Raw genomic sequence first — 228504 nt, forward strand, 5'->3', positions numbered from 1 at the left:
TCATGACCCACAGCGCCACCGATGCGGCCACCCCCTCCCCGCTGCGCTCCTACTGGGAGCTACGCAGCCTCCGGCCGCCCGAACCCAAGCCACCGGGAGCACCACCATGGCCCCGACCGACCCCGGCACCACCCGGGACCAGCCCACCCCACCCGTCTCCTCCGACCCCACAGCGCCCGAGGACTCGACTTCGCTCGGCCCCACCCCCGCCGACGCATTCGATGCCCTCTACGTCGGCCTCGCCACCGCCCTCTTCCGGCAGACGTATCTGCTGACCGGTCGCCGGAACCTCGCCAAGGAGTCCGTCGAGCGGGCCTTCGAGCAGGCCTGGCAGCGCTGGCCCGAGGTGGCGGTCGACCGGGATCCGGCCGGCTGGGTGCGGGCGGCCGCGTACGAGTACGCGATGTCGCCCTGGCACCGGCTGCGCCGCGCCCACCGCCACCCCGACCCGCAGTCGGCAGCCGATCCCGGCTCGGGCGCCCTGCTCGACGCGCTGCTCGACCTGCCGCCGGCGTACCGGCGCACCCTGCTGCTCCACGACGGTGTCGGCCTGGGTCTACCGGATACCGCGGCGGAGACGGAGGCGAGCACCGCGGCGGCGGCGGGCAGGCTGGTGACCGCGCGGGCCGCGGTCGCCGAGCGGCTGCCCGCATCGACGACCCCGCTCTCGCCCGACGAGGAGTCCGCACTGCTGCACGAACAGCTGGGCACGATCGCCCACGCCCAGCCCGTGGCCGCGCTGCTCACTCCCCATGCGGTCCGTACGAGCAGTGAGAACAAGGCCAGACTCTGGACGCAGGCGGCCATCGCCCTCACCGCAGTGCTCATCGGCCTCGCGGCGATCACCATGGTGACCGCTCCGCCACGGTACGAGACACCGCCGTCGCCCGCCGAGCAGGTCGGGGGCGTGCCGCCCCGCGGTGGTCCGGAGCGGCTGACGACGCAGGACCTGGAGATGCAGCGGAAGCTCGACGACGAGCTCGTTCACGGCCCCGCGCGGCTCGTCCCGGAAGTACGGTGACCGACCCGCGCCACCTGGAGCGAACCCGAATCGAAACGGCGCGGGCCCGTACCCCTCAGGAGGGGTACGGGCCCGCGCAGTACACGCAGTATCAGCGATACAGCGGATCAGCTGCGATGCAGCTGTCAGGCACCGAGGATCTCGCGCGCCAGCTTGGCGGTCTCGGTCGGCGTCTTGCCGACCTTGACGCCGGCGGCCTCGAGGGCCTCCTTCTTCGCCTGGGCGGTGCCGGAGGAGCCGGAGACGATGGCGCCGGCGTGGCCCATGGTCTTGCCCTCGGGGGCGGTGAAGCCCGCGACGTAGCCGACGACCGGCTTGGTGACGTTCTTCGCGATGAAGTCCGCCGCACGCTCCTCGGCGTCGCCACCGATCTCGCCGATCATGACGATCAGGTCGGTCTCGGGGTCGGCCTCGAACGCCTCCAGGGCGTCGATGTGCGTCGTGCCGATGACCGGGTCGCCACCGATGCCGACGGCGGACGAGAAGCCGATGTCACGGAGCTCGTACATCATCTGGTAGGTCAGCGTGCCGGACTTCGACACGAGACCGATGCGGCCGGGCTTGGTGATGTCGCCCGGGATGATGCCGGCGTTGGACTGGCCGGGGGTGATCAGGCCGGGGCAGTTCGGGCCGATGATCCGGGTCTTGTTGCCCTTCGAGCCGGCGTACGCCCAGAAGGCGGCCGAGTCGTGGACAGCGATGCCCTCGGTGATCACGACGGCGAGGGGGATCTCGGCGTCGATCGCCTCGACGACGGCGACCTTGGCGAAGGCCGGCGGCACGAAGAGGACGGACACGTTCGCGCCCGTCTTCTCCATCGCCTCGGCGACGGAGCCGAAGACCGGTACCTCGGTGCCGTCGAAGTCGACGGTCGTGCCGGCCTTGCGCGGGTTCACGCCACCGACGATGTTGGTGCCGTCGGCGAGCATGAGCTTGGTGTGCTTCATGCCGGTCGCACCGGTCATCCCCTGGACGATGACCTTGCTGTCCTTGGTGAGGAAGATAGCCATGGTGTTGGAGTCCCTCGTCCTTACTTCGCAGCCGCGGCGAGCTCAGCGGCCTTGTCGGCCGCACCGTCCATGGTGTCCACGCGCTGCACGAGCGGGTGGTTGGCGTCGGAAAGGATCTTGCGACCCAGCTCCGCGTTGTTGCCGTCGAGGCGCACGACCAGCGGCTTGGTGACCTCTTCGCCCTTCGACTTCAGAAGCGCCAGAGCCTGGACGATGCCGTTGGCGACCTCGTCACACGCGGTGATGCCACCGAAGACGTTGACGAAGACGGACTTGACGTCCGGGTCGCCGAGGATGATCTCGAGACCGTTCGCCATGACCTCGGCGGAGGCGCCGCCACCGATGTCGAGGAAGTTGGCGGGCTTCACGTTGCCGTGGTGCTCACCGGCGTACGCGACGACGTCCAGCGTCGACATGACCAGACCGGCACCGTTACCGATGATGCCGACCTCGCCGTCGAGCTTGACGTAGTTGAGGTTCTTGGCCTTGGCGGCAGCCTCGAGCGGGTTGGCTGCGGCCTTGTCCTCGAGGGCCTCGTGGCCGGGCTGACGGAAGTCGGCGTTCTCGTCGAGAGACACCTTGCCGTCCAGCGCCAGGATGTCGCCGGAGGCGACCTTGGCGAGCGGGTTGACCTCGACGAGGAGCGCGTCCTCGGCGACGAAGGTGTCCCACAGCGTCACCATGACCTCGGCGACCTTCTCGGCCACCTCGGCCGGGAACTTCGCCTGGGCGACGATCTCGCGGGCCTTCTCGATCGTGACTCCGGTGTTGGAGTCGACCGGGACCTTCGCGAGGGCCTCGGGGGTCTTCTCCGCGACCTCCTCGATGTCCATGCCACCCTGCACCGAGGCCATGGCCAGGAAGGTGCGGTTGGTGCGGTCGAGGAGGTACGAGACGTAGTACTCCTCAAGAATCTCCGGCGCGGTCTCGGCGATCATCACCTTGTGGACCGTGTGGCCCTTGATGTCCATGCCGAGGATGTCGGTCGCACGGGCGACCGCCTCGTCGGGGGTGGCGGCCAGCTTGACGCCGCCGGCCTTGCCGCGGCCGCCGACCTTCACCTGCGCCTTGACGACAGACTTGCCGCCCAGCCGCTCGGTCGCCTCGCGGGCTGCCTCAGGCGTGTCAATGACTTCACCGGCCAGCACCGGTACACCGTGCTTGGCGAAGAGGTCCCTCGCCTGGTACTCGAACAGGTCCACGCGCGTCCGTCCCTTTTCAGTGGTCTCGCGGTTCGTTTTCTGCGTGGGCGTGCCGCGAGGGGCAACGTGACTGCTCTGTCACAAGGAAAGCGCACACGGTGTCCGGGTACGCGGCATGTCCATCTCGCAGGTTATCCCCGAGCCCCACAGGACCCTAAATCGCAGCTCACACCTGAGCGGTGATTACGGTCACAGATCGTGCTGGTAGCCGGGTCGCAGTGGACAAAACGGCACGTGAACGTCGATGGGGAGAGGGGACCCGGGGCCGGGCGGTTCCCGTGGTCCGGACGGAGTGGTCCGAACACGACGGGGAACCGCCCGGCGACGGGCCGGGGACTGCCCTCAGAGGTCCGAGAGGTCTCAGATCCCCTGGGCCGGGTACTCCGGAGCGGTGAAGGACGGCACCACGTCGGTGACGAAGTCGGGGGCGACCGATGTCAGACCCTGCGCACCGTGCGCCACGTTGTCGACGGCCGGGCGCGCGTCACCGTCCGCCGTGCCCACCAGGCCGCCCGCGAACGGCTGCACCCGCGCGCCGACACCCTGCGCCAGCGGCATCACCTGGGTCGCGACGCCCTGTGCGAACGGGGCGACCGCATCCCCGGTCAGCCCTTGAGCCAACGGCTGCACCTCGGAGACGACACCCCCCGCGAACGGCTGCACGTCGGAGACGACCGCCCCGGCGAACGGCTGCACCTCGGAGACGACGCTCCCGGCGAAGGGCTGCACGTCGGAGACAACACCCCCGGCGAACGGCTGCACCGCGCCGACCGCGCCGTACGTCAGCGGCTGGACCTCGGCCGTGACGCCGTGCACGAAGGGCAGGGCGGCCTGCTCGACGACGCCGTCGGCGAACGGGGCGACCTCGGAGACCACACCCTGAACGAGGGTGCCGACGTCTCCGAGCGCCTGGTCGACGACCGGCAGCACCGCGGAGACCGCCTCGGCGACGATGGGCGGGAGCACGGCGTCGGAGGTCTGACCGACGACCGGCCCGGCCTCCGTGAGAGCACCCTGGGCCGCGCCCCGGACGGTGCCCTGCGCGGTGGTCGCGGCACCGGCGGCGGTGCTCTGCGCGTAGCCCGGGATCTGCTCGATCGGGCCGAAGAGGTAGTCGATCGGCGCGTCGGGCGCGGCCGGGACGTCGTAGCCGGGGAGGCCCTGCAGGTCCTGCAGGGCGTTTGTGCCGGACAGACCGGACAGGTCCTGTACGGCCTGTGCGTCCTGGACGTCCACGCCGTCGGCGCGGTCGACGGCGCCCGTGAGCTTGCCTGTGACGCCGGTGACCTGGTGCTCGAGGCCGCCCGTCACGCGGTCGACCTGCCGAGCGGCCTTGGCGCCCGGGCCGGACGTCGCCTGCGCGACCACGGCCCCGGCAGCTGCCTTCGCCCCGGTGGTCTCCGTCTTCACGGTGTCCTTGAGCTCCGCGATCCCGTCGGCCGCGTCGGCCGCGTTGTCGGGGGTGGAGAGCGGAACGGAGACGGGCAGCTCGTCCGCACTGGCTACGGCGGTCCCGAGGGCCCACATTCCGGTGGCCGTGGCGGCGACCGCTATGGAACGGCGGATGTTCTGGTGCATGTGTGTCAGATCCTTCGAATACGTTTCGACGGTCCGGAGTCGTCCGGACAGCGGGCAGACCTGTTCCGCCCCCGCGCGGCAGGTCGAGGCGGGGGAACGGCCTGCCCTAGCCGGGGAATTCGAGGATGTCGCCGGACCTGGCACGCATCGGGGCGACGGTCGCCGGAAGACCGGCACCGCGCATGAGCCCGAAAGAGGCACCGTCCGCGAACGGAACGGCGTGGTGTTCGCCGCCGCGTGGCCCATGGGCCTCGGTGGTGGAGGGGTGTACGAAGCCACCACGGGGATCGAGGGGTGCCCGCTCGGGCGCCGGTCCGTACCGCGGTGCGGGTACCCGGCTGTCCGTCCCGCTCGCGGAGGTGTCCCTCAGCAGGGCGGCGAAGTTCCGGCCCTGGTCGGCCTCGGAGGTGTACCCGCAGACCGGACGCGGTGCGGGTGCGGCAGCGCGCGCGCCGGCGCCGGTGGAACCGTGGCCCGGGGGCCCATCGGCAGGGGGCTCGACGGCTGTAAGGGGAAGCAGCAGCCGGGCGGGCAGCACCCACACGTTCGGGAGCACTCCGGCAGCTCTGTCGACGGCCGTGCCGACCCCCTCGACCGCCTCGCCGACCGGTCGGGCGAGATACCGGACGGTGTCCCGCGTCGTCCTGACAACCGACCGGGCGCCGGCGACGGCGACGGACGTCGCGGAGTCGGTGGAAACGGAGGTCGTGGCGGAGGTGGTGGAGGTGGCGGAGACGGCGACGTCGGCAGCCGCGGAGGCCCTGGAAGCCGAAGTGGTGGAAGCGGCGGCGGTGGAAGCGGCCCTCGGCCTGGCGTGCGTTTCAGCAGCCGGCGCGCCCGATGGTCCTGCGACCGGAACCTGAACGTGTGTCGGCACCGGGGCGGAGGCGTCCGGGAGCCCCGTCGACGCTTCGGCCTTCGGGACGACCACCGGTTCGGCCGCCGCATCGGCGGCCTTTTCCTGCGCCTCGGCCCTGTACGCAACTGCCGTCCCAGCGGCGGGAAGCGACGGAACGGGTGCCTGCGCCGCGTGGGCCTCGGCTCCGAAGATGAGGCCGAGGGCCAGCAGTCCGCCGAGGAACAGCACCACCTGCAGCGCGCGCCGGCCGACCGGCCCGCGCACCGGGCGCGGGTCGGCGACAGAACGAACAGTTGCAGCGGTCACGTCGGAGTGAGCCCTCCCAGATGGCGCGGGGTGCGGAACGCAGTCCTCCGCGGACGACGGGACGATGCTTGCACGACCCTCCCGGGTTGACGCAAGTCCCTTGTTACTGATGGGTCTCCTTGTCCGGTATGGGCAGTGGCCTCTTCTCCAGTGCCGCGGCCATCACCTCCGGGAAAAGATCCGGGGTGCACGCGAACGCCGGCGCGCCCAGGGCGCCGAGCGCCGCCGCGTGTTCACGGTCGTAGGCGGGAGCGCCCTCGTCGGAAAGGGCGAGCAGCGTCACGAACTGCACACCGGAGGCCTTCATCGCGGCGACACGCTTCAGCATCTCGTTGCGGATGCCGCCCTCGTAGAGGTCGCTGATGAGGACGACGACCGTCTCGGCCGGGCGGGTGATCCTGGACTGGCAGTAGGCGAGTGCCCGGTTGATGTCGGTGCCACCGCCGAGCTGGGTGCCGAAAAGCACGTCGACGGGGTCGTCGAGCTGGTCCGTGAGGTCGACGACGGCCGTGTCGAAGACGACGAGCCTGGTCCGCAGCGTCCGCATGGAGGCGAGTACCGCCCCGAAGACGGAGGCGTAGACGACGGACGCGGCCATCGATCCCGACTGGTCGATGCAGAGGATGACGTCCTTCTTCACCGCCTGCGCGGCCCGCCCGTAGCCGATGAGTCGTTCAGGGATGACCGTGCCGGCTCCGTCCCCGCCCGGAAGCGGCAGGTAGTTCTTGAGGTTGGCCCGGATGGTGCGGTCCCAGTCGATGTCGCGGTGGCGGGGCCTGTTGATCTTCGCCGAGCGGTCGAGCGCGCCGGTCAGCGTGGCCCTCGTGCGGGTGGCGAGCCGCTTCTCCAGGTCGTCGACGACCTTGCGTACGACGGCTCGTGCCGTCTCCTTCGTCGTCTCGGGCATGGCTTTGTTGAGCGAGAGCAGCGTTCCGACGAGATGGACGTCCGCCTCGACGGCCTCCAGCATCTCCGGCTCCAGCAGCAGTGCGGACAGACCCAGCCGGTCGATCGCATCGCGCTGCATGACCTGGACGACGGAGCTGGGGAAGTACGTACGGATGTCGCCGAGCCAGCGGGCGACGGAGGGGGCGGAGCCGCCGAGCCCGGCCGAGCGGTCGCTCCCTCCGCGGCCGCCGGGCCTGCCCCCGCCGCCGTACAGCGCGTTCAGTGCGCCGTCCATCGCGGCGTCCCGTCCGGTGAGGGTGCAGCCGGTGGTCTCGGCGCTGTCCCCGCCGAGCACCATGCGCCAGCGCCGCAGCCGTTCGCCGTCCACCGCGCCGCTTCCGGCCCCTGCGCCGGACCTCGATGTGTCTGTGTCCGTGGCCGTCGTCATCCTGTTGCCCCCAGCGGTTCCTCGGCGTTGTCGACGGTGTCCGCGTCGGCACCCTCTGCGTCCTCGGCCTCCAGCCCCAGCAGCAGCCGCAGTACGGGCACCACCGCCTCCGCCCGTTCCTCGTCGAGCGCGGGGCCGAAACCGGGGGCCGTCGTGCCGGTGACGGTCCCGGCCGGCCCGCCGGTGGCGGGGCCGCGGCGTACGAGCTCGCCCAGCGTGCGCCGTACTCCCGGTTCGTAGGCCGAGAAGGTGCGGCGCAGCAGCGGCAGTACATCGGTGAACGTGTCCGCGGGGACGCCGGCCAGCCAGGCGTCGACCAGGCCGAGCAGCCGTTCGTCGTGGACGAGGAGCATGCCGCCCCCGCCGGCCCCGCCGACGAAACCCTCGATCCAGGCCGCCGCTTCGGCCGGGGGCGTGCCGGGCGACAGGGCGAGGCCCATCAGCCGTGCCGCGTCGTCCTCTTCGAGCCGCCCCTCGTCGAGCAGCAGCCGGGCCGCGCGACCCCGGATGACGCCGGCGACGGTGTCCCGGGCGGCCAGCTTGTGCAGCACGGCCGTCCAGCGCTCGCGGAGCCCGTCCGCCGGTACCGCACCGGCGAGCAGCCCGATCGCGGTGTGCACCCCGTCCACCTGGCGGCGCAGTTCGGCCGCGCCGTCGGCGTCGAGTCCGGTGCAGGCGGGCGGCAGTCCGACGCAGATCCGCTCGGCGAGCCCGGCCGCCACCTCGCCGAGCGCCGCCGTGTCCGTGGACCGTACGTCCCCGTACCGCAGGGTGCGGGCCAGGGCGGGCAGCGCGTCGGCGAGGTGGCCGACGTCGGCGTCGAGCGCGGCCCGGTCGGCGAGCGCCCGCATCACGACGGGCAGCGCGTCGGGCAGTTCGGCGAGGAGGCAGCGCTCGGCGAGCGCGGTGACCTCGGCGAGCGCGGTCGCCGACCCGGCCTCGGATTCCGCTTTGGCGGTCGCGGCGGTCAGCACGGTGGTGCCCCAGATCCCGGCCTCGGCGACCTGTACGTACAGCTCGGGCTCCCAGCGCAGCCGCCAGCTCTCCCGGAACGTGCCGGTGCTCCCCCGGCCGACGGCCGGTTCGCCCCATCCGACGGCGAGGAGCCGGAGCCGGTGCAGCAGGCGGCTGCGGGCCGCGTCGGTTTCCTTGCGGAGGTCGAGCTCCAACTCCCGCTCCACCGCCTCCGGTTTGAGCCGCAGCGTGCGCTGGAGCCGAGCGAGGTCGCGCTGCAACGGCACGGCGGGGGCGGTGTCCGGCACCTCTCCGAGCGTCTCGCCGACGATGAGCCGGTCCTGTACGAGCGCCAGCGGCACATCGGAGCCCTCGCACATCACGGCCCGGATCGCGTCGGTCGTCTCGCTCAGCCCGGCGAGCGGCCGGCCGCGCAGGGCCGCGAGGGTCCCGGCGAGCCGCACGGCCTCGATGACATGGGCGGACGACACGAACCGGTCCTCGTCGCGCAGGAGTCCGGCGACCTTGGTCATCCACCGTTCGATCGGCCGGTCGGGGGCGCCGAAGAGGTGCCCGTACCAACCGGGCGAGTCGATCCCCGCCCCGTAACCGCTGTGCCGGGCGAGCCGCCTATGGGTCCAGGGCACCCAGGTCAGCTCGGCCTTGACCTTGGGCAGCCCCTTGAGAAGGGCCCTGTCGGCGGTGACGGTCGTCCTCGCTTTGAGCGCGGGCACATGCCAGGCTCCGCAGACGACGACCACATCATCCCCGAACTCCTTTCTTGCGGTGCGCAGTTGGATCCGCATGTACGCCTCGCGGACTGCGTCACGGGGGTGCCCGCCGTCCCCGTACACCTCACGAAGCGCCGTCATCGCCTCGCCGAGCGCGGCGAACGGGGCCCGCGGGTCGACGAGCCGCCCGTCCGGTGCGCGGTGCTCGACGACGTCCTCCCACCAGCGCTCGGGGTCGTCGTACCCGACGGCCTCGGCAAGGACCCCGATGGGGTCGATCGGAGGCGCGGCCACCGCCCCGGCTGCGTCAGCGTCACCCGCTCGCCCCTGTTCCTGCTCGTGGTCGTGGTCCGCACCCGGGTCCGGGGAGTCCGTCATGGCCAGGGAGTGCGCCGCGGGCAGGTCGATGAAGCGGACCGGCACGTCGTGGCGGAGCGCCCAGCGGATCGCGACCCACTCGGGCGAGAACTCGGCGAACGGCCAGAACGCCGCCCGGCCCGGGTCGTCCACCGCATGGGCGAGCAGCGCCACCGGTGGTCGCATCCGCTCGTCGGCGGCGAGCGACAGCAGTGCGTCGCCCTCGGGCGGCCCCTCGATGAGGACGGCCCGAGGTCCGGCGGCATCCAGCGCGGCACGGACCGCGCGGGCCGATCCGGGACCGTGGTGCCGGATCCCGAGCAGCAGCGGCCCGGCGGCGGGCGCGGCCCCGGTCACGCGGAGACCTCGCGGCAGGCGCGGTAGAAGTCCTTCCAGCCGTCCCGCTCGCGGACCACCGTCTCCAGGTACTCCTGCCAGACCACCCGGTCCGCCGCAGGGTCCCGGACGACGGCGCCGAGGATGCCGGCCGCGACATCGCCGGGGCGCAGCACCCCGTCGCCGAAGTGGGCGGCGAGCGCCAGGCCGTTGGTGACGACGGAGATGGCCTCGGCCGTCGACAGCGTGCCCGAAGGGGACTTGAGCTTGGTGCGGCCGTCGGTCGTGAGGCCGTCCCGCAGTTCACGGAAGACCGTGACCACCCGGCGGATCTCGACCATGCCGTCGGGGGCGGCCGGCAGATCGAGCGAGCGCCCGATCTGGTCGACGCGCCGGGACACGATGTCGACCTCGGCGTCGGGCGTGGCGGGCAGCGGCAGGACGACCGTGTTGAACCGGCGGCGCAGGGCACTGGACAGCTCGTTGACCCCGCGGTCGCGGTCGTTGGCCGTCGCGATGACGTTGAACCCGCGGACGGCCTGGACCTCCTGGCCCAGCTCGGGCAGCGGAAGCGTCTTCTCCGACAGGATCGTGATGAGCGAGTCCTGCACATCGGCAGGGATACGGGTGAGCTCCTCGATCCGCGCGGTCATGCCCTCGGACATCGCACGCATCAGCGGGCTGGGCACAAGTGCGTCGCGGCTGGGCCCGTGCGCCAGCAACTGGGCGTAGTTCCACCCGTAACGTACGGCTTCCTCGGGCGTGCCCGCCGTGCCCTGGACCAGCAGGGTCGAGTCGCCGCTGACGGCGGCCGCGAGATGCTCGGAGACCCATGTCTTGGCGGTGCCGGGAACGCCGAGGAGCAGCAGGGCGCGGTCGGTGGCGAGCGTCGTCACGGCGACCTCGACGAGGCGGCGCGGGCCCACATATTTGGGTGTGATCACTGCCCCGTCCGGCAGAACGCCGCCGAGCAGATAGGTGGCCACGGCCCAGGGCGACAGCTTCCAACGCTCGGGCCGCGGGCGGTCGTCGGCGGCCGCGAGCGCCTTCAGCTCGTCGGCGAAAGCGTCCTCGGCGTGCGGGCGCAGAGCCTCTGCACGGACGCCGGCGGTGGTTTCGGACACGGTCATGGATCCCCCTCCAGATCGGTCGACCGGATGTGGTTCCCACCGTGCACCACGCCACTGACAATCGACCCTTCCCACAGCCTTTCCGCAGGTCGGAGCGATTGTCAGTGCCGCGCCCTACCGTCGTTGCCATGCTGCTAACTCACGGGGGAGAACCCTTGCGCACCGCGGCTCCGGTGGTGCGCTGGACGGTGGAGCAGGTCCTGGCCCTGGCTCCTGACGAATCGTCACGCAGGGCCGGCGGCAGGCTCGGTTCGGCCGGTCCGTGGTCCGGCGCGGGCTGCAACGGATCGGGTGCGGTGTGGGGGCTGTGCAAGGGAAGCGGGAGCAAGCCGTACCGGACGGTGGTCGATACGACGGGCCCCGCGTACAAGTGCAGCTGCCCCAGCCGGAAGTTCCCGTGCAAGCACGCGCTGGGGCTGATGCTGCTCTGGGCTTCGGACGAGGCGGCGCTCGGACCGGCGGAGGTGCCGGACTGGGCCGGGGAGTGGCTGGACGGCCGTCGCAGACGGGCGGCGCAGAAGGCCGAGCCGGCCGGAGGCGGCGCGGTCGGCGCCGGTGCGGGCCCGGCCGACCCGGCGGCCGCGAGGCGGCGAGCCGAGCGCCGGGCCGAGCGGATCACCGGCGGCGCCCAGGAGTTGGAGCAGCGGCTGACGGATCTGCTGCGCGGAGGCCTGGCGGCGGCCGATCAGGCTGGGTACGGGCTGTGGGAGGAGACGGCGGCCCGCATGGTCGACGCCCAGGCGCCGGGACTGGCGGGCCGGGTAAGGGAGTTGGGGGCGATCCCGGCGTCCGGTCCCGGCTGGCCGGTGCGGCTGCTCGAGGAGTGTGCGCTGCTGCATCTGCTGGACACCGCATGGCTCGGCATCGACCGGCTGCCGGAGCCGCTGGCGGCGACGGTCCGCACGCGAGTGGGGCTGACGGCCTCCGCCGATGGCCCACCGGTCCGCGACCACTGGCTGGTCCTCGCCCAGTACGACACCCCGGACGGCAAGATCGTCACGCGCCGGATCTGGCTGTACGGAAGGGACTCGGGCCGCACCGCACTGCTGCTGTCCTTCGGGGCGGCCGGACGCTCCCCGGGCCAGGCCCTGCCGGTGGGCGTCACCATCGACGCCGAGCTCACGCCGTATCGAGGGGCCGGGCAGCTGAGGGCGGAGCTGGGAGGGCAGTTCGGTGCGCCGGTGCCGACCGGCACTCCCCCGCCGGGCTCCACGGCGACGGCCGCGGTCGCCGCTTACGGGCGTGCCCTGCGGGACGACCCCTGGCTGGAGTCCTGGCCGGTCACCCTGTGCGGGGTCATACCGGTGCCGTCGAGCGACGGCTGGCAACTGGTGGACGCGGCAGGCGATACGGCCCTGCCCGTCGCCCCCTCGGCGCTGTCCCGGCCAGGTCTGTGGAAGCTCGTGGCGATCTCCGGCGGCGCTCCGGTCACGGTCTTCGGCGAATGCGGCCACCGTGGCTTCGACCCGCTCGCGGCCTGGGCCGACAGTTCCGACGACGGTGCGGCCGAGACCGTGCCGCTCATCTGACCCCTGGAGGAGGACCGATGCCCAGTACGACCACCGCATGGGAAGAGCTCGTCACATCGGCGCTGCTCGGCACCGACCGCCGACCGCTCGCGTCGGGAGCCGGGCCGGGGCCGATCGCGCTGCTGGATGCGGCGGCGCTGCACACGGTGCGACGCAGGGCCGGGCTGCGGCCCGCGGCTGCGGCCGCCCGGCCCGGGACGGCGCCCGCCGACCCGCGGCCGCCCCTGCCGCCCGCCGCGCGCCGAAGGCTCGCCCAACTGCTCGCCGACCGATCGGCGAGCAGCGGTGCGGGCGGCCGGCGCGGCGCGGCACCCGATCTCACGGAGTTGATCCCGCAGTGGCTGGCCGCCGCCGATCAGCGCGGTTTCCGGGCCCCGGCGTCGCTGCTGCCACCCCTGCTGGACGCGGCCCGGGCACGTACCGACCTGCGGCCGCAGGCTCTGGCGTTCGCCGGGCCGCGGGGGCTGTGGCTGGCCGGCCTGAACCCCGAGTGGAAGTTCGCGCTGCGCGGCTCGCCGGGAAGCTCGCTGCTGCCCGATGTGGCCGACGCCGATGCGGTGCGCCGGCTGTGGGAGGAGGGTCTGTTCGCCGAGCGCGTCGCCCTCCTCGGGGCCGTACGGGCGCACGATCCGGGTGGTGCGCTGACGCTGCTGACCAGCACGTGGCCGACGGAGCGCGCCGAGGACCGGCTGATGTTCCTGGACTCGTTGCGCGCCGGGCTGTCCGCAGCGGACGAACCCTTCCTGGAGCAGGCCCTCTCCGACCGCAGCCGCAATGTGCGCGCGACGGCCGCCGAGTTGCTGTCCGCACTGCCGGAGTCGGCGCTGGCCGGACGGATGGCGGCCCGCGCGTCGTCGTGCGTGAACCCTGACCTGACAGCGGGCGCCGCGACCGTCGCCGTGGAGGCGCCGCACGAATGCGACGCCGCGATGCAGCGCGACGGCGTGGTGTCGGTGCCACCGTCCGGACGGGGCGAACGATCGTGGTGGCTCGGCCAGTTGGTGGAGGCGACCCCGCTGTCCGTCTGGCCGGCGCGGTTCGGCGGGCGTACGGCGCAGGAGATCGTCGCCCTGCCCGTCGCCGACGGCTGGGGCGAGGAGCTGCACGCCGCCTGGTGCCGGGCGGCGGTGCGGCAGCGCGACCCGCAGTGGGCGCGCGCGCTGCTCGGCGCCCCTTCGCTCCCCCCGTCGAACGGGCCCGGCACGGCGTCGCTCGCCGAGCGGTCGAAGCTTCTCGCCACGCTGCCCGGCGCGGAACGGGCCGCGTGGGTGGCCGATTTCGTCGCCGCGCACGGTCTGTCGGAGGCGTTCCAGCTCCTGGGCGTCTGCCCGGTCCCCTGGGCGGAGCCGCTCGGCAGATCGGTCGTCGACGCGCTCGACATCGCCCGCGAAGCCGGTAGTTACCCATGGAGCTTCAGCGGCGTCATGGGGCTGGCCGAGCGCTGCCTGAATCCGGCGGAGGCGGACCGCCTGGAGGTCCTCACGACCACCCCGGACGAGCCGGAAAACGCGTCACCGGGCGCGGCCGGCTACTGGTCGGAGGCGTTCCGGCGCCTGGTCTCCACGCTGCGGCTGCGCGCGGCGATGGATGCGGAGCTGGGGGCGGAGACCGCGTAGGCGGGCCTCGGGGGCTGGTGCGGCCGGAAGGGCGGGGGTTTGCGCGGGCCCTGGATTCCTCCCCAGCCCACAGGGCCGCCGGACCGCGTGCCGCGGGAGACGCGACAGGCGGGCCGGGGCGGGCGTCGACCCGGCTGGGGCGGGCCTGGGCCGCCCTCGGCCGGGGTCAGGCTTCTGCGGGCTGGCGGACGTTCGCATTCACCCAGTCGACGATCGACGCCGTCGTCGCTCCCGGGGTGAAGATCGCCGCGACGCCCTGTTCCTTCAGCGGCGCGATGTCCGCCTCCGGAATGATGCCGCCGCCGAACACCTTGATGTCCTCCGCGTCGCGCTCCTTGAGCAGCTCGATCACCTTGGCGAAGAGCGTGTTGTGCGCGCCGGAGAGGATCGAGAGGCCGATCGCGTCGGCGTCCTCCTGGATCGCGGTGTCCACGATCTGCTCGGGCGTCTGGTGGAGCCCGGTGTAGATGACCTCCATACCGGCGTCGCGCAGTGCCCGCGCGATCACCTTGGCGCCGCGGTCATGGCCGTCGAGGCCCGGCTTGGCCACCACCACACGGATCGGACCGGTCACACCCATCACTGCCTCCACATGCGTCTCCCGTGCCTGAAAGGGCCAGGGATGTGAACGAACGTTATCGACAGCATCCCGCAACCCGCCGTTTCGCGGTGGACCGGGAGGGGGAAATCACATCTGGGACATGTTCGCCAGGCTCCGTTCCCGCATCACGCGACACCCGCCGCGCGGGACGGACGCCAGGGGAGCCGCTACGAGGCCGCCGTACCACCGCGCCGCCAGCCGCACGGCACGGCGGTACGGCACCAGGGGCCCGACCAGCCCCCGTTCACACCTCTGCCACGGCGCCCATGAGGGCATACGGGGACCGGAGCCGCCTCCCCGTGCGCCGAGCAGGAGGTCGGCCATGAGGGTCATGAAGGTCCTGCCTTTCCTTCCAACGATGCTGCGCGAGCCCTGCCTGCGACGCACCTGGCTGTCATCGGCGCTGCTGAGGGCCACCGCACTGGAGCTGATCGTGCTCGCCGGGCATGTCCTCCTCTACCCCGCGGGCATCACCAGCGAGCGACGGGACCCCGCGCGCCCGTCCGAGCCGCCCCTCGAGCCGTCCACCGCACCGGCCGGTACCCCGGCCCTTCCCGTCGAGACCCCCGACCGGCCGCCCGTCGTCCTGCTCCACGGGTTCATCGACAACCGCTCCGTCTTCGTCCTGCTGCGCCGCTCCCTCACCCGGCACGGCTGGCACCATCTGGAGTCCCTCAACTACTCGCCGCTGACCTGCGACATCCGTACGGCCGCCGAACTGCTCGGCCGGCACGTCGAGGAGATCTGCGGCCGCACCGGGCACCATGAGGTCGACATCGTCGGGCACAGCCTCGGTGGCCTGATAGCCCGCTATTACGTGCAGCGACTCGGCGGTGACCGACGGGTCCGCACCCTGGTCACTCTCGGCACCCCGCACGGCGGCACGGCCGTCGCCCCGATGGCCAGTGCGCATCCGATCGTGCGCCAGATGCGCAGCGGTTCCGCCCCGATCGAGGAACTGCGCCGGCCCGCGCCCGGCTGCCGGACCCGGTTCGTGAGTTTCTGGAGCGAGCTGGACCAAGTGATCGTCCCGGCCGAGGCGGCCTGCATCGACCATCCGGACCTCGATGCCCAGAACGTACGCGTCAGCGGGATCGGCCATCTCGCGCTGCCGGTCCACCCGGCGGTCGCCGCCGGGATCCGCCAGGCGCTCGAGTCCCCGGAAGCGGCCCCCGGACTCGCGGGTACCGCGTCGGTGGCCTGAGAAAGACGGGAATCCTCGCCACGCAAGGCCGCCACGCCGCGATGAGGGTCGCCCACCCGCGCTCCGGGCCGCCGGGACAGGCCCACAAATAGAACGCGTTTCGAACATAGAGCCAAAGCTCTGTGCACAGTCCGTCGAAAGACGGCCGATTGCCCGTTTCCTGAGCGGCCGGAACCTGGCGAAGATTGTCGGCGTCGCATACCGGCGGGTACAGTCGCGGCCACTGCTTTCCCCTGGATCCCCCACCGGACCCAGACCCAGGTCCTGCTGCCGAGGCGAGAGAGAAGTTGGTGAACGACCAGCACCCCCACGCCGGGTATGTCGGTTACGACAGCCACTCCACGGGCAGCTTCGACAACGACCCGCTCTTCGGCTCCCTCCCGGGCAGCTACGACGGCACGTACGACACCACCGGCTACAACGGTTACGACGGCGGTTACGACACCGGACAGGCCGGATACAGCGGCCAGTACGACTCAAGTCAGTGGGACGCCGGCGCGCATCAGACCGCCGCGTACGACCCCTATGCCGCGTACGGGACCCAGCAGCCGCAGCAGTACGCCACCACCGCTACCTGGATGCCGGATGCCGGCGGCATTCCCGCACAGGGCGGCGCCCCGGATTCTTCGGGCCAGTGGGACACCAACGGCTGGTATCAGGACGGCCAGTGGGCGACAGCCGGGACGGCCGCCTACGACACCGGCGCATACGACGCCACCGCCTGGAACACCGGCGCCACGCCCGAACACGATCAGCAAACCGCGCAAACTGCCCATACCACGCAGGAGTCGTACGAACCCGAACAAACTGCCCATGGCGCCCAGGAGTCCTACGAGGCGCATGAGGCGTACGAGTCGTACGCGGACCAGGGTTCCTACGATCCGTACGAGCCCTACCGCACCGCCGAGTTCAGCCTGCCCGAAACGGACCTGACCGGCGACACCGACAACATCGACGACAGCGACGGTGGCCGCGACGACAGCGACGACCTCGACACGGACCGCGCGGCGGGCCGCAGCGACGGCGACGTCCCCCGTCCCGTAAGCCGCCCCAGCACCCGTGGCGGCAGCCGCAGTCGGCGTCGCACCCCCGCGAAGCGTTCCGCGCTCCTCACCGTCGCCGTTCCCTCCGCCTGCGTGATGAGCGTCGCCGGTATCGCCGCCGCCTCCGTCGGCGGGCTCGGCAGCGGCGAGGAGAAGGACGACACCATGTCGATGGCGGCCGCCGACCCCGGCACCGTCAAGCCGGTCGCCGCGAACAACAAGCTGGACACCCAGCTCGCCAACCTCAGCGCCGACGCGGAGAACTTCGCCGACCGCGCCAGCCGTACCCAGGAGCGCATCGACCTGAAGGAGCGGCAGGCGGCCGAGAAGAAGAAGCGCGAGGAAGAGGCCGCGCGCAAGGAGGCTCTGCGGCCCAAGTTCCTCCTGCCGGTCGCGCAGCACGGCCTCAGCGCCTACTTCGGCCAGGCAGGCGTCAACTGGATGTCCGTGCACACGGGCATCGACTTCCCCGTCTCCTACGGCACTCCGGTGATGGCCGCGACGGACGGCACCGTACGCACCCAGTGGAACAGCGCCTACGGGAACATGGCCATCGTCACCACGGCCGACGGCACCGAGACCTGGTACTGCCACCTCAGCAGCACCAAGATCCGCTCGGGCCCGGTCAAGGCCGGTGACGTCATCGCGTACTCCGGGAACTCCGGGAACTCCACGGGCCCGCACCTGCACTTCGAGGTCCGGCCCGGTGGCGGCGCGGCCATAGACCCGCTGCCCTGGCTCCGCAGCCACGGCCTCGACCCGACCTGAGCAGCCGCAACGATCCACGGCCAGAGGTGGCAGGCGCCCGCCCGGTGACAGGCACCCTGGTGGCAGGCACCCCGCGCCCGCCACCACCGCCGTCAGTGCCCCCGGGGTGTTCCTAGAGCTTCTCCACCGGCGCGTACCGCAGCAGCAGCTTCTTCGGCCGTTCGTCCCCGAAGTCGACCGTCGCCTTCGCCTGGTCGCCGATCCCCTCGACCGCCGTCACCGTGCCGAGCCCGAACTGGTCGTGCGTGACCCGGTCCCCGACCACCAGCGTGATCGTCGGCTTGTCCGAGGTGCGCCGGGTCGCGAAACCCGAGGGGCCCGAGCGCGAGCGCGACGAGGACAGCGACGACGTGATCCCCGACGTCGGTCCGGCCGGGGCCGCCATCGGCCCGGTCCGCTTCCACTGCAGATGCTGGTCCGGAATCTCCTCGAGGAACCGCGACGGCGGGTTGTACGAGGGCTGCCCCCACGCACTGCGCATCGCCGCCCGGGTCAGATAGAGCCGCTCACGGGCCCGGGTGATCCCGACATAGGCGAGGCGCCGCTCCTCCTCCAGCTCCTTGACCTGTCCCAGCGCGCGCATGTGCGGGAAGACGCCGTCCTCCATGCCGGTCAGGAACACCACCGGGAATTCGAGGCCCTTCGCGGTGTGCAGTGTCATCAGCGTGATGACACCGGAGCCGTCCGTGTCCTCGTCGGGGATCTGGTCGGAGTCGGCGACGAGCGCGACCTTCTCCAGGAATTCGGCGAGCGTGCCCGCACTCGCGCCTTCCCCTGCGTCGGACTCCCCTCGCTCCTGCTCGAACTCGAGCGCGACGGCCGCGAGTTCCTGAAGGTTCTCGATGCGGGTCTCGTCCTGCGGGTCGGTGGACGCCTGGAGTTCCGCGAGATAGCCGGTCCGCTCCAGGACCGCCTCCAGCACCACTGCGGGGCCCGCGCCCGACTCGACGATCGTGCGCAGCTCCTCCATCAGCGTGTTGAACCGCTTGACGGCATTGGCGGAGCGGGCCGCCATCCCGTACGCCTCGTCGACGCGGCGCAGCGCCTGCGGGAACGTGATCTTCTCGCGCAGCGACAGGGCGTCGATCATCGCCTCGGCGCGGTCGCCGATGCCGCGCTTCGGCACGTTCAGAATGCGGCGCAGCGGGACGGTGTCCTCGGGGTTGGCGAGGACCCGGAGGTAGGCCAGGATGTCCCGGACCTCCTTGCGCTCGTAGAAGCGCACGCCGCCGACGACCTTGTAGGGCAGGCCGACGCGGATGAAGATCTCTTCGAAGACGCGGGACTGCGCGTTCGTCCGGTAGAAGATGGCGACATCGCCCGCCTTGGCGTCGCCCGCGTCGGTCAGCCGATCGATCTCGTCGGCGACGAACTGCGCCTCGTCGTGCTCGGTGTCGGCGACATAGCCGGTGATCCGGGCGCCCTCGCCCGCGTTCGTCCAGAGGTTCTTGGGGCGGCGGCTCTCGTTGCGTTCGATGACCGCGTTGGCCGCGGAGAGGATCGTCTGCGTGGAGCGGTAGTTCTGCTCCAGCAGGATCGTCGTCGCGTTCGGGTAGTCCTCCTCGAACTGGAGGATGTTGCGGATGGTCGCGCCGCGGAAGGCGTAGATCGACTGGTCCGCGTCACCCACGACGCACAGCTCGGCGGGGGCGTCGGCCGGTCCGGCGGGGCCCACCAGTTCGCGTACGAGCGTGTACTGCGCGTGGTTGGTGTCCTGGTACTCGTCGACGAGGACGTGCCGGAAGCGGCGGCGGTAGTGCTCGGCGACATCGGGGAACGCCTGGAGCAGGTGGACCGTCGTCATGATGATGTCGTCGAAGTCCAGTGCGTTGGCCTCGCGCAGCCGGGACTGGTACATCGCGTAGGCCTGGGCGAGCGTCTTCTCGAATCCGTCCGCGGCCTGCCCGGCGAAGGTCTCCTCGTCGATCAGCTCGTTCTTCAGGTTCGAGACCTTCGCCGTGAACGACTTCGGCGGGAAGCGCTTCGGATCGAGGTCCAGATCGCGGCAGACCAGGGCCATCAGCCGCTTGGAGTCGGCGGCGTCGTAGATCGAGAACGACGAGGTGAAGCCGAGCTTCTTCGACTCACGGCGCAGGATCCGTACGCACGCACTGTGGAACGTCATGACCCACATGGCGTTGGCGCGCGGTCCGACGAGCTGCTCGACGCGCTCCTTCATCTCGCCCGCGGCCTTGTTGGTGAAGGTGATCGCCAGGATCTGGCCGGGGTGCACCCCGCGCTCGGCCAGCAGATGGGCGATGCGGTGGGTGAGCACCCGGGTCTTGCCGGAGCCGGCTCCGGCCACGATGAGCAGCGGCGACCCTGCGTGCACGACGGCGGCGCGCTGCTCGGTGTTCAACCCGTCGAGCAGGGCGGCGGCGTCGATGACGGGGCGGTGGGCGCCGTCCCGGTAGTACGCGTCCCTGGACGGCGGGGGCGCGTCGAACACGCCCGCGAAGAGGTCCTCCGGCACCGCTTCGGGTGCGGAGTCCTCGGGGGGCGGCGGGGGCTCTTCCTCCGAGTGCTGGAGGCCGGCCAGGAAGCTGTCGTCAAAGAGGCTGCTCATCGCTTGACGAGTCTAGGCCGCCGCACCGACACCGTGCGGCCGCATGGCGAACCGCACCCGGCGCACGGGCACATACGGAGACCGCGCGCCCACACCGCGTAAGGGAGGAGGGGGCCGCGCGGCCCGCACCCCGGCCCCCGTCGCCAAGGTCACGAAAATGTATCGGGCATATCGAACATCAACCTTCACAGCAGCACCACGGGTTGGCTAGCGTGCTCGGTCGGGCGGCCCGTACCCCCTGAGGCGAACCACGCCGCGCGGGCCCCCACGCCGAATCCGGGCTGCCCTCGCGGGAGTTCGGAGCCGGGGACCCACATGCATCACCGGGGTGAATCGGTCCATATCTCCACATCCGGACCGTAGGGCAGCCTTCCGTTCCGCCCGAACCCGACAGCTAACCCGGTAGGCGGTCCACGGAAGGAGATGCCGGCCTTGGCGTCGCATCGCAAACCGCGCACCCGGGTGCGCTCCACCACGCCCGCCGTCGGGCTCACGACGGCCGCCCTGGCGGGTGTGACCCTGCTCTCCACACAGAGCGCCACGGCCGCCCCGGCCTCGCCGAAGCCCAGCATCGAGGACGTGCAGAAGAAGGTCGACGACCTCTACCGGCAGGCGGGCACCGCGACCCAGCAGTACAACCAGGCGAAGGAGGCCTCCGCCGCGCAGCGGGGCAAGGTCGACGCGCTGCTGGACGACGTCGCGAAGCGTGCCGGCAAGCTGAACGATGCGCGCAGGGCGCTCGGCAACTACGCGGCGGCTCAGTACCGCACCGGCTCCATCGCGCCGAGCGCCACCTTCTTCCTGGCCGACGACCCGCAGTCGTACTTCGACGAGAACCAGCTGATGGCCCGGATGGCGGGCCGACAGCAGAAGGCGGTCACGGACTTCCGTACGCAGCAGGCCGCGGCGTCGAAGAAGCGCGCCGAGGCGGCGAAGAGTCTGGAGACGCTCACCGAGTCGCAGGCCACGCTGCGGACCAGCAAGGAGAACGTCCAGAAGAAGCTGGGCGAGGCCCGCGCGATGCTGTCGAAGCTGACGGCCGAGGAGAAGGCGCGGCTCGCGGCGCTGGAGCGGAAGAAGGAGGCGGAGGCCAAGCGCAAGGCCGAGGAGCTGGCCCGTCAGCAGGCGGCCGCCAAGGCCGAGGCGGACCGTAAGGCCGAGGAGGCCGCGAACCAGGCCGGATCCGGCGGCGACACGGGGACCGGGACCGGATCGGACAGCAGCGCCACCACGAAGGCCGACAAGGTCCTCGCCTTCGCCCGCGCCCAGTTGGGCAAGCCGTACGTCTGGGGTGCGACGGGCCCGTCGTCGTACGACTGCTCGGGGCTGACCCAGGCCGCCTGGAAGGCGGCGGGCGTCGACATACCCCGCACCACCTGGGACCAGGTGAAGATCGGCACGCGGATCGCGACGGCGGATCTGCAGCCGGGCGACCTCGTCTTCTTCTACGACGACATCAGCCACGTCGGCATCTACAAGGGCGACGGCATGATGATCCACGCTCCGAAGCCGGGCGCGAACGTCCGCGAGGAGTCGATCTACTACATGCCGATATACGGCAGCGTGCGGCCCGCGTAGTCGCGGCCCCGGACAGCGACGAGCCCCCGCCGGAAGGATCCGGCGGGGGCTCGCGCCATGAAGGACAGGGACCGACCCGGGCGGCAGCGGCCGGCTCAGGTCCAGAGCGTCGCGATGAAGATGTTGGCGACCGTCAGCCCGCCGACCGCCGCGAAGACGCCCTTCTCGACCTTCTCCTCGTCCCGCTTGACGTACACCAGCGCGAGGATCACGACCAGGACCGCCAGCTTCACACCGATCTTGATGTTGTTGACCGGCTGGTCGTCCGCCTGGTTGAGCCCGACCAGTGCGATGCCGGTGACCAGCATGGTCAGCGCACCGTGGAGCATCGCCGGGACGAAGCGGGCGGTGCCCGCACCCATCGCCTTCATCTGGGTCAGGAAGCCGCCCAGGAGTGCGGCGATACCGATGATGTGCAGCGCGACGAAGACATTGATGAGTACGTCCATGGGGCCGCAGCCTAGCCGGGGCCATAGCACCGCTCTCCGGCGAGGTGGGGGCTCCTTGGTGTTTCACTTACATCTGCACCAATTGCCTGACTCTGGTGCGTTTTCTCCGATCACTTGATGACATCGCCTCGCCAAATTCGGGCAATAGCCGTCATTACGACTCTTCCTCGTGCCCCGGGTTTAGCGTCCCTATCCAGGTGACCGGCTTCTCCGACGCTCCGCACCCGGACGGCGGCCCGGTCACCCCGCCGAAGAGTCCGGCGGCGCGCGGCTCCCCCTGCCGGCGTCGCCGTCGGACCTCCGCGGGCCCGCCGGTAGGCCCCGACGGGCAGTCGACAGCAAGGAGCCCCGCCCCCGTGGCAGCGCATCGGAAACCCAAGCAGCGCCCGTGTACCGGCTCTGCTGCCCGCACCGCAGCCACCCTCGCGTTCGCCGGGGCCGCGACCGCTGCCGCCCTGCCGGGCGCCGCACACGCCGATCCGCAGCTCACCCCCGCCCAGGTCAAGGCCAAGGTGGACCGGCTGTACCACGAGGCGGAGGTCGCCACCGAGCAGTACAACGGCGCGAAGGAGAAGGCGGCCGCCACCGCCAAGTCCCTGGGCGCACTGCGCGACGAGGCCACCCGCAGGACCGAACGCCTCAACGCCTCCCGCAACGCACTCGGTTCGCTCGCCGCGGCGCAGTACCGCACCGGAGGCATCGACCCCGCCGTACAGCTGGCGCTCTCCTCCGACCCCGACGAGTACCTGCAACGGGCCTCGTACGTGGACCGGATCGCCGACCGGCAGGCCACCGAGGTGTCCAAGGTGCAGCGGCAGGTCACCGAGATCGCCCAGCTGCGCGCCGAGGCGAAGGAGGAACTGGCGGCACTGGGCACCCGCCAGGCGGAACTCAAGAAGCACCGCACGACGGTCAGGGCCAAACTGGCCGACGCCCAGCGACTCCTGGACACCCTGTCGCCCGCGCAGCGCGCCGCGTACGAGCAGTGGGGCACCGCACGCTCCGCCGCCGGCCACGCCGATCGCAGCAACCGGCGCGCCGGCGCCGCGCAGGCCGCCCCCAACGCCCGCGCCGCGGAGGCCGTCGCGTTCGCCTACGGGGCGTTGGGCAAGCCGTACGTCTGGGGCGCGACCGGTCCGACCTCGTTCGACTGCTCGGGGCTGACCCAGGCCGCCTGGCGCTCCGCCGGCGTCTCGCTCCCGCGCACCACGTACACCCAGATCAACGCCGGACAGCGGATCTCCCGCTCCGAACTCGCCCCGGGCGACCTGGTGTTCTTCTACTCCGGCGTCAGCCATGTCGGCCTGTACATCGGCGACGGCCTGATGATCCACGCGCCGCACCCCGGTGCACCGGTCCGCGTCGCACCGATCGACCAAATGCCCTTCGCGGGGGCGACCCGAGTGGCATAGGCTCCCGGCTGCCGCAGCCCCGGGTCCCACCGGACCGGTCGAAGGAGACTCGCACATGACCATGGACGCAGACGTCCAGAGCCACACCCGTACGCTCGCCCAGCGCTCCCCCGACCATCTGCGGATCGGCCCGTTCACCGTCCGCCACAACCCCGACTGGCAGCTGAAGTACGCCAATTACGCGATCCCGGACCAGGGGGCCGAGCCGACGGCGGCCGATGTGCAGGCGCTGATCGCCGCGTTCCGCGAACGGGACCGGATGCCGCGTCTGGAGTATCTGCCCGGTGGGGCACCCGCGGTCGAACCTGCGCTGCTCGCCGCCGGTTTCACCGTCGAGAACAGGGCCCCGATCCTGGCCTGCGCCCTCGGCGACCTCCTGCCGCCGAAGCCGGTGGACGCCCTCGTCATCGCCGAACCGGCCACCGACGCGGAGTTCGACGCCGCCGCCCGCGTGCAGCACCACGGCTACGGCGGGACGGGCGAACCCGAGGGCGGCGAGGCGGCCTGGCTGCGCGACGCGGCGGCGGGCGGCGGCGTGGCGGCCCTCGCCACCGTGGACGGCGTCCCGGCGGGCGCGGGCGGCTGCTCGGTCCCCGTCGACGGCCTCACCGAACTGGCCGGTCTCGCCGTCACCGACACGTTCCGCCGCCGCGGCATCGGCGCCGCGCTCTCCGCGCATCTGACCGCGACCGCGTTCGCGCGGGGCTGCCGGGTGGTGTGGCTGGAGCCGGGCGACGCCGATGTGGAACGGATCTATGCGGGCATCGGATACCGCAGGATCGGCGAGAAGCTGAACATCTCGCTCGACCCCGCCTGAACACCTCCGGAGTCCCGGCCCCCCGCAACGCTTCCGGACTTCAGACCAGCCGTCGGGCCGTCGCCCACCGCGTCAGCTCGTGCCGGTTCGACAGCTGGAGCTTCCGCAGCACCGCCGAGACATGCGACTCGACCGTCTTCACCGAGATGAACAGCTGCTTGGCGATCTCCTTGTACGCATAGCCGCGGGCGATCAGCCGCAGCACCTCGCGCTCGCGCTGCGTCAGCCGGTCCAGGTCCTCGTCGACCGGCGGCGCGTCCGTCGAGGCGAACGCGTCGAGGACGAAGCCTGCCAGCCTGGGCGAGAACACCGCGTCGCCCTCCTGGACCCGGAAGACCGAGTCGATCAGGTCGGTGCCGGTGATCGTCTTGGTGACGTAGCCGCGGGCGCCGCCGCGGATGACGCCGATGACATCCTCTGCGGCGTCCGAGACGGACAGCGCCAGGAAGCGCACCGGGTTCTCGACCGCACCCATCAGCGGGGCGCAGCGGCGCAGCACCTCGACGCCGCCGCCGCCCGGCAGGTGGACGTCGAGGAGGACGACCTCGGGGCGGGTCGCCGTGATGACGGTGACCGCCTGGTCGACGTCGGCGGCCTCGCCGACGACCTCGACGCCGGTCTCCTCGGTGCGGCCGATCTCGGCCTGCACCCCGGTGCGGAACATCCGGTGATCGTCGACGAGCACGACCCGTACCCGTCGCTCCGGGCCCCCGGTTGCCTCAGTGGTGTCCGTCATCGCTCGCCCTCTCCATCTCCAGCTCGACTTCCGTGCCCCCGCCGGGCACCGAACGCAGCCGCGCCGTACCGCCGTTGCGCTGCATCCGGCCGATGATTGATTCTCTTACGCCCATTCTGTCCGCCGGTACGGAATCCGGATCGAACCCCGGTCCCCGGTCCCGTACCGAGACGAAGACCGTACGGCCCTCGACCTCCGCGTAGACCTGCACGGCGCCGCCCTCGCCACCGTACTTCGCGGCGTTGACCATCGCCTCGCGTGCGGCCTGCATCTGGGCGGCGAGCTTCTCGTCGAGCGGGCAGTCGCCGACGACGACGACCTCCAGCGGGACGCCGTGCTTGTCCTCGACCTCGGCGGCGGCGCGCTTGACCGCTTCGGCGAGGGTTTCCGGTTCGTCGCCCTCGTCCTTGCCGGTGCCCTGGGGGTTGTACAGCCAGTTGCGCAATTCGCGTTCCTGGGCGCGGGCCAGCCTGCGGACCTCGCCCGGGTCCTCGGCGTTGCGCTGGATCAGAGTCAGGGTGTGCAGCACGGAGTCATGGACATGGGCGGCGACCTCGGCCCGTTCCTGGGCCCTGATACGCATCAGGCGTTCCTCGGAGAGGTCCTGGGTCATGCGCACGAGATAGGGGCCGGCCAGCAGCGCGATGCCGGTGAGGACGGCGATCGCCGCGGTGAGGACGTTGCCGAGCTGAGCCGCGGAGCCGCGTACCACCATGAAGCCGGCGAGACCCAGGCCGACCAGGGCGACCCCGGCCAGCCCGCGGGCCAGATGCAGCACCCGGCGGCGGCTGCCGACCTCCATCCAGCGGGCCCGCCTGGCGTTGTCGGCCTGCCGCCACACCAGGACGGAGCCCGCGCCGATCAGCAGCGTCGGCCAGATGTAACGGTCGGCCTTGCTGCCCATGTCGACGTTGCCGACGAAGACGACAGCGCCGATCAGCAGGGCTATGAGGGCGAAGACCTGCCCCTTGTCGGGCTTGCGGAGCCGACGCCGGCCGTCGACGCCGGTCTCGAAGACGGAGCGCGGCGCCTCCACCCCGCCGACACCGAGCGGGACGACGATCCAGAACACCGCGTACAGCAGCGCGCCGAGGCCGTCCGCGAAGAACAGGCCGAGGAAGACGAACCGCACCCAGGCGACGGGCAGCCCGAGATGCCCGGCGAGTCCGCGCGCGACGCCGCCCAGCATCCGCCCGTCGGCGCTGCGGTACAGCTTGCGCAGCGGTGGCTCCTCCGGGTCGGCGCTGAGGGAGCTTGCGGCTCGGGGCGTGGCGGCTGGCATGCTCCGATCGTCACATGTCGGGGTGGGCGGCGGCATCAGGGTCGGCCCCCACTCGACCCTGAGACGGCCGGTCGCGCGGCGACCCGAGAGCCTCCCTTCAGGGTCCGCCGCGGCCAATATCAGGGATCGGCCAGGGTCGGCGCGGGTGCCGCGGGCGCGCACGGCCCGTCACCATGGAGCCATGACCGTTCCCCAGGACGCCGCCCCCGGCGCCGCGCCGCCCGCCGCATCCGGTCCGCAGCTGCAGCGCAGCTCGCGGCAGAAAGTGGTGGCCGGGGTGTGCGGTGGGCTCGGCCGGTACTGCGACATGGACCCGGTGATCTTCCGGATCGTGCTCGGTGTCCTGTCGGTGACCGGTGGCCTGGGCCTGATCTTCTACGGCTTCGCGTGGCTGCTGATCCCGCTGGAAGGCGAGGAGGAGAACGAGGCACGCAGGCTGCTGTCGGGCCGGGTCGAGGGGGCGTCGCTGATCGCGGTGCTGTTCGCGCTGGTCGGCTGCGGGCTCTTCCTCTCCATGCTGGGCAACGGCGGCACGCTGGCGTTCTCCGCGATGCTGACGCTCGCGGTCATCGGCTGCTGCGTCTGGACGCAGCGCCGCAGGACCACGGCCCCCGAGGACCCGCTGCACCCGGCGGCCGCACAGGCGGCGGCGGACGCGCCGCCGGAGGTGAAGGCGCCGCCCTCGCCGGCCGGCCCGTCCTGGTGGCGGGATCCGATCATCAAGGACGGGACCTCGGGGCCGGTGGGCGCCGGCTATCTGTGGGGTCCGGCGGACACGGTGCTCGACGAGGGCACGGTACGGCCCCGCAGGGCCGCGGCGGACGCGCCGTTCCGCGCGCCCGAACGGGCGCGGGTGGACCGGGGGCCGCACTCGATCGGCGGCCTGGTCTTTCTGTTCGCGCTGATCGCGGGTGGTGTGTCCACGGGTCTCAGCTGGGAGACCCATGCGCTCGGTACGAGCCTGCAGTTCGGTCTGGCCGCGGCGCTCGCCGTGTTCGGTGCCGGCATGGTGGTCAGCACGTTCCTCGGCCGGACCGGGTTCGGCACGCTGCTGCTGGCGGTGATCACGGCGGTGCTGCTGGCGGGCGCGGCCGTGCTGCCGAAGGACATCAGCACCCAGTGGGTGCGCGAGGAGTGGCGCCCGGCCTCGGTAGCCTCGGTCCAGCAGCGGTACGAACTGGGCTCCGGCGTCGGCACGCTCGACCTCACGAAGGTGCCGGTCCCGAAGGGCGACACGGTCAGCACCCGGGTACGGGTCGGCGCCGGCCGGGCGGTCGTCGTGGTACCGGAGGCGGTGACGGTCCAGGTGCGGGCGCGGGCCGGACTCGGGGACATCCGGCTGCCGGCCGATCCCCCGGGCGATGTGGACGTCAGCCCGGCGCAGAACGAGCACCGGAAGATCGCTCCGCCGGCCGGCGTCACCCCGGCCGGCACGGTCGAGCTGGACCTGGAAGTCGGTATCGGACAGGTGGAGGTCACTCGTGCTGCGTCATGAGATCCGGCCGGGGCGCGCGGTGGCGGGCATCACGATGCTCGCCCTGGCGGCCGGCTACGCGGCGGACGCGGCGGGCAGCTGGGACGCCCCTTGGACCTTCTTCTTCCCGGTGTTCTTCGGCGGCCTCTGGCTGGCCGCCACCACGACGTGGGTGAGCTACCGGATGCGGCGCCGCCGCGACGCGAAGAAGGCGTCCACGGAGAACGACGCGGCGCCGGCGAGCACGAGCGGCAGCCAAGCCATGAGGTAGGCCAGGTCGTTGCCGAAGTAGTACGGATCGGCCTGCCAGCTCACGGTCAGCCACAGGCTCAGCGAGATCAGTGCCCCGCCGAGTGCGGCGAGCCGCGCCCACAGCCCGATCAGGGTGCCGATGCCGACGGCGAGTTCACCGAAGGCGATGGCGTACCCGAACGCTCCGGGGTTCTTCAGCGAGAGGTCGACAAGGGCCGGGATCGCGGACGAGTCGCGTACCGCGTGCATCATCTCGCCGACGGAGCCCGACCCGGAAGCGCGGAAGAAGGCGCTGTCCGTGAGTTTGTCGACCGCGGCATAGATGAACGTGACGCCGAGAAATATGCGCAGCGGCAGCAGCGCATGCTCCCGTGCCAGCTCCCGCAGGCTCCTCGTCTCGCCCAGACCACGTGTATTCGTGCCGTACCCATGCATAGTGACCCCACCTTCCGTCGACCCGTTACCAGACCATACGTACGCGGTGAACGCGCTGCTCACCAGCCCTGCGGTTCGATCGGGCGCAATCTGCGGGGACCCGGCCGGCCGTTCAGTCCGTGACGTCGATCTCGACCCGGTTCGTCTCCACCCCGGCGGCCGTCACGACCTGTACGTCCACCAGCCCCGGTTCGACCTCCACCGGCACCGGCACGGTGAGCACGGTGTCCGCCGGGTTGGCGAAGCCGCCTGCCACCGGGACCAGCGGGACATGGACATGGACCCGGCCGATCCTGACGACCACGCGGGCCAGCCGGTCCGGGGCCCCGGCGCCGGGCGGTACGAAACCTGCACCGCGGATCTCGATGTCGTCGCCGGTACGGATCGGCGCGTCCAGATCCCCGGGCTCCCGGGCCCGTACGACGGACAGCACGACCGGACGCCCGCCTTCCGTGTACTTGCCCGCGAAGTACGTCGCCGCGGAGACGGCCACCAGCAGGGCCAGTCCCCAGGGCAGATCGGGCAGTTGCTCGGGCCGACGGGCCAGCCGGACCACGGCGAACAGTACGGCGACGGCGCTCACCAGCACGTACTGCACATCGGTGAAACTGCCCCGCCCGGAGTCGTCGGTGAGCAGATCCGCGGCGCGCGGCCGGTCGGCGCGCAGCTTCTGCAGACGCCCGGCGAGGGCGCGTACGGTCACCACCCGGCGCACGACCACGGCAATGGCACACACCAGCGCCAGCGCGGTCAGCACCCCGGCGCCGCGCGCCAGCTCCAGACCGTCGATCAGCGCGTCGCGCTCCGCATGGCCGGAGGCGCCCGCCAGCTGGAGGGCGAGGACGAGCACGGAGAAGACAGCGAGCAGCACCCAGGCCACGGCGACCGCACGGGAGGTGGAGAGCCGGTTGTCCTCGCCGATCAGCGGGGCGAGGACGCCGCCGCGGGCCCGGTGGAAGCGGGCGGCCCCGGTCAGCAGCCCGGCGGTGACGAGCGCGGCGACCAGACCGGCGGTACGGGCCGTCGACCAGCCCGCACCGATGGCGGTGCCGGCCTCACCGATGGCGAGCAGGGCGACGCCTCCCCAGACGACGACCAGGGTGCGCACCCACACCTGGTGAAGCCAGGCGTCGCCCGCCTCCCGGCTGCGCTCGGCGACCGTACGGGCCGACTCGGTCAGCTCGTCGGATACCCACTGGCGGGTCGCGGACGCGGACTGGGCGACGCCGGTCGGCAGCCCCTGGCCCGCGGCGAGTTCGTCCCGCTTGGCCAGGAAGGCGGCCACCGCGCGCCGGTGTCCCTCGCGCGCTCCGTGCGGGCAGTCGCCGCACGTACAGCCACCGCCGTGAGTGCTTTGTCGTGCCTCGTCCAACGCCACGGAGAACGCCGTCCTTTCCCGCCCACGTACTGCCAACTGACCACCGATTGCTGCGAATTGTGCCGTACGGGACGGGCCGGGCCCGCATCGGGGCCGCCGGGACGCGCGGATCGTCAGAATGTTCGGGAGATCTTCCCCCACAGAGGCTGGTAGTTGATCCAGGCCACCAGGTCGCTGCCGAGCTGTTCGCGGGTGGCCACCGCCTCCCGGTGCTCGATCAGAACCGGCTTCCCCGCCGCCCGCGCGGTCAACTGCACCTGGCAGGAACGCTCCATCGTGACGAACCACCAGGCGGCCGCGTCCACCGAGTCGCCGACCGTCAGCAGCCCGTGGTTGCGCAGGATGATCGCCTTGCGCGGGCCGAGGGCGGCCGCGATCCGCCGCCCTTCCTCCTCGTCGACGACGACCCCGGTGTAGGCCTGGTAGACCGCGTGGTCCTCGTAGAAGGCGCAGGACTCCTGAGTGATCGGCTCGATGAACTCACCGAGCGCCGACAGCGCCCGCCCGTGCAGGGAGTGCGTGTGCGCTACGGCGACGATGTCCGGGCGGGCCCGGTGCACCTGGGCATGGACGGCGAACGCCGCCTGGTTGACGTGGTGGCGCCCCTCGACGACCTGCCCGTCCCCGTTGACCAGGATCAGGTCGTCCGGCACGAGTCCGTCGAAGGGGGCGCCGAACGGGTTGACCCAGAAGCAGCCGGTGTACTCCGGGTCCCGTGCCGTGATGTGACCGGAGACGCCGTCCTCGTACCCGTACGCAGCGAACAGCCGCAGCGCCCCGGCCAGCCGCTCCTTGCGGTACGCGCGTTCCTCCTCGACCGACTGATGGACGGGCGGCATCGCGAACTGCAGCTGTTCCACGGGTATCGGTGTGGGCTCGGGCATGGCGACTCCTCGGGGCTCCCAGGGCGTACGGGACCGGAAGTTACCGCCGGTCGCCGCAGGTGGCCAGAGCGATCACGCACCGATTCGGGAACGGTCAGGCGCTCAGCACGAGGTAGGCGAGGGTGAAGTCCCCGCGGTAGCCGCCGTAGTAGCCGGTGCGGCGGGCGTCGACCTCGGCGATCACCTCGTCGTACAGCGGATGCCCGGGGTTCTCCAGCGCCCAGCGCTCCCCCCGTCCGATCGGCCCGTTCGACTCGAAGAGGTCCCATTCACGCTGGTCGGCGACGGTCACCTGGAGTGCGCGCAGCCCGACGGACTCGGCGAGCCTGATCAATTCGAGCAGCGAACCGAAGTCTCCGGGTTCGGCCCCGATACCGGCGAGTGCGGCGGGGGACGGCTCCCGCAGCCAGACCCCGTCGCCGTACAGCACCCGCCCGCCGGGCCGGACGGCGGCGCGCAGGGCCTTCAGCGCCTCGGCCGTCGAGCCGGGCCAGGCATGGGCGGAACCGATGGACACGGCGAGGTCGTAGCCGCTCCCGGTCCACTCGGTGGCGGGCGTCGCGTGGAACCGTACGCGCTCCGCGAGCCCCCGCTCCTCGGCGAGCGTCCGCCCGCGCGCCACGGCGTCGAGGTCGGTCTCCACACCGTCGCCGGTGCTGTCGGGCGCCGATGCCACCAGTCGCATCAGCAGTTCGCCCCACCCGCTGCCGATGTCCACGATGCGCGCCCCGGGGGCAGGTGCACAGCCCGAGATCAACTGTGTCGCGTGCTCCTCGGAGAGCGGGGTGTTCCAGGTCAGTCGGTAGTTGTGAGGCGCGGAGATGATCGGGCGGATCTCATCGGCAGACATGGTCGCGGAGCCTCGCACGGTCGTGCGGGCGGTGCAATCGGTTTTCTCAGCCGACACGACGATGCCGCCGCTCAAACGAATGAGCGACGGCATCGCGTTGACCCTGCGGGGAGGGCTACTCCCACTCGATGGTGCCCGGCGGCTTGCTCGTCACGTCGAGGACGACGCGGTTGACGTCGGCGACCTCGTTCGTGATGCGGGTGGAGATCTTCGCCAGAACCTCGTACGGCAGGCGCGACCAGTCGGCCGTCATGGCGTCCTCGGAGGAGACCGGACGCAGGACGATCGGGTGGCCGTAGGTGCGGCCGTCGCCCTGGACGCCGACCGAGCGGACATCGGCCAGGAGAACCACGGGGCACTGCCAGATGTCACGGTCGAGTCCGGCCGCGGTCAGCTCCTCGCGGGCGATGGCGTCGGCCTCTCGCAGCAGGTCGAGCCGGTCCTTGGTGACCTCGCCGACGATCCGGATACCGAGACCGGGGCCGGGGAACGGCTGGCGCTGGACGATCTCCTCCGGCAGGCCCAGCTCCTGGCCGACCATCCGGACCTCGTCCTTGAACAGCTGGCGCAGCGGCTCGACGAGCTGGAACTCGATGTCGTCGGGGAGACCGCCCACGTTGTGGTGGGACTTGATGTTGGCGGTGCCGGTGCCGCCGCCGGACTCCACGACGTCCGGGTAGAGCGTGCCCTGCACCAGGAAGGCGACGTCCTCGCCGGCCGCGCCCGCCTCGGCGACGAGCTCGGCCTGGGCCTGCTCGAAGACACGGATGAACTCGCGGCCGATGATCTTTCGCTTCTGCTCGGGGTCGGAGACCCCGGCCAGCGCCTTCAGGAACCGCTCCTCGGCGTCGACGACCTTCAGCTGGACGCCGGTGGCGGCCACGAAGTCCTTCTCGACCTGCTCGGTCTCGCCCTTGCGCATCAGGCCGTGGTCCACGTACACGCAGGTCAGCTGGGAGCCGATGGCCTTCTGCACGAGGGCCGCGGCGACCGCGGAGTCGACGCCGCCGGAGAGGCCGCAGATGGCGCGCTTGGTGCCGACCTGCTCGCGGATCAGCGCGATCTGCTCCTCGACCACGTTGGTCGTGGTCCAGGTCGGCTCGATGCCGGCGCCGCGGTAGAGGAAGTGCTCCAGGACCTGCTGGCCGTGCGTGGAGTGCAGCACCTCCGGGTGGTACTGGACGCCGTACAGCTTCTTCTCGTCGTTCTCGAAGGCGGCGACCGGCACGACGTCCGTGGACGCGGTGACGGTGAAGCCCTCGGGGGCGGCGGAGCAGGCGTCGCCGTGCGACATCCACACCGACTGCTCGGCGGGCGTGCCCTCGAAGAGCGTGGAGCCGGTCTTGGAGACGGTCAGCGGGGTGCGACCGTACTCACGGGCACCGTTGTCGTCGACGGTGCCGCCGAGCGTGGTGGCCATCAGCTGGAAGCCGTAGCACATGCCGAAGACCGGGACCCCGGCCTCGAACAGCGAGCGGTCGAGGCTGGGCGCGCCCTCCGCGTACACCGAGGAGGGTCCGCCGGACAGGATGATCGCCCGGGGGTTCTTGGCCAGCATCTCGGCCACCGGCATCGTGGACGGGACGATCTCGCTGTAGACCCGGGCCTCACGGACGCGTCGGGCGATGAGCTGGGCGTACTGCGCGCCGAAGTCGACAACAAGGACCACGTCGGGTGCGGTGTCGGGGGCGGCGGGGGGTGCTGCTGGCACGGGGCGGCCTTCCGGCGGTGAAGGGGGGTCGGTCCTCCCGATTCTACCGGGGATGCGAGGGAGACCCTGTTCGCGTCCGACGGGCGGGGTCGTCGGCAGCCCTCACCACGGTGTCTCACCATCCGGGCGCCGCGTTGGACCACCGGCGGGGACGGGTCCATACTGAGCTCATGCATCAGCACACGACCTACGTCTTTACCTATGGCACCCGGCCCGCCGGCTGCCATGGTCGTGCTGCTTGAGCCACTGACAAGCAACGTTCCAGGCGCCCCGGGCCGACAGGCCCGGGGCGTTCTGGCATTCCGGGTCCGATCGCTTCGGGGGGCCACACCCCACCAGGACACCAGGAGTCACGGAATGAACAGCACCGCCGTCGCCGCGCAGAAGCTCGCCGAGAAGACCCCCACCGAGAAGACCGGTGCGCACACCGATGAGGCCGCCGCGCTGATCGCCGGAGCCCGGGAGCGCATCGATTCACTGGACGACCGGATCATCGGGCTCGTCCAGGAACGGATGGCCGTCTCGGCCGTCATCCAGGAGGCCCGGGTCACCTCCGGCGGCCGCCGGGTCAACCTCTCCCGCGAGATGGAGATCCTCGGCCAGTACCGGGACGCGCTCGGCAAGCCCGGCACCTCGCTCGCCATGACGCTGCTGGAGCTGTGCCGCGGCCGCGTATGAGACCTGTCCGGCTGCCGCACCGGCCGCGGGACTGTACGGGCGCATCTGCGTTCGGGCCGACTCTCACCCGTACGGCGCGTGACCGGGCGCACGGTGACTTCGTTGGTCCCGGTGTCCGTGCCAGCCAGGGGCGGCTTTCGAAGAAACCACGCGTGGCTCCGCTGGAGCGTGTGGCGTACTGCAGGTACGCCGTGGGACCGCGCTCCAGCGTGCGTGACCGGTCGGCAGGGGACAGCAGCCCGGTCACCCCAAGAACGGTCGGCTCCGGGGACGCCCGGAGCCGACCGTATCCGGGCGAGAACGCCACTCACGCGCCCCGGTACGCCGGGGACGCAGACCCGATGCACCTCACCCTGCGGCGCTCCCCGGTGCCGCTACTCGGCACCGGCGTCGCCCTGACACCGACGCTGATCGACAAGGGCCCCCTGGACCGGTTTCGCGGCCCACGGGGCCCTTGGTCATGTCGTGATCCTTTCCTGGCCGCCGGCTTCTGAAGGCGCAGCGGGGCCGTCGTGTCAGCAGGGCGACGGCGAGAAACCACAGGTACCGGAGAGACGACAGAGAGAGGCGTGACGGGAGTCACATAAGGATTCTGTGAGGTTCCGGACAACCATTACCCCGGACCACAAGTCATGCATGCAGAACACCGGCCCCACCCGTGAACACGACGGGCGACGTCTCCGGCACGCTCGCAGGGACCGGTTCGTCCTCCGCAGTGCCGATGTTCGCCCTCGCGGGCGGCGCGGCCGTAGTGCTCGGTGCCGGTGCGATGTTCGTCGTGCGGCGCCGCAGGAACGGTGACGCCGCCGCGTAACGGGCGACATCACCGGTAGGCGTGAGGGGCTGCACTCGGAGGGGGGTGCAGCCCCTTTCCGCTGTCCTGTTTCTCTCCTACTTGTCTGCGTGCTTCCTCGGCGGGACCGCGGGCAGGCCCAGGAACGGCAGCTTCAGCGCGCCGAAGGCCTCCTTCGGCACCGCCGGCGCCTTCGGTGCGACCGCGGCCAGCCGCTCGTACGCCTCGCCCTGCGCCGGACGCGGGTCCGCCTCACCCTTGTTGGGCCAGAACGACATGGCCCGCTCCGCCTGCGCGGTGATGGTCAGCGACGGGTTGACGCCGAGGTTCGCGGAGACCGCCGAGCCGTCGACGACCGAGATGCCCGGGTGCCCGTACAGCCGGTGGTACGGGTCGATGACCCCCTCATCGGCGCTCGCACCGATCGGGCAGCCACCGAGGAAGTGCGCGGTCAGCGGGGTGCCCATGAGTTCCCCGACGTTCGACCCGGCGAAGCCGTTGATCTCCTCGGCGAGCAGCGAGGCGCTGCGTGTGGCCTCCTCGATCTGGGTCGGGTTGGGCGCGCCGTGCCCCTGGCGGGCGGTGAGCAGGCCCTTTCCGATACCACCTGGCTTGCGGTACGTCGTCAGGGAGTTGTCCAGCGACTGCATGACAAGGCCGATGATGGTCCGCTCCGACCAGCGCCTATTGGAGAGCGACCGCACGGCGAGGGCCGGGTGCCTGGCCATGTTGCCGAGCCAGCCCAGCACCCGGCGGCCGCCGTACGGCACCTGCAGGATCGACATCGCGCCCATGGCGTTGGAGCCCTTGCCGTAGCGGACCGGCTCGATGTGGGTGTTCTCGTCGGGGTGGATCGACGAGGTGATGGCGACGCCCTGGGTGAAGTCGGCCCTCGCGGTGCCGTGCTTCTTGCGGTAGCGGCGGTCGCTGGTCTGCGAGCCGACGAGCGCCTCGGAGTTGGTACGGGTCAGCTCGCCGAGCCGCGACGACAGCCGGGGCAGCAGCCCCTGGTCCCTCATCGTGTGGAGGAGGGTCTGGGTGCCGTACGTGCCGGCCGCGACGACCACCTTGCGGGCGCGCAGCAGCGTCGGCTTGCCCTTCCTGCGGCGGTCCGTCGGGACGGTGGTGACGTGGTAGCCGCCCTCCGGGTCGTCCGTGATCGCGACCACGGAGGTCATCGGGTGGATGACCGCTCCGGCCTTCTCGGCGAGGTGGAGGTAGTTCTCGTTGAGGGTGTTCTTCGCGCCGTGACGGCAGCCCGTCATGCATTCGCCGCACTCGGTGCAGGCCTTGCGGGCAGGCCCCGCGCCGCCGAAGTACGGGTCGGCGACCGTCTCACCGGGCTTCGCCCTCGTCGTACCGTCGGCGTCCTTGCCGTCGCCGAAGAAGACGCCGACCGGGGCGAGATGGAAGGTGTCGCCGACCCCCATGGCCTGCGCGGTCGCCTTCAGATGGACGTCGGACGGGGTCATCGTCGGGTTGAGCCGGACTCCGAGCATCCGCTTGGCCTGGTCGTAGTACGGCGCCAGCTCGTCCTGCCAGTCGGTGATTTCAGCCCACTGCCGGTCCTCGAAGAACGGTGCCGGGGGTACGTAAAGCGTGTTGGCGTAATTGAGCGAGCCACCGCCGACACCCGCCCCGGCGAGCACCATCACGTTGCCGAGCAGATGCACACGCTGGATGCCGAAGAGCCCGAGTGCGGGGGCCCACAGGTAGTTCTTGATGTCCCAGGAGTTCCTGGGGAGGGTGCCGGGGGTGAAGCGGCGGCCCGCCTCCAGGACCCCGACCCGGTATCCCTTCTCGGTCAGCCGCAGGGCCGACACCGCACCGCCGAAGCCCGAGCCGACGACAAGGACGTCGTAGTCGTACGCCGCGTCGTCATCGGTCTCGCCGGCCGGTTCGGCCTGATTCTGGGCAGGGCTGTCCTGGGACATGGCTCTCCTCGGTACGAAAAGGGCAGAAGGTGCCGCGGTGTTACGGGGGTCAGCGCAGGCGGAACGCCTTCATCGCCTTCAGGCTGCGGCTCATGAACGCCGCGTACTTCTCGTCGTCCATCCCGAAGGACGGGGCGAGCGGGATCAGCCTCTGCTGCGCGACGGTCTGGGCCTCGGTGTACTTGAGGATGCCCTCGGAGCCGTGCCGCCGGCCGAGACCGGAGTCCTTCATGCCGCCCATCGGGGACTGCACGCTGCCGTACGCGGGGGCGTATCCCTCGTTGATGTTCACCGTGCCGGTACGCAGCCGGGCGGCGACCTGGTGACCGCGCTTGGAGTCCTTGGTCCAGACGCTGGAGTTCAGGCCGTACGGGGTGGCGTTGGCGAGGGCGATGACCTCGTCCTCGTCGGAGAAGCGGTAGATGGAGACGACCGGGCCGAAGGTCTCCTGGGTGCAGACGGCCATCGGAGCCTCGACGCCGTCGAGGATGGTCGGCTCGTAGAACAGCGGGCCGATGTCGGGGCGGGCGACACCGCCGGCGACGAGCGTGGCGCCCTTCTCGACGGCCTCCGCGACATGCTGGGTGACGGTCTCCAGCTGGCGCTCGCCGACGAGCGAGCCCATGTCGGCGCCGTAGGCGAGGGAGTTGCCGAGCCGCATGGCCTTCGTGCGGGTGGCGAACCGCTCCACGAAGTCGTCGGCGACCGACTCGTGGACGTAGAGCCGCTCGATGGAGATGCAGAGCTGTCCGGCGGAGGAGAAGCAGGCGCGGACGGCACCGGCGGCGGCCTTCTCCACGTCGGCGTCCTCGAGGACCAGCATGGCGTTCTTGCCGCCGAGCTCCAGCGAGACGCCGACCAGGCGGGCGGCGGCGCCCTGGGCGACCTCTCGGCCGGTGCGCGTGGAACCGGTGAACGAGACGTAGTCGGCGTGCTTGACGACCTCGGGCCCGACGACCGGTCCGTCACCGAGGACGACCTGGAACACCTCGGCGGGCAGCCCGGCCTCGATCAGCAGGTCACGGGCCCAGAGCGCGGTCAGCGCGGTCTCCGTGTCGGGCTTCATCACGAGGGCGTTCCCGGAGACGAACGCGGGCAGCGCATCGCCGACGGACAGCTCGAACGGGTAGTTCCACGGAGCGATCTGGCCGATGACACCGCGCGGCTGCCGCAGCTCGGTGACCTTGGTCAGCGTCGGCACGACACCGGTGTGCCGCTTCGGCTTCAGATACGAGGACGCCCTGCGCCCGTAGTGCCGGGCGGAGACGGCGACCGCCTGCACCTCCTCGTGGGCGTGCAGCCGGGCCTTGCCGGTCTCCAGCTGGATGAGGTCGAGGACCTCCGCCTGCCGCTCGAGAACGAGGTCGTGGAAGCGGAGGAGGACGGCGGCCCTGGTCCGGACCGGGGTGGCGGCCCAGGCGGGCTGGGCGGCGCGGGCCCGCTCGAAGGCGGTCGCGACGTCCTCGGGCGTGGACTCGGGCAGGTCGGCCAGCTTCTCCCCGGTGAACGGGGTGTGGTTCGCGGTACGGCCGGAGCCGACGACACCACGGGTGAGCTGGGCGATCACCTCGGGCGTCACCACATCGGCAGCCGTGCGCACACCCGCGGGGGCGGCGGCCACGGGGTTGGTACCGAGGGGGGCGGCAGATGCCTGCGAGTCCGTCGAGTCCGTCATGAGGGCGAGGGTATGTCCAGCCCACCGCTTTGGGTACCCGTCGGTAATAGGTTTTCACACTCCCCACAAACGAGCCAGTGATCACTGGCAACAAAGCCCCTGATCAGGGACCCATGCGGTGAATACCCAAGACGGGGACGAGAGTGCCATCAGGCTCGGCCCAACCGATTCATCCGACGGCCCCGAGCCCGCGCAGAGATACACACTGAGATACACACGCAACCGCCGGGAGAGGCCTGCCTCTCCCGGCGAAGCTGTGCGCGCATCGGGCTGCACCGTCACCAATAGCCAGCCCTGCACGGCCCCCGCCTTGAGACCGAACACAAGTACACCCAAGAGACCTCGGGGACGGTTCCTGCCGGTGCGTAGACGTACGTCCGCCCGAACTCATGCTCTCTCACGGCAACGGCAGCGCTTCCGCCTCAGCCACCTAGCCGGCAAGTTCCTGATGCAAATTCGCCATAGCAGGATGCCTACACGCGAGACCAACGGTTAGCCGAGCCCAGCGAAGATGCAACACATGCATACTCGAGCACGGGGGCACCAACGACGCGGTTCAGCCCTTCGATCCACGAGACGCCACGGCGCATCGACGCTACCGCAGCGCAGACTTCATCAAGCCTTGCCATTCGTGGATGACTTGCACGTCGCCCAGGCCACGTCTCCCTTTGAGGCCAGACAGACCTTCACATACACGTTGGTTCCTTCAGTGAGGTTGATCGTGTCGCCGAGGCAGGCACTTGCCGTCAGGTTGTTATATACCTCCCCCAACAAATTCCCGGTCTCTTTCAGATACAGCCCACCCCACACCGCGAATCCATCCGCCTTTATATCACAGACGGTGAGCACGTCCCCATTGTGCTCGAACTGCGCAGCCCCCGCCCTGACGCCGCCATTCGTGACGTAGACCATGGACGTATTGGTCCCCGCATACGCCGTACCCGCAGAAATGCCGACCGCGATCGTCGCTGCCGCCAAAACCGAGCCAACCCGAGACATTCTCGAACTACGCACATCCACCCCTATGAATCAGACTCAACTACACCACTCAGACAGGTCACATCGGCGCCATCTCGCGCCGCCACACATCATACAACTAACTTAAGACGACGGGCAGTTGAACAACGCGACCGGGATGGGGAGCGCAGACGGCCTCGTTCATCCGGGTGGTTGCCATGAACGCAGGATGGTGTCGAACTTCTTGCGATCCCAGTCCTCAGCCGGACCACCCATATATATGGCGTACTCTGCCCCACCATGCCCAACCGAGTACATCTGGTCAATCGCCCGGCGCTTTCCAGGGTGATTCTCACTCGCTGTCCAAGAAAACTCCCACAGCGCGGCGTTTTGATCCCGGTAGGTGTTGGCAAGCAGCGCCAGCCTCCGATAATCCGCGAGCCCACCAATCTTGGTTTCGAGGCTCAGAAGGTGCAGATATGGGGTCTCGAAGTCTGGATTCTCATCGATACTGATTCGAAGGAAGTGGTTGCCATTGTCTGGGGTGTAGTCGACGTTCCCAGCGTTTACTCGGCGCTCCCAGCCGCGCGGTAGAAGCAAGCTGAACCCTTCGGGGTCAGTCACCCGTTGCCAACCGTCCGGTATGGCCTTGCTGGACGGGGAAGGCTTCGATGCCTCGGCCGAAGGCCGCGGCGAAGTGCTGCTGCCGTGCGGCGAACCGCTCCCGGCGGAGCCGGTCCTCGAGTTGTCGCCGTACTTCATCGCGGCCAGTCCGGCGCCGCCGCCGACCAGTGCGGCGACGGCGACGACCAGGATCGCCGTACGCCAACGGCCACGGCTGCGGCGGGTCATCGGCGTCGCGGTGAACTGCGGGACGGTGGCGCGTGATTCCGCTCCGGTGCCGACCGGGCCGTCCGAGCCCATCGAACGCAGGGCTTCCTCGGACACCCGCTGGGTCGGGACGTAGGCCTGCGCCGCCCGGGGCTCCCGGCCCTCCATCGCCTGCAGCAGCATCCGCTCCGTCTCGGCCGCCGACGGCCGGTCCGCCGGGTCCTTGCGGAGCAGTGCGGTGATCACCGGTGCGAGCGCCCCGGCCCGGGAGGGCGGCGGCGGTTCCTCGGTGACGACGGCCTGCATGGTGGAGATCGGGGATGTGCGACGGAACGGCGAACACCCCTCGACCGCGGTGTAGAGCGTGGCGCCGAGGGACCAGAGGTCGGACGCGGGGCCAGGGTCGCCGCCCCGTACCCGCTCGGGCGCCAGATAGTCGATGGAACCGACCAGTTCGCCGGTCCTGGTGATCGTCGAGTCGCCCTCTATCGCGGCGATCCCGAAGTCGGTGAGCAGCACCTGTCCGTCACGGGCGAGGAGTACGTTGCCGGGCTTCACGTCCCGGTGCAGCACACCGGCGCTGTGCGCGGCGCGCAGGGCACTCAGGACATGGAGGCCGATCCTGGCCGCCTCGCGCGGCGCGATCTCGCCGCTCTCCTTGGCGGCGTCGGCGAGTGACGGCCCGTCGACGTACTGCATGACGATCCAGGGCCGGTTGTCGTACTCGACCACGTCGTGGACGGTGACCACGCCGGGATGGGTGATGCGGGCCGCCGCCCGGGCCTCCTTCTGGGTACGGGCATGCAGCACGACCCGGTCGGCCTCCGCGACGTACAGCCCGGCGGTCAACTCCTTGACGGCTACCGTGCGGTGCAGCACCTCGTCGTGGGCGCGCCAGACCTTGCCCATGCCTCCGCGCCCGAGGACTTCACCGAGCCGGTATCTCCCGGCCAGTACCAGCCCCGCGCCCGTTTCCTGTGATCGGTCCACTTGTCCCCGCCCCGTTTCCTTCGGCTGCCAGGTTACGGAGGGGAGGTACGGCCACGGAACCTCGCATCGCTCACGAGATCGCACTGTGATGCTTGTCGCCCGGCCGACCGTGTTCCTGTCGGCGATTCAGGAAGTCACGCGGTAGGAGGCTATGGCCTGTTCGTAGATGGCCGTCACCTTGTCGCGCTCGGTGTCCGGACCGATCACCTGGAGCACGTGGTAGCGGCCGTCGACGATCATCGCGAGGTTGCGGACGTACACCTCGCGCCCGGTGTCGTCCTGCCAGGTGAACTGGCCCTCCGCCATGGCCTGTCGGCCGACGTCGATACGGCGCAGCCCCGTCGCCGAGGACCAGCTGGAGTCCCGGAAGGGCTGCAACTCCCGCTCCTTGTCGCGCTGGTAGACCAGCGGATCATCACCGTTGGCCCGCACGGTGTCGCGCCCCGGCACGACCAGCAGACTGAACCCGTCGCTGCCGTACCGTATCTGCCGGTCCGCGTCGGCGGGGCTGCGCTGCCAGCCCTTCAGCACGCCGACCTCGAAGCCCTCCGCGTCCTTGCGCAGGCTGTATCCGGGGGCGAGCGCGACGGCGGAGCGGCTGGTCTGCGGCTTCTGGGTGCCGGGCGACGACCGGGGCGACTGCGACGGCGGCTTCCCGTCGGACGTGCCGGGAGCGCCGGTGTCCGTGGCGGCCGGGCCCGATCCCTTCGAGTCGGACCCGGTGCCGGCCTTGGGCATGAACATCACGGCGTATGCGATGGCCGCGGCCAGGGCCAGCAGGATCAGCACGAGCAGCAGCCGCCCGAGCCGCTGCGGCGCGCGCCCGTCACCCTGCTGCGGACGGGGCGGAGTGCGCAACGCCTTGGGCCCCTTGGGCTCACGCGGAGCCCTGGGCGCCCTCTCGACCCGTGGCCGCTCGTACCGGTCGGGCCTCTCCCTCGTCTGGCGGTGGCGGCCGTGCGCCGAGGCGCTGCCCAGGCGGCCGCGGCGCTTGCGGACCAGCTCGCCCCGGCGGCGCACGACGGGCAGCCGGGTGTCGTCGACGGACGGCAGGGGCACTACATCGAGACCGGCCTCGGGCTCGGGCGCCGACCGTACGAGAGAGCGCAGCCAGCCGCGCAGCTCCTCGAAGTCCGGGCGCTCGGTGGGGTCCTGGCGCAGCAGCGATTCGACGACGGGGCGCAGCGGACCGCACTCCTCGGCGAAGGCGGGCGGCTCGCCGCAGACCATCTGGACGAGCTCGGCCGCGTTCTCCTCGGGGTATGGGGCATGGCCCTGGACGGCGCGGTAGAGCAGGGCGCCGAGCGCCCAGAGGTCGGTGGCGGGGCCGATGGGCGGCGCCAACTGCCAGTTCTCGTGGACCGGTCCGGCCTGCTCGGGCGCCCAGCGCTCGGTGACGGCACCGACGACGGCGATCCGGGTCTGCCGGGCGCGCTCGGCGGCCAGGGTGGTGGCGGGGCCGCGGTAGCCGGAATTCCCCCGGTCACCGGCGACGATGTCGTCCCAGCGGCCGGAGGTGACCTGCTGCGGCTGCTGGTGCCGGCGTTCCGCTGCGGAGGTGGTGCCGTGGCGCCGGGCGTCGGCGCGCAGGGCGTCCTCGTTGGAGCCTCCGGCGGGAACGGGGCGCCCGAAGTCGGCGCCGTCGCCCCAGGTGCCGGTCAGGTGCATCCGCCGGCCGGGCGGCCCCTGCCCACGGTGACCGCCGTCGCCGTCGTCGCCCCTGTCGCTGCCGTACGGGCTGCCGTACTCGTTGTCGTCGTCTTCGTCGCCCTCGTCGTCGTACGGGTCGTCGGCGGTGGGGCCCCAGCCGCCCGTCGGCCGTACCCGGCCGGTGTCGGGCCGTCCGGGGCGCTGGACGGGAAGGATGCCGGTCTCCTCCGCTTCCACCGGCTCACTCGTCCCGGCCTGTCGCCGCTCCTCGCTGACGCGTGCGGCGGCGCGGGTGCCCGCCCGGTAGGCGGCGATGGCTCCGGCGCGTGCGGCCCGCAACTCCGAGGCACTGCCCGCGCCGTGAACGTCGGGGTCCGGCGGCCGGCGGACGGCTTCCAACTCACCGGCGGGGTGGCGCGAGGCCGGCAGCCCGACCGGATCGACGGGCTCGACCGGATGGTCGACGGGCTCGCCCGGCCAGGCGATCCCGGCCGGACCGGCGGGCGGCAGCGTCGCGGCGGGCGGAACATACGGACCGGTCGGGCCCGACTCGACCGCGGGCTCCCCGTACGCCTCGTCGTCGGGCTGCGGCGTCGGCACGTACCCGCACAGCGCCTCCTCCGCCGCCCCGGCCGCCAGGCCGGTCAGCACGACGCGTCCGTCGTCGCAGATCAGCACCGTACGGACGGTGATGTTCCGGTGCGTCCAGCCGTGCGCGTGCAGCACCCGCAGGGCCGTCAGCACATCGGAGCCGATCTCGGCGGCCCGGTACGGATTCAGCGGCCGCTCGGCGAGCAGCGCGGCCAGCGGGCGGGCCGCGACAAGCTCGCTCACGATCCAGAGCGACCCGTCCTCGGCGAACACATCGAAGACCTGGTCGAGCCTCGGGTGGTCGGGCACCTGGGCGGCGGCCTGCGCAGCCTCTATCGCGCGCCGGACCGCGGGGTCCGTGGACCGCCGCACCGCGCGCCCGGTGGTCCGCCGGGCCGTCGAGGGCAGCCCGTCGGCGTCGAGCACCTCGGCGTCCACGACCTCAGGCAACGGCAGCTGCCGCACCAGGACTTCCTGACCGCTGGCCGTGTCGAACGCCCGGGTCTCGACCAGTTCGTACTCGTCCGACGGAGGCAGCGGCAGGCGGTAGCGGTCGGCAAGCACCCGACCCGCATAGTCGTCCACGACGCCTCCCCAGAGCGCGCTGTCCCCCCGGCCACGAACCCCGTACCAACCCGTCAATTGCGGTCACTTACTGTGCAATTGACCTATACATTCGGCTGCGTACGGTTCTCAAGCTCTCACAATACGTGGCAAGTGCCGACCGTGCGGCAGGTCGCCGCAACCCGGCGCTCAGTCCTTGGGCTTGAACGTGGCGAAGGCCGTCTCGCGCAGCGTCCGGCACTCCTTGCCGTTCCACTCACTCGCCTTGCAGCTGATCATGATCGAGTAGCCGTGCGTGTCGTCGGCCCGGAAACCGCGGTTCAGCACCCGGATCCGCCGGCCCTGCTGCGTACGCTCGAACTCCCAGTCGGCGACGGTCGGGTAGCCGTTGAACTCGACCTTCCTTATCCCGAGGTGCCGGTAGCCGTCGCTGCTGGCCGCGACCGCGCTCCTCGCGGCGTTCCAGGCAGCAGCGGCGTCCTTCCCGGGAGAGCTGTTGTAGTCGATCTGGACGCGCGGGAATCCACCGTCGACAGCGTAGATCTGACCCGAGTTGGCGCCCGCGATCTTGTAGCGCGTGAAGTTCTTGGGCATCGCCATCGTGAAGTGGAACTGTTTGTTGGTGACCGTCCTGTACCCGTCGGGCAGCGCGTCGCCGGCCTTCGAACTCCCGGTCCCGGAGTCGTCCGACCCCTTGCCCGAGTCGTCGTCCGCGTCCTTGCCCTTGCCCTTGTCCTTGCCCTGATCGTCGCTCGGGTCCTGGCCCTGGTCCTTGCCGCTTGCGTCGCCCTTGTCCGTGTCGGCGGAGGCGCCGCCTGCCGAGGCGGAGGTGCCGCCCTTGGCGGAACCGCTGCTCCCGTTGTCCTTGTCACCCCCGCCGAGCGTGAGCGCAAGGACCGTGCCGAGCACGGCGAGCGCGATGACGACCGCGATGATCGCCAGGGTGCGGCGGGGCACCACGTCCGTGATGGACGCCCGGACCGGCGCGTTCGACGACCCGCCCGGACGCTGCGGGGGTACGCCACCGACGGCGGAGGCCGGCGAAGCCGTGGGTCGGACCGGAGCCGAAGGAGCGGTCCGCGGCGCAGGCGAGGCGGCAGGAGCGGACGCCGAGCCGGCAACAGCCACACCCGCACCGGCGCCGGGCGCCGCCTTCGCGTTCCGCACGGAGCGCAACGCGCCGCGCAGGCGGTCACGCGCGACCTCCCCGGCTTCCCCGAGCTTCGACGCCCCCTTGGTGCGGGGGGCTGCGACGCGGCCGGGCAGCGCCATCACCTGGGTGGAGTCGGCCGGCGGGGGCACCACAGGGGCGGGCTTGTCGGCTGCGTGGATCACATCGCTGAGCAGGGCCCGCGCGCCGGCGTCGTCGAGCCGCTGCTCCGGGTCCCTGGCGAGCAGGCCGTAGATGACCTCCTCCAGCGGACCCGCATTCTTCGGCGGGTCGAGCGGCTCGGTCATCACCGCGGTCAGCGTGGCGATCGCCGACCCCTTGTCGTACGGCGGGCAGCCCTCGACGCTCGCGTACAGCAGTCCGCCGAGCGACCACAGGTCGGCGGGCGGTCCGGGCTTGTGCCCGCGGGCGCGTTCCGGCGAGATGTACGAGGGGGCGCCGACGAGCATGCCCGTCGAGGTGACGGACGGGTCGCCCTCGACCTGTGCGATGCCGAAGTCGGTCAGGACGACCCGGCCGTCCTCGGAGATCAGCACGTTGGACGGCTTCACATCGCGGTGCAGAATGCCCTCGCGGTGCGCCATACGCAGCACGTCGAGGATGGCGAGGCCGACCTCGGCCGCGCGCTTCGGCGTCAGCACACCGTCCTCGCGCACCACCTCGGCAAGCGACTTGCCCTCGATCAGTTCCATCACGATCCACGGCCGGTCGTCCTCGTCGACCACGTCGTAGACCGTCACCGCGCCGTTGTTGCGGATCCTTGCGATCGCCTTCGCCTCGCGCAGTGTGCGAGTGATCAGCCGGCGCTTCTCGTCGTCGTCGATGGCCGACGGGAACCGCAGCTCCTTGACCGCCACCGTGCGGCCCAGCGTCTCGTCGACGGCACGCCAGACCGTGCCCATACCGCCCCGGCCCAGCACCTCCCCGAGCCGGTACCTACCCGCAAGGAGACGTCCATCCGTGTCCCGTTGGGGCTCCCGTGCCTGCTCCGCCTCCGACATGCGTCCCCTCTGCGATCAACCCGCCCTGGCAGAGCGTTCATTGTCCCTCACCCCGGGACCGGTCATGGTGCCGGGTCCGTGGTCCGTCATGATGTGGCCGGAGGAAGGGACTCCCTGCCATGCCGATAATCAGGTCGCTGCTCATCACCCCGTTGGTGATAACGCTGCTCAGCCTCGGAACGGCGAGCCTGCCCAGCGAACCACATCTGACTCCCGCAGCCTCCTACCTTCCTCGGCTCGTCGCCCAGGGCGGCGCTCCGGCTGCGGCCCTTCTGGCCCATCGAGCCTCCACCGCCCCGTACGACACCTACCGTTCGACAGGCCCCGGCATCGGGCGGCAGGACCGGTTCCGGGCAGGCAGCATCACCAAGACCTTCGTCGCCACGGTCGTCCTCCAACTCGCCCGGGAGCAACGGCTGCAGCTGTCGGACACCGTGGACCGGCATCTGGCAGGACTGGTCCACGGACACGGCAACGACGGCCGCCGCATCACCCTGCGCGCCCTGCTCACCCACACCAGCGGCCTGTACGACTACACGGCCGACACGGACGCCCACCCCGTCACCGCCACCGCCGCCGTCCGTGCGGCCATCGCGCACCGCCCCACGAACACCACCGGCGATTTCGCCTACTCCAACACCAATTACGTCATGCTCGGCCTCGTCGTTCAGCACGTCACCGGACACAGCTACGCCACCGAGATCCGCCGCCGCATCATCAACCCCCTCCATCTCACCGGCACGTCGCTGCCCGGCGCCCGCACCACGCTGCCCGCACCGCACGGCCGCGGCTACTCGCGCGACCCGGCCGACGGCAGCCTCCGCGATGTCACCGCGCTCGACCCGCGCACCGCGGGCGCCGCGGGCGAGCTCATCTCCACACTCGCCGATCTGAACCGCTTCTACGCTGCCCTGCTGGGCGGGCGCCTGCTCCCGCCCGCCCAGCTGAGCACCCTGCTGAACACCGGTACGGCGGACGGGATCTATGGCATGGGCATCTATCCGCAGAAGCTCTCCTGCGGCACTACCGTCTGGGGGCATAACGGCCATATAGCGGGCAGTTACGTCCGCACGGCCGCCACCCGCGACGGCCGGCACACCCTGACGTTCCGCATCAACACGGACAGCCTGTCCGATGCGACGCTCGAACCGGCCCTTCTCGAAGCCGAGTTCTGCAGGCCTCACCAGGGGCTGTCCGGCACGTCCCGGCCGGGCCGCGGACCGGCTCAGACCGGCACGATGTCCGGTGCGCCCAGCCGCGCCGCGTCCGCCGTCTGGTCGTCCGGCTGACGCTGCGACTCCCGCTCCGCCTGCACCCGCTTCTCGTAGTGCTCCACCTCCCGCTCGATCTGGCTCTTGTTCCACCCCAGCACCGGCCCCATCAGCTCCGCGCAGAGCCGCGCGCTGAGGGTGCCCCGGTCGAAGGTCTCGATGGAGATCCGGGTCCGCCGCGTCAGTACGTCGTCGAGATGGCGGGCCCCCTCGTGCGAGGCGGCGTAGACGATCTCGGCCTTCAGGTAGTCGTCCGCCGCGGGCAGCGGCTCGCCGAGCGAGGGGTCGGCGACGATCAGTTCGAGGATCTCCTCGGTCATGGATCCGAACCGGTTCAACAGATGCTCCACTCGGGCGACATGGAGCCCGGTGCGGGCCGCTATCCTCGCCCGCGCGTTCCACAGGGCCCGGTACCCCTCCGCACCCAGCAGCGGGATGTCCTCCGTGACACAGTCCGCCACCCGCTGGTCGAGGCCGTGGACCGCCTCGTCGACGGCATCCTTCGCCATCACCCGGTACGTCGTGTATTTGCCGCCCGCGACGACCACGAGCCCCGGCAGCGGATGCGCCACCGTGTGCTCGCGCGAGAGCTTGCTGGTCGCGTCCGACTCACCGGCCAGCAGGGGGCGCAGCCCGGCATAGACACCTTGAACGTCGTCCCTGGTCAGAGGGGTGTTCAGGACCGAGTTGACATGTTCGAGCAAGTAGTCGATATCGGCGCTGGACGCCGCCGGATGGGCCTTGTCCAGGTCCCAGTCGGTGTCCGTCGTCCCGACGATCCAGTGGCGCCCCCACGGGATCACGAACAGCACGGACTTCTCGGTCCGCAGGATCAGACCGGTCGAGGAGTGGATGCGGTCCTTCGGGACGACCAGATGGATGCCCTTGGACGCCCGGACATGGAACTGTCCGCGCTCGCCGATCAGCGCCTGGGTGTCGTCCGTCCACACCCCGGTGGCGTTGACCACCTGTTTGGCCCTGACCTCGTACTCCCCGCCCGCCTCGACGTCCTCCACCCGCGCGCCGACGACCCGCTCGCCCTCTCGCAGGAAGCCGATCACCCGCGCCCGGTTCGCCACGTGCGCGCCGTAGCCGGCGGCCGTGCGCACCAGCGTCGCCACATAGCGGGCGTCGTCCATCTGGGCGTCGTAGTACTGCAACGCTCCGACCAGTGCGTCCTTCTTGAGCGCGGGCGCGACCTGCAGGGCGCGGCGGCGGGAGAGATGCCGATGCACGGGCAGCCCGCGACCATGCCCGGACGACACCGACATCGCGTCGTACAGCGCGACACCCGAACCGGCGTAGAGCCGCTCCCAGCCCTTGTGCTGCAGCGGATAGAGGAACGGCACGGGCTTCACCAGGTGCGGGGCCAGCCGCTCCAGCAGCAGCCCACGCTCCTTCAGCGCCTCCCGTACGAGCGCGAAGTCGAGCATCTCCAGATAACGCAGCCCGCCATGGATCAGCTTGCTCGACCTGCTCGACGTGCCGGAAGCCCAGTCGCGCGCCTCGACCAGCCCGGTCGAGAGTCCTCTTGTGGCCGCATCCAGCGCCGTCCCGGCGCCGACCACGCCCGCCCCCACGACCAGCACGTCCAGTTCGCGCTCGGCCAGCGCGGCGAGCGCCTCGGCACGCTCCGCGGGTCCCAGTGTCGCTGTCCTCACTGCTGCCTCCCGGTAGATCGGGGTGGTCCGGCACAGGGATGCGGTCCGACCGCGGGGTCGGGTGCCCGTGCCCACCACTCGATTCTGTCCGCGGTCCGCGACTTCAGCCACCGCCTGTGGACAACACCCGGTCGACGAGAGCCACACAATGCGACATATAGGTCATATTTAAGCCTAGTGTGACATTGCACTGTCCCCAGCGGTTGCGCTTTCAGCCTTCATGGTCTTAGGGAAGGACGGCCACCCACATGCCCGCAGACCTCGCCATCATCGGACTCGGTCACCTCGGTCTGCCCCTCGCCCAAGCCGCCGTCGCCGCCGGTATCCAAACCGTCGGCTACGACACCGACCCCCGCCCGTTCGCCGAGCTCTCCGCCGGCCGCACACCCGTCGAAGGCTCCCTCTCCGCTTCGGAGATCCGCCGGATGCTCTCGGGGGGCTTCCGGCCCACCACCGACCCGGCCGAACTCGGCCGGGTCCGCACCGCCGTGATCTGCGCGCCCACCCCCCTCGGCGCCGACCGCACCCTCGACCTCAGCGCCGTCGGCGACGCCGCCCGCGCCCTCGCCGCCCGGCTGCGCCCGCACACCACCGTCCTGCTCGAGTCGGCCGTGCCCCCCGGCACCACCGAGAACTTCGTGCGTCCCCTCCTCGAAGAGGGATCGGGGCTGCGCGCAGGCCGCGACTTCCACCTCGCGTGCTCCCCCAGCCGCCTCGACCCCGGCAACCGCACCCACGTCTACAGCAACACCCCCAAGGTCATCGGTGGCCTCACCCCGGCCTGCACCGAATCGGCCGCCACCTTCTACGGCCGGCTGACCGACAAGGTCGTACGGGCCCGCGGGCCGCGCGAGGCCGAGATGACGAAGGTCCTGGAGACCAACTTCCGGCACGTCAACATCGCGCTGGTCAACGAGATGGCAGTGCTCTGCCACGACCTCGGCGTCGACCTCTGGGACGTCATCCGGTGCGCCGAGACCAAGCCGTTCGGCTTCCAGCCGTTCCGTCCGGGCCCCGGCGTCGGCGGTCACTGTCCCCCGGTCGACCCTGGCTTCCTCCCGTACAGCAGTCGCACCCCCGGCCACCCGCTGCGGATGGTCTCGCTCGCCCAGGAGATCAACGACCGGATGCCGAGCTACGTGATCCAGCGCTGCGCCACCCTGCTGAACGAACACGGCAAGTCCGTCCGCGGAGCCCGGGTCCTGCTCCTCGGCGTCACCTACAAGCCGGACCTGGCCGACCAGGAGGCCTCCCCCGCCCGGGAGATCGCCAACCGGCTGATGGACATGGGTGCGCAGATCGGCTACCACGACCCGCACGTCCTGGACTGGCGCGTCCGCGAACTGCCGGTGCCGCGCGCGGACTCGCTGTACGAAGCGGCGTCGAGCGCGGACCTGACGGTGCTGCTCCAGCACCACCGTACGTACGACCTGCAGGGCCTCGCGGTGAAGGCCCAACTCCTCCTGGACACCCGGGGAGCCACCCCGGCAGGAGCGGCGCACCGGCTGTGAGGGCTGTCCCCCCAAGGATTTCGGTGGGCGATGTCGGAGACGGCTGCTAGCCTGCGGCGTCACTTCTCGCACAGTCGTGCGCTTCCGTCCCAGGGGGGATCCAGCACCATGAGTCAGCCCGTGCCACCGCCGAACCAGCCGTACGACGCCCAGCCCGGCGGCGGCAACCCGTTCGCCGCCCAGCAGCCGGGCCAGCCCGGCGTCCCGACCGGCAACCCGTTCGCCGGTCAGCAGCCCGGACAGCCCGGCCAGTTCGGCGGCGTGCCGTTCACCCCGGCCCCCGCCCCCATGCGGAACAACATCGGTCTGGGTGTAGCCACCGCTGTGGCCGCTGCCATCGTCGCGGCGATCCTCTACGGCGTCATCGCCGGTGCGATCGAGCGCGAGGTCGGCTACATCGCCATCGGCGTCGGCCTCCTGGTCGGCTTCGGCGCGGGGAAGGTCGGCGGCAGCAACCCGGTCCTGCCGATCGTCAGCGCCGTCCTGTCGCTCGGTGCTGTCTACCTCGGACAGCTCATCGGCATGGCCGTGATCGTGTCCGACAAGTACAGCGTCTCGTTCACGGACGTCTTCTTCGACAAGTTCGGTGTGCTGACCGATGCCTGGAGCGAGACCGCGGACTTCAAGACGTATTTGTTCCTCGCCATCGGCGCCTTCGCGGCGTACAGCGGCGCCAGGAAGGCGAGCAACTGACCGCACGCATACGGGAGGGCCCGGACCGCTCATGCGGTCCGGGCCCTCCCGTATGTCCGAGTGAAATCAGCGGCGGTGCTGCGAGTCCGCCACCGTCACCTCGACGCGCTGGAACTCCTTGAGGTCGCTGTACCCCGTCGTCGCCATCGCCCGGCGCAGTGCACCGAAGATGTTCATCGAGCCGTCAGGGGTGTGCGAGGGGCCGGTGAGGACCTCCTCCGTCGTACCGACGGAGCCCAGGTCCACCAGCTTGCCGCGCGGCACGTCCTCGTGGACCGCCTCCATGCCCCAGTGCCGGCCGCGACCGGGCGCGTCCGTCGCACGGGCCAGCGGGGAGCCCATCATCACGGCGTCGGCGCCGCAGGCGATGGCCTTCGGCAGGTCGCCGGACCAGCCGACGCCGCCGTCCGCGATCACGTGCACATACCGGCCACCGGACTCGTCCATGTAGTCGCGGCGGGCCCCGGCCACATCGGCGACCGCGGTCGCCATCGGAACCTGGATACCGAAGACGTTGCGCGTGGTGTGCGCGGCGCCGCCGCCGAACCCGACGAGGACACCGGCCGCGCCGGTACGCATCAGGTGCAGGGCCGCGGTGTACGTGGCGCAGCCGCCGACGATCACCGGGACGTCCAGTTCGTAGATGAACTGCTTGAGGTTGAGCGGCTCGGCCGCACTCGAGACGTGCTCGGCGGAGACCGTCGTACCGCGGATGACGAAGATGTCGACGCCGGCGTCGACGACGGCCTTGGAGAACTGGGCGGTGCGCTGCGGCGAGAGCGCGGCGGCGGTGACGACACCGGAGTCGCGCACCTCCTTGATGCGCTGCCCGATCAGCTCCTCCTGGATCGGCGCGGCGTAGATCTCCTGGAGGCGGCGGGTCGCCGACTCCACGGGCATCTCGGCGATCTCGTCGAGGAGCGGCTGCGGGTCGGCGTGCCGGGTCCACAGGCCTTCGAGGTTGAGGACGCCGAGACCACCCAGCTCACCGATCCGGATCGCGGTCTGCGGGGAGACCACGGAGTCCATCGGAGCGGCCAGGAACGGCAGCTCGAACCGGTAGGCGTCGATCTGCCAGGCGATCGAGACCTCCTTCGGGTCGCGGGTGCGACGGCTCGGTACGACGGCGATGTCGTCGAAGGCGTACGCCCGGCGGCCGCGCTTGCCGCGCCCGATCTCGATCTCAGTCACGATGGTGTGGCCTTTCAGTTCCCTAGGCGTACTGTCTGCGTTTTCCAGTATCCCCGACACACAGGTGAGGGGCGGTCCCAGTACGCCCGGACCGCCCCTCACCTGTTCTGTTGCGTTACTTCCTGCTGTAGTTCGGCGCTTCGACCGTCATCTGGATGTCGTGCGGGTGGCTCTCCTTGAGCCCCGCCGAGGTGATCCGGACGAACCGGCCGTTGGCCTGGAGCTCCGGGACGGTGCGGCCGCCGACGTAGAACATCGACTGGCGCAGACCGCCGGTGAGCTGGTGGACGACCGCGGAGAGCGGGCCGCGGTACGGGACCTGGCCCTCGATGCCCTCGGGGACCAGCTTCTCGTCGGAGGCGACGCCCTCCTGGAAGTAGCGGTCCTTGGAGAACGACTTGCGCTCGCCACGCGTCTGCATCGCGGCGAGCGAACCCATGCCGCGGTACGACTTGAACTGCTTGCCGTTGATGAAGAGCAGCTCGCCCGGGGACTCCTCGCAGCCCGCCAGCAGCGAGCCGAGCATCACGGTGTCCGCACCGGCCACCAGGGCCTTGGCGATGTCTCCGGAGTACTGCAGGCCACCGTCGCCGATGACCGGGACACCGGCCGCCTTGGCGGCGAGCGACGCCTCATAGATCGCGGTGACCTGCGGAACGCCGATGCCGGCGACCACGCGGGTGGTGCAGATGGAGCCGGGGCCGACGCCCACCTTGATGCCGTCGACGCCGGCGTCGATCAGCGCCTGGGCGCCGTCACGGGTGGCGATGTTGCCGCCGATGACGTCGACACCCGACGCGTTCGACTTGATCTTGGCGACCATGTCGGAGACGAGACGGGAGTGGCCGTGCGCGGTATCGACGACGATGAAGTCGACGCCCGCCTCGACGAGTGCCTGGGCCCGCTCGAAGGCGTCGCCCGCGACACCGACGGCGGCTCCGACCAGCAGCCGGCCTTCCTTGTCCTTCGCGGCGTTCGGGTACTTCTCCGCCTTGACGAAGTCCTTGACGGTGATGAGGCCCTTGAGAACCCCGGCGTCGTCGACCAGCGGAAGCTTCTCGATCTTGTGGCGGCGCAGCAGCTCCATGGCGTCCACGCCGGAGATGCCGACCTTGCCGGTGACGAGCGGCATGGGCGTCATGACCTCGCGCACCTGGCGCGAACGGTCCGCCTCGAAGGCCATGTCACGGTTGGTGACGATGCCGAGGAGCTTGCCCGCCCCGTCGGTCACCGGCACGCCACTGATGCGGAACTTGGCGCACAGCTCGTCGGCGTCGCGCAGGGTCGCGTCCGGGTGCACCGTGATCGGGTCGGTGACCATGCCGGACTCGGAACGCTTCACCAGGTCGACCTGGTTGGCCTGGTCCGCGATGGAGAGATTGCGGTGCAGCACACCGGCGCCACCCTGGCGGGCCATGGCGATCGCCATGCGGGCCTCGGTGACCTTGTCCATCGCGGCGGACAGCAGCGGGATGTTCACCCGCACGTTCTTAGAGATGTACGAGGCAGTGTCGATCTGATCGGGCGCCATGTCGGACGCGCCGGGCAACAGCAGCACGTCGTCGTATGTCAGCCCGAGCGACGCGAATTTCTCGGGCACTCCGTCGACGTTTGCAGTCATGACACCTTCCCCAAATGGCCTTGATCGGTGCGGATGTCCATGCTAACGGCCTCCGGGGGTGTCTCATTCCACGAGCAAGATCACCTAGAGGTTCTGTAGCTTCGTACGGAACTCCGTTCCGGGGTGAAGCCGGTGCCGCTCACTGCTCGGCGAGGGCCCGCAACCTGCTCAGCGCACGGTGCTGGGCGACCCGGACGGCACCCGGCGACATGCCGAGCATCTGCCCGGTCTCCTCGGCGGTCAGACCGACAGCGACCCGGAGAACAAGCAGCTCACGCTGGTTCTCCGGGAGGTTGGCGAGGAGCTTCTTGGCCCAGGCGGCATCGCTGCTGAGCAGCGCGCGCTCCTCGGGCCCGAGCGAATCGTCCGGCCGCTCCGGCATCTCGTCGGAGGGCACGGCGGTCGATCCCGGGTGCCGCATGGCGGCGCGCTGGAGATCGGCGACCTTGTGGCCGGCGATGGCGAAGACAAAGGCTTCGAAGGGTCTGCCGGTGTCCTTGTACCGCGGCAACGCCATCAGCACCGCGACACAGACCTCCTGCGCCAGGTCCTCCACGAAGTGGCGGGCATCACCGGGCAGCCGGTTCAGCCGGGACCTGCAGTAGCGCAGGGCGAGGGGATGGACATGGGCCAGCAGATCATGGGTGGCCTGGGCGTCGCCGTCGACGGCACGGTGCACCAGAGCACCGATCACCGTCGTCTCGTCGTCGCGCATCGGACCATGGTGCCTCGGTGCCGCTTCATCCGTGACACCGCGTCCGTAGTTGTGCACCGAAGCGTTATGAGCGGGTGCGCCGGAAGTCATGTCCTGCGCCCTCCCCTTCCGCTCGACCGAATCGTTCCCGAGGAACTCCACATCTCAAGGATGCGGCATCGGCCGGGAAGCGTCACATACCGCGGGGGCCGGGCTCCCGATCTGCGGTCCGGCACCCCCGTGTCCCCGTCCACCCTCCGGCGGACGGGGACACCGCCTACCGGCCATCGCCGGTCATCAGCGCACCAGGCCCCAGCGGAAGCCGAGCGCCACGGCGTGCGCCCGGTCCGAGGCGCCGAGCTTCTTGAAAAGCCGCCGGGCGTGCGTCTTCACCGTGTCCTCGGAGAGGAAGAGCTCGCGCCCGATCTCCGCGTTGGAACGGCCGTGGCTCATTCCTTCGAGCACCTGGATCTCACGCGCGGTGAGCGTAGGCGCCGCACCCATCTCGGCCGACCGCAGCCGACGCGGGGCAAGCCGCCACGTCGGATCGGCCAGCGCCTGGGTGACGGTCGCCCGCAGCTCCGCGCGGGAGGCGTCCTTGTGCAGATAGCCGCGGGCACCGGCGGCGACCGCTAGCGCGACACCGTCCAGGTCCTCGGCGACGGTCAGCATGATGATCCGCGCCCCGGGGTCGGCGGAGAGCAGCCGCCGGACCGTCTCCACACCTCCCAGACCGGGCATGCGTACGTCCATCAGAATGAGATCCGAACGGTCGGCACCCCAGCGGCGGAGAACTTCCTCACCGTTGGCCGCCGTCGTCACACGCTCGACGCCGGGCACGGTCGCGACCGCGCGACGGAGCGCCTCTCGGGCAAGCGGGGAGTCGTCGCAGACGAGGACGGATGTCATGAACGTCCTCCGCAGCTGATGCGCGTCACCTTGAGCCTCCAGGCTGAATACAAGTCGTCACCTGTGCGGTTGACACTCTCGGACATCTGCCCGATCGCTTTTTCCGTCAACCGCCTCCGCCCTCTCAACGATGGTCACTCGAAAGAGTTACGGGTCCGACGACCAGGTTCGGCACTCTACGTGAGGAGTCGCACACGGAGGAGAGCGGCGCGGATTGTCCAGTCGTCAATCGAAGCTTCACCTGAAGGTATGCCCCATTTAGCGGATTTTCTTCCCTTTTGCTGGTGTCTGTGGATAGATTCGCAATCAGTCATATTTACATCTACTTACACCGTAGATGTACGGTCATGAGCACGGTCACCGACGAACGACTACCGCGTAGCCGACTCAGCATGGTTTCGAGGGGACAAGCAATGGCAGATTTCTCCCGCCTTCCCGGACCCAACGCCGATCTGTGGGACTGGCAGCTGCTGGCGGCCTGCCGTGGGGTCGACAGCTCACTGTTCTTCCACCCGGAGGGTGAGCGCGGAGCAGCCCGGAGCGCCCGCGAGAACTCGGCGAAAGAGGTCTGTATGCGATGCCCGGTACGCGCCGAGTGCGCAGCGCACGCCCTGGCCGTGCGTGAGCCCTACGGAGTGTGGGGCGGACTGACCGAGGACGAGCGCGAAGAGCTCATGGGACGGGCCCGCAACCGACTGATCGCGACAGCAGGGGCGCCATCGGGACTGAGCGCCTCCTCGGGGCACGGCTGACCCTCGAACCGCACAGAACGATCGAAGAAACGTTCCTGCACTCCCTAGCGGGCGGCCGCCAGGGAAAGCTGGTCCAGCGTGGCCGCGACGGCCGGGACCTGGGCCAGGTCCGGGAGCGTGAGCGCGACGATCTCACGCTCGACCGCCGGCTCCACCGTCACGGTGCGGGCCCCTTTGGGACGTACCGATTCGATCGCCAGCTCCGGCAGCACGGCCACCCCCAGGCCGGCGCCGACCAGGCCGATCACCGCCGGGTAGTCGTCGGTGGCGAAGTCGATCCGGGGGGTGAAGCCGGACTCCTCGCAGACCTCCACCAGTTGACGGCGGCAGCGCGGGCAGCCCGCGATCCAGGACTCGTCGGCCAGTTCACCGATCCCCACCGCATCCGCGCCGGCCAGCCGGTGCCCCTCGGGGACGAGGCCGATCAGCCGGTCGGTGAGCAGCGGACGTACGACCAGGTCGTCCCATTCGGCGCCGGAGGTGCCGTAGCGGAACGCCAGCGCGATGTCGCAGTCCCCCTCCCGGAGCATCTCGACCGAGCGCGGCGGCTCGGCCTCGACCAGGGAGACCCTCGTACCGGGGTGGGCGGCGCGGAGGGCGGCGAGGGCGCCGGGAACCAGGGTGGAGCTGCCACTGGGGAACGAGACGAGCCGGACCCGACCGGCCCGCAGCCCGGCGATCGCGGCGATCTCCTCCTCGGCGGCGGTCAGCCCGGCCAGGATGCCGGAGGCGTGACGTACAAGCGCCTCACCCGCCTGCGTGAGCCTCATCTCGCGACCTGTGCGGATCAGCAGCGGGGTGCCCGCGGAGGACTCCAGGGCCTTCATCTGCTGGCTGACCGCGGGCTGGGTGCAACCCAGTTCACGCGCGGCGGCGGAGAACGAACCGGTGGCGGCCACGGCGCGCAGGACACGGAGATGACGGGCTTCGATCACCTTTCAACCATAAGGCCATCTTGGGGAGGAAGCCAATATCCGGCCTGCAGCTTTGAGGCGGGGTGGTTAACGTTGCTCCTTATGAAGCCGATGAAGTTGCTGACCGTGAACGTGGGACGACCCAAGGCGGTCGACTGCACCGACGCCCCCGGCGGCGTCACCGGGATCGACAAGCGGCCGGCCGACGGCCCGGTGCGGGTCAGCGATCCCGGCCCCAAGGGCACCGGCGGCAGCGGAGTGGCCGGGGACGCGGTCTGCGATCTGCGCCATCACGGCGGCACCGACCAGGCCGTGTACGCGTTCGCCCGCGAGGACCTCGACGCCTGGGAGAGCTCGCTCGGCCGCACGCTGGCCAACGGCGCGTTCGGCGAGAACCTGACGGTCTCCGGACTGGACGTGAGCGGCGCGAAGATCGGCGAGCGCTGGCGGATCGGCCCCGGCCTGGTGCTGGAGGTCACGTCCGGCCGCATTCCGTGCCGTACGTTCGCCGGTCACCTCGACGAGAGCCGCTGGGTCAAGCGGTTCACGGAGGCGGCCGCTCCGGGTGCCTACCTGCGAGTGCTCGAGCCGGGCGACATCCGTGCCGGGGACCCGGTCGAGATCGTGCACCGGCCGGACCACGACGTCACCGTGCAGCTGGAGTTCCTGGCCGCGACGACGCGCCGGGAGCTCCTGCCGGAGCTGCTCCCGGCCCGGGACGCACTCCATCCCCGGACGCTGCGCTCCGCCCTGAAGTACGTGGAGTCGGTGGCCACGGGCGAGTGATCCCCGCGGTGGGCGTGGCACTAACGTGCCGCGTATGACGACTGCACTGATTACGGGCGCGACCGCGGGGATCGGGGCCGCCTTCGCGCGGCGGCTCGCGGCCGATGGGCACAACCTGGTGCTGGTGGCGCGCAACACCGAGCGACTCCGGGAGCAGGCCACCGAACTGCACGACCTGCATGGCATCGAGGCCGAGGTGCTGACCGCCGACCTGTCCGAGGACGCCGGGATCGCCTCGGTCGAGGCGCGACTGACGGACCGTCGGCAATCCGTCGATCTACTGATCAACAACGCCGGGTTCGGTAACAAGGGCCGCTATCTGGAGGTGTCGACGGCCGATGAGCTGAAGATGCTGAAGGTGCACTGCGAGGCGGTGCTGCGGCTGACCTCGGCGGCCGCGGCCGGAATGAAGGAGCGCGGGCGGGGCGGGGTCGTCAATGTGGCCTCGGTGGCGGCGTTCGTGCCGCGCGGGACGTACGGCGCGTCCAAGGCGTGGGTCGTGCAGTTCACCCAGGGCGCGGCGAAGGATCTGGCCGGTTCGGGGGTGCGGCTGATGGCCCTCTGCCCCGGCTTCGTACGGACCGAGTTCCATGAGCGGGCCGGGATGGGGACCGGCAACATCCCGGGCTGGATGTGGCTCGACGCGGACAAGCTGGTTGCGGCGGCGCTGGCGGATCTGGCGCGCGGCAAGTCCGTCTCGATCCCGGATGCGCGGTACAAGACGCTGATGGGGCTGGTGAAGGTGGCGCCGCGCGGCCTGCTCGGCGGGGTCACCTCCAAGACGGGCCGCAAGTACGGACCGCAGTGAGCGGGTTCTTATCGGATGCCGCGGCCCGCGCAGGCGCCGATCTCGGGGCGGCGGGCTTCGGTCCGTTGCCGAACCGGTCCTCGCCGCTGTTGTTCCCGATGACGGCACGGGCGGCGAGGGCGGGCCGAGCCGGAGATCGCGGCGCAGCTCGGGCCTTCGGTGATACGCCGGGGCGCGCCGCACCACGTCCGCTGTGACGGACATTCACCTTCCGTCCGGGACGGCGCCGTTGCACGGCCCTCCGAATGTGCTGCCGACTCCGCATGCCGCACCCTCGCTCAGTGCCGAGTCGCACCGGTCGACGGGCCAGGCGCCGGACAGGACGGCACGGTTCGCGGCCGGCCCGTCCTTCGGGAAGCCGGTGCCTGCCGAGAAGCCTGAATCACTCGGTCCGACCGCTTCACCCGAACCGTCACGAACCCCGTATCCCAATAAAATGGAACCATCCCATCCAGGCTCGTGAGACCGGGAGACGCCATGAGATTCGTACAAGTAATCGACTGCAAGACGGAGCGGTTCGATGACATGGACCGCCTCATGGACGAGTGGGTCGAGCACACCAAGGGCTCCCGGACCGCCACTCACAGCCTGATCGGCAAGGACCGCTCCGACGGGTCCCACTTCGTGGAGATCGTCGAATTCCCGTCGTACGAAGACGCGGTGGCGAACTCCAAGCTGCCGGAGACCGACCGGATCTTCCAGGAAATGGTGGCGCTCTGCGACGGGACGCCCACCTTCACCGATCTCGACGTGGTCCGCGACGAACAGTTGAACCAGACACTGTCCCGCCGGTTCTTCCACGAGATCGCCGTCGGCGGCAACCTGGACGCCATCGGCGAGGTGTTCGCGGTCGACTACGCCGACCACGACATCGCGAAGGAAGAGGACACCGTGATCGGATCCGGCAACCTCCGGGACGATCTCATCGGATGGCGGGCCGCCTTCGACTTCTCCTTCGACCTGGACCGGCAGATCTGCCAGGGCGACGACGTCGTGACGCTGTGGACCTGGACCGGCACCCACAAGGGCGACTTCATGGGCATCCCACCGACGGGCAGGCAGTGCATCATGACCGGCACCACGATCTTCCGGTTCAGGGACGGCAGGATCCAGGAGGGCTGGTGGCACGAAGACATCATGGGCCTGATGCGCCAGCTCGGCGCGCTCGACTGAACCGCGCTCGACCGGGCACCGAGGAACGAAGAAGACCGAAGGCCCCCTGTTCCCGCCGCTGGGCGGAGGGAACAGGGGGCCTTCTACGGCTGTGCGCCGGTGCGGCTACGCGTCAGTGCGAGTGACCGTGACCGCCGTGACCGGCCTCGGCCTCTTCCTCGGCCGGCTTCTCGACGACCAGGGTCTCGGTCGTGAGCAGCAGCGACGCGATGGACGCGGCGTTCTCCAGCGCGGAGCGGGTGACCTTGACCGGGTCGATGACGCCGGCCTTCACCAGGTCGCCGTACTCGCCGGTCGCGGCGTTGAAGCCCTGGCCCTTGTCGAGCTCGGCGACCTTCGAGGTGATGACGTAGCCCTCGAGGCCCGCGTTCTCGGCGATCCAGCGCAGCGGCTCGACGGCGGCGCGGCGCACGACCGCGACACCGGTGGCCTCGTCGCCGGTCTTGTCGAGGTTGCCCTCGAGGACCTTGACGGCGTGGACCAGAGCGGAGCCACCACCGGAGACGATGCCCTCCTCGACCGCGGCGCGGGTCGCGGAGATGGCGTCCTCCAGACGGTGCTTCTTCTCCTTGAGCTCCACCTCGGTGGCGGCACCGACACGGATCACGCACACGCCGCCGGCCAGCTTCGCGAGGCGCTCCTGGAGCTTCTCGCGGTCCCAGTCGGAGTCCGTGGAGTCGATCTCGGCCTTGATCTGGTTGACCCGGCCCTTGACGTCGCCGGGCTCGCCGCCGCCGTCCACGATGGTCGTGTCGTCCTTGGAGACGGTCACGCGGCGCGCCGTACCCAGCACGTCCAGACCGGCCTGGTCGAGCTTGAGGCCGACCTCCTCGGCGATGACGGTCGCACCCGTGAGGGTGGCGATGTCACCGAGCATGGCCTTGCGGCGGTCACCGAAGCCCGGGGCCTTCACCGCGACGGCGTTGAAGGTGCCACGGATCTTGTTGACGACCAGGGTCGACAGGGCCTCGCCCTCGACGTCCTCGGCGATGATCAGCAGCGGCTTGGAGCCACCGGCCTGGATGACCTTCTCCAGCAGCGGGAGCAGCTCCTGGATCGAGCCGATCTTGCCCTGGTGGATCAGGATGTACGGGTCGTCGAGGACGGCCTCCATACGCTCCTGGTCGGTCACCATGTACGGGGACAGGTAACCCTTGTCGAAGGCCATGCCCTCGGTGAACTCGAGGTCCAGACCGAAGGTGTTGGACTCCTCGACGGTGATGACACCGTCCTTGCCGACCTTGTCCATCGCGTCCGCGATGAGCTCGCCGACCTGCGAGTCCTGCGCGGAGAGCGCGGCCACGGCGGCGATGTCGGACTTGTCGTCGATCGGTCGGGCGGTCGCGAGGAGCTCCTCGGACACGGCCTTGACCGCGGCGTCGATGCCCTTCTTCAGGGCGGCCGGGGACGCACCCGCGGCAACGTTGCGCAGGCCCTCGCGGACGAGCGCCTGGGCGAGCACGGTGGCGGTGGTGGTGCCGTCACCCGCTACGTCGTTGGTCTTGGTCGCCACCTCCTTCACCAGCTGGGCACCGAGGTTCTCGTACGGGTCGTCGAGCTCGACCTCGCGCGCGATGGTGACACCGTCGTTGGTGATGGTGGGAGCGCCGAACTTCTTGTCGATGACGACGTTGCGGCCCTTGGGACCGATCGTCACCTTCACCGTGTCGGCAAGCTTGTTGACGCCACGCTCAAGGGCGCGACGGGCGTCCTCGTCGAACTTCAGAATCTTCGCCATGGGAGCTGAGCTGTCCTCTCAAACGAACTGCGCCCCCGACCACCGGCTAGTTATTTCGCAGGGGGCCAGGGGCGCAGAACAGAAGCAAACGTGGGTGAATTACTTCTCGACGATCGCGAGCACGTCGCGAGCCGAGAGGACGAGGTACTCCTCGCCGTTGTACTTCACCTCGGTGCCGCCGTACTTGCTGTAGAGCACGATGTCACCGGTGTTGACGTCGAGCGGAAGACGCTCGCCGTTCTCGAAGCGACCCGGGCCCACGGCCAGGACGACGCCCTCCTGGGGCTTCTCCTTGGCGGTGTCCGGGATGACCAGGCCAGAGGCCGTGGTCTGCTCGGCGTCGAGCGGCTGGACCACAATGCGGTCCTCAAGCGGCTTGATGGCAACCTTGGAGCTGGTGGTCGTCACGATCCGGCCTCCCCCTTCGGAGATCTCGGGGTTAACTGCGGGGTTAACTGTCTGGGGTGGCGACCAGGTGGATCCGTCGTCGCGGGTGCCGGACCTGCCAGTCGCGCAGTACTGCTGGCACTCTCCAGTGGGGAGTGCCAGAGCCGAGACTATGACCGCGATTAGCACTCGGTCAAGCGGAGTGCCAATTACGTGCGGTCGTGGCGTGACAGCCCAGGCGAAGGTCCCCCGGGCGAGGTCCAGGAACATGCGCCCTGGGCGAGGCCCGCGGGGTGAAGTTCACAGGCCCGCGAGGTCCACGGGCACGCGGCTACTGCCGCTCGCACCCGGCGCCGGGGTCCACGGCGCCGTACGACTCCGGCCGGCCCTGCGACCGGTGCCGCTGCTTCAGCGGTGGCGACGGCCGGGAGTCCGCGGACTCCTGCGACCGGTCCCGCCGCCCGCAGACGGTGCCGGCCCACGACCCGGGCGCCCCGAGCTCACCCCGCGCGCCCGCCTTCGGCCCCGACTCCGACGTCCCCCCGGGCTTCGCCACCGGTGCCCGGTGCGGGCCCTGCACCTTCTGCGCGGCCTTCCGGCCCAGTCGTTCGATCGGGTCGACCGACTGCGCGCACCCCGCGGTGGCGGCCAGGAGGAAACCGGCCGCCAGCAGTCCGGCGAGCAGCCGCCGCGCCCGGCTCATACGTGGTCCTCCGGCCCGCACCACTGCGTACCCCTTGTCCGTGGTGGTCTTCATGACCGCGCGGGGAACCTCGCATCCAGGCCTCCGCCCCGTCATGGCAAATTCTTCCTTTTGTCGTAAGACCACATGATCTTGGATACTGACAGCAGCCGAACGATCACTCGGCCCGACACCGCCGCCGGGCCCCGAGCGGTCCCCCGGCTGGCTCACAATGGGCCGGTGAACGCCTTCGCCCCGACCGGCCCGACAGACCCGCGCGACCCGAGCAACCCGAGCGCCCCGTCCGGTGCCGCCGACCCGCTCACCGACCCGCTCGCCGCCTTCACGGCACTGCGCGCCCCGGAGGGCACGGCGCTCCTGACCGAGCTGCGGTCCTACGACCCCGCCCAGGAGCTCGCCACCGCGACCCGGCTGCGCCGCAGCCACCCGGCAGCACTGGTTTCGGCGGCGCTGGGGCAGGCACGGCTGCGGCAGCGGGCGGTGGCGAAGTTCGGTGCCGAGGACGCGTACCGGATGTTCTTCACGCCGAACGGTGTCGAGCAGGCGACCCGTACGTCGGTAGCCACCTACCGGGCCGGCCGGTTCGCCGCAGCCGGCGTGCGCAGCGTCGCCGATCTCTGCTGCGGGATCGGTGGTGACGCCATCGCGCTCGCCCGCGGGGGCATCTCCGTCCTCGCCGTGGACCGCGACCCGCTGACCGCCGAGGTGGCTCGCGCCAACGCCGCCGCGCTCGGGCTGGACGCCCTGATCGAGGTGCGGTGCGCCGATGTCACCGAGATCGACACCGCCGCGTACGACGCCGTCTTCGTCGACCCGGCCCGGCGCGGCGGACGCGGCAGGATCTTCGACCCGGAGGCGTACTCCCCGCCGCTCTCCTGGGCGACCGGCGCCGCGCTGAAGGCCCCCCGCGCCGCGCTGAAGATCGCCCCCGGTATCCCGCACGAGGCGGTCCCGGCGCAGGCGGAGGCCGAGTGGATCTCGGACGGTGGCGATGTGAAGGAGGCGGTGCTCTGGTTCGGCGAGGGCTTCACGGCCGGCTCGTACCGCGCCACGCTGCTCCCGGCCGGCGCGACCCTGTCGGCTCCGGCCGCGCTGCCCGCTCCTCCCGTCGGCCCGGTCGGCCGCTATCTGCACGAGCCGGACGGCGCCGTCATCCGTGCGCATCTGGTCGCCGACATCGTGGAGCGGTCGGGCGGCCGGCTGATCGACGAGACGATCGCGTACGTCACGAGCGACGAGCCGTACGACTCCCCGTACACCTCCGCGTACGAGATCACCGACCGGCTGCCGTTCAACATGAAGAAGCTGAAGGCGTTGCTGCGGGAGCGGAAGGTCGGCGTCCTGACCGTCAAGAAGCGGGGCTCGGCCGTCGAACCGGAGGAGCTGCGCCGCAAGATGAAGCTCCAGGGCCCGAACGCCGCGACGGTGTTCCTGACCCGGGTCGCCGGGGCGCCGACCATGCTGATCGGCCACCCCGTGCGGCCGGAATGGTCCTAGGCCAGGTCGGTCAGGTCTTCTGCGTACACCTGGGAGAGCGGCTGCGGGCCGACGTACTGCTGGCAGTTGCACTGCCCGGCTTCGAAGCGGACCGGCTTCTTGCTCTCGTCCCAGGCCGTCGGGACCTCGATCCGCTCATGGCACTTGCCCTGCTTGTCGTGCTTCGCAAGGTGGTGCGTGCAGCCGCAGACCGGCTCCGGCGGACGGTTCGCCGCCTCGACGGCCAGGCGTTCCTGCTTGCTCGCCTCCAGCAGTTCCAGCTTGCGGGTGTGCCGGTTGCGCAGCGCCGTACGGACGTTGTCGACCGCCCATCCGAAGCCGCCGGTCCAGAAGATGATGAGCACCCACCAGTACCACTCCATGTGACACCCTCCCCCTGCGCGGATCCTGCTACGCGGCCAGGATAGGGGCGGGGGCAGCGGTGGGCGCCGCCGACGGAGAACAGCGGCTCGGACCCGCGCCCCGACGAGCACCCGCAGCACCCGACCGCGGTGCACGAAGGCCTTGGTGACGCCGATCGGACCGAGCGGCCGCCCGATCGTCCGGAGGTTTATGAACGACAAGTGGGACGGGCGGGGTCGGTCGACAGCGGAGAGCCCCGCCCGTCCCGGTCCGGTTCAGTCGTACTGCTCACTGTCCAGGTAGTCGTCGTACGCGTCGGGCTCGCCGGCCGAGCCGATGTACTCGAAGTCGTGGACGGCATCCGCCACGTCGGGATCGTGCTCCGGTTCGCCGCTGTAGTCGTACTGATCGGACATGGCGCCTCCTCTCTCGACGGGCGCCCGATGCGCCCGGTCACGCGGTCAACGAGGCCGCCGAACCGCCCGGTGCGCCCGCGCGATCGGACTGACTCCATGCGGATGACCGGGGCCACCTCAGTGGCGTACAGCTCGAGCGGCCGGTTGACCGGGTGCGGCGGAAGACCGGCCGAGTCGGCCACGACCCGGGACGTCAGGCGTTGAGCAGCGCCTCGATGTCGAGCTTCTTCATGCCGAGCATGGCCTTCATGGCCCGGTCCGCCTTGGCCGGGTCCGGGTCGGAGAGTGCCTCGGACAGCCCGCGCGGGACGATCTGCCAGGACAGCCCGTACTTGTCCTTGAGCCAGCCGCACTGGCTCTCCTCGCCGCCGTCGGTGAGCTTGGCCCACAGTTCGTCGACCTCCGCCTGCGACTCGCAGTCGACGGAGAGCGAGATCGCTTCGGTGAAGGGGAACTGCGGGCCGCCGTTGAGTGCGACGTACTCCTGGCCGGCCAGCCGGAATTCGACGGTCATGACCGCGCCCGGCTCGCCCGGCGACGCCTCGGTGTAGTACGTGACACCCAGCACCTTCGAGTCCCCTCCGAAGATGGAGACGTAGTGGTTCGCGGCCTCCTCGGCCTGGTTGTCGAACCACAGGAAGGTCTTGATCTTCTGCATGGCCTGCTCCTCGGCGACTCGTTCGGGGGATGGTTGTGCAAGGTAGACCCTGCCGCCGCCCGGAACTCATCGCGGCGCGCCGCCCTCCTTCTCCGCCCGCGCCAGCAGCAGCGCCCGCTCGCGTGCGTTACGGGTCAGCCCCGCCGCCCGTGCGAATTCCGCCCGCGCCTCGTCCGCGCGCCCGAGTCGTGCCAGCAGATCGCCGCGCACACTCGGCAGCAGGTGGTACGTCGCCAGCGCCGGGTCACCGGCCAGGGCATCGACCAGTGCGAGCCCGGCCTCGGGCCCCTCGGCCATCGACACCGCGACGGCGCGGTTCAGTTCCACCACCGGTGACGGGGCCGCCTTGACCAGCAGGCCGTAGAGCGTGGCGATGACCGCCCAGTCCGTCTCCTCGTACGTCACCGCGTGGGCGTGGCACGCTGCGATGGCGGCCTGCAGGGCGTACGGGCCGGGGGCCCCGCCCAGCGCGTTCGCCCGCTCCAGGGCCGCGTACCCGCGCCGGATCAGCAACCGGTCCCAGCGGGACCGGTTCTGATCGGCGAGCAGGACGGGCTCGCCGTCCGGGGTGGTCCTGGCCGCGGTGCGGGACGCCTGGAGCTCCAGCAGGGCGACCAGGCCGTGCACTTCGGGTTCCTGCCCCATCAGCCCGGCCAGCACCCGGGCCAGCCGCAGCGCGTCCTCGCAGAGCCCCGGGCGCAGCCAGTCGTCGCCCGCGGTGGCCGCGTACCCCTCGTTGAAGATCAGGTAGATCACTTCGAGCACGGAACCGAGCCGGGCCGCGCGGTCGGCGCCGTACGGCACTTCGAAGGGGACGCCGGCCCGGCCCAGGGTGCGTTTCGCGCGGACGATGCGCTGGGCGACGGTCGGCTCGGACACCAGGAAGGCCCGGGCGATCTCGTCGGTGGTAAGGCCGCCGAGCAGCCGCAGGGTGAGCGCGATCCGGGCCTCGGTCGACAGCACGGGATGACACGCGGTGAAGATCAGCCGCAGCAGGTCGTCGTCGATGTCGTCGGCGCCGGCGATGTCGTCCGGCCCGGGCGGCTGCACGTCCTCCAGGGTCCGCCCGACCTCGGCGAGCTTGCGGGCGTACGTCTCCTTGCGGCGGACCAGATCGATCGCGCGGTGCTTGGCGGTGGCCGTCAGCCAGGCGCCCGGCCGGTCCGGGACACCCGACTCCGGCCACTGCTCCAGCGCCGCGACCAGGGCGTCCTGCGCGAGTTCCTCGGCGATGCCCACGTCCCGCACGATGCGGGCGACACCGGCGATGATCCGCGCGGACTCGATCCTGAACACGGCCTCGACCGCCGCGGTCGCGCTTGCTTCCGTCACGGCCACCCATCAGAGCAGCCGATCAGAGGCGGAGCAAGCGCGGCCGGGCGGGGGCCGGGAGGGCGTACTCGCTCAGCCCTCGGCGATCTCGCGGACCTCGGCGGTGACCGTCCAGTTGTCGGGGTGGACCTCCAGGAACCGCTTGGTCCACTCCAGCGCCTCGGCCTTGTCCTTGCACTGCATGAGGGCGTAACCGCCGACGACTTCCTTCGTCTCGGTGAAGGGTCCGTCGGTGTAGCTCAGCTTGCCGTCCTCCCAGCTGACCCTCGTCCCCTGGGAGGTGGGGGCGAGCCCCGCGGTGTCCAGCATGACCCCGGCCTTGGTGATCTCCTCGAACAGCGCCCCCATGCGCGCCTCGAACTCGGGGTCGGGGGTCTGGGCGGGCAGGTTCTGCTCATCGATGCGGATCATCGACAGGAAGCGCGGCATGGTGACTCCTCGGTACGGGAGGGCGGGGGCTTTCCCTGCCTCTCACCCTTGCGTCGAACGGGGGACGCCGCAATCGACACACCTCCGGAAGATTTTTTCGGCCCTTATCTCAGGGACTCCCAGAGGTCGCTCGCGGCGGGCTCCTGCGGCACCACCCGGTTGGGGTCGGACGGGGCCGCGACGACGGGCATGGTGACCGTGGTCAGCCCGGTCGCGGGGACGGCGCCCAGGCTCTGCGCCAGGCCCCTCAGCTCGCCCAGCGAGTCGAGGCCGGTGTCCGTGGTCAGACTGCCGGTGACCGCGTCCGCCATCTTGTAAAGGCTGGCCGGGTCGGTCAGCAGATCGGTCGTCCCGGCCTCCTTCAGCAGCGCCTCGACCAGCTGTTGCTGGAGCTTTATCCGGCCCAGGTCGCTGCCGTCGCCGATCCCGTGGCGGGTGCGGGCGAAGGCCAGGGCCTGGGTGCCGTCGAGCCGGTGCGTGCCCGCGTCGAGGTGGAGATGACTGCTGTCGTCGTCGATGTCCTGCGTCGTGGTGACGGTCACCCCGCCCAGCGCGTCGACGAGACCGGCGAAGCCGGCGAAGTCGATCTCGATGTAGTGGTCCATCCGGACTCCGGTGAGCTGCTCCACCGTCTTGACCGCGCAGACGGGGCCGCCGACCGCGTACGCGCTGTTGAACATCGCGTGGTACGTCGTCGGAGTGGTGCCGCCCGAAGGGGTCGGACACGAGGGACGCGTCACCAGGGTGTCGCGCGGAATGCTGACGACGGTGGCCTTCGTACGGTCGGCATCGAGATGGACGACCATCGCCGTGTCGGAGCGGGCGCCCGTGCTGTCACCGCCGCCGAGCGCGGAGTTCTCGCTGCCGCTGCGCGAGTCCGACCCGAGAACCAGGATGTTCAGCACGCCCGTCGGCAGCGGGGACGCCGAGGCCGATGGCGACGCCGAGGGGGCCGTGGTCGGGACGGTGACGGGCGCCCTGGCGGGGCGGTCGTCGCCCAGCGCGCTGTCGATGTCCACGCTGCGGATGTTCTGGTTCAGATGCCAGTACGCCCATCCCGCCCCGGCCGCGGCGAGCACCAGGATGCAGCCCACCACCGCCGCGGCCGCCTTGAGCCGACGGGAACGGCCGCGTCTCTTGTCTCCGGTCACGTCGAGGAACGTAAGTCCGAATTATTACGCCCGGAACCCTTGTTCGGTTTTCTTTCGGGAAATCTCAGGATCCGTTGAGTTTTCTCATGTCCGGCCGACATCCCGGCCGGTGTCCGGACCGGCGACCTCGAACCGCCAGCGGTGTACCGCCCGAGTGATCAACTCCGGCTCGGGCTCGGGAAGTTCGGGAAGCGCGTCGCCGTACGCCGCCTCCCACCAGGTGATGACCAGCACCCGGTCCTGCGGCGCGCGCAGCAGCTCGTACCGCAGCGGCTCGTACGCCAGCTCGCCCGTGCGCGCCCGCGCCCACTCCAGCAGCTCGGCGCCCCGGCCGGCCGCGGCCCGGGCCTCCCACATGAGGGCGACGGTCATGAGTAGAGGTTGTCCTTGCTGACCTCGTGCACATGATCGTGGTCGTGGTGGTGCGCGCTGCCCGGCACATGCGTGTCCGTCACCGGAAGCGACGAGTCCGCCGACAGTTCCAGGTCCGACGCCGACCGGTTGCGGGCCACCATCTCGGCACCCAGCGCCGCGACCATCGCACCGTTGTCCGTGCACAGCCCCGGCCGCGGCACCCGCAGCCGGATACCGGCCCGCTCGCACCGCTCCTGGGCCAGCGCCCGCAGCCGCGAGTTGGCCGCGACCCCGCCGCCGATCATCAGGTGGTCGACGCCCTCGTCCTTGCAGGCCCGGACGGCCTTGCGGGTGAGCACATCCACCACGGCCTCCTGGAAGGACGCCGCCACATCCCGTACCGGCACCTCCTCGCCCGCGGCCCGCTTCGCCTCGACCCAGCGGGCGACGGATGTCTTCAGGCCGGAGAAGGAGAAGTCGTACGCGGGGTCCCGCGAGCCGCTCAGTCCGCGCGGGAACGCGATGGCCTTCGGGTCGCCCTCCTTCGCCAGCCGGTCGATGACCGGCCCGCCGGGGAAGCCGAGGTTCAGCACCCGGGCGATCTTGTCGAAGGCCTCGCCCGCCGCGTCGTCGATGGTCGCGCCCATCGGCCGCACGTCGTTGGTGATGTCCGGCGCGAGCAGCAGCGACGAGTGGCCGCCACTGACCAGCAGCGCCATCGTCGGCTCGGGCAGCGGGCCGTGCTCCAGCTGGTCGACGCAGATGTGCGAGGCGAGGTGGTTCACCCCGTACAGCGGTTTGTTCAGCGCGTACGCGTACGCCTTCGCCGCAGAGACGCCGACGAGCAGCGCGCCCGCGAGCCCTGGACCGGCCGTGACGGCGATGCCGTCGAGGTCGCGGGCGCTGATGCCGGCTTCCTTCAGGGCGCGTTCGATGGTGGGGACCATCGACTCCAGGTGGGCGCGGGAGGCGATCTCCGGGACCACGCCGCCGAAGCGGGCGTGGGTGTCGACGCTGGACGCGATGGCGTCGGCGAGCAGCGTCGTACCGCGGACGATTCCGACGCCGGTCTCGTCGCAGGAGGTCTCGATGCCGAGTACGAGCGGTTCGTCAGCCATCAGTCAGTCTCTGTCTCTTGTACGGGCTCTTGTGCGGGCTCTTGCACCGTCAGGCGCATGACGAGCGCGTCGATGTTGCCCGGCTGGTAGTAGCCGCGGCGGAAGCCGATCGGTTCGAAGCCGAAGCGTTCGTACAGCTTCTGCGCGCGGGTGTTGTCGACCCGTACCTCGAGCAGCACCTCGGCGCACTCGAAGGCCGTGGCGTGCTTCAGCAGGTCGGTGAGGAGTTCGGAGCCGAGCCCGCCTCCCCAGTGGTCGCGGGTGACCCCGATCGTCTGGACGTCGGCGAGGTCACCGGCCGCGGCGAGCCCCGCGTACCCGACGATCCGGCCGGTGACCGGGGACTCGGCGACGACGTAGCGCCGGGTCGCCTGCGGGCCGCGCGCGTGCGCCAGCTCGGACCAGAACATACCGGCCGACCAGGCGTCCTCCGGGAACAGCTCGTGTTCGAGCTCCAGTACCGGATCGATGTCCCACCAGCGCATTTCACGCAGTACGGCAGTCGGGGGCGTCACTTCGGGGTGACCACCTTGTAGTTCTTCGGGACCTGGGCGTCGGGCCTGCGCAGATACAGCGGCTGCGGCGGCAGCAGCTGCGCTCCCGCGGCAAGACGCTCTGCGGCCAGAGCTGCGAGCGCACCCGCGGAGACATGCTCGGGACCGCGGGCGTCCGGGAACGCGTCGGGGTAGAGCGCCGCGCCCGCCCCGACCACCGGAAGACCGGCGAGCTGTTCGGCGATGTCTGCCGGCCGGTCGACGGCGGGTTCACCGGTGCGGGTACGCGGGTCCTCGTACCGCGCCCAGTAGACCTCCTTGCGGCGGGCGTCCGTCGCGACGGCGAACGGCCCCTCCAGGCCGCTGCGCCCGGCGGCGTACGCGAGGGCGTCCAGCGTGCACAGCCCGTACACCGGCACGGAGAGCACCGAGCCGAACGTCGCGGCCGTCACCAGCCCGACCCGCAGGCCCGTGTACGGTCCCGGGCCGACGCCCACGACCACCCCGGTCACGGCGTCGAGTCCAGTCCCGGCCTCGCCGAGGACCCGGTCGACAGCGGGCAGCAACAGCTCCCCGTGCCGTCGGGCGTCGACCTGACTCGACTCGGCGACGACGGCGGTCCCGTCGTGCAGGGCAACGGTGACGGCGGGGGTGGCGGTATCCACAGCGAGCAAGAGCACGCAAACAGCCTACGGCTCCGGCGACGGCACCACGGCTCCCCGCACGGAGTCCCGTTCCCACCGGCCGCTGCTGCTACCGTCACCCGGTGTACGCGGGTACGACGTAAACGCTTGTACGACATGCGACATACGAAGCGCTTGCGTGACAGACGAAAGCGAAAGGGGCGCGCACGGTGGCAAGGGGCAGCTCGGGAATCGTGGCCGGGCTCACTGCGGCGGCACTCGCCGCGGTCGGTTTCCTGGCCTACCAGGCATCGGCGAACGTCCCCGAGACACTCGCCGCCCCCAGTCCGAAGGCGACCAGCACCGCCCCGGCCGCCGGCCACGCCGCCGGGCACAAGGACAAGAAGCACCCGCTCGCGGTCCCCGCCGACTCCGGCACCGGGGCGCGGGTCGTGTACGCGCTGGACGACCGGCGGGTGTGGCTGGTCAACGCGAAGGGGAAGATGATCCGGTCCTTCGCGGTCATGCCGAGTTCCGTGAACCCGCGGCCCGGGGCGTACAAGGTGCGTTCACGCACGGGCGTCATCAAGGGCTCGGACGGCGTGCCGATCGAGCACGTGGTGCTGTTCGCGGTGGCCGACGGGGGTGTACCCGTCGGGTTCAGTGCGGCGCAGGACGGCTCCATGAAGAGCCCCGACCCGAAGCGGAAGACCGGCGGGGTGCGGATGAAGCGGGCGGACGGCAACGCGATGTGGGCGTTCGCGACGGTCGGCGCCAAGGTGGTCGTGGTCCCGTAACGCCCGGGCGGAAGCCTGCTGCGCCCCGTCGCGCACGGAAACCCGCTACGCGGCGTCGCGCTCCTCGGACGCCGGCGGCTCCCCTGACTCCTGCCGTTCCTCGGACGGCGGGGTGGAGACCGCGGTGGCCGCGGCGCAGGCCGCCAGCAGATCCTTCATCGACACCGCGGACGGCACTGGCGGCTGCGGCTGCGCTTCACGCTCGGGCGTCGGCATGGATGCCTCCTGGGGCTCCGGTGGAAGGCGTGGTTAGGTAGACCTAACCCGCCTCGGCATCCATGTGACCACGCCCGGCCCGCCCCGCGCAACAATATGCCGACACCCTGTCGGAAAACTGACTGCGCGGGCTCAGTGCGCCGCTTCGAGCTCCGCCCGCAGCCCGGACCAGCGCGCCCCGATCCCGACCAGCGTCACCGAGCGCCGTTCGTCGTCCGTGTCGCCGACCGCACGGTGGATCACCACGTGCAGCCGGTCGTCCGACAACTCCTCGACCTTGCCGTCGCCCCACTCCACGACCACCACCGAATCCGGCAGCGACACGTCGAGGTCCAGGTCCTCCATCTCGTCGAGCCCGCCGCCCAGCCGGTACGCGTCGACATGGACGAGCGCCGGGCCGGTGCCCAGCGACGGGTGGACGCGGGCGATCACAAAGGTGGGAGAGGTCACGGCGCCACGCACCCCGAGCCCCTCACCGAGGCCCCGGGTCAGCGTCGTCTTCCCGGCGCCGAGCTCACCGCTGAGCATCACGAGGTCGCCGGGGCGCAGCAGGCCGGCGATCCGACGGCCCAGGGCCTGCATCTGTTCGGGGGAGATGACGTCGAGGCGGGCGGTCACCGGGGTCTCCCCGGCCGGGACTGCTCCGGCCTGCGTCTCCCCGGGCGCGGCGGGCGCAACCGGGGCGTTCGCGGCGTCAGCCGCCAGGCTGTTGTGCGGTGCTTCCATGCCCGCCAACGTTAGCCGCTGCCGGTACGGCTCCGATCCGGACCAGCAGGTCCGCCATGCGGTCCGTCACCGTCTCCGGGTGCTCCAGCATCACCAGATGCCCGGCGTCCGGCACGATGACCAGCTCCGCGTCCGGCAGCTCGTCGGCGATGGCCTCGCTGTGCGAACTGGGCGTCACCAGGTCCTTGTCACCCGCCAGGATCAGCACCGGGATGTCGCGGAACGCGGGCAGCGCCGCACTCTTGTCGTGCTCGGTGAAGGCCGGGTAGAACTCCGCGACCACATCGATCGGGGTGGACTCGATCAGCCGCTCGGCGAACCTCTCGACCGCCGGATCCACGTCCCGCGAACCGAACGAGTACCGCTTGATGAGCCCGGCGAAGAGATCGGCGGTCGCCCGTCTGCCCCGCTCCACCAGCTCCGCCTGCGAGCCGAGCGCCTTCAGCACCCCGGGCAGCACCCGTCGCACGGCGTTCACGCCCGCGACCGGCAGCCCGAAGCTGACCTCGCCGAGCTTCCCGCTCGACGTGCCGACGAACGCGACGGCGGCGACCCGGTCCCGGATCAGCTGCGGGTACTGATCGGCGAGCGCCATGATCGTCATGCCGCCCATCGAGTGCCCGACCAGCAGCAGCCGGCCCTCGGGGGCGGCCGCGTCGATGACCGCCTTCAGGTCGCGGCCGAGCTGGTCGATGCCGACCGTCACACCCTCGGCCTGGGCCCGGCCGCGCTCGGAGCGGCCGTGGCTGCGCTGGTCCCAGTGCACGGTGCGCACCAGGCCGCGCAGCGCCGCCCGCTGGAAGTGCCAGGAGTCCTGGCTGAGGCAGTAGCCGTGGCTGAAGACGACGGTGACGGGCCCGGGGGCCTTGCGGCCGAAGAGCCGGCGCCGCCGCGGTCCGGTACCGGCGGCCCCGGCACCCGCCCCCGGTCGGGTGCCCGCGCCCGTACCACCGTCCGGTTCGACCTCGTCGGTCTCGTAGTACAGCTCGGTGCCGTCGTCGGCGGTGGCCCGGCCGGGCATGCCTCGCAGCGACCCGTACGGCCCCGAGGCGTCCAGCGCCAGCCTGGCCCTCCGGCGCATGCCCCGGCCGACAGTCATCCGCTCGACCGCGACACCGGCCGCCGCACCGGCCGCGATCACGCCTATGGCGGCTCCGGCAATGCCTGCCCGGCGCCAGCCGACCGCCACCGCGGCCGCCGTCGCCATCGCGTCCCCCGCACTGCTCTCGCTCACCGTGCCGCGCTCCTCGTCGATCGTTGTCCGTCAGGTCTGGTCGGGAGATGCAGGACGTGCCGGATCGGGCTGGATCAGGTCGGATCGGGCGGGGTCTCGTTCTCGTCGGCCCGGATCCCGTCCGGGCCGGCCTGGGCGTCGTTCTCCTCGGCCGGGGTCTCGTTCACATAGACGCGCGGTACCCGCCCGCCGATGCGGGTGACGATCTCGTACGCGATCGTGCCGGCCGCCTCCGCCCAGTCCTCGGCGCTCGGCTCACCCCGGTCCCCCGGGCCGAACAGCACCGCGTCGCTGCCCACCTCGACGACGTCCCCACCGAGGTCGACGACGAACTGGTCCATCGCCACCCGGCCCGCGACCCGCCGCAGGGCGCCGCCGACGAGGACCGGGCCGCGCCCGGAGGCGTGGCGCGGGATGCCGTCCGCGTAGCCGAGCGGGATCAGGCCGAGCGTCGTCTCGGCGGACGTCGTGTAGTGGTGCCCGTAGCTGACCCCGTGACCCGCCGGCACCTGCTTGACCAGGGCGACCGACGCGGCGAGCGTCATCACCGGGCGCAGCCCGAAGTCCGCCGGGGTGCCGAGCTCGGGGCTGGGCGAGATGCCGTACATGGCGATCCCGGTCCGTACCAGGTCGAAGTGCGACTCGGGGACCGTCAGCGTCGCCGGAGAGTTCGCCATGTGCCGTACCTCGGGTTCGACGCCCGCCTTCTCCGCGTACGCCACCATGTCCCGGTACACGCCCAGCTGGGCGGCGATCGACGGGTGGCCCGGCTCGTCGGCGCAGGCGAAGTGGGACCAGAGACCGGTGATCCGGACCGTGCCCGCCTGCTCGGCGGTGCGGGCGGCGGCGACCAGCTCCGGCCAGTCGGAGGGCTGGCAGCCGTTCCGCCCGAGACCTGTGTCGGCCTTGAGCTGGATGCGGGCCGGGCGGCCGGCCTCCTCGGCCGCGGCGACGACCTCGCGCAGCGCCCACATACCGCTCACCGACACATCGATGTCGGCCTCGATCGCCTCGCGCCAAGGGCCGCCCGGCGTCCACAGCCAGCACAACACCCGGCCGCCGAGCCCGGCGGCGCGCAGGGCCAGTGCCTCGTGCGGCGTCGCGGTGCCGAGCCAGGTCGCCCCGGCTTCGAGCGCGGCCCTGGCACAGGGCACCGCCCCGTGCCCGTACGCGTCGGACTTGACGACGGCCATGAGTTGCGCGCCGGCCGCCCGGGCACGCAGCGCACGCACGTTGGCGCGCAGTGCGGCGAGGTCGATCTCGGCTCGGGCTCTCAAGGACGCTGTCTCGTTCATCGCGCCCAGTCTCTCAGAGGCGTACGACGGGGCCCTCAGGTACCGGGCCCGAGGCGCGTCAAGGGCGTCCGGACCGCGCACGGCGGCGCCGACGTCACCGGTGGCGCAGCTCATGTTCCACATGGTCGACGAGGACCGGGACATGACTGTGCGGGACGTCCTTCACCGCCGTGACCAGGGTCACCGGCCCGCCCGCGCGGACCAGTTCCACCAGCTCATCCACCGCCGCGGTGTGCACGGGGTCGGCGAGCTCGGCGCGGTAGCGGTCGACGAAGTCGTCGTAGCGCGTGCCGGTGCGGTCCTCGTGGTACCAGGAGCGGAGTTCGTTCGACGGGGTGAGGTCCTTGAGCCACCGGTCGATCCTTGCCCGCTCCTTGGCGACGCCTCGGGGCCAGAGCCGGTCGACGAGGACGCGGGTGCCGTCACCGTCCTCCTGCGGGTCGTACACCCGGCGTACCCGTACGGAACTGCTGCCCACCCTCGACCACTCCTCACCGGCTCTCATCTGCGGTTCCCTGCCTGCTGGTGCTCAGGATCGCTCAGGCCCGTACGTCCCGCCACGCCGCCGGGATCGCGTCCGCGACGTCCTGCGCGGCGACCGGGCCGCCGTCCGAGGCGTGCCGGGCCGCCAGACCGTGCAGATGGGCACCGACGGAGGCGGCGTCGCGCGGGCCGAGGCCTGCGGCCAGCAGGGATCCCGTCAGCCCGGAGAGGACGTCGCCGCTGCCCGCCGTGGCCAGCCAGGAGGTGCCGGTCGGATTGACCCGTACGGGAGTGTGCTCGGTGTCGGTGGCGACCAGCGTCGTCGACCCCTTGAGCAGCACGGTGGCGCGGTAACGGGCGGCGAGTTCCCGTACGGCGGCGAGCCGCCCCGCCTCGACCTCCTCGCGCGGGACGCCCAGCAGCGCGGCAGCCTCCCCGGCGTGCGGGGTGAGCAGCGTCGGAGCGGTGCGCGACCGCACGACGGAGGCGTCGAGCAGTCGCAGCCCGTCCGCGTCCACCAGCACCGGGACATCGGCGGCCAGCACGTCGGCGACCGCCGAGACGGCCGCCGTACCGTCACCGAGCCCGGGGCCGACGACCCATGCCTGCACCCGCCCCGCCTTCGACGGCGGCCCCGAGTGGACCAGGGTCTCGGGGTGCCGGGCGATCACGGCGTCGGCGCCCGGGCCGACGTACCGCACCGCCCCGGCCCCGCCCCGCAGTGCCCCGCCGACGGCGAGCACCGCCGCCCCCGGATACCGCGCGGACCCGGCGACGATGCCGACGACCCCGCGCCGGTACTTGTCGCTCTCACTGGCCGGAACGGGCAGCAGCGCGGCGACGTCCGCGTACTGCAGCGCCTCCAGATCGGGTACGCCGGGCAGCTCGGCGTCGAGCCCGATGTCGACGAGGTGCAGCGCGCCCGCCCGGTCGGCGGCCGGATCGATGAGCAGCCCCGGTTTGTACGTGCCGAAGGTGACCGTCGCATCGGCCCGCACGGCGTCGCCGAGCACCTCACCGGTGTCCGCCTCGACACCGCTGGGCAGATCGACGGCGACGATCGGCGCCCCGGTCGCCTCGAGGGCCCGCACCAACGCGGCCGCGCCCTCACGCAGCCCGCCACGGCCGCCGATGCCGGTGATGCCGTCGACGACGAGATCGACACGGCCGATCAGGTCCGTGCTCACCCGGTCGGCGCCGTCCACACGCCCGCCGGCCGCGCGGAGCGCCGCGACCCCGCCCTCGTGGGCCCGGTCCGGCGCGGTCAGCAGGGCGCGGACGCCCGCGCCGCGCCGGGCCAGCCGGGCCCCCGCGTACAGCGCGTCGCCGCCGTTGTCGCCGCTGCCGACGAGCAGGACGACCCGGGACCCGTACACCCGGCCGCTCCGCCGCAGCAGATCGGCACAGGCCGCCGCGAGACCCGCGGCGGCCCGCTGCATCAGGGCACCGTCGGGCAGCCGTGCCATCAGGGCGCGCTCGGCGGCTCGTACGGTCTCCACGCTGTACGCAGTTCGCATACGGTCAACCCTCCGCGATCACCACGGCCGACGCCACCCCCGCGTCATGGCTCAACGAGACGTGCCAGTGCTTCACGCCCAGCTCGGCCGCGCGCGCGGCGACCGTGCCGACGACGCGCAGCCGGGGCTGCCCGCTGTCCTCGACGAACACCTCGGCATCCGTCCACAGCAGGTCGCCGGGCGCCCCCAGCGCCTTGGCGATGGCCTCCTTGGCGGCGAACCTGGCGGCCAGCGAGGCGATTCCACGTCGCTCGCCGTTGGGCAGCAGCAACTCGCTGTCCAGGAACAGCCGCTGAGCCAGATGCGGCGTACGCCGCAGCGCCGCGTCGAACCGTTCGATCTCCGCCACATCGATCCCGACCCCGATGATCACGCGCTCACTCACTCATTCATTGGTTCATTCGACCGTCACGGACTTCGCCAGATTGCGCGGCTGGTCCACCTCGTTGCCGCGGGCGGTGGCCAGTTCGCAGGCGAAGACCTGCAACGGCACGGTTGCCACCAGTGGCTGAAGCAGCGTAGGCGTAGCGGGGATCCAGATCAGATGGTCGGCGTACGGGACGACCGCCTCGTCGCCCTCCTCCGCGATGACGATGGTGCGCGCGCCACGGGCCCGGATCTCCTGGATGTTCGACACGATCTTCTCGTGGAGCACCGACCGGCTGCGCGGCGACGGCACGACCACCACGACCGGCAGATCGTTCTCGATGAGCGCGATCGGCCCGTGCTTGAGCTCACCGGCCGCGAAGCCCTCGGCGTGCATGTACGCGAGTTCCTTGAGCTTCAACGCGCCTTCGAGGGCCACCGGGTACCCCACATGGCGCCCCAGGAAGAGCACGGTGTCCTGGTGCGCCAGCGAGCGGGCCAGCTCACGCACCGGCTCCATGGTCTCCAGGACCCGTTCGACCTGCCCCGGGACCTCGGAGAGCTGCCGGACGACGGTCCGGATCTCGTCGCCCCACTTCGTGCCACGGGTCTGGCCGAGATACAGGGCGACGAGATAGCAGGCGACGAGCTGCGTCAGGAACGCCTTGGTCGAGGCGACGGCGACCTCCGGTCCGGCGTGCGTGTACAGCACCGCGTCGGACTCACGCGGAATGGTCGACCCGTTCGTGTTGCAGATGGCGAGGACCTTCGCCCCCTGCTCGCGGGCGTGCCGCAGAGCCATCAGCGTGTCCATCGTCTCCCCGGACTGGGAGATCGCGATGACGAGGGTGCGCTGGTCGAGGATCGGGTCGCGGTAGCGGAACTCGCTGGCGAGCTCCGTCTCGCAGGGCAGCCGGGTCCAGTGCTCGATGGCGTACTTGGCGATCATCCCGGCGTGGAACGCGGTCCCGCAGGCGACGATGACGACCTTGTCGACCTCCCGGAGCACGTGCGGCGGGATGCGCACCTCGTCGAGGTGGAGTGAGCCCGCACGGTCGATCCGGCCCAGCAGCGTGTCGGCGACCGCCTTGGGCTGCTCGGAGATCTCCTTGAGCATGAAGTAGTCGTAGCCGCCCTTCTCGGCTGCGGAAGCGTCCCAGTCCACGTGGTACTTGCGGACATCGGCGGGCTGTCCGTCGAAGTCGGTGACCGTGACGGACTCCCGCCGCAGCTCGACGACCTGATCCTGCCCCAGCTCGATCGCGGACCGGGTGTGCGCGATGAACGCGGCCACGTCGGAGGCCAGAAACGCCTCCCCCTCCCCGACCCCGACCACCAGCGGCGAGTTGCGCCTGGCCCCCACCACCACATCCGGCTCATCGGCGTGCACGGCCACCAGGGTGAACGCCCCTTCGAGCTGCCGGCAGACCTGCCGCATCGCCTCCGCCGGGTCGCCCCCCGACGAATACGCCTCGGCGAGCAGATGGGCGACCACCTCGGTGTCGGTCTCGGACGCCAGATCATGGCCGCGCTCGGCGAGTTCGGCGCGCAGCGCGGCAAAGTTCTCGATGATGCCGTTGTGCACGACGGCGACGCGCCCCGCGTTGTCGAGATGCGGGTGGGCATTGGCATCGGTGGGAGCGCCGTGGGTGGCCCAACGGGTGTGCCCGATCCCGGTGGTCCCGGCCGGAAGGGGCCGCTCCACCAGCGCCTTCTCCAGATTGACGAGCTTCCCGGCCTTCTTCACGGAGGCCAGCCCGCCGTCCGCGAGAACGGCGATGCCCGCGGAGTCGTATCCCCGGTATTCGAGGCGCTTGAGCCCGGCGACAACAACATCAAGCGCGGACTGCCCACCGACGTACCCGACGATTCCACACATAACGGTCCTTTCGTGGTCGCCCTCCCCTCGCTTGGCATCGTCGCAGAAGGGGCGCCGGCCGGCCGCGCCGACGGTCCACGAGGGAGAAGCGGGTACCCGGATTCATCCGGCCGCAGGTGTCGGAGACGGCGGCATCGGTGTGGCCCTGACGTGAGGTGAAGTCCCCTCCGATTCCGCGCGGCGGACCGCTGGAAAACTCACCGCCGCACTGTCCGCGCAGGCTGCTAACCTCCGGTTCTTCACCGGGCCGAGCTGGCCGCCGTCACCGTCGGCGACCTGCGCGACGTGGCCCGCGAGCTGCACTCCACGGCACTGATCCAGGTGCCGGGCCGGGACGTCGAATGGGCCGGGTTCACGTCCGCCCCGCAGTGGTCCACCACATCCCGGGCCCTCGCGGGAACCACGCACCGCTCCCCCGAGAACGACGACGTGGCACTGGTCGTCGGCCCCAGGAGCGTCACGCTGCGCACTCCCGGCGGCGAGGTCACCGTGCGGTACGAGGCCTGCGCCGCCCTGCAGGTCTTCCCGGACGGCGCCCGGCACCTCACGGGCCTCGACGGCTTCACTGTCGCGGTGGAACCGACGCTGTACGACCGGCTCGGCCCCGACCGGGTCGCGGTGATCGACGCGGGGGTGCCGGCCGCCGCGGTGGTACGGATGCCGGAACGTGACGCCGACTCCATCCCCCGGCCCGCGTCCTCGCCCGGCGGCGGGCTGAAGAGCCGGACCCGGTCCGTACTGCGTTCGCTGCGGATCGGCCGCAGAAGCTGATGCCCCCGCGGTGCAGGCAGGGCCCGGTGCCCGGCACAGAAGTGCGGACACCGGGCCCTGTCGTCGACGGCGGCGAGCTCTGTGTGCTCAGGAAACTCAGCACACAACCGTAGTCGGCATGCCCGGAACGAGCGCTTTCGTCGCCCCACGTGACCGACCCCACCCCCCACTCCGTTAAAACTCCCGCAACAATGAACCTGTGATCACTTCGCCGCCACGGAGCACCCAGCGACGCGCCGAGCACGCTTCGACGCCGTACGTCGACCTGTCGCGTGCCGAATGGAGTGCCCTGCGCGACAAGACCCCGCTGCCGCTGACGGCCGCCGAGGTCGAGCAGCTGCGCGGGCTCGGGGACGTCATCGACCTCGACGAGGTGCGGGACGTCTACCTGCCGCTCTCCCGGCTCCTGAACCTCTACGTCCAGGCCACCTCCGGCCTGCGCGGCGCCCTCAACACCTTCCTCGGGGACGCGGGCAACGGCCACGGAGCGCAGCGCGGCACTCCTTTCGTCATAGGGGTCGCGGGCAGTGTCGCCGTCGGCAAGTCCACCAGTGCCCGTATCCTCCAGGCGCTGCTGGCCCGCTGGCCCGAGCACCCCCGGGTCGAGCTGGTGACCACGGACGGGTTCCTGCTGCCGATGAAGGAGCTCCAGGCGCGCGGGCTGATGTCGCGCAAAGGGTTCCCGGAGTCGTACGACCGACGCGCCCTGACCCGTTTCGTCGCCGACATCAAGGCCGGCAAGGACGAGGTGACGGCGCCCGTCTACTCGCACCTGATCTACGACATCGTGCCGGGCGAGCGGCTCACCGTGCGCCGCCCCGACATCCTGATCGTCGAGGGCCTCAACGTGCTGCAGCCCGCGCTGCCCGGCAAGGACGGCCGCACCAGGGTCGGGCTCGCCGACTACTTCGACTTCAGTGTGTACGTGGACGCGCGGGCCGAGGACATCGAGACCTGGTATCTCAACCGCTTCCGCAAGCTGCGCGAGACCGCGTTCCAGAACCCGTTCTCGTACTTCCGCAAGTACACACAGGTCTCCGAGGAGGAGGCCATGGAATACGCCCGCACGATGTGGCGGACCATCAACAAGCCCAATCTGCTGGAAAATGTGGCCCCCACCCGGGGCCGTGCCACCCTGGTGCTGCGCAAGGGCCCGGATCACAAGGTCCAACGTCTGTCACTGCGCAAACTCTGAGAGCCCGACCTCCCGGGAGTACCCGCGTGCTGCACCTGCGCCTGATCGTCCCCGCCGACCGTACGGACGAGGTGCTGCATCTCGTCGAGCGCACGGTCGGCACCACGCATCTGGTGGTACTGCCCGCGGCCGCCCGTGACCCGGCGGGCGATGTGGTGCTGTTCGATGTGGCGCGCGAGGCGGGTGACGAGCTGATCGGCGGCCTGCGCGCGCTCGGTATCGACAAGTCCGGTTCGATCACCGTCGAGCACTCGGACCTGACCCTCTCTGCCCGCGCCGACCTGGCCGAGGAGGAGGCACCGGGCGAGGGTGTGGACGCCGTGCTGTGGGAGAAGCTGACGGACGCGACCCACGAGGAGTCGACGTTCAGCATCACCTATGCGGCATTTCTCGCGGTCGCGACGATGCTCGCCGCCTGCGGTGTGATGCTCGACAACGCGATCCTGATCGTGGGCGCCATGGCGGTGGGCCCGGAGTTCGGACCGCTGGCCGGCATCTCCACGGCGCTGGTGCAGCGTGCCCCGCGTCTGGCGTGGCGGTCGCTGTGGACGCTGATCGCCGGGTTCGCCGTCGCGATAGTGGTGACGGTCGGGTTCGCGTGGATGATGAACGCCTTCGGGCTGTTCACGGAGGCGATGATCGAGGCGGCCCGGCCCAACACGGCGTTCATCTGGAAGCCGGACCGGATGTCGTTCGTGGTGGCGTTCCTGGCGGGCATCGCCGGGACGCTCTCCCTCACCTCGACGAAGTCCGGGGCGCTGATCGGCGTCGCGATCTCGGTGACGACCGTGCCGGCCGCGGCCAATGCAGCGGTGGCGTTCAGTTACCAGGACTACAGGCAGATGTCGGGCTCGGTGGGCCAGCTGATGGCGAACCTCGGCGGGATCGTGCTCGCGGGGACGCTGACGCTGCTGCTCCAGAAGGCGCTGTGGGCAGCCCAGCGCCGCCGGACCTCCGCCGGCCGGTCCTGAGGAGAAGCAGAACGCCGGAGGGGCCCGATACGAGCATCGGGCCCCTCAGGCGTTCAGTGGCAGCGGGACGACGCGCTACCCGAGCGCGGACTTCACCACATCGGCCAGCCGCCCGGCGACAGACCGCGCCTGCTCGATGTCGGCCGCCTCGACCATGACCCGCACCAGCGGCTCGGTGCCCGACTGACGCAGCAGTACGCGGCCGGTGTCACCCAGCTCGCGCTCCGCCTCGTCGATCGCGGCCGCCAGCTCCGCCGACGTCTCCACCCGGGACTTGTCGACGTCCGGGACGTTGATCAGGATCTGCGGGAGTCGCTGCATGACGCCGGCGAGTTCGGCGAGCGTACGGCCGGTGGCGACGACCCGGGCCGCCAGCAGCAGACCGGTCAGCGTGCCGTCACCGGTCGTGGCGTGGTCGAGGACGATGACATGGCCGGACTGCTCGCCACCCAGCGCGAAACCCTCGGCCTTCATCGACTCCAGTACGTACCGGTCGCCGACGGCGGTCTGGACGACGTGTATGCCCTCGCGCTCCATGGCGATCTTGAAGCCGAGGTTGGACATGACCGTCCCGACCACGGTGTCCTTGCGCAGCTGCCCGGCCTCGCGCATGGCGAGGGCGAGCACGGCCAGGATCTGGTCGCCGTCGACCTCCTCGCCCGAGGCGTCCACGGCGAGGCAGCGGTCGGCGTCGCCGTCGTGCGCGATACCGAAGTCGGCGCCGTGCTCGACGACGGCGGCCTTCAGCAGGTCCAGATGGGTGGACCCGCAGCCGGCGTTGATGTTCAGACCGTCCGGGGCCGCACCGATCGTGATCACCTCGGCGCCGGCCCGCGCGAAGGCCTCGGGCGAGACGCGGGCGGCCGCGCCGTGCGCCTCGTCGAGGACGATCTTCAGCCCGTCGAGCCGGTTCGGCAGGACCGCGACGAGGTGCGCCACATACCGGTCGAAGCCTTCCGCGTACTCCGTGACACGGCCCACACCGGCACCGGTCGGACGCTCCCACGGCGCACCGGTGCGGTGCTGCTCGTACAGGGTCTCGATCCGGTCCTCGAGCTCGTCGGAGAGCTTGTGACCACCTCGAGCGATGAACTTGACCCCGTTGTCCGGCATGGCGTTGTGGCTGGCGGAGAGCATCACGCCGAGGTCGGCGCCCAGCGCGCCGGTGAGGTACGCCACCGCGGGGGTGGGCAGCACACCGACGCGCAGGACGTCCACGCCGGCGCTCGCCAGACCGGCCACGACAGCGGCCTCCAGGAACTCTCCGGACGCGCGTGGGTCACGGCCCACCACGGCTGTCGCCCGCCGCCCACCGTCGAGGGTGCCCGTCTCAGCAAGCACATGCGCCGCAGCGACCGACAGACCGAGCGCGAGCTCGGCCGTCAGATCCGCATTGGCGACACCGCGTACACCGTCCGTGCCGAAGAGTCGTCCCACTGGTGTCCTCCGAAGATGCTCCGAAACCGAACCGCAAAAACAAAACAAGCCAACACAAGTCAAAACGACTCAGGGCAAGACGCAAGGCGAGACGCGTGGCAGCGCGAAGAATGATGCCGACCAGGGCGGGCCTATGAACGTCTCATGCCGTTATACGCCCGAGGGCGTCTATAGACGAACGCCCCGGAGGCACGAGAAGTGCCGCCGGGGCGAACGTGTAAAGCAGCTGAGCAGGCGGATTAGCGCTTGCTGTACTGCGGGGCCTTACGGGCCTTCTTGAGACCGGCCTTCTTGCGCTCGACCGCACGGTCGTCGCGGGAGAGGAAGCCTGCCTTCTTCAGCGGGGCGCGGTTGTTGTCCACGTCCGCCTCGTTCAGCGCACGGGCGACACCGAGGCGCAGGGCACCGGCCTGACCCGAGACGCCGCCACCCGAGATGCGGGCGATGACGTCGTAGCGGTTGTCGAGCTCGAGCACCTTGAAGGGCTCGTTGACTTCCTGCTGGTGCACCTTGTTGGGGAAGTAGTCCTCAAGGGTGCGACCGTTGATCTTCCACTTGCCGGTGCCCGGAACGATCCGGACGCGGGCGATGGCGTTCTTCCGACGGCCAAGGCCGGCGGCGGGCTGCGGGTCGCCGAAGCGGGACGCCAGCGACTCGCTGGTGTACTCGCCCTCGACGGGAACCTCGGACTCGAAGGTGGTCACCTCGGCGAAGACCTCTTCGCCCTCGGTGCCCTCGATGGGGTTCTCAACAGTGGTCTCGGCCACGATTCTCCTCAGATCTTTCTTTATGTCTTAGGGGGAGGCCGGAACTACTGCGCGACCTGGGTGATCTCGAACGGGACCGGCTGCTGAGCAGCGTGCGGGTGCTGGTCGCCCGCGTAGACCTTGAGCTTCGAGAGCATCTGACGGCCCAGGGTGTTCTTGGGGATCATGCCCTTGATGGCCTTCTCGATGGCCTTCTCCGGGTTCTTGGAGAGCAGCTCGTCGTAACGCACGGAGCGCAGACCACCCGGGAACCCGGAGTGGCGGTACGCCATCTTCTGGGTCTTCTTGTTGCCGGAGAGGTGAACCTTCTCGGCGTTGATGATGATGACGAAGTCACCCATGTCCATGTGGGGGGCGTAAATCGCCTTGTGCTTGCCTCGAAGGAGGTTCGCGGCCGTGGTGGCCAGACGACCCAGGACGATGTCCTCGGCGTCGATGATGTGCCACTGGCGAGTGACATCGCCGGGCTTGGGGCTGTACGTACGCACTTCGTAGCCTTCGCTTCTTCAGTGGATGAGGTCCAGACACATGGCACCCCTGAAGCGATCATGCAGCTGGGGCCCACAATGCCGGGAACGCTGTCCGTATGCGAGCCACTGGTAACTGCTCCAGAGAACCTACGTAAGGGCTCTTCGCGTGAGAACGACGAAGCCGATACGTATAACAACCCCCGACAGTACCCGCCCCGCCCGGGACGGGTCAAAACGCGCCGCCCCTTACCGCGCCCGCTCCACCCGTCGCTCGTCCCACACCGGCTCTGCGGTCTCCCGCACCACCCCGTCCGACCCGAACACCAGATAGCGGTCGAACGACTTCGCGAACCACCGGTCGTGCGTGACGGCCATCACGGTCCCGTCGTACGCCTCGAGACCGTCCTGCAGCGCCTCCGCCGACTCCAGGTCCAGGTTGTCCGTCGGCTCGTCCAGCAGCAGCGCGGTGGTCCCCGCCAGCTCCAGCAGCAGGATCTGGAACCGCGCCTGCTGCCCGCCGGACAGCTTCTCGAAGGGCTGGTCCCCCTGCCGCTCGAGCTCGTACCGGCGCAGTACGGACATGGCCCCGCCCCGGTCCTTCGCGTGCTCGGTCCACAGGATCTCGACGAGCGTGTGCCCCATCAGCTCCGGGTGGGCGTGCGTCTGCGCGAAGTGCCCGGCCACGACCCGCGCGCCCAGCTTCCACTCGCCCGTGTGCGCCACCGGCTCCCCGGCCAGCAGCCGCAGGAAGTGCGACTTGCCCGACCCGTTCGAGCCGAGGACGGCGACCCGTTCCCCGTAGAAGATCTCCAGGTCGAACGGTTTCATCAGCCCGGTCAGTTCGAGCCCCTTGCAGGTCACAGCCCGCACCCCGGTCCGGCCACCGCGCAGCCGCATCTTGATGTCCTGCTCGCGCGGCGGCTCCGGCGGCGGCCCCGCGTCCTCGAACTTCTTGAAGCGGGTCTGCATGGCCCGGTAGCGCGACGCCATGTCGGGGCTGATCGCCGCCTGCTGCCGCAGCCGGTGGACCAGCGCCTTCAGCCTGGCGTGCTCCTCCTCCCAGCGCCGCAGCAGCTCCTCGAACCGTGCGAACCGGTCCTTGCGGGCCTGGTGGTACGTGTCGAAGCCGGCGCCGTGCACCCACACGTCGCTGCCCGCCGGGCTGGGCTCCACGCTGACGATCTTCTCGGCGGCCCGGGACAGCAGCTCCCGGTCGTGGGAGACGAAGAGCACCGTCTTCCGCGTCTCCTTGAGCTTCGACTCCAGCCACCGCTTGCCGGGGACGTCGAGGTAGTTGTCCGGCTCGTCGAGCAGCAGCACCTCGTCCGGACCGCGCAGCAGCGCCTCCAGCACGAGCCGCTTCTGCTCACCGCCGCTGAGCGTCCGCAGCTCACGCCACTGCGCCTTCTCGTACGGAACGCCGAGCGCGGCCATGGTGCACATGTCCCACACCGTCTCGGCCTCGTATCCGCGGGCCTCCGCCCAGTCACTGAGCGCCTGCGCGTACTTCATCTGCGCGGCCTCGTCGTCGACGGTGAGGATCAGCTCCTCGGCCCTGTCGACCGCCTGCGCGGCCTCACGGATGCGCGGCTGGGCGACGGAGACGAGCAGATCCCTGACCGTACGGTCGTCCCGGACCGAGCCCACGAACTGCGGCATCACCCCGAGCCCGCCGCTCACCGATACCGTGCCGCCGTGCGGCTGGAGCTCCCCGGACAGGAGCCGCAGCAGCGTCGTCTTCCCGGCGCCGTTCGCCCCGACGAGGGCGACGACGGCCCCGTCCGCGACCCGGAACGAAGCATCGCCGAGCAGCACCCGCCCGTCCGGTAGGTAGTACTCCAGATGGCCCGCTTCAAGATGTCCCATGCACAGCATTGTCACGGCCCGCGAAGCCCTGGCCCAACCGGTTTACGTTCCGTCTAGGATTCGCCGCATGAGCTTTGGGCAAGGGGGGCCCTCCTGGGGGCCCGGGGGCAATCAGACTCCGGACTGGGCAGCGCTGGCCGAGGCATCCGCCGCGCGGAGCCGTCGTAGGAAGTGGCTGCTGATCGGCGGCGGCGCGCTCGCCACCGCCGCGGTCGCGGCAATCGTCGCCACAGCCGTCATCTCGACCGACAACAACGGCGGCTCCACCGGCTCGGACACGAACGCGAGCCGGCTGCCGGGACCCGCCGATCTGCCGACCGACTCGGCCGCGCCCGAGCCGTCCTTCTCCACGGTGGCGCCGCCGCCCCCGCCGGACCCGAAGGACTACGTCTCCGACGTGAAGAAGGACAGGGCGCCGCTCACCATCGACTCCTTCTACCCGGGAAAGAAGCTCACGATGGGCGACCGCGTGTACGCCAAGGGCGCCACGCACCGCACCACGAACTGCGCGGCGACCACGCAGGGCGCGCTCGGCTCGATCCTCATGAACAACGGTTGCGACCAGGTCATCCGTGCCACGTACAGCAGGGCAGGGGTCGCCGTGACCGTCGGTGTCGCGGTCTTCGAGACGGAGGCGCAGGCGAAGAAGTCGGCGCAGCAGGCGTCCGGCGGCCTGGCCTCGCTGAGCGGCGCGGGCGTGCCGACGTTCTGCCGCGGTGGTTCGATCTGCCGTCGTACCACCAACTGGTACGGCCGCTACGCGTACTTCACCATCGGCGGTTTCACGAACGGCAAGAACGTCTCCAAGGCCGACAAGAACGTCTTCACCGTCGGCGACGACCTACGGAACTTCACATTCCGTCAGATACGCCACCGCGGCGAGGTCCAGGCCTCCGCCGCGGCCACCGCGTCGACCGGCTGATCCGGTCCCGAAGACGTCGTGCGCCTCCCCTTCCTGCTCACGCTGCCCCGGGTACTGCGCCACAGCGCCACGATCGGGGCTGACCTGCCGCCGGACGAGGCCGTGGTCGTCGACCCGCCGGACACACCCCTGCGTGCGGCACTGGCGGCGGCCACCGCGGGCGACCACGGCCCCGCCCGTGACCTCCTCGCCGCGACCCGCGCGCACGCCCAGTGGGAGCTGAGGGACGGGTACGTCATGCGTCTCGCCGAGGCCGCGCTGCACAACCCCGGCTGGCTGGACGCGTGGCTGGACGGGGCGCCCGAGGATCCGGACGCGGCCCTGGTCAAGGCCGAGCTCTGTGTCGACCAGGCCTGGGAGATACGTACGGCGGCTCGCGCCCGGCATGTCTCGCGCGACCAGTTCCAGGCCTTCTTCGCCCTCCTGGAGGACGCGGCCCCGGTGATCGGCACGGCGGCCGAACTCAACCCGGCCGACCCGGTCCCCTGGCGCATCGCCCTCACCCACGCACTCGGCAGCCAGGCCCCACGTGCCGTCTTCGACGACTACTGGGCGGAGGCCATCACCCGCGATCCGCACCACTACGGCTGCCACGCCGCGGCCCTTCAGTACCTGTGCGCGAAGTGGCACGGCTCGCACGAGGAGATGTTCGCCTTCGCCGAGAGCGCGGCGGACACGGCCCCGCCCGGCTCGAAGCTGCACGCGCTGCCCCTGTCGGCGGCGTTGGAGTACGAGGTCCTCACCACCGGCCCGACGACCGCCTCCGTCGGCCCCGACCCGTTCGCGCCCCACGTGGCGACCGCCGTCACCCGCGCCCTGGCCCTCTCCGCCGAATACGCCCCGGGCAGCCGCGAGGCCGCCGGCTTCCGCAACCAGCTGGCCCTGATGCTGCTGCGCCAGGACCGCTGGCAGGACGCCCTCGACACGTTCCGCGCCATCGGCACCGCCGCCACCAAGTACCCCTGGGCGTACTTCGGCGACGACCCACGCCAGGAGTTCCTCGAGACCCGCTCGGGCGTCCGTATCCATGTCGCGACCAGGACCCCGTTCTTCGCCCGCCCGTCGCATCCCCACTCCGTACCGGCCACCGGCTGGACGGCGGACGCCCCCTGCGCGCTCGCGATAGCCGCCGCCCGCCCGGAGGACGTGGCGCAGGCCGCGCTGATGTGCGGCATCTCCCTGCGTACGGCCCCGGCATCGGCGACGCACACGTACATCGAGGCCGTCCCCGACCTCAAGCCGGCCAAGCGCTCGGTCCTGTCCACGGAGGACCGGCTGACGACGGCGGCCGACAACTTCACCACCGGTGAGAAGTGGCCGACGCTGGTGCTGCGCCGTACCCCCGAGCGCTGCGGCTTCACCGTGTTCCACAAGGGCAGACCGCTGGCAGCACACGAGTGGAACACCACGTCCCCGGCTCCGGACCACACCACGGTCACCGCCACGGCCGCCACCTTGTCCCGGCTCTTCGCCGTCGCGGACCCGCGCCCCCTGACCCACATCCTCCGCTCCACCGGCAATCCGCCGCGGCACCAGTCCGACCTGCTGGCAGCCCTCGCCCTGCCCCCGCTCCCCGCGGACTTCGGCACCCGCCCGGAGATCCTGGACACCCTCCCCGGCGCCCGGGTCCTCACCCGCCGCGGACTGCTCGCCGGGATGCGCGACACGATGACGACGGAGGACGGCAGCCACCCACCGGCCCCCGGCACCTACGAACCCCGCCCGGCCCGCTGGTGGCTGCTGCGCGTCCTGGGCCTGCCGCTGTTCACAGCGGCTGCGGCCTACGCCTGGTGGACCCCGGACATCGGCCCGGTCCGGTCGACGCTGTCGACGCTCGCCGCACTGTTCCTGGCGGGACAGTTGACAGCAGCATGGCGCCGACGGCGGGCACACGCGGGGAAGATGACCCGCTGAGCCCGATCCGCCTCAGCAGCATCCTCGTCCCGGCAGCGACCGCACATTGCGCGCCTCCTTGTTGCGCGCGGCAAGCAACTCATCGGCCGGGTAGGCGACTTCCTCCAGCGTCAGGCCGTGCGGCCGCACCACATGCACTCCCGGATCCCGCACCCCGGCAGCCAGTACCTGAGCGGGCCACGGGTCGGGGCGGCGCCCGTCGCCCACGAACAGCATCGCCCCCACCAGCGCACGCACCATGTTGTGGCAGAAGGCATCGGCCTGCACGGTCCCCGTGACGACCCCGGACTCCGCGTCCCGTACCCAACTCAGCTTCTGCAGCGTACGGATGGTCGTCGCGCCCTCGCGCTTCTTGCAGTACGCGGCGAAATCGTGTTCCCCGAGCATCCGGGCCGACGCCGCATTCATCGCGTCCACATCCAACGGCCGGTCGTGCCAGAGCACATGACCACGCGTCAGCGGGTCGACCCCACCGGGCCGGTCGGAGACCCGGTACGCGTAACGCCGCCACAACGCGGAGAATCGCGCGTTGAACCCCACCGGCGCCTCGGCCACCCGCCAGATCCGTACGTCGGGTGCCATCCGCCCGGCCATCCGCCGCAGGAGCAGCTCGCCGTGCTCGGCCCACACCTCGGCCGGCAGGTCGACATGCGCGACCTGGCCACGGGCGTGCACCCCGGCGTCGGTGCGCCCGGCGACCGTCAGATCGTACGTCCGCGACGACCTCGTCACGGTCCGCAGCGCGTCCTCGATCTCCCCCTGCACCGTGCGCCGGGCGGTCTGCTTCGCCCAGCCGGAAAAATCCTTGCCGTCGTACGCAAGGTCCAGCCGTACCCGCACGAACCCGGGCTCTACTTCGTCACTCACCCAACGATCCTCTCAAGCCTGAACATACGGAACGGGCCCGCACCGCCCCGAAGGGTGGTGCGGGCCCGTCCAGTGGTCTCAGAACGCTCAGGCGTCCTTGGACTCCTCCGCCGGAGCGGCGTCCTCGGTGGACTCGGCCGGGGCCGCGTCCTTCTTGAGGGAGTCTTCCTTGACCGCACGCTTCGTCGCGGCCTCGGCCTCACCGGTGGCCTGCTGCGCCACGGTCAGCGCCTCGACCAGCTCGATGACGGCCATCGGGGCGTTGTCACCACGACGGTTGCCGATCTTGGTGATGCGCGTGTAACCACCGGGGCGGTTCTCGTAGCGCGGGGCGATCTCGGTGAACAGCGTGTGCACGATGCCCTTGTCCGTGATCGACTGCAGAACCAGGCGACGGTTGTGGATGTCGCCCTTCTTCGCCTTGGTGATCAGACGCTCGGCGACCGGACGCAGGCGGCGAGCCTTGGCCTCGGTCGTCGTGATGCGGCCGTGCTCGAACAGCGACTTCGCGAGGTTCGCGAGAAGCAGACGCTCGTGCGCGGCGCTGCCGCCCAGACGGGCACCCTTTGCGGGACGCGGCATGGTGTTTCTCCTTGTGTGCTGCACCGGCCGTATCAGGTACCGGTGTCAGTTCCCGTGAAGCGGCCGCCTCACGGAAGATCATGGGCCGTCGGGGCTCATCGAGCCCGTCCGGCGATCGAGGCCGGAGCCTCACCCCGGTCGGGGTGCCCGGAAATCCGGGCACCCCGACCGGAGACGTACTAGTACTGCTCGGTCTCGACGAAGCCCGCGTCCGCGTCGTCGTCGGCGCCGAAGGCGTCGGCAGCGGCGGTCGGGTCGAATCCGGGCGGGCTGTCCTTGAGCGCCAGGCCCATACCGGCCAGCTTCGCCTTGACCTCGTCGATCGACTTCGCACCGAAGTTGCGGATGTCGAGCAGGTCGGCCTCGGAACGAGCGACGAGCTCACCCACGGAGTGGATGCCCTCACGCTTGAGGCAGTTGTACGAACGGACCGTGAGCTCGAGCTCCTCGATCGGCAGCGCCAGATCGGCGGCGAGCGCGGCGTCCGTCGGGGACGGGCCCATGTCGATGCCCTCGGCATCGATGTTGAGCTCGCGCGCCAGACCGAACAGCTCGACCAGGGTCTTACCGGCCGACGCCATGGCGTCACGGGGACGCATGGCCTGCTTGGTCTCGACGTCGACGATCAGCTTGTCGAAGTCGGTGCGCTGCTCGACACGGGTCGCCTCGACCTTGTACGTGACCTTGAGCACCGGCGAGTAGATGGAGTCGACCGGGATACGGCCGATCTCCTGGCCCGCCTGCTTGTTCTGGACGGCGGAGACGTAGCCGCGACCGCGCTCGACGGTCAGCTCCATCTCCAGCTTGCCCTTGCTGTTCAGCGTGGCCAGGACCAGGTCCGGGTTGTGGACCTCGACACCGGCCGGCGGGGCGATGTCAGCAGCGGTCACCAGGCCGGGACCCTGCTTGCGCAGGTACATCACGACCGGCTCGTCGTGCTCCGAGGAGACGACCAGCTGCTTGATGTTGAGGATGAGGTCGGTGACGTCCTCCTTGACGCCCGGCACGGTGGTGAACTCGTGCAGGACACCGTCGATCCGGATGCTGGTGACAGCAGCGCCGGGGATCGAGGAGAGGAGCGTACGGCGGAGAGAGTTACCGAGGGTGTAGCCGAAGCCCGGCTCCAGCGGCTCGATCACGAACCGGGAGCGGAACTCGTCAACGACCTCTTCGGTCAGCGAGGGACGCTGAGCGATAAGCATGCTTGGATCCTTCAGTCGTGGGCGCCCACTATTTGACGCCCCCAGATACTGACAAGGGTACGGGCGGCACGACCCGAAAGAGCCGTACCGCCCGGACCCACGAGCTCTCCTACTTGGAGTAGAGCTCGACGATCAGCTGCTCCTGCACCTGGGTGTCGATCACCTGGCGCTCGGGCAGGGAGTGCACGAGGATCCGCATCGTCGACGGCACGGCTTCGAGCCATGCCGGAACGGTGCGCTCGCCGGCCTCGGCCTGGGCCACCTGGAAGGGGGTCAGGGCCTTGGACTTCTGGCGGACCTCGATGACGTCGTTCGCGGCGACGCGGGCCGACGGAATGTCGGTCTTCGTGCCGTTCACGGCGATGTGTCCGTGACGCACCAGCTGACGGGCGTGGTCGCGGGACTTGGCGAAGCCGGCCCGGTAGACCACGTTGTCGAGGCGGGTCTCAAGGATGCGCAGAAGGTTCTCACCGGTCTTGCCGGACTTCTGGTTCGCTTCCTTGTAGTAGTTCACGAACTGCTTTTCAAGGACACCGTAGATCCGCGAGCACTTCTGCTTCTCACGAAGCTGAAGAAGGTACTCGCTGTCCTTGGTGCGCCCGCGTCCGTGCTCACCCGGGGGGTAAGGACGGATCTCGATCGGGCACTTCGCGCTCTCGCACTTGCTGCCCTTAAGGAACAGCTTCTGCTTCTCCCGACGGCAACGCTTGCAGTCGGCCCCGGTGTATCGCGCCATTTTCCAGTTGTCTCCGTTGCTTCAGTGCGTCAGACGCGACGGCGCTTGGGCGGCCGGCATCCGTTGTGCGGAGTGGGGGTGACGTCCTGGATCGAACCGACCTCGAGGCCCGTGGCCTGGAGGGAGCGGATCGCGGTCTCGCGGCCGGAGCCCGGACCCTTCACGAAGACGTCCACCTTGCGCATGCCGTGCTCCTGCGCGCGGCGGGCGGCCGACTCGGCGGCCATCTGCGCGGCGAAGGGGGTGGACTTGCGCGAGCCCTTGAAGCCGACGTGGCCGGCGGAGGCCCAGGAGATCACGTTGCCCGCGGGGTCCGTGATCGAGACGATCGTGTTGTTGAACGTGCTCTTGATGTGCGCGTGGCCGTGAGCGACGTTCTTCTTTTCCTTGCGACGCACCTTCTTGGCTGCGCCCTGACGACCCTTGGGGGGCATGTCTTGACTCCAGATGGAGAGGGGAGGTGATCGGTCCTACAGCGAAGACCGCTGGATGCTGCAACGGCCCGGGGATCCGGACTGCCGCAGTGCGTCCGCTGAGGACTACTTCTTGCCCGGCTTCTTCTTACCGGCGATCGCGCGACGCGGGCCCTTGCGGGTACGAGCGTTCGTGCTGGTGCGCTGGCCGTGGACCGGAAGGCCACGACGGTGACGCAGACCCTGGTAGCAGCCGATCTCGACCTTGCGGCGGATGTCGGCCTGAATCTCGCGGCGGAGGTCACCCTCGGTGCGGAGGTTGGCGTCCACGTACTCGCGGATCTTGACCAGGTCCTCTTCGGCCAGGTCACGAACGCGGGTGTTCGGGTTCACACCCGTGGTGGCAAGGATCTCCTTGGACCGGGTGCGCCCGATACCGAAGACGTAGGTGAGGGCGACCTCCACGCGCTTTTCGCGCGGGATGTCAACACCTGAAACGCGTGCCATTCAATGGCTCCAGTTGTTATTTCGGGGGTCTTCCGCAGTGCCACTCCCGGCCGCCGACCGCTCCGTGGAAGGAGAGGTGGTACGTCCGGGTCCCCGGCCCCCGCCGGAGGTGTCGTCAGCCGTGGCTTGGACGGGCTCTGCGTATGTACGTATTACGTGCGTCGCGCGAAGTGCTGCGAGATGCAGGGGGTCTTGCGTCAGCCCTGGCGCTGCTTGTGGCGCAGGTTGTCGCAGATGACCATGACCCGACCGTGACGGCGGATCACCTTGCACTTGTCGCAGATCTTCTTGACGCTCGGCTTGACCTTCATGGGATGTCAGGTTCTCCGGGTCAGTGCCACCACCCCGCCGAAGCAGGGCGCGGGCAAGATCTACTTGTATCGGTAGACGATCCGGCCACGCGTCAGGTCGTACGGAGAGAGCTCCACCACGACCCGGTCGTCCGGGAGGATACGGATGTAGTGCATCCGCATCTTGCCGGAGATGTGCGCGAGGACCTTGTGACCGTTCTGGAGTTCCACCTTGAACATGGCGTTCGGGAGGGACTCGATCACGGTGCCCTCAATTTCGATGGCACCTTGCTTCTTGGCCACGCTTCGCCTTTCGAATCGGCTACCTTGATCGACCCTCTGCCCCGTATGTGGACACACGGATGCACGAGAGCCGACGAGTCAGTCTACGTCAGCGGACCCCAAAAGACGAATCCGTCAAGTTTGCCCACCAGAGTAGATCCTTAGACCTGCCCGGGCGCGCGTTCTCAGCCGATGGGGTCTCCCCTGGTCATTGAGACCTTGGGGAAGGGTGCGACGCCGCTTCCATGCCGACCCCTCCCCCAGCAGCCCTCGCGGGCTCGGCACCGGGTGGGCGATCAGCCCAGCGGATCCGGCGCCGCCTCGATGCCGTACTGCGCGAGCTTCGCGCGGCCGCAGTCGGGGGCCGTCAGGACCAGGGGGCCCTGCTCGGTGAGGGCGATCGAGTGCTCCCAGTGGGAGGACCAGGTGCCGTCCGTCGTGATGACCGTCCAGTCGTCCTGGAGCACCTCGGTCTGCGCCGTACCGAGCGAGACCATCGGCTCGATCGCCAGGCAGACGCCGGGCACGAGCTTGATGCCCTTGCCGCGCTTGCGCGCGACATAGTTCAGCAGGTGCGGGTCCATGTGCATCTCGGTGCCGATGCCGTGGCCGCCGTAGTCCTCGATGATCCCGTACTTGCCGGTGGCCGGGCGGGGCTGGCGGCGGATGTAGGACTCGATCGCCTTCGAGATGTCGACGAGGCGGTTGTTCACCTTCATCGCGGCGATCCCGGCCCACATGGATTCCTCGGTCACCCGGGACAGCTCGACGAGCTCCGGAGCGTGACCGGTGCCGACGAACGCGGTGTACGCGGCGTCGCCGTGCCAGCCGTCGACGATCGCGCCGGCGTCGATGGAGATGATGTCGCCGTCCTTGAGGACGGTCTTGTCGTCCGGGATGCCGTGGACGACGACCTCGTTGACCGAGGTGCAGATGGTCGCGGGGAACCCGCCGTACCCGAGGAAGTTCGACTTCGCACCGTGGTCGGCGATCACCTTGCGCGCGACCTGGTCCAGGTCCTGGGTGGTGGCACCGGGCACCGCCGCCTCCCGCGTGGCCGCGTGAATGGCAGCGACCACCAGCCCTGCCTCACGCATCTTCGCGATCTGCTCGGGGGTCTTGATCTGCACCATTACGCGGCGCCTCTCTGCATCGGACGGGTATCGAAGGGTGACGGATGCTGCGGCGTACTCCACGATACGGCGCAAACAGAGCCGGCCGCGGCGCCCAAGGACGCCGCGGCCGGCTGTACAGCTACTACGGGTGTTTCCTCAGTCCTCGCCGGACTTCTTGAGGGCCTCCATCGCCCGCTCGGTCACGTCCGTGACCTTGCCGAGCGCGGAGATCGTGACCACCAGGCCCTGGGACCGGTAGTAGTCGATGATCGGCTCGGTCTGCGTGTGGTAGACCTCGAGCCGGGTGCGGACCGTGTCCTCCGTGTCGTCGTCACGCTGGTACAGCTCGCCGCCGCAGATGTCGCAGACACCCTCGGTCTTCGGCTGGTTGTACGTGACGTGGAAGACGTGCGAACCGTCGTTCCGGCAGATGCGGCGGCCGGCAATGCGCTTGACCACCTCGTCCTCGGGGACCTCCAGGTCCAGGACCGCGTCCAGCTTGGCGCCCTCGTCCTTGAGCATCGCGTCAAGGGCCTCGGCCTGTCCCACGTTGCGGGGGAAGCCGTCGAGCAGGAAGCCGTTCGCGGCGTCCGGCTGGGCCATGCGGTCCTTGGCCATCCCGATGGTGACCTCGTCCGGCACCAGCTGGCCTGCGTCCATGTAGGCGCGGGCCTGCTTGCCAAGGTCAGTGCCCTGGCTGATGTTGGCGCGGAAGAGGTCGCCCGTGGAGATCTGCGGAATCGACAGGTTCTTGGCAAGGTACGCAGCCTGCGTTCCCTTGCCGGCACCGGGCGGCCCGACGAGGACGATTCGCATCAGCGGAGGAACCCTTCGTAATTGCGCTGCTGGAGCTGACTCTCAATCTGCTTCACGGTCTCCAGACCCACACCCACGATGATGAGGATGCTCGTCCCGCCGAACGGGAAGTTCTGGTTAGCGCCACCGAAGCCTGCCAACGCCATCGTCGGCACCAGAGCGATCAGACCCAGGTACAGCGAGCCCGGCCAAGTAATCCTGTTGAGCACGTAGCTCAGGTACTCGGCAGTAGGTCGACCAGCCCGGATACCCGGGATGAAGCCACCATACTTCTTCATGTTGTCGGCGACTTCCTCGGGGTTGAACGAAATCGCCACATAGAAGAAGGCGAAGAAGACGATCAACAGGAAGTACGCCGTGATGTAGTACGGGTGGTCGCCCTTGACGAAGTGGTCCTTGATCCATGTGGCCCAGCCCGCCGTGGAGTTGGAGAACTGGACGATCAGGGCCGGGATGTAGAGCAGCGAAGAAGCGAAGATGACGGGAATCACACCCGCCTGATTCACCTTCAGCGGGATGTACGTGGACGTACCCCCGTAGGACCTGCGGCCGATCATGCGCTTCGCGTACTGCACCGGAATCCGGCGCTGGGCCTGCTCGACGAAGACCACGAGGGCCACCATCACGAAGCCGACCAGGATGACGGTGCCGAACTCGATCCAGCCGTCGGCCAGCTTGCCACTCTGCTTGATGGCCCACAGGGCGCCGGGGAAGCTGGCGGCGATCGAGATGAACATCAGGATCGACATGCCGTTGCCGATGCCGCGGTCGGTGATGAGCTCACCGAGCCACATGACGGCGGCGGTGCCCGCGGTCATCGTGACCACCATGACGATGGTCGTGAAGATGGAGTGGTTCGGGACGATCTGGTCGGCGACCGGGCAGCCGCTGAACAGTGCCCCGCTGGTGGCGGTGGCCACCAGGCCGGTGCCCTGGAGGATGGCGAGCGCGACGGTCAGATAACGCGTGTACTGCGTGATCTTGGCCTGGCCGGACTGCCCCTCCTTCTTGAGCGCCTCGAGTCGGGGAATGACCACGGTCAGCAACTGAAGAATGATGCTGGCCGTGATGTACGGCATGATGCCGAGCGCGAAGATCGTGATCTGCAGCAGTGCACCACCGCTGAACATGTTCACCAGGCCGAAGAGGCTGTTGTTGCCCTTACTTGCCTGGTCAACACAGGTCTGGACGTTCTCGTAGCTCACTCCCGGTACCGGGATGTGTGCCCCGAGCCGGTAGAGCACGATGATGCCGAGCGTGAAGAGCAGCTTCTTGCGCAGGTCGGGCGTCTTGAACGCCCGGGCGAACGCGGTGAGCACGGTGCCTCCTGCGACCCCCGCGCAGAGCGAGAGGTGACGGTCTTGAGGATCGACGAATACGTAACAGTCAAAGATTCCCGGGCGTGTGCCCAGGGGTTACCACAGCAACAGTGCTGGCCACCTTACCGGCGACCATGCCCCCCTAGGAACGACCAACCGGGGATGCCCCAAATAAGAGGCATCCCCGGTCGGATGTTCAGGCCATCGAGTTGTCCGAGTTGTCTCAGACGAGCTCAGTGACGGTGCCGCCGGCGGCGGCAATCTTCTCCTTGGCGGAGCCGGAGACGGCGTCAACCGAAACCTGCAGCGCCACGGAGATCTCGCCCTGTCCGAGGACCTTGACGAGGTGGTTGTTGCGCACCGCACCCTTGGCGACCAGGTCGGCCACGGTGACCTCTCCACCCTCGGGGTAGAGCGTCGCGAGCTTGTCCAGGTTCACGACCTGGTACTCGGTGCGGAACGGGTTCTTGAAGCCCTTGAGCTTCGGGAGACGCATGTGGAGGGGCATCTGCCCACCCTCGAAGCGCTCCGGAACCTGGTAACGGGCCTTGGTGCCCTTGGTGCCACGACCGGCGGTCTTACCCTTGGACGCCTCACCACGACCCACACGGGTCTTGGCGGTCTTGGCGCCCGGGGCGGGCCGGAGGTCATGGGCCTTCAGCGGCTTGTTCTCCGCCATGTCAGTCGACCTCCTCAACCGTCACGAGGTGGCGGACGGTGTGCACCATTCCGCGGAACTCGGGGCGGTCCTCCTTGACAACCACGTCGTGCAGGCGCTTGAGCCCGAGCGAACGAAGGGTGTCGCGGTGGTTCTGCTTGCTGCCGATGTACGACTTCGTCTGCGTGATCTTGAGGCGAGCCATTACGCACCCGCTCCCGCACGTGCACGAAGCAGAGCCGCGGGGGCGACGTCCTCGAGGGGCAGACCACGGCGAGCCGCGATCTCCTCGGGACGCTGCAGGCCCTTGAGGGCCGCCACGGTCGCGTGCACGATGTTGATCGCGTTGTCGGAGCCGAGCGACTTCGACAGGATGTCGTGAACGCCGGCGCACTCCAGAACGGCGCGCACCGGGCCACCGGCGATAACACCGGTACCGGGGGAAGCAGGCTTCAGCAGGACGACGCCCGCAGCCTTCTCGCCCTGGATCGGGTGAGGAATGGTGCCCTGGATACGCGGAACCTTGAAGAAGTTCTTCTTGGCTTCTTCCACGCCCTTGGCAATGGCCGCGGGAACTTCCTTGGCCTTGCCGTAACCGACACCGACGGTGCCGTCACCATCGCCCACCACGACCAGCGCGGTGAAGCTGAAGCGACGACCACCCTTCACAACCTTGGCGACGCGGTTGATCGCGACAACGCGCTCAACGTACGCGGTCTTCTCGGCGGCAGCTGCGCCGCCGTCACGGCCCTTCCGGTCCCGCCGCTCGCCGCCACCGGCACCGCTTCCGCGGCGCTGGGGTCCAGCCATTGGATTTACCTCTCTCTGTTACGTCCGCTGTGCGTAGGAACCGGGGCTTAGAACTTCAGCCCGGCTTCACGGGCGGCGTCAGCCAGAGCGGCAATCCGCCCGGCGTACTGGTTACCACCGCGGTCAAACACGACGGCCTCGACGCCTGCGGCCTTGGCACGCTCGGCGACCAGGGCCCCGACCTGCTTGGCCTGGGCGCTCTTGTCAGCCTCGCCACCACGGATGGACACGTCCAGGGTCGACGCCGACGCGAGCGTGTGGCCCGCGATGTCGTCGATCACCTGAGCGACCATGTGGCGGTTGGATCGCGTCACGACCAAGCGGGGACGCTCCGGCGAACCGGAGATGTGCTTGCGGACGCGGATGTGGCGACGCTTGAGAGCGGCACGCTTGTACGCGTCGCCCTTGGCGATCTTTACGCCGTATGCCATCGCTACTTACCAGCCTTTCCGACCTTGCGGCGGATGACCTCGCCGGCGTACTTGACGCCCTTGGCCTTGTACGGGTCAGGCTTCCGCAGCTTGCGGATCTTGGCCGCGGTCTCGCCGACCTTCTGCTTGTCGATGCCCTCGACGGAGAACTTCGTGGGGGACTCCACCTTGAAGGTGATGCCCTCCGGGGCCTCGATCAGGATCGGGTGGCTGTAGCCCAGGGCGAACTCCAGGTTGGAGCCCTTCGCCTGGACGCGGTAACCGACACCACTGATCTCGAGCGCCTTGATGTATCCCTGGGTCACACCGGTGATCATGTTCGCCACCAGCGTGCGGGACAGGCCGTGAAGGGCCTTGTTCTGACGCTCGTCGTTCGGGCGGACGACGTTCAGAACGCCGTCCTCACCCTTGGTGACCTCGATCGGCGCGGCAACGGTGTGCGAGAGGGAACCCTTGGGGCCCTTCACCGCGACCGTACGGCCATCGATGGTGACGTCCACACCGGCGGGAACCTGGATGGGGAGCTTGCCGATTCGCGACATTAGCTATTCCTCCGTTCCCGACTACCAGACGTAGGCGAGGACTTCCCCACCTACGCCCTTCTTCTGAGCCTGCTGGCCGGTCAGGAGACCGTGGGACGTGGAGATGATCGCCACGCCCAGGCCGCCGAGGACCTTCGGCAGGTTGGTGGACTTTGCGTATACACGCAGACCCGGCTTCGAGATTCGCTTGATGCCGGCGATCGAGCGCTCGCGGTTCGGGCCGAACTTCAGCTCGAGGACGAGGTTCTTGCCGACCTCGGCGTCCTCGACCTTCCAGCCGGTGATGAAGCCCTCCTGCTGGAGGATCTCCGCGATGTGCGACTTGATCTTGCTGTGCGGCATCACGACGTCGTCGTGGTACGCCGAGTTCGCGTTACGCAGACGCGTGAGCATGTCTGCGATGGGATCAGTCATGGTCATGAATTGGCCTTCGGCCTCTCTCGCCGGGGTTTCCTGTATGCGCCATCCCTCTCCCCACTCAGTGGCGGGACGGGTGCGGTGCGGGGACCTACGGCGTAGTAAGTCGGTCTTGGGCGGCAGGCGCCCAACCCCACAAGCCTACGGCATGTGAGGCCGGACTCCTGCCGACCAGATGCTTACCGAGAGCTTCCGTCAATTCCCAACGCCCAGAGGGCGAAGGAGAATTACCAGGAACTCTTGGTCACGCCCGGCAGCTCGCCACGGTGAGCCATCTCACGAAGGCACACGCGGCACAGGCCGAACTTGCGGTAGACGGAGTGGGGCCGGCCGCAGCGCTGGCAGCGGGTGTACCCGCGAACGCCGAACTTCGGCTTACGGGCGGCCTTAGCGATCAGAGCCTTCTTCGCCACGGTCAGTTCTCCTTGAACGGGAAGCCGAGGTGACGAAGGAGGGCACGACCCTCGTCGTCATTGGTCGCCGTGGTGACCACGGTGATGTCCATGCCCCGGACCCGGTCGATCTTGTCCTGGTCGATCTCGTGGAACATGACCTGCTCCGTGAGACCGAAGGTGTAGTTGCCACGGCCGTCGAACTGCTTCGGCGACAGGCCACGGAAGTCACGGATACGCGGCAGCGCGAGCGACAGCGTACGGTCCAGGAACTCCCACATCCGGTCACCACGGAGGGTGACGTGGCAGCCGATCGGCTGACCCTCGCGCAGCTTGAACTGCGCGATGGACTTGCGGGCCTTGGTGACGGCCGGCTTCTGGCCGGTGATCGTGGTGAGGTCGCGCACGGCGCCATCGATCAGCTTGGAGTCGCGGGCGGCGTCGCCCACACCCATGTTGACCACGATCTTGACCAGACCGGGAACCTGCATGACGTTCTCGTACGAGAACTCCTCACGCAGCTTGCCGGCGATTTCCTCGCGGTAGCGCGTCTTGAGACGCGGCGCAGTGGTGGCAGTCATCAGATGTCCTCACCGGTCCGCTTGGCAACACGGATCTTCTTGCCCTCGTCGTCAAAGCGGTAGCCGACGCGGGTGACGACCTTCTTGCCGTCCTTCTCCACGACCAGCTGAACGTTGCTGACGTGAATCGGGGCCTCGGTGGTGACAATGCCACCGGTCTGCGAGCCGCGAGCCGTCTGACCGGCCTTGGTGTGCTTCTTGACCCGGTTGACACCCTCGACGAGGACACGGTTCTGCACGGGATAGGCCACGATGACCTTGCCCTGCTTGCCCTTGTCCTTACCGGTGATGACCTGAACCAGGTCGCCCTTCTTGATCTTCATGCTTACAGCACCTCCGGCGCGAGCGAGATGATCTTCATGAACTTCTTCTCGCGCAGCTCACGGCCCACCGGGCCGAAGATACGGGTGCCGCGGGGGTCGCCGTCGTTCTTCAGAATGACGGCGGCGTTCTCGTCGAAGCGGATGTACGAGCCATCCTGACGACGACGCTCCTTGACGGTGCGAACGATGACGGCCTTGACGACGTCACCCTTCTTCACGTTGCCACCGGGGATCGCGTCCTTGACGGTGGCGACGATGACGTCACCGATGCCCGCGTAGCGGCGACCCGAACCACCGAGAACACGGATGGTGAGGATTTCCTTCGCACCCGTGTTGTCGGCGACGCGAAGTCGCGACTCCTGCTGGATCACGTCTATCTCCTGATCGTCTGCCGGTTCCCGGCGGGGTTCGAACCTGGGTAGGTACGAACCCCACCGAGCCTGGCGGAACTTGCCTGAGGGGAGTGCCCCTCAGGAATTACTTGGCCTTCTCGAGGATCTCGACGACGCGCCACCGCTTCGTGGCGGACAGCGGCCGGGTCTCCATGAGGAGGACACGGTCGCCGACGCCGGCGGCGTTCTGCTCGTCGTGCGCCTTGAGCTTGTTCGTACGGCGGATGACCTTGCCGTACAGCGCGTGCTTGACGCGGTCCTCGACAGCGACGACGACGGTCTTGTCCATCTTGTCGCTGACGACCAGACCCTCACGGGTCTTGCGGAAACCGCGGTCGGTGTTCGTCTCAGTCACAGTCTTCTCGCTCATCAGGCGCTCTCCACCGTCTCGATGCCCAGCTCGCGCTCGCGCATCAGGGTGTAGATCCGGGCGATGTCCTTACGGACGGACTTGAGCCGGCCGTGGTTCTCGAGCTGACCGGTCGCCGCCTGAAAGCGGAGATTGAACAGCTCTTCCTTGGCCTCGCGGAGCTTGTTGAGGAGCTCCTCGTTGCCCAGCTCGCGCAGCTCGGACGCCTTGGTACCGGCCGACATCACGACTCACCTGCCTCGCGCCGAACGATCCGGCACTTCATCGGAAGCTTGTGAGCAGCGCGGGTAAGCGCCTCACGAGCAATCTTCTCGTTCGGGTAGGACAGCTCGAACATCACCCGACCGGGCTTGACGTTCGCGATCCACCACTCGGGAGAACCCTTACCGGAACCCATGCGGGTCTCGGCAGGCTTCTTCGTCAGGGGGCGGTCCGGGTAGATGTTGATCCAGACCTTGCCGCCACGCTTGATGTGGCGGGTCATCGCGATACGAGCTGCCTCGATCTGGCGGTTCGTCACGTACGCCGAGGTCAGCGCCTGGATGCCGTACTCGCCGAACGCAACCTGCGTGCCACCCTTGGACATACCGCTGCGCTTCGGGTGGTGCTGCTTGCGGTGCTTGACCCTACGGGGGATCAGCATTTCGGTCAGGCCTCCGTTCCGGTGCTCTCAGCCGGAGCAGCGGCGGCGGGAGCCTCGGCCTTGGGGGCCTCGGCTGCCGGCGCGGACTGCTGCGGCTTGCGACCGCGACCGCCACGCTCGCCACCGCGGCCACCACGGCCGGCCGGGCGGTCAGCGCCGCCACGGGCCGGGCGGTTGCCAGCGCGGGCAGCAGCGTTCTCGGCGCGGACCTCGGCGATGTTCTTGACGTCGCCCTTGTAGATCCAGACCTTCACACCGATGCGGCCGAAGGTCGTCTTGGCCTCGAAGAAGCCGTAGTCGACGTTCGCACGGAGCGTGTGCAGGGGCACGCGGCCCTCGCGGTAGAACTCCGAGCGGGACATCTCGGCGCCGCCGAGGCGGCCACCGCACTGGATCTTGATGCCCTTGGCGCCGGCCTTCATCGAGCTCTGCATGCTCTTACGCATGGCACGACGGAAGGAGACGCGGGAGGAGAGCTGCTCGGCGACGGCCTGGGCCACCAGCTGAGCGTCCACCTCGGGGTTCTTGACCTCGAGGATGTTCAGCTGGACCTGCTTGCCGGTCAGCTTCTCCAGCTCGCCACGGATGCGGTCGGCCTCGGCGCCACGGCGACCGATGACGATGCCCGGGCGGGCGGTGTGGATGTCAACGCGGACGCGGTCGCGGGTGCGCTCGATCTCAACCTTCGAGATGCCGGCCCGCTCCATGCCCTTCGTCATCATGCGACGAATGGCGACGTCTTCCTTGACGTAGTCCTTGTACAGCTTGTCGGCGTACCAACGGGACTTGAAGTCCGTGGTGATGCCGAGCCGGAACCCGTGCGGGTTTACCTTCTGGCCCATTACCGGGTTCCTTCCTTGCTGCTGACGACCACGGTGATGTGGCTGGTCCGCTTACGGATCCGGTAGGCACGGCCCTGAGCACGCGGACGGAACCGCTTCAGGGTCGGGCCCTCGTCCACGTACGCCTCGCTGATGACCAGCGAAGAGGCGTCGGTGTGGTCGTAGTTGTGTGCAGCGTTGGCAATGGCGCTGTCAAGCACCTTGCCAACCGGCACGCTCGCGGCCTGCGGGGCGAAACGCAGGACCGCCTGAGCCTCCGTGGCATCCATGCCACGGATGAGGTCCACCACGCGGCGGGCCTTCATGGGCGTGACGCGGATGTACCGCGCCTGGGCCCTGGCTTCCATGGTTGTCCCTTCGGTGTAAGTCATAGTCAGTCACCCCGCGTTAGCGGCGCTTCGACTTCCGGTCGTCCTTGACGTGGCCGCGGAAGGTGCGAGTCGGCGAGAACTCGCCGAGCTTGTGGCCGACCATCGACTCGGTGACGAACACCGGGACGTGAATCTTGCCGTTGTGCACCGCGATGGTGTGACCCAGCATGGCCGGGACGATCATCGAGCGACGGGACCAGGTCTTGATGACGTTCTTGGTGCCTGCCTCGTTCTGTACGTCCACCTTCTTGATGAGGTGGCCGTCGACGAAGGGCCCCTTCTTGAGACTGCGCGGCATCTAAACCCGCTCCTAGCGCTTCTTGTTCGTCTTGCGGCGGCGGACGATGTACTTGCTCGATGCCTTCTTCGGCGAGCGAGTACGACCCTCCTTCTGACCCCACGGCGAGACCGGGTGGCGACCACCGGAGGTCTTGCCCTCACCACCACCGTGCGGGTGGTCAACCGGGTTCATCGCGACACCGCGGACGGTCGGGCGAACGCCCTTCCAGCGCATGCGGCCGGCCTTGCCCCAGTTGATGTTCGACTGCTCGGCGTTGCCGACCTCGCCGATCGTGGCGCGGCAGCGGGCGTCGACCAGGCGGATTTCACCCGACGGCATACGAAGGTGGGCCATGGTGCCCTCCTTCGCCAGCAGCTGCACGGAGGCACCCGCGGAACGGGCGAACTTCGCGCCGCCGCCGGGCCGCAGCTCGATGGCGTGGATGGTCGTACCGACCGGGATGTTGCGCAGCGCCAGGTTGTTACCGGGCTTGATGTCGGCGGCCGGGCCGTTCTCGACACGGTCGCCCTGCGACAGTCCACGCGGCGCGATGATGTAGCGCTTCTCGCCGTCCGCGTAGTGCAGGAGCGCGATGCGCGCAGTGCGGTTCGGGTCGTACTCGATGTGCGCGACCTTGGCCGGCACGCCGTCCTTGTCGTGACGACGGAAGTCGATCACTCGGTAGGCGCGCTTGTGGCCACCGCCCTGGTGGCGAACGGTCACACGACCGGCGTTGTTACGGCCGCCCTTGCTGTGCAGGGGGCGGACCAGCGACTTCTCCGGCGTGGACCGCGTGATCTCGACAAAGTCGGCGACGCTGGAGCCACGACGGCCCGGGGTCGTCGGCTTGTACTTGCGGATACCCATTTCTCAGTCCTCGTCCGATTTCGGACGATCCAGACCGCCCTTAGGCGGTCGGACCGCCGAAGATGTCGATACGGTCGCCCTCGGCGAGGGTCACGATGGCGCGCTTCGTGTCGGCGCGCTTGCCGAAGCCGGTCTTGGTGCGCTTGCGCTTACCCTGCCGGTTGATCGTGTTGACCCCGGTGACCTTGACCGAGAAGACCGCTTCCACGGCCTGCTTGATCTGGGTCTTGTTGGAGCCGGGCGCGACGATGAACGTGTACTTGTTCTCGTCGAGCAGCGCGTAGCTCTTCTCGGAAACGACCGGCTTGACGAGAACGTCGCGCGGGTCCGTGAAGGTCTTGCTGGTTACGGTCGCCTCGCTCATCAGGCGTCGCTCCCTTCGGTCTCATCGGCCTTGGGGCCAGACACGAAGGACTCGAAAGCGGCCTGGGTGAAGACCACGTCGTCGGAGACGATCACGTCGTACGTGTTGAGCTGGCCCGGCTCCAGGATGTGCACCTGGGGCAGGTTGCGGGCGGACAGCCACGCGGCCTCGTCGGCGCGGTCGACGACCAGGAGCAGGTTCTTGCGCTCCGAGATCTTGCCGAACAGCGTCTTGGCGGCCTTCGTGGAGACTGCACCGTCGACCACGCCGGTGACGACGTGGATGCGGGAGTGGCGTGCCCGGTCGGAGAGGGCACCGCGCAGGGCGGCGGCCTTCATCTTCTTCGGGGTGCGCTGCGAGTAGTCACGCGGCTGCGGGCCGTGGACGACGCCACCGCCGACGAACTGCGGCGCACGGGTCGAACCCTGGCGGGCGCGGCCGGTGCCCTTCTGGCGGTACGGCTTGCGGCCACCACCACGGACTTCGCCGCGACGCTTGGTCTTGTGCGTGCCCTGACGGGCAGCAGCCAGCTGTGCGACAACGACCTGGTGGATCAGCGGAACGCTGGTCTTCGCGTCGAAGATCTCCGCGGGGAGCTCGACGGTACCGGCCTTGTCGCCTGCCGGCGAAAGGATGTCAATGGTGCTCATTACCTCAAGCCCCCTTGGCCGCGGTACGGACCAGGACGAGGCCGCCGTTCGGACCGGGGACTGCGCCCTTGATGAGGAGCAGACCCTTCTCCGCGTCAACCGCGTGGATGGTCAGGTTCTGGGTGGTGACGCGCTCGTTGCCCATGCGACCCGCCATGCGCATGCCCTTGAAGACACGGCCGGGGGTGGCACAGCCACCGATGGAGCCGGGCATGCGGTGCACACGGTGGGCACCGTGGGACGCCTTGCCACCCTTGAAGTTGTGGCGCTTCATCACACCGGCGAAGCCCTTGCCCTTGCTCTTGCCCGTGACGTCAACCTTGACGCCGGACTCGAACACTGCGGCAGTGACCTCCTGGCCCAGCGTGTACTCGCCGGCGTCAGGGGTGCGGAGCTCCACCAGGTGGCGGCGCGGGGTCACGTCGGCCTTGGCGAAGTGGCCCTTGAGGGGCTTGTTCACCTTGCGCGGGTCGATCTCGCCGAAGGCGATCTGGACCGACTCGTAGCCGTCGCTGTCGTTGGTGCGGACCTGGGTGACGACGCAGGGCCCGGCCTTGACGACGGTCACCGGGACAACCCGGTTGTTCTCGTCCCAGACCTGGGTCATGCCGAGCTTCTCGCCCAGGACGCCCTTAATGTTCTTAGCCATCTCGCGCGTCACCTCAGAGCTTGATCTCGATGTCGACGCCGGCCGGCAGGTCGAGACGCATGAGCGAGTCAACCGTCTTCGGCGTGGGGTCGAGGATGTCGATGAGGCGCTTGTGCGTGCGCATCTCGAAGTGCTCGCGCGAGTCCTTGTACTTGTGCGGCGACTTGATGACGCAGTACACGTTCTTCTCAGTGGGCAGCGGCACCGGGCCTGCGACCGACGCACCAGTGCGGGTCACCGTCTCGACGATCTTCTTCGCCGAGGAGTCGATGACCTCGTGGTCGTAGGCCTTGAGCCGGATGCGGATCTTCTGTCCCGCCATGGCTACTAGTAGTCCTGTCTCTCGTAACGCTCTGGAACCCGAGGGCTCTCGTAACTCCACCTCCGACCCACGCGGTCGGGCGTGTCGCATCCCCTCTACGCAGAATTCCCGGAGGAATTCCCAACCAAGGGGGTGCGGGCCGTAAGACCGCGGAACCGGGGGCGGAACACCCACCGGGTGCCTGGTCGGCGCCCCACTGTCACTTCCCGGAAGATTCCCGTACGTCCGGCCCGCATGGGGCCGACGAGTACTGTGGGACTCGCTTCCGGTCCTCCCGGCGGGAGGCGCGCAGCATTGACACTCAACCGAGCAACCTGGTCAGTGTGCCATATGCGGCACGGCGCTGGCCAATCGGGCGGAGGATCTTACCCCCCGCGGCCGACTGGTCAAACGCGGCCGGACGTCACCGGGGAGCTGCGGCGATGCCGACAGGCCCGGACCGAGTCGTTCGGGGCCGGCCCGCCACCGTGACCGACAGCACGCAGCACGCCCGTCACCGGCCCCGCACCGGCCTGCTGCACGGCCGCTGGAATACTCCGGACATGGATACGATCATGAAGCGGTCCTGGACGCTGCGCCCGGCGGAACCGACGGACCTCGAGGCCATGACCGAACTCCGGGCCCTCGTCATGCGCCCGGATCTGGAACGCCTCGGCCGGTACGACGAACATCGCGTACGTCAACGGCTGCGGGACATCTTCGCGCCCGAGCACACCTCGGTCGTCCTCGCGGACGGCGAGTTCGCCGGCTGCGTCACCATGCGTCCGGTCGAGAACGGCTGGTGGGTGGAGAACTTCTACCTGTCCCCCGCTCTCCACGGCCAGGGGATCGGCTCGGCCGTCCTGCGGACTCTGCTGGAGCGCGCCGACGCGGACGGGGCGGACGTCCGGCTCGATGTCCTGCAGGGCAGCGCGGCCCGTCGGCTGTACGAACGTCACGGGTTCACGCTGGAGCACGAGGACCCGATCGATGTCTATCTGGTGCGCCGCTCCGGCGTGTAGCCGCGACACGCACAGTCAGCGCACCGATCGCCGTCTAATCTGCCGCGGGAAGCGGCACGCGACCCGCCGCTCGGACAGGGTGAGCGGACGGAGTGCGGCTCGTGACGGATCGATCCGGCCCTGCGTGCAGTGGCGGGGTACGGCGGCGCAGCGTCGTCCGAGCCGCCGCCGCGGCCGCCCTGATGGGCGTCGGCGCCTGCTCCGTACCGGCTCCGCGGCGCGGTGGCCCCATGGCGGACCCGGCCCCCGGCCTCCCGGTCGCCGACGCCGGGCCGGCCCTGATGATGCAGGTTCTCGCCCACCCGGACGACGACCTGTACTTCATGAACCCGGACACCCAGCAGGCCCTGGCGGCCGGGACACCGCTGGTCTGTGTGTACCTCACCGCCGGTGAGGTCCTCGGTCTCAACAGGATCCCCGGCCGGGCACGGCCCGCCCCCGACCGGGCCGCCTACTCCTCGGCCCGGCACCAGGGGCTGCGCCAGACCTACGCCGCCCAGCTCGGGCTGCCGATGTTCACCCGCTGGCACAAGTCCGTCCTCGATCTGGCCGGCGGACACCGGGCGGAGATCAACACCCTGCTGGGCGGCGGCCGGCGGGTCGAGCTGATCTTCCTCAATACGGCGATGCAGATCGGCCACGGCCGGCTCGGGCTGCCCAGCCTCTGGCACGACCGGGCGCTGAACCTGCGCACCGTCGTCGCCGCCGGCTCACCGCTGGAGCGGGTGGGTGCGTACACGTACGACGGGCTGATCGATGTCCTCGTCGGGCTGCTCGACCGGTACCGGCCGACCGTCGTCCACACGCTCGACCCCGACCCGGACATCCAGCACAGCACCGAGGCCGTCCGTCGGCAGGACATCGAGCAGCCCGGCTACTCCGACCATGCCGACCACACCGCGACCGCCTCGTTCGCCTGGGCGGCGCTGATCCGGTGGGTGGCCCGCGCGACCCAGGACGGCGGGGGCGTGCCGCGGTTCGTCACCACCGCGTTCCGCGGCTACTACAACCGGCACTGGCCGAAGAACCTGCCGGGCGGGGTGCTGAAGGAGAAGGCCGCGCACCTGGTTCCGTACGGCGGCGAGGCCGACTGGCGGTGCGGGAACCGGGCGGGCTGCGGCGACTACAACGTCGGCGGCGACCGGCCCCTGACCAACAGGAAGGGCTGGGTCCGCTCCACCCGGTACCGCTACCCCGGCCCCCGCCCCACGGTCGCCGCCGAACCGGACGGGCGGCTCGCCGTCTACGGGGTGCTTGGGCTGCGGGTGGTGCGGTGGCGCGAGAGTGCGCCCGGCAGCGGGGTCTGGGACGGACCGGACGATCTCGGCGGCGGGCCTTTCGCACCGGTACTGGGCCGAGCCGTGACGGCGGACGGCAGGCTGTTCCTGTTCGGGCTGCGCTTCGCGGCGCTCGGCGGACACGGGGCGCAGAACGAACGGGACATCGTGCTCCTGGAGCAGAGCTCCCGGGACGGCACCTTCCGTGCCTGGCGCGGACTGGGCAACCCGGAACCGGCCCCGGACCGGGGTCGCCGGATCGGCGTCCCGGTGGCGGCGACCGCACCCGACGGCCTGGTCCATCTCTTCGTACGGAACGCGGACAAGGGCGTGAGCACCCGGGTGCGTGCCACGTCCGGCCGGTGGGGCGAGTGGACGGACCTGGGCGGCGGCGAGGTCCAGGACGGGCTGAGCGCCGTGGTGGACGGGCACGGCCTGGTCCATGTGTACGGCGCCGGTCATCACGCGGTGCACCACTGGGCGCAGGAGACAGCCGGGGCGCGGCTGACCGCCCGACGGGAGATCCACGGGGCGCCGGTGCCGGGTGACGGGCCCGCCGCCCGGATCACCACGGACGGTTCCGTCGAACTGCTGTACCGGGCTGCGGCGCGGGCCCGGCTGACGGCCGTCACCGGGGGGACGGCCGTGGGGCGGACGGACTTCGACGGATACGGGCCGGTGAGCGTCGCCGACTCGCCGCTCGGGCCGGTGCTGCTGGGCCGCACCGAGGAGGGCCGGCTCCAGCTGCGTACCGGCGAACGACTGTCCGTACGGATGCAGGGGCCGGTGGCGCTCGACGGTCCCGCGCTGTACGTCACGGGCCTGGGGCGCCCGGCGGTGGTCGGCCTGGGACCGGACGCCGTCCCGTGGCTCTGGCGGCCGTGACCGCGCGCACCGGGGAATGCCGAAGGGCCCCGGTCCACCGCTTGCGCGGCGGGCCGGGGCCCTCCTTGGTGCTCTGTGCGGAGCAACCAGGTCAGACAGTCAGGTAATTACTTGACGATCTTGGTGACCTGGCCGGCGCCCACGGTCCGGCCACCCTCGCGGATGGCGAACTTCAGGCCCTCTTCCATGGCGACCGGCTGGATCAGCACGACGTTCATGAGGGTGTTGTCACCCGGCATGACCATCTCGGTGCCCTCGGGAAGGGTCACAACGCCCGTCACGTCCGTGGTACGGAAGTAGAACTGCGGGCGGTAGTTGTTGAAGAACGGGGTGTGACGGCCACCCTCGTCCTTCGACAGGATGTAGGACTGCGCCTGGAACTCGGTGTGCGGCGTGACCGAACCCGGCTTGATGATGACCTGGCCGCGCTCGACGTCCTCGCGCTTGATGCCACGAAGAAGCAGACCGACGTTCTCACCGGCCTGGCCCTCGTCGAGCAGCTTGCGGAACATCTCGATGCCGGTGACCGTGGTGGTGGTCTTCTCCTGCTTGATGCCCACGATGTCAACGGTCTCGTTGACCTTGAGGACACCACGCTCGATACGACCGGTGACGACGGTGCCACGACCGGTGATCGTGAAGACGTCCTCGATCGGCATCAGGAACGGCTTCTCGACGTCACGCTCGGGCTGCGGGATCGACTCGTCGACGGCCTTCATCAGGTCGAGGACGGTCTGGCCCCACTCCTTGTCACCCTCAAGAGCCTTGAGCGCCGAGACCTTGACGACCGGAAGGTCGTCGCCCGGGAACTCGTACTCGGAGAGGAGTTCACGAACCTCGAGCTCGACGAGCTCCAGGATCTCCTCGTCGTCCACCATGTCGGCCTTGTTCAGCGCGACAACGATGTACGGAACGCCGACCTGGCGGGCCAGGAGCACGTGCTCCTTGGTCTGCGGCATCGGGCCGTCGGTGGCGGCGACCACGAGGATGGCGCCGTCCATCTGCGCGGCACCCGTGATCATGTTCTTGATGTAGTCGGCGTGACCCGGGCAGTCGACGTGCGCGTAGTGACGCGACTCCGTCTGGTACTCGACGTGCGCGATCGAGATCGTGATACCGCGCTGGCGCTCCTCAGGAGCCTTGTCGATCTGGTCGAAGGCCGAGGCCTCGTTCAGGTCCGGGTACGCGTCGTGCAGCACCTTGGTAATGGCGGCCGTGAGGGTCGTCTTACCGTGGTCGATGTGACCGATGGTGCCGATGTTGACGTGCGGCTTAGTCCGCTCGAACTTCGCCTTCGCCACTGGGTCCTCCTGTGGAGTGGTTCTGTACGCCTTGCTTCATCGGCGCCAGGTGATCTTTGCTGGGATGCCGGGGCCCGGGGCATTCACCACATTGCTTGCGCTCTGCGACGAATGCCCCACCAGGCTCCGGTGACAAGCCTAAAGCGTGAGCTCGGGAGAGTTACTCGCCCTTGGCCTTCGCGATGATCTCCTCGGCGACGTTCCGCGGAACCTCGGCGTAGGAGTCGAACTGCATCGAGTAGCTTGCGCGACCCGAGGTCTTGCTGCGGAGGTCTCCGACGTAGCCGAACATCTCCGAGAGGGGCACGAGGCCCTTCACGACGCGAGCGCCGCTGCGCTCCTCCATGGCCTGGATCTGGCCACGGCGGGAGTTGAGGTCACCGATGACGTCGCCCATGTAGTCCTCGGGCGTGGTGACCTCGACGGCCATCATCGGCTCGAGGAGCACGGGGGACGCCTTGCGGGCACCCTCCTTGAACGCCTGCGAACCGGCGATCTTGAAGGCGAGCTCGGAGGAGTCGACCTCGTGGTAACCACCGTCGAGAAGGGTGACGCGAACGCCGACCATCTCGTAACCGGCCAGGATGCCGAACTGCATGGCTTCCTGAGCACCCGCGTCCACCGAGGGGATGTACTCACGGGGGATGCGGCCACCGGTGACCTTGTTGACGAACTCGTAGGACGCGTCGCCACCCTCGATGGGCTCAAGGGCGATCTGCACCTTCGCGAACTGGCCGGTACCACCAGTCTGCTTCTTGTGCGTGTAGTCGATGCGCTCGACGGCCTTGCGGATCGTCTCGCGGTACGCGACCTGCGGCTTGCCGACGTTCGCCTCGACGCGGAACTCGCGCTTCATGCGGTCGACGAGCACCTCGAGGTGAAGCTCGCCCATACCACCGATGATGGTCTGGCCGGTCTCCTCGTCGGAGTGCACCTGGAAGGACGGGTCCTCCTCGGAGAGGCGCTGGATGGCGACACCCAGCTTCTCCTGGTCACCCTTGGACTTGGGCTCGATGGCGACCTGAATGACCGGCGCCGGGAAGTCCATGGACTCCAGGATCACCGGGTTCTTGTCGTCACACAGCGTCTCACCGGTGGTGGTCTGCTTCAGGCCCATGACGGCGATGATGTCACCGGCGCCCACCGACGCGATCTCCTCACGCTTGTTCGCGTGCATGCGGTAGATCTTGCCGATGCGCTCCTTCTTGCCCTTGACCGAGTTCAGCACCGCGGTGCCGGCCTCGAGGCGACCGGAGTAGATCCGGACGAAGGTGAGCTTGCCGAGGTGCGGGTCGCTAGCGATCTTGAACGCCAGGCCGGAGAACGGCTCGTCGTCCGAGGGCTTGCGCTTGACGACAACCTCGGGGTCCTTGACGTCGTGGCCCTCGATGGCCTCGACGTCCAGGGGGGAAGGCAGGTAGCGGACGACCGCGTCGAGCAGGGGCTGGACGCCCTTGTTCTTGAACGCCGTGCCACAGAACACCGGGGTGACGGTGACGGAGCCCGCGCCGCCCTTCGACGCGAGGGTGATCCGGCGGATCGCCTCGTGCAGCTGCTCCTCGGTGGGCTCGACGCCCTCCAGGTACAGCTCCATCATCTCGTCGTCGTTCTCGGAAACGGCCTCGAGCAGCTTGCCGCGCCACTCCTGAGCCGCCTCGATGTGGGTGTCCGGGATGTCGACGGTGTCGTACATCTCGCCCTTGACGGCCTCTTCCGGCCACACAAAGGCCTTCATCGACACGAGGTCGACGACGCCCTTGAAGTCGGCTTCGGCACCGATGGGGAGCTGCATGACGAGCGGGACCGCACCGAGGCGTTCGACGATCATGTCGACGCAGCGGTGGAACTCTGCACCCGTGCGGTCGAGCTTGTTGACGAAGCAGATACGCGGCACGCCGTAGCGGTCCGCCTGACGCCAAACGGTCTCGGACTGCGGCTCGACGCCGGCGACACCGTCGAACACGGTGACAGCGCCGTCGAGGACGCGGAGCGAACGCTCCACCTCGACGGTGAAGTCGACGTGACCCGGGGTGTCGATGATGTTGATGGTGTGGTCAACATCATCGAGCGGCCAGTGACAGGTCGTCGCGGCGGACGTGATCGTGATGCCGCGCTCCTGCTCCTGCTCCATCCAGTCCATCGTGGCAGCGCCGTCGTGGACTTCACCGATCTTGTACGAAACACCGGTGTAGAACAGGATCCGCTCGGTGGTGGTCGTCTTGCCCGCGTCGATGTGGGCCATGATCCCGATGTTGCGGACCTTGGCCAGGTCAAGCGAAGTGGTGGCCATAAGGCTCAATCTTCTCTCGGTCTCGATGTGGGTAGCGACTACCAGCGGTAGTGCGCGAAGGCCTTGTTGGACTCGGCCATCTTGTGGGTGTCCTCGCGCTTCTTGACGGCAGCGCCAAGACCGTTGGAGGCGTCGAGCAGCTCGTTCATGAGGCGCTCGGTCATCGTCTTCTCGCGGCGGGCGCGGGAGTAACCCACGACCCAGCGAAGCGCGAGGGTGGCGGCGCGACCGGGCTTGACCTCGATCGGCACCTGGTAGGTGGCGCCACCGACACGGCGGGACTTGACCTCGAGCGAGGGCTTGACGTTCTCAAGCGCGCGCTTCAGCGTGATGACCGGGTCGTTGCCGGTCTTCTCGCGGAGGCCTTCCATGGCGCCGTACACGATCCGCTCGGCAGTGGAACGCTTGCCGTTGAGCAGGATCTTGTTGATCAGCGAGGTGACAAGAGGAGAACCGTAGACCGGGTCGATGATGACCGGGCGCTTCGGGGCGGGGCCCTTACGAGGCATTCTTACTTCTCCTTCTTGGCGCCGTAGCGGCTGCGGGCCTGCTTGCGGTTCTTGACACCCTGGGTGTCAAGGGAGCCGCGGATGATCTTGTAACGAACACCCGGCAGGTCCTTCACACGGCCACCACGCACGAGCACGATGGAGTGCTCCTGCAGGTTGTGTCCCTCACCCGGGATGTAGGCCGTGACCTCGATGCCGGAGGTCAGACGCACACGCGCGACCTTACGGAGTGCCGAGTTCGGCTTCTTCGGGGTGGTCGTGAACACACGCGTGCAGACGCCGCGGCGCTGGGGCGAACCCTCGAGCGCGGGCGTCTTGTTCTTCTCGACCTTGTCCTGCCGGCCCTTCCGGACCAGCTGCTGGATCGTAGGCACTACTTCTCCGGTTTCTGTGTGCCGTTCGTGAAACTAACCTGGAACGTCGCCGACCCACGCGGTCGGGTGTGTCGAATGCTGCAGGCTTCTGCCCTAGGGCAGAAGGGGCGCAGATTGCGGTGGCCAAAGACAAGCTCGCCATGCGGTTGAGGACACGCACACGAGCCCAGGCACACCCCAGGCACAAGGTCTGAGCGTACCTACCTCACGGACTCCGGTCAAAACAAATGCTGTCCACGACGACGCGCTGCGCGTGACATTCCCGACAGTACCGCTGTTCCGGCACCGAAGGGCAACGCCGCAGGGCGGCCACCCCGTACGAAACGGAGTGACCGCCCTGCGGACGGGACATGCGCCTTACTGGTTGTACGGACCGTAGTCGTAGTCCTCCAGCGGAACGGCCTGGCCGGAGCCCGTGCCGAACGGCGAGTAGTCGATGTCGTCGTAGCCGACGGCCGAGTACATCGCGGCCTTGGCCTCCTCGGTCGGCTCGACCCGGATGTTGCGGTAGCGGGACAGACCCGTACCGGCCGGGATGAGCTTACCGATGATGACGTTCTCCTTGAGGCCGATCAGGGAGTCCGACTTGGCGTTGATCGCCGCGTCGGTCAGAACCCTGGTTGTCTCCTGGAAGGACGCCGCCGACAGCCACGACTCGGTGGCGAGCGAGGCCTTGGTGATACCCATCAGCTGCGGACGGCCGGAGGCGGGGTGACCGCCCTCGGTGACCACACGACGGTTCTCGGTCTCGAACTTCGAGCGCTCGACGAGCTCGCCCGGCAGCAGCTCCGCGTCGCCGGACTCGATGATCGTCACCCGGCGCAGCATCTGCCGGATGATGATCTCGATGTGCTTGTCGTGGATCGACACACCCTGCGAGTTGTAGACCTTCTGGACCTCGCCGACCAGGTGGACCTGGACCGCGCGCTGACCGAGGATCCGCAGCACGTCGTGCGGGTTGGTGGCACCCACGGTGAGCTTCTGGCCCACCTCGACGTGGTCGCCCTCGCCCACCAGCAGACGGGCACGCTTCGAGATCGGGAACGGCGTCTCGTCGCTGCCGTCGTCCGGGGTGACGACGATCTTCTTGGTCTTCTCGGTCTCCTCGATACGGATGCGGCCGGCCGCCTCCGAGATCGGGGCGACACCCTTGGGCGTGCGGGCTTCGAAGAGCTCGACGACTCGGGGCAGACCCTGGGTGATGTCGTCACCGGCCACACCACCGGTGTGGAAGGTACGCATCGTCAGCTGGGTACCGGGCTCACCGATGGACTGGGCGGCGATGATGCCGACCGCCTCACCGATGTCGACCAGCTTGCCGGTGGCGAGCGAGCGTCCGTAGCAGAAGGCACAGGTGCCGACCGCGGACTCACAGGTCAGGACCGAACGGGTCTTGACCTCCTCGACGCCGGCGCCCACCAGGGCGTCGATCAGGACGTCACCGAGGTCGACGTTGGCAGGCGCGATGACCTTGCCGTCGACGACGACGTCCTCGGCGAGCATGCGGGCGTAGACCGAGGTCTCGACGTCCTCCGTCTTGCGGAGCACACCGTCCGCACCCTTGACGGCGATCTTCAGCTTGAGGCCACGGTCGGTGCCGCAGTCCTCCTCGCGAATGATCACGTCCTGCGAGACGTCCACCAGACGACGGGTCAGGTAACCCGAGTCGGCGGTACGCAGGGCGGTGTCCGCCAGACCCTTACGGGCACCGTGCGTGGAGATGAAGTACTCCAGAACGGTCAGGCCCTCACGGAACGACGCCTTGATGGGACGCGGGATCGTCTCGTTCTTCGCGTTCGACACCAGACCACGCATACCCGCGATCTGACGCATCTGCATCATGTTTCCTCGGGCACCCGAGTCGACCATCATGAAGATGGGGTTCGTCTTCGGGAAGTTCGCGTTCATCGCCTCGGCAACCTCATTGGTCGCCTTGGTCCAGATCGCGATGAGCTCCTGCGTGCGCTCGTCCTTGGTGATGAGACCGCGCTCGTACTGCTTCTGGACCTTCTCGTCCTGCGCCTCGTAGCCCTGGACGATGGCCTTCTTGGCCTCCGGCACGACGATGTCCGAAACGGAGACGGTGACGCCGGAACGGGTCGCCCAGTGGAAACCGGCCGCCTTCAGGTTGTCGAGCGTCGCCGCCACGATGACCTTGGGGTAGCGCTCGGCCAGGTCGTTGACGATCTCGGAGAGCTGCTTCTTGCCCACCGAGTAGTCGACGAACGGGTAGTCCTCGGGCAGCAGCTCGTTGAAGAGCGCGCGGCCCAGGCTCGTACGCAGCCGGAAGGTGTCACCCGGCTGGTACTCCGGCTCGCCCTCTTCAGCGACCGGCGGCACCCAGCCGCGCGGCGGGATGGTGCCCACCGGGAAGCGGATGTCGACCTGCGTCTGGAGCGAGAGCTCCCGGGCGTCGAAGGCCATGATCGCCTCGGCGGTGGAACCGAACGCGCGGCCCTGACCGATGACCTTGCGCTCCTCCTCGTCCGTGGTGAGGAAGAACAGGCCCAGCACCATGTCCTGGGTCGGCATGGTGACGGGACGACCGTCGGCCGGCTTCAGGATGTTGTTCGAGGACAGCATCAGGATGCGGGCCTCGGCCTGCGCCTCCGCGGAGAGCGGCAGGTGCACGGCCATCTGGTCACCGTCGAAGTCCGCGTTGAACGCGGTGCAGACGAGCGGGTGGATCTGGATGGCCTTGCCCTCGACCAGCTGCGGCTCGAAGGCCTGGATGCCGAGGCGGTGCAGGGTCGGTGCACGGTTCAGCAGCACCGGGTGCTCGGCGATGACCTCTTCGAGGACGTCGTACACCACGGTGCGGCCACGCTCGACCATGCGCTTGGCCGACTTGATGTTCTGCGCGTGGTTCAGGTCGACCAGGCGCTTCATCACGAACGGCTTGAAGAGCTCCAGCGCCATGGCCTTCGGCAGACCGCACTGGTGCAGCTTCAGCTGCGGACCGACAACGATCACGGAACGCGCGGAGTAGTCCACACGCTTACCGAGAAGGTTCTGACGGAAACGACCCTGCTTGCCCTTGAGCATGTCGCTCAGGGACTTCAGCGGGCGGTTACCCGGACCGGTGACCGGGCGACCACGGCGGCCGTTGTCGAACAGCGCGTCGACGGCCTCCTGCAGCATCCGCTTCTCGTTGTTCACGATGATCTCGGGGGCACCGAGGTCAAGGAGACGCTTGAGGCGGTTGTTGCGGTTGATCACACGGCGGTACAGGTCGTTCAGGTCGGAGGTCGCGAAGCGGCCACCGTCCAGCTGCACCATCGGACGCAGGTCCGGCGGGATGACCGGCACGCAGTCGAGCACCATGCCCTTGGGGCTGTTGCTGGTCTGCAGGAACGCGGAGACGACCTTGAGGCGCTTGAGCGCACGGGTCTTCTTCTGGCCCTTGCCGGTACGGATGATCTCGCGGAGGCGCTCGGCCTCCTCGTTGAGGTCGAAGGACTCCAGGCGCTTCTGCAGGGCAGCGGCACCCATGGAGCCGTCGAAGTACGTGCCGAAGCGGTCACGCAGTTCGCGGTAGAGCAGCTCGTCGCCCTCGAGGTCCTGGACCTTGAGGTTCTTGAAGCGGTTCCACACCTCGTCGAGACGGTCGATCTCGCGCTGCGCACGGTCGCGCAGCTGCTTCATCTCACGCTCGGCACCTTCGCGCACCTTGCGGCGCACGTCGGCCTTGGCGCCCTCGGCCTCGAGCTCGGCCAGGTCGGTCTCGAGCTTCTTGGCGCGAGCCTCCAGGTCGGAGTCGCGACGGTTCTCGACCTGCTGACGCTCGACGGAGACGTGCGCCTCCAGCGAGGGCAGGTCACGCGTACGGCGCTCCTCGTCCACGAACGTGATCATGTACGCGGCGAAGTAGATGACCTTTTCGAGGTCCTTCGGCGCGAGATCAAGCAGGTAGCCGAGGCGCGACGGGACGCCCTTGAAGTACCAGATGTGAGTGACGGGAGCGGCAAGCTCGATGTGGCCCATGCGCTCACGACGCACCTTGGCGCGCGTGACCTCCACGCCACAACGCTCACAAATGATGCCCTTGAAGCGGACACGCTTGTACTTGCCGCAGTAGCACTCCCAGTCCCGGGTCGGACCGAAGATCTTCTCGCAGAAGAGTCCGTCCTTCTCGGGCTTGAGCGTGCGGTAGTTGATGGTCTCCGGCTTCTTCACTTCGCCGTGCGACCAGGTCCGGATGTCGTCCGCGGTGGCAAGGCCGATCCGCAGCTCGTCGAAGAAGTTGACGTCGAGCACTTGTCGTCAATCCCTCTTTCGGGGTCGAGTCTCAATCAATGGTCTGAACGGGTCCGGGGCAGGGCCGGGGCCTCATGAGCGAGGCCCCGGCCAGACCCGTCAGACCTCTTCGACGCTGCTCGGCTCGCGCCGGGACAGGTCGATACCGAGCTCCTCCGCCGCGCGGAAGACGTCCTCGTCCGTGTCACGCATCTCGATGGACATGCCGTCCGAGGAGAGCACCTCCACGTTGAGGCAGAGCGACTGCATTTCCTTGATGAGCACCTTGAAGGACTCGGGGATGCCCGGCTCGGGGATGTTCTCGCCCTTGACGATGGCCTCGTAGACCTTCACGCGGCCGGTCACGTCGTCGGACTTGATCGTCAGCAGCTCCTGGAGGGCGTAAGCGGCGCCATATGCCTCCAGCGCCCACACCTCCATCTCACCGAAGCGCTGTCCACCGAACTGAGCCTTACCACCCAGCGGCTGCTGGGTGATCATGGAGTACGGGCCCGTCGACCGAGCGTGCAGCTTGTCGTCGACGAGGTGGTGGAGCTTGAGGATGTACATGTACCCGACCGAAACCGGGTCCGGGAACGGCTCGCCGGAGCGGCCGTCGAACAGCTGGGCCTTGCCGGAGGGCTGCACCAGGCGGTCGCCGTCGCGGTTCGGGATCGTGGCCTCGAAGAGACCGGAGATCTCGTCCTCGCGCGCACCGTCGAAGACGGGCGTGGCGACGTTGGTGCCGGGGGCGACCTGGTCGGCGCCGATGGCCTGCAGGCGCTTGGCCCACTCGTCACCGAGGCCGGAGACGTCCCAGCCACGGCTGGCGAGCCAGCCGAGGTGGATCTCCAGGACCTGTCCCGGGTTCATTCGGGACGGGACACCCAGCGGGTTGAGGATGATGTCGACCGGGGTGCCGTCCTCCAGGAACGGCATGTCCTCGATCGGGAGGATCTTCGAGATGACGCCCTTGTTGCCGTGACGGCCGGCGAGCTTGTCACCATCGGTGATCTTGCGCTTCTGCGCGACGTAGACGCGGACCAGCTGGTTCACGCCCGGCGGCAGCTCGTCGCCCTCTTCGCGGTCGAAGACGCGGACGCCGATGACCTTGCCGATCTCGCCGTGCGGGACCTTCAGCGAGGTGTCGCGCACCTCGCGCGCCTTCTCACCGAAGATCGCGCGGAGCAGGCGCTCCTCGGGGGTCAGCTCGGTCTCACCCTTGGGCGTGACCTTGCCGACGAGGATGTCACCGGCGACGACCTCGGCACCGATACGGATGATGCCGCGCTCGTCGAGGTCGGCGAGGACCTCTTCGGAGACGTTCGGGATGTCCCGGGTGATCTCCTCCGGGCCGAGCTTGGTGTCACGGGCGTCGACCTCGTGCTCCTCGATGTGGATCGAGGAGAGGACGTCGTCCTGCACGAGGCGCTGCGACAGGATGATCGCGTCCTCGTAGTTGTGACCCTCCCACGGCATGAACGCCACGAGCAGGTTCTTGCCGAGCGCCATCTCACCGTTCTCGGTGGCCGGCCCGTCGGCGAGGACCTGGCCCTCGATGACCCGGTCGCCCTCGGAGACGACGACCTTCTGGTTGACCGAGGTGCCCTGGTTGGAGCGCGAGAACTTGGCGATGCGGTACGTGGTGTACGTGCCGTCGTCGTTGGTGACGGTGATGTAGTCCGCGGAGACCTCCTGGACGACACCGTCCTTCTCGGCCTTCAGGACGTCACCGGCGTCGGTGGCGCAGCGGTACTCCATGCCCGTACCGACGAGCGGGGCCTCCGACTTGATCAGCGGCACCGCCTGACGCATCATGTTCGCGCCCATGAGGGCACGGTTGGCGTCGTCGTGCTCCAGGAAGGGGATCATCGCGGTCGCGACGGACACCATCTGGCGCGGCGAGACGTCCATGTAGTCGACGTCGTCGCCCGGGATGTAGTCGACCTCTCCGCCACGACGGCGGACCAGGACGCGGGGCTCGGTGAACCGCATGTCCTCGGAGAGCGTCGCGTTCGCCTGGGCGATCACGAAGCGGTCTTCCTCGTCGGCGGTGATGTAGTCGACCTCGTCGGTGACCTGGCCGTCGACGACCTTGCGGTACGGCGTCTCGATGAAGCCGAACGCGTTGACACGTCCGTACGAGGCGAGCGAACCGATCAGACCGATGTTCGGGCCCTCAGGGGTCTCGATCGGGCACATGCGTCCGTAGTGGGACGGGTGCACGTCACGGACCTCGAAGCCGGCCCGCTCACGGGAGAGACCACCCGGGCCAAGAGCCGACAGACGGCGCTTGTGGGTGAGACCCGACAGCGGGTTGTTCTGGTCCATGAACTGCGACAGCTGGCTGGTGCCGAAGAACTCCTTGATGGAGGCGACGACCGGCCGGATGTTGATCAGGGTCTGCGGCGTGATCGCCTCGACGTCCTGAGTCGTCATGCGCTCACGCACGACGCGCTCCATACGGGCCAGACCCGTACGGACCTGGTTCTGGATGAGCTCGCCGACGTTACGCAGACGACGGTTGCCGAAGTGGTCGATGTCGTCGGTCTCGACGACGATCGAACGACCGGACTCACCGACCGTCTCGGTCTCCCCGGCGTGCAGCTTGACCAGATACTTGATGGTCGCGATGACGTCGTCGGAGGTGAGCACACCGGCGTCCAGCGGCTCTTCGGCGCCGAGCTTCTTGTTCACCTTGTAGCGGCCGACCTTCGCGAGGTCGTAGCGCTTCGGGTTGAAGTAGAGGTTCTCGAGCAGCGTCTGAGCAGCCTCGCGGGTGGGCGGCTCGCCCGGGCGGAGCTTGCGGTAGATGTCGAGCAGCGCGTCGTCCTGGCCCTGGGTGTGGTCCTTCTCCAGGGTGGCGCGCATGGACTCGTACTCGCCGAACTCCTCGAGGATCTGCTCGGTGGTCCAACCGAGAGCCTTCAGGAGAACGGTCACGGACTGCTTGCGCTTGCGGTCGATACGGACACCGACCATGTCGCGCTTGTCGATCTCCATCTCCAGCCAGGCACCCCGGGACGGGATGATCTTGGCGGAGAAGATGTCCTTGTCGGACGTCTTGTCGATCGAGGAGTCGAAGTAGACACCCGGCGAGCGCACGAGCTGCGACACGACGACACGCTCGGTGCCGTTGATGACGAAGGTGCCCTTGTTGGTCATGAGCGGGAAGTCGCCCATGAAGACCGTCTGGGACTTGATCTCGCCGGTCTCGTTGTTGGTGAACTCGGCCGTGACGAAGAGCGGGGCGGCGAACGTGAAGTCGCGCTCCTTGCACTCGTCGATCGAGTTCTTCGGGGGCTCGAAGCGGTGGTCGCGGAACGTAAGCGACATCGACCCGGAGAAGTCCTCAATCGGTGAAATCTCCTCGAAGATCTCCTCCAGGCCGGACTTGGTGGGGACGTCTTGTCCACTGTCCAGAGCAGCCTCGACGCGAGCCTTCCAGGCGGCATTGCCGAGGAGCCAGTCAAAGCTCTCGGTCTGCAGCGCGAGGAGGTTCGGAACCTCGAGGGGCTCCTTGATCTTTGCAAAAGAGATGCGCAGCGGGGCGGTGCTGGCACCGTTGTTCGTATTCGCGGTCGAGGCGTTGCGCGAGGCGGCCAAGAGGGGGTCCTTCCGAGGGCTCGGACTCACTACGCGCGTACCGGTCCCAAGTTGGACACGGTGACGGAAATCCCAGGTCAGGGACGCTCAGTCATCGGTGTTCAAGCATCGGGTATGCCCCTGGTGACGGGCAGGAGGCAGCTAACAGGCAGCGCAAAGGGTCAGTGTAGCCAAACGGCACACTGATGTCCAGTCCGGGTTCTCAGAGACCCTCGAAGCTCGCAACAGCTGTTCTCAACACCTATGAATCGCCCTCGCGCGGATGCGCTCTTCTTTACTGCCCTCTTCGCCCACGATCCATGCATCGGATCCGGATCGAGTGACGACGCGTCCTGAGAATTGCGCGCCGCGTGCGGTTCGTCAAGGCCCCCCTGCCGGAGAGAGCCCTGAGACCCTCATCCGCCGCCCCTCGGCACCGGCCGCGAGCCCCCGTCGGAGGCGTACGGCGAAGATCACGATACTCGTCAACCACGGAAGAGCAAGGCGAGCGCCTCGGGTACCCCGAAGGGCGACCACCCGGATGGGTGATCGCCCTTCGCGATGTGACGTCCGTGCCGTGCGGTACGGGTGTCCAGACGAGTCAGAGGACTCGCAGGGTCACTTGACCTCGACCGAGGCGCCGGCGCCCTTGAGGGACTCGGCAGCCTTCTCGGCGGCCTCCTTGGCGACCTTCTCGAGGACGGGCTTCGGGGCGCCGTCGACGAGGTCCTTGGCCTCCTTGAGACCGAGCGAGGTCAGCTCACGCACGACCTTGATGACCTGGATCTTCTTCTCGCCGGCACCGGTGAGGATGACGTCGAACTCGTCCTGCTCCTCGACGGCCTCAGCGGCAGCAGCAGCGCCACCGCCGGCGGCAACGGCGACCGGAGCGGCAGCCTTGACGTCGAACTTCTCCTCGAACGCCTTGACGAACTCGGAGAGCTCGATGAGGGTCAGGGTCTCGAACTGCTCGAGCAGCTCGTCCTGGGACAGCTTCGCCATGATGGCGTCCTTCCACTAAGTCGGCAGGTGCCGGGTGTATATGAAGGCGGGCGTACGGGCCCGCTGCGAGCCGTGGAGCGGAGTGTTACTCCGCCACCTCGGCGTCGGCGGGAGCCGGCGTACCGGCACCGCCCTGCTCGACCTTGGCGCGAAGAGCGTCCGCGGTGCGGACGAACTCCGACAGCGGGGCCTGGAAAGTCGCCGCGGCCTTGGCCATCGACGCCTTGATTCCACCGGCCACCTTGGCGAGCAGAACCTCGCGGGACTCGAGGTCCGCGAGCTTCTTGATCTCATCGGCGGACAGCGCCTTACCGTCAAGGACACCGCCCTTGATGATGAGGTTGGGGTTGTCCTTGGCGAAGTCACGAAGACCCTTCGCCGACTCCACCGGGTCACCGGTGATGAAGGCAACCGCCGTCGGACCTGCGAACAGGTCGTCCAGCGTGTCGATCCCGGCCTCGTTGGCCGCAATCTTGGTCAGCGTGTTCTTCACCACGGCGTACTGGGCGTTCTCACCGAGCGAACGACGCAGCGTCTTGAGCTGCGCCACGGTGAGACCCCGGTACTCGGTCAGCACAGCGGCGTTCGAGCTGCGGAACTGGTCCGTCAGCTCGGCTACCGCGGCAGCCTTGTCGGGCCTTGCCATGAGCGTCGGCCTCCTTCCGGGTGATGAGGACCGCTCAGAAGGGGCCGGGAAAGACGAAACGCCCCGGCACAAGTGCCAGGGCGCAGCTCGACCGGACAAAAGTCCGGGAGCGTTCCACAGTCACCTGCGCAGGTCGTCCGCACTCAACGGATCCTTCGGTCACTGCCCCCTCTTACGAGAGCGCAGCAACGACCAGCGGTCTTTGGCTTCTGTAGGAGAGTACGCGACCGGGGTCGCGCACAGCAAATCCGTCCCGGTTCGGGCGGTGCGGGAGGTTTAAGACGCGCCCGCAGCGCTGCCCTGCTGCTGCTCCAGGAGCTTCCGGAAGTCGACGGTGTCGGAGGCCGGGGGCTCCTCGACCGTGACGTCGGTGCCGTAGTCGCTGTAGAACACCGTGGAGTTCAGCTCGCCGGTCTTCATCCGGCCGCGCTCGGTCTTCTTCACCAGCAGCTCGTCCTTGTCGACCCAGATGTCGACCTTCTCCGTCGTGATGCCGGCGTCGCTCAGCTGCTTCTTGAGCTCGGCGAGCTGATCGGCGTCGACGGCGGAGTTCTTGGTGCTCAGCTCGGCGACGTCGACCGTGCCGGAGTAGTGCGTCGTGGCGACGCCCCGTACGTCCTCCTGGCCGACCTTCTTCACATCGCCCGAGGCCAGCAGCGCCTGCACTCCCTGGCCGGGGGTGCTGCTCTGCAGCTGGTCCTTCATCACCTCGCCGGAGGCGCCCGCCAGCTCGGCCAGGTCGTCGTAGGAGTAACGGATCCAGTGCTTGCCGCCCGCCTGCCTGGCGAACGCCTCGCCCATGTTGGCGACGTACCCGTCCTTGAAGTAGCGGGCCTGCATCGTGCCGTCGCCGCCGGACTGCTTCAGTGCATCACCCATGGTGCCGCCGGTGTACGTGATCTCCATGGTGCCGGTCATGCCGTCGGACCAGTCCATGGCACCGGTCTGCTTCATGGACATCGTCGTGCCCATCACCGTGGTGCCCTCGATCCTGGCCGAGCTGGCACCGCTGGTCTTCTGCTGCACACTGCGCAGCGCCGCGATCGGGTCGGCCCTGACGGCGCCACCGGCGCCGCTGCCGGTGGCGTCCCCTCCCCCGCAGGCCGCCACGGATGTCAGGGCCGCCAACACCGCAGCCGACAGACACACGCGTCGCACGGTCATCGTCGTCATCGTCTTCTCCACCCTCGCTCCGTACGGTCGCCCACGCCGACGCACGGCGCGGACGGCCACTGATGCGTACGAGAACGAGGACGGGCCCCGCACCTCGAAAGGTTGCGGGGCCCGCCCATGTCACGCGAGACGCGGCTTTCGTACGAGCGCGGAGGCTCAGACGGCGGCCGGGTCCTCCTCGACGAGGAGGTTACGGGTGCGGTTGGCGTCCAGCGGGATGCCGGGGCCCATCGTGGTGGCCAGGGTGGCCTTCTTGATGTAGCGGCCCTTGGCGGCGGACGGCTTCAGACGGAGGATCTCCTCCAGCGCCGCGGCGTAGTTCTCGACCAGCTTCGTGTCATCGAAAGAGACCTTGCCGATGATGAAGTGCAGGTTCGAGTGCTTGTCGACGCGGAACTCGATCTTGCCGCCCTTGATGTCGTTGACAGCCTTCACGACGTCGGGGGTGACGGTGCCGGTCTTCGGGTTCGGCATCAGACCACGCGGACCGAGCACGCGGCCGAGGCGGCCGACCTTGCCCATGAGGTCCGGAGTGGCGACGACGGCGTCGAAGTCCAGACGGCCCTTCGCCACCTCGTCGATGAGCTCGTCGGCGCCGACGATGTCGGCGCCCGCGGCTTCCGCGGCCGCAGCACGGTCACCGGTCGCGAAGACCAGGACCCGGGCGGTCTTGCCGGTGCCGTGCGGGAGGTTCACGGTGCCACGGACCATCTGGTCGGCCTTGCGCGGGTCTACACCCAGGCAGAACGCGACCTCGACGGTGCCGTCGAACTTGGTGCTGGCGGTGTCCTTGGCGAGACGGACGGCCTCGAGGGGGGCGTAGTTGCGCTCCCGGTCGATCTTGGCGTCCGCAGCGCGGAGGTTCTTGCTGCGCTTCACTGCTGCTCCTGTGGTTTCAAGTGTGGAGGCGTGGTGCGGGCCAGCGCTTGGCCCTACCACTGAGGGACTACGGGGCTGATCAGCCCTCGACCGTGATACCCATCGAACGGGCGGTGCCGGCGATGATCTTCGACGCGGCGTCCAGGTCGTTGGCGTTCAGGTCGGGCATCTTGACCGTGGCGATCTCGCGGACCTGGGCGCTCGTGAGCTTCGCGACCTTGGTCTTGTGCGGCTCGCCGGAGCCCTTGTCCACACCTGCGGCCTTGAGGATGAGCTTGGCGGCCGGCGGGGTCTTCGTCACGAAGGTGAAGGAGCGGTCGTCGTAGACCGTGATCTCCACCGGCACGACCATGCCACGCTGCGACTCGGTCGCGGCGTTGTAGGCCTTGCAGAACTCCATGATGTTGACGCCGTGCTGGCCGAGCGCGGGGCCGACCGGCGGGGCCGGGTTGGCCGCACCGGCGTTGATCTGGAGCTTGATAAGCCCCGTGACCTTCTTCTTCTTGGGAGGCATTGCTCTCTCCGGGTCCTAGTGAGAGTTTTTCGCCGTCATCCGGATCATCCGGATGCAGGCATACCGCACAACGATAACGGGTATAGCTGCGCGACCAAAAACCGAGCAGGTCAGACAGGCTGTAGAGCCTGTCTGACCTGCTCGGTAGGCATGTGTCCAGAAGTCGGCGAAAACCGTCAGTTCTTCTGGATCTGGTCGAAGCTGAGCTCGACCGGGGTTTCGCGACCGAAGATCTCGACGAGGCCCTTGACCTTCTTCGAGTCGGCGTTGATCTCGTTGATCGTCGCCTGCAGCGTCGCGAACGGGCCGTCGGTGACCGTGACCGAGTCGCCCACCTCGAAGTCCAGCACCTGGACCTCGACCTTGCGGGACGGAACCGGCTTGCCCTCGGCCTCGGCGGCCTCGCGGGCGGCCTTCTCCTCGGCCTCCGGGGCGAGCATCTTGACGATCTCGTCCAGGGTCAGCGGGTACGGGTCGTAGGCGTTGCCCACGAAGCCGGTGACACCGGGAGTGTTGCGCACGACGCCCCAGGACTCATTCGTCAGGTCCATGCGCACCAGGACGTAACCCGGGAGCTTGTTCTGACGGACGTTCTTGCGCTCGCCGTTCTTGATCTGGACGATCTCTTCCTCGGGCACTTCGGCCTGGTAGATGAAGTCCTCGACGTTGAGCGAGACGGCGCGCTGCTCCAGGTTGGCCTTCACACGCTTCTCGTAACCGGCGTACGTGTGGATGACGTACCACTCGCCGGGGAGGCCGCGGAGCTCGTCACGCAGAGCGGTGACGGCGTCGACCGGAGCGGCCGGCTCGGCCTCTTCCTCGGTCTCGTCGTCGCCCTCGGCGGCCTCGTCCTCGACGGACTCCTCGTCGGAGTCGGCCGCAGCGGCCTCGTCCTCGACGTTCACGGCGGCCTGCTCGGCGGGCTCACCCGCGGCGTCGGCGTCGGCAGCTTCGGCCTGGTCCGGCTCCACAGCGTCAGCCGCCTCGACGATCTCGGCCTCGTCCTCGGCGGACTCGAAGGCGCCCGCCGTCGGCTCGACAGCGTCGTTCAGGTTCGGGTCAGACACGGTGGCTGCTTCTTCCTGGATACAAATGGGTGGAACATGCGAAAGGGGCGCCCATGAGGCGCCCTCCGCGGGATCAGCCGAAGACGTACTTGATGGCCCGCTGGAATCCGAAGTCAATCACGGTCACAAGACCAATCATGACGACCACGAAAACAATCACCACGGACGTGTACGTCGTCAGCTGATTGCGAGTCGGCCAGACAACCTTGCGCAACTCGGCGACGATCTGGCGGTAGAACAGCGCGAGACGACCCATGGGGCCCTTCTTTCCGCGCTTGCCGCCCTTCCGAGTCCTCTTCTTGGACTCGGGTACTTCATCCTCAGCATCAGGCATGTCGATGGAGCCCACGGCGTCCGTCACGCTTCTCACCTGATTCCGGGTCATGGCCGTGCCGCGCCCGGTGGAGCCGCACGGCGGTGCATTGAAGTACGTACATGCGCACACATCCTGGCGAAGGAGTGTGTAGCAGGGCCGGAGGGACTTGAACCCCCAACCGCTGGTTTTGGAGACCAGTGCTCTACCAATTGAGCTACGACCCTTTGTGGTTTCCACCAACTTACCGCATCTACCCCGATGCTCCGGGTGCAGGAACGGTGCGGCTGGTGAAGGCCAACGACAGGTGAGTGTACGTGCTCAGCGGCCCGGCGTCGAACAGATAGCTCCGGACAACTCCTGTCCGGTTCTTGTCCGCATGCTGTCCGGGTGCTGTCCGGTCCCTGAAACCCCTGTGCCGACCGGGATTGCGGTCTGGGAGCATGGGGCCCATGAGCGCTGCAACTTCTCCCTCCGAGCGCCGGGTCTCCGCCCGCATCGGTGCAATCTCCGAGTCCGCCACTCTCGCCGTCGACGCCAAGGCCAAGGCCCTCAAGGCCGCCGGCCGTCCGGTGATCGGCTTCGGTGCCGGTGAGCCCGACTTCCCGACCCCCGGCTACATCGTCGACGCCGCGGTCGAGGCCTGCCGCAACCCGAAGTACCACCGCTACACCCCGGCAGGCGGGCTCCCCGAGCTCAAGGCCGCCATTGCAGAGAAGACGCTGCGCGACTCCGGGTACCAGGTCGAGGCCTCCCAGATCCTGGTGACCAACGGCGGCAAGCAGGCCATCTACGAGGCGTTCGCCGCGATCCTCGACCCGGGCGACGAGGTCATCGTCCCGGCGCCGTACTGGACCACCTACCCCGAGTCGATCCGTCTCGCCGGCGGTGTCCCGGTGGAGGTCGTGGCCGACGAGACCACCGGCTACCGGGTCTCCGTCGAGCAGCTGGAGGCGGCACGCACCGAGCGCACGAAGGTCGTCCTGTTCGTCTCCCCGTCGAACCCGACCGGTGCGGTGTACAGCGAGGCCGACGCCAAGGCGATCGGTGAGTGGGCCGTCGAGCACGGCCTGTGGGTGCTCACCGACGAGATCTACGAGCACCTGGTCTACGGCACCGCGAAGTTCACCTCGCTCCCCGCGCTCGTGCCCGCCCTGCGCGACAAGTGCATCGTGGTCAACGGTGTCGCCAAGACGTACGCGATGACCGGCTGGCGCGTGGGCTGGGTCATCGGCCCCAAGGACGTCGTCAAGGCCGCGACCAACCTGCAGTCGCACGCCACGTCCAACGTCTCCAACGTCGCCCAGGTCGCCGCGCTGGCCGCCGTCTCGGGGAACCTGGACGCGGTCGCCGAGATGCGGACCGCCTTCGACCGCCGCCGCCAGACCATCGTGCGGATGCTCAACGAGATCGACGGCGTGCTGTGCCCGGAGCCCGAGGGCGCGTTCTACGCGTACCCGTCGGTCAAGGCGCTGCTCGGCAAGGAGATCCGCGGCAAGCGCCCGGCCACCTCGGTCGAGCTGGCGGCGCTGATCCTGGACGAGGCCGAGGTCGCGGTCGTTCCGGGCGAGGCCTTCGGCACGCCGGGCTACCTGCGGCTGTCCTACGCGCTGGGCGACGAGGACCTCGTCGAGGGCGTGTCGCGGCTCCAGAAGCTGCTGGGCGAGGCGAAGGACTGACCTCCGCCCCCTTCCGCTCAGGTGCCCCCCGGCCGAGGCCGGGGGGCACCTTTTTGTGCACGCTTTCGATCGAGCTGTCGTACGAGCTTGCGTTCGAGGATCAACTCGATGGGGAATCCCGCTACCGCCACAGCCCTCGGGTGCGGCAGGATCTTCGAATGGAGCGTGATGTACGGCTGTTGCCCAAGGCCCACCTGCACTTGCATTTCACCGGGTCGATGCGGCCCACGACGCTGCTCGAACTCGCCGACAAGTACGGCGTACGGCTGCCCGAGGCGCTGACCGGTGGCGAGCCGCCCAGACTGCGGGCGACGGACGAGCGCGGCTGGTTCCGCTTCCAGCGGCTCTACGACATCGCCCGGTCCTGTCTTCGGGCGCCCGAGGACATCCAGCGGCTGGTGCGCGAGACGGCCCAGGAGGACGTCGCGGACGGCTCCGGCTGGCTGGAGATCCAGGTCGACCCGACCTCGTACGCCCCGCTGCTCGGCGGGCTCATCCCGGCGATCGAGATCATCCTGGACGCGGTGGACTCCGCGGCGCGCGAGACCGGGCTCGGGATCCGTGTGGTGATCGCGGCGAACCGGATGAAGCACCCGCTGGACGCGCGGACGCTGGCCCGGCTCGCGGTGCGGTACGCGGACCGTGGTGTCGTCGGCTTCGGGCTCTCCAACGACGAGCGGCGCGGGATGGCGCGCGACTTCGACCGGGCCTTCTCCATCGCCAGGGAGGGCGGCCTGCTGGCGGCTCCGCACGGCGGCGAACTGGCCGGCCCATCGAGCGTGCGGGACTGCCTGGACGACCTCGACGCGGCCAGGATCGGCCACGGCGTCCGGGCCGCCGAGGACCCGCGGCTGCTGCGCCAGCTGGCGGAGCGCGGGGTGACCTGCGAGGTGTGCCCGGCGTCGAACGTCGCCCTGGGCGTCTACGAGAAGCCTGCGGACGTACCCCTGCGCACCCTGTTCGACGCCGGCGTGCCGATGGCGCTCGGCGCGGACGATCCGCTGCTCTTCGGGTCCCGCCTCGCCGCGCAGTACGACCTCGTACGGCGTCACCACGCGTTCACCGACGAGGAGCTGGCGGAGCTGGCACGGCAGTCGGTGCGAGGGTCGGCGGCGCCCTCCGACGTACGGGCGCGGCTGCTGGCGGGGGTCGACGACTGGCTGGCGAAGCCGGCCGACTAGCCGCCTCCTCCTGCGGGCGCCCCCTGTGGGGGACTCAGCCGGCCTTGTGCGTGGACTCAGGCCTGCGTGCCGATCCCGTGCAGCACCGTCCGCGCAATGGAAGCGGCGAACTCGTCCAGGGACTGCGGCGGTCGGCCCTCCTCCGTCGCGTCGTAGGCGAACACGCGCTGGACGCAGGCGCCGAGCAGCAGCGCCGCGGCCGCGTAGGTGTCGGCGCCGGGCCGCACGCGGCCGGCCGCCTGTTCGCTGCGGAGATAGCCGGCGACGCCCCGGATCGGCACGTGCGGACCGGTGCCGAGCTCGCGCATGGCCGCGTCGTGGCGGCTCTTGAGCCGCGGCTCGGCATAGAGCGACGCCGCGATCGGGAAGCTCTGGGCGTAGAAGAGCGCGGCCTCGCGGGCGATGTCGGTGAGATTCTCCTCGACGGTCCGCTCCCCCGCCCCCGCGTCGGCGGTCAGCCGCCGCAGCAGTGGGTTGAGCTTGGGCAGCCGTTCCTTGAGCACCGCCACGAACAGTTCTTCCTTGCTGGGGAAGTGCTTGTAGAGCGCCGCCTCCGAACAGCCCGCGGCCCGAGCGATCTCCTTGGTGGTGGCCCGGGCCAGGCCGATGGTGAGCATCAGCTGGTGGGCGGCGTCGATGATGCGGACGCGGGCCGGCTTCTGCTCCATGGGCACTCCAATGAGGCTTGACGCGTGGTGAGTATCCGCTCACTCTATGGGTGAGTGAATACTTACCCACCCAGGGAGGGTGCGCAATGAGACTCACGGTGTTCGGCGCGACAGGCGGCATCGGCCAGGAGATCGTCCGCCAGGCCGTGGCAGCGGGCCACGAAGTGACGGCGGTGGTCCGCGATCCGGCGCGGCTGCCGGTTCCGCTCTCCCACGTCACGGTCCACGCCGCGGCGCGGATCGACGATCCGGAGGGGCTGCGCGAGGCGGTCGCCGGGCGGGACGCGGTGCTCTCGGGGCTCGGCTCGCGCGGCCGGAGGGCCGACGGGATCGCCGAACGGCTCACCGGCTCGGTGATCCGGGCGATGGAGGCCGAGGGGACGCGGCGGCTGCTCGTGGTGAGCGCGGCCCCGGTCGCGCCGAAGCCCGCGGACGACCCGCTGCTGGACCGGATGATGCTGAAGGCCATCGGCGCGATCCTCAAGGAGGTCTACGCCGACCTGACGCTGATGGAGGGTGCACTGGCCCGCAGCGCCACGGACTGGACGTCGGTGCGGCCGCCGAAGCTCACCAACGGGCCGCTGACGGGGACGTACCGGACGGTCTACGGCAGCAACCCGCGCAGCGGCAGGTCCATCTCGCGGGCCGACGTGGCACACGCGATGCTGGCGCTGATCGACGATCCGGCGGCGGTCAAGCAGGGTGTGGGCGTGGCGTACTGACGCCACTGCCCCGCACACCCTCCAGCGGCCCTCGAAAGGCCCGGAAGGCGGGGACTCAGAGGCTGACGCCGACCGTCACCGGCTCATTGACGAGCGTGACGCCGAAGACGTCCTGGACCCCTGCCACGACCTCGCGGGCCAGCGCGAGCAGATCCTCGGTGGTCGCCCCGCCGCGGTTGGTGAGGGCGAGCGTGTGTTTGGTGGAGATACGGGCGGGGCCGGTGCCGTACCCCTTGGTGAAGCCGGCCCTGTCGATGAGCCAGGCCGCCGAGGTCTTGGTGTGTCCCCCGTCCGCGGGGAAGGCGGGGGGCGTCACCTCGGGGCCGAGCCGGTCCTTGGCGCGGGCGAGGAACGCCGCGTACTGCGCGACGTCCAGGATCGGGTTGGTGAAGAAGGAGCCCGCAGACCAGGTGTCGTGGTCCTCGGGGTCGAGCACCATGCCCTTGCCGGCCCGGAGCCGCAGCACGGTCTCGCGGGCGGCCGCCGCAGGCACCCGTTCACCCTGCTCGACACCCATGGCGCGGGCCGTTTCGGGGTACTTCAGGGGCGCGGAGAGACCACCCGCGTCTTCCAGCTCGAACCGGACACGCAGCACCACGAAGCGGTCGGGTTCGGCCTTGAAGCGACTGTGCCGGTACGAGAATGCGCACTCGTCATTCGGGATGGTGACCGTTTCGCGGGTGTACCGGTCGTAGGCGACGACCTCCGTGATGGTCGACGCCACCTCCTGGCCGTACGCACCGACGTTCTGGATCGGCGTCGCGCCCGCGGAGCCGGGGATTCCGGCCAGGCATTCGATACCGGCGAGGCCGGCTTCGACGGTCCGGGCCACGGCGTCCGTCCAGACCTCCCCGGCGGCCAGCTCCAGCGCCGTGCCGACCAGCTCGAAACCCTTGGTCGCGATGCGCAGGGCCGTGCCGTCGAAGCCCTTGTCGCCGATGACCAGGTTGCTTCCGCCGCCGATGACGAGGAGCGGCGTACCGCTGTCGTCGGCCTCGCGCACGGCTGCGACCACCTCGGCGTCGGTCGTCGCCGTGAGGAGGCGGGCCGCGGGGCCGCCGAGCCGGAAGGTGGTCAGGGGGGCGAGGGGGGCGTCGTGGAGTTCCTGCACGGGGACAAGAGTACGGTCCGTGGCCCCACCGCTCGGGCGGGGCCACGGACCGCGTACGTAGCGGGGCACGGATCAGGCGGCGACCGGGGCACGGATCAGGCGGCGACCGGGGCCCGCCCATCAGCCGGCTCCGCACCCACCGTCGGGGCCGACTCCGGGTCCGCCCCGGGCGCCGGTGCGGTGCGGCGGCCCGGGATCAGCAGGGCGGCGACCGCGGCGAGCGCCACGACCCCGGCACCGATCCAGACCGCCGGAACGGTCCCGTCCGTGAAGGACTCCGGGGAGCCGTAACCGCCCTGCGCCGAGAAGACCGAGCCGAGCACCGCGACACCGAGGGCGCCACCGACCTCGCGCAGGGAGTTGTTGGCGCCGGAGGCGATGCCCTGCTCGGCGGGGCGGACGCTGGACATCACCAGGCTGGCGGCCGGCGCGAAGTAGAGCGCCATTCCGATGCCGCCGATCATCAGGGCGGGCAGCTGGGTGGCGTACGGGGCGTCGGGAGCGATGATCATGGCGAAGAGGGCCAGTCCGACGGCCTGGAGCGCAAGGCCGGTGACGACGACCGGTCGGCCGCCGAGCCGGTCGGAGAGATGTCCGGCGATCGGGGCGACCAGCATCGGCATGCCCGTCCAGGGCAGCATCCGCAGCCCGGCCTCGCTCGGCGAGTAGCCCAGCACGCCCTGGAAGTACTGGCTGAGCAGGAAGATCGAGCCGAACATCCCGAGGAACATCAGCAGGCCGGCCACGTTGATCCCGAAGAAGCCGCGGTTACGGAAGAGCCGCATGGGCAGCATCGGGTTCTTCGCGTGAAAGCCGTGGTGGATGAATCCGCCGATCAGCGCGGTACCGGCGATCAGCCCGGTGAGGACCGTGGGGCTGGTCCAGCCGTCGGCGTTGGCGCTGACCAGCCCATAGACGATGCCGAAGAGGCCGCCGCTGACCAGGAGGGTGCCGGGAATGTCGAGCCGGGCGTTCGGGGCGTACGACTCCGCCAGACGCAGCCGGGCCAGCGGCAGCAGAACCAGGCCGATCGGCACGTTCAGCCAGAAGATCCACTGCCAGGACAGGTGTTCGGTGAGGCTGCCGCCGATCAGGGGCCCGCTGGCGACGGCCAGTCCGGTGACAGCGCTGAAGATGCCGAGCGCCATGCCGCGGCGGGCGGCGGGCACGGCGGCCGTGAGCAGGGTGAGCGTCAGCGGCATCATGATCGCCGCACCGACCCCCTGGACGGCCCGGAAGGCGATCAGTTCGTTGATCCCGGACGACAGGGCCGCGGCGGCGGAGGCGCCGGTGAAGACGGTGAGCCCGGCGAGGAAGAGTCGTCGCCGGCCGAACCGGTCACCGAGGGCCGCGCCGAACATCAGCAGGACGGCGAAGGTCAGGGTGTACGCGTTCACCGTCCATTCGAGCTCCGCCAGTTCGCCGCCGAGGCTCTCGCGGATGGAGGGCAGGGCGGTGGTGACGACGAGATTGTCGAGCGCCGCCATGAAGCCGGCGACGCTGGTGATGACGAGGGCCCAGACCGCTCCTGAGCGGCCTGCGGTGTGCTGGTCCACTGCTCCCCCTGGGGGTTAGTTATTGATGACTAACTTTGACGGGCAGAAAACCGGGCCGAACCCGGATGGCACTGTTCAGACGGTCGGCCGAGCCGAGGGATAGAAACCGGCCCAGACCCGGTGGTCGGGTGGGAAGCCGAGCGAGGCCAGGGTGTTGATGAGCATGCCGTAAGCGAGGAATGTCGTGGTCTCGCCGACATCGGCGCCGAGCGCGAGGTGGATCTCGTCCCACATCTGCAGCCAGCCGGCCCGCGCCGACTCGCCGAACTCGTGGTCCCCGGCCGCCTCCGCCGCGGCGATCGCCGCGTACATCTGCATCTGCATCTGCAGCTTGTCGGGGTCGTCGACGATGAGGCGCTGATACGCCGCCGCCATCGCCTGGAGCGCCTCCTCGCCCTCCAGGCCGTCGCCGGCCTCGGCGAACACCTTCCGGGTGTCCGCCAGGCAGCGGTCGGAGGCGGCGAGGAACATGGCCTGCTTGCTCGGGAAGAGGCGGAAGAGATACGGCTGCGAGACACCGACCCGCTTGGCGATCACCTCCGTGGAGGTGCCGTTGTACCCGCCGCGGGCGAACTCGGCGATCGCCGCGAGGACGACGCTCTCGCGCCGCTCTTCTGCACTCATCCTGGCCATGCAGCTAAGTTAGTACTCAATCACTAACTTGGTCAAGCGGTATACGTGAGCCCAGGAAGGCCGCACAAGGAGCCGACGCGTAAGGGGCACCCACCATGGGCGGGTGCCCCTTACGCACAGATCGACTCAGCGGCTCAGGCGAGCCGCACAAGGGCGCGGGACATGCCCAGCACCTTCTTGTCCTCACTCATCGCCGTCAGGTCCACCCGCACCTGGTTGTCGTCCAGCAGGGCCGCCACCTTGGCACTGACCTCGACCAGCGCACCCTTGTCGTCGTTCGGCACGACGACCGGCTTGGTGAACCGCACCCCGTACTCCACGACCGCACCCGGGTCCCCGACCCAGTCCGTGACCACCCGGATCGCCTCGGCCATGGTGAACATGCCGTGCGCGATCACATCCGGCAGCCCGACCTCACGCGCGAACTTCTCGTTCCAGTGGATCGGGTTGAAGTCACCGGAGGCACCCGCGTACTGCACCAGCATCGCGCGGGTCACCGGGAACGACTGCGCCGGCAGCTCCGTACCGACCTCGACCGACTCGTACGCAACCTTCGCCGTCATCACGCCTCCTCGGCGGCGCGCGCCACCAGCTTCGTCCACGCGGTCACGACATGCTCGCCGGCCTCGTCGTGGACCTCGCCACGGATGTCGAGGATGTCGTTGCCCGCCAGGGACTTGATGCCCTCGATCGTCGAGGTGACCGTCAGCCGGTCCCCCGCCCGCACCGGACGCACATACGTGAACTTCTGGTCACCGTGCACGACACGGCTGTAGTCCAGGCCCAGCTGCGGGTCCTGCACCACCTGCCCCGCAGCCTTGAAAGTGATCGAGAAGACAAAGGTGGGCGGCGCGATCACATCGGAATACCCGAGCGCGCGAGCAGCCGCAGGATCCACATACGCCGGATTGGAGTCGCCCACCGCCTCGGCGAACTCACGGATCTTCTCCCGGCCGACCTCGTACGGCGCGGTGGGCGGATAGGTCCGCCCCACGAAGGACTGGTCGAGCGCCATGGGCTCGCTACCTCCTGATGGAAAGACGAATGGGCCGAAGAGCAGCCCTGCACAGAACAGCCCTGTACAACGACACGAGGCCGCCCCCAGTGGGGACGGCCTCGTGTACGAGCCTGATTTAGCGGGTTTCGCGGTGCGCAGTGTGCGAGTTGCAGCGCGGGCAGTGCTTCTTCATCTCAAGACGGTCCGGGTTGTTACGCCGGTTCTTCTTGGTGATGTAGTTCCGCTCCTTGCACTCCACGCAGGCCAGCGTGATCTTCGGGCGGACGTCGGTGGCAGCCACGTGAGTGCTCCTTGGACGGACGGATGGACGGATGAACGCAAAAAAGAGTAGCCGATCGAAGGACCGACCCCACAATCGGCTACCGTAAGTAGCGGTGACCGGACTTGAACCGGTGACACAGCGATTATGAGCCGCTTGCTCTACCGACTGAGCTACACCGCTTTGATGCCGGGTCCCCCCGCCGTGAGGCGGGGTTCCCCGATCACCAGAGCCCCAATACGGAATCGAACCGTAGACCTTCTCCTTACCATGGAGACGCTCTACCGACTGAGCTATTGGGGCGAGCGATGAAGACATTACACGGTCCTTCGCCGATCGCCCAAATCCGTTTCGGAGCCTCCCACCGAGACGTAGATCGCCACCGCCCCGATCCCTTTGATCGGCCACTCGCTCCCAGCCGGTCGAAGACCGGACCGGCCACCTGATCAGCGACTTGATCCACCCCCGGCCACCCCCGGTCCGGCCACCGCACCGACCGTCCCGGCCCCCCACACCCGCCCCGTACGCCGCATCAGGCCACACCGGTACGACTATTTCGCCCCTGCTCGAACCGGGACGAACACGCCCCTAGGCTCGACTCACTCTGCGTGATCTTGCAACCCATTCAGGAGCACGATGCCCGACAGCCAGCCGCGGCAGCCGGACGACCCCGCCGCCGACTCCACCGAAGCCACCCCGCTGGTGCTGTGCGGCGCCCGTCTCACCGACGGCCGCATCGTGGACGTAAGGCTCGGCGGCGGCCGCATCGAAGCTGTCGGCACCACAGGCAGCCTGACCCCACCCGGCGCCCGCGTGGACCTCCGCGGCTACCTGCTGCTTCCCGCCCCCGCCGAACCCCACGCCCACAGCGACACCGCCCTCACCGCCGACAGCGCGGGCCCCCACAGCCCGGGACCCGCCTCGCACCACCCCGAGGACATCCAGCGCCGCGCCACCGAAGCCGCCCTACTGCAACTCGGCCACGGCGCCACCGCGCTGCGCTCACACGTACGGATCGGCGACGCAACCGGCCTCGCCCCGCTCGAAGCGATACTGCAGGCGCGCCACTCACTGCGCGGACTCACCGACCTCATCCCGGTCGCCGTACCCCGCCTTCTCACCGGAACCGCGGGCGCCGACAGCCTCGCGATGCTCCGGGACGCGGTGAAGATGGGCGCCGGCGTCGTCGGCGGTTGCCCCGACCTCGACCCCGACCCCGCCGGATACGTCGAAGCCGTCCTGGACATCGCCGCCGAGCACGGCTGCCCGGTCGACCTGCATACGGACGGTGACGATCCCGCCCGCCTCACCCGCCTCGCCGCCATGGCAGCCGGACTGATGCCCGGAGTCTCGATCGGCCCGTGCGCCGGCCTCTCCCACCTCCCCCCGCAGACGACGATCCGCGCCGCCGATCAGCTCGCCGCCGCCGGAGTGACCGTCATCTGCCTCCCCCAGGGCGGCTGCTGCGGGGCGGAACGCCGAGGCACGGCACCGGTACGGCTCCTGCGCGCGGCCGGGGTACACGTAGCGGCCGGCAGCGGCGCGCTGCGCGACGTCGCCAATCCGGTCGGCCGAGGCGACCCGCTGGAGGCCGCCTACCTGCTCGCCTCACAGAGCGGACTACGGGCCGAGGATGCGTACGACGCGGTGTCCACCGCCGCCAGAAAGGCCATGGGATTGCCCGAAGTCCGCGTCGAAGCGGGCTTCCCCGCCGAACTCCTCGCCGTACGCGGCGAACAACTCCCGGGCGTGCTCTCCCTCGCGTACAGCCGGATCGTCGTCCATCGCGGACGAGTAGTGGCACGCACGAGCGCGGTACGCGAGTACTGCGACTCGGAGACCGTCGTGGCCCTCGACCTGCCACGCCAGGGACGACCGGATTCCGGTCCGGGCGGCGGGCCTTGAGCGAGGCGGCGCGCTGCGGCGTACGGTCGTGACCATGCGCATTGTCATCGCAGGTGGACATGGTCAGATCGCGCTGCGGCTGGAGCGGCTGCTCGCTGCGCGCGGAGATGAAGCGGCAGGCATCATCCGCAATCCGGAACAGAGCGAGGACCTCCGGGCGGCCGGCGCCGAACCGGTCGTCCTGGACCTCGAATCGGCCACCCTGGACCAGACGGCGGAGGTCCTGCGCGGCGCCGACGCAGCGGTCTTCGCAGCCGGCGCGGGCCCCAACAGCGGTACGGAACGCAAGGACACGGTGGACCGCGGCGCGGCAGTGCTCTTCGCGGACGCCGCGGAACGGGCCGGCGTACGGCGCTACATCGTGGTGTCGGCCATGGGTGCCGACCCGGACCACCCGGGCAACGAGGTCTTCGACGCATACCTCAGAGCCAAGGGCGCCGCCGACGCGTACGTACGTTCCAGGACGGCACTCGACTGGACGATCCTGCGCCCCGGAATGCTGACGAACGACGCAGGCACCGGCCAGGTCCAGCTGTCCGTCTCGACGGGACGCGCACCGGTGCCGCGCGACGACGTGGCGGCGGCGCTGCTGGAACTGCTGGACACCCCGGCGACGGCAGGCCTGACGCTGGAACTGATCTCGGGGAGCGTGCCGGTGACGGTGGCGGTGAAGGACGTCGCAGGGAACTGAGCGGCCGGCTGCGCGGCTCCGGGTTCCCGGAACCCGTTCGACGGTGATCACACGCGATCGCCGTCGGACGCCCTCCCTGTGCCCCTCGCCAACTCCTGGTCACGCGGGCTCTCTTGGTCCGGACGAGTGACCGTCTCCACGCACGTCGAACGAGCTGGACGAGGCTTCGCATCCGGAGGACTCGATTCGGCGTCGCCGAGGAAGCCCCCTCCCCCGGCTGGTGAGTGCGTGTATCGCTTGGGCAGTGCTGTTCCTGCCGACCAGGCCAACGGCACCCCGAGCCGTGTGGCTTTCGCACGGTCCCTTGCGGTCGATCCCGTACCCGGCGTCGGTCGAGCCTCGGCGGCAGCGTTTCAGCCGTCCTGGCCGTCCCTCCCCCTCCGGCCGTTATGACCGTGCCTACCGTTAAGGCCGTCTTCCCCGTATCGCCCGGACTTGCCGTCCCTGCCTGGCGGGCCGGAGGGGCCGCGCGGACCGGGGGGTCCGGACGGACCGGAGGCACTGGGCTCGACGAGGTGCGCCTGGAGGTCGATGTGCTGCGTCTGCAGATCGTCGAGCTGCATCTGATGGGCGACGAGTGCGGCCGACTGCGCGACGAGCACGGAGATCAGCACGGCGCCGAGCACAAGGGGGCGCCACGACCTATGTGGCGTTTCGTTTACGCTGTTCACATCATCCCTCACAGTGCGTGACGGCGAAAAGTGTAAATGACGAAGATCTGGAGGAGGCGGAGCTCCTCGTCGAGCATCTGCCCCGCGGCGACCTCACAGGCCCCGGGTTCGCCCATCACTGCACGAAGCCGCTGAACACGTCATCGAGGCGAAGCGCGACCTCACGGTTCGCCGGCACAAGACAACGGCCACCCGGGTCGAGCACAGGGCGGCGCCCCGACTTGTGGCCAACCACAGGATCGACTACCTCAAGCACCCAGTGCCGCAGTTCATCGCATGCTGCCGTCCGTGACCGCGAGCGTCCCCGTCCGGTCATGGATGGGTTGAACATCCTCTAGTGCATGACGGAGGAGCTGCCCGGGAGGGCTCTGCCTTCAGCCTCCCCACGGGGACTCCGGGTCTCAGTCGGTGATGGCTCGGCTGCAACGTCTTGGCCGTCCTTCCCGTCCTTACCCGGCGGGCCATCCCGCCCATCCCGCCCATCCCGCCCGTTCTGCCCGTCCTGCCCGTCCTGCCCGTCCTTCCCGTCCTTGCCCGGCGGGCCGGGGGGGCCAGACGGACCAGGGGGGCCGGACGGACCGGAGGTACTGGGCTCGACGAGGTGTCCCTGGAGGTCGATGTGCTGCGTCCGCAGATCGTCGATCTGCTCTTGCTGGGCGACGATCGCAGCCGACTCCACGATGAGCGCGACAATCAGCGCTGCCCCGAGCACAAGGGGGCGCCGCGGTTTACGCAGCATTTCAGTTACCCAGCTCACGTGATGCCTCACTATGCGTGACGGCGAAAGTGTAAGCGACGAGGATCCGGAGGAGGCGGACCTCGTCATCGAGTGTCTGCCTCGCGGCGACCTCGGACGCCCACACGCACCGGTCAAAGCTGGGACAGCGTTGAATCAGGGTGAGACAAGGTGAACGCGGAAGGGGTGCCCCTCACCGAGAGACACCTCTTCCGGCCGGCGCATACGCTGAACTGCTGCGGTGGGTGTGGGATCTGAACGCCCGGTGACTTGCGCCACGACGGTTCGGCGAGCCATGCAGGCCGACACCCGCTTCCAGGGCCGTCACACTCCGCCTGCGGCTCGGGGCCGTAGGCGGTGGTGCATCAGTCCCGCCGCGCACACCACGGCGGGGACTCCGACGGCGGGTACGGTCCACCACGGGATGCCGATCCACACGGCCGGGAGTCCCACCCCGAAGCAGGCGGCGACGCTGGTGATGAGCAGCCGTTTGCCGTACGGATTCCAGGTGAACGGCTCGTAGCCGCGAGGCCTGACAAGGCGAACCGCGCCGAACGCGAACGCCTGAGCCGCGACGAGCGCGGCGAGCACGCCGATGGCAGCGTTCATCTGGAGCTCGTCACGGGGCGCATCGGAGCTGTTCTGCCGGACCCCATCCTTACTGAGCACCACTATGTCGCGGCGCCAGACGGTGGCGGTGACCCGGTCGCCCGGCTCCAGCCGCTCAAGGAGCGGTCCTGGGTCACCGAAGTCCACGACTCCCCGCCAGGCGTCCTCATCCTTGAGGGTCGCCTCGTAGGTGGAAGTCTTCCCGGACTTGACGACCGTCTTCACGACGGTGAAACGCCAGGTGCTCAGGCAGTCACTCCCCACCTGCGCCGTTGCATGAGCGGGACACGGTTCGGCTGCCTGGTAGTCCCGGTAGCGCTCCCTGTCGGAGGGCAGCCACCAGGAGAACACCAAGTAGCAGGCTGCCGCCGGTATCAAAGACAGCAGGATCAGCAGCACGCCCATGAACCGCGCCCGACCCGGCGACCGCCGATCGGTACCGTCCTTGCTCGGCGGTCTGCCCGTGCTGTGAGCCCTCGCCCGCGCTGTTGTCATCGCCTACCCCCTCCGCCCCAGCCTCCATCAGCCAGAGGCAGGAATACACCCAGGTCGCACGGCAGTCTGTGAGAGGGGCCGGCTTCCGTATCCCGGCAAAACCAGTGCGATGGGCAGGGACGCAGAGTGAGGTATATCCCTGATTGCGGGCATCCGGTGGGGATCGGATCGTGCATGCCGCAGGCCTGTCTGACGGAGCTTCAGAGGAACCTGATGGGGACAAGGCAGATCGAGGGGCAGGCGTATCCGGAGATGGCTCTGCACTCGCGAAGGTCGTGCTGACTGCCTCGGCTGACCGCGGCTTCGCGCCCTACCCAGCGGTGCAAAGCTCCATGAGCACCAAGGCGATGTCGTCCGTACGGGGGCCCCAAGAACACCGCGGGGGACCCTCGCCCGTTTCGAGCGCTGGTCGGCCGTTCGGCCAAGGCCGCTCACATATCACTTGGCGACTGACTTGGTTGGCGACGCTTTGCTGACACGCCACCTTCCGCCCACCCCTCGGGTCGGCTGCGTCGAGCGCGCCAGCTCCACACTGTGTGCCCGACGAGAGCGACAGCGGAAATGATTGCAGTAACGCGAATCGTGTTCCAGGTCATGGAGAACGTCATCCCTTGCGAGTCCGCCTCTGTGCTCAAGCGCTGAGTGGCCTCGAAGTAGGCGATCAATGGAACAAGCAGGCGGAACAGAAGGCCACCGACTCCGGGCGTTCGCGCTACGTTCCCCACGAGTCCCACAGGCGCACCGAACACGAGAGCCGCTATTCCCCACACGAGAATTTGCCCCTCGCTGGAGGCGCCAGGTTCCATTCCGGCCGGAACGGGGGCGGCGCGTTCCACTCCGGCCGGAATGGTGAGGTTCATATCCTTAAAAAGGTAGTATGCGACTACGCCGATAGCCAACCCCAAAGGCGGCAGCAACGTTGACTCAATTTTGGATCGGCGGAAATAGCCCACCAAGAATGCATAACAGGCCCACGGCCAACCACTAGAAAAAACAGTACTCACGGCGACGCAAACGGGATCATCCCATTTCCCAGCTACGGGGCCCACTAGGCCAAGTAGCAAACCCGCCCCGAGAGACACAGTGACCGGCACAACGCGAGTGCACAGGAAGCGCATGTTTTCTCTTCCCCGTTCAGTGGGTAAATCAGAGCCGGAGGTGGTGCCACTCCGAGGCTGCGCGGGCAACCGAACGGCCCCCGAGCGGCGCACCAACCTACCGCATCTTCCGAGGAGTTACCGCTTGGTGCGGGGATCAAACGTCTGGACATTTCAGCAGTTCGCGACGCCTGCTTCAGGTTGATTACGGCAATTTGTCGTCAAGGGCTGGCGATCTAGGTGCCCCAGTCACCTGCAGCCTCCAACCGTGGTCGGTGGCTGATACTTAATGCTCGGCTCAGGGCAACGTCGCCCCTAGGCTTTTAGGTTGGTTCCGAAAACCCCGCCGGAGCGGTGAGTCACCTCTTGGACCTCGCCGTATTCCCCTACGGGGTTACGTTTCACTGGCGATGCGAGAGGATTTGTCCGCTGTTCCATCGGAAGAAATTACTCGGAGGGTTGACTGTACTATCGCGAGAGCGAAGGTGCGCGTAAAGGGATTGACTGTTCGTTTTCATGGTATAGTCCTAATGAATTTACAGGACGGCACGAAAAAAGGGGAATGGCGTGAATACCGAGAAGGTTACGGCTCGACGTCTTACGGCCGGAGAGGTTTCGGAATTGGGCCTCCAGGACAACATCTTCGTCTCAGCGGAGATGGATGGCCTTCCTCTCGACTGCTACGCCCCGGCTTTCCTCACGGGGCCGGGTAAGAATTTCGAGGGAGGGTCCTTCACTGCGAGGACGATCTTCGGTGAGGAAATTCATGTTCTCCCGGACAATGTCGAAGAGCGCGGGATCTGGATTGCCGACAAGGCAGGGGAAGAAATCGAGGTTCTCCAGAGTGCCGGCGTCCTCCTGAACCTCGCCCTCTTCGTGCCCGACGGGAAAAAGGAATCCCTGGAGTCGCTCTACTCCGCCGCACGGGACGCGTTCGGCGCGGGGATCGTTCAGCGCTGGAGCGAGGAAACCGTCGCGGTGCCGGACGTCAAGGTCGACCTGTACGAGGAGCCGGCCCGGGGGCGGAAGAACACGAACAGCCAAAACCGCGACCGCCGTGCCCTGGACATCTACCCGACCCGAGTGCGGTTCCTGGAGCCCAGCGATGGCTGGAGGTTCATTGTCGAACCGCACAAGGAGATCGTCGATGACACGCCGACGATCTGACCTGATGGCAGGTTAGCCTCGACCTTTCGCGGGAGCCCGTCAGCTTGCTGACGGGCTCTTCTTCGCTTGTTGGGGCGTACGGGCAGGCCGCTGGCCTGATTGTCGCGTTTGGTGGGCTTCGACGGGGTTGATGTTTCCCGTGGGATCGCAGGTGCCTGCAGCGGGCGGTGGTGATCAGCTGGGTGGCGGCTGAGAAGAGGCCGAGTCGCAGACGGCGGGATTCCCGGAGCCGGGCCGGCCGGCCGGTCGGAGCGAGCATCGGCATCCAGGCCGGCAGGTCGAATGCGAGCTGGACGATCTCCAGCCAGATCTGGTTCTGGGCCGTGCCATGCAGGGGAAGGGGAGGTTGCGTTGGCCGGTGGCGCGCGCATTGCTGATGCGGTCCTCGGCGCAGCGCTGTCGGTGCCGCAGTGCCGGCTGCGCGATCGGGCTGTCCTTGGTGTTGGTGGCGAAGTGGGTGAGCCGCAGGCCGTCGGCGTCGGTGAAGCGCAACTGGGTGCCGAGGTACGGCCGTTCCTCGCGGACGATCAGCCGCATGCCCTTCGGTCGGCCGGTCAGGCAGTCCCCGTGGAGCTTGGCGACCCAGGCGCCGTCGCGGATCTCGCCGCCGGGTTCGATGGGGCATCCAGGCGGAGGGCGGCAGTGCCGGCACCGACCGGTGAATCTCTTCGGTGATGGTCATACCGACCGAGTGGGACGGCCATCGGCCCTGCTTCGCGAGCCATTCGACGCACGCGTGGGCGCCTCCGCCGAACTCCGTGCGGATCAGCGTCTGCCGCGGCACCTTTTCGAGGCCATTGCGCCTCCTCGTCTGCCGCGGGACTCCTGCGTTTGTCGCCGAACCCCTGCGGATACGTCTGCGATCGGTAACAGAGGGATCTTGTACGGGCGTTCGCATGTCTTCATGAGGGCAGGGCATCGGCGGGGACAGCAAAGGGGTGGGTGGACATGGCAAGGCACAAGGGAAGGGGCTGGCACGGCCGGGTTCTCGCGGCGGCGCTCGGGGTGACAGCGGTGGCCGCTGCCACCTCGGTGTGGACCGCGCAGGCCGACACCGCCGGAGGGCGGCAGCCGCAAGCGCGTGTCTCAGCGCCGGACGCCCGGCCTCAGGACCGGACCGTGACCAAGGTGGCGGCGGACATCGCACACGCCTCGGACCGCGGCGCCCGGGGCGTCAACATCACCATCGACGACGGACCGGACCCGGTCTGGACGCCGCAGGTGCTGCAACTGCTGAAGGACAACGGTGTGAAGGCTACGTTCTGCATGGTGGGCACGCAGGCCCAGGCACACCCGGACCTGGTCAAGGAGGTCGTGGCGGCCGGGCACCGGCTGTGCGACCACGCGGTCTCGCACGACACCGCCATGGACACCAAGTCCGAGGCATACCAGTCGCAGCAGATCCTGGATGCCGAACGCATGATCACCAAGGCGTCGGGAGGCGTCCGGCCACAGTATTACCGGGCCCCGGGCGGTGCTTTCACCCCGTACAGCCGGCAGCTCGCCGCGTCCCGGGGGATGCGACCGTTGGGCTGGAACGTCGACTCCAAAGACTTCGAGCGTCCTGGTGTGGACACCATGGTCGCCACCGTCAAGAGCGAGATCTCCAACGGGCCGACCGTCCTCTTCCACGACGCGGGAGGGGATCGCTCCCAGACCTTGGCCGCTCTGCGCGAGATCCTGCCCTGGCTGAAGCAGCAGGGGTACTCCTTCGGCTTCCCCGTGCGGTGAGTGAGGCTCGCCCGCACTGACATCCAGACCCGGACCCCCGCACCAACAGACAGACATGAACAGCAGAACCCGACCACTGACGAAAGCCCGTCGGCAGCCAACCGCCGCCGGCGCGGCAAGAGGGGCGGTCGGCCCACCGGTTTCGACACGACGATCCATAAGCGCAGGAACGAAGTCGAGCGGACGATCAACGCCCTCAAGAACTCCGGGCCGTGGCCACAAGGTTCGACAAGCGCGCCTACATCTTCCACGGCACCGTCACCGCCGCCTCGATCCGACTCTGGCTCCGCCCATGATCTCCGCTGGATCTAGTCGCCGGTCGTGCCGTCGAGCATCTCGCGCAGGATGTCCAAGTGGCCGTTGTGGCGGGCCGTCTCCTCGGTGAGGTGGAGGAGGATCCAGCGCAGGTCGACGTGGAGGCCGTTGCGGACGGCTCGCTGGGCCTGCTTGTCCAGGCCGTTCCCGGCGACCAGTTCGCGGTAGCGGGCGCTCTGTTCGACGTATTCGTCGAGCAATTGCGTGAGCGGGAAGTCGACGGCGATACGCATCTCGCGGTCGGGGTCCTCCTCGGTCCAGGGGCCCCGGTCTTCCTCGCCGAGGAAGACCACCTGGAACCAGTAGTACTCGACCCAGCGAAGGTGGTTGATCACTCCGCTCATGGTCATCAGCGGTGAGCCGGGCAGGAGCGCCTTGTGAGCGTTCTCCGCGGAGACGCCCTCGCACTTGGTGCGGGCGGTGTCACGTGCGTAGTCGAGAAACGTGGTGAGCTGGGTGCGCTCGTCCCACGCGGGCGGCGTGTCGTCGATTCTTGTCATCGCGCGAAGCGTCCCCGATCACCGCGACCGATGTCGAGGCATTTAACGCCGGGCCCAACCCGCTCCGCGAGCAGGCCGCCCACGACACGGCGAGCGGCCTGCGTCCTTCGTAGCGTTGTGCTGCCTGCCGTCAGCTCTGGCCGGCCGTGCGGCGCCTGCGCGCGATGAACACTGCGCCGGTGCCGACCACCACGACCGCGAGACCGACACCCGCGACGACGGGAGTGCTGCTCGATGCCCCGGTCCTGACCGCGTGGCAACATACGCACTGCCCAGCGGGGCGACCGCGTTCTCACGCATCGGCACCTTGCACGCCGGGGCGCTGCTTCTGGGCGTCGACGACGGCCCGCTCCAGCACGGCGGTGCGTTCGAGGACCGTGCCAGGCTTGATGTCGTTGGCCTGCTTGACCTGGACGCCGCGGCTGCCGAGATAGGCGTACGTCTTGGGGTCGAAGATCCACTCGGTGCGACCGCCGCTCTGCTGGTCGACGTGGGCCAGGGCGATGCCCTCGCGTCCCGCGGCGTCCTTGGCATGGTCCAACACCACAACCCCGGGGATCTTGGCCGCGGCCCGGTACAGCGCCGCGTTCAGCTTGGCCGGTGCGAGCTGCTCCTTGAGCAGGTCGCCGACAGTGGTGAATGCCTCCTGGTCCGGGGAGTTCCCCTGGCCCTTGGTCTCCTTGTAGATCTTCTTCAGCAGGGCGTCCGGGTCGGTGGGCAGCGTCTTGAGGTAGTCGTAGGAGGGGCCGTTCAAGCTGTTCTCGACGGCGCTGTCGAGGGTGATGCCGCCCTTGGGCCGGTAGCCGGGCTCGTCCAGCCAGCCCTGCTTGCCGTCGGGGGAGTTCCATGCTTCACGGATATGCAGGGGCTGGACCCAGGTCTTGGACTTGTCTGTGTCGGTGTGCGAGACGGTGAGGTAGGAGACCTTGCTCTTGATGTAGATGTACTGGCCCGGGCCGGGTTCGGGCGTCTTGCCGGCCGAGGCGGCGGCGGCGATGTGCTCGACGGTGGAGGCGAGCTGGGCGGCGCTGCCGGTCTCGATGCGGACGACTGGCGCTTCGACGGGGAGCGGGGTGGCTGCGGTCGCGCCGCTGCCCCCGGAATTGGTCAGCGCGGTGAAGGCGAATGCGCCGGCCAGGGCGGCGGCGGTGACCGGGACACCGATCAGCAGGGAACGGCGTGCCACGCGGCGGGACGGCGCAGGGGCGGGTGCAGTGGGCTGGATCTCGCCCATCAGGTGCTCCTCGAGAAGCAGGTGACGGTCGAGCGACAGGTGCGGGTCTCCCGGCGCCGGCAGCAACCGGGCCAGTTCCGCGTGGTCCAGCGACTCCTCACGCCGAGACTTCTTGCGGATCATCCGGACCTCTCCTCGTACGACTCGTGTGACCGGGCCGCAGAAGTGCGGCCGCCCTGTACTTGTCCGTTGCGCGGTAGCGGTTCCGTGCGTTTCCTCAGTTCTTCGTCGGCCAGCTTGCTCAGCCGTTTGCGGGCGCGGGACAGGCGGGAGCGCACGGTGCCGACCGGGACGCCGAGCACGGCCGCCGTCTCCGCGTAGCTGAGCCCGGACCACACACAAAGTGTGAAGACCTCGTGCTCGCTCCGGCTCAGCTTCTTCAGCACCCGCTGGGCGGCGGCCAGTTGGTCGGCATCGGTTATGCGGCCGACGAGTTCGTCGGCGAAGTCCGGGACCGCTTCCTTGGCCGGCAGGCGCTCCAGGGCCCGCCGGTGGCGGCGCGCAGCGCGGGTGGTGTTGCGCAGTACGTTCACGGCGATGCCCATCAACCAGGGGCGCGGACTGTCGCCCTCGTCCCGCAGCTTGACGCGCAGCCGCCACGCCTCCAAGAAGGTCAGCGAGACGATGTCCTCGGCGACGGTCCAGTCCCCGGTCACACGCACCGCGTGCCGGTGGACCAGTCGGGCGTGGTCACGGAAGAGCTCGCGGAACGCCTCGGGGTCGCCTGCCCGTATCCGGGTGTGCAATGAGTAGTCCACGTCCAGCATTGTCCACGCGGCAGGGCAGGTTCCCGTGGCGTGCGTCACACGGTCAGGAGACATGGGGTGTCAGTGGGAGCCAACCAACGGCCAGTAGGTGCGAGCTGGCGGCGAGCAACTCCGGGTACGGCTCTGCCATCCGCGCTGCCGCCATGGCAGAGGCGATCAGGTCATCCGTGGGCCCGTCACCCGGCTGTTGCTCGGCTGCCTTCACAAGAGACCACGCGGGCCCCTCGATACCGAAAACCTGCACGTCCGTCAGACCGGAGGCGGCCAGCTCAGCCACAAGCTCTTCGGCGCGGTGGAAGTAGGACAGGGCGAACCCTCGTGCACCGTCGTAGACAGCCGTCTCAAAGATCTTGGAGACGGAGTCATGAATCCGCTCGGCATGAAGGTGGGCGTACGTGACGTGCTCAAAGAGTGACGCGTAACGGTTGATTGCAGCCGCAGCGACCAGCCCGTCCGGCTTCACCACGCGGTGGGCTTCCGCCAGCGCCCTACGCCGGTCATCGAGGTCGGGAAGGTGGTACAGCGGCCCAAAGAGCTGCACAACGTCGAAACTGTCGTCCGGCTCACGCAGATCGCGGGCGTCCCCCACGATCGCCGAGCACACGGCCGACGCGCTCCAGCGCGCCGACCATCGGATCGATGCGGCACTGCGTGAGTGGAACGAACCGGAGTGAGGGTGCCGCCTGTCCCCCGGGGGACAGGCGGGGGACACGGCCTGATCAGAGGCGGGATACCGGCGGCACGAGGTAAGACAAGCCACCCATTTCGACCCCCTCCCCCAGACGCGTCCGGAGCATGCAGAAACCCCCGCTGATCTGCTGTGTCAGCAGGTCAGCGGGGGTTTCCCGTTCTGTGGCGGCGCCAGGGTTCGAACCTGGGTAGGCTGAGCCGGCAGATTTACAGTCCGCGCCCAGCGTGCCCGCGGACCAGGCACTTCCTCAGTCGCCGGTTGTGGCGCCCCATACCGACCCCCCGGTTCGATCAGTCTGCCCTGACATCCGGTCGGCACGTGCTCGATTCCAGGTAGGCCCGGACCACTCGGGGAGCCCACTGGCGGAGGGCGGCATAGTATGGCAAACCTGGGCGAAAGGGCTACTGTCATGCCCCGGGCGATCTGGCGCGACGCCATCAGCTTCGGCCTGGTCACCCTCCCCGTTCCAGGTCGTCGCAGCTGCCGAATCCCGCGACATCACCCTGCACCGCATCCACGAGAAGGACCGGGCTGGACGAGGACAGGAAGACCGAGATGACCGCCTCGTACGAAACCATCAAGACCAGGCTGGACGGCAACGTCCTGTCCGCCACGTTCAACGCGCCGCCGATGAACCTCATCGGTCCCGGGGTCGTACGGGACCTGGTCGCACTGCTCGAGGAACTGTCACACCCGACCGCCCCACGCGTGGTGATCTTCGACAGCGCGGATGCCGACTTCTTCTTCCCGCACGTCGACATGACGAAAGTCCCCGAGTACACCGCTGAGGCCGCGAAGGCCGGAGGCCCTGGCGATGCTTCCCTGGGAATGCTGTTTCGCAAGCTGAGCCAGCTCCCGGCTGTCACCATCGCCAAGCTGCGCGGCCGTGCCCGGGGAGCGGGCAGCGAGTTCCTCCTTGCCTGCGACATGCGCTTCGCCTCCCGGGAGAACGCCATCCTGGGCCAGCCCGAAGTGGGAATCGGAACACCCCCCGGCGCGGGCGCGATCCAGCACCTCACCCGCCTGCTGGGCCGGGGCCGTGCACTCGAAGCCGTGCTGACGTCGTCGGACTTCGACGCCGACCTCGCCGAACGCTATGGATGGGTCAATCGTGCGGTCCCTGACGCCGAACTGGACGAGTTCGTAGCAGGCATCGCCGCGCGCATGAGCGGCTTCCCCCGCGATGCGCTGATCTCAGCCAAGTCGGCGATCAACGCCATCAGCCTGCCGGCTCCCGCCGAAGTGCGCGCGGACGCCGCGCTGTTCCAACAACTCGTCCGAGGCGAGGGAGTACAGCAGCGCACCGCTGAGCTGTTCAAGCAGGGCTTCCAGACCCGCGGTGCCACCGAACTCGGCCTCGGAGACGCCCTGGGCGACTTGAAGGCCGTCGACTGATGAAGAGCTGCCGTACAGCCCCCAGACGGCCGCCCGGCTCAGGTGCCCTGCAGATTTGCAGTCCGCGCTCTGCGCACAGGGTGACCTGGGCAAACACGCGGACCGCCCCACAGACGCCGCAACTCCCATTTCGCAAGGACCGGCATTCGAGGAGCACTCTTGCTAGTGCCGACCGAATAGGTTCGCCGTGTCGAGACAGGGCGCGGTCTGGCCATTTCGCCGCCATCCTCAAGCTGTCCGGCCCACACAGGTGGCCAAGGGATTTGGCGCGGCGCTCCCTCCCGGCGGAGCAATGCTCAAGACCTGTGGATCGACCTCGGGTTGAGCGCGAAGTGCGTACCTTCCCGAGTGATCGATTGATGGTCATCGAGTAGGCCGGTGCTACGAACACCGGTCGGGAAGGCACGCCCGTGCTCAGCGTAGTCAACGCCGACGGCACCACCGCCAATGGCTCCTCGCTCATCGACGAGATCGTCCGGGAGGGTGCGAGGCGGATGCTCGCCGCCGCGCTGGAGGCCGAAGTTGACGCCTACATAGCCGAGTTGGCTGACGAGAGGGACGCACGTGGGCGGCGGCTCGTGGTCCGCAACGGCCATCACCAGCCCCGTTCGGTGACCACCGTTGCCGGGAGCGTCGAGGTCAAGGCCCCGCGGGTCAACGACAAGCGCATCGACGAGGCAACCGGTGAGCGCAAGAAGTTCTCCTCGGCGATCCTGCCGCCCTGGGCCCGCAAGTCCCCGAAGGTCAGTGAAGTGCTGCCGCTGCTCTACCTCCACGGCCTGTCGTCCGGGGACTTCGTGCCCGCGCTGGAGCAGTTCCTCGGCAGCTCCGCCGGGCTCTCGCCGGCGACCGTGACCCGGCTGACGCAGCAGTGGCAGGCCGACCACAAGACGTTCGGCGAACGCGATCTGTCCGCCACCGACTACGTCTATGTCTGGGCCGACGGCATTCACCTGCGGATACGCCTGGAGGAAGCGAAGGCCGCGGTCCTGGTCGTCATGGGCGTGCGCGCGGACGGCACCAAAGAACTGATCGCCATGGCGGACGGCTACCGCGAGTCCTCGGAGTCCTGGGCGAGCCTGCTGCGCGACTGCCAGCGCCGTGGCATGCGTGCTCCCGTCCTCGCCGTTGGCGACGGCGCCCTCGGCTTCTGGAACGCGATCAATGAGGTCTTCCCCGAAACCCGTCACCAACGATGCTGGGTTCACAAGACGGCCAACTGCCTGGACAGCCTCCCGAAGTCGGCCCAGCCCGCGGCAAAGAAGGCCATCCAGGACATCTACAACGCCGAGGACCGCGAGCACGCGGCCAAGGCCGTCGCCGCGTTCGCCAAGCAGTACAGCGCAAAGTTCCCCAAGGCCGTCAAGAAGATCGTCGATGACGAGGACGAACTGCTGGCCTTCTACGACTTCCCCGCCGAGCACTGGATCCACCTGCGGACCACGAACCCCATCGAGTCGACCTTCGCCACCGTCCGACTACGGACCAAGGTCACCAAGGGCGCCGGATCCCGCGCCGCCGCCCTGGCCATGGTCTTCAAGCTCGTCGAATCCGCCCAGGCCCGCTGGCGAGCCGTGAACGCACCCCACCTAGTCGCCCTCGTCCGAGCCGGCGCCCGCTTCGAACGCGGCCACCTCATCGAGCGGCCCGAGGCTCACGCAGCCTGACCCATAGGGATAACGGCCGCACGGTGACCAGTGCTTCCACCTCTTGCTGTCAGCGGACCCGGGTCGCGTCTCGGTAACTGGCACCAGCAGGCCCGGATATTGGTCACCTGCGATCATCAAGCGATATCAGTCGAGGAAGAAGAAGGGGCACACGATGCTGCCACGTTTGCGTGTAGCCGGTCCCGACGACGCCGAAAAGGTAGCGCTGCTGCACGCCGACAGCTGGCGTCGGCACTACCGCGGCGCCTATGCCGATTCATACCTGGACGGCGACATCCTCACCGACAGGTTGTCCGTCTGGTCTTCGCGGCTCGCCGCCCCGGCCGACAGCATGACGATTCTCGCCGAGGATCACACCGGGCTCGCGGGCTTCGTACATGCCGTGTTCGACGACGATGATCGATGGGGCAGTCTCATCGACAACCTGCACGTCGCCCACGACCGTCAGCGCACCGGTATGGGTACCGTATTGCTCGCCCGCGCAGGCGAGTCCATCGCCGAACAGGCGGTCGGCAAGTCCATGTATCTGTGGGTACAGGAACAGAACATCTCTGCTCAGCGGTTCTACCGCGCTATGAACGGCACCTGCGTTGAAGAAGCGCCGATTTCGCCCCCTGGTGGCGTGACATCCCGGCTGAACGGGACCCCCAACAAGCTCCGCTTCACCTGGCCCGACACCTTCGCGCTGGCTTGCACCACCGGTCGCTGAACTCTTCGGAGTCCGAAGCAGTGGATCAAGCCACGATCACTGATCCACAGGTCTTGACAATATCTCCTCCCGGCGGAGGGAGCGCCGCTCTTGCTCCTAAGTACCAGGCAGCCATCGAGCGCCGGCGCGGCCGCACCGTGGAGCCGACCCCCGTGTGTACGGGATGCTTCGTTCAGCTGCAGGCGACGGGCGTCTGTGACTCTTGCGGCTGAGTGGCAGCTTTACAGTCCGCGCCCAGCATGCCCGCCGACCAGGCAGTTCCTCAGTCGCTGGATACGGCGCCCCGCACCGACCCCACAGGGCCCACTAAGAGTTGCGGAGCGCTACCTCAAAACCCGCAGGGCCGTGGTCTGGTGTCGTTCGTGCGAGGGGGCCCCACGGTCATGCGTTGGCGGGACTCCCTCGGTGTCCCGCCCGCCCCTGATCCCCGCTCAGGGGAGCCGGTTGTTCATGACGCCACTTCCCGGACACCCTGGGCTCTTGCTGTCAGAGACCGACGGTCAGCCGAGCCAGAAACGCCAGCGGGCGTGAGGCGGTGCGCAGTCGCCGGAGGCGACGGCTTTCCAGTAACCGCGCTCTATAGCTTCCTGCTGCTCCGCCCCAGTCCCCGACCAGAGCACCACGTAGTCGCAGCTCGGACGGACAGCTTGGGCGGCGAACCAGCCGAGAGCCCCAGCAGCCAGGGCCGTGACTGTGCAGGCGATAAGGAGAAGCCGACGGGCGCTCACGGGTATGGGAGGGATCACGGGCGCATCGTACTGACTACATCAGTGACCTTGGCCCGGCGGCTTCGCAGTCACTGGAGCCTTCACCGCAACTGCTGTGGCGCCGGGCCGCAAAGCAGCCCTATACGCGGCCGGGCCAGGGATAGTGGCTGATCAGGATTCGGGGCAGAGCGTCTTACGCAACCCGAAGTTGATGTGACTTCCGTCGTCATCGGTCAGCGTGACGCCGTCGTAGGAGAACCGCTGTGCAGCACTGTGGTCCGGGTTCGTCGCGCCGCCATCGAGGGCCGCGCACTGGTTGCGGGCCGCGTTGATCGCCTTGTCCTCGTCATGGATGAGGTTGCTGTTGACGTCCAGGATGGTCGCGAGGACGGCGTCGCGCTCGGCGCCGATGGGCTTGGGTGGCAGGCCGGCGTTCTTGGCGCCGCCGCTGTCGTCTGCGGCGCTCGACGCCTCGGGTGCGGTGCTCTTGATGGTGTCGGTCTTGCTGTCGCTGCCCTTGTCGCTGTTGCAGCCAACGACGGTGACGGCGAGTATGGCGACGATGGCCACGCTGGTGGTGCGGATACGCATGATCCCCCCTGGTCTGACACGAGTAGGAACATGCTGAGGCAGGCGGGACGCTGCAGCGGTCACGGAGTCGTGACCTGCTGCGGACGCGTTTGAAGCGATCCCCTCCCCGTGGCGGTCGCCGCCTCCAGGGCGGATGGCCGTGCTGGTGCTCTCAGTTTCCCGGGGCCCCGCCTGAGCATGGTCGTCGCCCTACCCGGCGAGGGCGAGGTGGTGCAGACGCCCTCGGACAGGCCCGCTCGGTGGGACAGATTTGCAGAGGGCTCCCCTTAACCCCTCTCACCTGCAGCTTCTCCATCGCTAGACGCTCCTGGGGCACACCTGGGGGAAGGTGCCCGGAGAACACCGCTTTAGGAGTTCCTTCCGGCGGCCCAAGGGCCGGGTATGCGGCTCGCTAGCGTCCTGCGCAGCGTCCGGCATCGACTTTCCTGGTACGGCAGGGTGCACCGGTGTTGCCGTCAAAGACTGCAGTCAGACCAGCGGTCTCGATGTCCTCCGGCGACAGAGTTCTTCAGGTGGTCACGTCACCTGAATGGCTGCCGCGAATCCCGACCATTCCGATCACGTGCCCGAGGGTCGTGGCACCCCGCTCCGATGCTGCCCGAGCGCGGCCCCATAGCGGGCGGCGGTCAACGGCGCATCCCGTCCGACGACACATGATGTGGCGTCAGTCTGTATTTCGCGACGGGCTACTGAGTTCACGTCAGGCATTGATCTCACAGCCTCAAAGGCAGGTTCGGCAGCCGTGTGGCGGCGCCACGAACTGGGTCGCTTCTCTACCGCCTCGGGAGACATCCGCCGAGGTGTCACACACCCACACGAGGGCGGTCACTGTTTGTGCATGAACGAGCACTCTTAGGCTGATCTAGGTACGTTCATGGAGGGTTCCGATCGATCACCCCAGTCCACGCCGGATTGCCCAAGGGGTCCCACCCCAGCTGCATGAATGTCTTCGGTGCCGTTGGGGCCGATATCAGGCAACCAATGGGCTGCGAAGTCCTTCCGGCACATCCAGTCACACAGGAGGTACGTCATGAGTGCATTCTCGATCTTCAACGGCCGCGGTGGCCGAGGTGGTGGCCGCGGTGGCCGAGGTGGTGGCCGTGGCGGCTACGGCGGACGTGGCGGCCGTGGCGGCCGTGGCGGCTACGGCGGACGTGGCGGCCGTGGCGGCCGTGGCGGCGGCGGCGGCTACGGCGGCGGCTACGGCGGCGGCTTCGGCGGCGGCGGCTACGGCGGCGGCTACTAAGCATCGCCGCCTCACCCGAGGATCGTCATCGGGGGGCGACGGCGCGTCCCGTCCGTCGCCCCCCTTCCGCCGCATGCCCCCACCCGGCTCCCTCCCCGAGAAGGTGACCCCGCTCGGCGGACGCGACACCCGCCGACTCGGCTCACATCAAGCCCGTGGCCCCGGCAGCCGAGGACAGTCCAGTGCCCCTTGCGGCGGCCGTGTCTTCGGCCGACGCGTTCCGCCGCTTCTGGCCGTGGGCACGCCCCGACCGGTACCGGCTCGCCGCGAGTGTCGTCCTCCTCATCGCGGGGTCCGCGGGTGAAGTCGCTTCGGTGTGGCTCTTCAAGAACCTGGTCGACCAAGTCCCGATCCCCCACCGGTTCACAGCGTTCCTGCCGCTGGCCGGACTCATGGCCGCCGTGGCTGTGGTCGCGGCGCGCCACGGCATCCGCTTCGACCATTCGCAGGAAGCGAGCGATCTTCCACAACGCGCTCGGCTACGCGGTCGACGCCGGGCTTCTGCCCCAGCACCCTCCCGCCCAGGTCCAGTGGAAGGCACCTGAGCAGGTGGAAGAGGAGTTGGACCCCGCGACGGTGCCTGACCCTCGACAGGTGCTCGCGCTGCTCGATGAAGTAGAGAAAGTTCTACCGCGCTCGCTGACGCCGATGGTGAGCCACTGTGGGTGAGTTGTTCACAGCACCCCCAGCTCGGTGTCAGGCCGGCAGTGGATGCATGCCCGGATCCCGTCGGCGAGGGCGGCGAGGGCCTGTTCGCGGGTGATGGTGCGGTGGCGCTTCCCCGCCGCGTAGCACCCGCCGACATCGATGGGTCGGGCCCCTACGCCGATGCCCAGCTCGACAACCCAGTCCGGGGTGGGCGGTCGCCGCTCCTCGCCCTGCTGCCGCTCTCTCTCCCGCTGCTCGGCCGCCGCATCGCCTCGTCGATGCGCTCCACCCACATGGCATGCCAGGTCCGCAACGCGCGGAGCCGCGCCAGGTCGCTCGGGAGGAGATCGGAATGTGTTCGAGTCTACGTCCGGCGCTTGAGCGTCATAAGCGGGCGTAACGTTCGGAAGCCGACGAGAGGAGCCGCACGCATGACCGACGCTGACCTGCTGCGATCCCTCGGAGTCGACCCGTCGCAGCTGGACCCCGCGCCACCATGGGCACCCAGGGCCGGCGCCGAGCGGCTCGACGGCAGCCATCCGTGCGCGCTCTGCGGCAAGCCCGCCAGAGCGACCGTGGGCGTCGACACACCCGGACATGGCCGCCGCTGGTTGGACCGGTGCATGCCCTGCCTCATCGCCACCACCCCACGCGGTGGTCCCCGCGCGCCGCTCGCGGACACGCTGGCCGTTCTGCGGGAGACAGCCCGAGAGGCGGGCGCCACCGTGACCATCAGGACCGACGAGTGGTGGCGGCCCTGATCCAGCTGCCGTGAAAAACGAGTGGCCGCCGTTGCACCTTCGTTCGGTGCAACGGCGGCCGCGTCGGCAGGGCCGTTACTGCAGCTTCCGCGCAATCCGGTTCTCGGGTACCTGCTCTGTCTGCATGTTCTGCTCGTTCTTGATGGTGTAGCTAGCCTGCTGCCCGCTGGCTTCGGCACGCTCGATCTTGCCCTGCGACTGCTGGTCTTGCTGGTTCCGGTACTCCACACGATCACCCTGCTTGAACTGCGGCATGGACTCTCCAAGTCTCGTCGGTGGGAGGCTGGCCCCGCTCATTCGGCGAGGGACGCCCCTCCTTGCGCCCGTGACTATCGCTAGGCGCACTGACAGCTCACCTCCACCTCCACGCCACAGCAACCACTACGGGCCGAATGGAGGACGTCGTAGTCTGCCGCCGTGGACCGCTATCGCGTGACCCTGTCATCGGCGCCCGCATCATCATGCGCGGCTGGTGGTCCGACGAGGCGGTGGCCGAGCGGAAATACACGCGCTGGATAGGCGAACGTGGCGGCGTCGACGGCGCCCGGATCACGCTCACCGACGAGCAGGGCGGCGGGCGCGTGCTGCAGTCCTGGCCACCCGAGAACCCCTGATGCTGCCCGGCCCGGTCGTCCTGCCGTCCCGCTACCGTTGAACCGTCCCTATCCCGCTTGCTGGCTGCTTGTTGCGACTCGGACCTGCCCCGGCCGTTCAACGCCGGCGGTGCTTCGCACTGGCCGCGCTAGGGCGCGTATCGGGTCGTGATCAGGAGGAGGTTCGGGTGAGGTGTCACGAAACCCGATGGGCCTTTCCTGGCCGGCGCCTGTTCTCGGGGCGCCGGGCCAGCTGGCGACGTGAGGGCTGAGTTGGGAGTTGACCCTGACACTGTGTGAGGGGGTTGACTGCTCCTACCTGCCCGGCGACCCGCCGGCGGAGATCACCTCTGTCTCTATGAAGGATTCTCGTGCTCGGCTACGTCGGCTCCGGCCCCTACTGCTACACGAACTCGCTGGCCATGATGCTGAGTGAGGAGTCTCCCTCGACCGCAGTCATCGAGACACTGACGGGCTCACCGTTCGGCGCCCAGCTCATCGGCGGTTCCCTGCCGTTGTTCGATCCTTACGGTTGGCACCCCGAGGCCGGCCTCGACGCCGCGATCGCTCTGCTGGGTTGGAGCTGTGAGCGCAGCGACGGGGGGACACCGACCGAGGCGCTGGAGCGGTTGCGTGCCGCCTGCTCGCGGGGGCCGGTCCTGGTCGGGCCGGTGGACATGGGCCTGCTGCTGTACCAGCCCGGCACGCCGAACGCCGACGGCGGTGACCACTACGTCGTGGTGCTCGCTGCCGACCAGGACTCCGTCGAACTCCACGACCCCCACGGCCACCCCTACGTGACCCTGCCCACGCAGGCTTTCCTCTCCGCATGGGAGGCGAAGGCGATCAGCTACATCGACGCCCCGTTCGTGCTGCGGACCGACTTCGTGCGCCATCGCCGGGTCGCTCCCATCGACGCGTTGAGGCAGTCGCTGCCGGGAGCCGAGCGTTGGCTGGCCGGCCGTGACGACCTGCCCATGCCGCCCGGTTCACTGGGCGGAGCCGCCGCCGTCGAGGCGCTCGCCGACATGGTCGCCCAGGGCATGCCCTCGGGCGTCCGCACGCTGCTCACCGCGTTCGGCGTCCGCGTGGGAGCACGCCGTCTGAACGACGCGGCAACCTGCCTGGAAGCGCTGGGACTGTCGCGCGCAGCCTCCATCGCACAGGGCCAGGCCAGGATCCTGGGCGGTCTGCAGTATCCGCTGGTGCACGGCGACGACCAGGCCGCAGCAGCGCGGCTGCGGCAACTCGCCCCCACCTATGCGCAGCTGCACACGGCCGTGGGTACGGCACTGGACAGCGCCTTCTGAACGGAATGAGGAGCGCATCCTCCCTTCCAGGGGCCTCTCCCCGACCGTTGCGTATGCCCTCCGGCTCGCCCGCCACCGGACCGGGTCCGTGACCGTTGGCTTGGCAGACCTTGAGGCCGAATCTCTCAGATTGATTACAGTCCGATACGCGCCGGGGCTCGTACTTTTGTGATCAGTGGGTGATCTGTGTGAGGTCTTTGATCCAGATCATCGAGGCGCGTAGGTGAAGGCCAGCGAGGTAGCTGCCCGGGGTCTTGTCGTAGCGCGTGGCAATGCCTCGCCAGGCCTTGAGCTTGTTGATCAGGCGCTCGACGGTGTTCCGCTCCTTGTAGAGGTCGGCGTCGTGGCCGACCGGACGGCCGCCCCTGGAGCCCTTCTTCCTCCGATTGGCGGCCTGGTCCCTCTTCTCCGGGATGACCGCCTTGATGCCGCGTTGCCGCAGGTGGGCCCGGTTGCCTCGGGACGAATAGGCCTTGTCCCCGGCGACCGCGCCGGGTCGGGTGCGGGGGCGGCCAACGGGCCCGCAGACCCGGATCTTCCCCAGCACGGGGATGAACTGCGGGCTGTCGGCGGCCTGACCCGCGGTCAGGACGAGCGCCAGCGGGCGGCACTTCCGGTCGGCGGCGAGGTGGATCTTGCTGGTCTGCCCACCCCTGGAGCGTCCGAGGAGAGCGGCCTTCAGCCGGACTTTGCGCCGGCGCCGGATGCGTCGCTGCTCCTCCCGCTCGGGATCGGTTTCGGCGTCCCGTCCGGTTTGTCCTTCAGGACTGCCCCCTTTGACCGGGCCTCCTTCTCCTCGGCGGCAGCCTTCTCCAGGACGGTGATGACGTCCTCGCCAAGGTGCATCCCGGCAGCGTCATGGTGGGCCCGCGCAGTGGTGGAGTCGACGCTGACCAGGGACAGGTCCACCTCACCGCGCTTCGCGGCTTCCGCGATCACGCCCTCCAGCAAGGCCTCGAAGACGCTGGCGTCCCGCCACTGCCGGAAGCGGTTGTGGACGGTCGACCAGGCGCCGAACTCCTTCGGCATCTCTCGCCACTGCCCGCCCGTCCTGAACCGCCAGATCACCCCTTCGAGCTGTTGCCGCAGCCGCTCCGGGTACGGGCCGTACTCTCCGACCGGCAGGTAGGGCCTAATGAACTCCCAGTCCAGGTCCGTCAGTTGCATGCGCGTCATGCAAGATGATCTACCGGACCCGGTCTCGTCGCGAGGGTGAATCCCACAGATTGATCACAACCCGATACGTGCCCTAGTCGCCTTCCGGCTCCGGATGCAGGACGGCCAACTTCACGGCCATCTCCAGCTCGTACCGGGACACCCCGGCCGCCGCGGCATGCGCGGTCACCGCGGCCTGGAACGCTGCAGCACCCTCGCGCCAGGGCTCCCACGCCTCCTCGGTGTACGGCTCGGGGAGGGCCTTGCGCTGCTCCGCGACCGCAGACCGTTCCAGCACGATCGGATCTTCAGGGATGTCGATTGCCACGGCCGGATCGTAAACGGGGCCACTGACAACCGACCGGAGCCGCGCAGCTCACGGCCCAACCGCTTCATCAAGGTCTCCACGTGGACAACCGCGCATATGGGTGCGCTCCGCTCGACCACTCGCTTGATCGTTCGGCGCGTCTGCCGTCAGGGCCACCTAGCGCGGTGGAAATCTGCCGGAGGGTGCCCGAGAGCGGGACTTTCCCGTCCATTCGCTTGCTTCTCTGAGGAGTAATTGAGCATGAGTACTGAGAACCGCACCCGGTCCGGCATCGGGCCGCTGCTCAGGCAGGGCAGGTGGTGCGTCGGCGGTGCTGCGGCGTCGCTGCCCCTCGTGGTGCTTGGTTTCGCCGAGCCTGCGATTGCGGCCCCGTTGAGCTCGCTGTCGGCGCCCACGAGCTCGGTACGTGCCGCCGGCGGCGATGAGTGCCGGGACGGCAGGGGCGATCACGGCGGCGTACCCGGCCCCCTGGGCTACGGCCACGACAAGTGCAAGGTCGGACCCACCGGCCCGCAGGGCGCCACCGGCCTGCAGGGTCCGCAGGGCGACCCCGGACAGACGGGCGGCATCGGTCCGCAGGGCGACCCCGGACAGACGGGCGGCATCGGTCCGCAGGGCGACCCCGGACAGACGGGCGGCACCGGACCGCAAGGCGACCCCGGACAGACGGGCGGCACCGGACCGCAAGGCGACCCCGGACAGACGGGCGGCACCGGACCGCAAGGCGACCCCGGACAGACGGGCGGCACCGGACCGCAAGGACCGGCAGCACCCCAACTGGTCCTCGGTCAGTTCCTCTCGACCCAGATCGTGCACGGCGCGACGCTTACTTGTGCGAGCACCAACACGACCGCGTCCAATACAACGTGTACAGGGCTACAGATCAACGGTATCGACGTCCGGCTCGCGATTACTGAAGCGGTAGCCGTCTGCAATGCCATCACCGGTCATGGCTTCAGCTCCGCGATGGGGCTTAACTCCGCCGCGGATCCCCACTTCATCTGGAACGGCACGACATGGGAGCTCAGCTCGATCAACGCCTCGCCGATGGACAACCTCGTCTGCAATCGTTGAGCGCGAGGCCAGTTGTGGACCATCCGCATGATAGGCGCGCTGTCAGGCGGTGTAGTCCTCGAAGCCGTGGTCGGCCAGTGCCGTTCGTCGCTGCGCGAGCCAGCCTGAGACGCGCGGCCCCCCGTTTACCGCGCCACCCTCTCGGACGGTCCGGACGTGCTCGAACTCCTGCCGAAGGTAGTACCGCTGCAGTGCCTCGTTCGTTGACCACGCGTCAAGACGGAGCCACTTCGTACCATCGCGATACGCCCTGTCGCCCGCCCAGTCGAGCAACCGCCCACCAAGGTTCTGCCCGGCGTAAGCACGGGACACGGTCAGCTTGGTGACGAAAGTGGACGGCTCAGCCAACTCCCGTTCCGTCCACAGGCCGTCTTCCGCCTCCGGTGAGAGTGTGATGGTGGCTGCGGTCGCGGCGCCGTCCATGACCATGAAGACGGAGCCAGCCTCAATCGTGGCTGCCAGCCGGTCAGCTGGATAGGGACGCTGCCACTGGTCGCTGCCGAGACGAGTGAGCCAAGCTGCGGCCTCCTCGCGGAGGGCCAGGAGCTTGGTCACGTCGTCCGGGCGAGAGGATCGTCCTCGCTTCGGGCGGACTGGTCGCCGATCTCGTAGTTCATCCGGTTCAGGTCGCCTCGGAATGTCGTGACGGTGCAGCGAATGGGCCGCTCAGACGCCCTGGGGCTGAAGATCGATGGAAAACCGGCTGCGCACGGCGCAAGCGTGCCTGCCTCAGTGATGTGCTGGGGCTCGCCGTCGAAGAGCGGTATTTCACTACGCCCGTGAATCCGCTGACCACCGTCAAGTGGGTCGCACCGAAGTCTGCCGAGGAAGTCGACCCCGAGAGCGTCGCCAACCCCCGCCAGGTTCGCTCATTGCTCAAGGGTGTGCGCGAGCAGGGGCCGCGCGGCGCGCATCTGGAGGCGTTCTTCGGGTGCCTGTACTACGCGGCCATGCGGCCGGCCGAAGCAACCGCACTTCGCCGTGAACAGTGCCACTTGCCGGAGACGGGGTGGGGGACGCTGACGCTGCGCCAGGGGGCCACTCGAGCGGGACGGAATTGGACCAACGACGGGCAGGCGCATGAGGTGCGGCATCTGAAGGCGCGGGCTGTCAAAGACTCGCGGCCGGTACCGATCCCCCCGCATTTCGTGCGGCTGCTGCGCCAGCACATCGCCACTCACGGCGTCGCTCCGGACGGACGGCTGTTCCGGACGAACCGTGGGGGGCTGCTCCACGAGACCGGATACGGCGAGGTCTGGGCGCGGGCCCGCAAGGACGTGCTGGCCGAGCAGGAGGCTGCGTCTTTGCTCGCCCGCCGTCCTTATGATCTGCGCCACGCCGGGGTCTCGTTCTGGCTGAGTTCCGGGGTGGATCCGATGGAGTGCGCGCGGCGAGCGGGGCACACCATCGCCGTCCTGTTTCGGGTGTACGCGAAGGTGCTGGCACAGACGCAGGAGCGTGCCAACCATCGGATCGATGCGGCAATGCGTGAGTGGAACGAACCGGAGTGAGGGTGCCATCTGTCCCCCGGGGGACAGGTGGGGGACACGGCCTGATCAGAGGCGGGATACCGGTGGCATGAGGTGAGACAAGCCGCGCATTTCGGCCCCCTCCCCCGGGCATGTCCGGAGCATGCAGAAACCCCCGCTGATCTGCTTGTTAGCAGGTCAGCGGGGGTTTCCCGTTCTGTGGCGGCGCCAGGGTTCGAACCTGGGTAGGCTGAGCCGGCAGATTTACAGTCTGCTCCCTTTGGCCACTCGGGCACACCGCCTCGAACGACGCGTTGGAACTCCGTTTGACTGGGGCTCCTTGGCGACGACGTAAACGATACCCGATGACCGGGGGTGCTCCGCCACCTGATTGATCAGTGCTCGCGGCGGTCGGCGGTGGCTAGGCTTTGCCCTGTACCCACCGCATACGACGCAAGGAGCCACACGTCATGGCCGACTCCAGTTTCGACATCGTCTCGAAGGTCGAGCGGCAGGAGGTCGACAACGCCCTCAACCAGGCCGCCAAGGAGATCTCGCAGCGCTACGACTTCAAGGGCACGGGTGCCTCGATCTCCTGGTCCGGCGAGAAGATCCTGATGGAGGCGAACGGCGAGGAGCGTGTGAAGGCGATCCTCGACATCTTCCAGTCCAAGCTGATCAAGCGGGGCATCTCACTGAAGTCGCTGGACGCGGGCGAGCCGCAGCTGTCCGGCAAGGAGTACAAGATCTTCGCCACGATCGAGGAAGGCATCTCCCAGGAGAACGCCAAGAAGGTGGCGAAGATCATTCGTGATGAGGGCCCGAAGGGCGTCAAGGCGCAGGTCCAGGGCGATGAGCTGCGGGTCAGCTCGAAGAGCCGGGACGACCTGCAGGCCGTGCAGGCGCTGCTGAAGGGGCAGGACTTCGACTTCGCCGTGCAGTTCGTGAACTACCGGTAGGTCTTTCGGCCGCCCGCCCGATCGGGCGCGGCGCGGGGTCGGGGCGGGGTGGCAAGTGCCGGCCGGCCTCGCACCTCCGGGTGTGACGTCCGAATACCGCCGGTCGTAGGGGGCGGGCGGGCGCAGACTTGTCCGTACGGAACGACGAATCGGGCGATTCGCGTGATTCGTCGCCCTGTACGGAGTCACTCCGTACGGAGTCGCCCAGTACGGATGAAGAGAGGGACCGGCCATGACCATGTATGCGACCGTCGACAGCCCGCTGGGCGAACTGCTGCTGGTCGGCGAGGAAGCAGCTGTCGAGGCGGGCGGTGTGGCGCTCGCGTCGCTCTCCATGCCCGGTCAGAAGGGTGCCGCTGTCGTCCAGGACGGCTGGATCCACGCGCCGGAGGCCTTCGCCGGGATCGCCGGCCAGCTGCGGGCGTACTTCGAGGGCCGGCTGACGCACTTCGACATCGCGTACGTGGAGGGGCAGGGCACCGAGTTCCAGCGCCGGGTCTGGGACGCGCTGGACACCGTCCCGTACGGGGAGACGGTGTCGTACGGACAGATTGCCCAGCGGATCGGCACGCCCGGGGCGGGCGTGCGGGCCGTGGGGACGGCGATCGGGCGCAACCCTCTGCTGGTCGTGCGCCCGTGCCATCGGGTGATCGGTGCGGACGGGGCACTGCGGGGTTACGCCGGCGGCCTGGAGCGCAAGGAGCGACTTCTGGGGCTGGAAGGTGCCCTGGTGGTGCGCTGAGGGGCCGTGTGCTCCGTGAATGTGCGCTGAGCGGCCGAGTACCGAATGGCGCTGAGTACCGAACGGCGGTGTGCTGAATGGCGGGTCTCTTCCCCAGGCCGCGGGCCGTCGTGGCGCCGGGGGCGGTACATGTGCCGGAGTGGCTGTCGGTGGAACGGCAGCGGGAGCTGGTCGAGGCGTGCCGGGGGTGGGCGCGGGGGCCTGTGCCGCTGCGGCACACGGTGTTGCCGGGCGTCGGGGTGATGTCCGTGCAGTCGGTCTGTGTGGGCTGGCACTGGCAGCCGTACCGCTATTCGCGTACCGCGGATGATGTGAACGGCGCCAGGGTGGCCGAATTCCCGGACTGGTTGGTGGAGTTGGGCCGGGAGGCGCTGGTCGAGGCGTACGGGGAGGAGTACTCGGCCGAGGCGTACGCGCCGGACACCGCACTGATCAACTTCTATGACGGCGCGGCGAGGATGGGCATGCACCAGGACAAGGAGGAGCGGTCGGGCGCTCCGGTCGTCTCGCTCAGCATCGGCGATACGTGCGTCTTCCGATTCGGCAATACGGAGGACCGTGGACGGCCTTACACGGATGTGGAGTTGGCTTCCGGTGACCTGTTCGTCTTCGGTGGGCCGTCACGCTTCGCGTTTCACGGCGTGCCGAAGGTCCGTCCCGGGACGGCTGATCCTGCGACGGGTATGAACGGTGGCCGGCTCAATGTGACGCTGCGCGAGACCGGGTTGGGCGGACCGGGCGCGGGCGGGCGTCAGTGACGTTCTCGTGAGTTCCCGAAGAGCAGTCGGTAGATGATGAGCAGCACCAGTGAGCCGCCGATGGCGGAGATCCACGTCGTGGTGTCGTAGAAGTCGTTGGATATCGGGCGGTCGAGGAAGTGCGACGATATCCAGCCGCCGATGAAGGCGCCGATGATTCCGATGAGGGTGGTGCCGACCAGCCCGCCCGGGTCGCGGCCGGGGAGCAGGATCTTGGCAATGGCTCCGGCCAGCAGTCCGAGAATGATCCAACCGATGATGCTCATGTTGCCGAACCTACCCTTCGCCTGGTTGTGAAACCCAAGACGTTGCACGAGCCTGCGTGGTTGCCGGTTGAGCAGAAAGAGCGGCAGGTCACAGCGGGCTCAGATGCGGGCGTTGTAGTCCGGCCAGGGTTGCAGTTCCGGTACGTCGTCGTCGGGGTCCTCTCCGTACCACCCGGTTCCGTCCAGGGCGACGAGGGAGTGTTGCCCGGAGAGGGCGGGTCCGCCGGTGATCGGCAGCAGCCCGTGTCCCGGGCCGAGGCCGCCGTCGGTGATGGGGTTACGGACGACAGTGGGTAGTGGCGGCGGGGAGAAGCCGGGGGCCGCTGCCGCACGGGCGACGTCTTCGGTGGTGGGGACTCCGGGGAGCGGGTGCTTCACCCGTCGCGGGGCGGTGTGCGCCGTCTTCTCGGCGGCTGTCGGCAACTGCTCGGTGTCGTTCATGGGTTCATGGTGGACGACGGCACTGACAGTGGGCCGTCGACGGGTCGACGAGGTGGTCCTCGGCGGCCGCGCCGCCTCGCTGTCCGGTTGTCCGGCCTGCGTCAGCGTCCGACGAACGGCTGGTCGGTTCGGACGATTTCCTTGCCGAAGGGCATGAGTGAGACCGGGATCAGCTTGAAGTTGGCGATGCCGAGTGGGATGCCGATGATCGTGAGGCAGAGCAGGATGCCGGTGGTGATGTGACCGAGGGCGAGCCACCAGCCGGCGAGGATCAGCCAGAGGACGTTGCCCACGCAGGAGGGCGCGCCGGCGTCGCGACGGTCGACGACTGTGTAGCCGAAGGGCCAGAGGGCGTAGAGGCCGATGCGGAAGGCGGCCAGGCCGAACGGGATTCCGATGATGGTGATGCAGAGGAGGATGCCGGCGGCTATGTAGGCGAGGAACATCCAGAAGCCGCACAGGACCAGCCATATGACGTTCAGGATTGTCTTCACGGGCGATGACCTGCCATCTGCTCGAGTCGGGCGATGCGCTCCGCCATCGGCGGATGTGTCGAGAACATCTTGGACATCCCCTGGCCGGGGCGGAACGGGTTCGCGATCATCATGTGGCTCGCGGTCTCGATCTTCGGCTCGGGGGGCAGGGGGTGCTGTTTGGTTCCGGCGTCCAGTTTGCGCAGGGCGCCGGCGAGGGCCAGGGGGTCGCCGGTCAGCCGGGCGCCCGAGGCGTCTGCTTCGTACTCGCGGGAGCGGCTGACGGCGAGCTGGATGACGGAGGCGGCGAGGGGGCCCAGGATCATGATCAGCAGCATGCCGAGGATGCCGGGGCCTTCGTCGTCGTTGGATCGGCCCACGGGGATCAGCCAGGCGAAGTTCACCAGGAACATGACGACGGAGGCGAGTGCTCCGGCGACGGATGAGATCAGGATGTCGCGGTTGTAGACATGACTGAGCTCGTGGCCGAGGACGCCGCGCAGTTCGCGTTCGTCCAGGATCTGGAGGATGCCTTCGGTGCAGCAGACTGCCGCGTTGCGCGGGTTGCGTCCGGTGGCGAATGCGTTGGGTGCCTGGGTCGGGGAGATGTAAAGCCGTGGCATGGGCTGCCGGGCCGCGGTGGAGAGTTCACGGACGATTCGGTACAGCTGTGGCGCTTCGAACTCGCTGACCGGGCGGGCCCGCATGGCTCTGAGTGCGAGCTTGTCGCTGTTCCAGTAGGCGTAGGCGTTGGTGCCTACTGCTACGACGAGCGCGACGACGAGCCCTGTACGTCCGAAGAAGCTGCCGATGACGATGATGAGTGCTGACAGGCCCCCGAGGAGTACGGCGGTTCTCAGCCCGTTGTGCCGGCGGTGCACGGTACGCCCTCCAAGTGGTGCAGCAGGGGAACCCTTTGCTGGTGGTGCTCCACTCCCCAGTGGAGCCTCCTGTACTGGTCAACGCCAGGCGGGGAGAGCTAGTTCCCTTGTGCGCACGGCCGGAGGGCGGGCCGTGTCCGGCGGCTTGTCCGGCTGTTCGGGCCGGAGCAGGCATTGGGCCGTACGGGTGTCGGGGGGGCGGTGCGGGTCGCGCGGGGAGGGTCAGCGCTGGGCGGGGAGTTTGGCCAGCGCGAGGGCCTCGGAGTCGGGCTCGACCTCGCTGGTGCAGTGGGCGCAGCGGGAGGCGATGGCGGGGATCTCGGTGTAGCAGCGGGGGCAGTCGCGCAGGGCTGCCTTGATGTCGACCTTCTGGTCCTTGCTGGACGCGAAGCGGTTCTGGACCTTGGTCATCGGGACGACGACGCAGAAGTAGAGCACCGCGGCGGTGATCAGGAAGGCGATGGCGGCGGCGAGGAACTTTCCGTACGGAAATTCGGCGCCCTCGACCGTGAACCGGGCCTTGCTGAAGTCGCCGACGGAGCCGGTGGCGAGGCCGATCAGGGGGGTGATGAAGGCGGTGCTGAAGCCGGTGACGACTGCGGTGAACGCGGCTCCGACGGCGAGTCCGATCGCCATGGAGATGACGTTTCCGCGCAGGATGAAGTCCTTGAACCCGTTCAGCACTGCTCTCGCTCCTGTCCACTGTGTGCGTGTGTGTGTCGTACGTCTGTGTCGTTGTGCGGGCATGACCCTGCCCTGTTCGGTCCGCCCGAGGCAAACCGATCTTGGGCGGGGGCGTGCGGTCAGAAGAGGTTGACCGCGGCGAACCGGAGTACGAGCTGCGGGGCACCGGAGAGCACGATGCCGACTGCGGCGGTGAGGGCGATCGCGGTGGTGAGGGAGACGGGTGCGCGCAGGGTCTGGACCCCGATCGCCGGGCCGGCTGCCAGGGCGGCGGCCGGGGCGGCCGGCTCAGCCTCTTCCGGGGCGCGGAACAGCGCCGCCGTCCACTGCAGGTAGTAGTAGAGCGCGATCACGACGTTCACGGCCATGACGACGGCGAGCCAGCCGAGTCCCGCGTCCACGGCCGAGGAGAAGACCGTGACCTTGGCGAAGAGGCCCACGATGCCCGGCGGGAGGCCGGCCAGGCAGAGCAGGAAGAAGCCCATCGCGAGGGCGGTGAGGGGGCGGGTGGCGTACAGGCCCCGGTAGTCGGAGAGGCGGTTGTCCGGCTTCGTGCGGGCGACAAGGGCGGCCACGGCGAAGGCGCCGAGGTTCACGACGGCGTACATGAGGGCGTACGCGACGGTGGAGCCGATCTGTTCGTCGCTGGAGTAGGCGGCGGAGGCGATCGGCACGAGGAGGTATCCGGCCTGGGCGATGGACGACCAGGCGAGCAGGCGTACGGCGCTGCGGGCGCGGGTGGCGGTCTGGCGCAGGGCGGCGACGTTGCCGACGGTCATGGTGAGGGCGGCGACGACGGCGAGGGCCGGTCCCCAGACGTCGGCGTAGGACGGGAACGCGATCACGGTGACGAGGATCAGCCCGGAGAAGCCGACGGCCTTGCCGACGACCGACAGGTAGGCGGCGACCGGCAGCGGGGCGCCGACGTAGGTGTCGGGGACCCAGAAGTGGAACGGTGCGGCTGCCGTCTTGAAGGCGAAGCCGACAAGGGTGAGGGCGACGCCCGCCTTGGCGAGGATGGACAGCTGCTCGGGGACGTCGTGGAGACGGGTGGCGAGTTCCGTGAGGTGAAGGGTGCCGGTCGTCGCGTACACGAAGCTGACGCCGAGGAGCATCACGGCCGTCGCGACGACGGAGGAGAGGAAGAACTTGAGGGCCGCCTCGGACGAGCGCCGGTCGTCGCGCTTGATGCCGACGAGGGCGAAGGCGGGCAGGGATGCGACTTCGAGGGCGACGACGAGGGTGGCGAGGTCGCGGGCGGCGGGCAGGAGCGCGGCGCCTGCCGCGGAGGACAGGAGCAGGAACCAGAATTCGCCGACCGGAAGTCTGCGGGTGTCGCCGAAGGAGAGCAGCGCAGTGAGCAGGGCGCCGCCCAGGACGAGGACCTGGATGATCAGGGCGAAGTGGTCGGCGGTGTAGCTGCAGGCTTCGGTGCCGGTTCCCGTGGTGAGGCAGAAGGTGGAGTGGTTGCCGTCGCGCAGCGGGATGAGGAGGGCGAGGGCGGCGACGAGTCCGGCGATGCTCGCCAGGCCCAGGAGGGGTTTGCGTTCCTCGGGGAGGAACAGGTCGGCGACCAGGATGATCAGGGCGACCGTCGCGACGATGACGGGGGGCGCGATGGCGAGCCAGTCGACGGACTGGACGAGACTGGTGGTGCTGTCGGCCGCTGTGGTCACGACTTGCCTCCTGCGAGGAGCTTCTGCACGGCCGGGTCGGTGAGGCCGAGGAGGACGGCGGGCCACAGGCCGGCGAGGACGGTGAGGGCGGCGAGCGGGGTCCAGGCGGCGAACTCGTACGTCTGGATGTCTGCGATCCGGTGCGGTTCCTCACGCTTCTCGCCCATGCAGACGCGGCGTACCACGATGAGCATGTATGCGGCGGTGAGCAGGGTGCCGAACGCGCCGATCGACATGAAGGTGAGGAAGGCCGGGCGGCTGAGGCCCGGGGCCGGGTCGAAGGCGCCGAACAGAGTGAGCATCTCGCCCCAGAATCCGGCGAGACCGGGCAGGCCGAGCGAGGCCACGGCGGCGAAGGCGAGGAGGCCGCCGAGGCGGGGGGCGCGGCCGTAGAGGGCGGCTCCGGTGGCACCGGAGAGGGTGTCGAGGTCGGCGGTGCCGTACCGGTCCTTGACGGCGCCGACCAGGAAGAACAGCAGGCCGGTGATGAGGCCGTGGGCGATGTTGGCGAAGAGCGCGCCGTTGACGCCGGTGGGGGTCATGGTGGCGATGCCGAGGAGTACGAAGCCCATGTGGCCGACGGAGGAGTACGCGATCAGGCGCTTCAGGTCGCCCTTGGAGCCGGGGCGGGCGAGGGCCAGGCAGGCGAGCGATCCGTAGACGATGCCGACGACTGCGAACGCGGCGAGGTACGGCGCGAAGGTGTGCATTCCGTCGGGGGTGATGGGCAGCAGGATGCGGACGAATCCGTACGTGCCCATTTTCAGCAGCACGCCCGCGAGGAGCACCGAGCCGACGGTCGGGGCGGCGGTGTGGGCGTCCGGCAGCCAGCTGTGCAGCGGCCACATCGGGGTCTTCACGGCGAGCCCGATACCGATCGCGAGTACGGCGATGACCTGCACGGACGAGGTGAGCCCACGGCCGTTGTCAGTGGCGAGTGCCACCATGTCGAAGGTGCCGCTCTTCAGTCCGATGAGGAGCAGACCCAGCAGCATGATCACGGAGCCGAGCAGCGTGTAGAGGATGAATTTCCAGGCGGCGGCCTGCCTCTGTGCGCCGCCCCAGCGGGCGATGAGGAAGTACATCGGGATGAGGACCATCTCGAACGCCAGGAAGAACAGCAGCAGGTCGAGGACGGCGAAGGTCGCGAGGGTGCCGGACTCGAGGACGAGGACGAGTGCGACGAAGGCCTTCGGGGAGGGGCCGTCGGGCATTTTGAAGTAGCTGTAGAGCGCGCAGAGGAAGGTCAGCAGCGCGGTCAGTACGAGAAGGGGGAGCGAGATGCCGTCGATGCCGAGGTGGATACGGACGTCGAGCGCCGGGATCCAGCTGATGTCGGTGGTGGCCTGCATCTTCGACGGGTGGTCGTGGTCGAAGCCGAGGGCCAGCACGATCGCGGCGACGAGGATCGCGCCGGTGACGGTCACGCCGTGGCGGAGCACGGCCTGGTCGGAGTTCTTTCCCCGCAGCCCGGGCGGGGCCGGCAGGAGGGCGGCGACGGCGCCGATGAGCGGGCCCACGACGATGAACGCGAGAAGGAACTGCATCACGGATTCGCTGATATCGATCACGGCTCACGACCCGGCGTTGACGGTGGCAAAAACGACGGCGGCGATCGCCAGGACAAGGGAACCGGCGAGCAGTGCGCTGAGGTAGGTCTGCACATTGCCGGTCTGGGCGCGGCGGACGGCGGTGCCGAGCAGGCGTGCGCCGGTGCCGGAGCCGCGTACGTACGTGTCGACGACCTCGCGGTCCAGGAAGCGGACGAGGCTCGCCGCGGCCTGGACGGGGCGGACGAACAGTTTCGTGTAGAGGGCGTCCAGGTGGAAGCCGGTGGCGGCGTGGCGGTGCAGCGGGCCGAGCAGCAGACGGCCCGGGTCGGCCGGGTCGGGGGCGCCCGGGGTGTCGCCGTAGCCGGCGGTGTGGTGGGTCATGGCCTCGGCCTCGACGAGTGCGGGTTCGGCGTCGGGGTGGGCGACGACGGCGCCGACGGGGATGCGGGCGGCGAGGGCCGTGGTGTGGCGCCAGGCGGCGTAGGTGACGAGGCCGCCGACGAGGGCGACGCCTGTGGAGAGGACGGCGGTGGTCACGGTCGGGGTGAGGCTGTGGCCGTCGAACCAGTCCGTGATCACGCCGACGGTCAATCCGAAGGCGATGGTGGGGATGGCCAGGGCCCAGAGGACGGCGGTCATCGCGACGGGCTGCCTGCCGTGGTCGGGGACCTCGGCTCCGCGGCCGCGGAAGGCGAGGAGCCAGAGGCGGGTGGCGTACGCGGCGGTGAGGACGGCGGCAAGCAGTCCGGCGACGAGGACGGTCCACCCGGCGGCGGCCGGGGCGACGTGCCGGTCGCCGAGCGCGGTGTGTTCGGCAGCGACGAGGACGGCTTCCTTGGAGAAGAAGCCGGCGAACGGCGGGATGGCGGCGAGCGCGAGGAGGGCGACGGTCATCGTCCAGTAGGCGTCCGGGATGCGCTTGGCCAGTCCGCCCATGCGGGACATGGCGGCCAGCGAGTTGGTCCCGGCGGCGTGGATGACGACGCCGGCCGCGAGGAAGAGGACGGCTTTGAACGCGCCGTGCGAGATGAGGTGGAAGACGGCCGCCCCGCGGTCGCCGACGGCCAGTGCACCCGACATGTAGCCGAGCTGGCCGATCGTCGAGTACGCGAGGACGCGTTTGATGTCGTCCTGGGCGAGCGCTGCGAGCCCCGATCCGATCATCGTGACCGCCGCCATCACGGCGAGGACGACGAGGGCGGCGCCGGATTCGGCGAAGACGGGGAGGAGCCGGGCCACGAAGTAGATGCCGGCGGCGACCATCGTCGCGGCGTGGATCAGCGCGGAGACGGGGGTCGGGCCCGCCATCGCGTCGGGCAGCCAGGTGTGCAGGGGGAACTGGGCGGACTTGCCGACGACCCCAGCGAGCAGCAGCAGGGCGATGACGGTGGGGTGGTCCAGGCCGCCGTTGGCGACGGCGCCGAGGATGCCGGTGATCCGGAAGGTGCCGGTGTCGGCGGCGAGCGCGAAAAGACCGATCAGGAAGGGGACGTCGCCGAGCTTGGTGACCAGGAAGGCCTTGAGGGAGGCGGCGCGCGCTTCGGGTGTCTCCCAGTAGTGGCCGACGAGGAAGTACGAGCAGATGCCCATGATCTCCCAGCCGACCATCAGCACCATCAGGTCGCCGGAGTAGACGACGAGCAGCATCGCGGCGGTGAACAGGGAGACGAGGGCCGCGTACGAGGGGTAGCGGGGGTCGTCGCGCAGGTAGCCGGTCGAGTAGATCTGCACGCAGGTCGCGACGAGCCCGACCAGGACGGCGACGAGGACCGCGAAGCCGTCGAGGTGGAGGGCGAGGTCGATCGGGACCGAGCCGGTGGGGGTGAGCCGGGTCGCGGCGTCGATGGCCGGGCCGCCGCCCTGGCGTGCGGCGACGACGACGGCGAGTACGGCCGTGACGAGGGTGGGGAGGACGGCGAGGGGGCGTACGTAGCCGGGGGCGGTGCGGCCGAGGAGCAGGCCGGCTGCGGCGCCGAGGAACGGGAGGAGGGGGACGAGGACGGCGAGGGTCGTGGTGGTCACGCGGTGGCCTCTGCCTTCTTTGCCTTCCCTGCCGGAGCAGTGGCCTGGTCTTCGGTGCTGTCGCCGGGGAGGGCTTCGGCGGCGTCGGTTTCGGCGGTGTCACGGAGGCGGTCGACGTCCGAGCTGCCTCGGTTGCGGTAGACGGCGAGGACGATCGCCAGGCCGATGCCGATCTCCGCCGCCGCGATGGCGATGGTGAAGAGGGTGAGGGCCTGGCCGGAGTGCAGGGCGTCGCGGAGCCAGACGTCGAAGGCGACCAGGTTGAGGTTGACGGCGTTGAGCATCAGCTCGACGGACATCAGGACCAGGATCGCGTTGCGGCGTGCGAGGACTCCGTACAGCCCTGTGCAGAAGAGGAGGGCGGCGAGCACGGCGGGGTAGGCGAGGTGCATCAGCTCTGCTCCTTACTGCGCTTGCGGGACAGGACGATCGCGCCGACGAGGGCGGCGAGCAGCAGGACGGAGAGCGCTTCGAAGGGCAGGACCCAGTGCCGGAAGAGGAAGGCGCCGGTCGCCTCGGTGGACCCGTGGGCCGGTCCGTCCAGGTCGATCCAGGTGGTGCGGAAGGCGTCGACGACGACCCAGACGAGGGCCGCCGCGGCGGCGACCGCCACGCCGAGGGCCGCCCAGCGGTTGCCGGAGTCGGCGTCCGGGGAGCGGCCGATGGGGGCTTTGGTGAGCATCAGCCCGAAGAGAAGGAGGACGACGACGGAACCGACGTAGATCAGCACCTGCACCCAGGCGATGAACTCCGCAGTGAGCAGGAGGTACTCGACGGCGAGGCCGCCGAGCGCGACGACCAACCAGAGGGCGGCATGGACCAGCTGCTTGGTCGTGACGGTGATGAGGGCCGCTCCGAGGGTGGCGATGCCGACCAGGACGAAGGCGATCTCGATGCCGGTCGGGGAGAGGAAGCCGGGGTGGGCGATGGCCGCGGTGGCTGCGAGTGTCACTCCTTCCCCTCTTCCTCTTCGTGGGCCTGCTGGGACGGCTGAGCTGCTTCCTTGGCCTGCTCGGCCTCTTGGGCGCGCTGGGCTTCGAGTTTCTCCGCCGTCTTGCGGGCGGCGGCGATCTCCTTCGGGTCTTCCGCGCCCGGGTCGAGCGCGGGCGGTTCGGGCACCGTCCACATCCATTCGCGGAGCTTGTCCCGCTCATGGGTGAGGTCGTGGATGTCCGTCTCCGCGTACTCGAACTCCGGCGACCAGAACAGCGCGTCGAAGGGACAGACCTCGATGCAGATGCCGCAGTACATGCAGAGCGAGAAGTCGATCGCGAAGCGGTCGAGGACGTTGCGGCTGCGCTCGCGGCCGCCCGGGGCGGCAGCGGGCACCGTCTCCTTGTGGGAGTCGATGTAGATGCACCAGTCCGGGCACTCACGGGCGCACAGCATGCAGACCGTGCAGTTCTCCTCGAACAGCCCGATGACACCGCGGGAGCGGGGCGGGAGTTCGGGCTGGACGTCCGGGTACTGCGCGGTGACCGTCTTCTTCGTCATCGTCCGCAGGGTGACGGCCAGGCCCTTGGCCAGGCCTGAGCCGGGGATCGGAGGCATTAGCTGATCGCCACCTTCACGATGCCGGTGAGCGCGATCTGCGCGAGGGCGAGCGGGATGAGTGTGGTCCAGGCGAGCTTCTGCAGCTGGTCCTCGCGGAGGCGGGGGTAGCTCACCCGCAGCCAGATGACGACGAAGGCGAGGACCGCGGTCTTGAGGAGCGTCCAGACCCAGCCGAGTCCGTCGGCGCCCAGCGGGCCGTGCCAGCCGCCGAGGAAGAGGACGGTGGTCAGCCCGCAGAGGACGACGATGCCCGCGTATTCGGCGAGCAGGAACAGTGCGAACCGCAGACCGGTGTACTCGGTGTACGCCCCGAAGATGATCTCCGAGTCGGCGACCGGCATGTCGAACGGCGGTCGCTGCAGTTCGGCGAGTCCGGCCACGAAGAAGACCAGGGCGCCGACGATCTGCCAGGGCAACCACCACCACTCGAAGGCGTTGACGATGCCGGGGAGGGAGACGGTGCCGGCCGCCATCGCGACGGACGCCGCGGCGAGCAGCATCGGCAGTTCGTAGGCGAGGAGCTGGGCGGCGGTGCGCAGACCGCCGAGGAGGGAGAACTTGTTCGCCGATGCCCAGCCGGCCATCAGCGAGCCGAGCACTCCTACGCCCATGACGGCGAGCACGAAGAAGATGCCCGCGTCGACCACCTGGCCGACCGCGCCCTCGCTCGGGCCGATCGGGATGGCGACGAGCACCAGGAGGTACGGGAGGAGGGCGACGGCCGGCGCGAGCTGGAAGATACGGCGGTCGGCGTCGGCCGGGACGATGTCTTCCTTCTGGGCGAACTTCACACCGTCGGCGACGAGCTGGGCCCAGCCGTGGAAGCCACCCGCGTACATCGGGCCGAGGCGGCCCTGCATGTGGGCCATCACCTTGTGCTCGGTCTGGCCCACGACGAGTGGGACGACCATGAACACCCCGAAGACGATGATGAGCCGGAGGGCGACGTCGAGTACGTCGTTCACGCGGTATCGCCTCCGGCGGGGTGGTTGGGGGTCGGCTCGGGTGCGGGGTCGGGGTCCTGGGTGTCGGGCTGCGCCGGGGGCTCGGGCTCATCCGCGGCGTCGGGCTGCGCCGGGGGCTCGGGCTCGTCCGAGGTGTCCGTGGAGTCGGTGGCGGGGCCGCTGCGCGGGGCCTCTCCGCTGCCCGCCCCTTCCCGGACCGGGGGCTCCGCCCCGGGGGCCCCGCTCCTCGATCGCCGGAGGGACTGAGAGGTGCCCGGCTCCTCGGAGGTGCCGAGGGGCTGAGAGGTGCCCGGCTCCTCGGAGGTGCCGACGGTCTGAGCGGAGCCCTCTTCCGGGGTCTCGTCGAAGGCCGGGCGGGCATTGTGCCAGGGCGCGTCCGTGCTGCGGGGCGCCGGTGCCGGTTCCGCCGGTGCCGGTTCCGCCGGTGCCGGTTCCGCCGGTGCCGATGTCGATGCCGGTTCCGCCGGTGCCGGTTCCGCCGGTGCCGATGCCGGTTCCGCCGATGCCGTCGTCGCCGGTTCCGTCGCTGCCGGCTCGGGCGCCGCCGTCTCCCCCAGCTGGCTCGCCGAGCCCTGGGACGCGCTCCGGGTGCGGCGCGGGGGCGCGGTAGGGGGTGTGGTCTCCGTGCTCGCGGCGGGCGCTGCCGCCTCCGGCTGCTGGCTCGCCGAGCCCTCGCTCACGCTGCGGGCGCGGCGCACCGGGCGGTCGCCCGCGGCCCTGGCGGTGCGGGCCGGGCGGGTCGGGGCGGGAGGGAGCTGGCCCTTGAGGGGGCCCCACTCGTTCGGGTCGGGGACACCGGGCGGCAGCATCGTGCGTCGCTTCGGTCCGCCGTGTTCGGATTCGCCCGGCTCCTTCGCGCCCGGCCAGGCCTTGGCGACCCGGGCCGCCAGCACGAAGTCCTTGCGCAGCGGGTGGCCCTCGAAGCCTTCGGGCAGCAGCAGCGGCACCAGATGCGGGTGACCTTCGAAGCCGATGCCGAACATCTCGTGCGTCTCGCGCTCGTGCCAGGCGGCGCCGGAGTAGACACCGACGGCCGTGGGAAGGACGGCGGCGTCGTGCGGGACGGTCGTACGGATCAGGAGTCGGCGGACCTTGCCGCGTGCCGGGGCGGCGACGTGGGCGCAGACGCGGAAGCCGGTGCCCGGTTCGTCGACGGCGCTCAGCCAGTCGAAGTAGGTGCAGCCCAGCCGGTCGCGGGCCGTTTCGAGGGCGGCGATCCAGGCGGTGGCGGGGACGTCGACGGTCAGCAGGTCGTACGCGTGCTCCGCCGTGGCGTCCTCGCCGAAGAGTTCGGTGACGGCGTCCGGCAGGCTGTCGTACGCGTCGGTGGCGGGAGTGCTGGTCACTTCCGGTCCTCCCCCGGTGCGGGCGGGGCGGCGACCAGGCCGCTGCGCAGTGCGGCGGTGGAGGGCCGGCTGCCGCCGCCCGTCGCGTACCGCTCACCCAGCGACTCGCGGGCGATCTTCTCCTGCAGCTTGAGGATGCCCTGGAGCAGGGCCTCCGGCCGGGGCGGGCAGCCCGGTACGTAGACGTCGACGGGGATGATCTGGTCGACGCCCTTCGTCACGGAGTACGAGTCCCAGTACGGGCCGCCGCAGTTCGAGCAGGCACCGAAGGAGATGACGTACTTGGGCTCGGGCATCTGCTCGTACAGCCGCTTGACGGCCGGAGCCATCTTGTCCGTCACCGTGCCGGAAACGATCATGAGGTCGGCCTGGCGGGGGCCGGGGGCGAACGGGATCACGCCGAGCCGGATGAAGTCGTGCCGGGCCATGGACGCGGCGATGAATTCGATGGCGCAGCAGGCGAGGCCGAAGTTGAAGACCCAGAGGCTGTAGCGGCGCCCCCAGTTGAGGACCACCTTCATCGGCTCCGGCGCGAGCCGGGACAGCACGCCGAGCCGCTTCGGCTCCGGCAGCAAGGTCGTTTCGGGCCGGGGCTGCGGCTCGGGGGTCTGCGGGCTCGTCACGTCCATTCGAGGACGCCCTTCTTCCATGCGTAGAGCAGTCCCACGGCCAGGAAACCGAGGAAGATGAACATTTCCACCAGCGTCGTCGCGCCGTATCCGGGCGCGGCGAATACGGTCGCCCATGGAAACAGGAAGATCGAGTCGACGGCGAAGATCACGTACAGGAAGGCATAGACGTAATAACGGACCTGGGTATGTGCCCATCCTTCACCCACGGGGTCCACGCCGCACTCGTACGTGAGGAGCTTTTCCGGTGTCGGAACCACGGGGCGCAGCAGTCGTCCGGCCCCGAAGGCCACGGCCACGAACAGCACGCCGATCAGTGCGAGCAGTCCGACCACCGAGTAGCTGTCGAAGTAGTCCGACGCGAGAACGGTCGATTCCGGCAGGTCCGCCACGTAGGCCACGTCCGCCCCTCCGCTCCCTCATACCTGTTCGACGATCTGTACGCACGGGAGTCTAGGCCCTGCTAAAGAGACGGTAAGCAGCCGCGTCGGGCAAGAGGTGGGGTTATCCCTACTTCACCCCACCCATGAACCCCATGGCGTGCGCAGGTCCGGCCCGGCAGGCTGGGCGTATGACCATGAGCCCCCCGGTGCCCGACGGCGACCGGCTGCCGCCCGCCCGCTTCGCCCTCGACCCGTGGACGTGGAAGGAGATCTCTTATCTCCTGTCCAACCTGCCGATGGCGCTCGCCGGGTTTGTTTACACAGTGTTCATGATCGGTGTCGGCGTGGGACTTTCGGTCACGGTGATCGGTCTGCCGCTGCTGGCCGCCGGGCTGCAGGGGGCGCGGCTGCTCGGCCGGGCGGAGCGGGGCCGGGCCAGGGGGTTGCTCGGGATACGGATCGACGAGCCGAGCTCGGTGGCACTGGCCCGTCACGACCAGGGCTTCTTTCCGTGGCTGTGGTCGAGTCTCAAGGATCCGGTGGGCTGGCGCGCGGTGCTGTACTCGTTCATCCGGCTGCCCTGGGGCGTGCTCACGTTCACGGTGACGTTCGTGAGTCTGTTCGTTCTGTGGCCCGTGCTGCCCTTCATCGCACGTCTGCTCACCGGTGCGGACCGGGCGATGGCGCGCGGGCTGCTCTCGCCGTCGGACGAGCTGGAGCGCCGGATCGCCGAGCTGGAGTCGGACCGCGGGGTGGTCGTGGACACGGCAGCCGCGGACCTGCGGCGTATCGAGCGCGATCTGCACGACGGCGCCCAGGCCCGCCTCGTCGCGTTGGCGATGGGGCTGGGTCTGGCGAAGGAGAAGCTCACCGAGGACCCCGAGGCGGCCGCCCGCATGGTCGACGAGGCGCACGGCGAGGTGAAGGTCGCGCTCCAGGAACTCCGCGATCTCGCCCGCGGCATCCACCCCGCCGTCCTCACCGACCGCGGCCTGGACGCCGCGCTCTCCGCCATCGCCTCCCGCTGCACCGTCCCGGTGCGGGTGGGGGTGGACCTGCCGGGCCGCCCGGCGGAGGCGATCGAGGGCATCGCCTACTTCACCGTCTCCGAGCTGCTGCAGAACGTGAGCAAACACAGCGGGGCACGCTCGGCTTCCGTCGAGGTGTGGCGGTCGGCGGAGCGGCTGCTGATCCGGGTCAGCGACGACGGCCGGGGCGGGGCCCGGATGGACGGCGGGACCGGGATGTCGGGGCTGGCGGAGCGGCTGGGAGCGGTCGACGGGCTGTTCGTCCTCGACTCGCCGTCCGGCGGGCCGACGACGGTCACCGCGGAGCTGCCCTGGCGGGACCGCGACCAGGGGCGGGGCCCGGACCGGGACCGGGGCCGGGACGGCGCGGGCGCCGCGGAGCGCCGTTAGCCGCAGCCCGGAGGCCGGGGTGGGGAAAACCCCCGGTCGAAGAGGGATACCGGCCTCATGGTGCCTCGTCCCGCAGAACAGCACCCTTGATGTATCAGCCGCTGTACGGGCTGTACCGGACAAGACCACCGCTGAAAGAAGAAACGGACGGCACCCATGGCCACGGCATACGGACCGGACACTCGGGACCATCAGCGGTACGGTGCCGGCCCCGGGAACAACCCCCCGGTGAAGCACTTCTTCCCGGCGGTGCTGCGCGCGCCGCTGGAGGCGAGGACCTGGCGCGAGTTCGGCTATCTGCTGCTGAGTCTGCCGATCAGCGTGGTGCTCTTCAGCTTCGCGATCACCATGACGTCGCTGGGCGTGGGCCTGCTGATCACCTTTCTCGGTATCCCGGTCCTCGCCCTCGGTCTGGCGATGTGCCGAGGCTTCGGCGTGATGGAGCGGGCCCGGGCGCGAGGGCTGCTGAAGCTGGAGGTGGCGGAGCCGGCTCCGGTGCGCGGCAGGACGGGCGGCCTGATGTCATGGGTGGGGGCGGTCCTGAAGAGCGGGGTGTCCTGGCGGCATCTGCTCTACGCGCTGCTGCACTTCCCGTGGGCGGTCTTCGCCTTCACCGTGTCGTTGACGTTCTGGGCGTACGGATGGGCGGCGTTCAGCTACCCGCTGTGGCAGTGGGTGTTCCCTGCGTACGTGGGGGTCGACGGCATTCAGCTGTACGGCGACGCCACGCACCACGTCTATCTCGACTCGCCGTTCGAGCTGGCCGCGACCAGCGCGTTCGGTCTGGTGCTCGTCCTCCTCACCCCGTGGATCATCCGCGGTCTGGCGTCCGTGGACCGGGTGATGGTGTACGGGCTGCTCGGGCCGTCGCGGCTGGCGTCACGCGTCGTCGAGCTGGAATCGGACCGCGGGGTGGTCGTGGACACGGCAGCCGCCGATCTGCGGCGTATCGAGCGCGATCTGCACGACGGCGCCCAGGCCCGCCTCGTCGCGTTGGCGATGGGGCTGGGTCTGGCGAAGGAGAAGCTCACCGAGGACCCCGAGGCGGCCGCCCGCATGGTCGACGAGGCGCACGGCGAGGTGAAGGTCGCGCTCCAGGAACTCCGCGATCTCGCCCGCGGCATCCACCCCGCCGTCCTCACCGACCGCGGCCTGGACGCCGCGCTCTCCGCCATCGCCTCCCGCTGCACCGTCCCGGTGACGGTCGAGGTGGACCTGGCGTCCCGGCCCGCGCAGGCCATCGAGGGCATCGCCTACTTCACCGTGTCCGAACTGCTGCAGAACGTCAGCAAACACGCTCAGGCGACGCGCGCGACGGTCGACGTGTGGCGTACGGCCGACCGGCTGCTGCTCCAGGTCACCGACAACGGGCGGGGCGGCGCGAATCTGTCGGCGGGCAGCGGCCTCGCCGGTCTGGCCGAGCGGCTGGACGCGGTCGACGGTGTCCTTGTCGTCGATTCCCCGGTGGGCGGCCCGACGAGGGTCACGGCCGAGCTCCCCTGGCGTGGCTGAGGCGGAGCACCTCACGGGGAGCGCGTCACACAGCAACATTGTCGCGCAACACATCTCGCACAGCACATCCATACGCAGGTACGAATCGTCGTGCGGCGCCCGGATCCGTTCCGGGCGCCTCCGTCGCGTCCCCCGCCCGTACACAAACGTCCGTCACAGCCCCCGCCCGCGGACCGATGCTGGGATGCTGGGGGCACGAGGGACGGATCGGTCGGCGGTGGAGCCGGCGCACAGCAACAGGGGGACAGGGCGTCGTGGTGGAGGACAGGGTGCGAGTGGTCATTGCCGAGGATTCGGTACTGCTCCGGGAGGGGCTCACCCGATTGCTGACCGATCTCGGGCACGACGTCGTCGCGGGGGTGGGGGACGCCGAGGCCCTGATCAAGACCGTGGGCGATCTTGCCGAGGGGGGCGAGCTGCCCGATGTGGTCGTCGCCGATGTGCGGATGCCGCCGACCCACACCGACGAGGGCGTGCGGGCGGCGGTGCGGCTGCGCAAGGAGTACCCGGGCATCGGGGTCCTGGTCCTTTCGCAGTACGTCGAGGAGCAGTACGCCACCGAGTTGCTGGCCGGCAGCAGCCGCGGTGTGGGCTATCTGCTGAAGGACCGGGTGGCGGAGGTCCGCGAGTTCGTGGACGCCGTGGTCCGGGTGGCGCAGGGCGGCACGGCGCTGGACCCTGAAGTTGTGGCTCAGTTGCTGGGCCGGAGCCGTAAACAGGACGTCCTGGCCGGGCTGACGCCGCGCGAGCGCGAGGTGCTCGGTCTGATGGCGGAGGGGCGGACCAACTCGGCGGTCGCGAAGCAGCTGGTGGTGAGCGACGGCGCGGTGGAGAAGCACGTCAGCAACATCTTCCTGAAGCTCGGCCTGGCGCCCAGTGAGGGGGATCACCGACGGGTCCTGGCCGTTCTGACCTACCTCAACTCTTGATTACCTGACACCCTGTCAGGTAGTGGCCGGTGGCCATGCCTGGGCCGCGGAATGAGCGCCTGCGAGCGCCCGGCCACGCCGACGGACAGCCCAGGGGGTTCGCGAAATATGGCAAAGCGGCACGAAAAGGCGTCTCATAGTGGCGTCCACCATGTGACCGGTCCGGGGAAGGCGACCCTTACCGACGTAGGGTGGGCCTTGGGACCGCCGGCGGGCCGGACGGTCCCGAGCCGCCGCCCCGAGGGAGGTCCAGTTCAGTGACCAGCCAGGTCAGTAGCCCAGCCGACCAGGCCGATGAGGCCAATGACGCCGATCAGGCCAGTGAGGCTGTCCTCGGGGAGCAGCGAGCCCCCCGGTCCGCAGCACCGGGCGCCGACGGGAAAGAGATCCGCCGCCTGGACCGGGTGATCATTCGCTTCGCGGGTGACTCCGGAGACGGTATGCAGCTCACAGGTGACCGGTTCACCTCGGAGACGGCGTCGTTCGGGAACGACCTGTCGACGCTGCCGAACTTCCCGGCCGAGATCCGGGCCCCCGCAGGCACCCTTCCGGGCGTCTCGTCGTTCCAGTTGCACTTCGCCGACCATGACATCCTCACGCCGGGCGACGCTCCGAACGTGCTGGTCGCGATGAACCCCGCGGCACTGAAGGCGAACATCGGCGATGTGCCGCGCGGCGCCGAAATCATCGTCAACACGGATGAGTTCACCAAACGCCCGATGGCGAAGGTGGGCTACGAGACCAGTCCGCTGGAGGACGGCTCGCTGCAGGCGTACAACGTCCATCCGGTGCCGCTGACGACGCTGACGATCGAGGCGCTGAAGGAGTTCGGGCTCTCCCGCAAGGAGGCCGAGCGCTCGAAGAACATGTTCGCGCTCGGGCTGCTCTCCTGGATGTACCACCGGCCGACCGACGGCACCGAGGCGTTCCTGCGGGCGAAGTTCGCCAAGAAGCCGCAGATCGCCGAGGCGAACGTGGCCGCGTTCCGGGCGGGCTGGAATTTCGGTGAGACGACCGAGGACTTCGCGGTCAGCTACGAGGTGGCGCCCGCCTCGCACACCTTCCCCACCGGTACGTACCGGAACATCTCCGGGAACCTCGCCCTGTCGTACGGGCTGATCGCCGCGAGCCGGCAGGCGGATCTGCCGCTCTACCTGGGCTCGTACCCGATCACCCCGGCCTCCGACATCCTGCACGAGCTCAGCAAGCACAAGAACTTCGGCGTCCGCACCTTCCAGGCGGAGGACGAGATCGCGGGCATCGGTGCCGCGCTCGGTGCGGCGTTCGGCGGCTCGCTCGCCGTGACGACGACGTCCGGGCCCGGTGTGGCCCTGAAGTCGGAGACCATCGGTCTCGCCGTCTCGCTCGAACTGCCGCTGCTCGTCATCGACATCCAGCGCGGTGGCCCGTCCACCGGTCTGCCCACCAAGACCGAGCAGGCGGACCTGCTCCAGGCGATGTACGGGCGCAACGGCGAGGCTCCGGTGCCGATCGTGGCGCCGAGGACCCCGGCCGACTGCTTCGACGCCGCGATCGACGCGGCCCGGATCGCACTGACGTACCGCACACCGGTCTTCCTGCTCTCGGACGGCTATCTCGCCAACGGCTCCGAGCCGTGGCGGATCCCGGACATCGACGAACTTCCGGACCTGCGCGTGCAGTTCGCCACCGGACCCAACCATGAGCTGGCCGACGGCACCGAGGTGTTCTGGCCGTACAAGCGCGACCCGCACACCCTGGCCCGCCCGTGGGCCGTTCCCGGCACCCCCGGTCTCGAACACCGCATCGGCGGCATCGAGAAGCAGGACGGCACCGGCAACATCTCGTACGACCCGGCGAACCACGACTTCATGGTCCGCACCCGCCAGGCGAAGATCGACGGCATCGAGGTCCCCGACCTGGAGGTCGACGACCCGGCCGGCGCCCGGACCCTGGTCCTGGGCTGGGGCTCCACGTACGGCCCGATCACCGCCGCCGTCCGCCGGCTGCGCTCGGGCGGGCATCCGATCGCCCAGGCCCACCTGCGCCACCTCAACCCCTTCCCGAGGAATCTCGGCGAGGTGTTGAAGCGTTACGACAAGGTGGTCGTCCCGGAGATGAACCTCGGCCAGCTGGCCGCGCTCGTCCGGGCGAAGTATCTGGTCGACGCCCATAGTTACAACCAGGTCAACGGTATGCCGTTCAAGGCCGAGCAGCTCGCGACAGCTCTCAAGGAGGCCATCGATGCCTAACACCGACCAGGCACTCCCTGCCGGGCTCCCCGCCCTGCAGCTGGTGCCCAAGGCCGAGGCCAGGCAGTCCATGAAGGACTTCAAGTCCGACCAGGAAGTGCGCTGGTGCCCCGGTTGCGGTGACTACGCGGTCCTCGCCGCCGTGCAGGGCTTCATGCCCGAGCTCGGTCTGGCGAAGGAGAACATCGTCTTCGTCTCCGGCATCGGCTGCTCCTCCCGGTTCCCGTACTACATGAACACGTACGGGATGCACTCGATCCACGGCCGCGCCCCGGCCATCGCCACCGGCCTGGCCTCGTCGCGGCGCGACCTGTCCGTCTGGGTCGTCACGGGTGACGGCGACGCGCTGTCCATCGGCGGCAACCACCTGATCCACGCGCTGCGGCGCAATGTGAACCTGAAGATCCTGCTGTTCAACAACCGGATCTATGGGCTCACCAAGGGCCAGTACTCACCGACGAGCGAGGTCGGCAAGATCACAAAGTCGACGCCGATGGGCTCGCTCGACGCCCCCTTCAACCCGGTGTCGCTGGCCCTCGGCGCGGAGGCGTCGTTCGTCGCCCGCACCGTGGACTCCGACCGCAAGCACCTCACGAGCGTGCTGCGCGAGGCGGCGGCCCACCCCGGCACGGCGCTGGTGGAGATCTACCAGAACTGCAACATCTTCAACGACGGCGCGTTCGAGGTCCTCAAGGACAAGGACCAGGCCGAGAACGCGGTGATCCGGCTGGAGCACGGGCAGCCGATCCGCTTCGGCACCGGGCAGTCCAAGGGTGTCGTACGCGACCCGGCCACCGGTGACCTCAAGGTCGTCGAGGTCACCGCGGAGAACGAGTCGCAGGTCCTGATCCACGACGCGCACGCCGCCAGCCCCACCACGGCGTTCGCGCTGTCCCGGCTCGCCGACCCCGACACCCTGCACCAGACCCCGATCGGGGTGCTGCGCAGCGTGGAGCGCCCGGTCTACGACACGCAGATGGCCGAGCAGCTCGACACCGCGGTCGAGCAGAACGGCAAGGGCGACCTGGCCGCACTGCTCGCCGGAAACGACAACTGGACGGTCATCGGGTAGGGCCTTGCTCTCGGGTCGGTCCGCGAGCGGGCAGGATCCGGACGAGAGGCGCCGACACGCGGACGGGCACACCGTACGGGTGCCGGACCGGGGAGTCTTCACCGCTCCCGGCCCGGCACCCGTTCTCATGTGCCCATGGCCCTGGACCGTCCCACGTACCGCATCAAACGGCATCTGCTCGGCAAGCCCCTCACCACCGAGCGCATCAGCGACGAGAAACTGAGCAACCGGACGGCGCTCGGGGTGCTCGCCTCCGACTGCATCAGTTCGTCCGCGTACGGCTCCGAGGAGATGCTGCGGGTCCTCGTGCCCGTCGTCGGCGCGGCGGCCTTCACCCTGCTCATGCCGGTGACCGGCGCGATCCTGTTCGTCCTGTTGCTCCTGACGCTCTGTTACAGCGATGTCGTCATGATCTACACCCGGGCGGGCGGTTCGTACGTCGTCGCCCGGGAGAACTTCGGGCCGAACATCGCGCAGATCGCCTCCGTGGCGCTGCTCGTCGACTACATCGTGACCGTCGCCGTCCAGGTCTCGGCCGGCACCAACGCCCTCATCTCGCTGGCCCATCTGACCGGGGGCGGCTGGACCGGCCTGGACCATCTGCAGCTGCCGGTCTCCGTCGCGGTGATCGTGCTGCTCGCGTACGGGAATCTGCGTGGCATCCGCGAGGCGGGCCGGACCTTCGCACTGCCCGCATATCTCTTCATGGCCGCGGTCGGTCTGGTGCTGGTCGTCGCCGGGGCGCGCGGGCTGACGGGCGGACTGCCGCACGCCGATCTGCACGCGCCGGGGGTGGTGCCGCTGGGCACCCCGGGCAACGGCTGGCTCTACGGCGCCTCGCTCTTCATCGTGCTGCGGTCCTTCGCCAACGGCGGCTCGTCGCTCACCGGACTCGAAGCGATCTCCAACGGCATCTCCGCGTTCCGCGAGCCGCAGGGCCGCAACGCCCGCCGCACGCTCATCACCATGAGCTGTGTGCTCGGCGTCCTCGTCCTGGGCGTCTCCACCCTGGCGCACTTCACGCACGCCGTCCCGTACACCGACGGCACGCCGACCGTCATCGCGCAGGAGGCCCATCTCGCCTTCGGCAGCGGGCCGTTGGGGATGGTCGGGCTGACCTTCGTGCAGTTGGCGACCGCGCTGGTCCTCTATACGGGCGCCAACACGCCGTTCACGGGCTTCCCGTTCCTCGCCAGCTTTGTGGCCGCGGACCGGTTCCTGCCGCGGGTGCTGACCCGGCGCGGGCACCGGCTGGCGTTCTCCAACGGGATCATCGCGCTGACCGTCGTCTCGCTGGCGCTGCTGCTGGTCACCGGCGCCAGCGTGGACAAACTCGTGGCGCTGTACGCGATCGGCGTGTTCACCGCGTTCACCATGGCCGGGTCCGGCCTCACCGCGTACCACCTGCGCCGCCGCGAGCCCTACCGCCGGGTCAAGATCGCGGTCAACGGGCTGGCCGCGGTCATCTCGGCCGCCGTGGTGCTGATCTTCGCGGTCACCAAGTTCACCGAGGGCGCCTGGCTGGTCGTGGTGGTCTTCCCGCTCGGCGTCTGGGCGCTGATGCGGATCAACCGCGAGTACCGGCGCGAGGCCGCCGCACTGGAGAGCATCCAGGCGTCGGGCGCCGACCGGCCGCGGGTGCGGCGCCATCTGGTCTTCGTCCTCGTCGACACGCTCGATCTGGCGACATTGAAGGCGCTGCGGTACGCCCACGAGCTGCGCCCGGACGAGATCCGGGCGGTGCACTTCTCGATCGACGAGGCGCACGGCAGGCGGCTGGCCGCCCGGTGGGAGGCGACGGCCGCGACGACGGTCTCGCTGGAACTGGTGGCGTGCCCGGACCGGCGGCTGCGTCATGCGATGAAGGAGCTCGCGACCCGGACCACGGCGGACGGGGAGACCTCATTGACGGTGCTCGTGCCGCGGCGGCTGTATTCCAACGCCCTCGGGAAGATCCTGCACCGGGGCACCGGCGAGGCGATGGCCATCGCGCTGGAGCAGCTGCCGCACGTGGCGGTGACGATCCTGCCGTTCGACGTCTCGCGCGCGCTGCGGGCGCTGGCGGAGGGGCGGTCCCCTCAACCCGACTGAGCGCCACCTGCCCACCCGGGCCCGACTTCCCCGAGCCGCCTCAGCCCGGCCGGCCCTGCGTCGCCTTCCGCGCGTCGTACGTCTCACGGGCCGCGTGTACGGCGTCGAGGCGCCGCTCGGTCCAGCGCGCCAGCCCCCACACCTGCTCGGCGGCCTCCTTGCCCAGCTCGGTGAGCGTGTAGTCCACCCTTGGCGGGATCACCGGCTTGGCGTCCCGGTGCACGAATCCGTCGCGCTCCAGTGTCTGGAGGGTCTGGGCCAGCATCTTCTCGCTGACGCCGCCGACCTCGCGGCGCAGTTCGCTGAACCGGTACGGGCGCTCCAGCAGGGCGGCGAGGACGAGGACGCCCCAGCGGCTGGTGACGTGTTCGAGCACCAGCCGGGAGGGGCACATCTGCCGGTTCACATCCGGCACCTTGCTTACGCTCATACCAGTACCTTACTTCAGAGTGGGTACTTTCCCTTAGTTAGTGCCGCCCCTAGGGTGAGTGACACAGAGCCCGAACGAGGACCAGAGCACCCAAAGAGGAGAAACCCCCATGAGCATCGTCGTCACCGGAGCCACCGGAGAGCTCGGCCGTCTCGTCGTCGACGAGCTGCTGGCCACCGTGCCCGCGAGCGAGATCGCCGCCGTCGTCCGTGACAAGGAGAAGGCCGCCGGTCCGGCCGCCCGTGGCGTCGAGCTGCGGATCGCCGACTACGACCGGCCCGAGACCCTCACCGACACCTTCGAGGCCGGCGACCGGGTCCTGCTCATCTCCGGCAACGAGGTCGGCAAGCGCGTGCCGCAGCACACCGCCGTCATCGACGCGGCCAAGGCGGCGGGCGTCGCGCAGCTCGCGTACACCGGCGTGCTGGGCGGCCCCGGCGCCGACTTCCGGTTGGCCGCCGAGCACAAGGTCACCGAGCAGCTGATCCTCGACTCGGGCCTGCCCCACACCTTCCTGCGCAACGGCTGGTACACCGAGAACTACACGGCGAACCTCGCCCCCGTCCTGGCACACGGCGCCGTCGTCTCCAACGCGGGCGAGGGCCGGGTCGCCTCCGCCACGCGCGCCGACTACGCAGCCGCGGCAGCCGCCGTACTGACCGGCGAGGGCCACCTCGGCAAGGCCTACGAACTGAGCGGCGACGTCGCCTGGTCGTTCGCGGAGTACGCGGCCGAGGTGTCGAAGGCCACCGGCAAGGAGATCGCGTACAACAACGTCCCCGCCGCCGTGCACCAGGAGATCCTGGTCGGCGCCGGCCTGCCCGAGGGGTTCGCGGCGATCCTGGTCGATGTCGACGAGGCGATCGCGCGCGGGCTGCTCGCCGGGACGAACGGTGATCTGGCCCGCCTGATCGGGCGCCCGACGACGCCGCTCGCCGAGACGGTGGCCGCCGCGGTCGCCGCCGCGTAGGGCGCGTCCTCGACCGGGCCGGCCCGGCGTCATGACCGTATCGCAATACGGGTATGACACCGGGCTCTCGTGGCGTTACCGTCGTGCAGTTGGCGGTGCAGCCGAATGGCTGACGCGGAGGATGCCGGGAGGGCCCGTGGCGGGGACAAATGAACAGCGGGCGGGCTTGCTGTCCGGCTTCGGCGCATACGGCCTGTGGGGCCTCGTCCCGCTCTTCTGGCCGCTGCTGAAACCGTCCGGGGCGATCGAGATCCTCGCCCACCGCATGGTCTGGTCGCTCGCCGTCGTCGGTATCGCGCTGCTCGCGCTGCGCCGCTGGGCATGGATCGGCGAGCTGGTACGGCAGCCGAAGAAGCTGGGACTGATCGCGGTCGCCGCGGCCGTCATCACCGTCAACTGGGGTCTGTACATCTGGTCGGTGAACAACGGCCACGTCGTCGAGGCGTCACTCGGCTACTTCATCAACCCGCTGGTCACCATCGCCATGGGCGTGTTGCTCCTCGGCGAACGGCTGCGCCCGGTGCAGTGGGTGGCGGTCGGCACCGGCGTCGCGGCGGTGCTCGTGCTGGCGATCGGATATGGGCGTCCGCCGTGGATCTCGTTGACGCTGGCGTTCTCCTTCGCGACGTACGGCCTGGTGAAGAAGAAGGTCAACATGGGCGGCCTGGAGTCGCTCAGCGCAGAGACCGCCGTGCTGTTCGTGCCCGCGCTCGGGTATCTGCTGTGGCTCGGGGCGCAGGGCGACGCGACGTTCGTGTCCGGGGGTGCGGGCCATGCGGCGTTGCTCGCCGCGACGGGTGTCGTGACGGCCGCACCGCTGGTCCTGTTCGGGGCCGCGGCGATCCGCGTACCGCTCTCGACGCTGGGCCTCCTCCAGTATCTGGCGCCGGTCTTCCAGTTCGGCCTCGGCATCCTGTACTTCCACGAGGCGATGCCGCCGGAGCGGTGGGCCGGGTTCGCGCTGGTGTGGCTGGCGCTCACGCTGCTGACGTGGGACGCGTTCCGGACGGCGCGGCGGACGAGGACGCGGGCGGCGCAGCTCGCCGCGTCGGCGCAGCCGCCGTCGCAGCGTCCCCCGCACCAGCTGCCGGCCGACGGGAGCTCTCCCCCGTACGCAGCCCGAGGGCAGTGATCGGCGCGCCTTCGCCACCGGTGGGCCGGATCGGTGGCACGCGCCGCCTGCGACGCCCGGGCGACCATGATCGACAACCGAATATGACTCAGTTGCTTTTTTAACTCTGTTGCGTTTTCCTGGATGTCCACGGAACCGCAACCGAGGAGTACCCATGCCCGCATCCCCGCCCACGGCCGCCGTCCTGATCGTGGGGGCCGGACCGACGGGACTCACCCTGGCCTGCGACCTCGCCCGCCGCTCGATCCCCGTACGGATCATCGACAGGTCCCCCGAGTTCCCGCGCAGCTCGCGGGCCAAGGGCCCCAATCCCCGCTCCCTGGAGGTCCTGGCGGATCTCGGCGTCGTCCCGGAGGTCATGGCCGCCGGCTCGGCGCCGCTGCCCATGCGCAAGTACCGGGACGGGGTGCCGATCGCCGACGCCGACCCGTTCGCCGCATCGCGCCCGACACCCGACGCCCCGTACGACCGGCCATGGATGATCGCCCAGTGGAAGCTGGAGGAGATCCTGCGGTCCCGCCTCGCGGAGTACGGCGTGCAGGTCGAGCTGTCGGCCGAGGTGACGGGGCTGAAGGAGGGACCGGACTCGGTGACCGCGTCGCTCGCCGACGGCAGGGACATCGAGGCGCGTTACCTGGTGGGTTGCGACGGCGGCCACAGCGCGGTACGGAAACTCCTCGGCATCCCGTTCGAAGGGCAGACGAACGAGGAGCAGACGATGGTCTGCGGCGACGTCGAGGCGGACGGCCTCGACCGCGGCTACTGGCACCAGTGGTTCGACGAGGACGGCGCCGTGATGCTGTGCCCGATCCCGGGTACGCGGTCGGGCTGGTGGTTCCAGGCGGGACCCGAGACCGACGCCTCGGGAGCACCCGTCCCCCCGTCTCTGGAGAGCTTCCGCAGACTCTTCACCCGGCACACCGGACTGCCGGCCACCCACCTGTCGAACGCCACCCTGCTGTCCACGTACCGGGTCAATGTCCGCATGGTCGACCGCTACCGGGTGGGCCGCGCGTTCCTGGCCGGCGACGCCGCGCACGTGCACTCGGTGGCGGGCGGTCTGGGCATGAACACCGGGATCCAGGACGCGTTCAACCTGGGCTGGAAGCTCGCGTTGGTCGTCGGCGGCCAGGCAGGACCGGCTCTGCTCGACACCTACGAGGAGGAGCGGCTGCCGGTCGCCTCCTGGACGCTGGACATCACCTCCGAGCGGCTGCGGGCGACACTCGAAGCGATCAAGGAGCCGGGCGGCGGGCTCGACGCGGCGGCCACCCCGGAGACCACCGGCCTGAGCCGCGGCTACCGCTGGAGCTCCCTCTCCCGCAACGGCACGGGCGGGAACTCCGACGGTCCGCTGCGGGCGGGCGACCGCGCTCCTGACGCCCCCTGCCGCAAGACCGCGACCGGCGCACCGATCCGACTGTTCGACGCATTCGCCGGACCGCACTTCAGCCTGCTGGGCTTCGGCGCGGGCACGGCCGAGGCGCTGCGGGAGGCGGCCGCGAAGTACGGCGCCGCGTTGCGGGCGTACGCGCTGGACCCGGCGGACTCGGACGGGCTGACCGACGACGAGGGCCATGCCCACTCGGCGTACGGGATCGTGCCGGGTGAGGACACCCTCGTCCTGGTCCGGCCCGACAACCACGTGGGTCTGATCGCTCCGGCCACGGACAGCCGGGCCGTCGTGGACTACCTCGACCGGCCGGCGTGAGTCAGCAGCCCCTGCGCAGCGGGGTGAAGGACAGCTTGGCGCCCTCCTTGAGCTCGGTGGCCTTGCGGTAGACGTCCGACTCGACCTCGTACCAGACGTCGTCCTCGGTGGAGTTGCCGCCGACATTGTCGAGTTCGACGCACCAACGCGCCCGGCGCACGACACGGGTGTACCTCGTGGTGCCCTGCTGGACCTTCTTGCAGTCCTTGTAGGAGTCGTCGGTGTACCAGGTCCGGGTCCTCTTCCGGCGGCCCGTGCCGCTGGTGGAGGTGTGCTTGACCCTCCTGACACGGGGCGTGCAGCGCTCGACCATGCGCGGCCGGGTGCCCGTGGTGGTCTTCCGCGTGACGTGGCGGGTGTCGTCGCGCAGTCCCGAGACGGTGCGGTCGGGCGGGCTCGCCGACGCGCCGTCGACCGCCCCCGAGCCGACGGGACCGGTGGGCACGGCGTGGCCGCCGGGGCTGCTGGGCTCGTCGGGGCCGCTGCCGCAGGCGGTGAGCAGGGCGGCCAGGAGGACGGCGGCGAGGACCGGGCGGATACGGATCCGAGCCGTCGAGGTCCTGACGGACCGTATGGAGTGGCTGCTGTCGGGCGGGTTGGTCACGGGACGCCTGTTCTGGACGGCGGGGGCAGTGGAGGCTGTTGCCACCACTGGCTGACCTGCGCGAAGGTACCCCACGGCCGACGGCGTGAGGCATCGCGGGCAACGGTCCGGACCGTCGGCCGGGCGCGGGCGTCCCGGGCGAGCCCTGTCGGCTCAGCCGTCCCCCTCTTGATGTCGGGCGCGGTGCGCCCGCACCTTGTGCCGGTTTCCGCACCGCTCCATCGCACACCAGCGCCGCCTGCCGGGCCGCGAGGTGTCGACGAACAGCAACTGGCAGTCATAAGAGCCGCATTCACGGATGCGGCGTGCGTACGGCCCGGTGAAGAGCTCGACCGCGTCGCGGGCGACGGTGGACAGCAGTGCGCTGCCCGTGGCCCCGGAGACCCACTCCTTGCCGGCCCCGGCAGCGATGCGCGGCACCAGCGGGGGTTCGGCCGCCACCGCGTTCACGACCTCGAAGTCCGCGGCACCGGGCACCGTCCCGTGCGCCCGGACAGTGGCCAACCTCCAGAGGCAGGCGCGCAGTTCATGGGCGCGCGCCAGTTCACCGGCGCTCACCGAGAGATCCGGCCCGAGCCGCAGCCGGCTCTCGCCCGCCCACCGCACCAGGTCGGCGGGGGTGTGCAGCACCTCGTACCGCGGATATCCGCGGTGGCCGCCGGTGGGGAGCAGCTCCAGGCACAGGGCACCGGGGTCGAAGCGGTACGGCCGCCCTTCGGAGGCGTGAAGTACCAGTCCCGGCGCGCCGGTTGCCGACTCTCTCATGTAACCACTATGAACGGTTTCCATGACCCTGCACTGGAAGCTAGTCATCGATGCCACGGACCCGCACGCCCAGGCCGACTTCTGGGCCCTGACACTCGGCTATCCGGTCGAGGACCACAGCGCGCTGATCGAGCGGCTGCTCACCCTCGGAGCCGTATCGGAGGAGGCCACCGTGGAGTCGCACGGCCGCCGGGCCTGGCGGGACCTCGCGGCGGTACGCCACCCGGACGATCCGTACGAGGAGGAGAGCGGCACGGGCCTCGGGCGCCGACTGCTGTTCCAGCGCGTTCCGGAACCGAAGACGGGGAAGAACCGGCTCCATCTGGACGTGCACGCCGGCCCGGAACGACGCGACGCCGAGGCGGCGCGGCTGGAGGGCCTGGGGGCGACACGACTGCACAAGGTGGAGGAACCGGGGGGCACCTGGTGGGTGATGGCCGATCCGGAGGGCAACGAGTTCTGCGTGCAGTGACACCGGGGCGGGTCCGGGCCTCCCGCTCTGCGCAGTTCCTCCGGCTATGCCCCTGCCGGCTCGCCGCCGCGTCCCGAACCCGGACCGTCCACGCAGGTCAGGGCCGTACGACGGGAAGCGGATCTCCCTAGGCTTGGCCCATGCCCATCCCACCCGCATATGCCCTTGTCGCGACGGACCTGGACGGCACCCTGCTGCGCCACGACGACACCGTCAGCCCCCGCTCCCGTGCCGCGCTCGCGTTGGCCACCGCGGCGGGGGCGCTCCATCTCGTGGTCACCGGGCGGCCGGTGCCGGGGATACGGAACCTGCTCGCGGAGCTGGACTACCGGGGCCTCGCGGTCTGCGGCCAGGGCGCGCAGCTGTACGACGCCGGGACCGGGCGCATGGTGCACGCGGCCACCCTGGACCGGGACCTGGCCGACACCGCACTCGGCAAGATCGAGGCCCAGGTGGGTCCGGTCTTCGCGGCCGTGGACCAGGACGGACCCGAGGGCCGGACGCTGATCGAGCCGGGCTACCTGATGCCGCACCCGGCCCTGCCCGCCCAGCGGACGGGCCACCGGGACGAGTTGTGGGCCACCCCGATCGTCAAGGTCCTCATCCGCCACCCCGAGCTCACGGACGACGCACTGGCCGTCGCAGCCCGAGCCGTCGTCGGCGACCTGGCCACCGTCACACTGTCCGGCCCCGGCACGGTCGAACTCCAGCCGTACGGCATCGACAAGGGCACCGGGCTCGCACTGGCGGCCGAGACCCTGGGCCTGGATCCGGCTGCCACGATCGCGTTCGGGGACATGCCCAACGATCTGCCGATGTTCCGCCGGTCCGGGCACGGGGTCGCGATGGCCAATGCCCATCCGGACCTGCGTGCGGCAGCGGACGAGGTCACGGCGTCGAACGGGGACGACGGGGTCGCGGTCGTGCTGGAGCGCGTGTTCGGCTGAGCCGCATTCGGAGCGGCATCCATGCGGCGCCGGAACGGCGTCGGCCGGCGGAAGCGGCGCGTACCCGTTCCCAAACTACATGCACGCGCATATAGTGCAGATGCACACAGGCGCAGCACGCAACCGTTCACGGGGGACCAGCCATGACCACTCGTACGTTTCTGTTCCTGCTCGGCAGCAGCCGCACCGACGGCAACACCGAGGAACTCGCACGGCTCGCCGCCGAACAGCTGCCGCCCGAGACCGAGCAGCGCTGGCTGAACCTGAACGAACTGACACTCCCCGACTTCGAGGACCTGCGGCACGACGGTGACGGCCGCTACCCCGCCCCCACCGGCAACGCCGCCACCCTGCTGGACGCGACGCTCGGCGCGACCGATCTGGTACTCGCGTCACCGCTGTACTGGTACGCGATGTCCACCTCCACCAAGCGTTATCTGGACCACTGGTCGGGGTGGATGCGCGTGCCCGGCGTCGACTTCAAGCAGCGGATGGGCGGGCGGACCCTGTGGGGCGTCACGGCGCTGGCGACGTCCGATCACAGCGTCGCCGAACCGGCGACGGGTACCCTGCGGACCATCGCCTCGTACATGCGGATGGAGTGGGGCGGGATGCTGCTGGGGGTCGGCACCCGGCCCGGTGACGTACTGGGCGACACGGCCGCCGTCACCCGCGCCAAGACCTTCTTCGGCTGACGGCACCTCATCTCACGGCTCCGGTGCGCCCAGCGCCCGGAGCACGTGCGTGACCAGTGCCGCGACCGTCGCCTCGTCCTGACTCGGTTTGCGCAGCACATGGCGGTAGTAGACCGGTCCGTAGAGCATCTCCACGCCCAGCGGCAGATCCGCGCCCGGCGGGATCTGGCCCTGTTCCTGGGCTCGGCGCAGCCGGGCCACCGCCTCGGCGAAGCGGGGCTCGATCAGCTGGGTCCGGACCGTTTCGGCGAGTTCGTCGTCGTGATGGAGTTCGGAGAGGATCCCGGCGTAAGCCGGGCCGAACGGCGGCGTGGAGAGCAATCTCACCGCGCCTGTCACATGGGTACGGATGTCGGCGGCGATGTCGCCGGTGTCGACGAACGGCGTGGCGTCGACCAGTGCCTCCGTGAACGCCTCCAGCAGCACCGCACTCTTCGACGGCCACCAGCGGTAGATCGTCTTCTTGCTGACACCCGCCCGGGCCGCGATCGCCTCGATGGTGACGCGGCCGTACCCCTTCTCCGTGCACAGTGCGAGGGCGGCATCCAGGGTCGCCCGTCGTGATCGCTCGCTACGGCGCAGCGAACTCGGCGATGTGATCATTCGGTGAGCATAGGGGTGTCGAGTCCAATCCTTGTTGACAGGGCGTCGTCAGAAGTCGAACAATGCAGAGGCAGAAACGGAACGTACCGTGTCGTTCCTGCTGTTCGCACCGTTCGTGCCGTTCGTGCCGCGACGAGCCGATCGGGGGACGGCTCGCCCGGCCGACGGCACGAGCGGAACCGCGAACACCCCGCCGCTCAGGCAGTGATGTCCTTCGCTGTGAAGCGTGCCCACGCGGCCGAGCCGAACACCGCCGCGTACAACCCCTGCAGCCCCAGGTTCTTGACCACGTCGTCCCAGTAGACGGGGTCGCGCAGCAGGTCCGCGAAGGACAGCCAGTAGTGCGGGAACAGGTACGGGTGCATACCGCTCAGCTGCGGGATCGAGTCCAGGATCTGCACCGTGATCAGCACCCCGACCGTCGTGGCCATCGCCGCGATCCCGCTGCCGGTGAGCGTCGAGATGAACAGCCCGAGCGCCGCGAACCCGATGAGCGACGCCGCCACCGCCACCGCGATCAGCCCGGCCCGCAGCAGCCCCTCGCCGAAGCCGATCTGCGTCCCGGAGATCGTCGTGACCTCGCCGACCGGGAACAGCAACGCCCCGACGGCCAGTGCCGACGCCGCCACGACCACCGTCGCGACCAGGCAGAACACCAGCGTGGAGGCGTACTTGGCGATCAGTAGCCGGGTCCGGCCCGCGGGCGCGACCAGCAGATAGCGCAGGGTGCCCGCACCGGCCTCGCCCGCGATCGAATCACCCGCGACGACGCCGACGGCCATCGGGAGGAAGACCGGCAGGGTCACGGAGAGGGCGGCGAAGACCAGGAACAGGCCGTTGTTGGTCACCTGGGAGAGAAACGCCGGGCCGCCGCCCTCGCCCGGGCCGGCCGGCGAGCCGTCGCTCGTCTCGATCCTCACCGCGATCCCGATCAGTACGGGTACGGCGGCCAGCACCCCGAGGAGCGCGAGCGTGCGCCAGCGGCGCAGCGTCGTGGTCAGTTCGGAGCGGAGGATCCCGAAGGTCCACAGCGGGTTGCGGGACCGGCCCGCCCCCACCGGTCCGACTGCTTCAGCCTGCGACATCGAAACCCTCTCCGGTGAGTGCGACAAAGGCGTCCTCGAGCGAGGCCCGCTGGACGCCGAACGACCGTACGCGCACCCCGCCGCGGACCAGCGCCCCGTTCAGGTCCGCGAGTTCGACGTCGGCCGGCGGGGCCTCGGCGCTCACCCGGTCACCGTCGGCGGTGATGCCGGTGACGCCGAGCTCCTTGAGGATGCGGGCGGCGTCGCCCGGGTCGGGGGTGGTGACGGTGAGGCGGCCGCGGGTGCCCGCCGCGAGGTCGGCGACCGGGCCCTGGGTGATCAGCCGACCCCGGGCCATCACCGCGGCATGCGTACAGACCTGCTCGATCTCGTCGAGGAGGTGGGAGGAGAGGAAGACGGTGGTGCCGTCCGCCGCCAGTTCCCGGACCAGGGCGCGGATCTCGCGCATCCCCTGCGGGTCCAGTCCGTTGGTCGGCTCGTCCAGGACGAGGAGGCGGCGCGGCTGGAGCAGGGCGGCGGCCAGGCCGAGGCGCTGCTTCATGCCCAGCGAGTACGCCTTCGCCTTCTTGCCGGCCGCCGCCCCGAGCCCGACCCGGTCCAGCGCGGTCGCGACCCGGGCCCGGCGGGTGCGCGGATCGGCGGTCGGGTCGGCGGAGTCGTACCGTACGAGATTGTCCCGACCGGTCAGGAACCCGTACAGCGCGGGCCCTTCGATCAGCGCTCCGACCTGCGGGAGTACGGTGCGGGCGGCGCGCGGCATGGGATGGCCGAGGACCCGGGCGGTGCCGGACGTCGGGTCGATGAGGCCCATCAGCATCCGGATCGTGGTGGTCTTCCCGGAGCCGTTGGGCCCGAGGAAGCCGAATACGCTGCCGCCCGGGACGCTGAGGTCGAGGCCGTCGACGGCGAGCTGGCCACCGCGGTACCGCTTGGTGAGACCGCGGGTCTCGATCACGGCCGTTCCGGTCCGGGGCACCACCTCGGACTCGATCACGGCGCCGGTCTCTGTCATGCGTGACTCCCATGGGTCGGATAACCGACCGCCCCGCCGTACGGAGCGTACGGCGGGGCGGTCGCGCGGTGCGGGATGTGCGGGTCGTCCGGGCGGTACGAGTCGTGCCGGGGCGTCAGTTGGCGCTGTCGGCCGCCCTGACGAGCGCGTCCTTGGTGACCAGCCCGACGTAGACCTTGCCGTCGTCCGTCATCAGTGCGTTGACCAGTCGGGTCTTGAAGACCGTGCCCGAGCCGAACTTTCCGGTGACCTTGTCGCCGAACGAGTCCAGGAACTGCTGTGCCGCAGGCGGCACATCGCCGGACTTCGGCGATGTCGGGACCGCCCGGCCGCCCGGCGCCTCGATCTCCGCGACCGCGCTCCAGCCCTCGCCGATCACCTTCACCCCCTTGCCGCCGGCCAGGCCGTCCAGGCCGTCCAGCCCGGCCGGTCCACCCGGCACCTTGAACTCCTGTGCCTGCTTCCCGGCTTGCTGCTGCGCCTTCGCGTCGTCGGCCTCGGTCACCTTGGCGCCCTTCGGCGGGGTGAACGTGAACGAGGAGGCGGCGGGCTTCGCGAAGTCGACGCCGGTGAACCCGGCGTCGATCACGGCCTTGCCGCCGCTGCTCGGGGAGAGCGTGAACTTCAGCGGTACGCCGTTCTTAGCGTCGACCGCGATCGTGATCGCGCCGATCGTCGAGCCACCCTGCTTGGGCTTGATGACCAGCTTGTACGCGTCACGTCCGGCGACCTGCGCCGTGCCGTCGACCGTCACCGACGTGGTGGGGCCGGCCGTCTTCAGCGCCTCTTCGGCGAACGCCTTCGGCGTGGTCGGCACGCCGTCCGGGACCGTTGCCTCGCCACGCTTCTCCGCGTGGCCCGAAGCCTTGTCGCCGGTCGCGTGGAACGCCTCGTTGGACTTGCTGTCGTATGCCCAGACCTGGTCCCCGTTGCGGATCACGCTGTACTCGGCGGCGCTGTCCAGTATCGAGACGCGCTGCTTGTCGGGGCCGTCGGCGGCCACCCGCAGCGTGTGCGTGCCGGAGGCGAGCTCCGTCAGCTTTTCCTGCGGGTCGGCGCTCGAACCGCCGTGCGCTCCGTCGCCCTGCGCCAGCGAGCCGGCGAGCCCGCCCAGCGACGGGATGCCGAGGTCCGTGCTGATCTTGACCGTGCCGGAAAGCTGCTCCGTGTCCGATGCGGCGATCTTCTCGATGAGCTGCTGTGCGGTGATCTTCGGCAGATCGGGGTCACCGGAGTCCGCGAGCGCCGGGACCAGCCCGATCGTCGCGGCCGCCACCCCCGCCACCGCGACCGGGACCACGTAGCGCGCCGCCTTGCGGCGGCCGGCCATGGTGCCGGTGGCCTCGTCCGCGGCGTTGCCGGTGGTCTCTGCGCTGTCGTTCGGTGCCATGTGTGCCCTACCTCCGTGGTCGGCGGCTTCCGTCCGGATGCACTCGTCCACTCCGTGCCGCCATTCTCACCCGTTTTGGTCAGGAGTGGTTGTTCTCCATCTGACCAAATTCGAGGTGGCGAAGCGTCAGCCCGCGGGAGCAACTCCGCATACCTCTGCGGTATGACACCACCCGGCCGGGCCTCCCCCGACCCGTAGGGGTCGGGGTGCACAGCACGCCTGCCGGGGCTCAGCCCGCGCGGTGCACCACGGCGTCGCACAGCTCTTCCAACGCGGCCTTCGCGTAGCACTCGGGCAGCGGCGCCAGCGTCGCCCGCGCCTCCTCGGTCCACCGGATGGTGTCCCGCCGGGCCCGCTCCAGCGCCGGGTGCGCGCGCAGCCGGCGGAGCGCCTCGGCGAGCCGGGCGTCGTCGCTGAGGTCGCCGTCCAGCAGCTCCAGCAGCTCCAGGTCCTCCGGCTTTCCGTCGGCCGCCGCCTGCGCCCGCAGGTGCAGCACGGGAAGCGTCGGGATGCCTTCGCGCAGGTCCGTGCCGGGGGTCTTGCCGGACTCGTGGGAGTCGGAGGCGATGTCGAGTACGTCGTCGGCGAGCTGGAAGGCGACGCCGAGCCGCTCCCCGTACTGGGTGAGGATGTCGACGGCCGACTCGTCGGCGCCGGCCATCATCGCGCCGAACCGGCAGGCCACGGCGATCAGCGAGCCGGTCTTGCCGCGCATCACGTCGAGGTAGTGCTCGACCGGGTCGCGGCCGTCGCGCGGCCCCGCGGTCTCCAGGATCTGGCCGGTGACCAGGCGCTCGAACGCCTCCGCCTGGATGCGCACGGCCTCCGGACCCAGGTCGGCCAGTATGTGCGAGGCGCGGGCGAAGAGGAAGTCGCCGGTCAGCACGGCCACCGAGTTGCCCCAGCGGGTGTTGGCACTGTCGACTCCGCGGCGTACGTCCGCCTCGTCCATGACGTCGTCGTGGTACAGCGTGGCGAGGTGCGTCAGCTCGACGACCACGGCGGACGGCACGACACCCGGCGCGTCCGCGTCACCGAACTGGGCGGACAGCATCGCCAGCAGCGGCCGGAAACGCTTCCCCCCGGCCCGTACGAGATGCTGCGCAGCCTCTGTGATGAAGGGGACGTCGCTCTTGGTGGCATCGAGCAGTCCCGCCTCGACAGCTGCCAAACCGGTCTGGACATCGGCCTCAAGAGCCTGGTCCCGCACGCTCAGTCCGAACGGCCCGACGACGGTCACGAGGGGATCTCCTGTCTGCTGACGATCACACGGAATGTCGATGTGTCGCTGTCATCACTCAAGTCAGCGTATCCGGTCCCCTTTCGATCACCGTGGGCGCCTTCCCGCCACCGCCGGTATGTTCGGGTTGTCCAGGAGCACCGTCGCAGCCGGACGGACCCACCCGCCTCCCGGCGACGCCCGGGCCCTTTCCGGCCGATCGGGGGCCCACGCCCCCGGCCGGACCCGAGCTCCGGGTGGCCGCCGCCGTCGGGATGACGCCCGGCCCGATCCAGTACGTGCCGTCCGGCGTCACCTGGCCGGGCGCAGCCACGACGGCGGGTTCCCGGGCGCCCCGGAGCCGCATCGCCCGGCCGATCGTCGGCGGTGCGGTCCAGGCCACCGTCGGCGCCGCCGCGCCCCGTCGCCCAAGCGCCCCATGTCCCCCGTCCACCGAGGTACGCCATGCACATCCGCACCCGGTTCCCCTACGACACGGCCCACGAGGATGTCTGGATCCCGCTGCCGGACGGCACACGACTGTACGCCCGGATCTGGCGGCCGATCACCGACGAGCCCGTACCGGCGCTCCTGGAGTACCTGCCGTACCGGCTGAGCGACTGGACGGCGCCGCGCGACCGGCAGCGCCACCCCTGGTACGCGGGCCACGGCTACGCCTCCGTACGCGTCGATGCCCGTGGGCACGGCAACAGTGAGGGGCTGCCGGGCGACGCGTACGACGCGACCGGGCCCGCCGACGGGGTCGCCGTCGTCCACTGGCTGGCCGGGCAGGAGTGGTGTTCCGGCCGGGTCGGCATGTTCGGCATCTCCTGGGGCGGCTCCATCTCGCTCCGGATCGCCGCGCTCGCCCCCGAGCCGCTGAAGGCGATCGTCACGGTCTGCTCGACCGACGACCGCTACGACAACGACGCGCACTACATGGGTGGCTCGGTCCTCGCCGTCGGCATGCACGCCCGGGCGGCCACCACGCTGGCCTTCACCGCCCGGCCGCCGGACCCGGCGCACGTCGGTGACGGCTGGAAGGCCATGTGGCTGAAGCGGCTCGAAGCGGTCGACCCGCCCATCCACACCTGGCTGGCGCACCGGACCCGCGACGCCTACTGGGCCCACGGCAGCGTCTGCGAGGACTACTCCGCCATCGAGGCGCACGTGCTCGCGGTCGGCGGGTGGCACGACCCGTACCGCGACACGGTGCTGCGGCTCGTCGCACACCTCGACCCGGCGAAGGTGCGCGGCCTGATCGGGCCGTGGTCGCATCAGTACCCGGACCGCGGCCTGCCGCCGGGCCCGTCGATCGGCTTCCTCCAGGAGACGCTGCGCTGGTGGGACCAGTATCTGAAGGGCGAGGACACCGGTGTCATGTCCGAGCCACTGCTGCGGTCCTGGATCAGCGAGTCGCACCGGCCCGCGACGGTGTACGAGACGCTTCCCGGCCGGTGGGTCGGCGACACCGGCCGGCCGTCGGAGAACGTCGCGACGGTCGCGTACGCCCTCCGGGGCGGCCCGCAGACCGTGCGCTCGCCGCAGCAGACCGGGCTGGACGCCGGGCGCTTCGTCCCGTTCGGCAACGACGCCGATCTGCCGCCCGACCAGCGGGACGAGGACGCCAAGTCGGTCTCGTTCGAGTTCCCGGTCGAGGACGCCCCCCTCGAGATCCTGGGCCGTCCACGGGTGAAGCTCCGGATCCGGATGGACGTACCGCGCGGCCAGGCGATCGTCCGGCTCTGCGACGTCACACCCGACGGGGCCTCCACGCTCGTCACCCGCGGCGTCCTCAACCTGTCCGCGCGGCACGGCCGCGACCGGTCCGACGACTGGACGCCCGGCGCGACCGAGGACGTCACCTTCGAGCTGAACGGCATCGGGCACACCTTCTCGCCCGGCCACCGGATCAGGCTCGCCGTCTCGTCCTCGTACTGGCCGTGGATCTGGCCGCAGGCCGGTTCGGCGGGGTTCACCCTGGAAGCGGACGGCAGTCTCGTCGAACTGCCGGTGCGCCACCGCACCGAGGAACCGTCGATCACATTCGAGGAGGCGGAGCAGGCGGAACCGCTCCTCGTCGTCCTCCCGGTGACGCTCGACGAGCCGCGCCCCGAGCGCCTGGTGGTCCGCGATGTCGCCAAGGGCGAATGGCGGCTGGAGGTCGACCCGCGCTACGGCGGCACACGCGTTCACCCGGACGGCCTCGAATTCACCGAGGACGGGATGGATGTGTACACGATCCAGGAGAACGACCCGCTGTCGGCACGCACCCGCTCCGACTGGACGATCAGGCTCCACCGGCCGGAGACGGCCTGGGACGTGAAGATCGAGACGCGGTCCGAGATCCGTGGGGACGAGCACGACTTCCTCACCTCCGACGAGATGGTGTGCAGGGACGGCGACGAGATCGTCTTCCACCGCACCTGGGTGAAGCGGATCCCCCGCACGGCGGGCTGAACCACCGCCGCACCCCGTCCGACGTGGGGGTACGGCGGAACTTTCCGGGAATGCGGCGAAGTTGAGGCACTGCCGCGCGGTGGCCACACCGACGTAACGTGTCCCCCAAGCGACCTGGAAAGCGAGGCAGCACCACATGCCCGAGCAGAGCAGCCCGCTCGATCTGGCCGAGGGCGATCCCTTCGGTCCGCACAACCTTCCGTACGGCGTCTTCTCCACGACCGGCCACCCCGCCGAGCGCCGTGTCGGTGTCCGCATCGGCAACCATGTGCTGGACGCCGGAGCCGCGGCACACGCGCTCGGCTCGCCCTACGCGCAGCTCCTCGCCCAGCCGGACCTGACCGCGCTGCTGTCGGCCGGCCGCACCGCCTGGCGGGACGTCCGGCGGGCGCTGACCGCATGGGTGACGGTCCCGGCGCACCGTGCGGACATCGAGCCGCTGCTGCACCCCGTCGAGTCGGTGACGCTCCATCTGCCGTACCAGGTCGCGGACTACGTCGACTTCTACGCGAGCGAGAACCACGCCACCAACGTCGGAAGGATCTTCCGCCCGGACGGCGACCCGCTCACCCCCAACTGGAAGCACCTCCCGATCGGGTACCACGGCCGCTCCGGCACCATCGTCGTCTCCGGTACGGATGTGGTGCGCCCCGCCGGCCAGCGCAAAGCGCCCTCCGACGCCGCCCCGGTCTTCGGCCCCTCGGTCAAGCTGGACATCGAGGCCGAGGTCGGCTTCCTCGTCGGCGTGGGGTCCGAGCAGGGCCGCCCGGTCGCGCTCGGCGACTTCCGTGACCATGTGTTCGGGCTCTCGCTGCTCAACGACTGGTCCGCGCGGGACATCCAGGCGTGGGAGTACGTCCCGCTGGGCCCGTTCCTCGGCAAGTCCTTCGCCACGTCCGTATCCGCGTGGGTGACCCCGCTCGAAGCCCTGGAAGCGGCCCGGATCGCACCGCCCGCCCGGGACTTCCCGCTCCTCCCCTATCTGGAGGACGGGGGCGAGGAGGAGCCCGGCGGCCTCGACCTACGGATCTCCGTCGCGATCAACGGACAGCTGGTCGCCGAGCCGCCGTTCGCCACCATGTACTGGACGGCGGCCCAGATGCTGGCGCAGATGACGGTGAACGGCGCGTCGCTGCGTACCGGCGACCTGTACGGCTCCGGCACGGTCAGCGGCCCCGAGGCGGGCCAGCGCGGTTCCCTGCTCGAACTCACCTGGAACGGACGCGACCCGCTGGACCTCCCGGACGGCAAGCGGACGTTCCTGGAGGACGGCGACACGGTGACGCTGACGGCCTGGGCACCGGGCCCGCACGGCACGCGGGTGGGCCTCGGCGAAGTGACGGGCCGAATCGTGCCGACGCCATGACCCCGGCTCACCCGGGACTCACGCTCCCCGAGGAACTGCTGCTGCTCGCACTGGACCCGCAGCGGGGCAAGCCGTACTGCCGCAATCGCTTCCTGGAGTACGGGATGGCGGGCGCGGTCCTCGCGGAGCTGGAGTTCCAGGGCCGGATCACCGAGCAGCTCGGCCGGATACGGGTGATCGACCCGCTGACTCCCCAGGACCCGCTCCTCGCACAGGTCCTGGGGAGTCTGCCGGCCCCGGACCAGGGCAGCTTCGCGGGCGGCGTCAGCGCGAAGCGGTGGATCCGGCGGACCGGCCGGCACGTCGAGGAGCTGTGCCTGGACCACCTGGTCGACCGCGCGGTCCTGCGCAGGGAGACCCACCGCTTCCTCGGCCTGCTGCCGTACCACCGCCACCCGGCGGCGGCCCCGGACCTGCCGGCCTCGGTCCGGGAACGCTTCACGGCCGCCCGGACGGCCGGCTTCCCGGACCGGCGCAGCCGCACGCTGGCCGCGCTGGTCTCGGCGATCGGCCTGTCGAGCGCGGTGGCACAGGGCGGCTGGAGGGCCCGTTCGGAGATGCGCGACCTCGTACGCCAGGAGTGGACCGCGCACGCGGTGCACCGGAACGTCCGTCAGGACAAGGCGAACCGGAGCGGCGGGAGCGCGGGCGACAGCGGAGGAAGCGGGGACGGGGGCGGCGACTGATCGGGGGCGGGGCTGACCGCAGGGTGAGGCGGTCAGCCGCAGTCGGGGCCGATCCGGTTTCCGGTGCGCACTCCGTGGACAGCCGCGAGGCTGTCCACCACCGCCCGGCCCCGGACTCACTCGTACTCGGGCGGCTCCTCGTCCCAGCCGAACTCAGGGTCCGCATCCGGGAGCGCGGGTGCGACCGGGTGCGGGGCCGCCGGCTGACGGGTGGCCTCCACCGGAGCCGCGGCCGGCTCCCCGTCGCCCGGCTCGGGCGCCGCGGCCTCCCCGAACGACGCGAGCACCTCCAGCACCCCCTCGCCGTACGTCGCCAGCTTCTTCTCACCGAGGCCGCTGATCGTGCCCAGCTCGGTCAGGGAGCCGGGGCGCACGGACGCGATCTCCCGCAGCGTCGCGTCGTGGAAGATGACGTACGCCGGGACGCCCTGCTCCTTCGCCTGGGCGCCGCGCCAGGCGCGCAGCGCCTCGAAGACCGGTACGGCCTCCGGGGCCAGCTCGGCGACGGCCGCCGCCGCCTTCGGACTCCGTTCGCCCTTCGAGGAGCGCGACGCGGGCTTCGGCGCCTCCTTGCGCAGCCGTACCTCCCGCTCCCGGCCGAGCACCGAAGCGCTCTGCTCGGTGAGCACCAGCGTGCCGTACTCGCCCTCGACCTCCAGCAGGCCCTGGGCCAGCAACTGCCGCACCACGCCCCGCCATTCCGCCTCGGACAGCTCCTCGCCGATCCCGAACACCGACAGCTGGTCGTGATCGAACTGGATGACCTTCGCGGTCTTGCGGCCCAGCAGGATGTCGATGATCTGGCCGGCGCCGAACTTCTGGCCGCGCTCCCGCTTCAGCCGCACCACGGTGGACAGCAGCTTCTGCGCGGCCACCGTGCCGTCCCAGGTCTCGGGCGGGGTGAGGCACGTGTCGCAGTTGCCGCAGGCCGCCTTCTGCGGCTCCTGGCCGAAGTACGTCAGCAGCCGGGTGCGGCGGCAGTCGGCGGTCTCGCACAGGGCGAGCATCGCGTCGAGGTGGGCGCCCGCGCGGCGGCGGAACGCCTCGTCGCCCTCGCCACCCTGGATCAGCTTGCGCTGCTGCACGACGTCCTGGAGGCCGTAGGCCATCCAGGCCGTGGACGGCAGCCCGTCGCGGCCCGCGCGGCCGGTCTCCTGGTAGTAGCCCTCGACGGACTTCGGCAGGTCGAGGTGGGCGACGAACCGCACGTCCGGCTTGTCGATGCCCATGCCGAACGCGATCGTCGCCACGACGACCAGGCCGTCCTCGCGCAGGAACCGCGCCTGGTGGCGCGCCCGCGTCCCGGCGTCCAGACCCGCGTGGTACGGGACGGCCTCGATGCCGTTGCGGCAGAGGAACTCGGCTGTCTTCTCCGTCGAGTTGCGCGACAGGCAGTAGACGATGCCGACGTCCCCGGCGTGCTCCTCCTTCAGGAAGGACAGCAGCTGCTTCTTCGGGTCGGACTTCGACACGATCCGGTACTGGATGTTGGGCCGGTCGAAGCTGGCGACGAAGTGCTTCGCGTCGGGCATGCCGAGGCGCTGGGTGATCTCCTGGTGCGTGGCGTTCGTCGCCGTCGCCGTCAGGGCGATCCGCGGTACGTCGGGCCAGCGCTCGCCGAGCACGGACAGGGCCAGATAGTCCGGCCGGAAGTCGTGACCCCACTGGGCGACGCAGTGCGCCTCGTCGATGGCGAAGACGGAGATCTTGCCCCGCGCCAGCAGATTGAGGGTGGAGTCCAGGCGCAGCCGCTCCGGTGCCAGGTAGAGCACGTCGAGCTCACCGGCGAGATATGCGGCCTCCATCACACGGCGCTCGTCGAAGTCCTGCGTCGAGTTGATGAACCCGGCGCTCACACCGAGCGCCCGCAGAGCGTCCACCTGATCCTGCATGAGGGCGATCAGCGGCGAGACCACAATGCCCGTACCGGGTCTCACCAGGGCCGGGATCTGGTAGCAGAGGGACTTTCCGCCACCGGTCGGCATCAGGACGACGGCGTCACCGCCCGCCACCACATGGTCGACGACCGCTTCCTGCTCACCGCGGAACGCCTCGTAGCCGAACACCCGATGCAGCGTCCGCAATGCGTCGCTCTCGGTCACACCCATGGTCACGCCCGTCCCGCTCATCGCTCTGTCCCCCGGGGTCTGCCCTGTTCTGTCCGGCACCGTCCCTGCCACGATAAGCGCCGCGTACGACAACGCCGGACGGGCTTGACTTCTGGGGCCCGTCCGGCGTTTGCGTGGTCTCTGCGCGTTACCGCACGAACACTCCCGCCTGGCTCGCCAGGTCGAGGAAGTACTGCGGGGCCAGGCCCAGCACCAACGTGACCGCGACGCCGACCGCGATCGTCGTCATCGTCAGCGGCGACGGGACGGCGACCGTCGGGCCGTCCGCCTTCGGCTCGCTGAAGAACATCAGCACGATGACCCGGATGTAGAAGAACGCGGCGATCGCGGACGAGATCACACCGACCACGACCAGACCGCCTGCCCCGCCCTCGGCCGCCGCCTTGAAGACCGCGAACTTTCCGGCGAAGCCCGAGGTCAGCGGGATTCCGGCGAAGGCCAGCAGATACACCGCGAAGACCGCGGCGACCAGTGGCGAGCGCCGGCCGAGCCCGGCCCACTTCGACAGGTGCGTCGCCTCGCCGCCCGCGTCGCGCACCAGGGTGACTACGGCGAACGCGCCGACCGTCACGAAGGAGTACGCGCCCAGGTAGAAGAGCACCGAGGAGATGCCGCTGGGGGTCGTCGCGATGACACCGGCGAGGATGAAGCCGGCGTGCGCGATGGACGAGTAGGCCAGCAGCCGCTTGATGTCGGTCTGGGTGATGGCGACGATCGCGCCGCCCAGCATCGTGACGATCGCGATGGCCCACATGACCGGCCGCCAGTCCCAGCTGAGGCCCGGCAGCACCACGTACAGCAGGCGCAGCAGCGCACCGAACGCAGCGACCTTCGTGGCCGCCGCCATGAAGCCGGTGACCGGGGTCGGGGCACCCTGGTAGACGTCCGGGGTCCACATGTGGAACGGGACGGCACCGACCTTGAAGAGCAGCCCGGTCAGGATCATCGCGCCGCCGATCAGCAGCAGCGCGTCGTTGCCCATGGTGTCGGCGAGCGCCGGGTCGATCTGGGTGACGGAGCCGTCTACCACATCAGCGATGGCCGCGTACGAGACGGAGCCCGCGTACCCGTACAGCAGGGCGATCCCGAAGAGCAGGAACGCCGACGAGAAGGCGCCGAGCAGGAAGTACTTCACCGCGGCCTCCTGCGACATCAGCCGCTTGCGGCGGGCGACGGCGCACAGGAGGTAGAGCGGGAGGGAGAAGACCTCCAGGGCCACGAAGAGCGTCAGCAGGTCGTTGGCCGCCGGGAAGACCAGCATGCCGGCCACCGAGAAGAGGAGCAGCGGGAAGACCTCGGTGGTGGTGAAGCCCGCCTTGACCGCGGCCTGCTCGCTGTCGCTGCCGGGGACGGACGCGGCTTGCGCGGCGAACGAGTCGACGTGGTTGCCGTGCGCCACGGGGTCGAGCCGGCGCTCGGCGAACGTGAAGACGGCGACCAGCGACGTCAGCAGGATGGTGCCCTGCAGGAACAGGGCGGGTCCGTCGACGGCGATGGCACCCATCGCGGCGATGTGTGCCTTCGTCGTGCCGTATCCCCCCGCTGCGAGGCCGACGACCGCGGCGAATGCGGCGGCGAGGGCGACGACGGTCAGGAAGACCTGCGTGTAGTAGCGGGCCCGGCGCGGCACGAAGGCCTCGACGAGTACGCCGACGACGGCGACACCGATCACGATGAGGACCGGGGTCAGCTGGGCGTACTCGATGACCGGTGCGTTGAACTTCTCTTTCGGGGCGGCCGATGTCACCCCGCCCGCCATTGTCCACAGGCTGTGGACAGCTGTTGCGCTCACTTGGCGGCCTCCACCTCAGGCTGGGGGTCCTTCTTCTGGACGTCCGACATGGTGTGCTGCACCGCGGGGTTGACGATCTCCGTCAGCGGCTTCGGATAGACACCCAGGAAGATCAGCAGCGCGATCAGCGGGAGGACCACCACCAGCTCCCGGGCCTTGAGGTCGGCCATGCCCTGGACCCCGGCCTTCACCGGGCCCGTCATCGTCCGCTGGTAGAGGACGAGGACGTAGAGCGCGGCGAGCACGATGCCGGTGGTGGCGACGATGCCGGCCGCCGGGTAGGCGCTGAACGTGCCGACCAGGACCAGGAATTCACTGACGAACGGCGAGAGTCCGGGCAGCGACAGGGTGGCGAGCCCGCCGATCAGGAAGGTGCCGGCCAGGACCGGCGCCACCTTCTGCACTCCGCCGTAGTCGGCGATGAGCCGCGAACCGCGCCGGGTGATCAGGAAGCCGGCCACCAGCATCAGCGCGGCCGTCGAGATGCCGTGGTTGACCATGTAGAGCGTGGCGCCCGACTGTCCCTGGCTGGTCATCGCGAAGATGCCCAGGATGATGAAGCCGAAGTGCGAGATCGACGCGTAGGCGATCAGCCGCTTGATGTCGCGCTGGCCGACGGCGAGCAGCGCCCCGTACACGATGCTGATCAGCGCCAGGACCAGGATCACCGGCGTCGCCCACTTGCTGGCCTCCGGGAACAGCTGGAGGCAGAAGCGGAGCATCGCGAACGTGCCGACCTTGTCGACGACCGCGGTGATCAGGACGGCGACCGGGGAGGTCGCCTCCCCCATGGCGTTGGGCAGCCAGGTGTGCAGTGGCCAGAGCGGGGCCTTCACCGCGAAGGCGAAGAAGAACCCGAGGAACAGCCAGCGTTCGGTGCTGGTCGCCATGGAGAGCGAGCCGTTGGCACGGGCCTCCGCGATCTCGGAGAGCGAGAAGGTGCCCGCGACGACGTACAGGCCGATGACGGCGGCCAGCATGATGAGCCCGCCGACCAGGTTGTAGAGGAGGAACTTCACGGCTGCGTAGGAGCGTTGCGCCGCGGCGTTCTCGTCACTGCCGGTGTGGGCCCGGTCCCCGAAGCCGCCGATGAGGAAGTACATCGGGATGAGCATGGCTTCGAAGAGGATGTAGAAGAGGAAGACGTCGGTGGCCTCGAAGGAGAGGATCACCATCGCTTCGACCATCAGGATCAGGGCGAAGAAGCCCTGGGTGGGGCGCCAGCGCGAGGACTTCGTCTCCAGCGGGTCGGCGTCGTGCCAGCCGGCCAGGATGACGAACGGGATCAGCAGGGCGGTGAGCGCCATGAGCGCCACCCCGATGCCGTCCACCCCGAGTTCGTACCGGACACCGAAGTCCTTGATCCAGGCGTGTGATTCGGTGAGCTGGTAGCGGGCGCCGCCGGGCTCGAAGCGGGCGAGCGCGACGCCCGCCAGCACGAGCGTGGCGAGCGAGAAGAGCAGCGCCAGCCATTTGGCGGCGGTGCGCCGGGCGGCCGGGACGGCTGCGGTGGCGATCGCGCCGATCGCCGGGAGCGCCGCCGTCGCTGTCAGGAGGGGAAAGGACATGTGATCAGACCGCCCTCATCAGCAGGGTCGCGGCGATGACGACCGCCGTACCGCCGAACATCGAGACCGCGTAGGAGCGGGCGTAGCCGTTCTGCAGCTTGCGCAGCCGGCCGGAGAGCCCGCCCATCGACGCGGCCGTGCCGTTGACGACGCCGTCGACCAGGGTGTGGTCGACGTACACCAGGGAGCGGGTGAGGTGCTCACCGCCGCGGACCAGGACCACGTGGTTGAAGTCGTCCTGCAGGAGGTCGCGGCGGGCGGCCCGGGTGAGCAGTGAGCCGCGCGGGGCGACGACCGGTACCGGCCGACGCCCGTACATCGACCAGGCGATGGCGACGCCGATGACGAGTACCACCATGGTGGCGGCGGTGACGGTCGCGGCACCGACCGGCGATTCCCCGTGGCTGTGGCCGGTGACCGGCTCCAGCCAGTTCAGGAAGCGGTCGCCGATGGAGAAGAAGCCTCCGGCGAAGACCGAACCGAGCGCCAGGACGATCATGGGGATCGTCATCGACTTCGGGGACTCGTGCGGATGCGGCTCATGGCCTTCCGCGTCGGGCTGCCACCGCTTCTCGCCGAAGAACGTCAGCAGCATCACGCGCGTCATGTAGAACGCGGTGATCGCGGCGCCCAGCAACGCGACGCCGCCGAGGATCCAGCCCTCGGTGCCGCCCTTGGCGAACGCCGCCTCGATGATCTTGTCCTTGGAGAAGAAGCCGGACAGGCCGGGGAAGCCGATGATCGCCAGATAGCCGAGGCCGAAGGTGATGAAGGTGACCGGCATGTACGTGCGCAGGCCGCCGAACTTCCGCATGTCGACCTCGTCGTTCATGCCGTGCATGACCGAACCGGCGCCGAGGAAGAGCCCGGCCTTGAAGAAGCCGTGCGTCACCAGGTGCATGATCGCGAAGACGTAGCCGATCGGGCCGAGCCCGGCGGCCAGGATCATGTAGCCGATCTGCGACATCGTCGACCCGGCGAGGGCCTTCTTGATGTCGTCCTTCGCGCAACCGACGATCGCACCGAAGAGCAGCGTGACCGCACCGACGACCACGACGACCAACTGTGCGTCCGGCGCGGCGTTGAAGATCGCGCCGGAGCGGACGATCAGATAGACGCCCGCGGTCACCATGGTGGCGGCGTGGATGAGGGCGGAGACCGGGGTCGGGCCCTCCATCGCGTCGCCGAGCCAGGACTGCAGCGGCACCTGGGCCGACTTGCCGCAGGCGGCGAGCAGCAGCATCAGGCCGATCGCTGTCAGCTTGCCCTCGCCCGTCTCCCCGGTCGATGCCAGGACGGGCCCGAAGGCGAACGTGCCGAACGTGGTGAACATCAGCATGATCGCGATCGACAGGCCCATGTCGCCGACCCGGTTGACCAGGAACGCCTTCTTGGCGGCGGTCGCCGCACTGGGCTTGTGCTGCCAGAAGCCGATCAGCAGGTACGACGCCAGACCGACGCCCTCCCACCCGACGTACAGCAGCAGGTAGTTGTCGGCGAGGACCAGCAGGAGCATCGCCGCGAGGAACAGGTTCAGATAGCCGAAGAACCGGCGCCGGCGCTCGTCGTGCTCCATGTAGCCGATCGAGTAGATGTGGATCAGGGTGCCCACACCGGTGATCAGCAGTACGAACGTCATCGACAACTGGTCGAGCTGGAAGGCCACATCGGCCTGGAAGCCCTCGACCGGGATCCAGCTGAACAGGTACTGGTGCAGCGCCCGGTGGTCGGCGCCCTTCCCCAGCATGTCGACGAAGAGCACCGCACCGATGACGAATGAAACGGCGGCGAGCAGCGTGCCGATCCAGTGTCCGGAGCGGTCCAGCCGACGGCCTCCGCAGAGCAGGACGGCCGCTCCGAGCAGGGGCGCCGCGACAAGCAGCGCAATGAGGTTGTCCACGATTCAGCGTCCCCTTACAACTTCATCAGGCTGGCGTCGTCGACCGAGGCCGAGTGGCGGGAACGGAACAGCGACACGATGATCGCGAGCCCGACCACGACCTCGGCGGCGGCGACGACCATCGTGAAGAAGGCGATGATCTGGCCGTCGAGGTTGCCGTGCATCCGGGAGAAGGTGACGAACGCGAGGTTGCAGGCGTTGAGCATCAGCTCGACGCACATGAACACCACGATCGCGTTCCGCCTGATCAGCACCCCGGACGCACCGATGGTGAACAACAGAGCAGCGAGATAGAGGTAGTTGACCGGGTTCACTTGGCGACCCCCTCTTCTTCGTTGTCACGGCCGAGCCGCTCCTCGGAGCGCTGCTCCAGGGCCTTGAGCTGGGCGAGCGACTCGTTCGACACGTCGCGGATCTGGCCGCGCTTGCGCAGCGTCTGCATGACGGTGAGCTCGGACGGGGTGCCGTCCGGGAGCAGACCGGCGATGTCCACCGCGTTGTGCCGGGCGTAGACGCCGGGGGCGGGCAGCGGCGGCAGGTGATTGCCGCGTACGCGCTCCTCGGACATCTCCCGCTGGGTCTTGGCCCGTTCGGTGCGCTCGCGGTGCGTGAGCACCATCGCGCCGACCGTGGCCGTGATCAGCAGGGCGCCGGTGATCTCGAAGGCGAAGACGTACTTGGTGAAGATGAGGCTGGCCAGCCCCTCGACGTTCCCGCCGTGCGCGGCGTTGGCGGTGCCGAGTCCGTTGAAACTGTTCAGGGATGCGTGGGCGATGCCCGCGATCAGCAGGACACCGAAGCCGAGTCCGCACCCCACGGCCAGCCAGCGCTGGCCCTTGAGGGTCTCCTTCAGTGAGTCCGCCGCCGTGACACCGACGAGCATGACCACGAAGAGGAACAGCATCATGATCGCGCCCGTGTAGACGACGATCTGGACGACGCCGAGGAAGTACGCGCCGTTGGCGAGGTAGAAGACCGCAAGGACGATCATGGTCCCGGCCAGGCTCAGCGCACTGTGCACGGCCTTCTTCATCAGTACCGTGGACAGCGCTCCGAGCACGGCGACCGTGCCGAGCAGCCAGAACTGGACGGCCTCCCCGGTCGACGTGAGGGAGGCTGCGGCGAGGCCGGTCATGCGTCCACCTCCTGGGCCGCGCCGTCGTTCTCGTCGTCGCCGTCGGACGGCTTCTCGCCCTTGGAGACCGCGACCTGACGCTCCGTACCGGGCGCGACCTCCGTCACCAGGCCCCGGTAGTAGTCCTGCTCGTCCATCCCCGGGAAGATCGCGTGCGGGGTGTCGACCATGCCTTCCTCCAGGCCCGCGAGCAGCTCACTCTTGGTGTAGATGAGGCTCTCGCGGGTGGTGTTGGCGAGCTCGAACTCGTTGGTCATCGTCAGCGCCCGGGTCGGGCAGGCCTCGATGCACAGTCCGCAGAGAATGCAGCGCGCGTAGTTGATCTGGTAGACGCGGCCGTAGCGCTCACCCGGGGAGTAGCGCTCCTCGTCGGTGTTGTCCGCGCCCTCCACATAGATGGCGTCGGCCGGACAGGCCCAGGCGCACAGCTCGCAGCCGACGCACTTCTCCAGGCCGTCGGGGTGACGGTTGAGCTGATGCCGGCCGTGGAAGCGCGGCGCCGTCACCTTCTGCTGTTCCGGGTACTGCTCGGTCAGCCGCTTCTTGAACATGGCCTTGAAGGTCACGCCGAAGCCGGCCACAGGGTTCTGGAACTTCTCCCCCGAGGGTTCCGATGACTCAGGCACCGTCAGCCTCCTTTCCGTCACTCGGACTTGCGCCCATCTGACTGCCGTCACTCTGAGTATCCGGCCCCCCACTGACAACGAGCTCCCGCTCATGCCGTGGCCTGCGTCGCGGTACCGGCGGCAGGGTCTGTCCGGGCAGCGGCGGCACCGGGAATCCGCCCGCCATCGGGTCGAACGCGGGTCCTGGTTCCGGTGCCGGTTCCGCCCCGGCCCCCTTGGCCGAGCGGTCCCGGAAGATGTCGACGACGAAGGAGATCAGCAGGATCGCGATCACGGCGCCCGCCACGGACAGCAACAGCGAGTTGAAGTCGTAGCCGTCGTTGCGCAGAGCCCGCACGGTCGCGACCAGCATCAGCCAGACCACGGAGACCGGGATCAGGATCTTCCAGCCGAGCTTCATCAGCTGGTCGTAGCGGACGCGGGGCAGGGTGCCGCGCAGCCAGATGAAGAAGAAGAGCAGCAACTGGACCTTGACGACGAACCACAGCATCGGCCACCAGCCGTGGTTCGCCCCCTCCCAGAAGGTGCTGATCGGCCACGGGGCCCGCCAGCCGCCCAGGAACAGGGTCGTGGAGACCGCGGAGACGGTGACCATGTTGACGTACTCGGCGAGCATGAACATCGCGAACTTGATCGACGAGTACTCGGTGTTGAAACCGCCGACCAGGTCGCCCTCGGACTCCGGCATGTCGAACGGGGCTCGGTTGGTCTCGCCGACCATCGTGACGATGTAGATGATGAACGAGACCGGCAGCAGGATGATGAACCAGCGGTCGTGCTGCGCCTCCACGATCTTCGAGGTCGACATCGACCCGGAGTAGAGGAAGACGGAGGCGAACGCCGCTCCCATCGCGATCTCGTACGAGATCATCTGCGCACACGAGCGCAGGCCGCCGAGCAGCGGGTACGTCGATCCGGAGGACCAGCCGGCCAGCACGATGCCGTAGATCCCGACCGAGGCGACCGCGAGGATGTAGAGCATCGCGATCGGCAGGTCGGTGAGCTGCATCGCCGTACGGTGGCCGAAGATCGAGACCTCGTTGCCGGACGGCCCGAACGGGATCACCGCGATCGCCATGAACGCCGGTACGGCGGCGACGATCGGCGCGAGGACATAGACGACCTTGTCCGCCCGCTTGACGACGAGGTCTTCCTTCAGCATCAGCTTGATGCCGTCGGCGAGCGACTGGAGCATGCCCCAGGGGCCGTGCCGGTTGGGGCCGATGCGCAGCTGCATCCAGGCGACGACCTTGCGCTCCCACACGATGGAGAAGAGCACGGTCACCATCAGGAACGCGAAGCAGAACACCGCCTTGATGACGACGAGCCACCAGGGGTCGGTGCCGAACATCGACAGATCCTCGGCGGCGAGTACGGCACGGTCAGGTGCCGCGGCCAGTTGAGCGAGGGCAGTCACGCTCGCACCTCCGGTGTGACGTCGGGAGTACCCGGTGCGGCGGGACCGATCCGGACCAGGCCGCCGGGGTGGGCGCCGGTGTCGGCCGGGACACCCCGCCCGACGGAGTTCAGCGGCACCCAGACCACGCGGTCCGGCATGTCGGTGACCTGCAGCGGGAGCTCGACGCTGCCGGACGGGCCGGTGACGGCCAGCAGGTCGCCGTCCTTCACCCCTGTCTCGGCGGCGGTGACGGCGGAGAGCCGGGCGACCGCGGCGTGCCGGGTGCCGGCCAGCGCGGCGTCGCCCTCCTGGAGCCTGCCCTGGTCGAGCAGGAGCCGGTGGCCCGCGAGGACCGCCTCGCCCTCGCCGGCCCGGGGCAGCGGCTGCGCCGACTCCTGCGGGTCGGAGGCGTGTGTGCCGGTCCAGCCGCCGAGCCGGTCCAGCTCACGGCGTACGGACTTCACATCCGGCAGCGCGAAGTGGACGTCCAGCGCGTCGGCCAGCATGTGCAGGACCCGCGCGTCCGTCGGGGCGGGCGTCCGCGTCAGCTGCTCGGGCTTGAGCGCGGCCTCGAACATCCGCGCCCTGCCCTCCCAGTTGAGGAAGGTGCCGGCCTTCTCGGCCACTGCTGCGACCGGGAACACCACGTCGGCCCGCTCGGTGACCTCGCTGGGCCTCAGCTCCAGCGAGACGAGGAAGCCGACCTGGTCCAGTGCCTCCAGGGCACGTGCCGGGTCCGGCAGATCGACGGCCTCGACGCCGGCGACGAGCAGCGCGCCCAGTTCGCCGGTGGCCGCGGCCTCGAGGATCTGACCGGTGTCGCGACCGAACCGGGCGGGCAGTTCGGCGACGCCCCAGACGGCCGCCACCTCGTCCCTGGCCCGCGGGTCGGTGGCCGGTCGGCCGCCGGGCAGCAGCGACGGGAGCGCGCCCGCCTCCACCGCACCGCGCTCGCCGGCCCGGCGCGGGATCCACACCAGCCGGGCCCCGGTCGCGGTCGCGGCCCGTACCGCGGCGGTCAGCCCGCCCGGCACCGCGGCCAGTCGCTCGCCGACCACGATCACGGCGCCCTCGCCGCGCAGCGCCTCGGCGGCCGCGGCCCCGTCACCGTCGAGTCCGACGCTGCCCGCGATCGCGTCCAGCCACTCGGTCTCGGTGCCGGGTGCGGCGGGAAGCAGCGTGCCGCCCGCCTTCGTCAGCCCGCGGGTGGCGTGCGAGGCGACGGCGAAGGTGCGCTGGCCGTGCTTGCGGTTGGCCTTGCGCAGCCGCAGGAAGACGCCGGGGGCCTCCTCCTCGGACTCGAAGCCGACCAGCAGTACGGTCGACGCCTTCTCCAGCGTGCTGTACGTGAGGCCGCTGCCGTCCAGGTCACGTCCGCGTCCTGCGACCCGGGCGGCCAGGAAGTCGGCCTCCTCGCTGCTGTGCACCCGGGCCCTGAAGTCGATGTCGTTCGTATCGAGGGCGATCCGGGCGAACTTGCTGTACGCGTACGCGTCCTCGACGGTCAGCCGGCCGCCCGTGAGGACTCCGGCCCTGCCGCGTGCGGCGGCGAGCCCGGTGGCCGCGGCCTCCAGCGCCTCGGGCCAGCTCGCCGGTGCGAGGACGCCCTCCTCGTTACGTACCAGCGGAGTGGTGAGCCGGTCCCGCTGCTGTGCGTAACGGAACCCGAAGCGGCCCTTGTCGCAGACCCACTCCTCGTTGACCTCGGGGTCGTTGGCGGCGAGCCGCCGCATGACCTTGCCGCGCCGGTGGTCGGTGCGGGTCGCGCAGCCGCCCGCGCAGTGCTCGCAGACCGACGGCGACGACACCAGGTCGAAGGGCCGGGAGCGGAATCGGTAGGCCGCCGAGGTCAGCGCGCCGACCGGGCAGATCTGGATGGTGTTGCCGGAGAAGTACGACTGGAACGGGTCGCCCTCGCCCGTACCGACCTGCTGGAGCGCGCCGCGCTCGATCAGCTCGATCATCGGGTCGCCCGCCACCTGGTTGGAGAACCGGGTGCAGCGCGCACAGAGCACACACCGCTCACGGTCCAGCAGCACCTGGGTGGAGATCGGGACGGGCTTCTCGTACGTCCGCTTCTTTCCGTCGAACCGGGAGTCCGGGTCGCCGTGCGACATCGCCTGGTTCTGCAGCGGGCACTCGCCGCCCTTGTCGCAGACCGGGCAGTCCAGCGGGTGGTTGATCAGCAGCAGCTCCATCACCCCGCGCTGCGCCTTGTCGGCGACCGGTGAGGTGAGCTGCGACTTGACGACCATGCCGTCGGTGCAGGTGATGGTGCAGGACGCCATCGGCTTGCGCTGGCCCTCGACCTCGACGATGCACTGCCGGCAGGCGCCGGCCGGGTCGAGGAGCGGGTGGTCGCAGAAGCGCGGGATCTCGATCCCGAGGAGCTCGGCGGCCCGGATGACCAGGGTGCCCTTGGGCACGCTGATCTCGATGCCGTCGATCGTCAGCGTGACAAGGTCCTCGGGCGGGACCGCCGCCTCGCCGCCCCCGGAGGGCGCACTTGTGGTGACTGTCATGCGTTCACCCCCTGGTGAGAGTTCTTGTCGTCGGCCCAGGCGGTCGACTTGGCGGGATCGAAGGGGCAGCCCTTGCCGGTGATGTGCTGCTCGTACTCCTCGCGGAAGTACTTCAGCGAGGAGAAGATCGGCGAGGCGGCGCCGTCGCCGAGGGCGCAGAAGGACTTGCCGTTGATGTTGTCGGCGATGTCGTTCAGCTTGTCGAGGTCGGCCATCTGCCCCTTGCCGGCCTCGATGTCGCGGAGCAACTGGACGAGCCAGTAGGTGCCCTCGCGGCACGGCGTGCACTTTCCGCAGGACTCGTGGGCGTAGAACTCGGTCCAGCGGGTGACGGCCCGCACCACGCACGTCGTCTCGTCGAAGCACTGGAGCGCCTTGGTGCCGAGCATGGAGCCGGCGGCGCCGACGCCCTCGTAGTCGAGGGGCACATCGAGGTGCTCGTCGGTGAACATCGGGGTGGAGGAGCCGCCCGGCGTCCAGAACTTCAGCCGGTGGCCGGGGCGCATGCCGCCGCTCATGTCGAGCAGCTGGCGCAGCGTGATGCCGAGCGGCGCCTCGTACTGGCCGGGGCTGGCGACGTGCCCGCTGAGCGAGTACAGCGTGAAGCCCGGGGACTTCTCGCTGCCCATCGACTTGAACCAGTCCTTGCCCTTGCTCAGGATCGCGGGAACCGACGCGATGGACTCGACGTTGTTCACCACGGTGGGGCAGGCGTACAGACCGGCGACCGCGGGGAAGGGGGGCCGCAGCCGGGGCTGGCCGCGTCGCCCTTCGAGCGAGTCGAGCAGCGCGGTCTCCTCACCACAGATGTACGCGCCCGCGCCCGCGTGCACGGTGAGTTCCAGGTCGAGCCCCGAGCCCAGGATGCTCGTCCCGAGGTAGCCCGCCTCGTAGGCCTCGCGCACGGCCTCGTGCAACCGCCTTAGTACGGGGACGACTTCACCGCGCAGATAGATGAAGGCGTGCGAGGACCGGATCGCGTAGCAGGCGATCACGATGCCCTCGATGAGGCTGTGCGGGTTGGCGAAGAGGAGCGGGATGTCCTTGCAGGTCCCGGGCTCCGACTCGTCGGCGTTGACCACCAGGTAGTGCGGCTTGCCGTCACCCTGCGGGATGAACTGCCACTTCATGCCGGTGGGGAAGCCGGCACCGCCGCGGCCGCGCAGTCCGGAGTCCTTGACGTACGCGATGAGGTCGTCCGGCGACATGGCGAGGGCCTTGCGCAGCCCCTCGTAGCCGCCGTGCCGCCGGTAGGTGTCCAGGGTCCAGGACTCGGGCTCGTCCCAGAAGGCGGAGAGCACGGGCGAGAGCAGCTTCTCGGGGCTGGCCCCGCTGCCGTTGCCGCCCCCGTCGTTGATTTCGGCTGCCAATGTCATCACTCCCCCTCCTCGGCTGCGGGACCGGCCGGGTGGTCCGGGTCGGATGCAGAGGTCTGCTGCGGTGCGTCGTGGGAGCTGAGGTGCTCGGCGCCCGGCTGCGGACGGTCCTGCGGAGCTTCCGCGCGGGCTGCCTCGCCACGCGGAGCGACGACCTTCGGGTGCAGCTCCTCGCCCTTCGCCAACCGGAGGCCGACGAGCGAGGCGGGGCCGGCGCCACCGGTGGCCTCGACGGCGCCGGGGCGCTGGTCGGGGAAGCCGGCCAGGATCCGGGCGGTCTCTTTGTACGAGCAGAGCGGGGCGCCGCGGGTGGGTTCGACGGTGCGCCCGGCGATCAGGTCGTCGACGAGCTGTGTCGCGCTCTCCGGCGTCTGGTTGTCGAAGAACTCCCAGTTGACCATCACGACGGGTGCGAAGTCGCAGGCCGCGTTGCACTCGATGTGTTCGAGGGTGACCTTGCCGTCCTCGGTCGTCTCGTTGTTGCCGACGCCGAGGTGCTGCTTGAGCCGGTCGAAGATGGCGTCGCCGCCCATCACCGCACACAGCGTGTTGGTGCAGACGCCGACCTGGTAGTCGCCGCTCGGCCTGCGCCGGTACATCGAGTAGAAGGTGGCGACCGCGGTGACCTCGGCGGTGGTGAGGCCGAGCAGCTCGGCGCAGAGCGCCATGCCCGTACGGGAGACGTACCCCTCCTCGGACTGCACCAGGTGCAGCAGCGGCAGCAGCGCGGAGCGGCTGTCGGGGTAGCGGGCGATCACCTCCTTCGCGTCCGCTTCGAGCCTGGCGCGCACCTCGGCCGGGTAGGCGGGGGCGGGGAGCTGCGGCATCCCCAGACTGACTTCCTGACGTACTTCGGTCACCGGTCGACGCCTCCCATCACGGGGTCGATGGACGCGACGGCGACGATGACGTCGGCGACCTGGCCGCCCTCGCACATCGCCGCCATGGCCTGAAGATTGGTGAAGGACGGGTCGCGGAAGTGGACCCGGTAGGGGCGGGTTCCGCCGTCCGAGACGACATGCACGCCGAGCTCGCCCTTGGGCGACTCGACGGCGGTGTACGTCTGGCCGGCCGGGACCCGGAAGCCCTCGGTCACCAGCTTGAAGTGGTGGATCAGGGCCTCCATGGAGGTGCCCATGATCTTCTTGATGTGATCGAGCGAGTTGCCGAGGCCGTCGGGTCCGAGCGCGAGCTGCGCGGGCCAGGCGATCTTCTTGTCGGCGACCATCACCGGTCCCGGGGCGAGCCGGTCGATGCACTGCTCGATGATCCGCAGCGACTGGCGCATCTCCTCGAGACGGATGAGGAAGCGGCCGTAGGCGTCGCAGCTGTCGGCGGTGGGGACGTCGAACTCGTAGTTCTCGTACCCGCAGTACGGGTCCGTCTTGCGCAGGTCGTGCGGGAGTCCGGCGGAGCGCAGGATCGGACCGGTGGCGCCCAGCGCCATGCAGCCGGTCAGGTCGAGGTAGCCGACGTCCTGCATGCGGGCCTTGAAGATCGGGTTGCCGGTGGCGAGCTTGTCGTACTCCGGCAGGTTGTTCTTCATGGTCTTCACGAACTCGCGCAGCTGGTCGATCGCGCCCGGCGGCAGGTCCTGGGCGAGTCCGCCGGGCCGGACGAACGCGTGGTTCATCCGGAGCCCGGTGATCAGCTCGAAGAGATCGAGAACCAGTTCACGATCGCGGAACCCGTAGATCATGATCGTGGTGGCGCCGAGCTCCATGCCGCCGGTGGCGATGCATACCAGGTGCGAGGAGATCCGGTTGAGCTCCATCAGCAGAACGCGCAGGACGCTCGCCCGGTCGGGGATCTGGTCCTCGATGCCGAGCAGCTTCTCGACGCCCAGGCAGTACGCCGTCTCGTTGAAGAACGGCGTCAGGTAATCCATGCGCGTGACGAACGTGGTGCCCTGGGTCCAGTTCCGGAATTCGAGGTTCTTCTCGATGCCGGTGTGGAGGTAGCCGATGCCGCAGCGGGCCTCGGTGACGGTCTCGCCGTCGATCTCCAGGATCAGCCGCAGCACGCCGTGCGTGGACGGGTGCTGGGGGCCCATGTTGACGATGATGCGCTCGTCGTCGGACTTGACCGCCGACTCGACGACCTCGTCCCAGTCGCCGCCGGTGACTGTATATACAGTCCCCTCGGTCGTGGCTCGGGGCGTTGCGTGGGGAGTAGACATCAGGAGTACGACCTCCGCTGGTCCGGAGCCGGGATCTGGGCGCCCTTGTACTCGACGGCGATGCCACCGAGCGGGTAGTCCTTGCGCTGCGGGAAGCCCTGCCAGTCGTCCGGCATCATGATCCGGGTGAGGGCCGGGTGCCCGTCGAAGATGAGCCCGAAGAAGTCGTAGGTCTCACGCTCGTGCCAGTCGTTGGTCGGGTAGACCGCGACGAGCGACGGGACGTGCGGGTCGCTGTCCGGGGCCGAGACCTCCAGCCGGATCAGCCGGCCGTGAGTGATCGACCGCAGGTGGTAGACGGCGTGCAGCTCCCGGCCCTTGTCGCCGAGGAAGTGGACACCGCTCACCCCCGTACAGAGCTCGAAGCGCAGGGCCGGGTCGTCACGCAGGGTTCGAGCCACGGTGGGCAAGTGCTCGCGGGCGATGTGGAAGGTGAGTTCGCCGCGGTCGACGACGGTCTTCTCGATGGCGTTCTCGGGAAGCAGGTCCTGTTCCTCAAGGGCCCCTTCGAGTTCGTCGGCGACCTCGTCGAACCAGCCGCCGTACGGCCGGGGCGTGGCGCCCGGCAGCGTCACCGTGCGGACGAGGCCGCCGTAGCCGGAGGTGTCACCGCCGTTGTTGGCGCCGAACATGCCCTTCCGTACGCCGATGACCTCGCCGGTCTCGTCGCGCGGCGCGGGTACGCCGTTGCTGTTCTGCTCGTCGCTCACCGCAGCAGCCCCTTCATCTCGATCAGGGGAAGCGCCTTGAGTGCCGCGTCCTCCGCCTCGCGGGCGGCCTCCTCCGCGTTGACCCCGAGCTTGGAGCTCTGGATCTTCTGGTGGAGCTTGAGAATGGCGTCCATCAGCATCTCGGGACGCGGTGGACAACCCGGCAAATAGATATCGACCGGGACAATGTGATCAACACCCTGCACAATGGCATAATTGTTGAACATTCCACCTGATGATGCGCAAACCCCCATGGAGATAACCCACTTGGGATTCGGCATCTGGTCATAGACCTGCCTCAGGACGGGCGCCATCTTCTGGCTGACCCGCCCTGCCACGATCATCAGATCCGCCTGCCGCGGTGATCCGCGGAAGACCTCCATCCCGAAACGGGCCAGGTCGTAGCGCCCGGCCCCGGTCGTCATCATCTCGATGGCGCAGCAGGCGAGGCCGAAGGTGGCAGGGAATACGGAGGACTTCCGCACCCAGCCGGCGGCCTGCTCGACAGTGGTCAACACGAAGCCGCTGGGCAGCTTCTCTTCGAGTCCCATGGTGTGCCCCTCAGCCCCTCAGTCCCATTCCAGGCCGCCGCGACGCCACACATACGCGTAGGCGACGAAGACGGTGAGCACGAAGAGCAGCATCTCGACGAGCCCGAAGATCCCCAGGGCGTCGAAGGTGACCGCCCAGGGATAGAGGAAGACGATCTCGATGTCGAAGACGATGAAGAGCATCGCCGTCAGGTAGTACTTGATGGGGAAGCGGCCGCCTCCGGCTGGAGTGGGGGTGGGTTCAATACCGCACTCGTACGCTTCGAGCTTTGCTCGGTTGTATCGCTTCGGGCCGATAAGCGTGGCCATGACCACGGAGAAGATCGCAAACCCTGCCCCGAGGGCGCCGAGCACGAGGATGGGCGCGTAGGCATTCACGCTCCTCGCTCCTTCCAGTCGTCCTTGACCGTTGGACCGCATCGGGCGACCGGCTCGCCACCTCACCAAGATCGTGCACATGTGAGGCAGTTCACAAGCCCGACTGCCCCGCATCCTATGCCTGCCGTCCTGTGATCTGCGACACGGGGTGCTACACCGGCTTTGTGATCTCCACCACCAGGCGAAGGATCATGAAGCCGGATGAGAGGTGATCTTCGTACGCAAAGCGGCCGGGCGATCACGAGACGTGACATCTGATGTTGTTGCCGCTGGTCAAAGCGATGTTCCACTAACAATCAGACGCCTCGACATGCAAATTGGCAATGGGCGACGGGGAGTGATATGAGGATCCGTCCCGGTCTGAACTCACCCGCGCGAGGGGTTCACGGGGAGCGAAGTGGACGCGTGCGCACATTCGCGATCTTCCGGGCGAAAGGCCACCCGCCCGGCACCGCCGGCGGCGCCGGGCATGCCGGCTGCTCGTATGCCCACCACGTGACAGTCATGCTGTGACCTGCGTCACTCCACTCGACCTTCAACAAAAGCGGGCTTGGCCATTGGTGTGAACGGATGGTAAGTGGCGGGCAATTCGGGCGAATTCCCGAAAGGCCGTGATCACAGCGGTGATCACCCCTGCCCGTTTTGCCCGTTACGGCGTCAATAAGGGCCGCCAGAAAGCGGATTCACAGATTCCGTACGTAACTGTGTCGCAACACACGTTTCTTGAAGGGACCCCTGAGGCCCTGATAGCGCTAGTACTCATGTCCCACACCGCTCACATACCCAGCCACCGGAAGCCCCGCCGAAACGCCTCGAAGACGGCGCTGCGAGCCGGAGTTGCCGGTGGCGTCCTCAGCACCATCGCGGTCGCCGCGGCCGCCGGTCCGGCCCAGGCCGAGCCGGTGACCCAGACCATCGAGATGCCCACCCTCACCACCGGGCTCTCCACCGCCGTCGCCGCATCCGCCGAAGCCACGCAGCAGGTCGCCCTGGACCTGGAGACGCAGGCCCACGAGGACGCCGCCGCCACCACCGCCGCCAAGGCCGCCAAGACGGCCAAGGCCGAGGCCGTGCGCAAGGCGGAGGCCAAGAAGAAGGCGGAGGCGGCCGCCAAGGCCAAGGCCGAGGCCGCCCTGCGTGCCTCCCGCTCCGAGGCCCGTACGACGCTCAGCGCCACCTCCGGCTCCGCCTCCGTCGCCTCCTCGTCGAGCGCCACCGGCTCCGCCGCGTCCGTCATCTCGTTCGTCAGGGCGCAGGTCGGCGACGCGTACGTGTCCGGCGGCACCGGCCCCAACTCCTGGGACTGCTCCGGCCTGGTCCAGGCCGCGTTCCGCTCGGTGGGCGTCGACCTGCCGCGCGTCTCGCAGGCCCAGTCGACCGCCGGCACCCAGGTCTCCCTGAGCAACCTTCAGCCGGGCGACATCCTGTACTGGGGCGGCGCGGGCTCCGCGTACCACGTCGGTGTCTATGTGGGCGGCGGCCAGTTCGTCGGCGCGCAGAACCCGAGCACCGGTGTGGTGCTCCGCTCCCTGGACTACGACCCGCCGTCGGGCGCGGTCCGCGTTCTCTGAGCTCCTCGAGTTCTCTGAGTTCCTTGAGTTCTCGGATTCACAAGCGCATGTGATCCGGCTGAGGGCCGTCACTCCCCGCTCGGGAGTGACGGCCCTCAGTCGTACGGACGCCCCGGTCGGCCCCGCACTCACCCCAGGTCGAAGGTGTTCGGAAGCCCCAGCCCGAAGCGCACCTCGTCGATGCGCTTGAGGGGCTCCAGCTCGGGCGGCCGGTAGTGACCCCAGGTCGTGCAGCGCTCAGCGGTCGAGCCGTCGGCGTCGAGCAGCGCTCAGCGGTCGAGCCGTCGGCGTCGTGCGGCGCGTTGACCGCGTGCCGGGCGGCCTCGTCGGCCCCTCCATGGACGCCAGGGTCATTCCGGCGAGCGGCGGTGCGCCGTCTCCGACGAGATCGTCGCGGCCCACGCCCGGGAGGGCGTGGGCCGTCATCCCGGCTCAGGAGCTCGGGGCCACCTTCGCCAGGCCGTTGATGATGCGGTCCATCGCGTCGCCGCCCGTCGGGTCGGTGAGGTTGGCCAGCATCTTCAGCGTGAACTTCATCAGCAGCGGGTGCGTCAGACCGCGCTGCGTGGCGATCTTCATGACCTTCGGGTTGCCGATCAGCTTCACGAAGGCCCGGCCCATCGTGTAGTAGCCGCCGTAGGTCTCCTTGAGGATCTTCGGGTAGTTGTGCAGCGCCAGTTCGCGCTGGGCCGGGGTCGCGCGGGCGTGCGCCTGGACGATGACGTCCGCGGCGATCTGGCCCGACTCCATGGCGTATGCGATGCCTTCGCCGTTGAACGGGTTGACCATGCCGCCCGCGTCACCGACGAGCAGCAGACCCTTGGTGTAGTGCGGCTGGCGGTTGAAGGCCATCGGGAGCGCGGCGCCGCGGATCGGGCCCGTCATGTTCTCCTCGGTGTAGCCCCAGTCGGCGGGCATCGAGGCGCACCATGCCTTGAGGACCTCGCGCCAGTCCAGCTCCTTGAACGCGGACGACGAGTTGAGGATGCCGAGGCCGACGTTGGAAGTGCCGTCGCCCATGCCGAAGATCCAGCCGTAGCCGGGCAGCAGCCGGTCCTGGGGGCCGCGCCGGTCCCACAGTTCCAGCCAGGACTCCAGGTAGTCGTCTTCGTGCCGCGGCGAGGTGAAGTACGTACGCACCGCCACACCCATCGGGCGGTCCTCGCGGCGGTGCAGGCCCATGGCGAGCGACAGCCGGGTGGAGTTGCCGTCGGCGGCGACGACGAGCGGAGCGTGGAAGGTGACCGGGGTCTTCTCCTCGCCGAGCTTCGCGTTCACTCCGGTGATGTGGCCGGTGCGCCCGTCGACGATCGGGGCGCCGACGTTGCAGCGCTCGTACAGCCGCGCGCCCGCCTTCTGCGCCTGGCGGGCCAGCTGCTCGTCGAAGTCGTCGCGCTTGCGGACCAGACCGTAGTCCGGGTACGAGGCGAGGTCCGGCCAGTCCAGCTGGAGGCGGACGCCGCCGCCGATGATGCGCAGACCCTTGTTGCGCAGCCAGCCGGCCTCTTCGGAGATGTCGATGCCCATGGAGACGAGCTGCTTGGTGGCTCGCGGGGTGAGGCCGTCGCCGCACACCTTCTCGCGCGGGAAGGCGGTCTTCTCCAGCAGGAGAACGTCGAGTCCGGCCTTGGCGAGGTAGTACGCGGTCGTGGAGCCGGCTGGGCCCGCCCCGACGACGATCACATCCGCGCTGTGTTCGGAGAGGGGCTCGGTCACGGTCGGATCTCCCGAAGACTCGAAATCGCGTGCCGTGCGGCACATGTCCCGTGCAGTCTATGGGGGCCTGCTGATCAACCTTCCGAAGGGCTCCCCGATGCCCTCTGCCGCCCCCTCCGTGCAGCTGCGGTGCAGTGCCTCCGGCCGGCGCTGAAAGCGTGACGAGCAGGATCAGTCGAGGTCGTTGAGCATCCAGGTGGACAGGGCGGTGTCGAAGATCTGCCGGGCGTCCGACCAGTAGCGGTCGCGCTCGGTGGTGTAGATCGCGTACTCGGTGCCGTCGTCGGCGATGTAGCTCTGGTCGATGGCGTGGATGGTCTCGCCGCTCTGCTTGTCCTCGTACGTGTACTCCCAGATCGCGCCCTGGAATCCCTGGAAGGTGTTGGCACCGAG

General features: G+C 69.4%; 220 protein-coding genes, 4 tRNA genes, 6 pseudogenes and 1 riboswitch (1 of these 231 only partly in view). Of the genes and pseudogenes, 65 read left to right on the forward strand and 165 right to left on the reverse strand.

Annotation, left to right across the window (positions count from 1 at the left end; genetic code table 11):
* Positions 1-106: 106 nt before the first annotated feature.
* Positions 107-1021, forward strand: a complete 915-nt coding sequence (locus OHB49_RS17730; RefSeq protein ID WP_052189319.1) for a hypothetical protein — start codon at positions 107-109, stop codon at positions 1019-1021.
* Between the two features lie 125 nt (positions 1022-1146).
* On the opposite strand, the gene sucD is transcribed toward OHB49_RS17730, so the two are convergent.
* From sucD to OHB49_RS17765, 7 genes are all read right to left on the reverse strand, one after another.
* Positions 1147-2031, reverse strand: a complete 885-nt coding sequence (sucD, locus tag OHB49_RS17735; RefSeq protein WP_030969003.1) for a succinate--CoA ligase subunit alpha — start codon at positions 2029-2031, stop codon at positions 1147-1149.
* A 20-nt stretch (positions 2032-2051) separates the two neighbouring features.
* Complete coding sequence (gene sucC, locus OHB49_RS17740; protein ID WP_030969002.1) at positions 2052-3233, reverse strand: ADP-forming succinate--CoA ligase subunit beta; 1182 nt, start codon at positions 3231-3233, stop codon at positions 2052-2054.
* Between the two features lie 360 nt (positions 3234-3593).
* Positions 3594-4811 carry a hypothetical protein gene (locus OHB49_RS17745; protein ID WP_329161433.1) on the reverse strand — a complete coding sequence of 406 codons (1218 nt, stop codon included), beginning with the start codon at positions 4809-4811 and terminating at the stop codon, positions 3594-3596.
* Positions 4812-4917: 106 nt separating this feature from the next.
* Entirely contained in the window at positions 4918-5976 is a 1059-nt protein-coding gene (locus OHB49_RS17750) for a hypothetical protein (protein WP_329161435.1), read from the reverse strand.
* A gap of 103 nt (positions 5977-6079) precedes the next feature.
* Positions 6080-7312: a VWA domain-containing protein gene (locus OHB49_RS17755; protein WP_443079535.1), complete on the reverse strand. Its 1233-nt coding sequence runs from the start codon at positions 7310-7312 to the stop codon at positions 6080-6082.
* Positions 7309-9711: a DUF5682 family protein gene (locus tag OHB49_RS17760; protein WP_329161437.1), complete on the reverse strand. Its 2403-nt coding sequence runs from the start codon at positions 9709-9711 to the stop codon at positions 7309-7311. The genes OHB49_RS17755 and OHB49_RS17760 overlap by 4 nt, the downstream gene beginning before the upstream one ends.
* Positions 9708-10820 (reverse strand): ATP-binding protein, encoded by a 1113-nt coding sequence (locus OHB49_RS17765; RefSeq protein WP_329161439.1) that lies wholly within the window; start codon positions 10818-10820, stop codon positions 9708-9710. The genes OHB49_RS17760 and OHB49_RS17765 overlap by 4 nt, the downstream gene beginning before the upstream one ends.
* A gap of 128 nt (positions 10821-10948) precedes the next feature.
* Between OHB49_RS17765 and OHB49_RS17770 the strand changes: the two genes are divergently transcribed.
* Both OHB49_RS17770 and OHB49_RS17775 read left to right on the forward strand, forming a co-directional pair.
* Positions 10949-12349 (forward strand): SWIM zinc finger family protein, encoded by a 1401-nt coding sequence (locus OHB49_RS17770; protein WP_329161441.1) that lies wholly within the window; start codon positions 10949-10951, stop codon positions 12347-12349.
* A 17-nt stretch (positions 12350-12366) separates the two neighbouring features.
* Positions 12367-13965 (forward strand): DUF5691 domain-containing protein, encoded by a 1599-nt coding sequence (locus OHB49_RS17775; protein ID WP_329161443.1) that lies wholly within the window; start codon positions 12367-12369, stop codon positions 13963-13965.
* A 166-nt stretch (positions 13966-14131) separates the two neighbouring features.
* On the opposite strand, the gene OHB49_RS17780 is transcribed toward OHB49_RS17775, so the two are convergent.
* Complete coding sequence (locus tag OHB49_RS17780; RefSeq protein WP_030914396.1) at positions 14132-14545, reverse strand: cobalamin B12-binding domain-containing protein; 414 nt, start codon at positions 14543-14545, stop codon at positions 14132-14134.
* 352 nt (positions 14546-14897) lie between these two features.
* Here OHB49_RS17780 and OHB49_RS17785 point away from each other — a divergent pair, with 352 nt between their 5' ends.
* Positions 14898-15770 carry an esterase/lipase family protein gene (locus OHB49_RS17785; protein WP_030968985.1) on the forward strand — a complete coding sequence of 291 codons (873 nt, stop codon included), beginning with the start codon at positions 14898-14900 and terminating at the stop codon, positions 15768-15770.
* Positions 15771-16060: 290 nt separating this feature from the next.
* Positions 16061-17581, forward strand: a complete 1521-nt coding sequence (locus OHB49_RS17790) for a M23 family metallopeptidase (protein ID WP_329161444.1) — start codon at positions 16061-16063, stop codon at positions 17579-17581.
* A gap of 112 nt (positions 17582-17693) precedes the next feature.
* On the opposite strand, the gene pcrA is transcribed toward OHB49_RS17790, so the two are convergent.
* Positions 17694-20147, reverse strand: coding sequence for a DNA helicase PcrA (pcrA, locus tag OHB49_RS17795; RefSeq protein ID WP_030968982.1), 2454 nt, complete (start codon positions 20145-20147; stop codon positions 17694-17696).
* 258 nt (positions 20148-20405) lie between these two features.
* Positions 20406-20572, forward strand: a riboswitch (cyclic di-AMP (ydaO/yuaA leader).
* A 7-nt stretch (positions 20573-20579) separates the two neighbouring features.
* On the opposite strand from pcrA, the gene OHB49_RS17800 reads away from it, so the two are divergent.
* Positions 20580-21725: a C40 family peptidase gene (locus OHB49_RS17800; RefSeq protein ID WP_329161446.1), complete on the forward strand. Its 1146-nt coding sequence runs from the start codon at positions 20580-20582 to the stop codon at positions 21723-21725.
* A gap of 95 nt (positions 21726-21820) precedes the next feature.
* Here OHB49_RS17800 and OHB49_RS17805 read toward each other — a convergent pair whose 3' ends face one another.
* Positions 21821-22174 carry a hypothetical protein gene (locus OHB49_RS17805; RefSeq protein ID WP_030968979.1) on the reverse strand — a complete coding sequence of 118 codons (354 nt, stop codon included), beginning with the start codon at positions 22172-22174 and terminating at the stop codon, positions 21821-21823.
* A 356-nt stretch (positions 22175-22530) separates the two neighbouring features.
* Between OHB49_RS17805 and OHB49_RS17810 the strand changes: the two genes are divergently transcribed.
* Positions 22531-23586 (forward strand): C40 family peptidase, encoded by a 1056-nt coding sequence (locus tag OHB49_RS17810; RefSeq protein WP_030968977.1) that lies wholly within the window; start codon positions 22531-22533, stop codon positions 23584-23586.
* A 55-nt stretch (positions 23587-23641) separates the two neighbouring features.
* Positions 23642-24403, forward strand: a complete 762-nt coding sequence (locus tag OHB49_RS17815) for a GNAT family N-acetyltransferase (protein ID WP_329161450.1) — start codon at positions 23642-23644, stop codon at positions 24401-24403.
* 40 nt (positions 24404-24443) lie between these two features.
* Here the strand turns inward: OHB49_RS17815 and OHB49_RS17820 are convergent, their stop codons facing one another.
* Positions 24444-25139 carry a LuxR C-terminal-related transcriptional regulator gene (locus OHB49_RS17820; RefSeq protein WP_030968973.1) on the reverse strand — a complete coding sequence of 232 codons (696 nt, stop codon included), beginning with the start codon at positions 25137-25139 and terminating at the stop codon, positions 24444-24446.
* Entirely contained in the window at positions 25123-26421 is a 1299-nt protein-coding gene (locus tag OHB49_RS17825) for an ATP-binding protein (protein ID WP_030968970.1), read from the reverse strand. The genes OHB49_RS17820 and OHB49_RS17825 overlap by 17 nt, the downstream gene beginning before the upstream one ends.
* 181 nt (positions 26422-26602) lie before the next feature.
* Between OHB49_RS17825 and OHB49_RS17830 the strand changes: the two genes are divergently transcribed.
* Together OHB49_RS17830 and OHB49_RS17835 are read left to right on the forward strand one after the other, a co-directional pair.
* Positions 26603-27916 carry a PspC domain-containing protein gene (locus OHB49_RS17830; protein WP_329161453.1) on the forward strand — a complete coding sequence of 438 codons (1314 nt, stop codon included), beginning with the start codon at positions 26603-26605 and terminating at the stop codon, positions 27914-27916.
* Positions 27903-28166 (forward strand): hypothetical protein, encoded by a 264-nt coding sequence (locus tag OHB49_RS17835; RefSeq protein WP_329161455.1) that lies wholly within the window; start codon positions 27903-27905, stop codon positions 28164-28166. Before OHB49_RS17830 ends, OHB49_RS17835 begins: the two co-directional genes overlap by 14 nt.
* Here the strand turns inward: OHB49_RS17835 and OHB49_RS17840 are convergent.
* The 5 genes from OHB49_RS17840 to guaA form a co-directional block, all read right to left on the reverse strand.
* Complete coding sequence (locus OHB49_RS17840; protein WP_329161457.1) at positions 28073-28582, reverse strand: DoxX family protein; 510 nt, start codon at positions 28580-28582, stop codon at positions 28073-28075. The genes OHB49_RS17835 and OHB49_RS17840 overlap by 94 nt on opposite strands.
* A 112-nt stretch (positions 28583-28694) precedes the next feature.
* A complete protein-coding gene (locus OHB49_RS17845) occupies positions 28695-29960 on the reverse strand; it encodes a hypothetical protein (protein ID WP_030968965.1) in 1266 nt (421 codons plus the stop codon).
* 113 nt (positions 29961-30073) lie between these two features.
* Positions 30074-30844, reverse strand: coding sequence for a class II aldolase/adducin family protein (locus tag OHB49_RS17850; RefSeq protein ID WP_329161460.1), 771 nt, complete (start codon positions 30842-30844; stop codon positions 30074-30076).
* Positions 30845-30938: 94 nt separating this feature from the next.
* Entirely contained in the window at positions 30939-31694 is a 756-nt protein-coding gene (locus tag OHB49_RS17855; RefSeq protein ID WP_329161462.1) for an SAM-dependent methyltransferase, read from the reverse strand.
* Between the two features lie 115 nt (positions 31695-31809).
* Positions 31810-33405, reverse strand: a complete 1596-nt coding sequence (guaA, locus tag OHB49_RS17860) for a glutamine-hydrolyzing GMP synthase (protein WP_030968960.1) — start codon at positions 33403-33405, stop codon at positions 31810-31812.
* Positions 33406-33762: 357 nt separating this feature from the next.
* Between guaA and OHB49_RS17865 the strand changes: the two genes are divergently transcribed.
* Together OHB49_RS17865 and OHB49_RS17870 are read left to right on the forward strand one after the other, a co-directional pair.
* Positions 33763-34083 (forward strand): chorismate mutase, encoded by a 321-nt coding sequence (locus OHB49_RS17865; RefSeq protein ID WP_030968958.1) that lies wholly within the window; start codon positions 33763-33765, stop codon positions 34081-34083.
* Positions 34084-34741: 658 nt separating this feature from the next.
* A complete protein-coding gene (locus OHB49_RS17870) occupies positions 34742-34897 on the forward strand; it encodes an LAETG motif-containing sortase-dependent surface protein (RefSeq protein ID WP_329161464.1) in 156 nt (51 codons plus the stop codon).
* Positions 34898-34974: 77 nt separating this feature from the next.
* On the opposite strand, the gene OHB49_RS17875 is transcribed toward OHB49_RS17870, so the two are convergent.
* The 6 genes from OHB49_RS17875 to OHB49_RS17900 form a co-directional block, all read right to left on the reverse strand.
* Positions 34975-36810, reverse strand: coding sequence for a GMC family oxidoreductase (locus OHB49_RS17875; RefSeq protein ID WP_329161466.1), 1836 nt, complete (start codon positions 36808-36810; stop codon positions 34975-34977).
* Between the two features lie 49 nt (positions 36811-36859).
* Entirely contained in the window at positions 36860-38485 is a 1626-nt protein-coding gene (locus OHB49_RS17880; protein WP_329161468.1) for a succinic semialdehyde dehydrogenase, read from the reverse strand.
* A 615-nt stretch (positions 38486-39100) separates the two neighbouring features.
* Complete coding sequence (locus OHB49_RS17885; RefSeq protein WP_329161470.1) at positions 39101-39397, reverse strand: hypothetical protein; 297 nt, start codon at positions 39395-39397, stop codon at positions 39101-39103.
* A gap of 246 nt (positions 39398-39643) precedes the next feature.
* A complete protein-coding gene (locus OHB49_RS17890) occupies positions 39644-41263 on the reverse strand; it encodes a serine/threonine-protein kinase (protein ID WP_329161472.1) in 1620 nt (539 codons plus the stop codon).
* A gap of 126 nt (positions 41264-41389) precedes the next feature.
* Positions 41390-44089, reverse strand: a complete 2700-nt coding sequence (locus tag OHB49_RS17895) for a protein kinase (RefSeq protein WP_329161474.1) — start codon at positions 44087-44089, stop codon at positions 41390-41392.
* A gap of 168 nt (positions 44090-44257) precedes the next feature.
* The gene (locus OHB49_RS17900; RefSeq protein ID WP_329161476.1) at positions 44258-46240 is read right to left on the reverse strand and encodes a serine/threonine-protein kinase; all 1983 of its coding nucleotides are present in this window, start codon (positions 46238-46240) and stop codon (positions 44258-44260) included.
* A gap of 119 nt (positions 46241-46359) precedes the next feature.
* Here OHB49_RS17900 and OHB49_RS17905 point away from each other — a divergent pair, with 119 nt between their 5' ends.
* Positions 46360-47529, forward strand: coding sequence for a serine hydrolase domain-containing protein (locus tag OHB49_RS17905; protein ID WP_329161477.1), 1170 nt, complete (start codon positions 46360-46362; stop codon positions 47527-47529).
* On the opposite strand, the gene OHB49_RS17910 is transcribed toward OHB49_RS17905, so the two are convergent.
* Positions 47466-49172: a glycerol-3-phosphate dehydrogenase/oxidase gene (locus OHB49_RS17910; RefSeq protein WP_329161478.1), complete on the reverse strand. Its 1707-nt coding sequence runs from the start codon at positions 49170-49172 to the stop codon at positions 47466-47468. The two genes, OHB49_RS17905 and OHB49_RS17910, sit on opposite strands and share 64 nt — an antisense overlap.
* A gap of 248 nt (positions 49173-49420) precedes the next feature.
* On the opposite strand from OHB49_RS17910, the gene OHB49_RS17915 reads away from it, so the two are divergent.
* Positions 49421-50683, forward strand: coding sequence for a nucleotide sugar dehydrogenase (locus OHB49_RS17915; protein ID WP_030979604.1), 1263 nt, complete (start codon positions 49421-49423; stop codon positions 50681-50683).
* A 108-nt stretch (positions 50684-50791) separates the two neighbouring features.
* Positions 50792-51376, forward strand: a complete 585-nt coding sequence (locus OHB49_RS17920; protein ID WP_329161483.1) for a hypothetical protein — start codon at positions 50792-50794, stop codon at positions 51374-51376.
* 66 nt (positions 51377-51442) lie between these two features.
* On the opposite strand, the gene OHB49_RS17925 is transcribed toward OHB49_RS17920, so the two are convergent.
* The 4 genes from OHB49_RS17925 to OHB49_RS17940 form a co-directional block, all read right to left on the reverse strand.
* Complete coding sequence (locus OHB49_RS17925; protein ID WP_030979608.1) at positions 51443-52567, reverse strand: GuaB3 family IMP dehydrogenase-related protein; 1125 nt, start codon at positions 52565-52567, stop codon at positions 51443-51445.
* Positions 52568-52682: 115 nt separating this feature from the next.
* Positions 52683-54188: an IMP dehydrogenase gene (guaB, locus tag OHB49_RS17930; RefSeq protein WP_030979609.1), complete on the reverse strand. Its 1506-nt coding sequence runs from the start codon at positions 54186-54188 to the stop codon at positions 52683-52685.
* A 139-nt stretch (positions 54189-54327) separates the two neighbouring features.
* Positions 54328-54903 carry a sigma-70 family RNA polymerase sigma factor gene (locus tag OHB49_RS17935; RefSeq protein ID WP_030084428.1) on the reverse strand — a complete coding sequence of 192 codons (576 nt, stop codon included), beginning with the start codon at positions 54901-54903 and terminating at the stop codon, positions 54328-54330.
* 276 nt (positions 54904-55179) lie between these two features.
* A complete protein-coding gene (locus OHB49_RS17940) occupies positions 55180-55791 on the reverse strand; it encodes a response regulator transcription factor (protein WP_003948568.1) in 612 nt (203 codons plus the stop codon).
* Between the two features lie 413 nt (positions 55792-56204).
* On the opposite strand from OHB49_RS17940, the gene OHB49_RS17945 reads away from it, so the two are divergent.
* On the forward strand, positions 56205-56543 hold the full coding sequence (locus OHB49_RS17945) for a WhiB family transcriptional regulator (RefSeq protein ID WP_313938775.1): 339 nt from the start codon (positions 56205-56207) through the stop codon (positions 56541-56543).
* A 44-nt stretch (positions 56544-56587) separates the two neighbouring features.
* Here the strand turns inward: OHB49_RS17945 and OHB49_RS17950 are convergent, their stop codons facing one another.
* Positions 56588-57478 (reverse strand): LysR family transcriptional regulator, encoded by an 891-nt coding sequence (locus tag OHB49_RS17950; RefSeq protein WP_030979615.1) that lies wholly within the window; start codon positions 57476-57478, stop codon positions 56588-56590.
* A gap of 90 nt (positions 57479-57568) precedes the next feature.
* Here OHB49_RS17950 and OHB49_RS17955 point away from each other — a divergent pair, with 90 nt between their 5' ends.
* From OHB49_RS17955 to OHB49_RS17965, 3 genes are all read left to right on the forward strand, one after another.
* Positions 57569-58243, forward strand: a complete 675-nt coding sequence (locus OHB49_RS17955) for an MOSC domain-containing protein (RefSeq protein WP_329166525.1) — start codon at positions 57569-57571, stop codon at positions 58241-58243.
* A 34-nt stretch (positions 58244-58277) separates the two neighbouring features.
* A complete protein-coding gene (locus tag OHB49_RS17960) occupies positions 58278-59051 on the forward strand; it encodes an SDR family NAD(P)-dependent oxidoreductase (RefSeq protein WP_329161491.1) in 774 nt (257 codons plus the stop codon).
* A gap of 477 nt (positions 59052-59528) precedes the next feature.
* Positions 59529-60224, forward strand: coding sequence for an ester cyclase (locus tag OHB49_RS17965; RefSeq protein ID WP_329161493.1), 696 nt, complete (start codon positions 59529-59531; stop codon positions 60222-60224).
* Between the two features lie 112 nt (positions 60225-60336).
* Here the strand turns inward: OHB49_RS17965 and groL are convergent, their stop codons facing one another.
* The 3 genes from groL to OHB49_RS17980 all read right to left on the reverse strand — a co-directional run bounded on the left by groL (position 60337) and on the right by OHB49_RS17980 (position 63106).
* A complete protein-coding gene (groL, locus tag OHB49_RS17970; RefSeq protein WP_030914299.1) occupies positions 60337-61962 on the reverse strand; it encodes a chaperonin GroEL in 1626 nt (541 codons plus the stop codon).
* Between the two features lie 99 nt (positions 61963-62061).
* Positions 62062-62370 (reverse strand): co-chaperone GroES, encoded by a 309-nt coding sequence (groES, locus tag OHB49_RS17975; RefSeq protein WP_030914297.1) that lies wholly within the window; start codon positions 62368-62370, stop codon positions 62062-62064.
* Positions 62371-62680: 310 nt separating this feature from the next.
* Positions 62681-63106 (reverse strand): hypothetical protein, encoded by a 426-nt coding sequence (locus OHB49_RS17980; RefSeq protein ID WP_329161496.1) that lies wholly within the window; start codon positions 63104-63106, stop codon positions 62681-62683.
* Positions 63107-63178: 72 nt separating this feature from the next.
* On the opposite strand from OHB49_RS17980, the gene OHB49_RS17985 reads away from it, so the two are divergent.
* Positions 63179-64549: a THUMP-like domain-containing protein gene (locus OHB49_RS17985; protein WP_443079536.1), complete on the forward strand. Its 1371-nt coding sequence runs from the start codon at positions 63179-63181 to the stop codon at positions 64547-64549.
* Here OHB49_RS17985 and OHB49_RS17990 read toward each other — a convergent pair.
* The 10 genes from OHB49_RS17990 to tsaB form a co-directional block, all read right to left on the reverse strand.
* Positions 64546-64911 carry a hypothetical protein gene (locus tag OHB49_RS17990; RefSeq protein WP_030979626.1) on the reverse strand — a complete coding sequence of 122 codons (366 nt, stop codon included), beginning with the start codon at positions 64909-64911 and terminating at the stop codon, positions 64546-64548. The genes OHB49_RS17985 and OHB49_RS17990 overlap by 4 nt on opposite strands.
* A 255-nt stretch (positions 64912-65166) precedes the next feature.
* A complete protein-coding gene (locus tag OHB49_RS17995; RefSeq protein WP_158711300.1) occupies positions 65167-65307 on the reverse strand; it encodes a hypothetical protein in 141 nt (46 codons plus the stop codon).
* 193 nt (positions 65308-65500) lie between these two features.
* Entirely contained in the window at positions 65501-65965 is a 465-nt protein-coding gene (locus OHB49_RS18000) for a VOC family protein (protein WP_030979627.1), read from the reverse strand.
* 66 nt (positions 65966-66031) lie between these two features.
* The gene (locus OHB49_RS18005; protein WP_329161500.1) at positions 66032-67303 is read right to left on the reverse strand and encodes an RNA polymerase sigma factor; all 1272 of its coding nucleotides are present in this window, start codon (positions 67301-67303) and stop codon (positions 66032-66034) included.
* Positions 67304-67369: 66 nt separating this feature from the next.
* Positions 67370-67726, reverse strand: a complete 357-nt coding sequence (locus tag OHB49_RS18010) for a YciI family protein (RefSeq protein WP_030979632.1) — start codon at positions 67724-67726, stop codon at positions 67370-67372.
* 104 nt (positions 67727-67830) lie between these two features.
* On the reverse strand, positions 67831-68877 hold the full coding sequence (locus tag OHB49_RS18015; RefSeq protein ID WP_329161503.1) for an LCP family protein: 1047 nt from the start codon (positions 68875-68877) through the stop codon (positions 67831-67833).
* An 84-nt stretch (positions 68878-68961) separates the two neighbouring features.
* Positions 68962-69249, reverse strand: a complete 288-nt coding sequence (locus OHB49_RS18020; RefSeq protein ID WP_030979635.1) for a hypothetical protein — start codon at positions 69247-69249, stop codon at positions 68962-68964.
* A complete protein-coding gene (gene tsaD, locus OHB49_RS18025; RefSeq protein ID WP_329161506.1) occupies positions 69246-70349 on the reverse strand; it encodes a tRNA (adenosine(37)-N6)-threonylcarbamoyltransferase complex transferase subunit TsaD in 1104 nt (367 codons plus the stop codon). Before tsaD ends, OHB49_RS18020 begins: the two co-directional genes overlap by 4 nt.
* Positions 70349-70864, reverse strand: coding sequence for a ribosomal protein S18-alanine N-acetyltransferase (rimI, locus tag OHB49_RS18030; RefSeq protein WP_030914270.1), 516 nt, complete (start codon positions 70862-70864; stop codon positions 70349-70351). Before rimI ends, tsaD begins: the two co-directional genes overlap by 1 nt.
* Positions 70861-71523, reverse strand: a complete 663-nt coding sequence (tsaB, locus tag OHB49_RS18035; protein ID WP_234433053.1) for a tRNA (adenosine(37)-N6)-threonylcarbamoyltransferase complex dimerization subunit type 1 TsaB — start codon at positions 71521-71523, stop codon at positions 70861-70863. The genes rimI and tsaB overlap by 4 nt, the downstream gene beginning before the upstream one ends.
* Before the next feature lie 197 nt (positions 71524-71720).
* Between tsaB and OHB49_RS18040 the strand changes: the two genes are divergently transcribed.
* On the forward strand, positions 71721-72263 hold the full coding sequence (locus OHB49_RS18040) for a hypothetical protein (protein ID WP_329166528.1): 543 nt from the start codon (positions 71721-71723) through the stop codon (positions 72261-72263).
* A 45-nt stretch (positions 72264-72308) separates the two neighbouring features.
* On the opposite strand, the gene OHB49_RS18045 is transcribed toward OHB49_RS18040, so the two are convergent.
* From OHB49_RS18045 to glmS, 8 genes are all read right to left on the reverse strand, one after another.
* Positions 72309-72479: a hypothetical protein gene (locus tag OHB49_RS18045; protein ID WP_329161509.1), complete on the reverse strand. Its 171-nt coding sequence runs from the start codon at positions 72477-72479 to the stop codon at positions 72309-72311.
* 132 nt (positions 72480-72611) lie between these two features.
* Positions 72612-73205 carry a tRNA (adenosine(37)-N6)-threonylcarbamoyltransferase complex ATPase subunit type 1 TsaE gene (gene tsaE, locus OHB49_RS18050; protein WP_329161511.1) on the reverse strand — a complete coding sequence of 198 codons (594 nt, stop codon included), beginning with the start codon at positions 73203-73205 and terminating at the stop codon, positions 72612-72614.
* Positions 73174-74439 carry an alpha/beta fold hydrolase gene (locus tag OHB49_RS18055; RefSeq protein WP_030979644.1) on the reverse strand — a complete coding sequence of 422 codons (1266 nt, stop codon included), beginning with the start codon at positions 74437-74439 and terminating at the stop codon, positions 73174-73176. Before OHB49_RS18055 ends, tsaE begins: the two co-directional genes overlap by 32 nt.
* A 74-nt stretch (positions 74440-74513) precedes the next feature.
* Entirely contained in the window at positions 74514-75734 is a 1221-nt protein-coding gene (gene alr, locus OHB49_RS18060) for an alanine racemase (RefSeq protein ID WP_329161513.1), read from the reverse strand.
* 94 nt (positions 75735-75828) lie between these two features.
* Entirely contained in the window at positions 75829-76239 is a 411-nt protein-coding gene (locus tag OHB49_RS18065) for a DUF488 domain-containing protein (RefSeq protein ID WP_052190128.1), read from the reverse strand.
* Positions 76240-76273: 34 nt separating this feature from the next.
* Complete coding sequence (locus tag OHB49_RS18070; protein WP_030979649.1) at positions 76274-77734, reverse strand: NAD(P)H-hydrate dehydratase; 1461 nt, start codon at positions 77732-77734, stop codon at positions 76274-76276.
* A 4-nt stretch (positions 77735-77738) separates the two neighbouring features.
* Positions 77739-78107: a holo-ACP synthase gene (locus OHB49_RS18075; protein WP_313941641.1), complete on the reverse strand. Its 369-nt coding sequence runs from the start codon at positions 78105-78107 to the stop codon at positions 77739-77741.
* A 24-nt stretch (positions 78108-78131) separates the two neighbouring features.
* Complete coding sequence (glmS, locus tag OHB49_RS18080) at positions 78132-79979, reverse strand: glutamine--fructose-6-phosphate transaminase (isomerizing) (protein WP_329161517.1); 1848 nt, start codon at positions 79977-79979, stop codon at positions 78132-78134.
* Between the two features lie 285 nt (positions 79980-80264).
* Here glmS and OHB49_RS18085 point away from each other — a divergent pair, with 285 nt between their 5' ends.
* The 3 genes from OHB49_RS18085 (at position 80265) to OHB49_RS18095 (ending at position 82916) form a co-directional block, all read left to right on the forward strand.
* On the forward strand, positions 80265-80750 hold the full coding sequence (locus OHB49_RS18085) for a hypothetical protein (RefSeq protein ID WP_329161518.1): 486 nt from the start codon (positions 80265-80267) through the stop codon (positions 80748-80750).
* 199 nt (positions 80751-80949) lie between these two features.
* A complete protein-coding gene (gene coaA, locus OHB49_RS18090; RefSeq protein WP_030914205.1) occupies positions 80950-81945 on the forward strand; it encodes a type I pantothenate kinase in 996 nt (331 codons plus the stop codon).
* Between the two features lie 26 nt (positions 81946-81971).
* On the forward strand, positions 81972-82916 hold the full coding sequence (locus OHB49_RS18095; protein ID WP_329161519.1) for a DUF389 domain-containing protein: 945 nt from the start codon (positions 81972-81974) through the stop codon (positions 82914-82916).
* A 75-nt stretch (positions 82917-82991) separates the two neighbouring features.
* Here OHB49_RS18095 and glmM read toward each other — a convergent pair whose 3' ends face one another.
* From glmM to OHB49_RS18115, 4 genes are all read right to left on the reverse strand, one after another.
* The gene (glmM, locus tag OHB49_RS18100; protein WP_030979657.1) at positions 82992-84353 is read right to left on the reverse strand and encodes a phosphoglucosamine mutase; all 1362 of its coding nucleotides are present in this window, start codon (positions 84351-84353) and stop codon (positions 82992-82994) included.
* 239 nt (positions 84354-84592) lie between these two features.
* Positions 84593-85120, reverse strand: a complete 528-nt coding sequence (gene rpsI, locus OHB49_RS18105; RefSeq protein ID WP_030979658.1) for a 30S ribosomal protein S9 — start codon at positions 85118-85120, stop codon at positions 84593-84595.
* Positions 85121-85164: 44 nt separating this feature from the next.
* A complete protein-coding gene (gene rplM, locus OHB49_RS18110; RefSeq protein WP_030979660.1) occupies positions 85165-85608 on the reverse strand; it encodes a 50S ribosomal protein L13 in 444 nt (147 codons plus the stop codon).
* Between the two features lie 228 nt (positions 85609-85836).
* Positions 85837-87465, reverse strand: a complete 1629-nt coding sequence (locus OHB49_RS18115; RefSeq protein WP_329166530.1) for an ABC-F family ATP-binding cassette domain-containing protein — start codon at positions 87463-87465, stop codon at positions 85837-85839.
* A 58-nt stretch (positions 87466-87523) separates the two neighbouring features.
* Here OHB49_RS18115 and OHB49_RS18120 point away from each other — a divergent pair, with 58 nt between their 5' ends.
* Both OHB49_RS18120 and OHB49_RS18125 read left to right on the forward strand, forming a co-directional pair.
* On the forward strand, positions 87524-88378 hold the full coding sequence (locus OHB49_RS18120) for a hypothetical protein (protein ID WP_329161520.1): 855 nt from the start codon (positions 87524-87526) through the stop codon (positions 88376-88378).
* Positions 88379-88396: 18 nt separating this feature from the next.
* Positions 88397-90292, forward strand: coding sequence for a hypothetical protein (locus tag OHB49_RS18125; RefSeq protein ID WP_329161521.1), 1896 nt, complete (start codon positions 88397-88399; stop codon positions 90290-90292).
* 12 nt (positions 90293-90304) lie between these two features.
* On the opposite strand, the gene truA is transcribed toward OHB49_RS18125, so the two are convergent.
* The 32 genes from truA to rpsJ form a co-directional block, all read right to left on the reverse strand.
* On the reverse strand, positions 90305-91159 hold the full coding sequence (gene truA / locus OHB49_RS18130; RefSeq protein WP_329161522.1) for a tRNA pseudouridine(38-40) synthase TruA: 855 nt from the start codon (positions 91157-91159) through the stop codon (positions 90305-90307).
* Between the two features lie 87 nt (positions 91160-91246).
* The gene (gene rplQ, locus OHB49_RS18135) at positions 91247-91741 is read right to left on the reverse strand and encodes a 50S ribosomal protein L17 (protein WP_030979670.1); all 495 of its coding nucleotides are present in this window, start codon (positions 91739-91741) and stop codon (positions 91247-91249) included.
* Positions 91742-91920: 179 nt separating this feature from the next.
* On the reverse strand, positions 91921-92943 hold the full coding sequence (locus OHB49_RS18140; RefSeq protein ID WP_030914177.1) for a DNA-directed RNA polymerase subunit alpha: 1023 nt from the start codon (positions 92941-92943) through the stop codon (positions 91921-91923).
* 109 nt (positions 92944-93052) lie between these two features.
* Positions 93053-93679, reverse strand: coding sequence for a 30S ribosomal protein S4 (gene rpsD, locus OHB49_RS18145; protein ID WP_030914174.1), 627 nt, complete (start codon positions 93677-93679; stop codon positions 93053-93055).
* 29 nt (positions 93680-93708) lie between these two features.
* Entirely contained in the window at positions 93709-94113 is a 405-nt protein-coding gene (gene rpsK, locus OHB49_RS18150; protein WP_006376016.1) for a 30S ribosomal protein S11, read from the reverse strand.
* Between the two features lie 105 nt (positions 94114-94218).
* Complete coding sequence (gene rpsM / locus OHB49_RS18155; protein WP_018519286.1) at positions 94219-94599, reverse strand: 30S ribosomal protein S13; 381 nt, start codon at positions 94597-94599, stop codon at positions 94219-94221.
* A gap of 197 nt (positions 94600-94796) precedes the next feature.
* On the reverse strand, positions 94797-94910 hold the full coding sequence (gene rpmJ / locus OHB49_RS18160; RefSeq protein WP_003956441.1) for a 50S ribosomal protein L36: 114 nt from the start codon (positions 94908-94910) through the stop codon (positions 94797-94799).
* Positions 94911-94970: 60 nt separating this feature from the next.
* Positions 94971-95192, reverse strand: coding sequence for a translation initiation factor IF-1 (gene infA / locus OHB49_RS18165; RefSeq protein ID WP_003956442.1), 222 nt, complete (start codon positions 95190-95192; stop codon positions 94971-94973).
* Positions 95193-95467: 275 nt separating this feature from the next.
* Positions 95468-96304 (reverse strand): type I methionyl aminopeptidase, encoded by an 837-nt coding sequence (gene map, locus OHB49_RS18170; protein WP_329161523.1) that lies wholly within the window; start codon positions 96302-96304, stop codon positions 95468-95470.
* A 138-nt stretch (positions 96305-96442) separates the two neighbouring features.
* A complete protein-coding gene (locus OHB49_RS18175; protein WP_030977966.1) occupies positions 96443-97102 on the reverse strand; it encodes an adenylate kinase in 660 nt (219 codons plus the stop codon).
* Positions 97102-98421: a preprotein translocase subunit SecY gene (gene secY, locus OHB49_RS18180; RefSeq protein ID WP_030914158.1), complete on the reverse strand. Its 1320-nt coding sequence runs from the start codon at positions 98419-98421 to the stop codon at positions 97102-97104. Before secY ends, OHB49_RS18175 begins: the two co-directional genes overlap by 1 nt.
* A gap of 223 nt (positions 98422-98644) precedes the next feature.
* A complete protein-coding gene (gene rplO / locus OHB49_RS18185; protein WP_018550610.1) occupies positions 98645-99100 on the reverse strand; it encodes a 50S ribosomal protein L15 in 456 nt (151 codons plus the stop codon).
* A gap of 1 nt (position 99101) precedes the next feature.
* Complete coding sequence (rpmD, locus tag OHB49_RS18190; RefSeq protein WP_018550611.1) at positions 99102-99284, reverse strand: 50S ribosomal protein L30; 183 nt, start codon at positions 99282-99284, stop codon at positions 99102-99104.
* The gene (gene rpsE / locus OHB49_RS18195; RefSeq protein WP_030914151.1) at positions 99284-99889 is read right to left on the reverse strand and encodes a 30S ribosomal protein S5; all 606 of its coding nucleotides are present in this window, start codon (positions 99887-99889) and stop codon (positions 99284-99286) included. Before rpsE ends, rpmD begins: the two co-directional genes overlap by 1 nt.
* A gap of 47 nt (positions 99890-99936) precedes the next feature.
* Complete coding sequence (rplR, locus tag OHB49_RS18200; protein WP_030977960.1) at positions 99937-100320, reverse strand: 50S ribosomal protein L18; 384 nt, start codon at positions 100318-100320, stop codon at positions 99937-99939.
* Between the two features lie 2 nt (positions 100321-100322).
* The gene (rplF, locus tag OHB49_RS18205; protein ID WP_030977959.1) at positions 100323-100862 is read right to left on the reverse strand and encodes a 50S ribosomal protein L6; all 540 of its coding nucleotides are present in this window, start codon (positions 100860-100862) and stop codon (positions 100323-100325) included.
* A gap of 21 nt (positions 100863-100883) precedes the next feature.
* The gene (rpsH, locus tag OHB49_RS18210) at positions 100884-101282 is read right to left on the reverse strand and encodes a 30S ribosomal protein S8 (protein WP_030977958.1); all 399 of its coding nucleotides are present in this window, start codon (positions 101280-101282) and stop codon (positions 100884-100886) included.
* 224 nt (positions 101283-101506) lie between these two features.
* Positions 101507-101692 carry a type Z 30S ribosomal protein S14 gene (locus tag OHB49_RS18215; protein ID WP_003948630.1) on the reverse strand — a complete coding sequence of 62 codons (186 nt, stop codon included), beginning with the start codon at positions 101690-101692 and terminating at the stop codon, positions 101507-101509.
* Positions 101693-101694: 2 nt separating this feature from the next.
* Positions 101695-102252: a 50S ribosomal protein L5 gene (rplE, locus tag OHB49_RS18220; protein ID WP_006126888.1), complete on the reverse strand. Its 558-nt coding sequence runs from the start codon at positions 102250-102252 to the stop codon at positions 101695-101697.
* Positions 102252-102575 (reverse strand): 50S ribosomal protein L24, encoded by a 324-nt coding sequence (gene rplX, locus OHB49_RS18225; RefSeq protein WP_030977955.1) that lies wholly within the window; start codon positions 102573-102575, stop codon positions 102252-102254. The genes rplE and rplX overlap by 1 nt, the downstream gene beginning before the upstream one ends.
* A gap of 2 nt (positions 102576-102577) precedes the next feature.
* A complete protein-coding gene (rplN, locus tag OHB49_RS18230) occupies positions 102578-102946 on the reverse strand; it encodes a 50S ribosomal protein L14 (RefSeq protein WP_003966950.1) in 369 nt (122 codons plus the stop codon).
* A gap of 106 nt (positions 102947-103052) precedes the next feature.
* A complete protein-coding gene (gene rpsQ, locus OHB49_RS18235) occupies positions 103053-103337 on the reverse strand; it encodes a 30S ribosomal protein S17 (RefSeq protein WP_030977953.1) in 285 nt (94 codons plus the stop codon).
* Positions 103337-103561, reverse strand: a complete 225-nt coding sequence (gene rpmC, locus OHB49_RS18240; protein ID WP_015035581.1) for a 50S ribosomal protein L29 — start codon at positions 103559-103561, stop codon at positions 103337-103339. The genes rpsQ and rpmC overlap by 1 nt, the downstream gene beginning before the upstream one ends.
* The gene (rplP, locus tag OHB49_RS18245) at positions 103561-103980 is read right to left on the reverse strand and encodes a 50S ribosomal protein L16 (protein ID WP_329161524.1); all 420 of its coding nucleotides are present in this window, start codon (positions 103978-103980) and stop codon (positions 103561-103563) included. The genes rpmC and rplP overlap by 1 nt, the downstream gene beginning before the upstream one ends.
* Before the next feature lie 5 nt (positions 103981-103985).
* Positions 103986-104822, reverse strand: coding sequence for a 30S ribosomal protein S3 (gene rpsC / locus OHB49_RS18250; protein WP_030914139.1), 837 nt, complete (start codon positions 104820-104822; stop codon positions 103986-103988).
* Positions 104822-105169 carry a 50S ribosomal protein L22 gene (gene rplV, locus OHB49_RS18255; RefSeq protein WP_004571827.1) on the reverse strand — a complete coding sequence of 116 codons (348 nt, stop codon included), beginning with the start codon at positions 105167-105169 and terminating at the stop codon, positions 104822-104824. Before rplV ends, rpsC begins: the two co-directional genes overlap by 1 nt.
* 40 nt (positions 105170-105209) lie before the next feature.
* Positions 105210-105491, reverse strand: coding sequence for a 30S ribosomal protein S19 (gene rpsS, locus OHB49_RS18260; RefSeq protein ID WP_003966956.1), 282 nt, complete (start codon positions 105489-105491; stop codon positions 105210-105212).
* Positions 105492-105503: 12 nt separating this feature from the next.
* Positions 105504-106340 carry a 50S ribosomal protein L2 gene (rplB, locus tag OHB49_RS18265; RefSeq protein WP_030914137.1) on the reverse strand — a complete coding sequence of 279 codons (837 nt, stop codon included), beginning with the start codon at positions 106338-106340 and terminating at the stop codon, positions 105504-105506.
* Between the two features lie 40 nt (positions 106341-106380).
* Positions 106381-106704 (reverse strand): 50S ribosomal protein L23, encoded by a 324-nt coding sequence (gene rplW / locus OHB49_RS18270; RefSeq protein ID WP_030914135.1) that lies wholly within the window; start codon positions 106702-106704, stop codon positions 106381-106383.
* Complete coding sequence (gene rplD, locus OHB49_RS18275) at positions 106704-107354, reverse strand: 50S ribosomal protein L4 (protein WP_030914133.1); 651 nt, start codon at positions 107352-107354, stop codon at positions 106704-106706. The genes rplW and rplD overlap by 1 nt, the downstream gene beginning before the upstream one ends.
* A gap of 4 nt (positions 107355-107358) precedes the next feature.
* Entirely contained in the window at positions 107359-108003 is a 645-nt protein-coding gene (rplC, locus tag OHB49_RS18280) for a 50S ribosomal protein L3 (RefSeq protein WP_030977945.1), read from the reverse strand.
* 13 nt (positions 108004-108016) lie between these two features.
* Positions 108017-108325, reverse strand: coding sequence for a 30S ribosomal protein S10 (rpsJ, locus tag OHB49_RS18285; protein ID WP_003948644.1), 309 nt, complete (start codon positions 108323-108325; stop codon positions 108017-108019).
* Positions 108326-108867: 542 nt separating this feature from the next.
* On the opposite strand from rpsJ, the gene OHB49_RS18290 reads away from it, so the two are divergent.
* Together OHB49_RS18290 and OHB49_RS18295 are read left to right on the forward strand one after the other, a co-directional pair.
* Positions 108868-109326, forward strand: a complete 459-nt coding sequence (locus tag OHB49_RS18290) for a GNAT family N-acetyltransferase (RefSeq protein WP_030977943.1) — start codon at positions 108868-108870, stop codon at positions 109324-109326.
* 101 nt (positions 109327-109427) lie between these two features.
* Complete coding sequence (locus OHB49_RS18295) at positions 109428-111488, forward strand: PIG-L family deacetylase (protein ID WP_443079537.1); 2061 nt, start codon at positions 109428-109430, stop codon at positions 111486-111488.
* 107 nt (positions 111489-111595) lie between these two features.
* Here the strand turns inward: OHB49_RS18295 and tuf are convergent, their stop codons facing one another.
* The 14 genes from tuf to OHB49_RS18365 form a co-directional block, all read right to left on the reverse strand.
* On the reverse strand, positions 111596-112789 hold the full coding sequence (tuf, locus tag OHB49_RS18300; RefSeq protein WP_030977937.1) for an elongation factor Tu: 1194 nt from the start codon (positions 112787-112789) through the stop codon (positions 111596-111598).
* 160 nt (positions 112790-112949) lie between these two features.
* Positions 112950-115079: an elongation factor G gene (fusA, locus tag OHB49_RS18305; RefSeq protein ID WP_329161528.1), complete on the reverse strand. Its 2130-nt coding sequence runs from the start codon at positions 115077-115079 to the stop codon at positions 112950-112952.
* Between the two features lie 38 nt (positions 115080-115117).
* Positions 115118-115588: a 30S ribosomal protein S7 gene (rpsG, locus tag OHB49_RS18310; protein ID WP_030977935.1), complete on the reverse strand. Its 471-nt coding sequence runs from the start codon at positions 115586-115588 to the stop codon at positions 115118-115120.
* Between the two features lie 2 nt (positions 115589-115590).
* Positions 115591-115962, reverse strand: coding sequence for a 30S ribosomal protein S12 (rpsL, locus tag OHB49_RS18315; RefSeq protein WP_003948652.1), 372 nt, complete (start codon positions 115960-115962; stop codon positions 115591-115593).
* Positions 115963-116319: 357 nt separating this feature from the next.
* Positions 116320-120219, reverse strand: coding sequence for a DNA-directed RNA polymerase subunit beta' (locus tag OHB49_RS18320; RefSeq protein ID WP_030977930.1), 3900 nt, complete (start codon positions 120217-120219; stop codon positions 116320-116322).
* Positions 120220-120318: 99 nt separating this feature from the next.
* Positions 120319-123804: a DNA-directed RNA polymerase subunit beta gene (rpoB, locus tag OHB49_RS18325; RefSeq protein WP_030914111.1), complete on the reverse strand. Its 3486-nt coding sequence runs from the start codon at positions 123802-123804 to the stop codon at positions 120319-120321.
* Positions 123805-124401: 597 nt separating this feature from the next.
* Positions 124402-124785, reverse strand: coding sequence for a 50S ribosomal protein L7/L12 (gene rplL, locus OHB49_RS18330; protein WP_030977928.1), 384 nt, complete (start codon positions 124783-124785; stop codon positions 124402-124404).
* An 85-nt stretch (positions 124786-124870) separates the two neighbouring features.
* Positions 124871-125431, reverse strand: coding sequence for a 50S ribosomal protein L10 (gene rplJ / locus OHB49_RS18335; protein ID WP_030977926.1), 561 nt, complete (start codon positions 125429-125431; stop codon positions 124871-124873).
* 276 nt (positions 125432-125707) lie between these two features.
* The gene (locus OHB49_RS18340; protein ID WP_329161531.1) at positions 125708-126604 is read right to left on the reverse strand and encodes a hypothetical protein; all 897 of its coding nucleotides are present in this window, start codon (positions 126602-126604) and stop codon (positions 125708-125710) included.
* A 156-nt stretch (positions 126605-126760) separates the two neighbouring features.
* Positions 126761-127483: a 50S ribosomal protein L1 gene (gene rplA / locus OHB49_RS18345; RefSeq protein WP_030914102.1), complete on the reverse strand. Its 723-nt coding sequence runs from the start codon at positions 127481-127483 to the stop codon at positions 126761-126763.
* Positions 127484-127562: 79 nt separating this feature from the next.
* Positions 127563-127997 (reverse strand): 50S ribosomal protein L11, encoded by a 435-nt coding sequence (gene rplK / locus OHB49_RS18350; RefSeq protein WP_030977920.1) that lies wholly within the window; start codon positions 127995-127997, stop codon positions 127563-127565.
* A 176-nt stretch (positions 127998-128173) separates the two neighbouring features.
* Positions 128174-129064 (reverse strand): transcription termination/antitermination protein NusG, encoded by an 891-nt coding sequence (nusG, locus tag OHB49_RS18355; protein WP_329161534.1) that lies wholly within the window; start codon positions 129062-129064, stop codon positions 128174-128176.
* 73 nt (positions 129065-129137) lie between these two features.
* On the reverse strand, positions 129138-129425 hold the full coding sequence (gene secE, locus OHB49_RS18360) for a preprotein translocase subunit SecE (RefSeq protein WP_030914093.1): 288 nt from the start codon (positions 129423-129425) through the stop codon (positions 129138-129140).
* 106 nt (positions 129426-129531) lie between these two features.
* Positions 129532-129604 (reverse strand) — tRNA-Trp (locus OHB49_RS18365).
* A gap of 225 nt (positions 129605-129829) precedes the next feature.
* Here OHB49_RS18365 and OHB49_RS18370 point away from each other — a divergent pair.
* Together OHB49_RS18370 and OHB49_RS18375 are read left to right on the forward strand one after the other, a co-directional pair.
* Entirely contained in the window at positions 129830-131056 is a 1227-nt protein-coding gene (locus tag OHB49_RS18370; RefSeq protein ID WP_030977916.1) for a pyridoxal phosphate-dependent aminotransferase, read from the forward strand.
* A gap of 158 nt (positions 131057-131214) precedes the next feature.
* Positions 131215-132237, forward strand: coding sequence for an adenosine deaminase (locus OHB49_RS18375; protein ID WP_030977914.1), 1023 nt, complete (start codon positions 131215-131217; stop codon positions 132235-132237).
* Between the two features lie 56 nt (positions 132238-132293).
* Here OHB49_RS18375 and OHB49_RS18380 read toward each other — a convergent pair whose 3' ends face one another.
* Positions 132294-132905, reverse strand: a complete 612-nt coding sequence (locus OHB49_RS18380) for a TetR/AcrR family transcriptional regulator (protein WP_329161536.1) — start codon at positions 132903-132905, stop codon at positions 132294-132296.
* Between the two features lie 86 nt (positions 132906-132991).
* Here OHB49_RS18380 and OHB49_RS18385 point away from each other — a divergent pair, with 86 nt between their 5' ends.
* Positions 132992-133627, forward strand: coding sequence for an NAD(P)-dependent oxidoreductase (locus OHB49_RS18385; RefSeq protein WP_329161537.1), 636 nt, complete (start codon positions 132992-132994; stop codon positions 133625-133627).
* Between the two features lie 55 nt (positions 133628-133682).
* Here the strand turns inward: OHB49_RS18385 and OHB49_RS18390 are convergent, their stop codons facing one another.
* The 8 genes from OHB49_RS18390 to OHB49_RS18425 form a co-directional block, all read right to left on the reverse strand.
* Positions 133683-134738, reverse strand: coding sequence for a UDP-N-acetylmuramate dehydrogenase (locus tag OHB49_RS18390; protein ID WP_329161538.1), 1056 nt, complete (start codon positions 134736-134738; stop codon positions 133683-133685).
* A gap of 95 nt (positions 134739-134833) precedes the next feature.
* On the reverse strand, positions 134834-136294 hold the full coding sequence (locus tag OHB49_RS18395; RefSeq protein WP_329161539.1) for an MFS transporter: 1461 nt from the start codon (positions 136292-136294) through the stop codon (positions 134834-134836).
* 75 nt (positions 136295-136369) lie between these two features.
* On the reverse strand, positions 136370-136918 hold the full coding sequence (locus tag OHB49_RS18400; RefSeq protein WP_329166533.1) for a TetR/AcrR family transcriptional regulator: 549 nt from the start codon (positions 136916-136918) through the stop codon (positions 136370-136372).
* 143 nt (positions 136919-137061) lie between these two features.
* Positions 137062-137490: a MaoC family dehydratase gene (locus tag OHB49_RS18405; protein ID WP_030977904.1), complete on the reverse strand. Its 429-nt coding sequence runs from the start codon at positions 137488-137490 to the stop codon at positions 137062-137064.
* Positions 137490-137942 carry a MaoC family dehydratase N-terminal domain-containing protein gene (locus tag OHB49_RS18410; protein ID WP_326744914.1) on the reverse strand — a complete coding sequence of 151 codons (453 nt, stop codon included), beginning with the start codon at positions 137940-137942 and terminating at the stop codon, positions 137490-137492. Before OHB49_RS18410 ends, OHB49_RS18405 begins: the two co-directional genes overlap by 1 nt.
* Positions 137943-138060: 118 nt before the next feature.
* Positions 138061-138225: a 50S ribosomal protein L33 gene (gene rpmG / locus OHB49_RS18415; protein ID WP_003956487.1), complete on the reverse strand. Its 165-nt coding sequence runs from the start codon at positions 138223-138225 to the stop codon at positions 138061-138063.
* Positions 138226-138314: 89 nt separating this feature from the next.
* Positions 138315-138387 (reverse strand) — tRNA-Met (locus OHB49_RS18420).
* A 47-nt stretch (positions 138388-138434) separates the two neighbouring features.
* Positions 138435-138507 (reverse strand) — tRNA-Thr (locus OHB49_RS18425).
* A 333-nt stretch (positions 138508-138840) separates the two neighbouring features.
* On the opposite strand from OHB49_RS18425, the gene OHB49_RS18430 reads away from it, so the two are divergent.
* Entirely contained in the window at positions 138841-140109 is a 1269-nt protein-coding gene (locus OHB49_RS18430) for an amidohydrolase family protein (RefSeq protein ID WP_329161543.1), read from the forward strand.
* A 34-nt stretch (positions 140110-140143) separates the two neighbouring features.
* A complete protein-coding gene (locus tag OHB49_RS18435) occupies positions 140144-140800 on the forward strand; it encodes an SDR family oxidoreductase (protein WP_329161545.1) in 657 nt (218 codons plus the stop codon).
* 353 nt (positions 140801-141153) lie between these two features.
* On the opposite strand, the gene OHB49_RS18440 is transcribed toward OHB49_RS18435, so the two are convergent.
* Positions 141154-141414, reverse strand: a complete 261-nt coding sequence (locus OHB49_RS18440; protein ID WP_234433007.1) for a hypothetical protein — start codon at positions 141412-141414, stop codon at positions 141154-141156.
* Between the two features lie 658 nt (positions 141415-142072).
* On the opposite strand from OHB49_RS18440, the gene OHB49_RS18445 reads away from it, so the two are divergent.
* Positions 142073-142249, forward strand: coding sequence for a hypothetical protein (locus tag OHB49_RS18445; protein ID WP_329161547.1), 177 nt, complete (start codon positions 142073-142075; stop codon positions 142247-142249).
* A gap of 282 nt (positions 142250-142531) precedes the next feature.
* Here OHB49_RS18445 and OHB49_RS18450 read toward each other — a convergent pair whose 3' ends face one another.
* Positions 142532-143221 (reverse strand): hypothetical protein, encoded by a 690-nt coding sequence (locus tag OHB49_RS18450; RefSeq protein WP_329161548.1) that lies wholly within the window; start codon positions 143219-143221, stop codon positions 142532-142534.
* Between the two features lie 1754 nt (positions 143222-144975).
* On the opposite strand from OHB49_RS18450, the gene OHB49_RS18455 reads away from it, so the two are divergent.
* Positions 144976-145575 (forward strand): hypothetical protein, encoded by a 600-nt coding sequence (locus OHB49_RS18455; RefSeq protein ID WP_030977896.1) that lies wholly within the window; start codon positions 144976-144978, stop codon positions 145573-145575.
* Positions 145576-145699: 124 nt separating this feature from the next.
* On the opposite strand, the pseudogene OHB49_RS18460 reads toward OHB49_RS18455, so the two are convergent.
* A pseudogene (locus OHB49_RS18460) lies at positions 145700-146353 on the reverse strand (transposase); the annotation flags it as partial.
* Between the two features lie 170 nt (positions 146354-146523).
* Between OHB49_RS18460 and OHB49_RS18465 the strand changes: the two are divergent.
* Positions 146524-147306, forward strand: a complete 783-nt coding sequence (locus OHB49_RS18465; protein WP_329161551.1) for a polysaccharide deacetylase family protein — start codon at positions 146524-146526, stop codon at positions 147304-147306.
* A gap of 6 nt (positions 147307-147312) precedes the next feature.
* Positions 147313-147602: pseudogene (locus OHB49_RS18470) on the forward strand (hypothetical protein); the annotation flags it as partial.
* A gap of 12 nt (positions 147603-147614) precedes the next feature.
* Here the strand turns inward: OHB49_RS18470 and OHB49_RS18475 are convergent.
* The 5 genes and pseudogenes from OHB49_RS18475 to OHB49_RS18495 all read right to left on the reverse strand — a co-directional run.
* Entirely contained in the window at positions 147615-148121 is a 507-nt protein-coding gene (locus OHB49_RS18475; protein ID WP_030977892.1) for a DinB family protein, read from the reverse strand.
* A gap of 130 nt (positions 148122-148251) precedes the next feature.
* Positions 148252-148353: pseudogene (locus OHB49_RS18480) on the reverse strand (LAETG motif-containing sortase-dependent surface protein); the annotation flags it as partial.
* 60 nt (positions 148354-148413) lie between these two features.
* Positions 148414-149478 (reverse strand): CU044_5270 family protein, encoded by a 1065-nt coding sequence (locus OHB49_RS18485; protein ID WP_329161553.1) that lies wholly within the window; start codon positions 149476-149478, stop codon positions 148414-148416.
* Positions 149475-150122, reverse strand: coding sequence for an RNA polymerase sigma factor (locus tag OHB49_RS18490; protein ID WP_329166535.1), 648 nt, complete (start codon positions 150120-150122; stop codon positions 149475-149477). Before OHB49_RS18490 ends, OHB49_RS18485 begins: the two co-directional genes overlap by 4 nt.
* A gap of 43 nt (positions 150123-150165) precedes the next feature.
* Positions 150166-150738, reverse strand: a pseudogene (locus OHB49_RS18495) (class I SAM-dependent methyltransferase); the annotation flags it as partial.
* Positions 150739-151368: 630 nt separating this feature from the next.
* Here OHB49_RS18495 and OHB49_RS18500 point away from each other — a divergent pair.
* The 3 genes from OHB49_RS18500 to OHB49_RS18510 all read left to right on the forward strand — a co-directional run bounded on the left by OHB49_RS18500 (position 151369) and on the right by OHB49_RS18510 (position 154584).
* The gene (locus OHB49_RS18500; protein WP_329161555.1) at positions 151369-152208 is read left to right on the forward strand and encodes an enoyl-CoA hydratase/isomerase family protein; all 840 of its coding nucleotides are present in this window, start codon (positions 151369-151371) and stop codon (positions 152206-152208) included.
* A gap of 410 nt (positions 152209-152618) precedes the next feature.
* Positions 152619-153875: an IS256 family transposase gene (locus OHB49_RS18505; RefSeq protein ID WP_329161556.1), complete on the forward strand. Its 1257-nt coding sequence runs from the start codon at positions 152619-152621 to the stop codon at positions 153873-153875.
* A gap of 154 nt (positions 153876-154029) precedes the next feature.
* A complete protein-coding gene (locus OHB49_RS18510) occupies positions 154030-154584 on the forward strand; it encodes a GNAT family N-acetyltransferase (RefSeq protein ID WP_329161557.1) in 555 nt (184 codons plus the stop codon).
* A 500-nt stretch (positions 154585-155084) separates the two neighbouring features.
* Here the strand turns inward: OHB49_RS18510 and OHB49_RS18515 are convergent, their stop codons facing one another.
* Together OHB49_RS18515 and OHB49_RS18520 are read right to left on the reverse strand one after the other, a co-directional pair.
* On the reverse strand, positions 155085-155330 hold the full coding sequence (locus tag OHB49_RS18515) for a hypothetical protein (RefSeq protein ID WP_329161558.1): 246 nt from the start codon (positions 155328-155330) through the stop codon (positions 155085-155087).
* A gap of 132 nt (positions 155331-155462) precedes the next feature.
* A complete protein-coding gene (locus OHB49_RS18520) occupies positions 155463-155882 on the reverse strand; it encodes a hypothetical protein (RefSeq protein WP_329161560.1) in 420 nt (139 codons plus the stop codon).
* 1030 nt (positions 155883-156912) lie between these two features.
* On the opposite strand from OHB49_RS18520, the gene OHB49_RS18525 reads away from it, so the two are divergent.
* Positions 156913-157128, forward strand: a complete 216-nt coding sequence (locus OHB49_RS18525; protein ID WP_329161561.1) for a hypothetical protein — start codon at positions 156913-156915, stop codon at positions 157126-157128.
* A gap of 674 nt (positions 157129-157802) precedes the next feature.
* Here OHB49_RS18525 and OHB49_RS18530 read toward each other — a convergent pair.
* Entirely contained in the window at positions 157803-158069 is a 267-nt protein-coding gene (locus OHB49_RS18530; protein WP_329161564.1) for a DUF6233 domain-containing protein, read from the reverse strand.
* 138 nt (positions 158070-158207) lie between these two features.
* Here OHB49_RS18530 and OHB49_RS18535 point away from each other — a divergent pair, with 138 nt between their 5' ends.
* Positions 158208-158537: a hypothetical protein gene (locus OHB49_RS18535; RefSeq protein WP_329161566.1), complete on the forward strand. Its 330-nt coding sequence runs from the start codon at positions 158208-158210 to the stop codon at positions 158535-158537.
* Positions 158538-158612: 75 nt separating this feature from the next.
* Here the strand turns inward: OHB49_RS18535 and OHB49_RS18540 are convergent, their stop codons facing one another.
* The gene (locus OHB49_RS18540; protein WP_329161567.1) at positions 158613-158792 is read right to left on the reverse strand and encodes a hypothetical protein; all 180 of its coding nucleotides are present in this window, start codon (positions 158790-158792) and stop codon (positions 158613-158615) included.
* 137 nt (positions 158793-158929) lie between these two features.
* On the opposite strand from OHB49_RS18540, the gene OHB49_RS18545 reads away from it, so the two are divergent.
* The gene (locus OHB49_RS18545; RefSeq protein ID WP_329161569.1) at positions 158930-159151 is read left to right on the forward strand and encodes a hypothetical protein; all 222 of its coding nucleotides are present in this window, start codon (positions 158930-158932) and stop codon (positions 159149-159151) included.
* Between the two features lie 350 nt (positions 159152-159501).
* Positions 159502-160440: a hypothetical protein gene (locus tag OHB49_RS18550; RefSeq protein WP_329161571.1), complete on the forward strand. Its 939-nt coding sequence runs from the start codon at positions 159502-159504 to the stop codon at positions 160438-160440.
* A 172-nt stretch (positions 160441-160612) separates the two neighbouring features.
* Here the strand turns inward: OHB49_RS18550 and OHB49_RS18555 are convergent.
* Positions 160613-161616, reverse strand: a pseudogene (locus OHB49_RS18555) (IS5 family transposase).
* A 73-nt stretch (positions 161617-161689) separates the two neighbouring features.
* Positions 161690-161923, reverse strand: a complete 234-nt coding sequence (locus OHB49_RS18560) for a hypothetical protein (protein ID WP_329161574.1) — start codon at positions 161921-161923, stop codon at positions 161690-161692.
* A 240-nt stretch (positions 161924-162163) separates the two neighbouring features.
* Between OHB49_RS18560 and OHB49_RS18565 the strand changes: the two genes are divergently transcribed.
* The gene (locus OHB49_RS18565) at positions 162164-162997 is read left to right on the forward strand and encodes a hypothetical protein (RefSeq protein WP_329161576.1); all 834 of its coding nucleotides are present in this window, start codon (positions 162164-162166) and stop codon (positions 162995-162997) included.
* A 42-nt stretch (positions 162998-163039) separates the two neighbouring features.
* Here the strand turns inward: OHB49_RS18565 and OHB49_RS18570 are convergent, their stop codons facing one another.
* Positions 163040-163552 (reverse strand): GNAT family N-acetyltransferase, encoded by a 513-nt coding sequence (locus OHB49_RS18570; protein WP_329161578.1) that lies wholly within the window; start codon positions 163550-163552, stop codon positions 163040-163042.
* Positions 163553-163666: 114 nt separating this feature from the next.
* Between OHB49_RS18570 and OHB49_RS18575 the strand changes: the two are divergent.
* Positions 163667-164508 (forward strand): annotated as a pseudogene (locus OHB49_RS18575) (tyrosine-type recombinase/integrase); the annotation flags it as partial.
* Between the two features lie 178 nt (positions 164509-164686).
* On the opposite strand, the gene OHB49_RS18580 reads toward OHB49_RS18575, so the two are convergent.
* Positions 164687-164768: transfer RNA gene (locus tag OHB49_RS18580), tRNA-Tyr, on the reverse strand.
* A gap of 168 nt (positions 164769-164936) precedes the next feature.
* On the opposite strand from OHB49_RS18580, the gene OHB49_RS18585 reads away from it, so the two are divergent.
* From OHB49_RS18585 to OHB49_RS18595, 3 genes are all read left to right on the forward strand, one after another.
* A complete protein-coding gene (locus OHB49_RS18585; RefSeq protein ID WP_030926258.1) occupies positions 164937-165425 on the forward strand; it encodes a YajQ family cyclic di-GMP-binding protein in 489 nt (162 codons plus the stop codon).
* A 232-nt stretch (positions 165426-165657) separates the two neighbouring features.
* Positions 165658-166167 carry a methylated-DNA--[protein]-cysteine S-methyltransferase gene (locus OHB49_RS18590; protein ID WP_329161581.1) on the forward strand — a complete coding sequence of 170 codons (510 nt, stop codon included), beginning with the start codon at positions 165658-165660 and terminating at the stop codon, positions 166165-166167.
* A 77-nt stretch (positions 166168-166244) separates the two neighbouring features.
* On the forward strand, positions 166245-166925 hold the full coding sequence (locus OHB49_RS18595; protein WP_329161583.1) for an alpha-ketoglutarate-dependent dioxygenase AlkB family protein: 681 nt from the start codon (positions 166245-166247) through the stop codon (positions 166923-166925).
* Here OHB49_RS18595 and OHB49_RS18600 read toward each other — a convergent pair.
* The 15 genes from OHB49_RS18600 to OHB49_RS18670 all read right to left on the reverse strand — a co-directional run bounded on the left by OHB49_RS18600 (position 166919) and on the right by OHB49_RS18670 (position 179807).
* Positions 166919-167191 carry a GlsB/YeaQ/YmgE family stress response membrane protein gene (locus tag OHB49_RS18600; RefSeq protein WP_030977879.1) on the reverse strand — a complete coding sequence of 91 codons (273 nt, stop codon included), beginning with the start codon at positions 167189-167191 and terminating at the stop codon, positions 166919-166921. The two genes, OHB49_RS18595 and OHB49_RS18600, sit on opposite strands and share 7 nt — an antisense overlap.
* Positions 167192-167290: 99 nt before the next feature.
* Positions 167291-167632, reverse strand: coding sequence for a hypothetical protein (locus OHB49_RS18605; RefSeq protein WP_329161584.1), 342 nt, complete (start codon positions 167630-167632; stop codon positions 167291-167293).
* Positions 167633-167733: 101 nt separating this feature from the next.
* The gene (locus tag OHB49_RS18610) at positions 167734-168126 is read right to left on the reverse strand and encodes a YccF domain-containing protein (RefSeq protein ID WP_329161586.1); all 393 of its coding nucleotides are present in this window, start codon (positions 168124-168126) and stop codon (positions 167734-167736) included.
* Positions 168123-168986, reverse strand: coding sequence for a zinc metalloprotease HtpX (gene htpX / locus OHB49_RS18615; RefSeq protein ID WP_329161589.1), 864 nt, complete (start codon positions 168984-168986; stop codon positions 168123-168125). Before htpX ends, OHB49_RS18610 begins: the two co-directional genes overlap by 4 nt.
* A 222-nt stretch (positions 168987-169208) precedes the next feature.
* Positions 169209-169670, reverse strand: a complete 462-nt coding sequence (locus OHB49_RS18620) for a large conductance mechanosensitive channel protein MscL (protein ID WP_329161591.1) — start codon at positions 169668-169670, stop codon at positions 169209-169211.
* A gap of 119 nt (positions 169671-169789) precedes the next feature.
* Positions 169790-171346: an NADH-quinone oxidoreductase subunit N gene (locus OHB49_RS18625; RefSeq protein ID WP_329161593.1), complete on the reverse strand. Its 1557-nt coding sequence runs from the start codon at positions 171344-171346 to the stop codon at positions 169790-169792.
* Positions 171343-172893, reverse strand: coding sequence for a complex I subunit 4 family protein (locus tag OHB49_RS18630; protein ID WP_329161595.1), 1551 nt, complete (start codon positions 172891-172893; stop codon positions 171343-171345). The genes OHB49_RS18625 and OHB49_RS18630 overlap by 4 nt, the downstream gene beginning before the upstream one ends.
* Positions 172894-172920: 27 nt before the next feature.
* On the reverse strand, positions 172921-174921 hold the full coding sequence (locus OHB49_RS18635) for an NADH-quinone oxidoreductase subunit 5 family protein (protein ID WP_329161597.1): 2001 nt from the start codon (positions 174919-174921) through the stop codon (positions 172921-172923).
* Positions 174918-175313: an NADH-quinone oxidoreductase subunit NuoK gene (gene nuoK / locus OHB49_RS18640; protein ID WP_030926276.1), complete on the reverse strand. Its 396-nt coding sequence runs from the start codon at positions 175311-175313 to the stop codon at positions 174918-174920. Before nuoK (OHB49_RS18640) ends, OHB49_RS18635 begins: the two co-directional genes overlap by 4 nt.
* Positions 175313-175873: an NADH-quinone oxidoreductase subunit J family protein gene (locus tag OHB49_RS18645; protein WP_037853508.1), complete on the reverse strand. Its 561-nt coding sequence runs from the start codon at positions 175871-175873 to the stop codon at positions 175313-175315. Before OHB49_RS18645 ends, nuoK (OHB49_RS18640) begins: the two co-directional genes overlap by 1 nt.
* Positions 175870-176472 (reverse strand): NADH-quinone oxidoreductase subunit I, encoded by a 603-nt coding sequence (locus OHB49_RS18650; protein ID WP_329161601.1) that lies wholly within the window; start codon positions 176470-176472, stop codon positions 175870-175872. The genes OHB49_RS18645 and OHB49_RS18650 overlap by 4 nt, the downstream gene beginning before the upstream one ends.
* The gene (locus OHB49_RS18655; RefSeq protein ID WP_329161602.1) at positions 176472-177440 is read right to left on the reverse strand and encodes a complex I subunit 1/NuoH family protein; all 969 of its coding nucleotides are present in this window, start codon (positions 177438-177440) and stop codon (positions 176472-176474) included. Before OHB49_RS18655 ends, OHB49_RS18650 begins: the two co-directional genes overlap by 1 nt.
* Positions 177437-178786, reverse strand: coding sequence for an NADH-quinone oxidoreductase subunit C (locus tag OHB49_RS18660; protein WP_329161605.1), 1350 nt, complete (start codon positions 178784-178786; stop codon positions 177437-177439). Before OHB49_RS18660 ends, OHB49_RS18655 begins: the two co-directional genes overlap by 4 nt.
* Entirely contained in the window at positions 178783-179415 is a 633-nt protein-coding gene (locus tag OHB49_RS18665) for an NADH-quinone oxidoreductase subunit B (RefSeq protein WP_030926285.1), read from the reverse strand. The genes OHB49_RS18660 and OHB49_RS18665 overlap by 4 nt, the downstream gene beginning before the upstream one ends.
* On the reverse strand, positions 179406-179807 hold the full coding sequence (locus OHB49_RS18670) for an NADH-quinone oxidoreductase subunit A (RefSeq protein WP_267008001.1): 402 nt from the start codon (positions 179805-179807) through the stop codon (positions 179406-179408). Before OHB49_RS18670 ends, OHB49_RS18665 begins: the two co-directional genes overlap by 10 nt.
* A 179-nt stretch (positions 179808-179986) precedes the next feature.
* Between OHB49_RS18670 and OHB49_RS18675 the strand changes: the two genes are divergently transcribed.
* The 6 genes from OHB49_RS18675 to OHB49_RS18700 all read left to right on the forward strand — a co-directional run bounded on the left by OHB49_RS18675 (position 179987) and on the right by OHB49_RS18700 (position 189051).
* Positions 179987-181216, forward strand: coding sequence for a sensor histidine kinase (locus OHB49_RS18675; RefSeq protein ID WP_329161607.1), 1230 nt, complete (start codon positions 179987-179989; stop codon positions 181214-181216).
* 156 nt (positions 181217-181372) lie between these two features.
* Entirely contained in the window at positions 181373-182728 is a 1356-nt protein-coding gene (locus tag OHB49_RS18680; protein ID WP_329161609.1) for a sensor histidine kinase, read from the forward strand.
* Between the two features lie 269 nt (positions 182729-182997).
* Positions 182998-183657, forward strand: a complete 660-nt coding sequence (locus tag OHB49_RS18685; protein WP_030975770.1) for a response regulator transcription factor — start codon at positions 182998-183000, stop codon at positions 183655-183657.
* Between the two features lie 257 nt (positions 183658-183914).
* Complete coding sequence (locus OHB49_RS18690) at positions 183915-185888, forward strand: 2-oxoacid:acceptor oxidoreductase subunit alpha (RefSeq protein ID WP_329161611.1); 1974 nt, start codon at positions 183915-183917, stop codon at positions 185886-185888.
* Entirely contained in the window at positions 185881-186960 is a 1080-nt protein-coding gene (locus OHB49_RS18695) for a 2-oxoacid:ferredoxin oxidoreductase subunit beta (RefSeq protein WP_030975766.1), read from the forward strand. The genes OHB49_RS18690 and OHB49_RS18695 overlap by 8 nt, the downstream gene beginning before the upstream one ends.
* Before the next feature lie 135 nt (positions 186961-187095).
* Complete coding sequence (locus OHB49_RS18700; RefSeq protein WP_329161613.1) at positions 187096-189051, forward strand: APC family permease; 1956 nt, start codon at positions 187096-187098, stop codon at positions 189049-189051.
* Between the two features lie 40 nt (positions 189052-189091).
* On the opposite strand, the gene OHB49_RS18705 is transcribed toward OHB49_RS18700, so the two are convergent.
* Positions 189092-189481, reverse strand: a complete 390-nt coding sequence (locus OHB49_RS18705; protein ID WP_030975762.1) for a winged helix-turn-helix transcriptional regulator — start codon at positions 189479-189481, stop codon at positions 189092-189094.
* A 109-nt stretch (positions 189482-189590) separates the two neighbouring features.
* On the opposite strand from OHB49_RS18705, the gene OHB49_RS18710 reads away from it, so the two are divergent.
* The 3 genes from OHB49_RS18710 to OHB49_RS18720 all read left to right on the forward strand — a co-directional run bounded on the left by OHB49_RS18710 (position 189591) and on the right by OHB49_RS18720 (position 193294).
* Positions 189591-190451: an SDR family oxidoreductase gene (locus tag OHB49_RS18710; RefSeq protein ID WP_329161614.1), complete on the forward strand. Its 861-nt coding sequence runs from the start codon at positions 189591-189593 to the stop codon at positions 190449-190451.
* A 136-nt stretch (positions 190452-190587) separates the two neighbouring features.
* Positions 190588-191583 carry an EamA family transporter RarD gene (gene rarD / locus OHB49_RS18715; RefSeq protein ID WP_329161615.1) on the forward strand — a complete coding sequence of 332 codons (996 nt, stop codon included), beginning with the start codon at positions 190588-190590 and terminating at the stop codon, positions 191581-191583.
* Positions 191584-191737: 154 nt separating this feature from the next.
* Entirely contained in the window at positions 191738-193294 is a 1557-nt protein-coding gene (locus OHB49_RS18720) for an FAD-dependent monooxygenase (protein ID WP_329161616.1), read from the forward strand.
* Position 193295: 1 nt separating this feature from the next.
* Here the strand turns inward: OHB49_RS18720 and OHB49_RS18725 are convergent, their stop codons facing one another.
* Both OHB49_RS18725 and OHB49_RS18730 read right to left on the reverse strand, forming a co-directional pair.
* Entirely contained in the window at positions 193296-193898 is a 603-nt protein-coding gene (locus tag OHB49_RS18725) for a hypothetical protein (protein ID WP_329161618.1), read from the reverse strand.
* 153 nt (positions 193899-194051) lie between these two features.
* The gene (locus tag OHB49_RS18730) at positions 194052-194663 is read right to left on the reverse strand and encodes a CGNR zinc finger domain-containing protein (protein ID WP_329161620.1); all 612 of its coding nucleotides are present in this window, start codon (positions 194661-194663) and stop codon (positions 194052-194054) included.
* 22 nt (positions 194664-194685) lie between these two features.
* Between OHB49_RS18730 and OHB49_RS18735 the strand changes: the two genes are divergently transcribed.
* From OHB49_RS18735 to OHB49_RS18745, 3 genes are all read left to right on the forward strand, one after another.
* Positions 194686-195135, forward strand: a complete 450-nt coding sequence (locus OHB49_RS18735) for a VOC family protein (RefSeq protein ID WP_030975752.1) — start codon at positions 194686-194688, stop codon at positions 195133-195135.
* A gap of 140 nt (positions 195136-195275) precedes the next feature.
* Entirely contained in the window at positions 195276-196082 is an 807-nt protein-coding gene (locus OHB49_RS18740; RefSeq protein WP_329161622.1) for an HAD family hydrolase, read from the forward strand.
* A 143-nt stretch (positions 196083-196225) separates the two neighbouring features.
* Positions 196226-196777 (forward strand): flavodoxin family protein, encoded by a 552-nt coding sequence (locus tag OHB49_RS18745; protein WP_329161623.1) that lies wholly within the window; start codon positions 196226-196228, stop codon positions 196775-196777.
* A gap of 12 nt (positions 196778-196789) precedes the next feature.
* Here the strand turns inward: OHB49_RS18745 and OHB49_RS18750 are convergent, their stop codons facing one another.
* The 5 genes from OHB49_RS18750 to OHB49_RS18770 form a co-directional block, all read right to left on the reverse strand.
* Positions 196790-197380 carry a TetR/AcrR family transcriptional regulator gene (locus OHB49_RS18750; protein ID WP_030975746.1) on the reverse strand — a complete coding sequence of 197 codons (591 nt, stop codon included), beginning with the start codon at positions 197378-197380 and terminating at the stop codon, positions 196790-196792.
* A gap of 197 nt (positions 197381-197577) precedes the next feature.
* The gene (locus OHB49_RS18755) at positions 197578-198465 is read right to left on the reverse strand and encodes an ABC transporter permease (RefSeq protein ID WP_329161624.1); all 888 of its coding nucleotides are present in this window, start codon (positions 198463-198465) and stop codon (positions 197578-197580) included.
* Positions 198452-199438 carry an ABC transporter ATP-binding protein gene (locus OHB49_RS18760; RefSeq protein WP_329161626.1) on the reverse strand — a complete coding sequence of 329 codons (987 nt, stop codon included), beginning with the start codon at positions 199436-199438 and terminating at the stop codon, positions 198452-198454. Before OHB49_RS18760 ends, OHB49_RS18755 begins: the two co-directional genes overlap by 14 nt.
* 115 nt (positions 199439-199553) lie before the next feature.
* Positions 199554-200828, reverse strand: coding sequence for a LolA family protein (locus OHB49_RS18765; protein ID WP_329161627.1), 1275 nt, complete (start codon positions 200826-200828; stop codon positions 199554-199556).
* Positions 200829-201057: 229 nt separating this feature from the next.
* Positions 201058-202068, reverse strand: a complete 1011-nt coding sequence (locus OHB49_RS18770) for a polyprenyl synthetase family protein (RefSeq protein WP_329161628.1) — start codon at positions 202066-202068, stop codon at positions 201058-201060.
* A 444-nt stretch (positions 202069-202512) separates the two neighbouring features.
* On the opposite strand from OHB49_RS18770, the gene OHB49_RS18775 reads away from it, so the two are divergent.
* The 3 genes from OHB49_RS18775 (at position 202513) to OHB49_RS18785 (ending at position 206559) form a co-directional block, all read left to right on the forward strand.
* On the forward strand, positions 202513-204507 hold the full coding sequence (locus tag OHB49_RS18775; RefSeq protein ID WP_329161630.1) for a CocE/NonD family hydrolase: 1995 nt from the start codon (positions 202513-202515) through the stop codon (positions 204505-204507).
* Positions 204508-204643: 136 nt separating this feature from the next.
* Entirely contained in the window at positions 204644-205873 is a 1230-nt protein-coding gene (gene fahA / locus OHB49_RS18780; RefSeq protein WP_329161632.1) for a fumarylacetoacetase, read from the forward strand.
* On the forward strand, positions 205870-206559 hold the full coding sequence (locus OHB49_RS18785; protein WP_329161634.1) for a GOLPH3/VPS74 family protein: 690 nt from the start codon (positions 205870-205872) through the stop codon (positions 206557-206559). The genes fahA and OHB49_RS18785 overlap by 4 nt, the downstream gene beginning before the upstream one ends.
* Before the next feature lie 116 nt (positions 206560-206675).
* Here the strand turns inward: OHB49_RS18785 and recQ are convergent, their stop codons facing one another.
* The 15 genes from recQ to OHB49_RS18860 all read right to left on the reverse strand — a co-directional run bounded on the left by recQ (position 206676) and on the right by OHB49_RS18860 (position 224824).
* Positions 206676-208688, reverse strand: a complete 2013-nt coding sequence (recQ, locus tag OHB49_RS18790; RefSeq protein WP_329161636.1) for a DNA helicase RecQ — start codon at positions 208686-208688, stop codon at positions 206676-206678.
* 127 nt (positions 208689-208815) lie between these two features.
* Positions 208816-210480 carry an NADH-quinone oxidoreductase subunit NuoN gene (gene nuoN / locus OHB49_RS18795; RefSeq protein WP_329161638.1) on the reverse strand — a complete coding sequence of 555 codons (1665 nt, stop codon included), beginning with the start codon at positions 210478-210480 and terminating at the stop codon, positions 208816-208818.
* Positions 210477-212048, reverse strand: a complete 1572-nt coding sequence (locus OHB49_RS18800; RefSeq protein ID WP_030926325.1) for an NADH-quinone oxidoreductase subunit M — start codon at positions 212046-212048, stop codon at positions 210477-210479. The genes nuoN and OHB49_RS18800 overlap by 4 nt, the downstream gene beginning before the upstream one ends.
* Before the next feature lie 4 nt (positions 212049-212052).
* Positions 212053-213948 (reverse strand): NADH-quinone oxidoreductase subunit L, encoded by a 1896-nt coding sequence (gene nuoL / locus OHB49_RS18805; protein ID WP_329161640.1) that lies wholly within the window; start codon positions 213946-213948, stop codon positions 212053-212055.
* A gap of 14 nt (positions 213949-213962) precedes the next feature.
* Positions 213963-214262 (reverse strand): NADH-quinone oxidoreductase subunit NuoK, encoded by a 300-nt coding sequence (gene nuoK, locus OHB49_RS18810; protein ID WP_024493678.1) that lies wholly within the window; start codon positions 214260-214262, stop codon positions 213963-213965.
* Complete coding sequence (locus OHB49_RS18815) at positions 214259-215083, reverse strand: NADH-quinone oxidoreductase subunit J (RefSeq protein WP_329161642.1); 825 nt, start codon at positions 215081-215083, stop codon at positions 214259-214261. The genes nuoK (OHB49_RS18810) and OHB49_RS18815 overlap by 4 nt, the downstream gene beginning before the upstream one ends.
* Positions 215080-215709, reverse strand: coding sequence for an NADH-quinone oxidoreductase subunit NuoI (gene nuoI / locus OHB49_RS18820; protein ID WP_329161644.1), 630 nt, complete (start codon positions 215707-215709; stop codon positions 215080-215082). The genes OHB49_RS18815 and nuoI overlap by 4 nt, the downstream gene beginning before the upstream one ends.
* On the reverse strand, positions 215702-217126 hold the full coding sequence (gene nuoH / locus OHB49_RS18825; RefSeq protein ID WP_329161646.1) for an NADH-quinone oxidoreductase subunit NuoH: 1425 nt from the start codon (positions 217124-217126) through the stop codon (positions 215702-215704). The genes nuoI and nuoH overlap by 8 nt, the downstream gene beginning before the upstream one ends.
* A complete protein-coding gene (locus tag OHB49_RS18830; protein ID WP_329161648.1) occupies positions 217123-219630 on the reverse strand; it encodes an NADH-quinone oxidoreductase subunit G in 2508 nt (835 codons plus the stop codon). Before OHB49_RS18830 ends, nuoH begins: the two co-directional genes overlap by 4 nt.
* Positions 219627-221009, reverse strand: coding sequence for an NADH-quinone oxidoreductase subunit NuoF (nuoF, locus tag OHB49_RS18835; RefSeq protein ID WP_329161650.1), 1383 nt, complete (start codon positions 221007-221009; stop codon positions 219627-219629). Before nuoF ends, OHB49_RS18830 begins: the two co-directional genes overlap by 4 nt.
* A complete protein-coding gene (gene nuoE / locus OHB49_RS18840; protein ID WP_329166537.1) occupies positions 221006-221833 on the reverse strand; it encodes an NADH-quinone oxidoreductase subunit NuoE in 828 nt (275 codons plus the stop codon). Before nuoE ends, nuoF begins: the two co-directional genes overlap by 4 nt.
* A gap of 29 nt (positions 221834-221862) precedes the next feature.
* Entirely contained in the window at positions 221863-223185 is a 1323-nt protein-coding gene (locus OHB49_RS18845; protein WP_030975708.1) for an NADH-quinone oxidoreductase subunit D, read from the reverse strand.
* Positions 223185-223895, reverse strand: coding sequence for an NADH-quinone oxidoreductase subunit C (locus OHB49_RS18850; RefSeq protein ID WP_030975707.1), 711 nt, complete (start codon positions 223893-223895; stop codon positions 223185-223187). Before OHB49_RS18850 ends, OHB49_RS18845 begins: the two co-directional genes overlap by 1 nt.
* Positions 223892-224446, reverse strand: a complete 555-nt coding sequence (locus OHB49_RS18855) for a NuoB/complex I 20 kDa subunit family protein (RefSeq protein ID WP_030975705.1) — start codon at positions 224444-224446, stop codon at positions 223892-223894. The genes OHB49_RS18850 and OHB49_RS18855 overlap by 4 nt, the downstream gene beginning before the upstream one ends.
* Positions 224447-224464: 18 nt before the next feature.
* Positions 224465-224824, reverse strand: coding sequence for an NADH-quinone oxidoreductase subunit A (locus tag OHB49_RS18860; protein ID WP_003992243.1), 360 nt, complete (start codon positions 224822-224824; stop codon positions 224465-224467).
* 761 nt (positions 224825-225585) lie between these two features.
* Between OHB49_RS18860 and OHB49_RS18865 the strand changes: the two genes are divergently transcribed.
* Positions 225586-226395 (forward strand): C40 family peptidase, encoded by an 810-nt coding sequence (locus OHB49_RS18865; protein ID WP_030975701.1) that lies wholly within the window; start codon positions 225586-225588, stop codon positions 226393-226395.
* 432 nt (positions 226396-226827) lie between these two features.
* Here the strand turns inward: OHB49_RS18865 and OHB49_RS18870 are convergent, their stop codons facing one another.
* Together OHB49_RS18870 and OHB49_RS18875 are read right to left on the reverse strand one after the other, a co-directional pair.
* A complete protein-coding gene (locus OHB49_RS18870) occupies positions 226828-228111 on the reverse strand; it encodes a geranylgeranyl reductase family protein (protein ID WP_030975697.1) in 1284 nt (427 codons plus the stop codon).
* A 171-nt stretch (positions 228112-228282) separates the two neighbouring features.
* Positions 228283-228504, reverse strand: the final stretch of a protein-coding gene (locus tag OHB49_RS18875) for a zinc ribbon domain-containing protein (RefSeq protein WP_443079538.1). 2079 nt of this gene lie beyond the right edge of the window; 222 of the gene's 2301 nt are visible here — the last part of the coding sequence; its start codon lies beyond the right edge, outside the window — the gene reads right to left on this strand; its stop codon occupies positions 228283-228285.

This window comes from Streptomyces sp. NBC_01717, assembly GCF_036248255.1.
In the GTDB taxonomy this organism is placed as follows: Bacteria; Actinomycetota; Actinomycetes; order Streptomycetales; family Streptomycetaceae; genus Streptomyces.

Bases quoted from the DNA above. Each gene is read 5' to 3' on its own strand.
- OHB49_RS17730 (WP_052189319.1), top strand. From the start codon at position 107: ATGGCCCCGACCGACCCCGGCACCACCCGGGACCAGCCCACCCCACCC.
- sucD (WP_030969003.1), bottom strand. From the start codon at position 2,031: ATGGCTATCTTCCTCACCAAGGACAGCAAGGTCATCGTCCAGGGGATG.
- OHB49_RS17745 (WP_329161433.1), bottom strand. From the start codon at position 4,811: ATGCACCAGAACATCCGCCGTTCCATAGCGGTCGCCGCCACGGCCACC.
- OHB49_RS17755 (WP_443079535.1), bottom strand. From the start codon at position 7,312: ATGACGACGGCCACGGACACAGACACATCGAGGTCCGGCGCAGGGGCC.
- OHB49_RS17765 (WP_329161439.1), bottom strand. From the start codon at position 10,820: ATGACCGTGTCCGAAACCACCGCCGGCGTCCGTGCAGAGGCTCTGCGC.
- OHB49_RS17770 (WP_329161441.1), top strand. From the start codon at position 10,949: ATGCTGCTAACTCACGGGGGAGAACCCTTGCGCACCGCGGCTCCGGTG.
- OHB49_RS17775 (WP_329161443.1), top strand. From the start codon at position 12,367: ATGCCCAGTACGACCACCGCATGGGAAGAGCTCGTCACATCGGCGCTG.
- OHB49_RS17780 (WP_030914396.1), bottom strand. From the start codon at position 14,545: ATGGGTGTGACCGGTCCGATCCGTGTGGTGGTGGCCAAGCCGGGCCTC.
- OHB49_RS17785 (WP_030968985.1), top strand. From the start codon at position 14,898: ATGAAGGTCCTGCCTTTCCTTCCAACGATGCTGCGCGAGCCCTGCCTG.
- pcrA (WP_030968982.1), bottom strand. From the start codon at position 20,147: ATGAGCAGCCTCTTTGACGACAGCTTCCTGGCCGGCCTCCAGCACTCG.
- OHB49_RS17805 (WP_030968979.1), bottom strand. From the start codon at position 22,174: ATGGACGTACTCATCAATGTCTTCGTCGCGCTGCACATCATCGGTATC.
- OHB49_RS17815 (WP_329161450.1), top strand. From the start codon at position 23,642: ATGACCATGGACGCAGACGTCCAGAGCCACACCCGTACGCTCGCCCAG.
- OHB49_RS17820 (WP_030968973.1), bottom strand. From the start codon at position 25,139: ATGACGGACACCACTGAGGCAACCGGGGGCCCGGAGCGACGGGTACGG.
- OHB49_RS17825 (WP_030968970.1), bottom strand. From the start codon at position 26,421: ATGCCAGCCGCCACGCCCCGAGCCGCAAGCTCCCTCAGCGCCGACCCG.
- OHB49_RS17830 (WP_329161453.1), top strand. From the start codon at position 26,603: ATGACCGTTCCCCAGGACGCCGCCCCCGGCGCCGCGCCGCCCGCCGCA.
- OHB49_RS17840 (WP_329161457.1), bottom strand. From the start codon at position 28,582: ATGCATGGGTACGGCACGAATACACGTGGTCTGGGCGAGACGAGGAGC.
- OHB49_RS17850 (WP_329161460.1), bottom strand. From the start codon at position 30,844: ATGCCCGAGCCCACACCGATACCCGTGGAACAGCTGCAGTTCGCGATG.
- OHB49_RS17855 (WP_329161462.1), bottom strand. From the start codon at position 31,694: ATGTCTGCCGATGAGATCCGCCCGATCATCTCCGCGCCTCACAACTAC.
- OHB49_RS17865 (WP_030968958.1), top strand. From the start codon at position 33,763: ATGAACAGCACCGCCGTCGCCGCGCAGAAGCTCGCCGAGAAGACCCCC.
- OHB49_RS17875 (WP_329161466.1), bottom strand. From the start codon at position 36,810: ATGTCCCAGGACAGCCCTGCCCAGAATCAGGCCGAACCGGCCGGCGAG.
- OHB49_RS17880 (WP_329161468.1), bottom strand. From the start codon at position 38,485: ATGACGGACTCGACGGACTCGCAGGCATCTGCCGCCCCCCTCGGTACC.
- OHB49_RS17885 (WP_329161470.1), bottom strand. From the start codon at position 39,397: ATGGTCTACGTCACGAATGGCGGCGTCAGGGCGGGGGCTGCGCAGTTC.
- OHB49_RS17900 (WP_329161476.1), bottom strand. From the start codon at position 46,240: ATGTCGGAGGCGGAGCAGGCACGGGAGCCCCAACGGGACACGGATGGA.
- OHB49_RS17905 (WP_329161477.1), top strand. From the start codon at position 46,360: ATGCCGATAATCAGGTCGCTGCTCATCACCCCGTTGGTGATAACGCTG.
- OHB49_RS17915 (WP_030979604.1), top strand. From the start codon at position 49,421: ATGCCCGCAGACCTCGCCATCATCGGACTCGGTCACCTCGGTCTGCCC.
- OHB49_RS17920 (WP_329161483.1), top strand. From the start codon at position 50,792: ATGAGTCAGCCCGTGCCACCGCCGAACCAGCCGTACGACGCCCAGCCC.
- guaB (WP_030979609.1), bottom strand. From the start codon at position 54,188: ATGACTGCAAACGTCGACGGAGTGCCCGAGAAATTCGCGTCGCTCGGG.
- OHB49_RS17935 (WP_030084428.1), bottom strand. From the start codon at position 54,903: ATGCGCGACGACGAGACGACGGTGATCGGTGCTCTGGTGCACCGTGCC.
- OHB49_RS17940 (WP_003948568.1), bottom strand. From the start codon at position 55,791: ATGACATCCGTCCTCGTCTGCGACGACTCCCCGCTTGCCCGAGAGGCG.
- OHB49_RS17945 (WP_313938775.1), top strand. From the start codon at position 56,205: ATGGCAGATTTCTCCCGCCTTCCCGGACCCAACGCCGATCTGTGGGAC.
- OHB49_RS17955 (WP_329166525.1), top strand. From the start codon at position 57,569: ATGAAGTTGCTGACCGTGAACGTGGGACGACCCAAGGCGGTCGACTGC.
- OHB49_RS17960 (WP_329161491.1), top strand. From the start codon at position 58,278: ATGACGACTGCACTGATTACGGGCGCGACCGCGGGGATCGGGGCCGCC.
- OHB49_RS17965 (WP_329161493.1), top strand. From the start codon at position 59,529: ATGAGATTCGTACAAGTAATCGACTGCAAGACGGAGCGGTTCGATGAC.
- groL (WP_030914299.1), bottom strand. From the start codon at position 61,962: ATGGCGAAGATTCTGAAGTTCGACGAGGACGCCCGTCGCGCCCTTGAG.
- OHB49_RS17980 (WP_329161496.1), bottom strand. From the start codon at position 63,106: ATGAAGACCACCACGGACAAGGGGTACGCAGTGGTGCGGGCCGGAGGA.
- OHB49_RS17985 (WP_443079536.1), top strand. From the start codon at position 63,179: ATGATCTTGGATACTGACAGCAGCCGAACGATCACTCGGCCCGACACC.
- OHB49_RS17990 (WP_030979626.1), bottom strand. From the start codon at position 64,911: ATGGAGTGGTACTGGTGGGTGCTCATCATCTTCTGGACCGGCGGCTTC.
- OHB49_RS17995 (WP_158711300.1), bottom strand. From the start codon at position 65,307: ATGTCCGATCAGTACGACTACAGCGGCGAACCGGAGCACGATCCCGAC.
- OHB49_RS18000 (WP_030979627.1), bottom strand. From the start codon at position 65,965: ATGCAGAAGATCAAGACCTTCCTGTGGTTCGACAACCAGGCCGAGGAG.
- OHB49_RS18010 (WP_030979632.1), bottom strand. From the start codon at position 67,726: ATGCCGCGCTTCCTGTCGATGATCCGCATCGATGAGCAGAACCTGCCC.
- OHB49_RS18020 (WP_030979635.1), bottom strand. From the start codon at position 69,249: ATGACCGTCGCCCTCATGTGGGAGGCCCGGGCCGCGGCCGGCCGGGGC.
- tsaD (WP_329161506.1), bottom strand. From the start codon at position 70,349: ATGGCTGACGAACCGCTCGTACTCGGCATCGAGACCTCCTGCGACGAG.
- OHB49_RS18045 (WP_329161509.1), bottom strand. From the start codon at position 72,479: ATGCCGACGCCCGAGCGTGAAGCGCAGCCGCAGCCGCCAGTGCCGTCC.
- tsaE (WP_329161511.1), bottom strand. From the start codon at position 73,205: ATGGAAGCACCGCACAACAGCCTGGCGGCTGACGCCGCGAACGCCCCG.
- alr (WP_329161513.1), bottom strand. From the start codon at position 75,734: ATGAACGAGACAGCGTCCTTGAGAGCCCGAGCCGAGATCGACCTCGCC.
- OHB49_RS18065 (WP_052190128.1), bottom strand. From the start codon at position 76,239: ATGAGAGCCGGTGAGGAGTGGTCGAGGGTGGGCAGCAGTTCCGTACGG.
- OHB49_RS18070 (WP_030979649.1), bottom strand. From the start codon at position 77,734: ATGCGAACTGCGTACAGCGTGGAGACCGTACGAGCCGCCGAGCGCGCC.
- glmS (WP_329161517.1), bottom strand. From the start codon at position 79,979: ATGTGTGGAATCGTCGGGTACGTCGGTGGGCAGTCCGCGCTTGATGTT.
- OHB49_RS18115 (WP_329166530.1), bottom strand. From the start codon at position 87,465: ATGCTGTGCATGGGACATCTTGAAGCGGGCCATCTGGAGTACTACCTA.
- OHB49_RS18120 (WP_329161520.1), top strand. From the start codon at position 87,524: ATGAGCTTTGGGCAAGGGGGGCCCTCCTGGGGGCCCGGGGGCAATCAG.
- rplQ (WP_030979670.1), bottom strand. From the start codon at position 91,741: ATGCCGCGTCCCGCAAAGGGTGCCCGTCTGGGCGGCAGCGCCGCGCAC.
- OHB49_RS18140 (WP_030914177.1), bottom strand. From the start codon at position 92,943: ATGCTTATCGCTCAGCGTCCCTCGCTGACCGAAGAGGTCGTTGACGAG.
- rpsD (WP_030914174.1), bottom strand. From the start codon at position 93,679: ATGGCGCGATACACCGGGGCCGACTGCAAGCGTTGCCGTCGGGAGAAG.
- rpsK (WP_006376016.1), bottom strand. From the start codon at position 94,113: ATGCCCCCCAAGGGTCGTCAGGGCGCAGCCAAGAAGGTGCGTCGCAAG.
- rpsM (WP_018519286.1), bottom strand. From the start codon at position 94,599: ATGGCACGCGTTTCAGGTGTTGACATCCCGCGCGAAAAGCGCGTGGAG.
- rpmJ (WP_003956441.1), bottom strand. From the start codon at position 94,910: ATGAAGGTCAAGCCGAGCGTCAAGAAGATCTGCGACAAGTGCAAGGTG.
- map (WP_329161523.1), bottom strand. From the start codon at position 96,304: ATGGTGCAGATCAAGACCCCCGAGCAGATCGCGAAGATGCGTGAGGCA.
- OHB49_RS18175 (WP_030977966.1), bottom strand. From the start codon at position 97,102: ATGCGAATCGTCCTCGTCGGGCCGCCCGGTGCCGGCAAGGGAACGCAG.
- rplO (WP_018550610.1), bottom strand. From the start codon at position 99,100: ATGGCGGAGAACAAGCCGCTGAAGGCCCATGACCTCCGGCCCGCCCCG.
- rpmD (WP_018550611.1), bottom strand. From the start codon at position 99,284: ATGGCTCGCCTCAAGATCACGCAGACGAAGTCGTACATCGGCAGCAAG.
- rpsE (WP_030914151.1), bottom strand. From the start codon at position 99,889: ATGGCTGGACCCCAGCGCCGCGGAAGCGGTGCCGGTGGCGGCGAGCGG.
- rplR (WP_030977960.1), bottom strand. From the start codon at position 100,320: ATGGCATACGGCGTAAAGATCGCCAAGGGCGACGCGTACAAGCGTGCC.
- rplF (WP_030977959.1), bottom strand. From the start codon at position 100,862: ATGTCGCGAATCGGCAAGCTCCCCATCCAGGTTCCCGCCGGTGTGGAC.
- rpsH (WP_030977958.1), bottom strand. From the start codon at position 101,282: ATGACCATGACTGATCCCATCGCAGACATGCTCACGCGTCTGCGTAAC.
- rplE (WP_006126888.1), bottom strand. From the start codon at position 102,252: ATGACTGCCACCACTGCGCCGCGTCTCAAGACGCGCTACCGCGAGGAA.
- rplX (WP_030977955.1), bottom strand. From the start codon at position 102,575: ATGAAGATCAAGAAGGGCGACCTGGTTCAGGTCATCACCGGTAAGGAC.
- rpsQ (WP_030977953.1), bottom strand. From the start codon at position 103,337: ATGAGCGAGAAGACTGTGACTGAGACGAACACCGACCGCGGTTTCCGC.
- rpmC (WP_015035581.1), bottom strand. From the start codon at position 103,561: ATGTCGGCCGGTACCAAGGCGTCCGAGCTGCGCGAGCTGGGCAACGAG.
- rplP (WP_329161524.1), bottom strand. From the start codon at position 103,980: ATGCTGATCCCCCGTAGGGTCAAGCACCGCAAGCAGCACCACCCGAAG.
- rpsC (WP_030914139.1), bottom strand. From the start codon at position 104,822: ATGGGCCAGAAGGTAAACCCGCACGGGTTCCGGCTCGGCATCACCACG.
- rplV (WP_004571827.1), bottom strand. From the start codon at position 105,169: ATGGAAGCCAGGGCCCAGGCGCGGTACATCCGCGTCACGCCCATGAAG.
- rpsS (WP_003966956.1), bottom strand. From the start codon at position 105,491: ATGCCGCGCAGTCTCAAGAAGGGGCCCTTCGTCGACGGCCACCTCATC.
- rplB (WP_030914137.1), bottom strand. From the start codon at position 106,340: ATGGGTATCCGCAAGTACAAGCCGACGACCCCGGGCCGTCGTGGCTCC.
- rplW (WP_030914135.1), bottom strand. From the start codon at position 106,704: ATGAGCGAGGCGACCGTAACCAGCAAGACCTTCACGGACCCGCGCGAC.
- rplD (WP_030914133.1), bottom strand. From the start codon at position 107,354: ATGAGCACCATTGACATCCTTTCGCCGGCAGGCGACAAGGCCGGTACC.
- rplC (WP_030977945.1), bottom strand. From the start codon at position 108,003: ATGGCTAAGAACATTAAGGGCGTCCTGGGCGAGAAGCTCGGCATGACC.
- rpsJ (WP_003948644.1), bottom strand. From the start codon at position 108,325: ATGGCGGGACAGAAGATCCGCATCCGGCTCAAGGCCTACGACCACGAG.
- OHB49_RS18290 (WP_030977943.1), top strand. From the start codon at position 108,868: ATGGATACGATCATGAAGCGGTCCTGGACGCTGCGCCCGGCGGAACCG.
- fusA (WP_329161528.1), bottom strand. From the start codon at position 115,079: ATGGCCACCACTTCGCTTGACCTGGCCAAGGTCCGCAACATCGGGATC.
- rpsG (WP_030977935.1), bottom strand. From the start codon at position 115,588: ATGCCTCGTAAGGGCCCCGCCCCGAAGCGCCCGGTCATCATCGACCCG.
- rplL (WP_030977928.1), bottom strand. From the start codon at position 124,785: ATGGCGAAGCTGTCCCAGGACGAGCTGCTCGAGCAGTTCGAGACCCTG.
- rplJ (WP_030977926.1), bottom strand. From the start codon at position 125,431: ATGGCAAGGCCCGACAAGGCTGCCGCGGTAGCCGAGCTGACGGACCAG.
- OHB49_RS18340 (WP_329161531.1), bottom strand. From the start codon at position 126,604: ATGACGACGATGACCGTGCGACGCGTGTGTCTGTCGGCTGCGGTGTTG.
- rplK (WP_030977920.1), bottom strand. From the start codon at position 127,997: ATGCCTCCCAAGAAGAAGAAGGTCACGGGGCTTATCAAGCTCCAGATC.
- OHB49_RS18370 (WP_030977916.1), top strand. From the start codon at position 129,830: ATGAGCGCTGCAACTTCTCCCTCCGAGCGCCGGGTCTCCGCCCGCATC.
- OHB49_RS18375 (WP_030977914.1), top strand. From the start codon at position 131,215: ATGGAGCGTGATGTACGGCTGTTGCCCAAGGCCCACCTGCACTTGCAT.
- OHB49_RS18380 (WP_329161536.1), bottom strand. From the start codon at position 132,905: ATGGAGCAGAAGCCGGCCCGCGTCCGCATCATCGACGCCGCCCACCAG.
- OHB49_RS18385 (WP_329161537.1), top strand. From the start codon at position 132,992: ATGAGACTCACGGTGTTCGGCGCGACAGGCGGCATCGGCCAGGAGATC.
- OHB49_RS18400 (WP_329166533.1), bottom strand. From the start codon at position 136,918: ATGAGTGCAGAAGAGCGGCGCGAGAGCGTCGTCCTCGCGGCGATCGCC.
- OHB49_RS18405 (WP_030977904.1), bottom strand. From the start codon at position 137,490: ATGACGGCGAAGGTTGCGTACGAGTCGGTCGAGGTCGGTACGGAGCTG.
- OHB49_RS18410 (WP_326744914.1), bottom strand. From the start codon at position 137,942: ATGGCGCTCGACCAGTCCTTCGTGGGGCGGACCTATCCGCCCACCGCG.
- OHB49_RS18430 (WP_329161543.1), top strand. From the start codon at position 138,841: ATGCCCGACAGCCAGCCGCGGCAGCCGGACGACCCCGCCGCCGACTCC.
- OHB49_RS18435 (WP_329161545.1), top strand. From the start codon at position 140,144: ATGCGCATTGTCATCGCAGGTGGACATGGTCAGATCGCGCTGCGGCTG.
- OHB49_RS18450 (WP_329161548.1), bottom strand. From the start codon at position 143,221: ATGGGCGTGCTGCTGATCCTGCTGTCTTTGATACCGGCGGCAGCCTGC.
- OHB49_RS18465 (WP_329161551.1), top strand. From the start codon at position 146,524: ATGGCAAGGCACAAGGGAAGGGGCTGGCACGGCCGGGTTCTCGCGGCG.
- OHB49_RS18475 (WP_030977892.1), bottom strand. From the start codon at position 148,121: ATGACAAGAATCGACGACACGCCGCCCGCGTGGGACGAGCGCACCCAG.
- OHB49_RS18485 (WP_329161553.1), bottom strand. From the start codon at position 149,478: ATGATCCGCAAGAAGTCTCGGCGTGAGGAGTCGCTGGACCACGCGGAA.
- OHB49_RS18490 (WP_329166535.1), bottom strand. From the start codon at position 150,122: ATGCTGGACGTGGACTACTCATTGCACACCCGGATACGGGCAGGCGAC.
- OHB49_RS18500 (WP_329161555.1), top strand. From the start codon at position 151,369: ATGACCGCCTCGTACGAAACCATCAAGACCAGGCTGGACGGCAACGTC.
- OHB49_RS18510 (WP_329161557.1), top strand. From the start codon at position 154,030: ATGCTGCCACGTTTGCGTGTAGCCGGTCCCGACGACGCCGAAAAGGTA.
- OHB49_RS18520 (WP_329161560.1), bottom strand. From the start codon at position 155,882: ATGCGTATCCGCACCACCAGCGTGGCCATCGTCGCCATACTCGCCGTC.
- OHB49_RS18525 (WP_329161561.1), top strand. From the start codon at position 156,913: ATGAGTGCATTCTCGATCTTCAACGGCCGCGGTGGCCGAGGTGGTGGC.
- OHB49_RS18535 (WP_329161566.1), top strand. From the start codon at position 158,208: ATGACCGACGCTGACCTGCTGCGATCCCTCGGAGTCGACCCGTCGCAG.
- OHB49_RS18540 (WP_329161567.1), bottom strand. From the start codon at position 158,792: ATGCCGCAGTTCAAGCAGGGTGATCGTGTGGAGTACCGGAACCAGCAA.
- OHB49_RS18545 (WP_329161569.1), top strand. From the start codon at position 158,930: ATGGAGGACGTCGTAGTCTGCCGCCGTGGACCGCTATCGCGTGACCCT.
- OHB49_RS18565 (WP_329161576.1), top strand. From the start codon at position 162,164: ATGAGTACTGAGAACCGCACCCGGTCCGGCATCGGGCCGCTGCTCAGG.
- OHB49_RS18585 (WP_030926258.1), top strand. From the start codon at position 164,937: ATGGCCGACTCCAGTTTCGACATCGTCTCGAAGGTCGAGCGGCAGGAG.
- OHB49_RS18590 (WP_329161581.1), top strand. From the start codon at position 165,658: ATGACCATGTATGCGACCGTCGACAGCCCGCTGGGCGAACTGCTGCTG.
- OHB49_RS18595 (WP_329161583.1), top strand. From the start codon at position 166,245: ATGGCGGGTCTCTTCCCCAGGCCGCGGGCCGTCGTGGCGCCGGGGGCG.
- OHB49_RS18600 (WP_030977879.1), bottom strand. From the start codon at position 167,191: ATGAGCATCATCGGTTGGATCATTCTCGGACTGCTGGCCGGAGCCATT.
- OHB49_RS18605 (WP_329161584.1), bottom strand. From the start codon at position 167,632: ATGAACGACACCGAGCAGTTGCCGACAGCCGCCGAGAAGACGGCGCAC.
- OHB49_RS18630 (WP_329161595.1), bottom strand. From the start codon at position 172,893: ATGCAGTTCCTTCTCGCGTTCATCGTCGTGGGCCCGCTCATCGGCGCC.
- nuoK (WP_030926276.1), bottom strand. From the start codon at position 175,313: ATGCACCTCGCCTACCCCGCCGTGCTCGCCGCCCTCCTCTTCTGCACA.
- OHB49_RS18650 (WP_329161601.1), bottom strand. From the start codon at position 176,472: ATGCCTCCGATCCCCGGCTCAGGCCTGGCCAAGGGCCTGGCCGTCACC.
- OHB49_RS18665 (WP_030926285.1), bottom strand. From the start codon at position 179,415: ATGGACGTGACGAGCCCGCAGACCCCCGAGCCGCAGCCCCGGCCCGAA.
- OHB49_RS18675 (WP_329161607.1), top strand. From the start codon at position 179,987: ATGACCATGAGCCCCCCGGTGCCCGACGGCGACCGGCTGCCGCCCGCC.
- OHB49_RS18680 (WP_329161609.1), top strand. From the start codon at position 181,373: ATGGCCACGGCATACGGACCGGACACTCGGGACCATCAGCGGTACGGT.
- OHB49_RS18695 (WP_030975766.1), top strand. From the start codon at position 185,881: ATGCCTAACACCGACCAGGCACTCCCTGCCGGGCTCCCCGCCCTGCAG.
- OHB49_RS18700 (WP_329161613.1), top strand. From the start codon at position 187,096: ATGGCCCTGGACCGTCCCACGTACCGCATCAAACGGCATCTGCTCGGC.
- OHB49_RS18705 (WP_030975762.1), bottom strand. From the start codon at position 189,481: ATGAGCGTAAGCAAGGTGCCGGATGTGAACCGGCAGATGTGCCCCTCC.
- OHB49_RS18710 (WP_329161614.1), top strand. From the start codon at position 189,591: ATGAGCATCGTCGTCACCGGAGCCACCGGAGAGCTCGGCCGTCTCGTC.
- OHB49_RS18720 (WP_329161616.1), top strand. From the start codon at position 191,738: ATGCCCGCATCCCCGCCCACGGCCGCCGTCCTGATCGTGGGGGCCGGA.
- OHB49_RS18730 (WP_329161620.1), bottom strand. From the start codon at position 194,663: ATGAGAGAGTCGGCAACCGGCGCGCCGGGACTGGTACTTCACGCCTCC.
- OHB49_RS18735 (WP_030975752.1), top strand. From the start codon at position 194,686: ATGACCCTGCACTGGAAGCTAGTCATCGATGCCACGGACCCGCACGCC.
- OHB49_RS18740 (WP_329161622.1), top strand. From the start codon at position 195,276: ATGCCCATCCCACCCGCATATGCCCTTGTCGCGACGGACCTGGACGGC.
- OHB49_RS18745 (WP_329161623.1), top strand. From the start codon at position 196,226: ATGACCACTCGTACGTTTCTGTTCCTGCTCGGCAGCAGCCGCACCGAC.
- OHB49_RS18750 (WP_030975746.1), bottom strand. From the start codon at position 197,380: ATGATCACATCGCCGAGTTCGCTGCGCCGTAGCGAGCGATCACGACGG.
- OHB49_RS18755 (WP_329161624.1), bottom strand. From the start codon at position 198,465: ATGTCGCAGGCTGAAGCAGTCGGACCGGTGGGGGCGGGCCGGTCCCGC.
- OHB49_RS18760 (WP_329161626.1), bottom strand. From the start codon at position 199,438: ATGACAGAGACCGGCGCCGTGATCGAGTCCGAGGTGGTGCCCCGGACC.
- OHB49_RS18765 (WP_329161627.1), bottom strand. From the start codon at position 200,828: ATGGCACCGAACGACAGCGCAGAGACCACCGGCAACGCCGCGGACGAG.
- OHB49_RS18775 (WP_329161630.1), top strand. From the start codon at position 202,513: ATGCACATCCGCACCCGGTTCCCCTACGACACGGCCCACGAGGATGTC.
- fahA (WP_329161632.1), top strand. From the start codon at position 204,644: ATGCCCGAGCAGAGCAGCCCGCTCGATCTGGCCGAGGGCGATCCCTTC.
- OHB49_RS18785 (WP_329161634.1), top strand. From the start codon at position 205,870: ATGACCCCGGCTCACCCGGGACTCACGCTCCCCGAGGAACTGCTGCTG.
- recQ (WP_329161636.1), bottom strand. From the start codon at position 208,688: ATGAGCGGGACGGGCGTGACCATGGGTGTGACCGAGAGCGACGCATTG.
- OHB49_RS18800 (WP_030926325.1), bottom strand. From the start codon at position 212,048: ATGTCCTTTCCCCTCCTGACAGCGACGGCGGCGCTCCCGGCGATCGGC.
- OHB49_RS18815 (WP_329161642.1), bottom strand. From the start codon at position 215,083: ATGACCGGCCTCGCCGCAGCCTCCCTCACGTCGACCGGGGAGGCCGTC.
- OHB49_RS18830 (WP_329161648.1), bottom strand. From the start codon at position 219,630: ATGACAGTCACCACAAGTGCGCCCTCCGGGGGCGGCGAGGCGGCGGTC.
- nuoE (WP_329166537.1), bottom strand. From the start codon at position 221,833: ATGCCGCAGCTCCCCGCCCCCGCCTACCCGGCCGAGGTGCGCGCCAGG.
- OHB49_RS18845 (WP_030975708.1), bottom strand. From the start codon at position 223,185: ATGTCTACTCCCCACGCAACGCCCCGAGCCACGACCGAGGGGACTGTA.
- OHB49_RS18855 (WP_030975705.1), bottom strand. From the start codon at position 224,446: ATGGGACTCGAAGAGAAGCTGCCCAGCGGCTTCGTGTTGACCACTGTC.
- OHB49_RS18865 (WP_030975701.1), top strand. From the start codon at position 225,586: ATGTCCCACACCGCTCACATACCCAGCCACCGGAAGCCCCGCCGAAAC.